Consider the following 229,483-nt stretch of genomic DNA (forward strand, 5'->3'; position numbering starts at 1 on the left):
CCATCAGCATCGACGCCGAAATCTACAAATGGCGCCATCTCATCGAGAACTTCTTCGCGAAGCTCAAAGAATTCAAAGGCATCGCAATGCGCAGCGAGAAAACTGATCGCAACTTCTCCGCGATGATCTACGCATGCGCTGCCGTCATCAACTCTCGATGATTCTCAACAGCCCCTTGTGTGTGCCGGGGAATTCTGCCATAAAAATTTAGGACAGTAGTGCTGTCTTATTTTGTCGCACAAAACAGGCTGGATTGGCGTAACATATAGGCCTCTCCGGCTGTTGCCACGCGCGACGGGTGGACGGCCGGGCTCTGGCCTGTACGATACCAGATGCGAACCAGGCGGAACGCCGCGTGGTTCGACAAGGATTTCGCAAGACGTGCCGCAAGGATCAGGGTGAGCCAAGCGCTTGCCGAGGCAAACCAGCGCCCGAAGGGCTGGGTATGGAGGACAGGACAATGACGGAATTGACGCACGCTGCGACGAACGGCCAGGCCGCGCAGACGAAAGCGGCAACCGTCAAAAACGCGTCCCTGACCACTTTTGGCCGATCCAGCACCGGGCTGGCCGCGCAAGGCCTCTACGATCCGCGCAACGAGCATGATGCCTGCGGCGTCGGCTTCATCGTCAACATGAAGGGCGTGAAGTCGCATCAGATCGTCGAGAACGGGCTTGCCGTGCTCGAAAACCTGACGCATCGCGGCGCCGTCGGCGCCGATCCGCTGGTGGGCGACGGCGCCGGGGTTCTGGTGCAGCTTCCGGACCAGTTCTTCCGCGAGGAGATGGCGGCCCAGGGCATCGAACTGCCGCCGGCGGGCCAGTATGGCGTCGGGCACTGGTTCATGCCGCAGGACCCGGCACTTCGCGCCCATGTCGAAGAGATCATCACCGAATCGGCGCAGTCCGAGGGTCTTCCGCTCATCGGTTTCCGTGACGTGCCCGTCGACAACTCATCGCTGTCGAAGGCACCCGACATCGTCGCGTCCGAGCCGTTCCATCGCCAGGTCTTCATCGGCCGCACGTCAGACATTCCCGACGACGAGGAGTACGAGGCAAGGCTCTATCTGCTGCGCAAGGTCATCTCGGGCCGCATCTACGCCGAGAACGACAACAAGGATATCGGCGCCTATTGCGTGTCGCTGTCGGCGCGGACCATCGTCTACAAGGGCATGTTCCTGGCCTATCAGGTCGGCGCCTACTACACGGACCTCAAGGACCCGCGCTTCGAAACAGCGCTGATCCTCGTCCACCAGCGTTTTTCGACCAACACGTTTCCCTCGTGGAAGCTCGCGCATCCCTACCGCATGGTCGCGCATAATGGCGAGATCAACACGGTGCGCGGCAACAACAACTGGATGGCGGCGCGACAGGCCTCGGTCGATTCCGAACTGTTCGGCAACAACATCTCGAAGCTCTGGCCGATCTCCTACGACGGCCAGTCCGACACCGCCTGTTTCGACAATGCGCTCGAGTTCCTGTTCCAGGGCGGCTATAGCCTCAGTCATGCGATGATGATGCTGATCCCGGAAGCCTGGGCGGGCAACAAGCTGATGGATGCCGATCGCAAGGCTTTCTACGAGTATCATGCCGCGCTGATGGAGCCGTGGGACGGGCCTGCGGCGGTGGTCTTCACCGATGGCCGCCAGATCGGCGCCACCCTCGACCGCAACGGGCTGCGTCCGGCGCGCTACATCGTCACCGACGACGACCGCGTCATCATGGCCTCGGAAGCCGGCGTGCTGCCGGTGCCGGAGGAGAAGATCGTCCAGAAGTGGCGGCTGCAGCCAGGCCGTATGCTTTTGATCGACCTCGCCAAGGGCCGCATCGTCTCCGACGAAGAGATCAAGTCGGAGATCGCGACCAAGCACCCCTACAAGACCTGGCTCGCCAACACGCAGCTCATCCTGGAAGACTTGAAGCCGGTCGAGCCGCGCGCGTTGCGCAAGGATGTCAGCCTGCTCGATCGCCAGCAGGCGTTCGGCTACACCCAGGAAGACACCAAGCTGTTGATGTCGCCGATGGCGACCACCGGCCAGGAAGCCGTGGGCTCGATGGGCACCGATACGCCTATCTCGGCCATGTCGGACAGGTCGAAGCTGCTCTACACCTATTTCAAGCAGAACTTCGCCCAGGTCACCAACCCGCCGATCGACCCGATCCGCGAGGAACTGGTGATGAGCCTGGTGTCCTTCATCGGACCGCGGCCGAACATCTTCGACCTTGTCGGGAATTCACGCCGCAAGCGGCTCGAAGTGCGCCAGCCGATCCTGACCAATGGCGATCTCGAAAAGATCCGCTCGATCGGCCACACCGAGGACCGTTTCGACACCAAGACGATCGACATCACCTACGGCTCCAATGAAGGGGCCGCGGGCATGCAGGGTGCCATCGACCGCCTGTGCGAGCGGGCGGAGGCGGCGGTCGCCGGCGGCTACAACATCATCATCCTGTCCGACCGCCAGGTCGGCCCGGACCGCATCGCCATACCGGCCCTGCTGGCGACGGCCGCGGTGCATCATCACCTCATCCGCAAGGGGCTGCGCACCTCCGTCGGCCTCGTCGTCGAATCCGGCGAGCCGCGTGAAGTGCATCATTTCTGCTGCCTCGCCGGCTATGGCGCGGAGGCGATCAATCCCTATCTCGCCTTCGACACGCTGCTCGACATGCACAAGCGCGGCGAACTGCCGGAAGAGGTCGACGCCTACGAAGTGGTCTCGCGCTACATCAAGTCGATCGGCAAGGGCATCCTCAAGGTGATGTCCAAGATGGGCATCTCGACCTACCAGTCCTATTGCGGCGCGCAGATCTTCGACGCCATCGGGCTGAAGTCGGATTTCGTGCAGCAGTATTTCACCGGCACCGCCACGCTGATCGAAGGCGTCGGGCTGAACGAGATCGCCGAGGAGACTTTCAGCCGCCATACGGATGGTTTCGGCAACGACCCGGTGCTGCGCAACAGCCTGGATGTCGGCGGCGAATATCTCTTCCGCATGCGGGGTGAGGCGCATATCTGGTCGCCCGACGCGGTCGCCACCTTGCAGCACGCGGTGCGCCAGGGATCGTGGGAAACGTTCAAGGACTATTCCGCGCAGATCGACAGCGAGACGGCGCGTGCGCAGACCATCCGTGGCCTGTTCAAGATCAAGCTCGCGGACGAGACCGGCCGCAAGAAGGTCGCGCTCGACGAGGTCATGCCGGCAGCCGATATCGTCAAGCGCTTCTCGACCGGGGCGATGTCGTTCGGCTCGATCTCAAGGGAGGCGCACACCACGCTGGCGCGCGCCATGAACGCCATCGGCGGTAAGTCGAACACCGGCGAGGGCGGCGAAGAGGCCGACCGCTACCTGCCGTTGCCCGGCGGCGGCAAGAACCCCGAACGGTCGGCGATCAAGCAGGTCGCGTCAGGGCGTTTCGGCGTGACGGCGGAGTATCTCGTCAATTCCGACATGATGCAGATCAAGGTGGCGCAAGGTGCCAAGCCCGGCGAGGGCGGCCAGCTGCCAGGCCACAAGGTCGACGCCACCATCGCCAAGGTCCGGCACTCGACGCCTGGCGTCGGCCTGATCTCGCCGCCGCCGCATCACGACATCTATTCGATCGAGGATCTGGCGCAGCTGATCTACGACCTGAAGAACGTCAACCCGGCGGCCGACGTCTCGGTCAAGCTGGTGTCGGAAGTCGGCGTCGGCACGGTCGCGGCGGGCGTCGCCAAGGCGCGCGCCGACCACATCACCATCTCGGGCTATGATGGCGGCACCGGCGCTTCGCCGCTGACCTCGCTCAAGCATGCCGGCTCGCCATGGGAAATGGGGCTCGCCGAGACGCACCAGACGCTGGTGCTGAACGGCCTGCGCTCGCGCGTGGCGCTGCAGGTCGACGGCGGGCTGCGCACCGGGCGCGACGTGATCATCGGCGCGCTGCTCGGTGCCGACGAGTTCGGCTTCTCCACGGCGCCGCTGATCGCGGCCGGCTGCATCATGATGCGCAAGTGCCATCTCAACACTTGTCCGGTCGGCGTCGCGACGCAGGATCCGGTGCTGCGCAAGCGCTTCAAGGGCACTCCCGAGCATGTCATCAACTTCTTCTTCTACGTGGCGGAAGAGGTGAGGGCGCTGCTCGCGGAAATGGGCTTTACGCATCTCGACCAGATCATCGGCGACAGCGACCTCCTGGAGAAGCGCGACGTGATCCAGCACTGGAAGGCGCGCGGCCTCGATTTTTCGAAGATGTTCTTCAAGCCCGACGTGCCGCATGAGGCGGCACACTGGACCGAGCGGCAGAAGCATCCGATCGACGACGTGCTCGACCGCAAGCTGATCGAGCTGGCAAAGCCTGCGCTCGAGAGCCGGCAGCCGGTCAGCATCGAACTGCCGATCCGCAATGTCGATCGCTCAACGGGCGCCATGCTGTCGGGTGAAGTGGCCAAGCGATTCAAGCACAAGGGCCTGCGCGAGGACACGATCTCGGTGAAGCTTACCGGCACCGCCGGCCAGTCCTTCGGCGCCTTCCTGGCGCGCGGCATCTCGTTCGACCTCGTCGGCGCCGGCAACGACTATGTCGGCAAGGGCCTTTCGGGCGGCCGCATCGTCATCCGGCCGCCGGAAGAAGCCAAGATCATCGCGGCGGACTCCATCATCGTGGGCAACACGGTGCTCTATGGCGCGACCGAGGGCGAGGCCTATTTCGCCGGCGTCGCCGGCGAGCGTTTCGCGGTGCGCAATTCAGGCGTGGCGGCCGTCGTCGAGGGCGTCGGCGACCATGGCTGCGAGTACATGACCGGCGGCATCGTCGTCGTCATCGGCAAGACCGGCCGCAACTTCGCCGCCGGCATGTCGGGCGGCGTCGCCTATGTGCTGGACGAGGCCGGCGATTTCGCCGAGCGCTGCAACATGGCGATGGTCGAACTGGAGCCGGTTCCCGAAGAAGACGACCTGATGGAAAAGCTGCTGCACCATGGCGGCGACCTCGACCACAAGGGTCGCGTCGACGTGTCGGGCGACATGACCAGCCATGACGAGGAACGGCTCTACCAGCTGATCTCGAACCACGTCCACTTCACGGGTTCGGTGCGCGGCCGCGAGATCCTCGACGACTGGACTATTTTCCGGCCGAAATTCCGCAAGATCATGCCGGTCGAGTACCGCCGCGCCCTGATCGAGATGGAACGCATGCGCATGGGCGTTGCGGCGGAATAGACTTGTTTGGAATTGCCGGGAAGCCCAGGCTTCCCGGCCCACTTCATCGACAGCTTGACCTCGGGCGCAAGGTTGCCATGGCTGCCTCAAGGGGTTAACGGGTGCGGCTAAAACCGCACCATTTGGACAGCAGGAACTGGACTATGGGCAAGGTAACAGGCTTTCTCGAAATCGACCGGCAGGTGCACAAGTACCAGCCGGCCTCCGACCGCATCCGGCACTTTCGCGAGTTCACGCTGCCGATGTCCGACAAGGAGGTAGAGAAACAGGCCGCGCGCTGCATGGATTGCGGCATTCCGTTCTGCCACGGGCCGACGGGTTGCCCGATCCACAACCAGATCCCCGACTGGAACGACCTCGTCTACAACAGGGACTGGGACAACGCGATCCGCAACCTGCATTCGACCAACAATTTCCCCGAATTCACCGGCCGCATCTGCCCCGCGCCCTGCGAGGAAGCCTGTACGCTGAACCTCGAGGACATTCCGGTCGCCATCAAGACGGTCGAACAGGCGATCGCCGACAAGGCGTACGAGACCGGTCACATCAGGCCCTATCCGCCGGAGAAGAAGACGGGAAAGCGCGTCGCCGTCATCGGCTCGGGGCCCGCCGGCATGGCGGCTGCCCAGCAGCTTGGCCGCGCCGGCCACGACGTTCATGTCTATGAGCGCGAGAGTCGGCCCGGCGGGCTGATGCGCTACGGCATTCCCGACTTCAAGATCGAGAAGCACTATATCGACCGCCGCATCGAGCAGATGCAGGGCGAGGGCGTGACCTTCCATTGCGGCGTCAATGTCGGTGTCGACAAGCCGGTTGCCGAACTGCTGGCCGAGCATGATGCCGTGCTCTATTGCGGCGGCTCGGAAACGCCACGCGCGGCCGGCATCCCCGGCGACGACCTCGGCGGCGTGCATGACGCAATGCCCTATCTGGTGCAGCAGAACAGGCGCGTTGGCGGCGAGCCGATCCAGTCGGTCGCCTGGCCGTCGCATCCGATCATCGCCGGCGGGCAGCATGTCGTCGTGGTGGGCGGCGGCGATACCGCGTCCGACTGCGTCGGCACGGCTTTCCGCCAGGGCGCCGTGCGCGTCACGCAGCTCGACATCCGTCCGCAGCCGCCGGAGAAGGAAGACAAGCTCTCGGTCTGGCCCTATTGGGCGACCAAGATGCGCACCTCGTCCTCGCAAGCCGAGGGCGCCGAGCGCGAATTCCAGGTGGCGACGCTCGAATTCATCGGCGAAGAGGGCCAGCTGACCGGCGTCAAGTGCTGCGAGGTCGACGACAAGCGCAAGCCGATCCCCGGCACCGAATTCGTCATCCGCGCCGACCTCGCCTTCATCGCCATCGGCTTCGCCGGACCGGCTGCCGCCGGGGTGGTGTCGGAACTCGAGGGCGAGATGAAGATCGCTACCGACAGCCGCCGTTCCAGGAATGTCGAAGCCAACGACCGCGACTACAGGACCAGCGTCGACCGGCTCTATGCGGCAGGCGACGTGCGTCGTGGCCAGTCGCTGGTCGTCTGGGCGATCCGCGAAGGCCGCCAGGCAGCGCGATCGATCGACGAGGCGTTGATGGGGTCCAGCGTCCTGCCGCGCTGAGCCCCGTTGGAAACTCTACTCCTGCGGCCATCTGAAGGCGTTTTCTGCGCTTCCGGTGCTCGCGTACCTAAACGTACGCTCTGCTCCGGTTCTCGAAAACACCATCATATGGCTCGCGGGAGCGAGTTTCGAACGGTCTCAGAGAAAGTTACTAAGGGTTGATCGCCGTCGTTGTATCGGCGGCGGCCGTTGCCGGATTTGCCTTCGGCGGCCAAGAGAAATCATCGGCGCGGCCGGGCGAAGCCTTTGAGGCCTTGCCTTGGACGACCAGCTTTTCGCCGGGCAGGTCGGGATTGGCCTTTGCCGCCGGTGCAGCGCCGAGCAATTCGGAGCCGCCGTCGAGCGCCGGATCGCTCAGCAGCATGGGTGCCGTGCGATCGATGACAATGGGTGCGGCGGCCGGTGCCGGCGCTTCCACCGGCGCACCCGCTGGTGCCGTCGCCGGGGCGACGCCTCCGGGCGCGGCAAGACCCAGGATCTTCATCAGCGGCTTCTCGGTATAGAAGGCGAGCTTGCGCTTGCCGGCCTTCGAGACGTTGATGCCGTCATCGGCGCGCAGCCGCACGGGCTGGCCGTTCATATCAGGGCCGCTGGTGACGAAGGCGCCGTTCTCGTCGACGAACCCGTCCCAGACGTCGACGAATTCGCCGCCATTGCTTTCGGCCGCCTGGTGGTAGATGTCGTTGAAGGCCAGCATGTCGGAGGTCATCTTCGACACCCGGAACGCCGGCATGCCGACCCACAGGAAGGGCACCTTGGCGGTTGCTATCGCCTTACCGAGCGCATCGGTGCGGCGCTCATATTCCTTGGTCCAGTTCTCGGATCGGGGCTGTTCGCGCACGTCCCCCACCTTCATCTGCTGGCGGTCGTTGGAACCCAGCATGACGACCACGGCGGCTGGTTTTTCGGTCTCGATCAGCGATTTGATTTGTTCGGGCCAGTTGTAGAAATCATCGCGCACGAAACCGGACGAACCGTTGCTGCGAACGACGATCCTGACGCCGGCATTCTCGGCAAAGGCGGTATCCAGGCCTTCGCCAAGGCCGGCCGCCATGAAGTCGCCGACCACCAGGACGGTGCGGGCGTCCGGCGCCTTCTCGACCACGGGGATTTCCGGTTCCGCGGGCGGGCGGGGGGCACGCGGTTTTTTCGCCTTGAGCCTCGGTTTTGCCTTCGGCAGGTCCAGCGGCGGCTCGAACCGTTCGCCACGGTTCGGAAACAGAAGGTCGCGCAACGACCAGCCGCGGTTCTGCTGCTCCTGCGCCATGGCCGGCGCATGGAAAGCGCCCGCTACGGCAACGGCAAGCACTGCGACGGCCAGGATAAGCGCCGGCATGCGACGAACCAGCGTCCCGATGCGCGCAGCCGAAACCAATCGCTTCCTCCATCCCTGCGCGGTTCAGCGCCGGACAGGTCGCTGAGGCCGCAATAATTCTTGTTTTTCACGCAATTCCGGACGGAAAACCGTTACGCGGTCTTCCCGGAATTGCCCTGGCTCTATTTCTGCCTGAGCCATTTGAGTACTTCCATGCTCGGATACCCGTCCTGGGTCAAGCCGACCTTGGCCTGATACGCCATGATGGCGGTTTTCGAGCCGTCACCGATCTTGCCGTCGAACTTGCCATCGTAAAGCCCGTGCTGCGAAAGCCGCTTCTGCAGTTCCTGCCTTTCCTCGAAGGAGAGCTTGGTGAAAGGCCGCTTCCAATCCTGGACAAGACCGCTCAAGCCGGCGATCTCGTCGGCGAGAAGGCCGACGGCAAGTGCATATTTGTCGGCGTTGTTGTAGGCCTTGATGACGGAGAAATTCCTGATCATCAGGAAGGCCGGCCCACCACGGCCGTCCGGCACCTTCAGTGTCGCCTTGTCGGTGAGATTCCTGAACGGTTTGCTGTTGGCCCTGACGACGCCGAGCGCCTGCCATTGCGCCAGCGTCTTCGATCCGCCCGGCAATTTGCCGGCCGGCAAGGCCACTTCGTAGCCCCAGGTCTTGCTGGCCTGCCAGCCGTTCTTCTTCAACAGGTTGGCGGCCGTCGCCAGCGCATCGGGGATGGAATTCCAGATGTCGCGCTTGCCGTTGCCGTCCATGTCGACGGCATAATGCTGATAGCTGGTGGGGATGAACTGCGTCTGGCCCATGGCGCCGGCCCACGAACCCATGAGATGGCTTTCATCGATATCGCCGGTCTGCAGGATCTTCAGCGCCGCGACCAGCTGGGTGCGTGCAAATTTCGACCGTTGTGGGTCGCCATAGGCGAGCGTCGCCAGCGAACGCACGACATTGCGCATGATGTCGTCGCGCTTGAGGATCTCGCCATAATTCGATTCCATCGACCAGATGGCCAGCAAAATGTAGCGGTCGACGCCGAATCTCGCTTCGATCCTGTCCAGCCACGGCTTCCATTTCCTGGCCATCTGCTGACCGACCTCGACGGACTGGTCATGGACGCGGTTGTCGAAATAGTCCCAGGCGGGCGCGGTGAATTCAGGCTGCGTGCGCGCCTTTTCCAGCACCACCGGATCGGGCTCGCCGATGCCCTTGAAAGCCTTATCGTAGACAGCGCCCGAAACGCCGCCGACGACGGCGGTGGCACGGAAGCTGGCGACCCATTGCCGGAAACCGGCATCGGCGAAAGCCGGGCCGGCGGGCATCAGCAAAGCGAGCGAGAGGCTGGCGGCCGCCATGACGCTGGTAAAACGTTGTGCGGCATTGCGAACGGACATCTCTTGCTCCTTCTCTGTCACGGGAAAGACCATTCTTCGCCGAACCTGGTTAGCAATTAGTTTACCATAGGCGGCGTCCGGAACGAAAAGGCGCCTTGATGCTTAGCGGTGGAAGTTTTCCTCGGTCCGCCAAGTAATCCTCAATTTCGGCGTGAAAATGTCTTCAAACAGGGATTGCCGAGTTGGCCATCAAATGGATAATTGACACATGAAGAGAGTTCGCAAGGCAGTTTTTCCGGTCGCCGGTCTCGGCACGCGGTTTCTCCCGGCTACCAAGGCCATTCCCAAGGAAATGCTGACCGTCGTCGACCGGCCCGTCATCCAGTATGTGGTGGACGAGGCGCGAGAGGCCGGCATCGAGCATTTCATCTTCGTGACCGGCCGCAACAAGGCCGTCATCGAGGACCATTTCGACGTCCAGTTCGAACTCTATGATACGCTGGCGCAACGCGGCAAGGACGACCAGCTTGCCCGGCTGCAGCGGCTGCAGCCGGCGCCGGGTCAGACCAGCTTCACCCGCCAACAGGTGCCGCTCGGCCTTGGCCATGCCGTCTGGTGCGCGCGCGAACTGGTCGGCGACGAGCCCTTCGCTCTGCTTTTGCCGGACATGATCATGCAGTCGGAAAAGAGCTGCATGAAGGATATGGTCGATCTCTATGCCGAGACCGGCAACAACATCATCGCCGTGCAGGAATGCGACCCGGCCGAGGCCCACAAATACGGCATTGTCGGCCGCGGCGAGGCCGCGCATCACGGCTTCCGCATCACCGAGATGGTGGAGAAGCCGAAGGCCGGCACGGCGCCGTCCAATCTCTACATCAACGGCCGCTACATTCTCCAGCCCGAGATCTTCAAGATACTCGAGGGCCAGGAGAAGGGCGCCGGCAATGAAATCCAGCTCACCGACGCGATGCTGAAGCTGGAAAAGCAGCAGCCCTTCTATGGCTACAATTATCAGGGCCGGACCTTCGATTGCGGATCGCCGGAAGGCTTCGTCGAGGCCAATGTCGCTTTCGCCCTGTGGCGCAGCGACATGAACCACAGCATGGCCGGCGTCATCCGGAAGCTTCTCGACGAGATGAAGCCGTCCGAGCGACGCGGTGCCGCGTTTTAGAGCAATTCCAGGAAAAGTGTGAAACGGTTTTCCGTCCGGAATTGCGTAAAAACAAAGAGATAGAGCGGCTCGGCGTTTCCATGAAACGGTGAACCGCTCTAGCTCACAGTTTCGTCCTCAGCGCTGGACCTTCACGCCGACGAAGATGCTGTTGGCGGTGTAGTCGCGGCCCGGCAGGTTGCTGGTCAGCTTCTCGGTCCTGGCGCGGGTGGTGAGGCCGGCGTAGCGGTTCAGCCACCAGGTCAGTCCGGCTTCGGCGCTCAAGATCGTGTCGTGGCCGTCGATGCCGACATAGTCGCGCCAATCCAGGCCCAGAGCCGCGTTTGCGGTGAGATTGGCCCGAATCAGCCGCTCGCCCGTCAGGCGGCCGGAATAGAGGATGTCGCCACTTTCACCGGCTGAGGTGGTGGGCTCGACCGTCGTCCGTCCGGTGAGGCCGATCGTGGTGCCGCGTTCGGGCGACCATTTGAGGTCGGCGTTGACTGTCGCGCCCGAAATCGCGTCGAGACGTTCGTCATCGACCGCTTCCCTGAGCCAGCCGGCCGAGAATTCGCCCGACAGCTTTTCGCCCATGTCGAGCTCAAGGCCGGCGCGAGCGCCGAGCCGCGTCGAGGAGCGTTCGAATCCTTCGTTGTCGATGCGTTGATCATAGGTCCGGCGACCGGCCTCGATTTCGGTGAAGGGGGTGAGGGCTGGAGAAATTTCATAACCGGTGCGCAAGGTCGCCGTGTAGAGCGTGCTGTCGCGATCCTTCTGCGACAAGGAGGTGCCGTCCGAAAGCTTGGCGTCGCCGTAGAAGTCGTGGGCGACCGCGCCGGTCACCGTGTACTGCATTTTGCCGGCTTGCTTTTCGAGGGCAAGGCTGCCGTCCAGGGATTGCCGGAGAGGCTGGGTGCTGACGCCGGCAATGGCGTCAGGCGATGACGCCGATTCCGGCACGGCCTCATAGCCGAGCTTGGCGATGGCGCGCAGTTCATTGTCCAGGTCGACGTTGAGCTGCCCCTCGATGCGGCCCTGCTCGTTGTGAACGGGGTAGCCGGAGACGGTCTCGCGAAAAAGGCCATAGCCGTTGATGAGAGCGGAGTTTTCGCGCCAGTCGGAGGCGGCGGAAAAGCGCAGCGCCGTCTCGGACAAGAGTGCCGATTTGCCGGCACTGCTGGAATCGCCGTTCGAGGTGGCGGTCAGGCCTTGTTCGATGGTCGGCCGGATGACGAAGGAACCCCATTTGACGCCGGTGGCGGCAAACGGATCGTCCTCGGCCTTCTTCTTCTTCTGGCCTTCGATGGAAGCGGTGCGCTCGGCGCCGGGGTCGAGCTTCTGCCGGTCGACGCTGTCGATGGTGACGGCGCGGCGGTTGGCCGTCTCCTCGTCGGTGTCGGGGACATCGGCATTGTCCGCAATGGCCGCGGTGGTCTCCGTGGTCGCGGTCGCCGGCTTTTTCTTCTTCGACTTGCCGGCGGTCTTGTCCTTGTCCCGGTCCGCCGCATCTTGCCTGGCGGCGGCTGGGCGGCGGCGAGGCTTGGGCGGCGTCGGCGTGTCGGCGGAGCTATCGTCGGTGACGGCAGGCGGATCGAAAATGCTGTGTGCCGCGGTTGCGGCGTCGGTGTCATCGGGCAAGGCGCCGGCGCTGGCGGGCAAATAGGTGCGCGCAGGCGTATTGTCCTGCGCGGCGCTGGCCGGTGCCTGCTGGCCCTGGCTGGCCAAAGCGAACTGCCTTGCCTTGCGCTGCTGGTCGGACAGGATCGCCGATTCGGAGACTTCGCCGCGCAGCCCCGTTTCCTGGGCATGAAGCAGCGTCGGGCGCAGCAACGCAAGGATGCTGGTCGCCAGCAGCAAGGCGCAGGCCGCCTTGCCCTTTCGTGCTCTCGATTTTTCTGGCTGGGCCCCGGACATCGCCACCACTGCTCGCGCGGCGCAGGCGCGCCATACTTACCGAACCGTAAATTGGGATGGTTAACGGAGGGTTGAGGCGGCGGCTCGTCGCCAGCCGGGAAGGTCGATTTCCAACCGAATTCGTGCGGCGTGCGCCAAGCTTTATGTTGTGGTGCATGTCGCCACCCAAACCATCGCGCATTCCAGAACGGGCGCCATTTCCGTTGGACAGGGGGGCGGCAAAGCGCTAATCGCATCAACCATGCACGCTATATCCCCCGATAGGACGCCTCTGGACAGGCAAACGTCGATCGCTTCGGCGCTGAGAACGGTGGCAACCGAACAGGCTGGGATCGCGGCCCTTGCCGAGGCGCTCGAGAACGGGCTGGCCGGGCCTTTCGCCCAGGCTGTCGACATGATCTCGAAGATCGAAGGCCGGCTGATCGTCACCGGCGTCGGCAAGAGCGGGCATATCGGCTCGAAGATCGCGGCGACGCTGGCGTCGACGGGCACGCCGGCCTTTTTCGTCCACCCCGTCGAGGCCAATCATGGCGATCTCGGCATGATCGCCAAAGACGACGCCATCATCGCCATCTCATGGTCGGGCGAAAGCAAGGAGATGATGGGGATCGTCGCCTATTCCCGACGCTTCTCCATTCCGCTTATCGCCGTCACCTCCGGCGAGACATCGGCGCTGGCGCGGGCGGCGGACGTCGTGCTTTTGCTGCCGCGCGCAGCGGAGGCCTGCCCGCATGGGCTGGCGCCGACGACTTCGACGGTGCTGCAACTGGTCATCGGCGATGCGCTGGCGATCGCGCTGCTCGAGGCGCGGGGCTTCACGCCCGACCATTTCCGCACCTTCCATCCCGGCGGCCAGCTTGGCGCCAACCTGACGCAGATTCGCGAGATCATGCATGTCGGCGACAGGCTGCCTCTTGCGGTGACGGGCACTAGCATGAACGATGCCATCCAGGAACTCTCGCGCAAGGGGTTCGGCTGCGTGGCGATCACCGAGCCGGACGGCGCGTTGGTCGGCATCATCACCGATGGCGACATCAGGCGTCATATCGGCGGCAACCTGCTGGCGATGACGGTGGATCAGGTGATGACAAGAGGGCCAAAGACAGCGGCTCCGGACACGCTGGTGGCAACCGCGCTGCAGACGATCAACAATTCAGCCATCACCAGCCTGATGGTTGTGGAAGGCAAGAAACCGGTCGGCCTCGTCCACTTGCACGATCTCTTGCGCATCGGCGCGGCCTGAAGTTCAGACAGCCTCCACCGTCAGTTCCAGATCCGTATCCGCCGCGCCGGTGACGCGCACCTGCGTGCCCGCCGGCAGATCCGGGCCGGAGACGCGCCACAGCGTGTCGCCGAGCTTGATGCGGCCGCGGCCGTCGCGGATAGGTTCGGCAAGCGTCGCCATCCTGCCGATCATCTGCGCGCCACGCCGGTTGAGCAGCGGCTGGTCCGTCGGATCATTGCGCCCGCCGACCAGCCTCCTGCCGGCATAGGCCGAGACCAGCGACAGCACCAGGAAGGCGAGGACCTGGACCTGCCAGGTCCAGAAACCGGCATCCCAGATCAGCAGCGACACCGCGCCGATGATCAGGGCGGCAATGCCGATCCACAGCATGAAGATGCCCGGCGCGATGACTTCCATCACCAGCAGGATGAAGCCGAGAACCATCCAACTCCACGGGCCGAGTTCGGAAACGATGCGGTCGATCATGGTCTGCTCCTAGGGCAATTCCAGGAAAAGCGTGACACGATTTCCGTCCGGAATTGCGTCAAAACAAAGGGATAGGGCGGTTCGGCGCTTGTGTGAAACGCTCCCGGGCCGGAAGCATCAATTGTCGCTTTGCTTGACGACCGGCGGGCGCGAAATCTGCCGTTGCGTGCCGGTCGGACCATCGCCCTTGAAGACCTCCCGGGCGATCTCGCCGATGCCGCCGAGCGAGCCGATCAGCGACGACGCCTCGAAAGGCATGAGTACGATCTTGGAATTGCCTGCCGAGCCGATCTTGCCCAGTGCTTCGGTGTATTTCTGGGCGACGAAATAGTTCAGCGCCTGCACGTCGCCCTTGGAGATCGCTTCCGACACCACCTGCGTGGCGCGGGCTTCCGCCTCGGCCGAACGCTCGCGCGCTTCGGCGTCGCGGAACGCGGCTTCCTTGCGGCCCTCGGCCTCGAGGATCTGCGACTGCTTGAGGCCTTCGGCGGCGAGGATCTGCGCGCGCTTGTTGCGCTCGGCGGTCATCTGCCGGCCCATCGATTCGATGAGATTGGCTGGTGGGTTGATGTCCTTGATCTCGACGCGGGTGATCTTGATGCCCCAGGGATGCGCCGCTTCATCGACGACGCGCAGCAGGCGCTCGTTGATGGCGTCGCGGTTCGACAGCAATTCGTCGAGGTCCATCGAGCCCATGACGGTACGGATATTGGTCATCGTCAGGTTCAGGATAGCGTTCTGCAGGCCGGCAACCTGGTAGGCTGCCTGCGCCGCGTTGAGGATCTGGTAGAAGGCGATGCCGTCGACACCGACGATCGCGTTGTCGCGGGTGATGATCTCCTGGCTCGGAACGTCGAGCACCTGCTCCATCATGTTCATCTTGGCGCCGACGCGGTCGACGAACGGCACGATGAGATTGAGGCCGGGGGTCAGTGTCCTGGTGTAACGGCCAAAACGTTCGACGGTATAGTTATAGCCTTGCGGAATTGTTTTGATGCCTTTGAACAGCACCAGAACGACAAGCGCGACCAGAACAATGATCGCAATATCGAAACCACTGAAATCCATTTGGCTCTCCCTCAAAGGCCGGCAGCGAGAGCCATTCTCGCGCAGCCGACTTCACCAAAGACTTAAGTGTATTTCAATAGCGTTACAATCAGGTGATGAGGGATTGTTTCTGAGCATGCAATCGAAGGTTGAGGGTAGGGAACTCTGCATCCTCGCGGCTTCAGATCCAGCCGGACAGTTCGCGCCGTACCATCGCCTCGATTACCGACATGCCCTCGGCGCTGTCGTTGAGGCAAGGGATGTGGGCGAAATTCTTGCCGCCGGCGTGGTGGAAGGTCTCGGCCGCCTCACGGCCGATCTCGTCCAGCGTCTCGATGCAGTCGACGGAAAAACCGGGATTGACGATGGCGATCGACTTCACGCCCTCCTTGCCCAATTTCTCCACGGTCTTGTCGGTGTAGGGCTGCAGCCATTCCTGCGCGCCGAAGCGTGACTGGAAGGTGGTGATCAGTTTGCTCTCGCTCCAGCCAAGTTTTTCGCGCAGCAGCCGCGTCGTCTCAAGGCAATGCGCCTGGTAGGGATCGCCCTTGTCGGAATATGGTTTCGGGATGCCGTGGTAGGAGGTAATGACCACCTCCGGTTCGAAATCCAGCATTGCCAGATGCCGTTTGATCGAAGCGGCAAGCGCCTCGATGTAGACAGGCTCGGCGTAGTAGGGCGGTACGCTGCGGATGGCGGGCGCTGCCCGCATCGCCATCAGCGCGCGAAAGAGCTGGTCGTTGGCGGTGGCGGTGGTGGTCGCCGAGTATTGCGGATAGAGCGGAAACGAAAGAATGCGGTCGCAGCCTTGCGCCACCAGCCTTTCAGCGACGCTCGCGGTCGAAGGGTTGCCGTAACGCATCGCCCAATCGACGACGACCTCAGGCAGGTCGGCGAGTGCCTGCCCGAGCTTTTTGCTCTGGGCCCGGGTGTAGGTGCGCAGCGGCGACTCGTTGTTTTCCCGGTTCCAGATCCTGGCGTAGTTGGCGCCCGATTTTTTCGGCCGCGTGGTGAGCACCAGCCCATAAAGGATCGGATACCAGATCGCCTTGTTGAGTTCGATGACGCGCGGATCGGACAGGAATTCGCGGAGGTAACGCCACATCGGTTTGAAATCGGTACCGTCAGGCGTGCCGAGATTGATCAGCATGACGCCGATTTTGCCAGCCTTGGCCAGCGGATGCCCGGCTGGCTGCGCGCCAACAGCCTTCGCGGCTTTGGGATCGACTGCGGTGGAAAGCGTCATCGAGGTTCTCCAGGAGACGCGAACCTAACCATATCGCGCGGGCTTTCAATGCAGCGTCTGGCCGCACCTTAGCAGGAAATGAAAAGCCCGCCCGGTTTCCCGGGCGGGCTTTCTCGCTGAATAGCGAAGCGGCGTTACTTCGGCGGGATGGTCAGCGTCGCGCCTACCGGCAACCGGCGCGGCTCGTAGCCCTTGTTGGCGTCCGAAATGACCTTCCACCTGGTGCCATCGCCATAGGCTTTCACCGCCAGGTCCCAGTAGGTATCGCCGGCAACGATGACGTGGCTTCCCGTGGCCGGTGCGGCCTCTGCGGGCTTTGCCGGTTCGGCAGGTGCCGGTGCGGGAGCCGGGGCTGTTTCGGCCGGCTTTGCGGGTTCGGCCGGCGCCGGTGCAGCAGGCGCTGCCTCCGTGGACATGGCCGGTGGCGTGTTGGCGATATCGCCCGAGTTGGCCGGCAATTCGGGCATTGCCGCTGCCGCATCAGCGGGCTTTGCCGGTTCAGCCGGTGCGGGGGCCGGAGTTGCCGGTGCAGCTTCGGCGGGCTTGGCTGGCTCGGCCGCCGGCGCAGCGGCGACGGTGGCGGCGACCTCGGTGATGCGGCCGTCGAGCTTGGGCGTATAAGGCCGGTGGGCGCCGAGATAGTCGGCGACGACCTGTTCGAGGCCCGGGCCGTAGTCGTAAGCGTTCTTGGCCTTTTCGGCGAAGATCTTGTAGCCGTCGCCGCCCTGGCGCACGTAATTGTTGGTGGCGACCAGATAGTCCTTGTCCGAATTGATCGGCGTCCAGGCGCCGCCTTCCATCACCTCCACCGACTTGACGCGGCCGGCATTGGGCGCGACCGACTTGTCGAAGGAATATTTCAGGCCGGCGACCTGCGGGAATCGGCCGGCGCCGTCCTCGACCTGGCTAAGGCCGTTCTCAAGGCCGGCGACCAGGTCCTTGCCCGAGATCTGAAAGGTCGCCAGCGTGTTCTGGAACGGCAGCACGGTCAGCACCTCGCCCATGGTGACGGTGCCCTTGTCGATCGAGGCGCGCAGGCCGCCACCGTTCGAGATGACGATCTCGACACCCTGTCCCTTGACGCGGTCGAGGACGGCGTCGGAGACGAGATTGCCCATCGCGCATTCGCGGGTGCGGCAGCTCTCGCGGCTGCCGTCGATCACGTCGGTGGTCTCGGCCACTTCCTTGTTCTTCAGCGCTTCGATCGGTGCGCCGAGCTCCTTGATGCGGGCGAGCACGGCTTGGTCGGGCGTAATCGACTTGTCGAGGAAGATCGGGTCGCCGCTCGCCGATTTGACGACGCCATTGTCGTCGAACACGACCTTGAACTCGCCGAGATATTTCGAATAGGACGCCGCCTGCACGACCGGAACCTTGTAGCCGTCCGGGTTGTCGACCATCGTCGGATAGGGGCCTTCCGCCTTCGGATCGGTGTTCGACAAAAGCGAATGGCTGTGGCCGCCGACGACGACGTCGATGCCCGGGATCTTGGCGATGACGTCCCGCTCGCGCTTGTAGCCGATATGGGTCACGGCGATGATCTTGTTGACGCCTTCTCCCTTCAGCTTCTCGACCGCAGCGGTGATCGACTTGACGTCGTCCTCGATGGCGACGTTGGGGCCGGGGGTGGCGAGTTCCGGCGTGTCGTTGGTGATCGCGCCGATGATGCCGATCTTCTGGCCGCCGACCTCGACGACGATCGATGGCTTGACTCGGTCGCCGAGCTTGGACTGGGTGTTGGCCTTCACATTGGCGCCGAGCACTGGAAACTTGATCATGTCGAGGAACGGCGCGAGTGCCGTCTCGCCGTCGTCGAATTCATGGTTGCCGAGCGCCATTGCGTCGAATTTCATGTCGTTGAGGAATTCGCCTTCGGCCTTGCCCTTGTAGGTCGTGTAGAACAGCGAACCCTGGAAATTGTCGCCGGCGCTGAGCAGCAGCACGTTCTGGCCTTCGAGCTTCTTGCGCTCCTGGGCTATCGCGGTGATCAGCCGGCCCGCGCCGCCGATACACTCGCCCTTGGTCTCCTCTTCGGCCGAGCAAGTCGATTCATATTTGTTGTTGCCTTCGATGCGGCTGTGCCAGTCGTTGATGTGCAGGATGTTCAGCGTGTAGTCGGCAAAGGATACGCCGGCCGACAGGCCGAGCGTCGATGCCGAAAGGGCGGCAATGGCGGCAAGCTTCTTCATCTTGGTCTCCCGGTAGGCTGATCAGAGGCGTTTAACGCCATTGCTTGACTGGAACATAACAGTCGGCGTTTTTTGCCATGTTCCCATCGCGTTCCGGGCGACGCAAGCGGAAATCCGGGCGACCTTTGCCGGCGCAAAAAAGAACGGCGGCCAGTGGCCGCCGTCCGACAGGATTAGACGTCGCGCCGGGTCAGACGCGCCGTGTCAGGACGAAATTCTGGCCGCCGGAACTGGTGCAGTTCAGCTGGCTGGTGGACACAAGCAGGCAGTTGAAGCTGACCGCGGTCTGGCGAATCAGAGACGTGCCGTTGATCTGCACCGACGTGGCGCCGGTCATGGTGTAGCTGCCGTCGGCGAGTTTCTGGCCGGTGTCGGTGGCGACGGTCGTGAAGGTACCGCTGGCGAAGGTCGACAGGCCGGTACCCTTGGCATCGATCCAGGAGCCTTCGACGCCTTTTGGCGCGGCTGCCATCGGCGGCTCGCCGGGGCCGCTGGTCGCACAGGCGGCAAGCGCCGCCAAGCCGACCGCGGCAATGCTCATCGAAACAATCTTGCGCGCAATGCTCATCGTGAAAATCCTCTCCTCTCGCATCGGTCCAAAAATCGGAATCGATTTTGGAAAGCACGACGCGTACATCCAAAGTGCTGGAGCGTAGTTCGTGTGTCCGACGGGACGCGCAAAGCTCCAGGCCGCACTCCTTCAATCGCCCGATTTCCGGGCGATTGCAAGGTAATGAGCCATGTTGCCCGAGATGCTATCGGACGAGGATGTTGCGGAATTGCCACGGATCGCTTCGGTCGAGGTCCTCGGGGAACAGACCCGGGCGTCTGTCGAGCGGCGTCCAGTCGGTATAGTAGCCCTTGACCGGCCCGAGATACCGGGACTGCACGTCCAGGCAGCGCTTGTAGTCCATCTCGTCGGCCTCGACGATGCCGGCCTCGGGATTTTCCAAGGCCCAGACCATGCCGGCGAGAACCGCCGAGGTGACCTGCATGCCGGTGGCGTTCTGATAGGGAGCCAGCTTGCGCGCCTCGGCCAGCGACAGTTGCGAGCCGTACCAGTAGGCATTCTTGTCGTGGCCGTAGAGCAGCACGCCGAGTTCGTCGACGCCGTCGACCAGTTCGTTCTCGTCGAGCACGTGGTGCACCGGTTGAGCCTTGCCGGCCGCACCGAACATCTCGTGCAGCGACAGCACCGCGTCGTTGCAGGGATGGTAGGCGTAATGGCAGGTCGGGCGATACTGGACCTTGCCCTTCTTGGAATGCACGGTGAAGAAATCGGCGATCGAGATCGCCTCGTTGTGCGTCACCAGGAAACCGTATTGGGCGCCCGGCGTTGGGCACCACGAGCGCACGCGCGTGTTGGCGCCGGGCTGCTCCAGATAGATCGCGGCCTTGGAGCCGTGCTTGTGCTTTTTGCCGTTCTTCGGCATCCATTTCTCATGCGTGCCCCAGCCGAGTTCGGCGGGCTGCAGGCCCTCGGAGATGAAGCCCTCGACCGACCAGGTGTTCCAGAATACGTCCATCGGCTTCGGCTTCTTGGTGCGCTGGGTGTCGCGCTCGGCGATGTGGATGCCCTTGACGCCGGCCTTCTTCATCAGTCTGGCCCAGCCCTCGCGGTCTTCCTGCGCGGGTTCCGAAAACTCGAGGCCGAGATCGGTGGCGAGGTTGACCAGCGCCTGCTTGACGAACCACGAGACCATGCCGGGGTTGGCGCCGCAGGTGGAGACCGCCGTCGCGCCGCCGGGCTTGTCGTGCTTTTCCTTGATCATCGCCTCGCGCAGCGCGTAGTTGGTGCGGCTGGCATTGTCGGCCGTGGCGTCGAAATAGAAGCCAAGCCACGGCTCGACGACGGTGTCGATGTAGAGCACGCCGAGCTTCCGGCAGAGCCGCATCAGGTCCACCGAGCCGGTATCGACCGACAGGTTGACGCAGAAGCCCTGGCCGCCGCCATTGGTCAGGAGCGGCGTCAAGAGCTTCTTGTAATTCTTCTCCGTCACCGCATCCTGCATGAAGGTGATGCCACAGTCGTCGAGTAGCTTGCGGTCGGTGTCGCGCGGGTCGATGACCGTCATGCGCGACTTGTCGAACTTGAAATGGCGCTCGATCAGCGGCAGCGTTCCCCGTCCGATCGAGCCGAAGCCGATCATCACCACAGGGCCGGTGATTTCACCGTAAACGGGCCAGTTTTCATTCGCCATTTATCGAGCACTCCTTCGAACACGTGCAAAGCCGAGCGGACAGAGAAAAAGCCGGGCATTTTCGCCCGACGGCCATGCGCTACATCACAGATCATTGTCATAAACCAGCGAAAAGCGCCAACCTGCGCCTAGCCGCCATTGGCCATGTGGTTAAGGACGGCGACCAGCTGGGCGCGGTCCGATGTCAGGCCCTTGTAGTCGAGCTGGGCGAGATCGAGCGCTTCGATCTGGGCGGCGAAAGACACAGCGAGCTTCACGCGGTCGGGGTGCTGCGCCAGCACAGTGAGCGGATCGAGATGGATGCGGATGGTGAACAGGATATCGCGCGAGGCGGGCAGCTTGCGCAGCGTCTGACGCTCGACGCGGATGAAGGCGTGCGCTTTGACGTCACCGTTGGGGAAGTGTGTGGGCCGTTTTGTAGCACGATCGATGCGCTCGACATTGGACAGCGGATGGTAGAGCGCGTCACCCGACTGGATCGACCAGTTATAGCGCTCGACCGCCTGGCCCTGGAGACCGTCGAACACGCGGTTGATCAAGTCGGCCGGCCGCGTGCCCGGACCGAAGCCCGGCACCGGCGCGTGGATCTGCTGCAGCGGCTTGCCGAATTTCTCAAGCAGCGACCAGGACGAGGGAAAGCACAGCGAACCCGCGGCCAGACGCCAGCCGTTGTCGTCGCGGCGCATCAGGATCAGGTCTTCCTGCACCAGCATCGACGCCACGGCCAGCGGAGCGCCGGCGAGACGAGGAGGGAGATCGCTTTCCGCGCCTATGGCCTCGATGCCCGCATTGGTGCGCCGATAAGAGCCGGAGAATTTCTCCAGCAAGTGCGTCCCGAGCAATTCGAGCACTTCCTGCTGGGCATTTCGCGTGCCGTCCTCCTCGACGAAAACCCGTTCGGGAATTTCCCCATAGAGTCGGCGCTTCTCGGCGAGATACGGCAGCAGATAGCTGTCGATCTCGATCCAGTTTGCAGGATCGAGCGGCTTGAGCCCGATGGTGAAGAGTTTTGACGAGCCATCATAGGGCGTGTGGCTGGGGGGCGTGCGGGTAGGCAAAGACGTTCTGCTTCAGATCAGTTTTGCCGGGATCAGTCCGCGCAGCGAATTGCCGACGAACAGCCCCTTGGCGGATTTCAGGTCGTCCAAGCTGTAGATCGCTTCCTCGGCCCGGCCTTCGTCCAGAAGCTCGGCGCGCAATACGCCAGGCAGCAGGCCGCAGTCGAGCCGCGGTGTTGCCAGCGTGACGTCGCCGAAATCGGCGAAAAGATTGGTGATGGTGCCTTCGCAGATTTCGCCGCGTTCATTGGCCAGGATCACCTCGTCGGCCTGGGTGATGAGATATTCGGAGCGGGCATGAGTGTAGAGCTGCCGCCGGCTGGTCTTGTGGCGCAGCAGCATGTCGCTCGAAGCGAGCCTCGTGCGTGCCAACCGCAATCTCCAGACCTTGTCGGCGGCGAGCGGTTCATAGGGTTGCGCCGAGGCGGTCGCGTCGCCATTGCGCGGCAAGACGAGCCGCGTGCGCAAGGCGATGCCGGAGCCGTCGACGGTGTTGGCCAGCACGTCGCCGATCTTTTGCGGATCGCAGTTGAAGCCGAGCTCCGCCGCCGAGCCGTAAAGCCGCGCGAGGTGGCGATCGAAGCGCAGGAAGCCGGTCTCCGGCTCCCAGCGCATGGTCTCGATCAGCTCGAAGTCGGCGGCGTTCCCGTCGCGAAGCGCGCTTTGAGCAGACACTCCTGGTACTCCTCCCCGGCGACCGAATCGAAGACGATGCCGCCGCCCACATTGTAGACGGCTTGGCCACTCGAAAAGAGCGAGATGGTGCGGATCGCCACGGAAAAGCGCATCGTGCCGCCGGGTGCGATCCAGCCGATGGCGCCGCAATAGACGTCGCGGGGCGTGCCCTCAAGCTCGTGCAGGATCTCCATGGCGCGGATTTTCGGCGCGCCGGTAATGGAGCCGCAAGGAAACAACGCCGCGAAAATCTGGCGAATACCGAGACCCGGCAGCAGCTTCGCCCTGACGTCGCTCACCATCTGGTGGACGGTCGGATAGGTCTCGATGCGGAACAGCGCCGGCACGTCCAGCGTGCCGGCTTCGCTGATCAGCGAGATGTCATTGCGCAGGAGGTCGACGATCATCCGGTTCTCGGCCTGATTCTTCTCGTCATTGCGCAGGAAGTTCTTCTGCCGTTCGTCCTCGGCTTTGGTCGCACCACGCGGCGCCGTGCCTTTCATCGGATGCGTCTCGATCATGCCCCCGGCGTCGATCTCGAAGAACAGTTCGGGCGAGCGCGACAGCACGATGGGATCGCCGAGCGCGACCAGCGCGCCATACTTCACCGGTTGGCGTTCGGTCAGCGCATCGAACGCGGCGAGCGGGTCGCCGGACCATTGCGCACGCACCGGAAAGGTCAGATTGCCCTGGTAGCAATCGCCCTGCCTGATGTGCTGGTGCAGTCGTGAAAAGCGTTTCTCGTAATCCTCGAACGACCAGGCCGCCCTTGCATCGAAGATCGGGCCGTTGGTCGCGGCAGCGTTGCGCGGCGGTACCGCTTCTTCGATGGGAGCATCGAAGACCCCGAGGCAGATGAGCGGCACGCGGCGCCTGGCCGGCAGCAAGGGAACGAGTTTCGGTTCGAGCAGATAACCGGCCTCGTAGGAGAAATAGCCGGCCAGCCACTTGCCGGCGTCGTGCGCGGCTTGGGCCGCCTCCAGCGCCGGCAGGAAATCCCGGGCTTCATTCGCCACGATGATGCCGGCCGGCCGGTTGAAAACGAGCTGGCGCGCGCTTTCGTCGTTGCGGAAAATGGCGGCGGGCAGGGACATGGGGACCGGGATCGATGAAGCCGTTGACCGCTCTATATGGGGGGCCGCTCGCGCGCAATCGAGGGAACGGCACCTTGCCACTCAAAGCCGACCTGTGGGCCGACCTGTGGGCCGAGCTTTGGGCCGAGCCGAGAGCCGACCTTCTGGGCTGACCTTTGCGCCAATTCTGGGTCGACGTGCCGCGCCGGCTTTGCGGGCCAAAAACGAACCGGCGGCGCCATGAGCGCCGCCGGCGTGATAATTTCTTCCTCTATCGTTCAGCTGTTGCTGGCCGTTCCCGCCGTTGGAAACTGCCGGGCGAATTCCTGTTCGTTGCCGGCGGCCAGCAGTTTCGCCTGCTCGACCCAGCGTTCGCGCGCAATGCGGCCGTCGAAGTTCATCACGTCCTCGACGCGCTTGATGTCGGCGGCGGTCCAGGCGGCAATCTGGGCGAAGCTGGTGATACCTTGCGCCTTGAGCAGCTTCTCATTGACCGGGCCGATGCCGATCAGCCGGCGCAGATTGTCAGGCTTTCCCGACGCCGGCTTGGCTGTTGCCGGCGCGGCTTTCCTGGCCGGGGCAGCCTTTGGCGCGGCCGAACTCTTGGCTGCCGTGGCCTTGGCTGCGGTGGCCTTGGCCGCAACTGGTTTCGACGCTGCCGTCTTCGGTGCCGCGGATTTGGCGGCGGCCGGCTTTGCAGGGGCGGCCTTCGCGGCGGCCGGTTTGGCCGGCGCCGGCTTTGCGGGGGCGGATTTGGCCGAGGCCGGCGTCGATAGCAGGGCGGCCGGCGCCTGGCTGGCCGCCTTTGCCCCGCCGGTTCCGGTGGAAGCCTGTGCCCCGCGCAGCTGGCGCTCGAGGTCGGCGCGGGTGCGCCCACATGCATCCAGCTCGCCTGTCAGCCGATCACTGTCGGCGCGAAGCCTGTCGCGCTCGCTGCGCGTGCGATCGAGATCGCCACGCAAGCTGTCGAGTTCGCCGCGCAGGCGCCCCCAGAGGAACCAGCCAACCAACACACCCACAAGGAACGCCAGGAGCATGTAGAAAAAAGTGCTCATTGTCTCTCTCCAGTCAGGTCTGTCTGCCGTGGCATGGGCCATGACCTTCGGCAAAGGACTACTCGATGGTGACTCCGCGGTCGCGGAACAGCCGGCTTCGGTCGAGCAGTCGGCGATCGGCTTTGCGTGCCCATGGCCAACGGCCGTTGTCGCGTGCACCAGAGCGCCACGGCAGGCCAAGACTTCCCCACCCGATCCGCATGCGCTCCGGTTGAGCTTGGATCGAAGGCTACCATAGAGCTTACGGAAAGCTATCGGAAAACTTGCGTGGAGAGTTGTTCAAGAACAAATCTTTAGGGCAAGAATAGAGCCATCCGCGATATGCATTCCGGCTAAACTGTTCTGCGTGCGGGCGATGCGTACGGGACGCGTTTCAAGCGTCGAGCGCTTCCAGCTCGTCGATCAGGCCGCTGATCACGCCAAGACCGATCTGCCAGAAGGCGGGGTCGGTGGCGTCGAGGCCGAAGGGCGCCAGAAGCTGTGAATGATGCTTGGTGCCGCCGGCGCGCAGCATCTCGAAATACTTGTCCTGAAAGCCGCGCTCGGCGTTCTGGTAGACCGCGTAGAGCGAGTTCACCAGGCAATCGCCGAACGCATAGGCGTAGACGTAGAAGGGCGAATGGATGAAGTGCGGGATGTAGGTCCAGAACACCTCGTAGCCGTCGCGCAACTTTATCGCCGGTCCCAGACTTTCCGCCTGCACCTCCAGCCAGAATTGGCCGAGCCTGTCGGATGTCAGTTCGCCGTTGCGGCGCTCGGCATGCACCTTGCGCTCGAATTCGTAGAAGGCGATCTGGCGCACCACCGTGTTGATCATGTCCTCGACCTTCTGGGCGAGCATGGCCTTGCGCTCGCGCCTGTCGGTGGTCTGCTCGAGCAGCGAGCGGAAGGTCAGCATCTCGCCGAAGACGGACGCCGTCTCGGCCAGCGTCAGCGGCGTCGAGGCCATCAGCGCACCCTGGCCACCGGCCAGCACCTGGTGCACGCCATGCCCGAGTTCATGCGCCAGGGTCATCACATCACGCGGCTTGCCCATGTAGTTCAGCAACACATAGGGATGGACGGACGGCACCGTTGGATGAGCGAAGGCGCCGGGCGACTTGCCTGGACGCACGGGCGCGTCGATCCAGTTGTGGTCGAAAAAGGTCCGCGCGATCTCGGCCATTTCGGGCGAGAAGCGCTGATAGGCCGACAGCACGGTGTTCCTGGCCTCGTCCCAGCCGATCACCGCCTGCGGCGTCTCCGGCAGCGGCGCGTTGCGGTCCCAATGGTTCATAACCTCCATGCCGAGCCAGCGCGCCTTCATCGCGTAATAGCGGTGCGACAGGCGCGGATAGGCCTCGCGCACCGCCGCGGCAAGCGCATCGACCACGCCGCGCTCGACACGGTTGGCGAGATGGCGTGAATCGGCGATGTCCTCGAAGCCGCGCCAGCGATCGGATATTTCCTTGTCCTTGGCCAGCGTGTTGGTGATCAGCGTGAATGTGCGCAGGTTCCCGCGGAAGGTCGCGGCCAGTGCTTCGGAGGCGCGGCGGCGCACCTCGCCATCGGCGTCCTGCAGACGGTTGAGCGCCGGCTCAAGCGTCAGTTCCTCGCCGTCGACTTCGAAGCGAAGGTCGGTCATCGTCTCGTCGAACAGACGGTTCCAGGCGCCGCGCCCGGTGATCGACTTCTCATGGAAAAGCTGCTCGACGCGGTCCTCGAGCTGGTAGGGCTTGTCCTTGCGCAGGTCGAGCACCCACGGTTGGTAGTGGCCGAAAGCGGGATCGCTGGCCAGCGCGCCTTCGATCGCCGCGTCGTCGATCAGGTTCAGTTCAAGCGCGAAGAACAGGAGGTGGGCGCTGGCGTCGGTCATCTTCTCCTGGATGTCGCCGTAGAGCTTGGCGCGCTGCGGATCGGCGGTGTTGCCGGCATAGATGAGACCGGCATAGGAGACGATGCGGCCGATCAGTTCCTCCAGCGCTTCATAGGCGACCAGCGCCTCGCCCAGCCTGCCTGAGCCGCCGCGCTCGGCCTCGGCGGCGAGCGTCCCTTTCCAGCGGGTCTCGAAGTTGATCGCCTCAGCGGCGGCCCGGGCGATGTCGCGCTTCAGTTCCGGCGCGTCCATGCCGGCATAGAGGTCGGCAAGGTTCCATTCCGGCAGATCGCCAAGCTCGGCCGCGCCTCGACCGGATGCGGGCGCCGCAAGCCGCCGATCAAACATCATGCGCATCGACAACACCTTCTTTGAACCAACGGGCCAGAAAAGAGGCCAGAATCAGGGAGCCAGAATCAGGAGGAACGGACAAGCCGGTCAAATCCTAAGGAATTCGTTCACCGGGTTTTTTGAAACCTTGTTTAGAACCCTGTGCCAAGATGATCCATGGGGATTTCGAGCGCCGGGCAACTCAAGACAGTCATGACAGGTTCCATACTCATAGTCGATGACGATCCCGTGCAGCGCCGGCTGCTCGAGGCGGCGGTGACGCGGTTCGGCTATACGGCAATCGTCGTCGACGGGGGCTCTGCCGGCCTCGACGCCCTCGACGGGCCCGGCGCCCGTGACGTCTCGGTGGTCATCCTCGACCTTGTCATGCCCGGTCTCGACGGCATCGGCGTGCTGAAGGCGATGCGCGAGCGCGACATCACCGTTCCGGTGATCGTGCAGACCGCCCAGGGCGGCATCGAAACCGTCGTTTCGGCGATGCGCCACGGCGCTTTCGATTTCGTCGTCAAGCCGGCGTCGCCCGACAGGCTGCAGGCGTCGATCGCCAATGCCCTCAAGGTCGAGGCGGTCGAGGGCGAGGTCAAGCGTACATCGCGCCGGCGCGGCGGGCTTTTGACCTTCCGGGACATGATCACGCACAGCCCGGCGATGGACCGGGTCATTCGCCTCGGCCAGAAGGCCGCGGCATCCAACATCCCGATCCTGATCGAAGGCGAATCCGGTGTCGGCAAGGAACTGGTGGCGCGTGCCATCCAGGGCAGCGGCGACCGTCGCTCGAAACCTTTCGTCACCGTCAATTGCGGCGCCATCCCAGACAATCTGGTCGAATCGATCTTGTTCGGCCATGAGAAGGGCTCGTTCACGGGCGCCAGCGAAAAGCACACCGGCAAGTTCGTCGAAGCGCATTCGGGCACGCTGTTCCTCGACGAGATCGGAGACCTGCCGCTCGACGTGCAGGTCAAGCTGTTGCGCGCGGTGCAGGACGGCGAGGTGGATCCGGTCGGCGGCCGCGGCACCGTCAGGGTCGACATCAGGCTGATTTCGGCGACGCACCGCAACCTTCTGCAGCAGGTCAAGGACGGCAAGTTCCGCGAGGATCTGTTCTACCGGCTGAACGTCTACCCGATCTTCGTGCCTCCGCTACGCGACCGGCGCGACGACATTCCCCATCTGGTCACGCACTTCATGGCGAAGGTGGCTCCAGCCGCCCCGCGCCATCGCCTGCAAGGTGTTTCGGCGGCGGCGCTGGCCGTGCTGCAGGCCTATGACTGGCCCGGAAACATCAGGCAACTCGAAAACGCCGTCTTCCGCGCCTCGGTGCTGTGCGAAGGCGACGTGCTTGATATCGATGATTTCCCGCAGATCCGGGCGCAGGTCGAAGGCACCATCAATCTCGAAACGGACGACGCGGCACCTGACTTTTCATCGCCTCCGGGGCCACGCGATGAGGAGGTCCCGGCCGGCGACGCCACCCCGACGGCCGATCCGGCTCGGCCGGCCGTGCTTCAGCCCAGATTCGGCACGCTGCGGGCGCTCGACGAACGCGGCAATGTGCGGGCGCTGGCCGACGTCGAACTCGAGATGATCAAGCTCGCCATCGATCACTATAACGGCCAGATGAGCGAAGTCGCCCGCCGTCTCGGCATCGGCCGTTCCACACTTTACCGCAAGCTGAAGGAATACGGCATCGACCCGGAAACCGGCCGCGTCGAACGCCTCGCTTCCTGAGGCGCAAGGCCCGGACCAGTCTGCCCTGTCATGACGTGGCCGTCGCGCCGCCGCCGCTTCATGGCGAGCCGGCGGCGGCGCTCGATGGTGGCGTTCACGTATTAAGGCTAACGGTAACAGATCGTGTTCCTGCCGAAGGCGGAAACATGATCTAAACCAGCGGTTTACCAAGAAAGCTTGTGAACAATTTTTGACGGGATATCGCCACGGTGTTACCGCATTTCGACTTCAATAAGCGATGATTAACCATTAGGATCGATATTCGGATGTGAAAACGACACATCCGTTTGGGCAAATCCGGGGACAAACGGCAGCCTGCAAGGCCTTTTGATTTGAACAGAATCGAACGACTCACAAATGGGCGGCATCATCAGTCGAGCGTCTGGCCGAAATGGCTGGCCGCGGTGATTGTCGCATTTGGTTTTGTTGTCGCGGCTGTAACAGGGGCCAGCGCCGAAACACGTTCTCTGAAGCTTTATCACCTCCACACCCACGAGAAGGCCGAGATCGTCTACAAGCGCAATGGCCGCTACATTCCGGAGGGTCTCAGGAAGATCAACATCATCCTGCGCGACTGGCGTCGCAATGAACCGACCAAGATGGATCCGCGCCTGCTCGACCTGGTCTGGGAAGCCTACCGGGAAAGCGGTGCGACCGACTACATCCAGGTCGTCTGCGGCTACCGGTCGCCGTCGACAAACTCGATGCTGCGCAGCCGCAGCAGGGGCGTCGCGGAGAAGAGCCAGCACATGCTTGGCAAGGCGATGGACTTCTACATTCCCGGCGTGCCGCTGAAGAAGCTGCGCAACATCGGCCTCAGGATGCAGGGCGGCGGCGTCGGCTATTATCCGAGCTCCGGTTCGCCCTTCGTGCACATGGACGTCGGCAATGTTCGCCATTGGCCCGGCATCAGCCGCCAGGAACTGGTCGGGCTGTTCCCCAACGGCAAGACGCTGCATGTGCCGAGCGACGGCAGGCCATTGCCCGGCTACGAGCAGGCGCTGGCTTCCTACAAATCCCGCACGGGTTCCGGCGGCGCCGCCATCGAGCTCGCCAGCGCCGGCGGCAGCGGCAAGAAATCCGGTGGGTTCCTCTCCGCCTTCTTCGGCGGTGGCGAAGATGAGGCCGATGACAGCGCCGATGTCGCATCCGCCGCGCCCGCGCCGAAGCCGAGAACCGCGAAGCCGGTCCTTCAGGCGCCCAAGAACGACAACCTGCCGGGTATCGCCATCGTGGCGCCCGAGAACGCCAAGCGCACCGAGATTCCGCAGGTCGCCGAGGAGCAGGCACCAGAACCAGAGCAGGATACGCCGGAGACGATCATCGCCGCGCTGCCGGCTCGCGAGATTCCGCTGCCGGATTTCGCGCCGCGGCCTAAGGCCGATATCGGCGCGCAGCCGCCTGAGAATGTTCCGTTCGCCATGGCGGATGCGACTGCCACCACCGAGCAGGCCGTGGCGACCGCGCAGGCCCCGGCGAACATGCCTTTCGGCAAGGCCGACCCCGCTACGGCTGCGGCTGCAGCGGCCACCGATCCGGCGCAGGTTGCCGTCAACAACATACCTCTTCCGACATGGCGTCCCGAGCGCTCGCCGCCGGCCGATCTTGCACCGCCGCCCAGCAAGGATGTGCTGATGACGCTGGCGGAAACGGTTGAACACGGCAAGACAGTGACCGATGCGTTCTCGGCGTTGCCGACGGCGCGGCCCGAGCCGGGTAAGCCCGACGCGGTCAAGGCCGTGCTCGACGAAGCCAATGCGCAGGTCGATGCGGCCGATGAATACCAGGTCGCTTCGCTGCCCGAGCCGCGTTCTGCCTTCAACGATCCGTCCGATGTCGATGCCGCGTCGCCGCGCGAGGCCGTGGTTGCCCGTCCGGCCGGTTCCGATCCGGCCGCCGCGATCGGCGCCGGCGTGAAGACGACCCGCAAGGAAGCCAGGGCGACCACGCGCGACCTGAAGCCCGGCCCCAAGGCCATGGTGGTCGCCGCAGCGCCGCAGGCGGCGCGCTGGGCATTGACCAGTGGTGAGAACGTCGCGACCGTTTCGAGCGCGACGACGGCGCCGGGCTATGCCTACAATATCGTGCATACGCCGCCGAGCGAGGTCTACACGGCCGGCTTCCAGCCGGACAACCAGATGGCCGAAGCCAACCGCTTCACCGGCACCGCCGTCAAGTTCATGTCGGTCGCGCGCTTCCAGACCAAGTAGGGCTGGCTACCGCTTTCGGTGCCCCCGTTGCGGCTGGCGCGTGAAATGTTATCGAGGCCGGCGCTGCCCCTCATCCGCCTGCTGGCACCTTCTCCCCGTTTAGGACGGGGAGAAGGGAACTTGCCGCGCTTTAATGGCGAAAACTGGTAATGACGGCGTCCTTCTCCCCGTCACTATACGGGGAGAAGTGCCCGGCAGGGCGATGAGGGGCAGCGGCGACACCGAAGACTTCCCGCGCCGCAACGGGCAGATAGCCCCCAGACGGCGCTATCGGCCGAGCATGCTCGCCGCGCGGGCGAGGACTTCGATCTCGTCCCACTTGCCCGCCTTGACCAGGTCGTCGGGCGCCACCCAGGAGCCGCCGACGCAGATGACATTGGGCAGGCTGAGGTAGTCGGTAGCATTCTTGCCGGTGATGCCGCCGGTCGGGCAGAATTTCACATCGGCGAGCGGCGAGGCGAACGCCTTCAGCGAAGCGATGCCGCCCGACTGCTCGGCGGGAAAGAATTTCAAAAACCGAAGGCCCGCCTCACGCGCGGCCATGATCTCGCCGGGCGTGATGGCGCCGGGCAGCAGCGGCACCTCGCTATCGGCCGCGCCGGCCAGCAGTTCGCGGGTGATGCCGGGGCTGACGATGAATTTCGAACCTGCTGCTGCCGCCTCGTCAAACTGTCTGGTGTCGAGAATGGTGCCCGCACCGACAATGGCTTCCTCAACCTCGGCCGCGACGCGCCGGATCGCTTCCAGCGCGTCGGCGGTTCTCAGCGTGATCTCGATTGCCGGCAGGCCGCCACGCGCCAGAGCGCGGGCCAGCGGCACGGCATCGGCAATATCAGCGATCTTCAGCACCGGGATGACCGGCTGGCCGTTGAGGAGCGACAGGAGTTTTTCGGTCTTGCTGGGCATCTGTCTCTCCGTATGGTGGGGTTTAAACCGATTAGCAGACGGGTGTTTGCCTGTCCACGGGACCGTCCATGCCGCAATGTCGTGCGCTACGGAACAATGGCAAGGGGCGCTTCCCGAGCGGCGGCACGGTATCGCCGAAGCCGTTTCGCCTTGAATCGGCTTTTACGAGCGTCTAGTTGCTCTGGCAATGACACTGTCCACGCCATCCCAACCTGTCCGCGTCGCCGCGCTCTATCGGTTTGCCCGGCTCGACGCCTTCGAGGAACTGCGCACGCCGCTTGCGGCGTTCTGCTGTGGGCGCGGCATCAAGGGCACGCTGCTCTTGGCGCATGAGGGCATCAACGGCACTGTCGCCGGCAGCGAGGCGGACATAGCTGCCCTGATCGAGCACCTTGAAACGATCGAAGGGTTGGCTGGCCTCGAGGTCAAATACAGCGGTGCCGCTGCCATGCCGTTTCACCGCATGAAGGTGCGGCTGAAACGCGAGATCGTCACCATGGGCGTTGGAGATATCGACCCTGCGACAAGTGCTGGCACCTATGTCGCGCCGGCCGATTGGAACGCGCTGATTTCGCAGCCCGAGACGATCGTCATCGACACGCGCAACGCCTACGAAGTGTCGATCGGCACGTTCAAGGGCGCGATCGATCCGGCAACCGCGAGCTTTCGCGAATTCCCGGCCTGGGTTGAAGCGCACCGCGCAGAACTCGAGGGTCGCAAGATCGCGATGTTCTGCACCGGCGGCATCCGTTGCGAAAAGGCGACCGCCTATGTCAAGTCGCTCGGCTTCGAGGACGTGGTTCACCTCAAGGGCGGCATTCTCAGATATCTCGAGGACGTGCCGGCCGAGCAGAGCCTGTGGCAAGGCGAGTGCTTCGTTTTCGACGAGCGGGTTTCGGTGTCGCATGGCCTTGCCGAGGGCGACGCGGAACTATGTCGCGCCTGCCGACATCCGCTCACGCTGGGCGACCTGACGTCGCCGAAATTTGCCGCCGGCGTCTCTTGCCCGCATTGCTTCGATGCCCGCTCCGATGCGGATCGCCAGCGCTACGCCGAGCGCCAGCGGCAGGTCGAACTTGCACAGGCGCGCGGCAACGGCCCGCATATCGGGTCATAAAGCCCGCCTCGGCTGACGACGGCGGCCAAGCGGCGCAGCTTTTGATGATAGGAATTTTTTCTTGACAGGGTGAGTGCAGCTATGGTAGATATCTATCTATGGTGCAGATTTGCGCCAACGACCCGCCGCACCGGCGGGTCTTCTTTTGATGCTTCTCAACCAACATGCCGGCGAACGCTCCCGACCCGGCAACCCGGATTCGTTGCCTTGCCAGGCGGCGGCCTGTCATTGCAATGTCAGGCTTCGGGATCTACGTCTTCGGCGTTCGAAACCTGCCCGTTGCGCCGGGCAAATCCTGGAGGCACTGAATGTTCGATCCCAAGAAGCTTCTCGATGATCTGCTCGGCTCGCAAATTCCCAGCACCAGCGGCACCGTCCGCGACAAGGCCGGGCAAGCGGTGCAGATGGCCAAGGATAATCCGCTGGCCGCCGGCGCACTTGCCGCGGTGCTGCTTGGAACCGGTGCTGGCCGCGAAGTGACGGGTGCCGCCGTGAAGCTTGGCGGCCTCGCGGCGATCGGCGGCCTCGCCTACAAGGCCTATCAGAATTACAAGGCCGGCAAGGCACCGGAACAGGCGCCGGCGGCCGGCGAACCGGAATTGCTGCCGCCGCCCAAGGACACCGCCTTCCACCCATCGCAGGCGCCGCAGGGCGAGGACGAATTCACGCTGACCCTGGTGCGGGCGATGATCTCGGCGGCCAAGGCCGATGGCCATATCGACGACGAGGAACGCCAGAAGATCGCCGGTAAGCTCAGCCTGGCGGGGATTGGCGCCGATGCCGAGAAATTCCTGATGTCGGAACTTGAGGCCCCGCTCGATCTCGACACGCTGGTGGCGGGCGCGAAGACCGATGCGCAGAAACTCGAACTCTATACGGCCTCGCGCCTTACCATCGACCCCGATACACGTGCCGAACGCGGCTATCTCGACCTGCTTGCCGGCCGGCTTGGCTTGCCCGACGCGTTGGTCGACCATGTCGAGGCGACGGTTTCGGCGGCCAAGGTGCTGGCCGCCAAGGCAGGCACGTCGCCCAATCCGCGTTGGTAGCATCAAATCGGGACAGGTCGTGCCATCCGGTGTTAATCCCGCGTTAACTCAGGAAGCGCATGATTCTACACAGTCGGATCGGCTTTTCCTCCTCCCAAGTCCGGTTCGGATCAGGGCGGTCGCCAATGACCGCCCTTTTTGCCGGCCCCCATCAGAGCTTTTTCCGGAGACCGGATGCTGCTTTTCGCGGTCGCGCCCTGGTCGGCCCGCTTGCCATCGCTGTCGTCATTTGCGATGGATTCCGTTCTTGAACCAAACCCTGAAGATCGGGCGGGCACGCGCAGCGCTGCCGGAGGACAACTGCCATGACCGAGCAAAAAACCGCCATCGTCACCGGCGCCGGCACCGGCATCGGCAAGAGCGTCGCCACGGCGCTGCTCAAGGCTGGCTGGAACACGGTGTTCTGCGGACGCCGCAAAGCGGTGCTGGATGCCGCGGTCGCGGAGGCCGGACGGACGACCGAAGCCAAGGCCTTGGCGGTCGCCTGCGACATCAGCAAGGCCGGCGAGGTCGACGACCTGTTCGAGACCGTGGCGGAAGCTTTTGGCCGCGTCGACCTACTCTTCAACAATGCCGGCATGGGCTACAAATCGACACCGATCGACGAGATCCCGGTCGAAGTGTGGAACGATATCGTCGGGGTCAATCTCACCGGTTCGTTCCTGTGCGCCCGTGCCGCCTTCGGCGCCATGCGCAAGCAGCGACCGATGGGGGGCCGCATCATCAACAACGGCTCTGTGTCGGCCTATGCGCCGCGCCCGGGCTCGGTGCCTTACACGGCAACCAAGCACGCAATCACCGGACTGACCAAGACGCTGGCGCTCGACGGCCGGCCCTATGACATCGCCTGCGGCCAGATCGACATCGGCAACGCGCTGACCGACATGGCGCAGCCGATGACCGTGGGGGTGCCCCAGGCCAACGGCTTGATCTCCGCCGAAGCGGTGATGGACGTCCAGCACGTCGCCGACGCCGTCGTCCACATGGCCAGCCTGTCGCTTGACGCCAATGTGCTGTTCATGACCGTGATGGCCACCAAGATGCCGTTCGTGGGACGCGGCTGATCATTTCTCCGCCAGCGGCACGCCGGGGAGATAGAGCGCGATCGGGCGTATCTCATAGACGGCATAGAGGCCGAGCAGTTGCTCCTTGGTCTCGGCGAACGGGCCGTCGATGACCGTTCCCTCACCAGGCCCGCGCAATGTGAAGGCCGATTGTGTCGGGCCAAGCCGTGCCGATGGGCCGAGGCTGCCGTCCGCATAGAGCCCGTCATGGATCTTGAGCAGATCGGTCATGAGCGCCGCATCTTCCTGGGGCGTCAGCGCCTTGATCGCATCTTCCACGTGATAGGCAAGGATTGCATAGAACATCCGAGATCCCTCGTTCCAGTCCTGATCGTGGAAGTCGTAGCCGTTTTCGACATGCTCGCCCAGCCTCGTCCAAACGCATCACGACGGCTCATGACATCGTCGTGCGGCCGGCCTACTTGGCCAGAAACGTTCCGATCCGCTCCAGCGCGCGCAAAATGTTCTCCTCGGAATTGGCGTAGGAGAGCCTGATGTAACCTTCGCCGAGGATGCCGAAGTCGGGGCCACCGATCAGCGCCACGCCGGCATCGTCGAGCAAAGCGGAAGCGAGTTTTTTTGCCTTCCAGCCGGTCTTCGACACATTAGGGAAGGCATAGAATGCGCCCTTTGGCGTGATGCAGGAAATATTGGGCAAGGCGTTCAGCCCCTCGACAACGATCTTCCTGCGGCTGTCGAAGGCGCGCATCATCCTGTGAACGTCGTCCTGCGGGCCGTCTATGGCCGCGATGCCGGCGAACTGGCTCGGCGCGTTGACGCAGGACCAGCAATTGACCGCCAGCTTGCGCACCTTGTCATAGAGATGGGCGCCTTTGTCGCCGTTTGGCCAGATCGACCAACCCATGCGCCAGCCGGTCATCGCCCAGGTCTTGGACCAGCCGTTGAGCACGATCAACCGGTCGCGGATTTCGGGAAAGCCGAGCAGCGAGCAATGCGTCTCGCCGTCGTAGGTCATGACGTCGTAGATCTCGTCGGAGAGGATGGCGATTTGCGGGTGCTTCTCCAGCCCCTTGACCAGCTTCTCGATCTCGGCGCGCGGCGTGACGCCACCAGTCGGGTTGGCCGGTGAATTGAGGATCAGGAGCCTGGTCTTCGATGTGATCAGCGCCAGCGTCTCTTCGGCCGAGAAGGCAAAGCCGTTCTCCTCGCGCATCGGCACGGGGATGGGTGCGGCGCCGGTGAACTCGATCATCGAGCGGTAGATGGGAAAGCCGGGGTCGGGATAGAGGATCTCGGCGCCCGGCTCGCCGAACATCAGGATGGCGGCGAACATGGTCGGCTTGCCGCCGGGCAGGATCATCACCGCTTCGGGCGAGACCTCGACGCCGGTGGTGGTGAGCGTGCGGCGCACCACGGCCTCGCGCGTCGCCAGCAGGCCGTTGGCGGGCGTGTAGCCGTGATGGCCGTCGCGCAGCGCCTGGATCGCCGCCTCGACGATGTGCTGCGGCGTCTTGAAGTCGGGCTGGCCGATGCCGAGATTGACGATGTCGCGGCCTTGCTGGGTGAGCGCCGTGGCCCTCGCGAGCACCGCGAACGCATTTTCCTCGCCGAGACGGTCGAAGGCCGAAATCGTGTGGAGCATTTTTCCCGTCCGTGTGGTTCTTACTGTTGGGTCGCGTTTTTGTGAGCTTCGGCCGGCAAAAGTCAAACGGATTGGAGTTTTCGGTGTCGGAAAATCTCGAAGATTGGCAACCGCGTCCGCGGCCTGAGCGCAAGGTGCTGGAGGGCCGCTATGTCAGGCTTGAGCCGCTGAACGCCGCCAAGCACGGCGATGGCCTCTATGAAGCGTCTTCCGTGGCCGACGTCGATGGCCGCTTCGCCTGGCTGCCCGACTATCCGCCGGAAACCCGCGCCGCCTTCCAGCCATGGCTGGACAAGGTGGAAGCGAGCGAGGATCCGCTGTTCTTTGCCGTCATCGACAAGGCCAGCGGCAAGGTCGCCGGACGCCAGACGCTGATGCGCATCGACGCGGCCCATGGCGTCATCGAGATCGGCAACATCTATTGGGGGCCGCTGATCTCGCGCAAGCCGGGCGCGACGGAAGCGCAGTTCCTGTTCATGAAATACATATTCGACGAACTCGGCTATCGCCGCTACGAATGGAAGTGCAACAACCGCAACGAACCGTCGAAGCGGGCGGCGGAACGGTTCGGCTTCAAGTTCGAGGGCATTTTCCGGCAGCACCTCATCGTCAAGGGTGAAAACCGCGATACCGCGTGGTATTCGATCATCGACAAGGAATGGCCGGCCCTTCGCAAAGCCTACGAAGCGTGGCTCGACCCGGCCAATTTCGACGCCGACGGCCAGCAGAAGCGGCGGCTGGAAGATTTTCGCGCCGAGTTCGGGGCGTGACCTGAATTCGGCGCAACGGGAGTTTGGATGGCGCATACCCATTCCCACGATCACAGCGGGCACGATCACGGCGCCGGCCATGTGCATGGCTCGACCGACAAGAAACGCGTGCTGGTCGCGGCCAGCCTGACGGCTGGTTTCATGGTCGCGGAAGCGCTTGGCGGCATCCTGACAGGGTCGCTGGCGCTGCTGGCCGATGCCGGCCACATGCTCGCCGATGCCATCGCGCTCGGGCTCGCCTGGTATGCCTTCCACCTTGCGGGGCGGCCGGCAACCGTGCGTCTCACCTATGGCTTCGGCCGGGTCAAGACGCTGGTGGCCTATACCAACGGCATCGCCATCTTCGTCATCGCGCTGTGGATCGTCTACGAGGCGTGGGAGCGCCTGCAGACGCCGGCGCCGGTGCTGGGCGGGCCGATGCTGGTGGTGGCGATCCTCGGCCTGCTGGTCAATATCAGCTCCTTTCTGGTGCTGCATGGCGGCGACCGCGAAAACCTGAATATGCGCGGCGCCATCCTGCATGTGCTTGGCGATCTGCTCGGCTCGGCCGCGGCGATCGTTGCGGCGCTGGTCATCCTGATGACCGGCTGGACGCCGATCGACCCGATCCTGTCGGTTCTCGTCTCGCTGCTGATCCTGTCCACGGCATGGTCGCTGATGCGCGCCGCCGCACATGTCCTGCTGGAAGGGGTGCCGCCGAGCCTCGACCGCGACCTCATTGCGCGTGACATCGAGGCCACGGTGAAGGGCGTGCGCGAAGTGCACCACATGCACATCTGGTCGCTCGACGGAACCAGCACCATGGCGACGCTGCATGCCTGCCTCAACGAGGGCGCCGACGCCCATCAGGCAGTCAGCGCCGTCAAGAAGCGGCTTGCGTCCGAGCATGGCATCAGCCATGCCACGGTCGAACCTGAATTCGGCCACTGCGCCGACGATGGCGACGGCCATGATCACCAGCACGATGCGGCCGTGCATCACGGCCATTATCACTAGGTCCGGTCGATTGATGTCGATCGGTCCTGCCTCAGGAGTTCCAAAGCCTTGCAAACCAGCCCGATGAACGCTCGCCGCCAGGATGCGGCATGATGGATCGCGACACGCGCAATGCGGCGATCGCGGCCGTCTGGATCATGCTTCTGTTCGGCATCGCCGCCTTCTACCTGCCGACCATAATGCTGGCACTCGGCAGCCTCTCGACCGTGCTAGCCGGTGCCTTCGGCATCGTCTTCGTGCTGGCGTTTTTCTCGGTGTTCTGGCTGCGGGCCCGCAACCAGCGCAAGAACCAGGACAAATGAAGGAACATCTGACATGCGCATTCTGATCACCGGCGCCGCGGGCATGGTCGGCCGCAAGCTCATCGCCCGGCTGGCCAAAGACGGTATCTTGCGCGGCAAGAAGATCACCGCGCTCGACCTGCACGACATCGTGCCGCCGCAGGCGCCGGCCATGGACGGCGTCAACGTCACGCCGCACACCGGCGACCTCGCCGAGGCGGGTGCCGCCGAACGCCTGGTCGCGTCGCGCCCCGACGTCGTGTTCCATCTCGCGGGCATCGTGTCCGGCGAGGCGGAAGCCAATTTCGATCTCGGTTATCGCGTCAATCTCGACGGCACGCGCGCGCTGTTCGACGCCATCCGCCTGGCGGGCTTTGCGCCGCGCCTGGTCTTCACCTCGTCGATTGCGGTGTTCGGCGCCCCGTTCCCGGATGTCATCCCGGATGAGTTCCATCCGACGCCGCTGACCTCCTACGGGACGCAGAAGCAGATGAGCGAGGCGCTGCTCGCCGACTATTCCAGGCGCGGCTTCTTCGACGGGATCGGCATAAGGCTGCCGACCATTTGTGTCAGACCCGGCAAACCGAACAAGGCGGCGTCCGGCTTCTTCTCCGGCATCATTCGCGAACCGCTGAACGGCCATGAGGCGATCCTGCCGGTGCCGCGCACGGTCGTGCACACGCATGCCAGCCCGCGCTCGGCGGTGAATTTCCTGATCCATGCGGCGGAAATCGACGGCGCCGCGGTCGGGCCGCGCCGCAACCTGACGATGCCCGGCGTCGCCGTCACCGTCGGCGAGCAGATAGAGGCATTGGAACGCATCGCCGGCGCCGAGGCAGTGAAGCTGATCCGCGAGGAGCCGGACGAAACGATCTGGGCGATCGTCAAGGGGTGGCCGACCCGGTTCGAGGCGCGACGGTCAAGGGAACTCGGCTTTGTCGCGGAAAAGAGTTTTGACGAGATCATCCAAGCGCATATCGAGGATGAGCTGGGCGGCAGGCTTGCCGGTTAGGGTTCCCAGGCTTCCAGTTGCAGCATCAATTGCCGACGTCGGCGCTGCCCCTCACCCTTACCCTCTCCCCGTGAAGGACGGGGAGAGGGGGGCGCCAACGTTGCGGCCAGCCCCTTCTCCCCGTCCTTCACGGGGAGAAGATGCCGGCAGGCAGATGAGGGGCGGCGCTGAAATCGGCAATTGGCGATGGCGAAAAAGTCACCCGCCCGTCGCCAGGCTGGCCGACAGCAGCAGCAGTCCGAACAGGAAGACGAAGGCGGCGCCGCCGATCTCGACGATCGAATGGATGCGGTTGCCCATGCGGCCGTCGCCGGCGAAATACACCGCCCAGTTCTTGGCGGTCACCGCTAGTGTGGCCAGTGCCGAAACGGTGATGGCGGTGCCGATCGACATCGCCAGCACGGACAGCAGGCCGCCGAGCCAGAGCCCGTTGAGAAGCGCGAAGCTGAGCACGATCAGCGCGCCGGAGCAGGGGCGGATGCCGACGGCAGCTACCGCCGTCCAGGCGGTGCGCCAGTCGAAACGGTCGCCCGACAACAGCGCCGGATCGGGCGCATGCGAGTGGCCGCAGGTGTCGCAGACCTCGCCCGCCGCGTGATCGTGATGCGCATGATCGTGCGCGCCATGATCGTGATGATCATGCGCGTGGTCGTGATCGTCATGCACGTGCAGCGCGTGCGAATGGGCATGCGCCGATTGGCTGTGAGCAGCGTGCGAATGGCCGGCGTGAGAATGTCCCGCAGGCGAGTGGCCTGCATGGGAATGACCGCCATGGGAATGACCGCCATGAGAATGGCCGGCGTGAGCCGCCGACAGGCTGTAGGCGGGTCCCCTGCCAAACAGGCGCAGGACGGAGGGGCCGAGCTTGCGCCACAGCAGCCAGGCACCGAACAGGGTGACGAAGACGAAGCTCATGATTTCCATGAACCAGGCCGCGTCGGTCATCGAGACGGCGGTGCCGCGCAGGACGAAATAGGCGACGGCCATCACCGCGACCGCGGTCAGGCCCTGCAGCAGGGCCGAGACGAAGGACAAAAGGATGCCGCGCCGCAGCGCCACTTCGTTGGCCACCATGTAGGACGAGATCACCGCCTTGCCGTGGCCGGGACCGGCGGCGTGGAAGATGCCGTAGGCGAAGGACAGGCCGATGAGCATCCAGAGCTTGCTGCCGTCCTGGCGCATCGCCTTCATAGCCGTGGCCAGCGCGCGATAGAATTCCTGCTGCCTGAGATTGATCCACATCAGCATATGGGCGAACGGGCCGGTGGTGGGCGCCATGCCGTCATTGACGCCGATGCCGAGCGAACTCTGGGCATGGGCGGTGTTGGCGAAATGCATCATCACGAAGGTGATGGCCAACAGGCCGAATGCCAAACGCAGGGACGGTTTCGTCACGGCTTCATCCTTCCGGCTGACAGGTCAGTTCAAGCTTGGTGGCGAAGATCTTGCTCATGTCGGTTCCTGTCGGATCGTTGAAGAAGGCCTCCGTCAGGGTCTTCTGGTTTTCTTTGATCGCTTCATCCGGATCCGGACGGACCACCTTGCTGGTGCAGTTCGATGGCAGGTCTTGAACCGTGATGTTGGAATCCTCGGTAAAGTCGATCGCCGTGTAGAAGGTCGGATCGTAGACGCCGATGTCGATCGTGCCGGTCAGCTTGATCGGCACCTTCGGTTCGGATTCGAACAAGATGATCAACTGGTCGTTGTCGAAATTGGCCATAAGATGCGGCGGCGGCGTCATCGCCACGTCCTTGCCGCCCTGCGTGACGAGTTGGAAATAGTTGAACTCGGCCAGCGAGGCGTGCACGGTGTCGGCGACCTCCTTCAGCTCCTTGTCATCGAGTTTCAGGTCGGAGTTCTTGTCGAACTCCATCATCACCGTGCTGGAAAACAGATCGTCGAAGCGCCAGAGATGGCGCAGCGCTTTCACGCTTTGATGATCCGGAGAGAGGATCACGTCGAGGCGAGCCTCGGCGAAGACATGCGGATGCACCTGCGCCGGTACGACGGCGACAAAATTTGCCGTCAGGGCCGAAGCCAGCATGATTGCGTGCCGTTTCAGATGCATTCGCGGTCGCGATTCCCTTGGTTTCGGAGAGGATGTCGAGAGTTACCAGAAAGGGGGCGAAAATGGGACCGCGAGACGGCAGGGAGCCTGTTTCATCCCGATGGAACCCGAATGAGGTTCTGATTCGACGATCGTGCAGGATCTCCAGCGAAAATCGGATACTCCTTTCGGGATCATGCCTGGGCTCACTGGAGCCAGAAGATGACGGTTGCGGCGATGCAGATCGCCGACTTGCATCTGATTTGCAGCCGCTTGGAAATCCCTCCGATTCAAGACAAAGTCCCACTCTAGCTTTATGGGGAAGACTCTGATGGAAAACCACGAGCCGTTTCTACGCGAGGCGATCGCGCTCTCGAAATCCGCGATGCAACGCGGCGACGAACCGTTTGGCTCGGTGCTGGTGAAGGACGGCGAAATAATCCTGAGCGCCGAAAACAGCGTCTTCACCGGCCATGATATGACGAATCACGCCGAGATGAACCTGGTTAAACTGGCGGCGCAGCATTACGACGCTGCTTTTCTCGCCGACTGCACGCTCTACACCAGCACGGAGCCGTGCGCGATGTGCGCCGGGGCGATCTACTGGTCGGGCATCGGGCGCATGGTGTTTGCGTGCTCCGAAGCGCGGCTTGGCGAGATCGCCGGGATCGGGTTGAACGTGCCGAGCCGGGCGGTGTTGCAAACCGGCGCGCGCATCGTCACCGTGGTTGGCCCGAACCTGGAAGACGAAGCCGCCGAAGTCCATCAGGAATTCTGGCCGAAACATCTGGGCAAGGCTTAGAGCTAAGCGCTTTTCCGGGGAAACCGTTTCACATTTTTCCTGGAATTGCCCTGGAGCCTGGCCGATCAGGCAGCGTCGCGCGTCCTGAACCACTGAACCAGGAAGTCGACGAAGACGCGGACTTTGGCCGGCAGATAGCGGCGGTGCGGGTAGACGGCAAAAATGCCGCCGCCGGACAGGATGCGGTCATCCATGACCTTCACCAGCCGCCCGCTCTCGATGTCGGGCGCGGCGATGAAATCCGGCAGGACGCAAAATCCGAGCCCGGCCACCGCGGCGGCTCTCGCTGTCATCGGGCTGTTGACCTCGATCGGACCCGACACCGCGACGCTCACCGGATCGCCATTGTCGCCCTTGAACGGCCAGTTGTTCAGTCCACGGCCATTGGTGTCGACGATGCACGGCATGCGGCCGAGATCCTGCGGCCGTGTCGGCATGCCATGCTTGGCGATCAGTTCGGGAGAAGCGCAGAGATTGGTGGAAAACGGCGCCAGGCGCCTGGCGATCAGCGACGAGTTCTCCAGCCGCGAGATGCGCACCGCGAGGTCGAAACCCTCCTCGACCAGATCGACGAAGCGGTCGTCGAGCTGGATGTCGAGCACGATGTCGGGGTGCTGTTTGGCGAAGTCGATCAGCGACTGTCCGACCGGCGCGTCGGCGAAGGTACGCGGCGCCGACAGCTTGATCCTGCCGCGCACGTCGCCGGACGATTCCCGCACGGCGTCGGCCAGGCTGTCGACCTCGCGCACGATCTCCGAGGCGCGCCGGTAATAGGTGTGGCCGGCCTCGGTCATCGAGAACTGGCGGGTGGTGCGGTTGAGCAGCAGCGCACCGAGCTCGTCCTCGAGCTCGCGCACATATTTGGACAGCAATGCCTTTGAGCGGCCGATCTTGCGCGCCGCCGCCGAAAAGCCCTCGGCCTCGACCACGTCGATGAAGGCACGCATGCGGGTCAGTGTGTCCATTGGTCAGGCCTTTCGTGCCGCATCGAGAAGTTTCCGGCCGAGCCGTATCAGGGCAATGTCGCTGCCGGAAGGGCCAAGCAGCGACAGGCCAAACGGGGCACCGGCGACCGAGCCGATGGGCAAGGTGATTTGCGGAAAACCTGAAAGGCCGGCAAGGCACAAAAGATGCAAGGCCCGCTCGCGATAGGCCTGGAACTGCTCCGGCGTGCTGTCCACATAGGGCGCCGGGCCGGGAACCGTCGGCAGGACGAGGAAACCGTCCTTGCCTAGCAGGGCGCTGAGTTCGGCACGAAAGGCCAGCCGGCGCGACGTGTCGGCCCGCACCGTGGGGGGATCGATGGCACGGCCAAAGGCGAAACGTTCCTCGACGCCGGGGCCGAGGCCGCGCTCGCCGCTGATGATCCATTGGCCATGCATCGCCCAGGCTTCGCTGGCCTGCAACCGGCGAAAGCACCAGTAGAGTTCATCGGGAGACGAGGTGAAGCGCGTCGCCGGCGCCGCCGGCGCGCCGAATACCGCGCCCGCCAGTGCCCTCATCTCGGCATATTCGGCAAGCGCCGGGCGGGCGACCTTCTCGTCCAGCCAGGTCAGCACCAGCGGGCGGTTCAACGGGTGCTGGTGCGGGTCGCGGCCAAGCAGCAGCTTGCCGACGGTCTCATAGGTCTCGATGTCGTCGGCGAACCAGCCGAATGTGTCCAAGCTCGGCGCCAGCGGCATGGTGCCGTCGAGCGGAATGCGGCCATGCGTGGTGCGCAGGCCGATCAATCCGCAAAAACTCGCCGGCGCGCGGATCGAGCCGCCTGTGTCGGAGCCTGTTGCGATGTCGGCCAGCCTGCCCGCCACCGCCGCCGCCGAGCCCGATGACGAGCCGCCGGTGACGCGGTCGGGCGCTGCCGGGTTCACCGGAAACGAAAAATGCGAATTTTGACCGAACAGCGCGAAGGCAAACTCGTCGGTCTGGGTCTTGCCGACGAAGCGTGCCCCTGCATCGAAAATCATCTGTACGGCCGGCGCTGTGCGCGAGGCGGCAGGGCTTTCAGCGAATTTTGTGGGATTGCCGCAGCCGGTGCGGTAACCGGCGACGTCGTAGATGTCCTTGACCGCCAGCCGCAGGCCGGCCAGTGGGCCGAGTTCGGCATGCGCCACTGGCACCTGGGGGAGATCGAGAAAGGCGTTGAGAGGGCCGTGCGTGCCTGTCATCGTTCGATATCCGGATACGATTGCGCCAGCATTGTTCGATGCAGCAAATTTTACAACCTTGGACACGATTTTTATTGATTGTGAAAGCCTTCGCCCTTATATCGCGCTTGCCCAAAGTCGCACGTGCCTGTGGGTGTCCGCCGATCCTCTGAATGGTGAGGGAAATCGGTAAGGTAACTGGAGCCAACCCCTCCAGTCGGTTTAGCGGCCAACCGCCAGACCGAGGACACCTTGAAGCAACGACGGTGCGGGCCTTTCTGGTTCTCTGCCGGTTGTCCAAAGACCGGGGTTACTGAAGAGGCACACCATCATTGCCGGCAGTGCGGAACGGGGTTCTCCCAGTCCAAGCCAAGGCAGACAAAGCGAACCGAAGCCGGGCAAGGCCAAGGTTCATCGCCGCGAGACGGCGTTTCATGGTTCCGGGGTCTCCACCGGCTGGTTCCATGGATTTCCGTCCCGCCTTTGTCCACCGCGTGTTCGCGAGGCCGACAGCCCGCGTTCCGCAGCCTTATTGCACGCCGAAAGGCGTGATGGAGAAACCCGATGGCTACACAGCGCGTCCTTGACTTCCTTGCTACCCGACGTCCGACCGGCCCTTGCCTCGTCGTCGACCTCGATGTCGTGCGCGACAATTTCCGCGCCTTCGAGAAGGCGCTTCCCGATTCCAGGATCTACTATGCGGTGAAGGCAAATCCGGCGCCGGAAATCCTGCGCCTGCTTGCCGCGATGGGCTCGTCCTTCGACACCGCTTCGGTTGCCGAGGTCGAGATGGCGATGGACGCCGGTGCGCCGGCGGACCGCATCTCCTTCGGCAACACCATCAAGAAGGAGCGTGACATCGCACGCGCCTACCAACTCGGCATCCGGCTGTTCGCGGTCGACTGCGTCGAGGAAGTCGAGAAGATCGCCCGCGCCGCTCCCGGCGCGCGCGTGTTCTGCCGCGTGCTGACCGACGGCGAAGGCGCCGAGTGGCCGCTGTCGCGCAAATTCGGCTGCGTACCTGATATGGCCGTGGACGTGCTGCGCCATGCCAAGGGACTTGGCCTCGACGCTTATGGCGTATCGTTCCATGTCGGCTCGCAGCAAACCGACCTGACGGCCTGGGACCGTGCGCTGACCGACGCCAAGACGGTGTTCGCGACGCTCGCCGAGGAAGGCATCGTCCTGAAGATGGTCAACATGGGCGGCGGCTTCCCGACGCGCTATCTGCGCGACGTGCCGGCGGCCCAGGCCTATGGCCAGGCGATCTTCTCGGCGCTGCGCAAGCATTTCGGCAACGCTATCCCGGAAACGATCATCGAGCCGGGCCGCGGCATGGTCGGCAATGCCGGCGTCATCAAGTCGGAAGTCGTGCTGATCTCGAAGAAGGCCGACAATGACAATGTGCGCTGGGTGTTCCTCGACATCGGCAAGTTCGGCGGCCTGGCCGAGACGATGGACGAGGCGATCCGCTATCCGATCGTCACCGCGCATGACGGCACCGAGACCGCGCCTTGCGTGCTCGCCGGCCCGACCTGCGATTCGGCCGACGTGATGTACGAGAAGACGCCCTATCCGCTGCCTCTGTCGCTGACCATCGGCGACGAGGTGCTGATCGAAGGCACCGGCGCCTACACGACCACCTATTCGGCGGTCGCCTTCAACGGCTTCGAGCCTCTCCGATCCTACGTGATCTGAGCAACTCGCAAGAGCTGCTCAGATCATCCCAGGTGGGCGTTTGTCGCCCGCCCGGGCTCGCCTGTGGAACAGATATCCGCTCGCTAGGGATCGCGGAAATGGACATTGCAAATTTCGTTGAAGGCGCTGCGCGCGGAATCTCCCCCCTCGAGGGGGAGATGGCCACGAAGTGGCCAGAGGGGGTCGCCTCACGTAAATCGCCGACGCCGTCTTTCGTCGTTGCCGAAACGCCGGACGACATCGTGGCGCGCGAAGCGCTGCTCGACCATGCCATGGGGCCGAAGCGCAAGACGAAGTCGTCGGAGAAGCTGCGGCGCGGCCGGCGGCCCTCGGAAGGCCTGGCTTTCGTCGCGCGCGACGCCTCGGGTGCAGTCATGGGCACGGTGCGGCTCTGGGACGTCACGCTGGGCGAGGGCGGCCCGGCAGCGCTGCTGCTTGGCCCCCTGGCGGTCGACCCATCGCTCAAGAGTGCGGGCATCGGCTCGGCGCTGATGCGCCATGCGGTCGCCGAAGCGGCGCGTCTCGGCCACGCGGCGATCCTGCTGGTCGGCGACGCGCCTTATTATGGGCGCTTCGGCTTCTCGGCTGCAAAGACCGGTTCGCTCGCCATGCCGGGCCCCTATGAGCGGCACCGCCTGCTGGCGCTGGAACTGGTGGGCGGCGCGCTTGACGGCGCCGAGGGCACGCTGAAGGCAGCGGGGCGCAAGCTGAAGGCACAGGCGCCGACGCTGGCTGCCTGAGGGTTGATGGCCAATGCCGTTCACAAGAAAACGCCGCCCCGGAAGGCGGCGTTTCTTGTGCCTTGGAGGCGCTGTCGTCTGGGCGCTTTGGGCGTGGTCAGCCGATCAACTGGCTTAGCGCCATGGCGACCGACATGTCGCCTTCGACCTTGATCTTGCCGGTCATGAACGCCATGGTCGGGTTCAGGTCGCCAGCGATCAGGGAGTCGAGATCGTCGAGCGAGAGCTTGATGGTGCAGTCGGCGGGCGCGTCGGCGGTCGAGACGTCGGCACCGTCGATGACGATGACGCCGTCGCCGCCGGTGTCGAACTTCACGGAACGATCGAACCCGCTGCTTGCCACGCGCGACCTGATCTTGTCGGCAATCTCCTGAACGCTCACGCTGTTCTCCTTGTCTGGTTGAATCCGTCGCGCTACGGCACGTCAGTCCGGCCGAAGCGTGCTGCCCGCATGGTCCCGCGACCATGATCGCCGTCGCATATAGCTTCGCGTTGACGTTTACGTCAACGGGTTCCGGTCCCCGGGATTGGTTCCTATCGCCGCACCGGACGGTTTGCCGAGACCGCCGATGCCTGCCGCACCGAACCGCTCAATGCGCCTTGACGGCCTTGGTCATTTCCGACGCCGTGTCGCTTTTCCTGCGGCGCAGCCAGTTGTCGCGGATCTCGTCCTTGGACAGGAAATTGACCTGGTCGACCAGAACCTCATGCACCAGCGTCGCGCCGATACGGGTGTTGACGGTGTCGCGGATCGCGGCGCGGAAGGCGTCGAGGTCGATCGTCTCCTTCTTGGTGAAGTCGATCTGGGGATTGGAATAGAGGTAGGAGTAGACCTGGTCGGTGATGAGCGCCTCGGCCGGGATGGACAGCTTCTTTATCTGCTCGGGCTCGACCGTGTAGACCAGCTTGGTCAGGAAATAGCCGTCGATCCTGGCGTCGCGGATTAATGGCACCGAGATGACCTCGGTCTTGACGTAGTCCAGCCCGCCCAGCATCGGCTTCGGGGTCTCGCCGACGCCATTTTTGCCCGCTGCCTGGAACGAATAGAACACCGCGCCGAGCGTGGCGGCGCAGATCCAGACGGCGATGGCGATAACCTTGATCATTCGGACCCCAAGCGTGGCATGACCGCGCTTTACCCTTTCATCCTACCGAACTCGCCGGCGGAGTAGGTGCCGTCGGTTTCGGCGCGCTGGATGGCGCTGCGCAGCAGGCTGGCGACCTCGTTGACGGCGCTCAGATGCGCCAGGATCGCAGCCTCGTTCTTCGCCAGCTTCTGGCGCAGCCGGATCAGGCCCTCGCGGTGCTGTTCGAGGAACTCGGCTTCGCTGCCGCCCTTCATGGCGCGGGTCAGTTCGTAGAGATAGCGGCTCTTGCGGGCGTTCGACGACTTGAGGTCGTAGCCGGTGTCGGTGCGGATGCCGGCGGTCTCCTGCTCGACCACCTCCTCGATGCGGCCGATGATGGCGGCAAGGTTTCCAGGCCGCGCGAAAGGGGTCGGTGCTTCCGGCGCGGTCGTGCGCGCTGGCAGGTTGGCGGTGAATTCCGAAGAGTCAGCCATGGTGTTTCCCAGTCTAGATCTTGATGTCTGTTTTTATGGTTGTCTCGTCGCCGGTCATCGACCTGGCGGCCTTGCGCTGCAATTCCTGGACGAGCGAGGTGGACAAACGGGTTTGCCGGTCGATCTCGGTCTTTTCCGGTCCGCCCGAGACCGGCCCGATCGGCACCTTGCGCTTGCCCTCGAGATAGTGGTCGGCCACCAGCGACTTGGCGATGCCGATGCCGCCGCGCTCGGCCATGACATCGGCGACGTGCTCGGCGAGCTGCGATTTCCACATGTCGCCGGCCAGACCCGTGCCATAGACGCCCTCGGTGTCCTTGGGCAGCATGTTCTGGATGAAGGTCTGCAGGACCATAGCCTCGAACTTCTTGAATTTCCTGGCGGGATCGGCCGTCGCCGCGGCCTTGTCGGCGGTGGCGCGCGACAGGATCGAGCCGGCATCGACGGAAGCCGCGGTATCGACCGAAAACGGAGCGGCAGCACCACCCGCGCGCCTGGCCAGCGCGGCGCGTGCGGCCTCGATATCCGTCGGATCGACTGCTCGGGCGACATCCATCACGATGTCGCTGGGTGGAGAGATCGCCAAGAAAGTCCGCCTTTTGCCGGTTCCCTTGGCCAGACCATGCCGCAACAAGCTTGTGGCAGGCTTGCGGGGGGCAAGGGGGCAACGTCAGACCGGCAGCCCGAGCTGCTTTCGCAGGCTTTTGTCGAAGGCGGACGCGGGCACGAAACGGCGCAGGAAACTGACCTGGCGTGCTATTTTTCCCGCCGCATAACGTTTCTTCGGAGCGGGATCGATCGCGGCGGCCAAAACGGTCTCGGCGACCACTTCGGGCGCATCGCCTTTTTCCATCGATTTCCGCACGGCCATAGTCATGCCGGCGCGCGCGGAGTCATAAACATCAAGCAACTGATCGGGGGCGGCGAGATTGTCCTCGAATGACGTACGGGTGTAGGCGGGCTCCACCAGCGAAACGCGTATGCCGAACGTGCGCAATTCGTGATCGAGCGATTCGGAATAACCCTCGATGGCATGTTTGGTCGACGAGTAGAGCGCGAAATAAGGGGCGGGGATGAACCCCTGCACCGAACTTAGATTAACGATTCTGCCCTTCCCTTGGCGTCGCATTGCCGGCAATACCGCGTTGGTCACGCGGAACACGCCGAAGACGTTCACGTCGAACAGTGCCCGGGCCTGGGCGGTCGAGGACTCCTCCGCGCCGCCAAACAGTCCCATGCCGGCGTTGTTGACAAGCAGGTCGATGCGTCCGGCTTCGGCCAACACATCATCGACCAGCTTTGCAACGGAGGCGTCATCGGTGACGTCGCAGGTCAGCATGGTAACTCCGTCGGACGGCTTGGGGTTCGTGCGGCGGCTGGTTCCGAACACACGAAAGCCCGCGTTCTGCAGGGCCTTGGCCGTTGCATGCCCGATGCCGGTGGATGCCCCCGTCACCAGGGCAACGCCTAGATTGGTCTTGTTCATGGACGTCATCTCTTTCTTTGTGTTGGATCGGAATAGGAGAGGCACGAGAGCTTGGAGCGAAGGATGTCCTGATCAGCACCTCGGGGCGTTCGCGTCGTCCTGCGGAACAGTCCAGCGCCCGAACAAGGCGGCGTGACCGCTCCCGTGCCTGTGACGATTATTCGTCGCATCTATTCTCCTGTCATTTTGGTGCGCCGGCGGCGCTGCCCCGCACCACTCAGGCGGCGACTGCTTCGCGAACCTGATCGGCCGCCGCATGCAGAAATGCCTGCGCGAGCTCGGGGTCGTTGACGACCCTTGAGAGCAGTACCGCGCCGACCATTGTCGAGAGAACGGCCATGGCCTTGTCGCCGGCCTTCTCGCCGTCGGCCTCGCCAACCCAACCACCGAGCATCTCAAGGTACTCCTTGATCCCAGCCTCGAACGACGCCTTTACCTCGGCGCCTTGCCTGGCCGCATCCGAGCCGAGCGCAACGACCGGGCAGCCGTCCATCTTTTCTTCGCGATGGTCCATACTGAGGTAGAATGAGATCACCGCGTCGAGCGGTTTCCCAGGATCCGCCGCAGTCGCGGCCGACCACCTGTGGGTGGCGCTTTCCATCGCGCGCCTGGATGCCTGCGCCGCCAGGTCGTCCTTTGACTCGAACTGCTTGTAAAAAGCACCTTGGGTCAGCCCGGCACCCTTCATCAGATCCTTAAGGCCGATGCCGTCAAAGCCTCGCTCCCGAAAAAGGCGGCTTGCCACATTGATCACGGTTTCACGGTTTTCCGCAGCCTGAGTGCGAGTTACGCGCATCGCCATTTCCCTCTTTTAGATTGCATCCGTAATCTATAAACGATATAGAAGTCGAACGCAATCCAAAAAAAGGGGATATGAGATGATCCGCAAAACCATACCTGCGAGCCGACGCGACCATGCGCTGACCTGACGCGAAGACCCAGCATGGTGCTGGCCGGGAGCTCTCGCGTCCGAACGGCTCGCCACAGGGTGCCTTCGATCACGCTACCGAATGAGTTGGAGGAGAGATGATATGCTATACAGTTATTTTGTCGAGAAATCGATCCGACGGAGCTTCGATGACGTCAACAATCATCGCTGGGATGCGGCGGTGAAAGCGCTCGCGCCGCATGTCCATCACCGGGTTGGCGGCGCCCACGCGCTCGGTGGAGAGCGTCACGACAAGGAAGCCCTGCGCCGCTGGTTTGAGCGCCTCGGCCGTGTTCTGCCCACTCTCCATCTCACGGTCAACCACATCTGGGTGAAGGGCTGGCCGTGGCATACCACTGTGTTTGCCCAGTGGGATGGCACCGCAACCCTGCTCAACGGCGACACCTCGTACGCTAACCGCGGTCTCCATGTGTTCACCCTGCGGTGGGGCAAAGTCCACGCGCTTGAGGAATTTTACGATTCACAGGCAGCGGCTCGCGGTCTTGCTGCCCAGGCGGCAGCTGGTCTCGAAGAAGCTGTCGCCGAACAGATAATAAGCTAGCGTTGCCTGCGAAGGTTCGCTTCGGTCCAATAGCAGACCTCCTCCTCTACTCCTGCCCCCGCTTCTGCGCGATCAGGTCCAGCCGTTCGCGGTCGGTGCGCTCGCGCTCGTCGCGGTTGCGTACGGTCTTGTAGGCGCGCTCGACCATGTTGGTGCGCGCGCTTGCCGCGGCGATCAGGCTGGCCTCCTGCTTGGCGCTTTCGAGGCTCGCCTCCTGGCGGATGACGGCCTGGGCGATGCGGCGGTGGTAGAGGTCGGGGAACAGGCCGGAGAGGGAATTGTCCTGGTCGAAATGCCCGACCAAATCCCTGGCTTCGGCCTCGGCGGCGTTTGCGGCGGCCAGGAAGGTGGCGTGACGGGTTTCGTGCAGCGCCTTCAACTGTTCCTGCACCTTGACCAGCTTCTTCAGGCGGTCCTTGCGCGTGCTCATGTCACCTCGCCAGCGTCAGGTCGACAAAGCCGTCGACGAACAGCGACAGCATGGTGCCGACGGCGAAATAGAAGATGATCATGCCGCCGGCGATGACGAAGGGCTGCGAGATGAAATAGATCGGGATCTGCGGCGTCAGCTTGTTGACGAAGCCGATCGTCAGGTTGACGAGAAGGGCATAGGCGACGAACGGGCTGCCCAAACGGATGACCAGGAAGAAGGAGTCCGACACGGTGTCGGCGACATCGACGAGTGCCGCCTGCGGGTTGAAGAAGACGTTGACCGGCGCGACCGTGTAGGAGGTGACCAGCGCGCGCACGATCTCATGGTCGAAATCGAAGACGAAGAGCATCAGCAGCGCCGAGAACGAGATGATGGCGGCAAGGGCCGCCTGCGGTTCCGGCTCCTCGATCGCCGGCCCGCCCGAGCCGCCATAGCCGATCAGCATGGCGATGGCCGAGCCCATGAAGCGCAAGGCTTCCATGTAGAGCCTGGTCATGGCGCCTATCAGCCCGCCGACCAGAAGCTCCGAGATGATCATAGGCACCAGCACCTGAGGGCGCGGATCGACGAAGGGGAAGATCTTGTCCCACAGGAAGGCGAGCAGGCCGCCGGTGGCGGCAACCGCCACGAACAGCCTGACCTGCACCGGCACGCGGGCGCTGGACAGGCCCGGCATCAGCATGAAGCAGGCACCGATCCGGCAGAAGGCGAGGAACGCCGCGATGACGACGCCTTGCGAGAGAACGCTCACGATATGGTCCCGAGCACCCTGATCTCGACGCCCTTGGCGATTTCGACATGGCTCAGCACCGGCAGCGTGGTGAACAGGCGCTCGATGATCATGCGTACATAGGGGCGGGCGTCGGGCGCGGTGACGAGGACGAAGCGCTCGCCGGCCTCGAGGAATTTCTTGATCGCCTTGGTGGCGTCCTGGCCGAATTCTTCCAGTTGGCGCGGATCGATGTCGAACTCGCGCACCTCGCCCTTGGCGTCGCGCTTGAGGCTCTGATGGAAGGCGAGATCCCAGCGGTTGCCGAGGCGCAGCACCTTGAGCACGCCGCCTTCGGAGAGATCGCCGCAGATCTGCTGGGCCATGCGGATGCGGACATGCTCGACGATCTGCTCGGTGCGGCGCACATGCGGCGCGATCTCGGCGATCGCCTCGATGATCAGATGCAGGTTGCGGATCGAGACGCGCTCGGCCAGCAGGAGCTTCAGCACCGCCTGCAGGCCGGGATAGGAGATGTGCGTGGTGCAGATCTCGTCGGCGAGCTTGCGGTATTCCTGGTCCTGGCGTTCGAGCAGCGCCTTCATGTCCTTGTAGGACAGAAGCTGCGGCAGGTTGTTGCGGATGACCTCGGAGAGATGGGTGAGCAGCACCGACATGTTGTCGGCGAAGGTGTAGTTCTCGCGCTTCAAATCCTCGGCGAAGGTCTCCATCACCGAATAGGCGCGCATGCCGAAGGCCGGCTCGCGGATCTCCTCGCCGGGTATTTCAGGCACATCGCGGTTGCCGAGCAGCACCATGATCTCGCCGACACGCATCTGGTACTCGGCGACCACGGTGCCGTGCACCTTGATCTGGTAGCTCTTCGGCGGGATGGCATAATCGTCGGCGACGCGCACTTCCGGCACGACGAAGCCGTATTGCTGGGCGAATTTCTTGCGCATCTTGCCCATGCGGAAGACCAGTTCCTGATGCGACGTCAGCAGCCGGGTCGAAAGCTGCTTGCCGATCAGGAGCTCGATCTCGGCGGTGGCGAGCGACGCCTTGACCGAGTTCTTCTCTTCCTCGGCCTTGGTCGCCTTCTCCTGGTTCTTCAGCGCCTCGGCTTCGGCGACGGCGCGGTTGTGGCGCATCGGAATGACATAGCCGAGGCCAGCCATGCCGCCGGCGAGCGCGAAGAAGGGGAAGAACGGCAGGCCGGGCATCAGGCCGAGCAGCACCAGCAGTGCTGCCGCCACATAGAGCGCGCGCGGATGGGCACCGAGCTGGCCGAACACGGCCTGGTTGGTCGAGCCGCGGGTGCCGCCCTTGGAAACCAGCAGGCCGGCGGCGAGCGAAACGATGAGCGCCGGGATCTGGGTGACGAGACCATCGCCGACCGACAGCTTGATGAAGACGTCGGCCGCCTCGCCCATGCCCATGCCGTGCCTGATATAGCCGATGGCGATGCCGCCGACGATGTTGATGGCGGTGATGATGAGGCCGGCGATGGCGTCGCCGCGGACGAACTTCGAAGCGCCGTCCATCGAGCCGAAGAAGGAGGATTCTTCCTCCAGTTCGCGGCGGCGCAACTGCGCGGTCTTGTCGTCGATCATGCCGGCGGAGAGGTCGGCGTCGATCGACATCTGCTTGCCGGGGATGGCGTCGAGCGTGAAGCGGGCGCCGACCTCGGCGATACGCGTTGCGCCCTTGGTGATGACGATGAAGTTCACCACGATCAGGATCATGAAGACGATGAGGCCGATGACGAAATCGCTGGCCATGACCAGTTTGGAGAAGCCGGCGATGACATAGCCGGCGGCGTGCGTGCCTTCGTTGCCGTGCGACAGGATCATGCGCGTGGTGGCGATGTTGAGCGACAGCCGCAGCATGGTGGCGATGAGAAGTACCGTCGGGAACGAGGAGAAATCGAGCGGCCGCTGGATCCACAGCGCCACCATCAGGATCAGCACCGACAGCGCGATCGAGAAGGCAAGGCCGATGTCGATGAGAAAGGCCGGGATCGGCAGGAACAGCACGGCCAGGATAATGACGATGCCGAGCGCGAAAAAGATGTCGCGGCCGTTCTTGGCCACCGCGCCGGGCTGGATGCTTTCGCTGATCGCCATTCAAGTCCTCGAACCATAGACTGCCGAGCATGCGACAGCCCGGCGAGGGTAGCTGGCCAAGCTTGCGCGAGGGTGGGAGACTGGCTGGTTCGACCGTCTCAAAAGAAGGAAAGACCATGCTCCTGATCATCGGCACCGTTCGCTTGCCGCCGGAAAAGCTTGAGCAGGCAAAGCCCGCAATGGAACGCATGGTTTCGACCAGCCGCGCCGAGCCCGGCTGCCTCGAATATTCCTATGCTCAGGATGTCCTCGACGCCGGGCTCATCCGTGTCACGGAAGTCTGGAGCGACCGGGCAGCGCTCGACGCGCATTTCCGCACGCCGCACATTGCGGACTGGCGTGCGAGCTGGCCGGCGCTCGGCATCGGCGAGCGCAACCTCGTGCTTTATGAAGCCGGCGATCCCAAGCCGACCTGAGCGACGCGCCGGCCGGATGCCGCTCAGCCGCCGTCGAATACTTCAGGATCCGTGCCGGCTGGTGGCAAGGTATCGCCAATATGGTTGCCATGCCATGCCGCCGGGCGTATCAGGCGAGCCTTCCCTGTCTTTTCCGATATCGGCGAGCCGCCTTGGTGCTTTCCAGAAACCACCCGCAAGTCTATGCCCGCCGGCTGCGCGCGGTGCTGATCAGATCGCTGCCGCTGCTCGAGGCACGCGGCATCGCGGTGGTCATCCTGGCCGGCGTCGTCGGGGGCATGGCGGGCATACTGGTCACCGCGATGAGCCAGATCGTGCAGAACCTGCACTGGCTGCTGTTCGGCGTGCAGCCCGGCGGCAGGCTTTCGGGCATGTTCTCGCTCGCCAGTCCGATGCAGGCGCTGGTCCCGGCGATCGGCGGCATCCTGCTCGGGCTGACGGTGATCTGGCTGAGAATCCGGAAATTCCGCACGCCGGTCGATCCGATCGAGGCCAACGCGCTCTATGGCGGGCGCATGTCGCTGACCGATACCTTCATCATCGCCGGCCAGACGATGATCTCCAGCGGCTTCGGCGCTTCGGTCGGGCTGGAGGCCGGCTATACGCAGGTCGGGTCCGGCCTGGCGTCGAGGCTGGCGCGCATGTTCAGGCTGCGCCGCAACGATGTCCGGGTCCTGGTCGGCTGCGGTGCCGCCGGCGCGATCGCCGCCGCCTTCGACGCGCCGCTGACCGGCGCCTTCTACGGCTTCGAGCTGGTTATCGGCATCTATTCGGTCGCCAATGTGGCGCCGGTGATGGCGGCGGCGGTCTCGGCCTCGCTGACCGCGGAGGTGTTTGGCGGAGTGCCGTTTCCGCTGGAGCTTTCAGGCCTGCCGGCGCTCACCGCCGGCCAATACCTGCCGTTCCTGCTGCTTGGCCTGCTCGGCGGCGCGGCCTCGGTCGCCATCATGCAACTGGTGACGCTGATCGAACGCGGTTTTGCCAGGCTGTCGGTCGATGCCTCGCTGCGTCCCGTCATCGGCGGCATCATCGTCGGTCTGCTGGGATTGATCACGCCGCAGGTCCTGTCCAGCGGCCATGGCGCGCTGCATCGCGAATTCGCCATGAACTATGGGCTGACCGTGGTGGCCAGCGTCTTCGTGCTGAAACTGGCCGCCTCGGCGGTTTCGTTGGGGTCGGGCTTTCGCGGCGGTCTGTTCTTCGCCTCGCTGTTCCTCGGCGCGCTGCTCGGCAAGGCGTTCGCGGGCGTGATGGCCCTCGTCTCGCCGGCGACCGGCATCGACCCCGCCGTCGCCGCCGTCGTCGGCATGACCTCGCTGGCCGTCGGCGTCGTCGGCGGTCCGCTGACGATGACGTTCCTGGCGCTGGAATCGACCGGCGACCTGACGCTTACCGGCGTGGTCCTGGCCGCCTCGATCATGGCGGCGATCCTGGTGCGCGAGACCTTCGGCTATTCGTTCTCGACATGGCGCTTCCATTTGCGCGGTGAAACCATCCGCAGCGCCCACGATGTCGGCTGGATGCGCAGCCTCACCGTCGGCTCGATGATGCGCAAGGACATCAAGACCATCGACGCCTCGACGACGCTTGCCGCCTTCCGCAAGCAGGTGCCGCTGGGATCCGCCCAGCGCGTCATCGCCGTCGAGGCGCAGGATCATTATGTCGGCATGCTGATCGTCGCCGAACTGCACAGCGATCTCTCCGACGGAGAGATCGCTGTGCGCGACCTTGCCAGGTACAAGGATGCCGTCCTGGTGCCCAGCATGAACGTGCAGTCCGCCGCCGAGACGTTCCAGCGCGCCGGCGCCGAGGAACTGGCCGTCGTCGAGGATTTCACCGACCACATCGTGCTCGGACTTCTGACCGAGGGCCATTTGATGCGGCGCTATGCCGAAGAACTCGAAAAGGCACGCCGGGATTTGTCAGGCGAGGGTTAGAAGCGCGGGACGCCGACCTAACTCCTTGTTTCGGTCAGTGCTCGATCGGTCCCTTGATCGGCACGAGGGCCGTGCCGGCGGTCGTCGGGCGCTCGATCATGCGGCGCACGCGCGGCGGCTCGTCGCCGCTGTGCAGGGCGCGCACGCGCTCGCCGATGACGGCGTCGGCATGGGTAGCGCGCCGGTTGTGGCGCACATATTCGAGCCAGGTCGGTGTGTGATAGTGCTCGATCCAGATCGCCGGATTTTCGAGGTCGCGCGCCAGCGTCCAGTTGCGGGCGCCGTCACGGCGGCGGATGCGGCCGCGCTCGGCCATGGTGGCGAGGAATTCCGGCACGTCCTCGTCGCGGACGATGTATTCGATCATGATGGCGATGGGCCCGCTGCGCGGCTTCAGGTCGAGGCCCAGATGCGGTTCCTTGAAGCGATTGAGCGGGTCGAGGTTGAGCACCTGTTGTTGCGGCAGCGGCAGAAGCAGGCCGATGGCGCCGCCGGCCAGCATGGCGATGCCGGCTGCGATCAGCGCGGATTCGGCGCCATGCGCGTCGGCGACGACGCCCCAGATCCAGCTGCCGAGCGCGATGCCGCCGAAGGTGGCGGTCTGATAGACCGACAGCACCCGCCCGACCACCCAGCGCGGCGTCGCCATCTGCACGGTGACGTTGAAATGCGACAGCGCGATCACCCAGCAGGCACCGCCGACCAGCAGGCCGAGCGACGTCTGCCAGGCATGCTGGCTGGCGGCGGCATTGAAGGCGCAAAGCGCGAAGCCGGCGAAGGCACAGCGCACCATCGTCTCGCTGGACAGAAGCTGCCGCAGCCGCACGCTGATCAATGCGCCGCCGACGGCGCCGATGCCGAAGGCGCCAAGCATGATGCCGTAGGTCAAGGCATCGCCCTTGACGACGTCGCGTGCGACCAGGGGCAGCAATGCCAGCACCGCGCCGGCGCTGAAGCCGAAGGCCGAGCCCCTGACCAGCACCTTGCCGATGTTGGGCGACATGGCGACGTAACGCAGGCCGGCGCCCATGGCCGCCCCCAGCGCTTCGCGCGGCAAGGTCGATGCCGGCAGGTCCGGTTTCCAGCGCGCCAGCACGACGATGAGGCCGATATAGCTTACCGCGTTCGCCGCGAAGGCCGCCGCCGCGCCGGCCGCGGCGACGATGATGCCGCCGATCGCCGGGCCGACGCTGCGCGTCAGGTTGAAGCCCATGGAGTTCAGCGCGACGGCGGCGGGCACCTTGTTGCGGGGGACGATGTCGCCGACCGAAGCCTGCCATGAGGGGCTGTTCAGCGCCGTGCCGCTGTCGATCAGGAAGGTAAAGGCGAGCAGCGTCCAGGGCGTGATCAGGCCGAAATAGGTGAACACGGTCAAAAGCACGGAAACAACCAGCATGAAGATCTGGGCGACCAGCATCACCTTGCGCCGGTCGAAGCTGTCGGCGATGGCGCCGGCGACGAGCGCAAACAGCATGATCGGCAAGGTGGTCGAGGCCTGGACCAGCGCGACCTGATAGGAGGAGGTGGCGATCGTGGTCATCATCCAGGCCGCGCCGACGCCCTGGATCAGGCCGCCGAAATTGGAAACGAGACTTGCCGCCCACACCGCGCGGAAAATGCCGTGCCGGAAGGGCGCCAGCGCCGAGACGCCCTCGCTTTCCGGCTTTTCGTCAATCATCGGGTCCCTGCCATGTCGTGCTGATTCGTCGGATGATCGGTTCGCCCAGATCATTGCCGAAACTAGGGCATGGCGTCGCAAAGGGCGAATGTCTTTCGAAAAAGACCATGGTCCAACAATGAGATAGAGGCGGTCCAAGCCCTCCATCCCGCGTCAGACTGGATACGAATGGACCGGTGCGCGTCGCTCACGATGGCCCCGTAGCGCTTCGGCGAGCCGGTTGCTGGTCTGGCCGCCGGCGCGCGGGCGCAACTTTCCCCGGCGGGCTCAGAATCCGTTTTCGATGCGCTCGAAGATGACGTTGGTGAAGGCCGATATCTGGCTGCCGATGAAAGGTCCGGTCAGCGCCACTACCAGCATGATGGCGACGATCTTGGGCACGAAGGTCAGGGTGATCTCCTGGACCTGCGTCAGCGCCTGGATCAGGGCGATGCCGATGCCGACAGCCATGGCGACCAGCACCACGGGGGCGGACGCGGTCAGCACCGTCCACACCGCGTACTGGACGATATCGAGAGCGTCGGCCTCGTTCATCGGATCGGCTCTGCCGGCCTCGTCAGCTCGCCGCCTTGACCGAAACGCCCGGGCCGACCGCGATTTCCGTGCCGTTCTGCAGCACGGCGATGAGGCCGGTGCTGGCAAGGCGCACGGAAGCGACGGTGCCCGTCGTGTTGCCATCGGCCGAGGTGATCGAGCGCCCGATCAGCGCATCGGCCTGCGACAGCGCCGAGGACTGCATGATCTGGCCGAGCTTGGTGTTGGTCTGCACCGATTGCTCGACCTGGGAGAAGGTGGCGAGCTGGGCGACATATTGCGTCGAATCCATCGGCTTGGTCGGATCCTGGTTCTTCATCTCGGCGATCAGAAGCTTCAGGAAAGACTGGTAGTCGACAGCGGTCTTCGAGGTCTGCTGGGTGGCCTGGTTGGCGCCAACCGGCAACGTCGTCGTCATGTCCACGGTCATCGGTAGCGTGCTCCCACTGCCAGCGGACGCGGTGCGCCCACAACATCGTCATTGCCGCCAAGCGCGCGGCGTTCGAGAGGATAAAGCGAACGGATCGCCTTCAATGCCTCATAGATATGGTCCTCGCCGACCATGCGGTCGATCTGCTTCAGCGCGCTGCCGATCTCGGCGTCCTCGAAACTTGCCAGGAGCAGCGGCAGCGAGCGTCGGAACATCTCGCGTGCCTCGCCGGCGCCGGTCGGGTTCACCAGCATGACTTGCAGGATGAAATAGAGCTGCCTGAGCGGCGTCGAGGCGTCGTCGGCCTGGATCACATGGCTTTCGAGCAGGAACTGCACGTCGTTCATCAATTCGACGGTGACCTTGCGGTCGACGCGGATAACGGCGCCGTTGATATAGATCTTTTCGTTGGGCTTCAGCGATATCTTCAGCGTGTTGCTCATTGAATGCCGTCCCGGATAATCTGGGACACTTCGATCAGCCCTTCGAAATTGTTGGTGCGACCCTGGCGGATGTCCTCCGCCTCGCGCAGCAGCCACAGGCCTATGGAGATCAGGTTGGCACGCAGTTCCTTTGGCAACGCGTTGTCGCTCGAGCCGAGATCCTCGACGAAGATGGTCCAGACGCGGTTGGTGAAATGCAGCGCCTCCACCGCCTCCATAGAATCGCGGCCGATCGCGGCCGCCGCCGCCAGCATGTCGATCGAGCGGGTTAGGAGCTGCCGTTCGCGATCCTTCGCATCCGAGACGGACGTGCTCTGGATGTCGGCGTAGGAGAATTGGTACATCGTTGGCTCTACCGTTCCGCTGGAGTTTTCAGGTCAGGTAATTCAGCAGGCTGAGTTGCTGGAGGCGCGCCGTCAGAGCGAAGGACGTTTCGATGTGCTGCGTCAGATTGGCGACGCGGGTCGCGGCCTCGGCCGGATCGACAGCTTCGAGATCGAGAATGTGCCGTTCGAACAGGTCGACCTGCGTCGTCATACGGTCGCTGGCGTCGGATACCCGCTTCTGGACGATGCCGGTCTGCGACTGGACCTGGCCGATGCCGCTCAGCGCCTCGCCGACCAGCAACTCGGAACGGTCGACGATCATGTCCTTGGCCGCCTGGCTGATGTTGGTGGACATCAGGCTGGAGACCATGGCCGCTGCCATGGCCAGCTTCTTGATGCCGTCGCTGTTGGCGCTGGTCGAAGTCGCGGTGGTTTCGTTGAGCGCAATGCGGCTGACGATCTGTTCGTCGGTGGCATTCGACCAGTTGGTCTGCCAGCCCGCGCCGAGGAACTGTGGTTCGACGTCGTTGGTGATGAAATCGTCCATCTGGGCGGCGGTGATGTTGGCCGCGGCCGGATCGATGGGCGTGAAACCGAAATGGGACACGAAGGAAGCGTCGAAGGCGGCCTTGGCGGCGGACCCGGCCGCCGTGAAATCGTTGATCGGCTTGACGTCGGTGTTGGTGCCGGCAAACAGGTATTCGCCGTTGACGCTGGTGTTGAGGATGGAGGCAAGCTGCTGGATCGTCGTTTGGCCCATTGATTGGGTCAGCGTATCGGAGTTGTCGCCCGACGACGCGGTCGTCAGGCTGGACAGGAAGGTCTGCGCCACGGTGGAGAGCTGGCCAAGTGATTTCTGGGTCGACGAGAGCCGGGCCGCGACCAGCCCGTTGGAATCGATAATGACGTTGAGCCGGTCCAGGTCGCGCGAGAAAGTGACGGACTGGGCGGTACGCCCGCCCAGCGCCAGGCCGACGTCGGCGACCTTGCCTGTCGAGGACTCTTTGGTCGCTTTGACGAGTTCGGCCTGCATGCGCATCTGCTGATAGCGTATGGCATTGGAGAGGGCGGCCGAGGATACTGAGGTCATTGGCTTATCCCACCGCGTTCAACAGGGCCGTCATCATGTCGTCGACGGTTTTCATCATCCGGGCCGATGCCTGATAGGTGTGTTCGAGATCGAGCATCAGTGACATTTCCTGATCGACGTTGACGCCGGTCGCGTTGGACAGCGCCTCGGCGCTGCGCGACGCCAGTGCTTCCTTTGCATCGGCGGCGGTCGAGACCTGCTGACGCACGCCCTGAAACCAGCCGATCGAATTGGCGGCATAGTCGGCAATGCTGGACGTTGCCGAAATCCCGGCGGCGGGATCGAACGTCATCGGCTGGTCGAGCCGATCGCCATAGGCGATCAGCAGGCTGGAATAGGATGGGCCGCCGCTGGTGTTGGCGATATAAGCCGCGCCGTTGGCGCCGCCGTCGCGCAGCAGCGCTGCATTGCCGCCGGTGCCCGGATCCATCGCGGCGTTGACACTGATCGTGGCGGCAAGGCCGTCGACCAGCGTGCCCGCGGCCGGCACGGCCGGTGCGCCCGACCAGGTGAACAGACCGGCGGCATCGGGGTTCGAAGGCGCGGTCTCGGCAAAGGCCGTGATCAGCCCACGCGCGGTCTCGTCGAGCTGACTCTGCATGGTAGAGGCGATGTCGTCGCGCAACTGCAGCAAGCCGGCGAGCTTGCCGCTGGCGCTGGTGTTGCCGCCGATTCCCGCCGAGATCGGTACATTGTCGATATAGACGGCATTGCCGCCGACACCGGCGGTATAGCCGGCCGAAGGCGTGAAGCTGACGGCGCGTGGTATGGTTTCGAACAGCGTCGTGCCATCGCCGGTCGTGATGACCATGTCATTGTCGCCGCGCGTGAAGGTCGATATCGGAACGTAGTCCGAGATCTTCTTCAACAGCGCGTCGCGCTGGTCGAGCGCATCGGACACGTCGGTACCGGAACGGGTTCCGGAAATCACCGCCTGGTTGGCATCCTGGAACTGGCTCAGCAGGGAATTGAGATCGCTCACCGCCGTGGCGATCTGGCCGTCGGTCTGAGTGCGGAAATCCTGGATGGCCCTGGAGCCCTCGTTCAGGGAGCGCACCACCTGCTTGGCCGCGTCGATGACGCTTGCGCCGAGATTCTGGTTGGACGGCGAAGTGGCGTAGAGCTGCAGCGCCTGCTGCAGATTGCCGATGGCGGTCGAAGGCGAGGAGGCATTGTCAACGCCGTTCACCGAGACGTCCAGCTGATCCATGCCGCTGTAGAGCGTGCTCTGGCCGCTCCAGGCCGAAAGAGCGCCGAGGTTCTGGCGGAAAAGCAGATCGTTGCTAACGCGCTGGATATCGACCGAACGCGCGCCTGGCGCCATGCTGGTGACGGCAGCGATGCGGCGCGTATAATCCGGGCTCGAAGCGTCGGAGATGTTGCGCGTGACAACGCTGGTCTGCCGCGCGGTATTCATAAGCGCCGACTGGGCGATGCTCAATGCGGTGGATAGCGACATGCTGGTCTTTCACGGGCGGTGCCCGGTTTTATCTCTTCAGGTTGACAAGGACATCCATCAGGTCGGAACCGGTCTGGAAGACTTTCGAATTGGCGGTATAGCTGCGCTGCGCCGCGATCATGTTGGTCAATTCCTCGGCGATATCGACGTTGGAATTTTCGAGCGCGCCTGAGACGATGGAACCGAGCTTGCCTTCATTGGCAAAGCCGACGCGCACGGCGCCGGATTCGGTGCCCTGCGCGTAGACGTTGCCGGGAAGCGCCTTGAGCTGGTCCGGGCTCTGCACTTCGGCCAGCGGGATCTTGTAGAGCGCCTTCGTGGAGCCGTCCTTGTACTGGGCGTAGATGGTGCCATCCTTGCTGATCTGCACCTTGTCGATGGTGCTCGGTGCGTTGCCGTTGACCTCGGCGTCCGAAACCGTGAAGCCGGTGCCGAGTTGCGTCAGCTTCGACAGATCGAGGTTGAGGCTGGCGCCGTTCGGCACGGTGAACGACACGCCGGTAGTGGCGCCGGTCAGCTTACCGGTGGTGTTGTCGAAGGTCAGGTTGGCCGAACCCAGAAAGCCGCCCGCGGTGTAGGGGAACGATGTTCCAGGGGTGGCCTTCGACTGATCGAAGACCGCCACTTGCCAGGTGCCGGCGCCGGTGTTGGTGAAGTAGACGTCGAGCAGCTTCTTGTTGCCGAGATTGTCATAGGCAACCATGGAGGATTTCGACGTGTACTGGGCGCCCGCAGCGTTGGCGGCGGGCAGGTTGGCGGTCGCGACCGGCGTCGCGCCGGCGGGGAGATTGCCGCTGTAGGTGCCCTCGGTGCTTGGCGTCGCCGTCATGCCTTGATCGGAGATCACGACCGGAACCAGCCCTTCGAAGCCGTTCACCGTCGCCGCGGGAACGCCGTTGTCGTAGCTGTAGGCCATCAGCTGGAAGCCGGCCGCGTTGACCAGCCTGCCCTGCGCATCGGGAACGAAGGCGCCGGCCCGTGTCAGCAAAGGTGTTCCGCTCGGATCCTGAACGACAAAGAAACCATCGCCGTTGACGGCGAGGTCGGAGACCGAGGTGGTGTATTGGAGCACGCCCGGATCGCTGACCGCCTGCCTGATCGTCGTGGTGACGCCGCCGGAATTGTAGGCGCCGCCCGTCGATGGCATGACCAGCGTCGAGAATTCGGCGGAGGATCGCTTGTAGCCGGTGGTGTCGGAATTGGCGATGTTGTCGGCGACCGTCGACAGGCGGTTCGCCTGGGCGTTCATGCCGGAAACGCCGGTCCGCATCATTCCGTAGAGGCTCATCGAAATGTCTCCGCAATATCCATGCCACTGGCAGCGAGGCTACGCGTCGTGTCTTGCGCGAGGCTGGCGCGGCACGGCATCAGAACACGAGCCGGTAGCCGAGGAAGCGTTTGGAATCGATCGGGTCGGTGCCCAGCTTCTCGCGCAGTTTCTTGCGCAGCTTGCTGATGTGGCTTTCCACCACGTTCTCCTCGACCTCTTCGTCGAAGATGCCATAGATGGCGTTGAAGACCTGGGTCTTGGTTACGCGCCGGCCGCGATTGCTTGCCAGATATTCGAGGATACGGCGCTCACGGCGCGGCAAGGGAAGCGGCTGGCCGTTGATCTCGGGATCGCGGCCGTCCATGAAGATGCGCATGGCGCCTATCTCGGTGTAGGCGACGTCCTCATGGGCGCGGCGGCGGATGGCGGTGATGCGGGCCAGTATCTCGCGGATATGAACCGGCTTGCGGATGACGTCGTCGACCCCGCTCTCGAACAACCGCAGCGTGTTCTCCAGCGAATGCTGCTCACTGAGAGCAATGACCGGGGCTCCGGTGCGGTCGCGGATCTGGCGCGGAGAGATCGTGCCTTCGCGGCAGTCACCTAATAGGAAGGCCCGGACCGAACGCAGATCGGTGTCGGCGGCCGAGTTCACCCACTCGCCGAATTCACCGGATGCGAAGCCTGCGCAGGCGACGCCCTCACGGTCAAAAAGTGAATTGTATCCCTCTGTTACGAGCTCTCGCTCGTCAACGATAACGATCATCGGCCCGCCTCCGAATCAAATCATTTGCCCCGTGAGGAGAGGGGTATCGGTTGGCGGGAATCCTGAACAACCGTCATTTCTTGTAGCTATTTTCTTGGGAGTCTGGAATCGTGCCGGTTGCATTAGCGTGCAACCGCATATGCTTGGCGGGGCAAGTCTTGACCAAGTCAAACGACAACCGGGGGACCGCGCGATTGGCGGGCCAGAAGTGACAAATACGCTTATGGGTTGCAGAAAGTCCGGGCGTTGGCCGTCCATTTGCCAAAACCGGTGGCAACCATATTGGCGATGACGCGGCAGACATAGACCTTCTGTGCCGGGTCGTTGTCGGGGCCGGCATGATAGCGGGCGACAGCCATCGACCAGGTTTCGTGGCGGGCGTGGAGACTGGCCAGGAAGCGTGCTGCATAGTCGACGTTCTGACGCGGGTCGAGCATGTCCTCGACGCTGCGGAAATGCGAGGCGTGATAATGGTGGTTGATCTGCATGCAGCCGAGATCGATCAGCGTCTTGCCCTCGCGCCGGGCATTGGCGAAGGTGGCAAGTGCTTCCGTCCGGCTTCTCGGGAAGACCGCTTTTCCTTCTATATTCAACGCGTTGGGCTGGAGGCTGCCCTTGTTTCCGGTCTCGGTCAGGCCGACGGCATAGAGAATGCCGGCTGGCACGCCATAGCGATCGGCGGCGCGCAGGATCTCGGGCTCGCAAGGATTGGTGGCGGCGGCAGCGCCGTCCGCGAGGCTAGATAAAGATATCGCCGCCAGCGCGCTCGCGAGAAGGCGAAGCGGCGCGGCCGTAGTCCTGCGCGTCATCATGGCTGCCCCTCGTGGATTGCTGACCCGGTTGCTGGCCGCCGTTGCCGCCGCCTGAGTTGCCGGGCTGAAATGAGGATTGCTCGCGGCCAGGTGCCGCGGCCTGGGAAGCGGTAGCATCCGCCCGAGTCGTAGCCAGGACTGCTATTCCTGGTTGCATTATGGTCACCTTGTCAACCTCGAAACCCAATCCACGCAGCGACTTGACGATGGCCTCGCTGTCGCTTGAAAGCCGGCGGTAGGCATCGTGCGTTTCGGGTTTCAATTCAATCGAGAGTTGTTCCCCGGCCAGGCGCAGATGGGCGGTGACCATGCCCAGCTCGGCCGGGTGGAGTTCTATCTTCAACACATGTGTCGGAACGGCAACAGGGCCGGCCAGCTGGGCGGTCGCGGAGGCTGTCGAAAGCGCCTGGCGCGGGCCGCCATCGGCGGTTATGGCGCCGATCACGCTAAGTGCCGCCTGGCTCATCGGAACTTGCGGCGGAGCCGGGAAGCTGCGCTCGGAGACCACGTCGATGCGTTCTGCCGAGAGCTGTTTTCCGGCTTCGGACCGCAGCGAGGACTGGACGTCGGCGATGGACCTGGGCTGGTGCATCGCCTGCTTCGGCTCCACGCCCGGCACTTCGGCCGTCTTCGTTTCGAGCAGCGCGCTGGTCGCGGCCGCAGGATCGCGCCCTGGCGTACCGGAGGCGGCATCGCGGACGGACTCGAGCTTGGTCAATGCCCCATCGACGATCGCCGCCCGCTCGGATTTCGACACGGGTTCGAGGTCGTCGTACCCTGCGGCGGATTTCATCCGATAGGCCGTCGGCAGGAGTTTTCCGTCGACAGCCGCATCTGGTCCGCCTTCGCTTGCGTTAGCCGACTTCCCCGATGTCGAGAAATGACGCAGGTCATGCAGGGCGATCAGCAGCGGCAGATGATCCTGGAGCGGTGTCGCGCCGGCTTCGGCCGCGGTAACATCGGTATCGGTATCGGCATCCGTGTCCTTGCCCGAAGCAGCGTCCTTGGCGTCCTTCATCGGCCTCGCCGGCGGCGATCCGGCGGGTGCTGCCCTTGGCTTGCCGGCCGGCACCGGCTCGTCCTCGCCCTCACGCGCCGCAAGGCCGGCGGCAAGCTTGCTCAAGCGCTGATCGCGCGCCCCGGTCTCGGTCGCAGGCTGCTTCTCCGGGTGGCTCGCGCTGCCGTGCAGCATCTTGCCAAAACCCGCTTCGTCGTTCTTTCCGGCCGCGCCCGGCTGCTCCGAAGACGAGCGCGCGACGGTAAATCCTGGCAGGGCCTGGCCGAGGCTGGGGGTCATTTCGGGGCGGCTCCAAGCATCTGGTCGATCAGATCGAGTTGTCGACGGGTTTTGGTCATGGCGGCATCGGTCGGGTCGGCCGCGTCCGGGCCGGGCGCCGGCGCCGATGCCGGCACGATCGTCGGCGCATCGGTTGGGGCTGCCGGGACCGGCGCGTCCGGTGCAGCGGCATCGGTGCCGCCGGATGGCGCAGCAGCGGCCTGCTCGGAAACCACGCCTTCGACCGGCGGCAGTTCGGCCTCTTCGTCGGTTTGCGGGGCAGCGACAGGCGTGGGTCCAGGCGGCGGCACAACGGCTGCCGGCGCTGGAGTTGCGGCGGAAACGGAAGCAGGCGGCGCCACCACTTCGCCGGCGATCGCCTGGGCGGCGTCGAGCAAGGCGCGGTCGCCTTCCGACAGCCTGCTGCGGTCGATCTTGCCCAGTTTGACGCGCACGTCTTCGATGGTGCCGGACGTCACTGTCGACAGGCTGGAATAGAGCAGGGCGCGCGGATCGCCCAGATTGGTGTTGCCATCGCGACCTTGCTCGGCGCGCGCCGAGGCGAAGGCCGACAGTTCGCTCAGGCCGTCGATCGCGGCACGGCGGGCGATGCGCAGATAGATCACCTTCTCGCGCTCGGGGTCCATCATGGAGGTGATGTCGGCAAGCTTGTCCTGGCTGATCGACATATGCAGCGCGATGACCCCGGAGACAAAGGAGTCGGCGAACTGGCTGGCATAGGGAGAATAGAGATAGCGCTCGACATACTGGGTGGAGGCAAGCGCGAACCGTGCCGCGTCGCCTTGCGCCACGGCGATGCCGACCGAGCGGCGCAAGGCTGCTTCCTCGACCAGAGTGCCGGGGCCGAGCAGTCTGGCCTCGTCGAGCAGCGTGAGCGCCGCCTTTGGCTCATCGCCGGCGAGCAGCGAACCCTTGACCAGAGCAAGGAACGCGCCGAGATCGCCGGGCACGGCCATCGGATCGATCGGCCTCAGGGCTTCGATCGCTTCGCCGGGCCGTCCGTTCAGATAGTCGATGATGCCCTTGGTGATGGCCAGGTTCCGAGGGTCCGTGATGGAGCGCGAGACCGCCGCCTCGACAGTCATCGGATTGCCGCCGCTCATGCCGTAGACCAGAAGTGCGCGAAAGTTCTTGGGATCCTTGAAATCCTCGACGTCCGCCTCGCGCAGCCGCGCGTCGGTCATCTCGAGCAGCTTGGCCTGCATCGGCAGCGCGGCATGATCGCCGGCGGCGATGCGGTCCTGGATGAGCTGCAGCGAGCGCACCAGCTGATAGGGCTGTAGCGTATCCTGGGCGAAGCCGGCCGACGGATGGCCGGCGGCCAGCAGCAACAGGCCCATCACGCGGCGGGTGAGCGCCAGCCGCATCATCCGCCGGTCGCCATCAGGATTTCGATGCGTCGGTTAACCGCCGACATGGGATCGGCTGCATCCTTCGGCTGGCGGTCGGCGAAACCGGCGACCTCGGTGATACGACGTTCGTCGACGCCGCCGCGCACGAGCATGTAATAGGCGGAATGCGCGCGCGCCGTCGACAGCCGCCAATTGTCGTAGCTGGCGCTGCGGAAGGGCCGCGCGTCGGTGTGGCCGTTGATGCTGACGGTGCCTTTCTGGCTGTTGACGATGCGGCCGATCTTTTCCATCGCCAGCACCAGTTCGCGGCTCGGCACCGCCGACCCGACTTCGAACATGCCGAAATCGAGCTGGTCGGTGATCGAGATGATGACGCCTTTGTCGGTGGCTTCGACCGAGACGCCGTCATGCAGCTTGTCGCCAGGCTTGAAGGCGTCGGCCAGCTGCCGCTTGACGTCGGCGGCTGCCTTTTGCGCGGCAGCGGTCGGCGCCTTTTCGCCCGCATCGGGCTTTGCGGCCTCTTGCGCGTCGGCGGTTTTGTCTATCTTGGCCGCCTCGGCGGGCTTGCTGTCGCCGGCCTTGGCCATCGCCGCGGCTGCCGCCTTGTCATCCTTTGCCAAGGGCTCGAGCGGCGCGTCCTTGACGGGCGGTGCCGGCGGCACGGCCTTGACCCTGGCGACCTGCGTCTCGGCGACCTTGTCGCCCGGCTTCAGCGGGTCGCCCTCGATCCTGGGGCGCTGGGCACTGGCCTCGGCGCCCGGTGCCGCGACCTGCTGCGACCAGAAATCCGGCTCGAAAGGGTCGCGATAGGACGCGCCGCCGGAGGCGCCCGTCGCCGGGCCGGCACTCTGCGCGCCGCCGTCGCCCTTCTGGCTGACGTTCTGCATCACCCCGGTGTCGGTGGCGATTTCCGAAAGCACCGCGTAAGGGTCGGCGAAGAGTTGCTCGTCGGGCTGTTCCGTCCGCTGCGGCTGCTGTTTGTCCTGCTTGTGGTCGGATGAGCCGGCGCCGCCTGTGCCGCCCTGTCCGGACTTGGCCGTCGCCTCCTGCGGGTTGTCGGCCGTCAGCCCTATCGCGCGAGGCCCGTCGCCGAGATCCTCCAGGCCCTTGCGGCTCGACGTGCGGTCGACCAGCTTGACGGGGTTGAAATAGCTGGCGACGGCTGACTTGGTCTGTTCGTTGGCGGCGTTGATCAGCCACATGACCAGAAAGAAGCACATCATGGCCGTCATGAAGTCGGCGAAGGCGATTTTCCAGACGCCGCCATGATGACCCTCGTCGTGGTCGTCGTGACCGCGCCGCACGATGATGATCTCGTGCCTGCCTTGATCGGCGTCGGCGACGCTCATGACAGGACCTCGGAAAGTGTTGCCGACCATTCGGCCATGCGCGTCTCGAATACCGCCTCGTCGATGACGACCGTGAGGTCGAATCCGGGCGCCTCGACGAAGTCGAGATTTGCCGCGCGTGGTCCAAGCGATGTTTTCAGCGTCTCGAACAGCGAGAGCGGCCCGCGAACGGCGATGCGCACCGCTTCGCCGTCGCCGACCGCTTCGCGGATCGCGCTGGCGAGCGCTTCAAGCGAACGCTTCTGCAGGTCGTCGCTGACGACGCCGCCGATTATGCGCGCGACCGTCGCCGCGACGAGGTCCGTCACGCGCGCCTCCATGGCGCCGATGCGCGACGAAACGGCCGTGCCTAGGTCGCCGCCGAAGCTTTCGAGAAAGGCTCTTGCCTCCTCGGCATGGGCCTTGCGTTCCGCTTCCAACGCTGCCTCGTGGGCAACCGAAAGGCGTTCCGCGAGCGTGACCTCCGCCTGGGCGACCGCCTCGGCGATAAGAGTACCGATGTCAGCCTGCGGAGTTGCCTGCTCGGGCCTGGCCGGGGCATCGGTCGCGGCCTGAGGTTGGCTGACGCGTTGCGTGCGCGTGCCAAAATCGGGGAGGAGATCGAAAAGGGCTGCGGAGGGCATGGTTTACGCCGCGATTTCCTGGGCCGCCCATTTGCGCAGGATCTGCGCAGTGCGCTCCTCGTTGATGTCTACCATGCGGGCAAGCCTCTCCTGCGGCGCCGGCCTGATCTTCTGGCGGAGGTCGTCGAGGGCGTTGGAGCCTGGCCGCGCGCCTGGCAAGGCGCCGATGGCGGCACCCGCGTCGGCGGAAGCCGACGCTTCCGGTGTCGGCAGCGAACGCTGGACTTCATCGAAATTGGGGCCCGATATGGCAGGCGTCGCCTTCGCCGTCAGCGCCGCCGCCATCGGCCGCAGGCCGAAGAAGGCGACGAGGAAGACCACGACGATGAAGGCGCCGGCATTGATCATCGTGCCGGCATGCTGGCCGATGGAATCGAGCATTCCCGCCTGCGGGATCGCCTCGCCGTCCAGCCCGTCGATGAACTCGACCGCCGAGACGTCGATGACGTCGCCGCGCTTATCATCGAAGCCGGTGGCCGAGGTCACCATCTTCTGGATGTCGGCGACGCGCTTGGCGATCTGGTCCGGCGTCGCATCCTTGCCAAGGATCGACTTGAGCCGGTCCTGGTTGACGACGACGGCGATCGACATTTTGGTGACGCTGTAGCCGTTGGAGACGGTGGCGATCTTCTTGGAGTTGATCTCGTAGTTGGTGATCTCTTCCTTACGGTCGTTCTGCGAGGACGATTGCGGACCGTCGGTGGCCGTGGTCTGGGTCTCGGGCAGGTTCTGCTCGACGCTGGCCGGGGTCGAGGCCTGCTTCTGGTTGTTGTTCTCGTTGGCGCGCACCGACTGAACCGAACGCTCGACGCGCGACTCGGGGTCGAAGATCGTTTCCTCGGTCTGGCGGGTGTCGGTGTTGACATCGGCCTTGACGCTGGCGCGGAAATTGTCGGGGCCGAGATAGGGGGTCAGCGCGCGGCGGATATTGTCGCCGATCTGCGCCTCCACGGTCTGCTCGACGCCCAGCGTGCGGGCGGCACTGGTGTTGGAGGGATCGTCGCCCGCCGCCAGCAGATTGCCGTTGGAATCAAGCACCGTCACCTTGTCGGCCGACAGGCCGGGGACGGCGGCGGCGACGAGATGGCGGATCGACGTGGCACTTTTCTCGGCGTCGATGCCGGCATAGCGGATGACGACCGACGCGGAGGGCTGTTGCTCGTCGCGGCGGAAATTGGCGCGCTCGGACATGACGATGTGGACGCGCGCCGCCTTGATGCCTGATATCGACTGGATGGTGCGGGCGATCTCGCCTTCCAGCGCACGCACGCGAGTGATCTGCTGCATGAAGGAGGTGAGGCCGAGCGAGCCGACATTGTCGAACAGTTCATAGCCGGCATTGGCGCTGGTCGGCAGGCCCTTTTCGGCCAGCAGCATGCGCGCCTGCGCCGTGGTGCCGGCGGGCACCAGCACGGAGGCTCCGTCGGCGCCGACATCGAAGCCGATACCGGCCTCGCCCAGCACCAGGCCGATCTGATTCACATCGGAGCGGTCGAGCCCAACGTAGAGTGTGTCGTAGGCCGGGCGGTTCAGGTAGACCGAGGCGATGCCGATGACGCCCATCACCAGAATGGCGATGCCCGCCAGCATGGCGAGGCGCTTCACGCCAAAACCGCGGAGATTGGAGATGATGCTCTGGATCTGTTCCGGCACGGTTCGACGACTCCCAGCATGACTGTCCGCCGGAACACTAGTCCCCGAAGCTTGTGCGAAAATGAAATCGGGCCGCGCTTGCGGCGCGGCCCGTCAATCGGATGGAAAAGAGACGCGCAGGCGGCGCGTGCGACTAGCTCTTGAACAGCGACAGGATCGACTGCGAGGAGCTGTTGGCGATCGACAGTGCCTGGATGCCGAGCTGCTGCTGCACCTGCAATGCCTGGAGGCGGGTCGATTCCTTGTTCATATCGGCATCGACGAGCTGGCCGACGCCACGATCGATGGAGTCCATCAGGCTCTGCGTGAAGGTCTTCTGCAGGTCGATGCTGCTCTTGGCCGAACCGAGGATGGTGGCGGAGTCGGTCAGCTGGCTCATGACCTTGTCGATCTTGCCGATCATCTGGATGATGATGTCGTCGGTGACGCCGGCTGCCGTGATGTCGAGATTGTAGGCGGAGACGTTGTCGACCTTGGTGACCGCTCCCGCCGCGGTCTGGCCGGCGCCGTTGGCGGCGATGTCGGTGGCGCCGCCGGCGAGCGCGGTCGCATAGGCGGTGTCGTACAAGGTCTGGGCGGCCGCTGTGGAATAGACCGAGGTCTGGCGGTCGAGGATGCCTTGGTTCTTGACCTCGGTGGAAAGGCCGTAGTCGAAAAGCTTGGTGCTCTCGATGTTGATGTCGATGGTACCGAGCGAGATGGCGCCCGACGAGGAGCGATTGAACGAGGAGACGATCTGCGAGTCGGGCTGGACGCCGTCATTGGCGGCCGCGACCTGCTTGGAGGTCACCGAAAGGAAATTCGAGCCGGAAAAGGTGGCCGCGTCGGCGAAGGATTTCATCTGCGCCTGGAGTGCCGTGATTTCGGTCTGCGTCTTCGCCTTGGCGGCATCGGTCTGGCCGACGGTGGAAAGCAGCTTGGTTTTGATCTTGCCGATCGTATCCAGCACGTTGTTCATGCCGGTATAGGCGGTGTCGACCTTCGAGGCGCCGAGACCGAGCGCGTCCTGCACCGTCGACAGCGCCTGATTGTCCGAGCGCATCGTGGTAGCGATCGACCAGTAGGCGGCGTTGTCGGAGGCCTCGGAGACCCTGTAGCCCGTCGAGATCCGGGACTGCGTCTGTTCGAGCGATTTGTTGGTGGCGTTCAGGCTTTGAAGCGCGGTCAAAGCCGCAGCGTTTGTCATGATGCTCGCCAAGAAACTCGCTCCTTCTCTGTGGCCGGTCTTTTCTAGGACCGGCATTGGCCTCGCAGGCCGCATCGGCCCGCCCGCAGATTGCCGCCGTGCCGATCGGGCCGATTCGCCAACCTGTTGTAAGCTATTGGTTAACCATGACTAGCGCGATATGGTTAACGGCCTGTTAAAGGCCAGCTTTCGAGAGTTAAGGAACGAGGGTTGCGCGAGGCTGGAGCAAACGCAAATCGGGCCGCGCTTTTGGCGCGGCCCGATTGCCTGATGTGGTCGGTTTGAGAGCGATCAGCCGCGGAAGAGCGACAGGATCGACTGCGACGAACCGTTGGCGATCGACAGCGCCTGGATGCCGAGCTGCTGCTGGACCTGCAGGGCCTGGAGGCGGGTCGATTCCTTGTTCATGTCGGCATCGACGAGCTGGCCGACACCGCGGTCGATGGAGTCCATCAGGCTCTGCGTGAAGGTCTTCTGCAGGTCGATCGAGCTCTTGGCCGCACCGAGCTTGGTGGCGGAGGTCGTCATGCCCTTGAGCGCGGCGTCGACGACGTTCATCATCTGCTGGATCTGGCTGTCGCTGGCGGCCGTTGTGCCCGAGAAGATGGTCAGCGAGGAGACCGAATAGGTGTCGGTGGCCGCTGCGGCAGCGCCCAGGGTCGGGTTCGATGCCGTGGTGACCGCGGCGCCGGTGGTGCCGAGGCGGGCCGTGTCGAGGATACCCTTCGCGGTCGGAGCAGCGCCGGAGTCATAGAGCTTGATGCTTTCGACGTTGACGTCGATCGTCGAGATCGAAACCGCGCCGGCGGCACTGCGGTTGAAGGCCGAAACGATCTTGACGTCGGCGGTGGTGCCCGTGGCCGTGGACACCGAGAGCATGTTGGTGCCGGAGAAGGTGGCGCCGTCGGCATAGGCCTTCAACTGGTCCTGAAGAGCCTTGATTTCGGTCTGGGTCTTTTCCTTGGATGCGTCCGTCTGGCCGTAGGACGCGGTCAGCTTCTGCTGGATCTGGTTGATGGTGGTGATCGCGCTGCTGATACCGGTGTAGGCGGTGTCGACCTTCGAGGCGCCGAGGCCGAGCGCGTCCGAAACGGTGGACATAGCCGCGTTGTCGGAACGCATCGTGGTGGCGATCGACCAGTAGGCGGCGTTGTCCGAAGCCTGGGAGACGCGATAGCCCGTCGAGATGCGGGACTGGGTGGCTTCGAGGTTCTTGTTTGTGGCGTTCAAGCTCTGCAGCGCGGTCAGCGCCGAGGCATTGGTCATGATACTGGCCATGGCTACTCGTACCTTGTTTTTACAGGTGTTTTTTTGACATACCGGATTGTCCGGTATGACGGAGCGGCATCATGCCCATGACCGTTGAAATCGATCACCCGCCATCTGCGAGCGACTATGGCGGCAAGTCCCTACCAAAGGGCTAAACCGGACGGTTAATCGAAAATAATCTTCGGGAAATTCGATGGCGCCTCGCGCCGGCCGATCCATCCGGCAGACCGTGCCTTTTTGCCGTGACGGCGAGACGCAGAGACGATTAGTGGAAGGAACGCACTAGGCTGCCGACGAGCAGATTCCAACCATCGATCAGGACGAAGAACAGGATCTTGAACGGCAGCGACACTACGGTCGGCGGCAGCATCATCATGCCCATCGCCATGGTGATGGTGGCGACGATCAGGTCGATGACCAGGAAAGGCAGCACGATCAGGAAGCCGATCTCGAAGCCGCGACGGATCTCCGAGATCATGAAGGCAGGCACCAGGATGCGCAGGTCGATGGTCTCGCGCGAAACGGCTTGGCCGCGCTCGCGGGCAAGGTCGGCGAACAGGTCGAAGTCCTTGTCGCGCACATTGTGCAGCATGAAGGTGCGGAACGGATCCGAGATCTTGTCGAAGGCCTCGGTCTGGCTGATCTGGTTGTCCATCAGCGGCTTGACGCCGGTGTTCCAGGCCTGGTCGAAGGTCGGCGCCATGACATAGAAGGTCATGAACAGCGACAGCGAAATGAGAATGAGGTTTGCCGGCGTCGACTGCAGGCCGATGCCGGCGCGCAGGATCGAGAAGGCGATGACGAAACGGGTGAAGCTCGTCACCATGATCAGCAGCCCCGGCGCCACCGACAGCACGGTCAGCAGGCCGAACATCTGAATGATGTAGCCGACGGTGGCGCCGTCGGCCTTGCCGATGCCGCCGAGATCCAGCTGCTGGGCCGCCGCGACGGAGGTGGCGGCGGCGATCAGAGCGGCGGCGAGAAGGAACTTCCTCATTCGACCAGCAATGTCCCTATGAGTACTTGTTTGGCGTGCCCCTGGCTGCGGATCGAGGCGCGTTCCTCGAGATCCGCCTTCAGGTGCTGGTAGCCGCTGGCGCCTTCGATCTGGTGCATCTTCAAGGTGCGCACGAAGGCCAGCAGGTCCTGATGGATGTCATCGGCCATCGCTGGCGGCTGTGGTGCGTCATAGACCACGGACACCTCCATCCTGATCCAGGTTTCGGCCGGCGAGGCGATGTTGGTGGTGATCGGCGCCAGCGCGACGAGCGTGGGTCCCGCGCTTGGTTCCGATGCGTCGGGCTGGGCGACCTTGCCCTCGTTCTCCGGCGCGGCCGGCACCGGCACCGGTCCGCCGACGCCCTTGAGATAGCCTCCGGACATCCAGCCCATGCCGATGGCGGCCGCCGTCACCACGAGCAGCATGGCGCCCTGGACGGCAAGGGAAGGACCCTTGCGAGACGGAACCTGTTCGACATTGGCCATGGTACTGCGGTCTCCAACGCCTAAAACGGAAGAACCTGGTCGAGGACCTGCTGGCCGTAGGCCGGCTGCTGGACCTCGCTGACGCGGCCGCGGCCGCCATAGGAGATGCGCGCCTCGGCGATGCGTTCATAGGAGATGGTGTTCTCCGCGCCGATATCCGACGGGCGCACCATGCCGGCGATGGTGAGGACCCTGAGCTCATAATTGACGCGCACTTCCTGTGAGCCCCTGATCATCAAATTGCCGTTGGGCAGGACCTCGGTGACGACGGCGGCGACGTTGAGCTCCAGGTTCTCCGAGCGCTTGATCTCGCCGTCCGCGTTGGTTTCGGTGCTGGAGCTCAGGCCGGCGTCGCCCTTGCCGCTCGTGCTGTTGCCCTCCCATCCGAGCGTGACATCGTAACCCAGCTTGCGCGCGGCGGTGCGGCTCCTGTCGTTCTGGTTCTTGAAGTTGGCCTTGTCGTTGAGCTTGATCCTGACGGTGAGAATATCGCCTTCGCGCAACGCCCTGGGGTCGGTGAACAGCCGGCTCTGGCGATCGTCCCACAGCGAGAATTTCTTGACCGGCGCCGCAGGCGGCTCGGGATAGCTATAGGGCGAAGCTCCGTCGTTGCCGATGCCGGAACCGACCGGCGACAACGACGGTTCCCTGCCGATCTCCTTGAGGTTAGTTCCGCAGCCGGACAGTGTCGCCACCGCGCACAGGATGAGCATTCTGCGGATCATGATGGATCTACCCTTCGGGCCGCGCTGGCCATGATGCCGGTGAGCGTCGCCGCCGCCTTCTGGTCCATTTCGTTGAGGATGACGCCGGCCTTTCGTGAATCGAGCTTCATCAGGATGGCGGCGGCCAGATCGGCGTTGACGATCGCCAGTCGCTCCGCGGCCGCATCGGGCTTCATGCCGGCATAGATCTTGACGACGCTGTCCTCGGCCCGGGCCAGGAAGACCTCGCGACGCTTCAGCCAGGTCTCGTATTCAGCTTTTTTTTTGTCCAGCGCCTTCATGCGCTGGTCGATCCCCGCCTGGAGCTGTTTCAGTTCGTCCGCCTGCAAGACATAACGGCGGTCGCGGGCGGCATCGGCGATGTTGGAGCAGAAGCGCTGGATTTCGCTTTCGTCGGGCAGCTTTTGCCTGGCCAACTGCTGTGGCGCCGGTGCGGGCGGCGCCCCGGGCAGAAGCTGGCGAACGGCCTCCTCGCCAGATGCGCCGTTGCCGGAGAAGGACACAGCCGTGAGAGCGGCGGCCACAAGCAGGATAGTCCTGGTGCGGCGTCCGTCATTGGCTGAGAGAAAAGGGATCATCGGCATCGCCTATTGGAGAACCAGATCGGCTTGCAGGGCGCCGGCCGATTTGATGCCTTGCAGGATGGCGATGATGCCGTCCGGCTTGACGCCAAGGCGATTGAGGCCGGAGACGAGGGTTTGCAGATCGGGGCCGTCAAGCACGGCGACGCGGGCGTCGGGCCGGCTGGCGTCGATGGCGGTGAACGGCTCGACGGCGGTTTCGCCCTTGGAGAAGGGCTCGGGTTGCACGATGCGCGGCGCTTCCGTGATGCGCACGGTCAGCGTGCCGTGGCTGATGGCGACGCGCGAGATCTTGACGTCGTTGCCGATGACGATGGTGCCGCTGCGCTCGTCGATGACGACGCGGGCCGGCGTGTCGGACTCGACCACCAGATTCTCGATCTCGGCATAGAAACGCGCCGCCGAGACGCCCTTCGGTCGCCTGATCTGCACGGTGCGGGAATCGCGCTCGGCCGCCACGCGTGCGCCGAAGCGCTGGCTGGTATAGCCGTTGATCGCGTCGGCGATGCGGATGGCGGTCGAGAAATCGGGATTGCGCAGTTGCAGCGTCAGGGTCGCCTGGTCATCGAACTCGGCTTTCACCTGCCGCTCGACGATGGCGCCGTTCGGCACGCGGCCGGCGGTCGGCACGCCTTGCGTCAGCTGCTCGGCCTGCCCTTTGGCGGTGAAGCCGGAAACGATGACCGAGCCTTGGCCGACGGCATAGATCTCGCCATCGGCCGCCTTCAACGGCGTCATGATCAGCGTGCCGCCGGCAAGCGAGGTGGCGTCTCCCATCGACGACACGTCGATGTCGATGCGGGCGCCCGACTGCACATAGGGCGGCATATTGGCGGTGACGATGACGGCGGCGACGTTCTTGGCGCGCGCGCTGCCGCCTTCGGTGGCGATGCCGAGATTTTCGAGCATGGCGCGGATCGACTGCTCGGTGAAGGGGGAATTGCGCAGGCTGTCGCCCGATCCGGCGAGCCCGATGACCAGACCGTAGCCGACAAGCTGGTTGTCGCGCGAGCTTTGCAGTTGGGCGATGTCCTTGATGCGAGAAGCGACCTGGCCCGGCGGCAGCGTGCTTGGACCGGGCGAGACGCGGAACATGCGGGTGGTGGTGGCCGGATCATATTCCGGATCGACGAAGGCGCCACCATTCCTGGCCGCAAGCTCGCGCTTGGCCTTCGGCGTGAGGCCGTCGGCGAGCGCCGGCTGCAGGCCGAGCGCGGCCGCGAGCAAAAGGGCAAGCGCGCGCATCATGAAGTGCCGACCCGGATGGTTCCGTCGGCCATCACCGTGCCGGAGAGAATTTTGCCGCTGTCGACGTTGCGGACCTTGACCAGATCACCGGCCGAACCCGGCTGCAACGTCACGGCGGTGGCTGATATCGTCAGTCCGCCAGCGATGAAGAAGACCTGCACGGCGGCGCCCTGTTCGACCAGCCAAGCCTCGCGGATGGCGGTGGCGGGGATGTAGCGGCCGGGCAGCAGCGTGCGCTTCGCGACCTTGCCCTGCAGCTCCTCGGCGCGGGTCGCGACAGCGTCCGGCTTGTGCTTGCCCGGGACCAGGGTCACCTGTTTCAAGGCGGCGAGCTCGATGGTCTCGCCGGGATAGATGACCCGGTTTGGGATCAGCACGACCTCGCCGGCAGCTTGATTGCTGGCGATCCGGGTGGCCGATTGGTTTGCCGTCTCCTGAGCGAAAGCCGGCATGCCGCCGGCCACCAGCGCCAGAACAAGCGCGGTGCGAAGCAAAGCGGAGCAGGAGACCGGCATTGCCATCATCCGTTACCTGATGTTCTTGGAAACGACCGAGGCCATGTCGTCGGCGGCCTGGATGACCTTGGAATTCATCTCATAGGCGCGCTGCGCCGAGATCAGTTCGGTGATTTCCTTGACAGGATCGACATTGGAAGCCTCGAGATAGCCTTGCTGGATGGTGGCGAAGCCGGGATCTCCGGGCACGCCGGCATTGGCCGGGCCGGACGCCGTCGTTTCCTGGAACAGATTGTCGCCGAGCGGCGCGAGGCCCGCCTCGTTGGCGAAGTTGACGATCTGGAGCTGGCCGAGATTCTGCAAATCGGTCTGGCCGTCGATACGGGCAAACACCTGGCCGGTCTTGTTGACGATGACCTCGACGGCGTCGACAGGCACGCTAATGGCCGGAATGACATTGGCGCCGTCCACGGTCACCAACTGGCCGGTCGCATTGGTGTTGAAGGCACCGGCGCGGGTATAGAGCGTACCGCCGTCCCCGCCCTCGATCTGGAACCAGCCCCTGCCGGTAAGCGCCATGTCGAAACTGTTGCCGGTGCTGGTCAGCTCGCCCTGGGTGTGGACGTTGCGCACGGCGGTCGTCTTGACGCCGAGGCCGATGGAAACGCCTTCCGGCACCAGCGAGGCATTGGAGCGGTTGGGCACGCCTTGCGTGCGGTCGACCTGGTAAAGCAGGTCGGAGAATTCGGCGCGCGCGCGCTTGTAACCGGTGGTGTTGATGTTGGCGATATTGTTGGCGATGACTTCCAGATTGGTCTGCTGGGCATTCATGCCGGTGGCGGCGATGGCGAGTGCTTTCATGACCTGGCTCCTCAGATGCCCATGCGACTGACTTCGAGATAGGCCGAGACGACCTTGTCGCGGATGGCGACGGCGGTCTGAAGCGCCTGCTGCGCGCTCATCACGGCATCGACGACCTGGCGGGTGTCGGCGTCGCCCTTGAGCGCCTGGAGCGACACCTGCTCGGCATTCTGCAAAGTGCTGACCGTCTTGGAGGCCGCCTGGCTCAGCGCTTCGGCAAAGGACGTGCCGAGATTGCCTGATGTCGTGGGTGCAACGCCGCCCTGAAGCAGGTCGGTCGCCGTGTCGCCCAGCCCAGGCTTGAGGTTGAGCGCGCCGATGCCGTTCACGATCATTGGTTCCTCATCAGGTCGATGGTCATTGAAATGAGGTCGCGCGCCTGCTTCACGACTTGCAGGTTGGCCTCGTAGGAGCGGTTGGCCTCGGTCATGTCGGCCATTTCGATCAGCACGTTGACGTTGGGCATCTTGACGTAGCCCTTGTCGTCGGCGGCCTCGTTGCCGGGCTGGAACTCGACGGGGAAGTCACTGGGATCGCGATCGATCGAGTTCACTTCAACCGTCGAGCTGCCGGAGGTCCGGTCGAGCTCGGAAACGAAGCTGATGGTCTTGCGGCGATATGGGTCGGCGCCGGGCGTGGTGCCGGTCGACTGGGCATTGGCGAGGTTTTCCGAAACCACGCGCAGGCGCTCCGATTGAGCGCCGAGGCCGGAAGCTGCGACTTTCAGGGCTGCGGTCAATGCGTCCATGATCAGCTCTTCACCGCCATCATCATCATCGAATGAAACGCTTTGACGATCGCCGTGTTGAGCTCGAAGGAGCGGCGCACCTCACCGGCCTTGAGCAGCTGGTCTTCCAGCACCACCGAATTCTTGGACGGCATGACGCCGCCGTCATCTTCCTGCGGCTTGATCGCGAAGCCGGCATTGGTCGCCGCGTTGCCGAGATGGCCGGCCTGCGTTGTCTGCAGCGACACGGCGGCGCGGTCGAGCACCTTCTCGAACGGCTCGACATCGTTTGCCGTGTAGCCCGGCGTATTGGCGTTGGCGATGTTGCCGGCGACCGCCGACTGGCGAACGGCCAGCCACTGCGCTTGCTTGGCGGCGAGATCGAAAAGGGAAACGGGCTCCATGGGAATCTCCGGGCATGTGCCCAAAGACTAGGCCGCCAGTCTTGCGCGGACCTTGCGGATGGCCGCAAGGCAGAGCCGCGACTGACCTACCTGGAAAGCTCGATCACCTGGTCGGCGCTGGTGAGCATGACCCATTTGCCGTTGCGCTGCTCGATCGACGACACTGTGCTGGAATCCGGCAGCGTGGAGCCGCGCTGGACGATCCACAGGCCGGAATCGTCCTCGATCATGGCGCGGCCGTTGGCGACATGAACCATGCGGAATTTCGCGACATCGGCCGGGAAGGGCTGCTCGCCGGGCGGCATCGGATTGACATCGTCCTGCACCGTTCCGGTGGCAAACAGGTCGACGCTGGCGTTGGGTACGTCCTTCACCGTCAGCGGCGCGCTGCGTTCGGCCATCACGCCGCCGCCCTCGCGTCCCGAATTGCTGCCGGTGCCGCCGAACTTGATCGCCTGAACGCCGAACTGTTCCTGGTTGAAGAAGATGTACCAGGGAAACAAGGCACAGGTCAGGCCCAGCGTAACGCCGAGCGCGGCGATGACGAGGTCGCCGCGCCGGTCCGCCTTCTTGCCCAATTTGGGAAACTGCGGCCTTGGCGGCTGCGGCCATTCGTGTCTGGAAGGCGCCTGCCGTTTTCCTGGCGAAAACAGCCCGTCGATGGCCGAGTTGCGGCTGGCCTCGATCTCTTCTTCGGCCTTTGCCTCGGCGATCATCTCGCGCAGGATGCGCTCGGTCTGCTGGAGTTCAGTCCCCTGGTTCGGCATTTTGCTTTCCCTTGAGATAGCGGGCGAGATCCGAGAACGGATCGGCCGACGGGCGGTCCTTCGGTGATTGCGCCAGCGCCTCGTAGATCAGCGGCACCTGGCGCACGGCAATGTCGAGTTCGGCATCGACACCGCCCTGATAAGCGCCAAGCAGGCGGATGTCGCGGGTATCCTCGAAGCGTGAGATCATCGACTTCAGCCGCGTCACCAGGGTGCGCTGTTCGACGCTCCAGGCCTTGCCGGCCAGGCGCGAGATCGACGACAGCGGATTGACCGGCGGATAGCGGCCCTGTTCGGCGATCATACGGTCGAGCACGACATGGCCGTCGAGGATGCCGCGCACGGAATCGGCGACCGGATCGTTGTGGTCGTCGCCATCGACCAGCACGGAGATGATGGCGGTGATCGATCCCCTGCCTTCAATCCCGGGGCCTTCCGCGCCCGGTCCGGCGCGCTCGAGCAGCTTCGGCAGCTCGGTGAAAACCGAGGCTGGATAACCGCGGGCGACCGGCGGCTCGCCGGTTCCGGTCGCCACTTCGCGCAGCGCGTGAGCGAAGCGGGTGATCGAATCCAGCACCAGGAGCACACGGTGGCCCTGGTCGCGAAAATGCTCGGCGACGCGCATGGCGGTGTCCGGCGCGCGTCGGCGCATCATGGCGCTCTCGTCGCTGGTGGCCACGACGGCGACGGTCTTGGCCATGCTGTCGCCGATGGTGTCCTCGAGGAATTCGCGGACCTCGCGGCCGCGTTCGCCGATCAGCGCCACGACGACGGTGTCGAACGCGTCGGCGCCGGCGAGCATGGCCAGCAGCGTCGACTTGCCGACGCCAGAACCCGCAAAGACGCCGAGGCGCTGGCCCAGGCACAGCGGCGTGAAAATGTCGATGACCTTGACGCCGGTCATGAACGCCGTGCCAACGCGCTGCCGGGCCATGGCGCCGGGCGTCGTGGCACCGCCCGGCATGTCGCCACCCCTGGTCAACGGCGAGCCGCCGTCGATCACGCGGGTGAGCGCGTCGATGGTGCGGCCGCGCCACGAGGCGTGCGGCGCCACCGCGAGCGGACCCCGGCGGAACACGGCGTCGCCTATACCGGCGTCGGCGCTGCGTTCGAACGGCGCCACGACGACCTCGTCGCGGCTGATCTTGACGATCTCGCCGCGGCGCGCGCCGGCCTGGCCGCGCTGCTCGACGATGTCGCCCAATCTGGCGAAGTCGGAAAGGCCGCGCACCTTGTAGTGGGTGGGCGTTACTTCGGAGACGAGGCCGCCGCGCTTGACCAGCGCGTCGGCGTTGCCGAAGCGCCGCAATATCCGTTCAAGCGCGGCAAGCCGGTCCTCCGGCGCGGGCTGGAGCTGTCTTTCGGGTGCGCGTAAGGATGGCTGGAGCGGCATGCTACTTCGAGCCGAGCGTCTTGATCGCCTCGTCGGTGGACGAATCGGTCTGCCGCATCAGGGCGGCGGTGTTCTCGAAGGCGCGCTGAACCATGATCAGCCGCGTCATCTCCAGCACCGGATTGACGTTGGATTCCTCGACGAAACCCTGAGCGACGCCGACGTCGGAGCGGTCGGTGACCGGCTCGGGCGTGCGCGCAGGCACGATGCCGGAATTGCCGTAGCGCACGAAATTCTCGCCCGGGTCGAAATTGTAGATCCCGATCGAACCGACGAGCTGCTCGTTCTGGCGCAGCGATCCGTCGGCCCCGGCCTTGGGTGGACCATTGCGGGGGTCGAGCTGGATCGGCGCGCCCCCGGCGTCGAGCACCGGATGACCCTCGACCGACATCAACTCGCCATTCTCGTTCATCGAAAAGCGGCCGTCGCGGGTCATCACGGTGCCGACCGGCGTATCGATAGCGAACCAGGCATCGCCCTGGATCGCGAAGTCGAACGGATTGCCAGTCTCGGTCAAGGCACCGTGCGCGCCGGAAAGATAGGTCTTGCCCGGCGAGGCGAAGGACACCGATTTCTGGCCGGCACCCGACACAACGTCCTCGAACTTCACGCCGGTGGCGCGAAAGCCGACGGTCGAGGCGTTGGCGACATTGTCGGCGATCGTGTCGAGCCGGCGCTCGAGCGCGATCTGCGCGGAAAGGGCAACGTAGAGACTGTCCCGCATGATCAGAACTTCAATTTCTGCATGGCCATCATAAGGTCGGTGGAGATGCCCGCCGTGACCGGCTTGGCGAAGAGCACGCTGATCGACGTCACGGCCGTCGAGGTCGGGTGATTGATCTCGTACATCGAGGTGAAGCGGGTCAGGAACTTGCCGAGCTTTTCGGGGTCGGAGAAATCCGCGATGTCGAGCTTCTGCTCGAACAGCTGCGCCTGTTTATCGATGTCGGCGGTGGCGAAGGAATCGGGCAGGCCGAGCGCGGTGCGCACCACGCTGGCAAGTGCCGTATCGGCCAGCACATCGTACCAGCTGGTGATATCAGGCGCCTTGCGGTCGAAATAAAGCGCCAGCCGTACGCCCTCGTTGGTTTCGCCGGCATCCTCCTCCAGCGTCTGCCGCAGGTACTTGTCGACTGTCGGCTGCTGTGCGGAATTGATGGTGGTGGCGGTCGCGCCGTAAGCCTCGAAATTGAGGGCCGAGGCAAGACCGGCATAGGCCGGGTTCGTCTGCTTGTTGGCGATGCTGTCGGGGTCGCGCACGCCGCCTTGCAGGACCTGCTTTATGAGATCCTTGTTCTCGGTCGCCGAATCGAGACCGAACGCGGCAAGCGCATAGGTGTAGAGCCGGTTGTTCGACATCAGTTCGTCGACCGACTTAACCTTGGTGATGTTGGCGAGGTAGTAGGTCGTCTCGGACCTGACATAGCTCGAGTTCGGATCAAGTCCGGCGATTTCGGCCTGCGTGGCGTAGTTCTTCGTGACCAGCTGCTGCGCCTTGTTGTAGATGGTCGCGTCGGCGCCGTTGGCTGCGAAGTTGAAGGCGCTGACGAACTCGGCGTAACGCTTGTCGGTCAGCTTGTTGGCGAAGCTGTTGGGATTGGAGACGCCTTCCTTGAGCGCCTTGACCATGAAGGCCTTGGCGTAGTCCATGTTCTCCAGCCCGTAGGCTTTCATGGCATATTTGAACAGCCGGTCATTCTTGACGAAATCGTCGATCGATTTCACCTTGGTGATGTTGGCTAGGTAATATTGGGTATCGCGATCGACCGTCGGCTGCTGCTCGATGCGGTCGATCGACTTGCCGATGTCTTTGGCAATCAGCTGATAGCTGGTATAGGTACTGAGCAAAGGATGTGCCTCCGGCCGAAGCTTTGCCAGTACGATAACCCCACTTCCTTGCGCGAAACTGAATCGTCTACGGCGGCTCCGATTCAAGCCTCACACAAGGCACGGGGACTATCCCTTGCTTCTGATGTGAAATGCGGAAGGACCTGTCGTGGGCATTCTGATTGGACTGGTGGTGACGCTCGGCTGCGTCCTGGGCGGCTTCATGGCCATGGGCGGCCATCTGCATGTGCTGGTGCAGCCCTGGGAAGCCGTGGTCATCTGCGGCGCGGCACTGGGCACCTTCCTGGTCGCCAATCCGATGAAGACGGTCAAGGATACCGGCAAGGGCATTCTGGAAGCCTTCAAGCAGGCGGTGCCGAAGGAACAGGATTATCTGGAAACGCTCGGCGTGCTGCACAGCCTGATGCGCGAGCTACGCTCGAAGTCGCGCAGCGAGGTCGAGGCGCATATCGACAATCCCGAGGAGTCGGCCATCTTCCAGGCTTTTCCGACCGTGCTCAAGAACCACGACCTGACGCATTTCATTTGCGACTACTGCCGCATCATCATCATCGGCAATGCCCGCTCGCATGAGATCGAGGCGCTGATGGACGAGGAAATCCAGACCATCAAATCCGACAAGATGAAGGCCTATCACGCGCTGGTCGCGGTCGGCGACGGCCTGCCGGCGCTCGGCATCGTCGCCGCGGTGCTCGGCGTCGTCAAGGCGATGGGCGCGCTGGACCAGTCGCCGGAAATCCTCGGCGGCCTGATCGGCGCGGCCCTGGTCGGCACCTTCCTCGGCATCTTCCTGTCCTACGCGGTGGTCGGGCCTGTCGCCACCAAGGTCAAGACAGTGCGCGAGAAGAAGAACCGCCTCTACATAATCGTCAAGCAGACGCTGCTCGCCTACATGAACGGTGCGCTGCCGCAGGTGGCGATCGAGTTCGGCCGCAAGACCATCTCGTCCTATGAGCGCCCGACCATCGACGCCGTCGAGCAGAGCACGATGAACACCGGCAGCGCCGAGAAGAAGGCGGCTTGAGCGATGCGCGACAGACCGGTGCCGAAATTGTCATGACCAGTCCGGGCAATCCCGCGCAAGCGCGCTCGCTGATCATCGAGCGCCTGGTCGGCGACAGCGGCGAGGCCGATCAGGTCATCGACGCCGGCCGCGCCATGGCCGAACGCGCCGTGCCAGTGCTGCAGAAAGGTCTGGCGGGCGAGCTTGGCGTTCCGGTGATCGTCGACCTCAGGGCCGTCGAGATCAGCCGCGTCCCCGAGGCGCGTTCGCGCGCCGGCGACAATTTCGCCATGACCGTCGTCGGCTCGCCCGCATCTTCCGACGCGATGACGCTGGTGATCGATGCCCAGGCGATCGCCATCATGGTCTCGACGCTGTTCGGCGGCGACCCGGATGTGCCGGCGTCGCCGATCGAGCGCGACCTGTCGCAGATCGAGGCCGATGTCTCGACCATGGTATTCCAGGAGGTGGCGCAGGCGCTGAACGGATCTGGCCGGCGCTCGCTCGACCTGCGCCTGCCCGCACCGCGGGCCATGTCGGGCACCGAGGCCAGGCGCCACGTGCTGCGCGACGGCGCGGCGGTCCGCATCGTGCTCAGTATCTCGACGCCGGCCGATAGCGGCACCATCACGGTGACGATTCCGCAGCGTGTCGTGCTGGCCAGCCGCGGCGGCACCGCCAGTATCGGCGAGGACGATCACGGGACCAGCTGGCGCGCACGCTTTTCGGAAGAGGTGATGCGCTCGACCGTGGCGCTCGAGGCCACCATGCCGCTGGCGCGGCTGACGCTCGGCGATCTCGCCAATCTGGAAGTGGGCCAGGTCATCGATCTCGACGAGACGGCGCAATCGCGGGTGCGCCTCAGCGCGCGCGGCAAGACGCTGTTCGTATGCGAGTTCGGCAAGCTGGGACAGAATTACACCGTCCGAATCAAGCATCCGTTCGATGCCGGGAAGGACTTTATCGACGGGCTCATGCCGGCTGGTGCCGGACGCGCCTGAGCTTTTGGAGACGACGCATGGGCAAGACCAAGGCAGAACCAGACCTCGACCAGCCGGACGAGCAGCTCGATCGCGCCATCGAGGAATTGCGCGGGGTCCTGCATGAAGAGGAGCAGCGCCCCGACTTGGCGTTCAGGGCCGCTTCAGAGGCCAATTCGAGCGTCATCATGAACATCCCCGTCGATGTCCAGATCATCCTGGGCAGCACCGAAATGCCGGTGTCCGACCTGATGGCGCTGCAGAAGGGGTCGACGGTGGCGCTCAACCGCCGTATCGGCGAGCCGGTCGACGTGGTGGTCAACGGCCGCAAGATCGCGCGCGGCGAGATCACCGTGCTCGAAAGCGACCCCTCTCGCTTCGGCATCAGGCTGACCGAAATCATCGCCGGCACGAAGGGCGCCTAGACATGGGTCGGAGGGCTTGCCGATGGCAGCGGAGGCGAAAGGCATGACGACGCCGGCGACCCTGACGCGCGCGCAGAAGGCGGCCGCCATACTGGTGGCGATGGGCAAGCCGTCGGCCAGCCGCCTGCTCAAATTCTTCAAGCAGGAAGAACTGAAGGCGCTGATCGAAGGCGCCCGCCTGCTCAGGACGATTCCGCAAAGCGATCTCGAACGCATCGTCGCCGAATTCGAGGCCGAATTCACCGAGGGGGCGGGGCTGCTCGATTCCGCCGACAGGATGGACACCATCCTCAACGAATCGCTTTCGCCCGAAGAGATGAGCGCCATCATGGGCAACAAGAAGCCGGAGGCGGCGCCGGAAGGGCCGCCGCCGATCTGGCCCGATCTGGAAAAGCTCGAACCGGCGCGGCTCGGCGCTTTCCTCGCCGGCGAACATCCGCAGACGGCGGCCATGGTCCTGTCGAAACTGGCGCCGCAGGCGGCGGCGGGCGTGCTTTTGACGCTGGCGAAGCCGATGCGCGGTGAAATCATCAAACGCATGGTGACCATGGCCAACGTCCCGGCCGCCGCCACCAGGATCGTCGAGAACCGGTTGCGCATCAGCGTGCTGGCGGAAACCTCGACCAAGGACACCTCTGCCGGACAGGCCCGCGTCGCCAGCGTGCTCAACGAGCTGGACAAGCCGCAGCTCGATGAGGTCATGCAGGATCTGGAAGCTGCCGGCACGCCCGATCTCGAGGGCGTGCGAGCGCGGCTGTTCGCTTTCGACGATCTGCCGCTGCTCGCCCAGAAGGCTCGCGTGCTGCTGTTCGACGGGCTGTCGACCGAACTGGTCACGCTGGCGCTGCGCGGTACCTCGGCCGCACTCGCCGAATCGGTGCTGTCGGCGATCGGCGCGCGCTCCCGGCGCATGATCGAGTCCGAACTCGGACAGGGTTCCGAGGGGATTCCCGCCGCCGACATCGTGGCGGCGCGCAAGACCATCGTGACGACGACGATCCGGCTCTCGCGCGAAGGCGCGTTCGAACTTCCCTCGAGCCAGAACGCCGCCTAGGGCATGGCCGAAGCGGTCGACAAGGACTCGAAAACCGAAGAGGCGACGGAAAAGAAGATCCGCGACACCGTCGAACAGGGCAAGCTGCCCCATTCGAGGGAAACCGCGATCCTGGCATCCTTCGTCGCCATACTGGTGTTCACCGTCTTCTACGCCAAGGATGCCGTCGTCGACCTCGGCATGTTCCTGTCGATGTTCCTGGAGAAGCCGGAAGCCTGGCCGATGGACACCGAGACCGACGTCATCGCCCTCTACAAGATCGTCATTTTGGAAGTGGGCCGCGCCGTCCTAAGCCTGCTGGTGCTGCTGACGGTTGCCGGCATCGGCGCCTCGGTGCTCCAGAACATGCCGCAATTCGTCGGCGAGCGGATCAGGCCGCAGCTTTCGCGCATCTCTATCGTCAAGGGCTGGAACAGGATGTTCGGCGTCCAGGGCTGGGTCGAGTTCCTGAAGTCGCTCGGCAAGGTCGGCTTCGCGACCGCCGTGCTCGTCTTCACGCTGTCGGAGGATCATCGCAAGCTGCTCGCCGGCATGATCACCAATCCCGTCGCCTTCGGCCTCGTCATACGCGGCATCGCCGTCGACATCCTGGTGGCGATCGTCTTCGTCATGGGACTGATCGCGGCGATCGACATCGTCTGGTCGCGCTTCCACTGGAAGCAGGACCTGCGCATGAGCAAGCAGGAGGTCAAGGACGAGTTCAAGCAATCCGAGGGCGACCCGATCGTCAAGTCGCGGCTGCGCTCGCTGGCGCGCGACCGGGCGCGCAAGCGGATGATGACGGCGGTGCCGCGCGCGACGCTGATCATCGCCAACCCGACGCACTTCTCGATCGCGCTGAAATATGTGCGCGACGAGGATTCGGCGCCGCTCGTGCTGGCCAAGGGGCAGGATCTGGTAGCGCTCAAGATTCGCGAGATCGCCAGGGAGCACAACATTCCGGTCTTCGAGGACGTGGCGCTCGCCCGCTCCATGTACAAGCAAGTTTCGGTCGATAATGTGATCCCGTCGCAATTCTACCAGGCCGTCGCCGAACTGGTGCGGATCGTCTACTCGAAAAAGGCTGAGCGCAGACAGATTTCATGAACCGGCAACCGCACGCAAAATCCCGCGAGATCATCGTCGCCAGCGCCATCGAGCAAGTGGTGGGCGAACTGAGGCTGATCGACGTCGCAGACTATATAGCCTTCATCCGGCTGGAGCATTTCGCCTGCCTGTCGGACCTGGTCGATTCCGCGGCGGAGCTGTTCTTCATGCCGGGCACGCTCAGGCTCGGCCATGGCGGCGAGGCTCACGTCGACTGGAGCGGAAGCCCGCGCATCGTGCTCGACCTGGAGCTCAGGCCGCCCGGGGTGACCGTGTATTTCCAGCTGACGCTGAACGAGAACGGCGCTTCGGTCGCGGTCAACTACGTCTCGTTCGAGAAGCCTGGCGAGGACCCCGAGCACAATACGGCCCTGCTCGAGGCGGTGGTCGAACAGGCGCGTATCCGCAAGGTCGAGCCGCTGGCGTTCTGACGCGCCGTTGCGGCGACAAGCATCATTCGATCAATCCAAGCCTTAGCGCCTTGGCAACCGCCTGGTTGCGGTTGACGGCGTTGAGCTTCTGGGTCGACTGGGTGAGGTACTGGTTGGCGGTGTGCACCGACAGCTTCAGCAGCCGCGCGATCTCCTCGCTGGTGTTGCCGTTGGCGGTCAGCTTCAGGCATTCGAGTTCGCGCTTGGAGATCGCGCGCATCTTGCCGGCGTCGCTCTGGCGCATGCGCGCGACGGCGGCGAAGAGCGAAAAGCAGCGCGCGTGGATTTCGTAGAGCGCATCCTGGGGCAACGCGATCTCCGATCCAAGGAATACCACGAGGCCGCACTGGCCTCGGTCGGCATGGACGGGAAAGGCGATGCCGCTGGTGCCGGGCACCAGCGGCGCCATCTCTTCGCTCCAGGCGAGATTGCCGAACATCTGCGCCATGGCGGCGACACCATCATCCGTCCACCAGCGCGGTCCGGTCGAGATGCGTGTATGGCGCACGATCTCTTCACCATTGGCGCCGGCGATGAACTTGGTCGCCACCGCGTTGCTCGGATAGTCGGAATCGAAGCACGGGACCAGCCGCGCCCGCTCCGGCGACGGGCTGACGAAGAACATGCCGAAGGCCGAGGCATTGATGTCGATGGCGATCCAGCGGCAGCGGCGCACGGCATCGGGAATGGTGACGGCGTGATGCGTTTCGGACCCGAGCGAGAAGGCGCCGAACGGGCTGCGCTGGTCGTCGAAAAGGGCCTCGGCGGCGTCCTTGATGTCGGCGTGTCTCAAATGATGCCACTCCTGATCGCCGTGGCGATGGCCATCGCACGGTTGCTGGCCGCGAATTTCTGGATGGCGTGGGTGATGTAGCTGTTGACCGTGTTGGAGGACACGCCAAGGATGACGGCGACCTCGTCGGTGGTCTTGCCTTCGGAAACCCAGAACAGGCATTCGCGCTCGCGATCCGACAGCGGGTCCTGCATGGCGGCGGCGGCGATCAGTTGCGGGATGGGCGACAGCGCATAGCAGCACTTCAACTGCGCCTTCATCAGCGCCGGCTGGTCGATCTGGCCGGCCGTTGCGGCCGAGAACAAGGCGAACAGGCGCTGGCGGCCGACATTCAGCCTCAGCGAATAGATCTCGGCATGGCCGAGCACGTCGAGAAGGCGCGCCTCTTCGCCGGAGACCAGTCCGCCCGCCTCGGGCGCCTGGGATGCCACCAGCGGCCTTGGGCGGATACCGGGCGCGACAGTGAGCGCGCCTTGCGCAAGCCCGGCGATCAGCCGCTTGCCGATCAGCTCGATGGCATCGAAGATCCAGTTCGACGAGACGATGCGCGCATCGTTGCGGTCCTGGTCGTGGACGATGGCGACCAGCATGTAGCTGTCGGCGCCGATCTCGGCCGCCAGCTCCATGAAGAAGCTGGTGAGGTCGCCGCGCGACGTCAGGCGCGAGCTCAAAGTGTCGAATTGAAGAGGCGCGGCGGGACTGCTCATCTGCTGCTTTTGGCCGGAATCGTTTCTGCTGTCCGGATGCTGGAGACGCCAGCCGCCGAACTCGAAAACGCGTTACTTTGACGAAGACACACACGCGGCGCGGGGCCGCGCCCGACCAGACGGAATCCATTCAGGGAACGCGAAGCCGTCCGCGTCTGGCGCCGGAAAATTCCGGAACGTGAGACTTTGGTGGTCGCCGCGCCCCCCGAGGACCGGCTGATTCGGGTCTAATCTAGCCGCAGTTGAATCTGACATCAAACGCGATTTGACAAAATCGAATCCTGTGGACTCCGGCTGCGACTCAGAGGCCGATTTTCCGACCTTCGAGGCATGAAAATGCCGGGATTGCGCAAGCCGGCCATATCGGCGGGCCGGTTGTTGCGATAGATTCGCGAGCGGCTGATGGGGTGGGCACCTCTGGCAATCGAGCGCGTGAGCGGCAGGACCGATCTGGTTGCCCGCAGTTCGTGGGCTCATGGCAAGGTTGGTTTCGGGGGAAACGATGAGCGATTCATTTCGGGAAACTACATCCGTCTCGTGGTTCGGACGGATCAAGCGTGCGGTTGGCGGCGTCATCTTCGGGCTGCTTCTGATCGTGCTGATGGTGATCGGGTTGTTCTGGAACGAGGGCCGCGCGGTGCAGACGGCGCGCTCGCTGGCCGAAGGCGCCGGCGCGGTAGTCTCGGTCGGCGCCGACAGCGTCGATACCGCCAACGACGGCAGGCTGGTGCATGTCAGCGGCCCGGTGACGGCCGACAGCGGCCTGACGGACCCGGATTTCGGCATCGCGGCACAAGGGCTGCGCCTGTCGCGGACGGCGGAAATGTACCAGTGGAAGGAAGAGTCCAAATCCGAAACCACCAAGAAGCTTGGCGGCGGCGAGGAGACGGTGACCACCTACAGCTATTCGAAAGTGTGGGACGACAGCGCGATCGACTCGTCGGAGTTCAAGAAGCCTGACGGTCACCAGAATCCGCCGATGGCGATCCACAGCCGGACCTTCCAGGTCCCCGAGGGCAAACTCGTCGCCTTCGACCTCGACACACCGATGCTCGACCGCATCGAGGGCGACAAGGACTATTCCATTTCGTCCGACAAATCGGCGACGATTAAGGCCGGCTATACCGGGACCAAACCGCTCAGCATCGTCGACGGCAAGATCTATCTGGGCGCCGACACCACGACGCCGGCGCTGGGCGATTACCGCATCGGTTATGAATTGGCGCCGCTTGGCGTGATCAGCATCGTGGCTCGCCAGGCCGGCAGCCGGTTCGAGCCCTACCAGACGGAAGCGGGTGATGCTTTGCTGATGGTCGATACCGGCTCGGTGCCGGCCGACAAGATGTTCGCCGAGGCGGTCAGCGCCAACACGCTCATCACCTGGCTTCTGCGCGCTGCCGGTCTTTTGTTGCTGACGATCGGCTTTGCCCTATTCCTGAGCCCGATCGGCGTGATCCTCGACATCATTCCGTTCCTCGGCAGCATGGCGCGGATGGGCACCGGCATCATCGCCTTCTTCCTGTCGATCCTGGTCGGCACGACGACGATTGCGATCGCCTGGTTCTGGTACCGGCCGGTCCTGGCGATCGCCATCCTGGCAGCCGGCGTGATCGCGGCGGCGGCCGTCTATTACCTCGGCCGTTCACGCAAGGCGGCAGTGCCGATTGCCGCGCCGAGCGCCGGCGCCGCTAGGTAGCTTGAAAAAGGGCGGCCATGTCGCCCTTTCCTTCATGCCCGTTGATGCCCGCCATGTGCGGGGCGAAAGCCTACCGATCCTCGAAGCCAGTCAGCACGCCGACGGCGTTGATGCCGATCTCCTCGACGGCATAGCCGCCTTCCATGACGAACAGCGTCGGCAGGCCGAGCTTGGCGATGCGGCGGCCGATCTTGGGATAGTCGGGGCTGCGGAGCTTGAACTGGCTGATAGGGTCCTTCTCGAAGGTGTCGACGCCGAGCGAGACTATGACGATGTCGGGCGCGTAGGCGGCGAGCGTGGCGCAGGCATCTTCCAGGGACGCGTTCCATGCGTCCCAACCGGTGCCGAACGGCATCGGATAGTTGATGTTGAAACCTTCGCCCGCGCCCGCGCCGCGCTCGTCGGCATGGCCGAGGAAGAACGGATATTCGACCATCGGATCGCCATGCAGGTTGAGGACCTGCACGTCGGCACGGTCGTAGAAGATCTCCTGCGTGCCATTGCCGTGGTGATAGTCGACATCGAGAATGGAAACCCGGCCGGCGCCCTGGTCGCGAAACCATTGCGCCGCGACGGCGGCGTTGTTGATGTAACAATAGCCGCCCATGAAGCCGGCTCCGGCATGGTGGCCGGGTGGGCGGCAGAGCGCGAAGGCCGATGCCTCGCCGTCCTTGACCAGGCCGGCGGCGGTCAGCGCCACGTCATAGGACGATTTGATCGCGGCCCATGTGCCTTCGACGAAGGTGGCGCCGCCATCGAAGGAATAGTAACCGAGCAGCGCATCGATGCGCTTCGGCGGCACGTCGCCGCGCAGGCCGCGCGTCGGCCAGGTGAAGGGCATCGCCGAGCCCTTGAAGCCGGCTTGCGTCCATTGCGGCCAGACGGTCGGCAGGAAGTCGATGTAGTCGGCCTTGTGGACGCGCCTGGCGGCGGCAAGATCGTGCTCGGTCGGCGCGATGATCGGACCGAGCTTCTCGCTTTCGACCCGAGCCTTGATGAACTCGGCTCGCGAGGGCTTCTCGAAACCCGGCACTATCGCCGCGGTGACGAGTTCCATTTGGCCGGCATGGCCGGCGTGGAGAGGTGAAAAAACAGTCTTCATGAAAACCTTCCGTGACGATGGGAGCGACCGTAATCATGTGGCACCATCTTCCACAAGTGCTGGACCAACCAGCCATGGCTTGCTGGCATGGCAACTCCTCGTCTAGCTTGTCCAGATCGCAAAAAACTCGCAGGTAATCATGAGTTCTACAGCCGACCTGATCGTGATCAATGGCCGCGTGCTGACCATGGATAACGGCAATCCGGAGGCTGAAGCGGTGGCGATCGCGGACGGCGCCATTCTGGCGATCGGCGATCGCAAATCTGTCGAAGCTCTGAAGGGGCCTGGTACAAAGGTCGTCGATGCGCATGGCGGCTCGGTCGTGCCGGGTTTCATCGAAGCCCATATGCATCTGTTCTCGGGTGCCGCCGAACTTGCCCATCTTCAGCTAACCGGCATCCACGGGTTCGAGGCGCTGCAAAAGGCGATCCGCGATTATGCGCCGACGCGGCCCGATGCGAAGATGCTGGTCGGGCAAGGCGTCGACTACACCGTGCTCGGCAGCGAGCGGGTGACGCGCCACCATCTCGATGCCATTTTGCCCGATCGCGCGTTCTGCATGGCCGCGCCCGACCACCATACGATGTGGGCCAACACCAGGGCGCTGGAAATGGCCGGCATCCTGCATGGGCGCACGCTTGGTCCGGGCAACGAGATCGTCATGGGCAATGATGGCCTCGCCGCCGGCGAGCTGCGCGAGGGCGAAGCCTTCGGTCCGGTGCTCGATCTTGCCGGCGAAGGCCGGGTGCGGCTGGGGCTGGCGACCGGCGGCGAGCCGGACCCGATGCCGTCCGCCGCCGAGCGGGCCGCCGACCGCGACATCATGAAGCGCGGGCTCGCCTGGTGCGCGCGCCACGGCATCACCTCGATCCAGAACATGGACGGCAATCTCTACCAGCTCGAGCTGCTGGCCGAGATCGAGGCCGAGGAAGGGCTGCCCTGCCGCGTAAAAATTCCCTTCCACTACAAGAATTTCATGACGCTCGACATGCTCGACAAGGCGTCCGTCATGGCCGAGCGCTACAATGGCGACTGGCTGTCATCGGGCATGGTCAAGGTGTTCTACGACGGCGTGCTCGATTCCTGGACGGCGGTCATGGTCGAACCCTATGCCGACCGCCCGGACTGGGTCGGCGAGCCGCTGTTCACGCCGCGACAGTTCATCGATCTGGCCGTCGCCGTCGACAGGCGTGGCCTGCAGATCGCCGTGCATTCGATCGGCGACGGCGCGGTGCGCGCGGTTCTCGACGGCTACGAGGCGGCACGGAAGGCAAACGGCAAGCGCGACAGCCGCCACCGGGTCGAGCATATCGAGGTCATTACCGCCGCCGACGTGCCGCGTTTCGCCGAACTCGGCGCCATCGCTTCAATGCAGCCGCCGCACCCGCCCGGCGCCATGGATTTTCCGCTGGAGCCGACCGTGTCGCGCATCGGGCGGGCCCGTTGGCCGCTGAGCTACGCCTGGCGGACCTTGAAGGATGCCGGCGCGCATGTCGTCTTCGCGTCGGACTGGCCGGTGTCGCCGATCGACCCGATCCTGGGCATTCAGGCGGCAGTGCTGCGCAAACCATGGGCAGAAAGCGACCCGGACCAGAGCTTTTCGCTACGGGAATCGCTCGCCGCATACACGGTCGAGGGCGCCTATGCCGAGTTCGCCGAGCACCGCAAAGGCATGCTGAAACCCGGCTACATGGCCGATCTGGTCGTTCTGTCGGCCGATATCGAGAAAACGGCGCCTGCCGATCTGCACAAGGTGCGGCCGGCGACGACGATCTGCGGCGGCAAGATCACCTATCAGGCCTGACAATGGCATGAGGCTTGCTAGGGCAATTCCAGGAAAGCGTGAAACGGTTTTCCGCCTGGAATTGCGTAAAAACAAAGAGATGAAGCGGTTCGGCGTTTCAGTAAAACGACGGACCGCTCGAGGCGAAATGACTGACTGAACTGTGATTCAATGCCGGGCTTGCCAACCTACCGGCCGTGTGGTCACATCCAACAGGGGAAGAGCTCCGCCAGCAAGAGCGGGGTCAACAATGAGGCGTAATCGTGCCGGACAAACCGGATCGGAATGCGATTGAAGTAGTAAAAGTAAGCAAAATTTTTGGATCAGGTGAGGGGCAGGTCGCCGCCCTCGACACCGTCTCGGTATCCATCCGCGAGAACGAGTTCTTCACGCTGCTGGGACCATCCGGCTGCGGAAAGACGACGTTGTTGCGGCTGATTGCCGGCTTCGACTTTCCAACCGCCGGCGAAATCCTGCTCTACGGCCAGGACATCGCGCCACTGCCGCCGTTCAAGCGGCCGGTCAACACCGTCTTCCAGTCCTACGCATTGTTCCCGCACATGACGGTCGCCGACAATATCGGCTTTGGCCTGGAGATGCTGGGCAAGCCAAAGGCCCAGATCAAGGCGCGCGTCGCCGAGATGCTGAAGCTGGTCAAGATGGAGGCGCTGGCGGGTCGCCGCACCAGCCAGATTTCCGGCGGCCAGCAGCAGCGCGTCGCGCTGGCAAGGGCGCTGGCGCCGCAGCCGAAAGTGCTGTTGCTCGACGAACCGCTCTCCGCGCTGGACTACAAGCTGCGCAAGGAGATGCAGATAGAGCTGAAACGGCTCCAGCATGAGACCGGCATCACCTTCATCTTCGTCACCCACGACCAGGAAGAGGCGCTGACGATGTCGGACCGCATCGCGGTCATGTCGTCGGGCAAGATCCTGCAGGTCGGCTCGCCCTGGGATATCTACGACAAGCCGGCGGAACGTTTCGTCGCCGACTTCATCGGCGAGACCAATTTCCTGACAGCGGCCATTTCCGGCGTCGGCAACGGCAAGGCGCGCGCGACGCTCAAATCCGGGACGACGATCGACGCCACGGTGGCCGAGGGGTTCCAGCCCAAGGACAACGCCACTGTGGTGGTGCGGCCAGAGCACGCCAAGCTGACCAAGGCCAAGGGCGACCTGGCCGGGCTAGTGGAAAACATCGTTTACTTCGGCACCGACACGCACATTCATGTTCGCCTGGACAGCGGCGAGGCCTTCACGGTTCGCCAGCAGAACAGCCGCAGCGCCGGTTGCGGGTTCGAACAGGGCGACAAGGTCGGTATTTCCATCGGCAACGATGCCGCCCAGGTGTTGAAGGACTGATCATGGCGACCGCGGAAGAAGTCGCCAAGGCAGCGGAGCGGCGCGATGTCCGCGACCGCTGGCTTTTGTCAGCGCCGGCGCTGCTGGTCATTTTCCTGGCGGCGACCGGCCCGTTGCTGATCGTGCTCGTCTATTCGTTCCTGACGCCCGGCCCTTATGGGGACGTGAAATGGCAATTCTCGCCGGAAGCCTGGCTGTCGGTGTTCATGGAACGCGACATTTTCGACGATACGCTGTCGGTCGCGGCAGCGCATGTCACGATCTTCCTGCGCTCGATCAAGCTTGCGGTAGTGACGACGCTGGCGACCTTGGCACTCGGATTTCCGACCGCCTATTTCATGGCGACGCGCAGTGAAAAGACGCGCGATCTCTGGCTGTTCCTGATCACCATCCCGTTCTGGACCAACCTCCTGATCCGCACCTTCGCCGTTTTGCAGATCATCCGCAACGAAGGCATCATCAACGCGATCCTCTTGAAGCTCGGCATCGTCTCGGCGCCGGTCCAGATCCTCTACACCGACACGGCCATCCTGATCGGCATGGCCTATGTCTACCTGCCGCTGATGGTGCTGCCGATCTATGCCAGCATGGAGAAGCTCGATTTCCGTCTGGTCGAGGCCGGGTACGATCTCTACGCGACACGCTTCAAGGTGCTGCGGAAGATCATCTTTCCGCTGGTCAAGCCGGGGGTCATCGCCGGCTCGATCCTGGTCTTCATTCCAGCCCTCGGTGCCTATGTGACGCCCAGCGTGCTTGGCGGCGGCAAGAACATGATGCTGTCCAACCTGATCGAATTGCAGTTCGGGCAGGGCCGCAACTGGCCGCTAGGCTCGGCGCTGTCGATCGCGGTGATGATCATCGTCATGGTGGCGCTGCTTGCCTATGTGCGCAATGCCGGAAAATCGGGGGTGCGGCATGGCTGACAATTTCTCCATCAAGCACCAGCCGGGATTCACCGCGATCGCGGCGACCTGCTTCGTCGTGCTCTATCTGCCCATCATCGTGCTGGTCGTCTATGCCTTCAACGCGGCGAGTTCGACATCCGAATGGGGCGGGTTTTCGCTCAAATGGTTCCAGTCGGCATGGCAGAACACGCAAGTTATCGACGCGACGCTGCGCTCGTTCCAGATCGGCTCCATCGCGGCGGTGCTGGCCACCATCTTCGCCACCATGGCCGCGCTCGCCACCACGCGAACGGCGCCCTATCCCGGCCTTACCTTCAAATACGCGGCGATCAACCAGCCGCTGATGGTGCCCGAGATCGTCACCGGCGTCGCGCTGCTGATCTTCTTCTCGCGCATCAAGATATTCACCGGCTACTCCGGCATCGGCTACCTGGTCGCCGCGCACACGGCGTTCTGCATTCCCTTCGCCTACCTGCCGATCCGGGCGCGGCTGGAGAACATGGACCTGACGCTGGAACGCGCCGCCGCCGATCTTTACGCAACGCCGTGGAAGACCTTCCGCCGCATCACGCTGCCGCTTCTGTGGCCCGGCGTCCTGGCCGGACTGATGCTGGCGTTCGTCATCTCGCTCGATGACGTGGTCATCACCGAGTTCGTCAAATCCGGCGGTCAGGATACGCTGCCCACCTACATGCTCGGCCAGATCCGCCGCGGCATCACACCCGAGATCAACGCGATATCGACCGCCTTCCTGCTGCTTTCGGTCGCGATCGTCACGTTGTTTTTCTTCGTCAGCAGGAAACAGGACTGAACCTGAAATGGGAGTTAAGACCATGAACTGGAAGACAACCGCGACCGCCATGGGGTTGGCGCTGCTCGCTTCGACGGGCCTTGCCCGCGCCGACGGCGTGCTGAACATCTACAATTGGGGCAATTACACCAGCCCCGACGTGATCAAGAAGTTCGAAGCCAAGTACAACGTCAAGGTGACCATCACCGACTACGATTCAAACGATACCGCGTTGGCCAAGGTTCGCCAGGGCGGCACTGGTTTCGACATCGCCGTGCCTTCGCAGACCTACGTGCCGATCTGGATCAAGGAAGGCCTGGTGCAGGAGACCGATCCGGGCAAGATGGAAAACTTCAAGAACGTGGCGCCGGAATGGGCCAATCCCGATTTCGACCCGGGCCGCAAATATTCGGTGCCGTGGGCCCTGGGCACTGTCGGCGTGGTCGTCAACACCGACGCCTACAAGGGGCCTGCCGACAGCTGGGGCATCATCTTCAACACGCCCGACGAGCTCAAGGGCAAGGTCAATGTCGTTCCCGAAATGAACGACGTCATCTTCGCCGCGATCAAGTATGTCGGCGGCCAGCAATGCACCACCGACAAAACGGTGCTGAAGAAGGTGCGCGACACGCTCGTCGCCGCCAAGCCGAACTGGATCGCGATGGAATACAACACCATCGAAAAGATGGGCGCCGGCGATTTCAAGGCGACCAGCGACTGGAACGGCTCGGCGCTGCGCCAGCGGCTGGCCAACCCGGCCATCCACTACAACTATCCGAAGGAAGGTTTTGGCCTTTGGAGCGACAATGTGGTCGTTCTCAAGGAAGCCAAGAATGTCGAGAACGCCAAGCTGTTCCAGAACTTCATCATGGATCCGGAAAACGCGGCGGGCCTCTCGGCCTTCCACCGCTACGCCAACGCCATCACCGGCTCGGATAAATATATGCCAGCCGACATGAAGGACGCGCCGGAAGTCGTCATTCCGGCGGCTGACAAGCCGCATGCCGAGTTGCAGCAGATGTGCGCCCCGGAAATCCAGGAAATCTACACCAAGATCTGGACCGAGCTGCAGAAGTAACCGCAGACCGACGGGCCCGGCGGCATGCGCCGCCGGGCCCGTTTTCCTGTTCACAGGGCACGGCTTTCATGGACTCCTACCGCAACTCCGATCCACGGCCGCCGATCATGCAGGGCTCGCCGCCCGCCATGGTGCCGCCGAAGCTCGACTGGGACCGGCCACCCTGGAACCGCTGGGCATTCCAGCACATCCGCGAAATTCTGCCGACCGCCGAGGTCTGGCGCGGCAATGGCCATCGCCACCGTTTCGAGCGCGCCGAGATCGATCTCGACGGGCTGGCGGTCGAGGACAGCACGGGAGCGCCGACGACGCTCGCCGGCCTGCTCGACGAGACCTACACGGACGGCTTCCTGGTGCTCAAGGACGGCAAGGTTGCCTATGAGCGTTATTTCAACGGCATGGGCGAGCGCACGCTGCATCTATCGCAATCGATGGCGAAGTCGGTGACCGGCTCGGTGTTTGGCATACTGGCCGGGCGCGGCGTGATCGATCCGGCTAGGCCGGTGACCGAATACCTGCCGGAGCTGGCCGAGACCGGCTGGGCAGGCGCCAGCGTCCAGCATGTGCTCGACATGACCAGCGGGGTGCGTTTCTCCGAGGAATATACCGATCCCTATTCCGACATCGGCCAGGTCGATGTTGCCACCGGCTGGAAGCCGGTCCCGCCGGGCAGCGATCCGGATTTCCGCTGGCCGTCGCATATGTTCGAGCTGATCCTCGGCTTGAAGGAAATGGTGCGCCCGCATGGCGCAGTGTTCGAATACCGCTCGATCGAGACCGACGTGCTCGCCTTCATCATGGAGCGGGTCACCGGCAAGCGCCTGCCGCAACTGGTTTCGGAAGAACTCTGGCAGAAGCTCGGCGCCGATGAAAGCGCCTGCTTCACCGTCGACAGCGCCGGCTATGCGGTGGCCGATGGCGGCTTCAACGCGACGCTGCGCGATTATGGCCGTTTCGGCCAGCTGATCCTCGACAATGGCGGCGGCATCGTGCCGGCCGACTGGATCGAGGCGACGCGCAACGGCAGGCATGGACCAAGCTTCAGTCCGAGCCTGCCGGAGGGCAGCTACCGCAACCAGTTCTGGATCGAGAATCCGCGTTCGCGGGCGCTGATGTGCCGGGGCGTGTTCGGGCAGATGATCCATATCGACTGGGACACCGGAATGGTCGTGGTGAAGCTTTCGACCTGGCCGGACTTCAGCAACGTTGCCCACTCGGTGGCGACGCTGAAAGCCGTGCACGCCATCGCAGCCGCACTCGCCTGAGGCAGCCTCTAAAACCCAAAGAAGACCTGGAAGGACATGCCATGACCGGCAAGACCGCGTTCGAGGCCCGATACGGTTTCCGCCGCAACCAGGTGCTGCTCGCCAATTGGCGCGAGAACCCGTTCAATCGATGGTCGTTCCAGAATCTCGGCGAACTGGTGCCGAGCGCATGCGTGGCGGCTGGATCGGGCAGCGGCGAACCGGCCGTCCGGGATATCAGCGGCCTGCTCGGCGAAAGGGTCACGGTCGCCGACGCGCCGGAGACGGTGGCGGAATTCCTCGCCCGCTCGAGCACCGACGCGCTGACGGTGATGAAAGGTGGCAAGATCGTCGGCGACTGGTTCGCGCCGCATATGGATCTCGGCGCCCGCCACGTCATCTTTTCGATCAGCAAATCGCTGACAGCCATCATCGCCGGCATACTGGAAGGCGAGGGGGTGTTCGATCCGGAGGCGCCGGTGACGACCTATATCCCTGAAGCCGCCGGCTCGGCCTATGGCGATGCCAGCGCGCGGCATGTGCTCGACATGAGCGTCAGCCTCGATTTCGAGGAGGCCTATCTCGATCCGGAAAGCGCCTTTGCGCGTTACCGCCGCGCCACGCTGTGGAATCCGGGCGGCGGCACGGAAAGCCTGCGCGAATTCATCCTGAGCTTGCAGCGCCTCGCCGAGCCGCACGGCCAGACATTCCGCTACCGCTCGCCCAATTCCGACCTGCTCGGCCTGCTGCTGGAGCGCGCGTCGGGCCATCGCTTCACCGATCTGATGCGCGAGAAACTGTGGCTGCCGCTCGGCGCCGTCAGCGAAGCCTCGGTGTCGGTCGACATGGAAGGCACGGCCCGCACCGCCGGCGGCATTTCGGTGACGCCGCGCGACCTGACGCGCGTCGGCGAGATGATGCGGCAAGGCGGCATAGCCAATGGCCGGCGCATCGTGCCCGAGGCCTGGGTGCGCGACACGACCAGCACGGGCGGCAGTTGGCAAGCCTGGCAGCGCGGCACGATGCTGCCGCTGTTCCCGAACGGCCGCTATCGCAACAAATGGTACCAGACCGGAGCGGCCGGTGGTGCCTATTGCGGCATCGGCATCCACGGCCAGTGGCTCTATGTCGATCCCGGGAGCGAAGTGGTGATCGCCAAGATGTCGTCGCAGCCGGAGCCGGTGGACGATCCGCTCGATATCGAGATCGTCGCGTTTTTCGAAGCGCTGAGCCGGATGGTCTAAGCGGCCGCAACATTGGTGCGCGCTTTCCTGTGGACCTCTGTCGCCGGCGAAAACGTCACGGTTGGCGGACCTGATATCTGCGCCTATGGTCGCCGCTCTTTTCGGGAAGAGCAGGAACGACATGGCATCCGACATCAAGCGCATCGCGGCCATCATCGCGGCGGAGATCACGGCGCGGCCCGAACAGGCGGCCGCGGCGATCGGACTGCTCGACGAGGGCGCTACGGTGCCGTTCGTGGCGCGCTACCGCAAGGAGGTGACCGGCGGGCTCGACGACACGCAGTTGCGGCTGCTTTCGGAGCGGCTGGTCTATCTGCGCGAGCTCGATGCGCGCCGCGACACCATCCTTGGTTCGATCCGCGAGCAGGGCAAGCTGACCGAGGAGCTTGAAGGCAAGATCACCGCCGCCACCACCAAGGCGGAACTGGAAGACATCTACCTGCCCTACAAGCCCAAGCGCCGTACCAAGGCCGAGATCGCCAGGGAGCGCGGGCTGGGACCGCTGGCGGAAGCCATTCTGGCCGACCGTTCGCTGGTGCCGGCCGAGCTGGCCCTGGCCTATGTGACCGAAGAGGTGGCCGACGCCAAGGCGGCGCTGGAAGGCGCGCGCGACATCTTGTCGGAACAGTTCGCCGAGAATGCCGATCTGGTCGGCAAGTTGCGAAGCTACATGAAGGAACGCGCCTTCATGCGCGCCAGGGTGGTCGACGGCAAGCAGGAGGCGGGAGCGAAATTTTCCGATTATTTCGACCATGTCGAGCGCTGGGCAAACGTGCCGAGCCACCGCGCGCTGGCCATGCTTCGCGGCCGCAACGAGGAAGTGCTTTCACTCGATATCGAGGTCGATGCCGACGACACCTCGGCGGTGAAGCCGGTCGAGCGGATGATCGCCAATGCCTATGCGATCGGCGGCAGCCTGCCGGGCGACCGCTGGCTGATGGAGGTGTCGGGCTGGACCTGGCGCATCAAGCTGTCGCTGCACCTGACGCTCGATCTGATGCGCGACTTGCGCGAGCGGGCGGAGGAGGAGGCGATCCATGTCTTCGCCCGCAATTTGAAGGATCTGCTGCTCGCCGCGCCCGCCGGGTCGCGGCCGACGATGGGGCTCGACCCCGGCATCCGCACCGGCGTCAAGGTGGCGGTGGTCGACGGCACCGGCAAGGTGCTGACAACGACGACGGTCTACCCGTTCCCGCCCAGGAACGATGTGCGCGGCACGCAGGCGGAACTCGCCAGGCTCGTTCGCCTGCACAAGGTCGAGCTGATCTCGATCGGCAACGGCACCGGCAGCCGCGAGACGGAAAAGCTGGTGGCGGACATGCTGTCCGACATGCCTGCCGATGGCGGGCCGAAGCCGCTCAAGGTGATCGTCAGCGAGGCCGGGGCCTCGGTCTATTCGGCATCGGCGACGGCCGCGGCGGAATTCCCGGGCCTCGACGTGTCGCTGCGCGGTGCCGTGTCGATCGCGCGACGGCTGCAGGATCCGCTGGCCGAGCTGGTCAAGATCGAACCGAAATCGATCGGCGTCGGCCAGTACCAGCACGATGTCGACCAGTACCGGCTCAGCCGCTCGCTGGAAGCTGTGGTCGAGGATGCGGTGAACGCCGTCGGCGTCGATCTCAACACCGCCTCGGCGCCGCTATTGGCACGTGTCTCGGGCCTCGGCGCGTCGCTGGCCGATGCCATCGTCGCGCATCGCGATGCCACCGGGCCCTTCGCCAGCCGGAAGGACCTGCTCAAGGTGGCGCGGCTTGGACCGCGCGCGTTCGAACAATCCGCCGGCTTCCTGCGCATCGCCAATGGCAGTGAGCCGCTCGACGCCTCGTCGGTGCATCCGGAGGCCTATGGCGTGGCGAAAAAGATCGTTGCCGCCTGCGGACGCGACGTGCGTTCGCTGATGGGCGACAGCGCGGCGCTGAAGGCGCTCGACCCGCGCGTCTTCGTCGACGAGCGTTTCGGCCTGCCGACGGTGCGCGACATCCTGGCCGAGCTGGAAAAGCCCGGCCGCGATCCGCGGCCCGGCTTCAAGACGGCGACCTTCGCCGACGGCATCGACGACATCAAGGATCTGAAACCCGGCATGCTGCTGGAAGGCACGGTGACTAATGTCGCCGCCTTTGGCGCCTTCATCGATATCGGCGTCCATCAGGACGGGCTGGTGCATGTCTCGCAACTGGCTGACCGCTTCATCAAGGACGCGCATGAGGTGGTCAAGGCCGGCGATGTGGTCAAGGTGCGCGTCGTCGACGTCGATATCAAGCGCAAGCGCATCGCGCTGTCCATGCGCAGGGATGGCGGCGAGGGCGCGGCACCACGCAACGGCCCGCGCGACAATGGCGGCGGCAGGCCGGCGCCGCGTTCGCCGGCACCGCAGCGCCAGCCGGAACGGCCGGCGCAGCAAGGGGCGTTCGGCGCGGCGCTGGCGGATGCGTTGAAGCGGAAGTAGCTACCACGCCAGAACAGCCGGGTCCTTTTCAACCTGGCCCATCAGCCAATCTCGAAAACTCGCGACCGGCGGATGACCGCGCTTGTCGTGCGGGACGACGAGATAGTAGGCGCTGCGGCTCTGCATCGGCTGGCCGGGCGCCGGCACCAACTGGCCGCGCTGCAATTCGCCTGATATGAGGATCAGCGGCAACAGCGCCACGCCGAGCCCCGCCATGCAGGCCTGGGCGGCGGTGCCGAACTGCTCGAACTGCATGCCCGGTCCGGTCGGCGCGCTCAAGCCCTGATGCTCGAACCATTCGGTCCAGGCGCCGGGCCGGGTAGCCATGTGCAGCAGCGGCAGCCGGCCGATATCGGCCGGCGCGGCGATGGCGCGGCCGGCGAGGAATTCGGGCGACACCACCGGCGCCACCGTTTCGCGCACCAGCAGGGTGGAATCGGCTTCCGGCCAGTCCGGCAGGCCATAGTGGATGGCGGCATCCAGCCGCTCGCGGGCGAAGTCGAAGCGGCCGATGCGGGTAACGAAGTTGATGGTGATGTCTGGATTGTTTTGGACGAAATCGGGGATCATCGGCATCAGCCAGCGTGTGCCAAAGGTCGGCAGGATGGCGAGGTTCAGGATGCCACTATGCCGATTACTCATCAATCCAAGAGCTGCATCACGCAATTGGCCAAGCGCTGCGCGCACCGCGTCGGCATACATCTCGCCCGCCGCCGACAGCCTGACATTGCGGCTGTCGCGCTCGAAAAGCCTGCGGCCGAACTGGTCTTCGATCAGCCCTATCTGCCTGCTGACGGCGCCCTGGGTCAGGTCGAGCTCCTGGGCGGCGGCGGTGAAACTGCCGAGGCGGGCCACCGCCTCGAACGCGGCAAGGGCGCTGATACTAGGCAAAAGACGGCGTTGGACGTTCATGATCCATTACTAGCGCTCATTGATCGGTGAAGCAATTTCGTTTGATTTTTTCGAGCCGCAGGTCGATAAGCCGGGCTCCCACCCGTTTGAGGATCGAGAACGCCATGGCCGCCGACAAGAATGCATTCGTCTGGGAAGACCCGTTCCTGATCGAGGACCAGCTTTCGGAAGACGAGCGCATGGTGCGGGACGGGGCGGCGGCCTTCGCCGCCGACAAGCTCGCGCCGCGCATCGAGGAGGCCTATCTCAACGAGACCTTCGACACGGCGATTTTTCGCGAGATGGGCGAGGCCGGTCTGCTCGGCATCAACATTCCCGAGGAATTCGGCGGCCTCGGCGCCAATTATGTGACCTACGGGCTGGTGGCGCGCGAAGTGGAACGTGTCGATTCCGGCTACCGCTCGATGATGTCGGTGCAGTCGTCGCTGGTGATGTATCCGATCCATGCCTATGGCTCGGACGAACAGCGCAGGAAATACCTGCCCAAGCTCGCCAGCGGCGAATGGATCGGCTGCTTCGGCCTGACCGAGCCGGATGCCGGCTCCGATCCGGGCGGCATGAAGACGCGCGCCGAGAAGACCGCCAACGGCTACAAGCTTAGCGGCTCGAAGATGTGGATTTCCAACGCGCCGGTCGCCGACGTGTTCGTCGTCTGGGCGAAGCTGAAGGGCGAGAACGGCAAGGACGAGATCCGCGGCTTCGTGCTGGAAAAGGGCATGAAGGGGCTGTCGGCGCCGAAGATCGGCGGCAAGCTGTCGCTGCGGGCCTCGATCACCGGCGAAGTGGTGATGGAAGGCGTCGAAGTGGGCGAGGACGCGCTGCTGCCCAATGTCTCCGGCTTGAAGGGTCCGTTCGGCTGCCTCAACCGGGCTCGCTACGGCATTTCCTGGGGCGCGATGGGGGCGGCCGAGGATTGCTGGCATCGCGCCCGCCAGTACGGCCTCGACCGCAAGCAGTTCGGCAAGCCGCTGGCCGGCACGCAGCTTTACCAGAAGAAGCTCGCCGACATGCAGACCGAGATCGCGCTCGGCCTGCAGGCGTCCTTGCGCGTCGGGCGCCTGCTCGACGAAGGCAAGATGGCGCCGGAAATGATCTCGATCGTCAAGCGCAACAATTGCGGCAAGGCGCTCGATATCGCCCGCCAAGCCCGCGACATGCATGGCGGCAACGGCATCCAGATCGGCTACCACGTCATGCGCCACGCGCAGAACCTGGAAACCGTCAACACCTATGAAGGCACGCATGACGTGCACGCGCTCATCCTGGGACGGGCGCAGACGGGAATACAGGCGTTCTTTTAGATCCTGGGAAAATGCTGCGCTCTACCGCGCGCTGTCCTGCCAACGTTCAGACATGATTGCCTTCCTCCTTGTCAGGGTCGATCAGCCGGAATCGTCGTCGTCCGATGAACCGCCGTCGTCCGGCGTATCGACCTCGCAGCCGATGCCGTGGCAGCCCTGGTAGTTGCCTTGCGTATCGAAGTTCGGATTGCCTTGTTTGTCGTACTGCGGTCTGTCGTCGATGGTTTGATCGCCGTCATCAGGATCGTCGACCTGACATCCAAGCCCATGGCAGCCGATGTAGCGGCCCCGCGTATCGAAGTTGGGATTTCCGTTCCTGTCGAATTGCGGCCGGTCGTCAATCTTTCGATCCATTTCGTCCGTGGTACAACCGGCGATCGCCATCGAGGCGGCGACCAGGGTCGCATAGATTACGAGCTTCATCGTTTATTCCTCCGATTGGCTTACAAGGGGCACCAACTCGATAGCCGATGGCGACCTGAACAGGATGCAGTCAAGAGCCTGGGTGTCTGCCAGAAACTGGTTGCCCCGAGACCGGCCCATGCAGCCGATGACTCGGCTGTCGTAATCTCTTACGTCGAGAGGAATGCTCCCCGCGAGGGCGAATGGCGTATCTCGTTTTCCCTCTCCATGCCTAGCGCCCGTCCGCCCAAGCATGCCAACAAGCCGCTGATGCAGCTGTCGTCAAAAAGTTGCGTCCGAGGCCGACCTATGGCAAGGAAAAATTGTCATATCGCAGGTTGATTTTTGAAAATGCTTAATAATTTGGAACGATCACGGCTACCTTAGCAGTTACTGAAATTCTGTCAACAGAAAGAGCTGGGAATTTGATATCGTCTTTATTCCACTGATCGAATGTTATTACAAGAAATATTCCATATTTTGACGAACTTTGGTGAGGAACGGAAAATAATACGACGAAGTGGCTTCTTATATGATCGTCTATTTCCTGATTTATTGTTCGTATTTTTCTCGAACCGGGCCATCCCGTTGCACAGGTCGAAAGAAAAACTGCTCGCCCATTCGATTTTTTCAACGCTGCCGTGTGCTGCACAGAGGCCGGTCGCATCGTCCTAAGTCCGTCCGTCGACAATCCCGCGAGAGCTGGTCATCGGGTTTTCAATGTTCTCGCGGATGGATCGCCATGCGGATGTGGTCCAGGCGAGAGCGATTCACCGTTTCACGAAAACGCCGAACCGCTCTATCTCTTTGTTTTTACGCAATTCCCAAGAGAAAGCGCTGTGCGCTTTTCCCGGGAAAACCGTTTCACACTCTTCCTGGAATTGCTTTAGCCGGCTCCTTCGTTCTGCTCCTGACCCTGGTGTGGCCACAGGTTGCCGCCCAGGCGCAGCACACTTCCGAGCCACTGAATGTCGGGGTCTTCGTCAATCCTCCCTTCGTCATGAAGGAAAACGGACGGTTCACCGGCATGGCCGTCGATCTCTGGCAGGATATCGCCCCGAAACTGGGCCGCCAGTATCATTACATCGAATTCCAAACGGTGCACGATCTCGTCGAGGCGACTGCTTCCGGCAAAGTCGACGTGGCAATCACCAACCTCACCATAAATCGGCCCCGGGCGGAACGGATCGATTTCACCCAACCCTGGTTCGACGGCGGTATGCGGATCATGACCGGAACGGATCAGGGAAGGGGCTTCAGCAATCTGATTGCGGGTCTCAGCGATGCCGGCTTCCTGGCAGCCTATGGCTGGATCGCCCTGATCATCATGGTTGCCACGGTCCTGCTCACCATCTTCGATCGCCAGTTCGACGAGGCTTTCCCCAAACGGTGGCGCGACGGTATCGCCGAGAGCTTCTACACGGTGATGTCGGTCGCGGCGTCCGGCAAGGCATCGTCGCGAAGGAATCTCTTCGGCTGGATCGGGCGCATTTGGCAGGGTCTATGGCTGATTTGCGGTGTCGCGGTGCTTGCTTATGTCACCTCGTCGGTCACGAGCGTGATGACGACCCTTTCGCTCACCAACCGGATCAACGGCATCGCCGATCTCACCGACAGGACGGTCGGCGTGCTGACGGGAACGGTCGAGGAGAATTTTGCTCGGGAACGGGGACTGCAGACACAGACTTATCCTGGTCTGGATCGCGCCGTCGAAGGCTTGGTGAATGGCGAAGTGACCGCCATCATCGCCGACGCGCCGGTTCTCGAATACTATGCCTATACGCATCGCAATCTGCCGGTGAGAGTGGTCGGGCGCCTGTTCGAACCAGACAAGTATGGTTTCGCGCTTCCGCTCCAGAGCCTCTTGGCCCGCCCACTGACGATAGAGCTGCTCGGCGCCCGTGATGCGGGTGAAATCGAGGCGCTGCGGACCAAGTATTTTGGAGCGCCTCACTGAGCCATCATTCATGGCTGGAACGGCCCAAATGCGGGCGATGCGTGGCGTTTCCGGCCCGCCGGCTCCACAGGTTCAGCCGACTTGCCGCGGTGTGCACCGCAACATCCGCTTGGAGAATGGCGGCCGGATGTGCCAAGGTTCGGTTGATGAAACGCCGATCTCCGGGGCCCCATGGCAATTCTGGCAGCCGTCTACCACCTGACCCACTATAAATACGACCGGCCGGTGGTGCTCGGCCCACAGATCATCAGGCTGCAACCGGCGCCGCATTCCCGCACCAAGGTGCTCAGCCATTCGCTCAAGGTCGAGCCGGCGAACCACTTCGTCAACCTGCAGCAGGACCCGTATGGCAATTTCCTTGCCCGCTTTGTCTTTCCGGAGCCGGTGAGCGAACTCAAGATCGAAGTCGACCTCGTCGCCGACATGACGGTCTACAATCCGTTCGATTTTTTTGTCGAGCCATCGGCCGAGACGTTTCCGTTCGAATACCCGGAAGAGATCCGCGACGATCTCGCCATCTACCGGACACCGGAGCCGGCGGGACCGCTGCTGTTGGCCTTGCTCGCAACCATCGACCGCAGCGCGCCGAATACTGTCAATTTCCTCGTCGATCTCAATGCCAGGCTGCAGCGCGAGATCGCCTATATTGTGCGCATGGAGACCGGCGTGTTCTCGCCGGAGGAAACGCTGGCCGCGAAGAAAGGGTCGTGCCGCGATTCGAGCTGGCTGCTGGTGCAGATCCTGCGCAATCTCGGGATCGCGGCGCGCTTCGTGTCGGGCTATCTGATCCAGCTCAAGCCCGACCTCGTCGCGCTCGACGGGCCGCCCGGCACATCGGTCGATTTTACCGATCTGCATGCATGGTGCGAGGTCTATCTTCCTGGCGCCGGCTGGATCGGCTTCGACCCGACCTCCGGGCTGCTCACCGGGGAAAGCCACGTGCCGCTCGCCGCGACGCCGCATTTCCGCAACGCGGCGCCGATTTCCGGCATGGCGAGCTTTGCCGAAGTCGAGTTCGGCTTCGACATGCGGGTCGACCGCATCGCCGAGCATCCGCGCATCACCAAGCCGTTTTCAGACGAAAGCTGGCAGGCCCTCGATGCGCTCGGCAACAAGGTCGATGCGGCACTTGCTGCGGGCGACGTGCGGCTGACCATGGGCGGCGAGCCGACCTTCGTGTCGATCGACGATTTCGAAGCGGACGAGTGGAACACCGCCGCCGTCGGGCCGACCAAACGCGAGAAGGCCGACGTGCTGATCCGAAAGCTGCGCGAACGCTTCGCGCCGGGCGGCTTTCTGCATTACGGGCAAGGCAAGTGGTATCCGGGCGAAAGCCTGCCGCGCTGGACCTTCTCGCTCTACTGGCGCACCGACGGCGAGCCGGTGTGGAGCGATCCGTCGCTGATCGCGCACGAAAAGAGCGAGGCCGATATCGGGCCGAAACAGGCCGAGAGCCTGCTCACCGCGATCGCCGGCGAACTCGGCATAGACGAGACCATGGTCAGCGAAGCCTATGAGGATCCGGCCGAGTGGCTGCTCAAGGAAGGCAAGCTGCCCGACAATGTCGATCCGTCCAATTCCAAGCTGGAGGATCCGGAAGAACGCAGCCGCATGGCAAAAGTGTTCGAACGCGGGCTGACCAAACCATCGGGCTACGTGCTGCCGGTGCAACGCTGGAACAGCCAGGCTTCGGGCCAGCGCTGGCGGTCGGAAAAATGGACGACGCGGCGCGGCCGGCTATTCCTGGTGCCGGGCGATTCCCCGGTCGGCTATCGCTTGCCGTTGGGAACGCTGCCCTATGTTCCGCCGGAGCAGTTTCCCTACATCGTGCCGGTCGATCCGTCGCTACCGCGCGGGACGCTGCCCGCGCGCGAAGCTATATTACCGGGGCCGGCTCCGGCCGAACGCGAAGGCGCCGATGAAATGGCGCGCCGCCAGCAGGCGGCTTCCTTCACGGCCGCGACCGCCCAGCAGGACCGGGTCGAACAGGAAATCACCGAGATCGGCGGCGCGGTGCGCACGGCACTTTCGGTCGAGCCGCGCGACGGACGGCTCTGCGTGTTCATGCCGCCGGTCGAGGCGCTGGAGGATTATCTCGAACTGATCGCCGCCGCCGAGAACGCGGCAAAGGCGATCGGCCTGCCCGTGCATATCGAGGGCTATGGCCCGCCGCACGATCCGCGCCTCAACGTCATCCGCGTCGCGCCGGACCCCGGCGTCATCGAGGTCAACATCCATCCGGCTTCCAACTGGCAGGATTGCGTGGCGACCACGACGGCGATCTACGAGGAGGCGCGGCAGACGCGGCTTGGCGCCGACAAGTTCATGATCGACGGCCGCCACACCGGTACCGGCGGCGGCAATCACGTCGTCGTCGGCGGCGCCACGCCCAATGACAGCCCGTTCCTGCGCCGGCCCGATTTGCTGAAGAGCCTGGTGCTGCAATGGCAGCGGCATCCCTCGCTGTCCTACCTGTTCTCGGGCCTGTTCATCGGCCCGACCAGCCAGGCGCCGCGTTTCGACGAGGCGCGTCACGATTCGCTCTACGAACTCGAAATCGCGATGGCGCAGGTGCCGCACCCGGATCAAGGCGGAGCACCCCTGCCATGGCTGGTCGACCGCCTGTTCCGCAATCTGTTGACCGACGTCACGGGCAATACGCACCGCTCGGAAATCTGCATCGACAAGCTGTTCTCGCCGGATGGTCCGACCGGGCGGCTCGGCCTGGTCGAATTCCGCGGCTTCGAGATGCCGCCCAACGCGCGCATGTCGCTGGCGCAGCAATTGCTGGTGCGGGCGATCATCGCGCGCGCGTGGAAGAACCCGCTCGACGGACGCTTTGTGCGCTGGGGCACCTCCCTGCACGACCGCTTCATGCTGCCGCATCATGTCTGGGCGGATTTTCTCGACGTGCTCGACGATCTCAAGCTCAACGGCTTCGAGTTCCGTCCCGAATGGTTCGACGCGCAGCTCGAATTCCGCTTTCCGTTCTGCGGCGAAGTCAGCCAGGCCGGCATCAAGCTGGAATTGCGGCAGGCGCTGGAGCCGTGGCATGTCATGGGCGAGCAAGGCGCGATCGGCGGCACCGTGCGCTTCGTCGATTCCTCGGTCGAACGGCTGCAGGTCAAGACCGAAGGGCTCAACCCCGAGCGTCACGCCATCGTCTGCAACGGCCGCATCGTGCCGATGAAGGTGACGGACAACAGGGAAATCGCGGTGGCCGGCGTCCGCTTCAAAGCCTGGCAGCCGGCTTCGGGCCTGCATCCCGCATTGCCGGTCAACACGCCGCTGGTCTTCGACATCTATGACCGCTGGTCGGGGCGGGCAGTCGGCGGCTGCGTCTACCATGTCGCGCATCCCGGCGGGCGCAGCTACGACACGTTCCCGGTCAACGGCAACGAGGCGGAGGCGCGCCGGCTCGCCCGCTTCGAGCCGCGCGGCCACACGCCATCCTTCTATGTGCTGCGCGAGGAACAACCGGCGGAAGATTTTCCGATGACCCTTGACCTCAGGCGGCCGGCAAGACTCTGATCAGCGATGGCAAAGGGGAATCACAAGAGGGTACGCGGCAAGCCGCAGACCCGTAGCCTGCTGGAGCACTACCAGCCGATCGACGGTATCGCCGACGAGATGGTCGATGCGTCGGGCAATCCCCGTCCGGTCTGGAAGCACTTCATCGAGGCGCTCGACGAGCTGGGCGCCGATGAGCTCGGCCAGCGCTTCGCCCGCGCCGACCAGTATCTACGCGACGCCGGCGTCTATTACCGCGTCTACGACAAGTCCGGTGCCAACGAGCGGGAATGGCCGCTGGCGCACATTCCATTGCTCATCGAGGACGGTGAGTGGGCCGCGATCAGCGCCGGGCTGGTGCAGCGCGCCGAGCTGTTCGAGGAAACCATCGCCGACATTTACGGGCCGAACCGGCTGGTCGAGAAAGGCGTACTGCCCGCCGGGCTGATCGCCGCGAGCCCGGAATATTTGCGGCCCGTGGTCGGCACAAGGCCGGCCGACGGTCATTTCCTGCATTTCTGCGCCTTCGAACTCGGCCGTGGTCCGGACGGCCAGTGGTGGGTGCTGGGCGACCGCACCCAGGCGCCGTCCGGCGCCGGCTTTGCGCTGGAAAACCGGGTCGCCACGACGCGCGCGCTGTCCGATATCTATGGCGAGATGCATGTCCACCGCTTAGCCGGCTTCTTTCGCCGCTTCCGCGACGCGTTGATCGGCATGGCGAAGGAAACCGACGGCCGCGTTGCCATCCTGACGCCGGGGCCCCTCAACGAGACCTATTACGAGCACGCCTATATCGCCCGCTATCTCGGCATCATGCTGCTCGAAGGCGAGGACCTCACGGTTTCGGGTGGCAGGCTGATGGTGCGGACGGTTTCGGGCCTGATGCCGCTCGGCGTGCTCTGGCGGCGGCTCGATGCCGCCTTCGCCGATCCGCTCGAACTGCGCTCGGATTCGCAGATCGGCACGCCGGGGCTGGTCGAGGCGGTCCGCCGGGGTGCGGTTGCGACCGTCAATGCGCTGGGCTCCGGACTGATGGAAACGCGCGCGCTGCTCGCCTTCCTGCCCAATATCGCGCGCGAGCTGCGCGGCGAGGAGCTTAAGCTGCCGACGATCGCGACATGGTGGTGCGGGCAAGGACCCGAACGCGCCCATGTGCTTGCCAATATAGACCGCATGGTGATCGGCCCGGCCCTGTCGACCAGGCTTGCCTTCGAGGATGACGGACAGACGCGGCTCGGCTCGGCGCTGTCGGCGGGCGAGCGGGCGGAGCTGGTGGCGCGCATCGAGCGCGACGGCGGCGGCTTCGTCGGCCAGGAAGCCGTGACGCTGTCGACGACACCTGTCTATGTCGGCGGCCGGCTGGAGCCACGGCCGGCGAGCCTGCGCGTCTACCTGGCGCGAACCCCGGAGGGCTGGACCGTGATGCCGGGCGGCTTTGCCCGGGTCGGCCTGCCGCTCGACCCGACGGCGCTCGCCATGCAGCGCGGCGGCCAGGCGGCGGATGTCTGGGTGGTCAGCGACCGTCCGGTGGAGCGCGAGACGCTGCTGCCGCAAGAGGGCGACAGTTTCAACCGCACCAGGCCGGGCAGCCTGCCCAGCCGCGCGGCGGAAAACCTGACCTGGCTCGGCCGCTACATCGAACGCTCGGAAGACACGGTGCGCATCCTGCGCGCCTATCATGTGCGGCTGGCCGAGACCTCCGATCCCGACATGCCGCTGCTGGCCGACATCAGGGATTACCTCGAACCGTTCGGCGTCGATCTCGAAACGGCGATACCGTCCGGACTGATCACCACGCTGGACAGCGCGGTGTACAGCGCCGGGCAGGTTCGCGACCGCTTCTCGCCCGACGGCTGGCTGGCGCTCAAGGACCTGTCGAAGACCATTCATCGGTTCGCGACCACGGTGGCGCCGGGCGACGACGCGACGCGGGCGATGACGGTCATCCTGCGCAAGCTCGCCGGCTTTTCCGGCCTGCTGCACGAGAACATGTACCGCTTCGCCGGCTGGCGCTTCCTCGAGATCGGCCGGCGGCTGGAGCGCGGTATCCAGATCGCCCGCACGCTGTCGCGGCTGACCAGCGACAAGGCGCCGGACGGGGCACTGGACATGATGCTGGAGATCGGCGACAGCGTGATGACCCACCGCCGGCAATATCCGGTGCAGGCCGGCAGGCGCACGGTGATCGATCTCCTGGCGCTCGACCCGCTCAATCCGCGCTCCATCCTGTTCCAGCTCGAAAGGCTGAAAGCCGAGATCGGCCTGTTGCCGCCGGTCGGCGGCGAGGGGCACATGTCGCCGGCGGCAAAGGAGATCCTGCAGCTCAACACGCAGATTGCCATCAAGGAGCCTTCGGACATGACGGCAAAGGCGCTGGACGATCTCGCAAGCGAGATAGGCGGCCTCTACAGCAGCCTCGCCAAAGCTTATTTCGGGTAAGGGAGGTTCCGCAAAAGTGTCGCACGGTTTTGCGACAAGGACCTGCGCCAAGACAAGAAAAGTAAAGCATGCTCTACGATATCAGGCTTCAGCTCCATTACGACTACGCCACGGCGGCCGGCGGCGGCCGGCATCAGATCCGTGTGCTGCCGCCGACGATTTCCGGCGTGCAGCGCGTCATCGCGGCGTCGCTCTCGCTTGCGCCGGCGCCTAACGAGCGATCGGACTTTTCCGACTTTTTCGGCAACAACGTCACTTCGGTCGTCTTTCGCGATGCGCATGAGACGCTCGACATCAGGATGAGCGCACGGGTTTCGGTATCGCGGCCCGAACCCGGGCTCGACGTGTCGCCCGACATCGACCGGCTCAGGCAGGAACTGACGGCGGTGCGGTCGCTGGCACCGGCCGCGCCGCACCATTTCCTGGCCGCCAGCGGCCACGCAGGCATTGATGCGGCGATTACCGCTTACGCACGCGACAGCGCCGGAGGATCGGCCGCCGGCATGGCGATCGACCTGTGCAACCGCATCCATCGCGATTTCACCTATGATGGCGAGGCGACAACGGTGCGAACCCTGGCCAGCGACGCGTTCCGGCTGAAGCGCGGCGTCTGCCAGGACTTTTCGCACATCATGATCGCGGGCCTGCGGGGACTCGGCATTCCGGCCGGCTATGTCAGCGGTTTCCTGCGCACCATCCCGCCGAAGGGAAAGCCCCGCCTGGAAGGCGCCGATGCCATGCATGCCTGGGTCAAGGTCTGGTGCGGGCGCGACGCCGGCTGGCAGGAGTTCGACCCGACCAACGGCATGCGGGCCAGCAACGACCACATCACCGTCGGCCATGGCCGCGACTATTCGGACGTGGCGCCGATCGTCGGCGTGCTGAAGACCACCGGCGGACAGGTCGCCGAGCAGGCTGTCGACGTCATTCCGGTCGTGCTCGAAAAGGCTTAGGAGTGGACCCGCATGCGCGAGGGGGCCTGTCGCTGCAATTCAGGCCTGTCAACTGCAGTTCAGAGTGGACAGGACGACTTCTCAAATGTAGACGCGGCGGCTAATCTCTATTCGTTTTGAAGGCACCAATAGTTGTATTCTTTATGCGCTGGAGCGCGAGGTCTGTAATTGAGAGCGGTCAGCGTCGTCATTCCTGCCCACAATGCGGCGGCAACCATCGCGACGACGCTGGCCTCGCTCGGCAGTGAGGCCGGGGTCATCGGCGAGGTGCTGCTGGTCGATGACGCGTCGACCGACCGTACGGCGGATGCGGCACGGCAGGCCGCGGCGCGGCTGTCGCTGCCGTTGCGTGTCTTGCCCGCCAAGTGCCGCGACGCCGGCGGTGCGCGCAACGTGGCGCTGGCGCAGGCGATCCATCCCTGGGTGTATCTGATCGACGGGGACGACCTGCATCTTCAAGGCGGGCTGCGCGCTTTGCTGCGGCGGGCGGAGAGCCAGCCGGCCGCAGACATGATCGTCGGCGCCTACCGGCGACGGGTGGATGGCCAGGACCGGAAGATCAAAGTGCCGAACGGCTATCAGGCGGGCTGCCTTGCAAACGCCTCGGCCTATGTCACAGGCGATATACGCTCGGTCGCTGTGGGCAGCGTGCTGGCATCGCGGCGGCTGATCGGGCAGACGCGGTTTCCCGTCGGGCTGGCCTATGACGAGGACACGCTGTTCTGGGCTCAGCTGATGAGCAAGGCATCGATGGCCATGATCGAGCAGCCCGTCATGGTTTATGAAGTTTCGCCGGAGCGTTCCGACGACCGTTTTGCCATCAACCCGGTGCGGCGTTTCCTGGAATGGCGCAAGGAACTGCGCACGCTCGCCGCTTGCAATATCCCGATCTCGGCGCTCAAGGCCAGGGAAGGGCTTGTCGCCCTCAAGATCGCCCGCGTCCACTACGCGCGTGGCGATCTGGACACCGCCGCGCGCTTCCTCGCGGTGGCGACGGCGGCGCCGAAACGGCGCTCGGAAGCCTGGCGGTGCCTGCGCTACAGGCTCAAGCTGGCGGTGCGGCGCCGGCTAGCGGCTCCGCCGATAGCGCTGCAAGGCGCCTTGTAGCTCGGCCCTGGCCAGCGGCCGGCGCGACCGGCTTTTCCGACGGCAGGGAACCAGCGGTCGGCCAGCGGCTTATCTACGGGGTATTTTCGTGGAGCCACCATGCTGGAGAGATCCGCATCGTCGCACGGCCGATCGGCTGCCGGCGACGTCGTGCCAAAAAACGGGGCGCAGATCGCGGCCGAAAAGGCATCGCTGACCTATGTCAGCGATGCCGAGCCCGGTATCCGGCGGCTGAAGACAGGCAACGGATTCACCTACAAGGGACCCGATGGGCGGCCTGTCGCTGCCGATACCAGGGCGCGCATCGAGGCGATCGTCATTCCGCCGGCCTGGACGGATGTCTGGATTTCGCCCGACGCCGACGGCCATATCCAGGCGACCGGCCGAGACCAGCGCGGACGCAAACAATATCGCTATCATCCGCAATGGGCCGAAGAGCGCGACGGCAACAAATATTCAAGCCTTGCCGCCTTCGCCGAAAGTCTGCCGGCCCTGCGGCAACGGGTAGACGCGGATCTGCGCCGGCACGGCCTGCCGCTCGAACGTGTCGTAGCGGCGGTCGTCTGGCTGCTCGACAACACGATGATCCGCGTCGGCAATGCCGCCTACGCCCGCGACAACAAAAGCTTCGGCCTGACGACGCTGCGCGACCGCCATGTCGATATCAGGGGATCGAGCCTGCGCTTCGCCTTCAAGGGAAAATCAGGCAAGGAATGGCGGCTGAAACTGGTCGATCGCCGCATCGCCGGGGTCGTACGCGGCGCCCAGGATCTGCCGGGCCAGAAGCTGTTTCAGTATCTCGACGAAGAGGGCAACAGGCGACCGCTGCGCTCCGACGACGTCAACCACTATATCAGGGAGGCAGCCGGCCCCGATTTCAGCTCCAAGCATTTCCGTACCTGGGGCGGGACCATCCATGCCGCGTCGCTGTTCGCGCAGACGGAATTGCCGCAAGGCGAGGCGCAACGGAAGCGGGCCATGAACAGCGTCATCGACAAGGTCGCCGAGCGGCTGGGCAACACGCGTGCCGTCTGCCGCCAATGCTACATCCATCCACGGGTTTTCGAGGCCTGGTCGCGAGGCCGGCTGCTCGATGAAATGGCCGAGGCCAACCAGCGCAAGCGGCCGATAAAGGGTCTCGACGACGAGGAAGCACTGGTGCTGCGATGGCTTAAGGCCCACGAGCACTAGACCCGACGCCGCCGAATGCATGCCATCGATTTTTTTATCGCGCCGTGTCGGGATCGGTCCTAGTGTTTCGTCCTTTGACACAGAAGAGGACAAACCATGCTCTACGCTATCCTGTGCTATGCTTCCGAAGACGTCGTCTGCTCCTGGAGCAAGGAGCAGGACGATCAGGTCATGGCTAACCTCCTCGATGTCCAGCAGAAATACGCAGACGTCGGCCGGCTTGGCCCGGTGGCGCGGCTTTTGCCGACGACGGCGGCGACGACGCTGAGGAAGGTCAAGGGCGAATCGGTCGTCATCGACGGTCCGTTCGCCGAGACCAAGGAACAGTTCCTGGGTTTCTACACGCTCGAATGCGCCGATCTCGACGAGGCGGTCGAATTCGCGCGCGAACTTTCCGAGGTCAATCCGAGCGGCGGGTCCTATGAAATCCGGCCGGTATCCATCTTCAATCCCGCCAAGGTTCCCGCATGACCGAACTCGCCTGGATCAGCTCCGCGATCAGCGCCGCCCGCCCGCAGGCGATGGGCGCGCTGCTGCGCTATTTCCGCGATCTCGACACGGCGGAGGAAGCTTTCCAGGACGCGTGCCTCAGGGCGCTGAAGAACTGGCCGCAGAACGGGCCACCGCGCGACCCGGCGGCCTGGCTGATCTTTGTCGGCCGCAACAGCGGCATCGACGCGGTGCGCAAGCGCGCCAAGCAGGCGCCGATGCCGGAAGAAGACCAGATCTCCGATCTGGAAGACGCCGAGAGCGATATTGCCGAGCGGCTGGACGGCGCGCATTACCGCGACGACATATTGCGGCTGCTGTTCATCTGCTGCCATCCCGACCTGCCGGCGACGCAGCAGATTGCGGTGGCGCTACGCATCGTCTCGGGTCTCTCGGTCAAGCAGATCGCGCGCGCCTTTCTGGTCGGCGAGAGCGCGATGGAACAGCGCATCACCCGCGCCAAGGCGCGCATCGCCGACGCCGGCGTGCCGTTCGAGACGCCGGGCGCGGTCGAACGTTCCGAGCGGCTCGCGGCGGTCGCGGCCATGGTCTACCTGATCTTCAACGAGGGCTATTCGACCAATAGCGGCGAGGCGCCGGCCCGCGCGCCTCTGTGCGAGGAAGCGATCCGGCTCGCCCGGCTGTTGCTGCGGCTGTTCCAGACCGAGCCGGAGATCATGGGGCTGGCGGCGCTGTTGCTTCTCCAGCATGCGCGCGCGCCGGCCCGTTTCGACGAAAATGGCGAGGTCGTGCTGCTCGAGGACCAGGATCGCGGCCTGTGGAGCCGCAAGATGATCGACGAGGGGCTAGCGCTGGTCGACAAGGCGCTGCGCCATCGCAAGCCCGGCCCCTACCAGGTGCAAGCGGCGATCGCCGCGCTGCATGCGCGCGCCGAAAAGGCCGAGGATACGGACTGGGTGGAGATCGACCTGCTCTACGGCCTGCTCGAACAGATGCAGCCGTCGCCGGTGATCACGCTCAACCGCGCGGTCGCGATCTCCAAGGTGCGCGGCCCGCAAGAGGCCCTTGCCATGATCGAGCCGCTCGAACAGCGGCTTTCCGGTTACTTCCACTTCTTCGGTCTCAAGGGCGGGCTCTTGATGCAACTCGACCGGGGCGAGGAGGCACGTGTCGCCTTCGACCGCGCCATTGCGCTCGCCAACACGGCGGCGGAAGCGGCCCATATCCGCATGCATATAGACCGCCTGATGAAAGAGGGCGCCGTGCGCGCGCCGGCGCAGAAAGCAAACTGAGCGCCACTCTGCCTTTTTTGCTCGATCGCGTCGTGGCTCAATCATGCGGCTTGGGCTTGGACCATGCCGGGGTGGCGATTTTCTCCCGAAACGCGTAATGGCACGCCATGACAGCGACCGAAGTGCCGGCAGGCAGGTGAGGGCGCAAGGCTTGGACCATCGCCATTTGATGGCGGGATCTGAAAAGGAACAAAAAATGACGATAGCGAAGGAAACGGCCGAGCTTCTGGCGAAACTGGGCGTGGCTGGGGAGGCACTCGTCGGGGGCGACCTCATCGTGCGCAGCCCGTTGACGGGCGAAGAGATCGCGGCTCTGAAGACGATTTCGCCGGCTGATGCTGCAAGCACCATCGAAGCCGCGCACAAGGCTTTCCAGGCTTGGCGGCTGGTGCCGGGTCCCCGGCGCGGCGAGTTGGTGCGGCTCCTGGGCGAAGAGTTGCGCGCGCACAAGACCGAGCTCGGACGGCTGGTGTCGATCGAGGTCGGCAAGATTCCCTCCGAAGGCCTGGGCGAAGTGCAGGAGATGATCGACATCTGCGATTTCGCCGTCGGCCTGTCCCGTCAATTGTACGGCTTGACCATCGCCACCGAGCGCCCGGGCCATCGCATGATGGAAACCTGGCACCCGCTCGGCGTCGTCGGTGTCATTTCGGCCTTCAACTTCCCGGTCGCGGTGTGGTCGTGGAACGCAGCCCTCGCGCTGGTCTGCGGCGACGCGGTGGTGTGGAAGCCGTCGGAGAAGACGCCGCTGACCGCACTTGCCTGCGAAGCGATTTTTGCGCGCGCGGTGAAGCGCTTCGGTACTGACGCGCCGGCAGGGCTGGCGCCGGTGCTGATCGGCGACCGCGCCGTCGGCGAGATCCTGGTCGACCATCCCAAGGTGCCGCTGGTTTCGGCCACCGGCTCGACGCGCATGGGCCGCGACGTCGGCCCGCGGCTGGCCAAGCGCTTCGCGCGCGCCGTGCTGGAGCTCGGCGGCAACAATGCCGGCATCGTCTGCCCGACCGCCGATCTCGACATGGCGCTGCGCGCGATTGCCTTTGGAGCGATGGGCACGGCCGGGCAGCGCTGCACGACGCTGCGGCGCCTGTTCGTGCATGAAAGCGTCTACGACGCCCTGCTGCCGCGGCTGAAGAAGGCCTATCAGAGCGTCTCGGTCGGCAATCCGCTGGAGACGTCCTCGCTGGTCGGGCCGCTGATCGACAAGGCCGCATACGAGGCCATGCAGAAGGCGCTGAAGGAAGCTGCCGCCCAGGGTGGCAAGGTGACCGGCGGCACGCGTGTCGAGAACGGGCATCCGGACGCCTATTATGTGCATCCCGCGCTGGTCGAGATGCAGAAGCAAGTCTCGCCGGTGACCGAAGAAACCTTCGCGCCGATCCTCTATGTGATGAAATATTCGGATTTCGACGCGGTTCTCGACGAGCACAACGCCGTCGGCGCCGGCCTGTCGTCGTCGATCTTCACCCGCGACCTGCAGGAATCCGAGCGTTTCCTCGGCGTCGACGGTTCGGATTGCGGCATCGCCAATGTCAACATCGGCACCTCCGGAGCCGAGATCGGCGGCGCCTTCGGTGGTGAAAAGGAAACCGGCGGCGGCCGCGAGAGCGGCTCCGATGCGTGGAAAGCCTATATGCGGCGCGCCACCAACACGGTGAACTATTCCAAGGCGCTGCCGCTTGCCCAAGGCGTCTCGTTCGACATCGATTGAGAACGCCGCTTCCGGCCCGGGTGACTTTGCACAGCCGAGCCGTTCGTACCGGGGCAATCGCTTCAGATCGTTTCCAACTTGCCGAACCAACCGGTCGTCCAAGTCAGCGCTGCCCCTCACCTGCCTGCCCGTCCTCCGCAGCAGCTGCGCTGCAGCTGCGGAGGGTGGACCGGCATCCTCTCCCCGTATAGTGACGGGGAGAGGGGAGCTCACGCCGGTTTCGCCAATCCCCAACGTCGCAAGAAAGACCCGCAGGTTGCGGCCAGCCGCAGCGGCAGTCTCAGCGGTCGGTGAAAAAACAGGCGTCGAAGGCACTGTCGACAATAGCCAGCTTGGCCGCCTGGACGGTCATGTATTCCTCGTAGAACCGGTGCGAGACCCACATCACCGAATGGCCGCGCTGGCCGAGCCAGCCGACGCTGCCAAGCTTCTCGGCGTCGCGTAGTTTGCGGCCAAGATGGGTGCGCGAGAGCTTGAGCCACCTAGCGAAGTCGCCGATCGAAACCACGCTGGTCGGTATCTGATCCAGGCCGGCATCGTCGGGATCGATGCCCGACATCAGCCAGTCCATGACGATACCGCCATTGTTGAGCCAGATGAACAGCGAAAAGGTCTGATTGGGCTCGCGCACCGGCTTGGAGGCAAGCAGACCGTCCGCCACCAGTGGCTGGAGTCTGGATACCATGTCGGGCCGTTCCATGAACCTGGCCAGCCGGTCGCCACCGTCGATATGATCCAGCGTCCGCAGATGGGCAAGAACCCAGCCGGTGAATGTCCGCACGGTCGCTTCCGTCGGCTGCAAGGGGTGCGTACGCCCATCGCCACCCGCGACGTACTCGGCAACCTTGTAATGCAGCATCTCCTTGATGAACGCGTCCGCCGTGTTGCGGCTGGCCACCGTGTGCCGGTGCACCACCTCGATGAACCGCGATACCGTCAGATCCTTGCGCCGGTCGAGCGGGTCACGCCTGAAGTGCATGGCGAGGCCGACATGACCCATCAGCCACCGCTGCTGCGTAGCGAAAATTGAAGCCAGCCGCGGGCTGTCCTCATAAATTCGGATCAGTGCCAGCGACTGTTCCTGAACGCAGCGATGCAGAGCCGGATGGCGGGCAATGTTTTCCAAATCCAGCGCCATCCGGCTGATGCTCCAATCCGACTCCACGGCCCGACTCCACGGCGAGTCACGGCCCATTTTTCAGCCGTTCAAGAATCGTGTCCAGAGGTACCAAATGCGGAGGCCAGGCCAGGCCCAATCACGATCGATTATGCCGCAGCTTGCTAACCGGTTTGCCGTGGCTTGGAAACCCTTCCCAGGGCATGGAAGACGTCGCGCCTGTCTCCGCCGCCGCTTCGGCCCAGTGGGAATTCGCGAAGATTTGTCGGAGGTGCCGTGCGAGCATTGCCGGCCCGCCTCAGCCGTTTGGATAATAGCCGCCATCAGCGCCGTCGCCGATGTAGAAGCCGCCGCCCGTGGCGTTTCGCAGCCGCTGATCCAGGTCCCCGACCTGGCCGAGCAGATCCCGATATGCGCCGCCGTGCGCGGCCGCGCGATGGACGGCGTCGGCCCTCGCCATCAGCTCGTGCTCCTGCTCGTCGGTGATCGCCTTGGCGGTCCTGGCGTGGATAATCCCTTGCTTCACGCCCTGGAGCTGGTCCAGGACCACTCTTGCTGCAACGGACATGCCTTGCGGTTCGACCCTGTGGCGTTGGACCGCGTAGGCGCTCGACAACGGGGCTGCCGCCAGGAGCGATGCGATCGCTATGATCCTTGGTCTGAAAATGCGCATGGTCGCGCCTCCCTTTTTACAGGGAAAGCGGTATGGGTATCGCTTTCCGAACACGGGCGCCCGTCGCGTCGCGATGATCGTGTCATCGCCGGCGGTTCGTCGCCCGCAATGCTGATATAGCGATGTTCCAGTTCCTTGGATGGCAGGGAACGCAGAGTTGACATGTTGTGATCGCAGCAGCGCGGTTTCAGTCTGCTGCCGCTGTGTCGTCGAGCAGGCCCCAAGCGCCTCTCACTCGGCCGCTTGAACCCGGTTGGTCTGGATGATCGCGCGGATCTCGGAGCGGCAGGAGCCGCAATTGGTGCCGGCCTTCAGCGCGCCGCCGACGGCCTCGACGGTGGTGCAACCGGCCGCGACCGCCGCCACGATCTGGTTGACCCCGACGCTGAAGCAGGAGCAGACGGTGGCGCCCGCATCGGGCCGGTCGGCGCCGGCGCGACCGGCGACGATCCTGAAGCGTTCGCGCTGGCTGGTGTGGGTGTCCTCGAGCTGTTCAGCCGCCCAGCCCCGCGACACCGCGACCGGGCCGGCGGCGATGAACAGGGCGCCGGCAAGACGGTCGCCATCGAAAGCAGCAATGCGATGCTGTCCGGCATCGCTGTCGTGATAGGCGAGCATCTCGGCTGCGGGTGCGTGGAAGAGCGCGCCGGCGAAGGCCGCCCAGTCGATCGCGTCGTCGTCGAAGGCAAGCTCGACCCGCCAGCCGCCGCGGCATCTGGCAACCGCCCAATAGGCCGCCGTCGCCGGTTCCGGCCGAGTGCGTGTCACGGCGAAGCCGAAGGTCTTGGCGGCGAATTTTTCGATGCGCGCCGCTACATGTTTCAGCGCCGGCTGGCCCGAGACCGGATCGACGAGCGGCGCGGTGAGCGTGTCGAGCCGGCTCCTGCCGGCGAACTGGTCGGTCCAGTGCATCGGCGCGAACACACTGCCGCGGCGCTGGCGAGCCGTAATCAGGGCGCGGACCAGCACTTCGCCGCGCGGACTGGAGACACGCACGATGTCCGCGTCGCCGATGCCGAATTGCTGGGCATCGGCCGGATGGATTTCGACGAAAGGCTCGGCGATGTGCTGGGACAGCCGCGGGCTTTTGCCGGTCCGCGTCATCGTGTGCCAATGGTCGCGAATGCGGCCGGTGTTGAGGATCAGCGGGAATTCGGGGGTGGTGCGAGTGTCGGTTGCCGGGCGGATGGCGATGAATTTGGCTTTGCGGTCGGGTGTGTAGAAATTGCCGTCGGCGAAGAAGCGGGTGCTGGAAAGTCCATGTCGAGTTTGAGCGCCCCCCTCTGTCCTGCCGGACATCTCCCCCGCAAGGGGGGAATTTGGTTGATTCGGCGATGGCGCTCGTTCTGCGACGTTGGCAGTTAGCGAAGGCGGCCCCAACAGCCCATCTCCCCCCTTGAGGGGGAGATGGCCGGCAGGCCAGAGGGGGGCGCCTTGGCTCGGAGCCGGCCATTGGAACGGCGTCAACCTCTCGTAGCTCTCATCATCAATTCCAGCATAAGTCCCAATATCGAAATCCCGCGCGCCGTCATTCTCGAACCTGGACAGCGCGGCATGCTCGCCAAAAATCTCGGCCGGCGCGTCATAGGAAAACGCCTCGCCGAACCCCATCCGCTTGCCCACTTCGGCAATGATCCACCAGTCGGGCCGCGCCTCGCCGGGCACGCCCAAAAAGGCGCGCTGGCGTGAGATGCGGCGCTCGGAATTGGTGACGGTGCCGTCCTTCTCGCCCCAGGCGGCGGCCGGAAGCCGGACATGGGCATGGCGGACGGTATCGGTCCTGGCCAGCACATCGGAAACCACGACGAACGGGCAGGCCTTGATCGCGGCTTCGACAGCATCGGCATCCGGCATCGAGTCGACCGGATTGGTGGCCATGATCCACAGCGCCTTGATGCGCCCGTCGGCCACGCCCTTGAACATCTCGACCGCTTTGAGGCCGGGCTTTTCGGCAATTTCAGGCGCGTTCCAGAAGCGCCGCACGCGGTCGCGATGCTCGGGGTTTTCGATCTCCATATGGGCGGCGAGCATGTTGGCCATGCCGCCGACCTCGCGGCCGCCCATGGCGTTAGGCTGGCCGGTGACCGAAAACGGGCCCGCGCCGGGCTTGCCGATACGCCCGGTGGCGAGATGGCAGTTGATGATGGCGTTGACCTTGTCGGTGCCCGACGACGATTGGTTCACGCCCTGGCTATAGACCGTCACGGTTTGGGGAGTGGCGGCAAACAGGCTGTAGAAACGGACGAGCTCATCCTCGCTCAGGCCGGTGGCGGCGGCGATGCCGGCAAGGTCGAGCGCCGAGGCAGCGAAAAGGGCTTGTCCGAAGCCGGTGGTATGCGCGGTGATGTAGGCGCGGTCCAGAGCGTTGTGCCGGCCGAGATAGGCGAGCAGGCCGGTGAACAGAGCGACGTCGCCATCGGGCGCGATCGCCAGATGCATGTCGGCGATATCGGCGGTCATGGTGCGGCGCGGGTCGACCAGCACGATCTTCATCTCGGGCCGTTTTTCGCGGGCCGCCGCGATGCGCTGGTAGAGCACGGGATGGCACCAAGCGAGATTGGAGCCGACCAGCACGATCAGGTCGGCAAGCTCCAGGTCCTCGTAGGTTCCAGGCACCGTGTCCGAGCCGAAGGCGCGGCGGTGGCCGGCGACCGACGAGGCCATGCAGAGCCGCGAATTGGTGTCGATATTGGCCGAGCCGACAAACCCTTTCATCAGCTTGTTGGCGACGTAATAATCCTCGGTCAGCAGTTGCCCGGAGACGTAGAAAGCGACCGCGTCGGGGCCGTGCTCGGCGATGGTTTGCGAGAAGGTCGAGGCGACGAGGTCGAGCGCCTCGTCCCAGCCGGCGTGGCGGCCATCAATCTCCGGACGAAGCAACCTGCCGTCGAGGTCGATGGTCTCGGCCAATGCCGAGCCCTTGGAGCAGAGCCGGCCGAAATTCGCCGGATGGTCGGGGTCGCCGCGGACGCTGACTTCGCCGTCCGCGGAGACCTTCGCCAGCACGCCGCAGCCTACCCCGCAATAGGGGCAGGTGGTCCTCACCTCGCGCGCTTCCTCAATCTCCATGATTTCAGGCCGCGCGGCTGGCCAGCGCTTCCAGCGCGATGAACAGGCGCTCGCCCTCGACCTTCACGGGAATAGTGCGCACCGCGCCCTCGTCGGCGCCGAGCGCCTTGCCGGTCTCCAGCGAGATCACCCAATTGTGCAAGGGGCACGTCACCGCCGCGCCATGGACGATGCCCTGGCTGAGCGGGCCGCCCTTGTGCGGGCAATGGTCGTCGATGGCATAGACCTGGTCGTCCTGAGTGCGGAAGACGGCGACTTTGCCCTCGGGTGTGGAGACGCAGCGCGCGCCACGGCGGGGGATGTCGGAGAGCGTGCCGATCGATACCCAGTTCATCTTCATCATTCCGCCGCCTCTGCAAAACCTACCGAAGCCATCGGCCGGAATTCGTGCTTGTCCTTGCCGGATACGCGTTCCGACCAAGGGTCGACCTGGGCGAATTTCTGGCTGAAGATGAAGCGTTCGTAATAGGCCTTGCGCTTCTCGCCATCGTCCATGATCTGGCGCTTGATCTCGGCTATCCCCACGCGCTTGGCCCATTTGTAGATGCGCTCGAGATAGCGGGCCTGTTCGCGGTACATCTGCGTCAGTGCCACGATGTGCTCCAGCGCCTCGTCCTCGGTCTTGACCATGCCGAGCACCTCGGTGCCCTTGATGTCGAGGCCGGCGGCGCCGGCGAAATGGATCTCGTAACCACTGTCGACGCAGATGACGCCGACATCCTTGCAGGTCGCCTCGGCGCAGTTCCTCGGGCAGCCGGACACCGCCATCTTGACCTTGGCCGGCGTCCAGGAACCCCACATGAATTTCTCGATGCGGATGCCGAGGCCGGTCGAATCCTGCGTGCCGAAGCGGCACCAGTCGGAGCCGACGCAGGTCTTCACGGTGCGCAGGCCCTTGGCATAGGCATGGCCGGAGACGAAGCCGGCCTGGCCGAGATCGGCCCACACCGCCGGCAGGTCTTCCTTGCGGATGCCGAGCATGTCGATGCGCTGGCCGCCGGTGACCTTGACCATCGGGATTTCGAACTTATCGACGACATCGGCGATGGCGCGCAATTCGGCGGCGTTGGTGACGCCGCCCCACATGCGCGGCACCACCGAATAGGTGCCGTCCTTCTGGATGTTGGCGTGGACGCGCTCGTTGATGAAGCGCGACTGGTAGTCGTCGGCGTACTCATCCGGCCAGTCGCAGACGAGATAGTAGTTCAGCGCCGGCCGGCATTTGGCGCAGCCGCAGGAGGTCGTCCATTCCAGCTCCTGTATGACGGCCGGAATAGTCTTCAAACCCTTGGCCTTGATCAGCCGGCGTACTTCGTCATGGCCGAGCGTGGTGCAGCCGCACATCGGCTGGACGGCCGCCGGGTTGTAGTTGTCGCCGATGGTCAGCACCATCAGCTTCTCGACCAGCCCGGTGCAGGAACCGCAGGAGGCCGACGCCTTGGTGTGGGCGCGCACGTCGTCGAGCGAGTTCAGGCCCTTGGCCGTGATCGCACTGGTGATCTTTCCCTTGCATACGCCGTTGCAGCCGCAGATTTCCGCATCATCCGGCAAGGCTGCAACGGCCGCCATAGGGTCCAGCGGGGCACCCCCCTGGTAGGATTGGCCGAAGATCAACGTGTCGCGCATCTCCGATATGTCGGTCTGCTTCTTCTTGAGGTCGTTGAACCAGGCGCCGTCTGCCGTCTCGCCATAGAGCACGGTGCCGATGATACGGTCATCCTTGAGCACGAGGCGCTTGTAGACGCCGGCGGCGGCGTCGCGCAGCACGATCTCCTGGCGGTCTTCGCCCTCGGCGAAATCGCCGAGCGAGAACAGGTCGATGCCGGTGACCTTGAGCTTGGTCGGCGTGTCCATGTGGACGAAGGCCGCCGCCTCGTCGCCGGCAAGCTGGCTGGCGGCAACGCGGGCCATCTCGTAGAGGGGCGCGACCAGGCCATAGACCTGGCCGTTGACCTCGGCGCACTCGCCGAGCGCGTAGATATCGGGATCGTTGCTGCGCATGCCGGCGTCGACGACGATGCCGCGATTGACGGCGATGCCGGCTTCCTTGGCCAGCGCGGCATTCGGCCGGATGCCGACCGCCATCACCACCAGCGTCGCCGGGATGATGGTGCCGTCGGCGAGTTCCACCTGCTCGACCTTGCCGTTGCCCGTGATGGCCTGGGTGTTGGCCTTGGTGACGACCTTGATGCCGCGCTGCTCGACGGCACGCTGCAGGAGGTAGCCGGCGGCCGGGTCGAGCTGGCGCTCCATCAAGGTCGGCATGACATGCAGCACGGTTACGTCCATGCCTTGCGAATTCAGCCCCGCCGCCGCCTCGAGCCCGAGCAGGCCGCCGCCGATGACGACGGCCTTGGAGCGCGACTGCGCGGCGAGCATCATGGCCTGTACATCGTCGAGGTCGCGGTAGGTCAGCACGCCCGGCAGGTCATGGCCGGGCACCGGAATAATGAACGGCACCGATCCGGTGGCGATGACCAGCTTGTCGTAAGGTTCCGTCACGCCATGATCGGAGGTGACGGTCTTCGCCGTCCGGTCGATGGCGACAATCTTGTGGCCCTTGTAGAGGGTGATGCCGTGCTTGATGTACCAGCCATCGCCATGGATGATGATCTCCTCATAGGCCTTTTCACCGGAGAGAACCGGCGACAGCATGATGCGGTCGTAGTTCACCCTGGGCTCGGCGTTGAAGATGGTGACCTGGTAGCGGTCTGGCGCCTTTTCCAAGAGATGCTCCAGCATGCGCCCGGGGGCCATGCCGTTGCCGATGATGACGAGTTTTTCGGTCATGTTCCTGATCCGCTCCGGTGTCACTCAGCCGCGTATGAAAGGGCTGGAGCTTCGGCAGATGCCGCGCGCTCCATCCGCCGGATGCTGAAATGCATCCAGGCAAAGCAGGCGGCGACGATGACGAAGAGCAGCATGAAGCAGCTCGACCAGACGCCCGTGAGGTCGTTGAGCGCGCCGAAGGCGATCGGCAGTACGAAACCGCCGAGCCCGCCGATCATGCCGACGACTCCGCCGACGGCGCCAACGCTGCCCGGATAATAGGCCGGAATGTGCTTGTAGACGGCAGCCTTGCCAAGGCTCATGAAGAAGCCGAGTGCGCTGGCGACGGCAATGAAGGCAACCGGCCCGATAGCGAAGTGGAAGGCGATCGGCCCGGTGATGCCGTGCACGACGTAATCCGTGGGGGGCAGCGACAGGACCAGCGTGGCGACGATCGACACCGCGAAAGTCCAATAGAGCACGGTGCGAGCGCCGATCCGGTCGGAAAGCACGCCACCATAGGCGCGGAAGACACTTGCCGGGATCGAATAGGCTGCGCCGATCATGCCGGCGGTCGCGATGCCGAACCCATAGACACCGATCAGATAGCGCGGCAACCACAGTGACAAAGCGACGAACGCCCCGAAGGCAAAGAAGTAGTAGAAGGCGAAGCGCCAGACCTGCAGGTTCTTCAGCGGCGCGAATTCCTGCCAGAAGCTTCTCGCGGGTGCTGCCTTGCCGGCGCGGCGCTCACGAATGACTGGATCGTCGCCGGTCGTGAACCAGAAAACGACGGCCATGATGATCAACGCGGCCGCCCAGATCTGCGCGACCGACTGCCAGCCCCAGGAGAGGAGCACGAACGGAGCCAGGAACTTGGTGACCGCGGCTCCGACATTGCCGACACCGAATATGCCGAGAGCCGTTCCTTGCCTGCCGGCGGGGAAGAAGCGCGAAACATAGGCGACGCCGACGGCGAAGGAGCCGCCGGCGAGCCCGACGCCGAGCGCGGCGATCAGCATCTGCCCGTAGGTATGCGCATAAGCGAGCAGGAAGGTAGCGACCGCTGCCGCAAGCATGGTCGCGGTGTAGACCAGCCGTCCGCCAAAGCGGTCCGTCCAGATGCCGAGCAACATGCGTACGAGCGAGCCGGTGAGAATTGGCGTGCCGACGAGCAGGCCGAATTCCGTCTCGTTCAGCCCAAGTTCCTGCTTTATGCGGATGCCGATGATTGAAAAGATCGTCCACACCGAGAAGCAGACGGTGAAGGCGATGGTGGATATTATGAGCGCCTGCTTGGGAGCATTGTCCTGGCTGGGCGCGGCTGGGAGATTTGCAGTCATTCTCAGGCTCCGGTTTGCGGCGTGGGAGGCACTGCGCTTGTCTGTTCGTCCGCGACTGTCAGCGGCGCGGCATCGGCGAAACAGTTGAAACCGACCCTTGCGCGGTCACTTCGAGACCCTTGCCGTCGGTCTTGGCGCCTGCCGGAAAGAGGAGGAGCGTGGCGGCGAACAGCGCCGCCGTCAGCGCGCTGCTGGCCAGAAAATCGCGGCGCGTGAAGTCCGATAGGGACGCACCAGTTCCGATCCGTTTCGTCATCGTCGTCTCCGGTTGGGCGCCGCTTGGGACCAGCGCCCTCGATTGCGTATTCGATCAAAACAAAAAAGCCGCCGGCCAGGCCGCGCGTCCGTCTATCCGGATCGCGCATTGACCTGAGCGGCAGCTTTGCCTGTGGCGCCCGCCATTGGACGCCGTGTCACTTGGCCCTTGCGGGCCTACATTCTGAAAAGCAGGAAGCGTGCCAATTCGACAGCGCTCTGAATTATCGAATGAAATCAATGTGAACCGCGGCCGCGCGACTTTTGGCCCAGCCCGGCAGCGGATCAAAGATTAGTCAGAATGCCTTGCACGGCAGCATAATATTTGTGCAATGCGGTAGATTGCCCGTTGCCGATGCAGATTGCCAATCGCCGATGATGACGGGTTTTTCGCTCATGTCGCTACTCCGCGGCTTCGACGAAGCGGTGGCGTTCGTAGAGGAACTTCAGCACCGCCTCGCGGCAGCGTAGGAAGGTGCGGTCGGAAGAGAGTTCGACGCGCCGGCGCGGCCGGGCCAACGGCACGGGAAGCACCTCGCCGATGGTCGCCGCCGGACCATTGGTCATCATCACGATGCGGTCGGACAGAAGCACCGCCTCGTCGACGTCATGGGTGATCATGACCGTCGTCGAGCCGAGCCTGGAATGGATGTCCATCACCGCGTCCTGCAGATGCGCGCGCGTCAGCGCGTCGAGCGCGCCGAACGGCTCGTCGAGCAGCAGGATCTTCGGTTCCATGGCTAGCGCGCGGGCGATGCCGACGCGCTGCTTCATGCCGCCCGATATCTCGGCCGGCCGCTTGTCCTTGGCATGCGCCATCTGCACGAGGTCGAGGTTGCGCATGATCCAGTCATGCCGCTCGGCCTTGCTTTTGGTGCGGCCGAAGACTTTCGACACCGCCAGGTTGATGTTTTCGTAGACAGTCAGCCAGGGCAGCAGCGAGTGGTTCTGGAAGACCACGGCGCGTTCGGGGCCGGGGCTGTCGACTTCCTTGTCTTCGAGCAGCACGGCGCCGGCGGAGACCCTGGTCAGTCCGGCGATCAGGTTGAGCAAGGTCGACTTGCCGCAACCGGAATGGCCGATGATGGAGACGAACTCGCCCTTGTCGATGGTCAGCCTGATATCTTTCAGCACCTCGCTGACCTGGCCGCCGCGGGCGAAGGATTTGTCGATATGGTCGAGTTTCAGATAGGCCGTCATGGCGCTCTCCTCACTTTGCCGTGGTGCCGCGGGTGACGAAGGCGCCGACGCCCGCGACAAGCCGGTCGAGGCAGAAGCCGGTGATGCCGATATAGGCGAGCGCGACGATGATGTCGGGCAGCCGTGACGAGTTCCACGCGTCCCAGATGAAGAAGCCGATGCCGACGCCGCCGGTCAGCATTTCGGCGGCGACGATGGCGAGCCAGGACAGGCCGATACCGATCCTCAAGCCGGTGAAGATGTAGGGGGCGGCGGCCGGCACCATGATCTTGACGAAGAACTCGAACTGGTTGAGCCGCAGGATGCGCGAAACATTGCGGTAATCCTCGGGGATGTTGCGCACGCCGACGGCGGTGTTGATGATGATCGGCCAGATCGAGGTGATGAAGATCACGAACAGCGCCGACGGGCTGGAATCGCGGAACGCCGCCAGCGACAGCGGCAGCCAGGCCAGCGGCGGCACGGTGCGCAGGATCTGGAACACCGGATCGAGGCCGCGCATGGCCCAGATCGACTGGCCGACCAGCGCGCCGAGCGCGACGCCGACGATTGCCGCCATGCCGAAGCCGATGGCGACGCGCTGCAGCGAGATCAGCACCCGCCAGGCCAGCCCGATATCCTGCGGGCCATTGTCGAAGAAGGGATGCGCGATCAGGTCGTAGGCCTCGTTCCAGACCTGGCTCGGCGGCGGCAGGCTTGATGTGGGCGACGAACAGGCGATCTGCCAGACGATCAGCATCAGCGCGATGACGATGACCGGCGGCACCAGCGCGCCGGCCAGCTTGCCGGCGATCGCGACCGGGTCGAAGCGGCGCCGCGCCTTGGCGGTGAAGGCGATGACCTCCGCTGGTTTGACGGGACGCGCTTTCACCTTTGTGTCCTCGATTGTCTGGATCGACATGTCTGGGAAAACTCCGTGGGGATAGGCCTTTCGCAACGGCGCCCGAGGCGCCGTTGCCGTTTGCGCCGGCTATGCCGAGGCCTTGATCTTCAGGCTGTCGAGATAGGCGGAGGGGTTCTCCGGATCGAAGACCTTGCCGTCGAAGAAGGTCTCGACACCGCGCGACGAGGACGCCGGGATATCGGTCGCCGCAACGCCGAGTTCCTTGGCCGCCTCGCGCCACAGATCCTCGCGGTTGACCTGCCCGACCAGAGCCTTGATGTCGGTGGTCGGCGCGAACTTGCCCCAGCGGACGTTCTCGGCGAGGAACCAGGCGTCATGGCTCTTGAACGGGTAGGAGACGCCGCCCTTCCAGAACTTCATGTAGAGATCGGTGCCGTTGGCGACGCGGCCGTTGCCGTAGTTGATGTCGCCCTTGAGGCGGCCGATGATGTCGGCGACCGGCACGTTCATCCATTGCCGCTTGCCGATGATGGCGGCCATCTCGTCCTTGTTCTCCTTGGCCTCGCACCATTGCTGGGCTTCCATGACGGCCATCAGGATCGCCTTGGTGGCATTCGGGTATTTGTCAATGAACTCGGCGCGCAGGCCGAGCGCCTTTTCCGGATGGCCCTTCCACAGCTCGCCCGTGGTGGCGGCGGTGAAGCCGACGCCTTGGTGGACGAGCTGCTCGTTCCACGGCTCGCCAACACAGAACACGTCCATGTTGCCGACCTTCATGTTGGCCACCATCTGAGGCGGCGGCACGACGATGGTGGAGACGTCCTTATCGGGATCGATGCCGCCGGCGGCGAGCCAGTAGCGAAGCCACAGATCATGCGTGCCGCCGGGGAACGTCATGGCGGCCTTGATTTCCTTGCCGGCCGCCTTCTTGGCGGCGAAGACGTCCTTCAGCTTCGAGGCGTCGAGGCCAACGCCGGTGGCGGCATATTCCTGCGCGACCGAAATGCCCTGGCAGTCGTAGTTGAGCCGCGCCACGATCGCCATCGGCAGCGGCTGGTTGTTCTGCGTCACCTTGCCGGTGTGCATGAGATAAGGCAGCGGCGTCAGGATGTGGGCGCCGTCGATGCCGTTGGCGGCGCCGCCTAGCATCAGATTGTCACGCGTCGCGCCCCAGGACGCTTGCTTGAGCACCTCGACATCGGGCATGCCGAATTTCGCGAACAGCCCTTTCTCCTTGGCGATCATCAGCGGGGCTGCATCGGTCAGCGCGATGAAGCCGAGCTTGGCGCCGGTGACTTCCGGGGCGGTAGTAGCCGCATAGGCGCCAGAGGGCAGCAGCGCACGCGCGGCCGCCAGGGTTGCCGCCGCGGCAGCACTTGCCATCAGAAAATTGCGGCGGGTCATGCCCTCGAGAGGGGCTTCAGTCTTGATGCGTTTCGTCATCGTCGTCTCCCGTTGGGCACTGCTTGGGACAGCGCCGTCGATTGCGTGTTCGATCAAAACAAAAAAGCCGCCGGCCAGGCCGCGCGCGTCCGTCCATCCGGGATCGCGCGTTGACCTGAGCGGCAGCTTTGCCTGTAGCGCCCGCCATTGGACGCCTGTTCCGTGACTCCGAGAAGAGTCTGCCTATTGCAATGCAGGAACCGTGCCAGTTTCGGAATGGATGATAAATCTAAATTAAATCAATGGTTTGATATAATTATCGACTCACGATCCCGCAGCGCGAGCAAGCCAAAGATTGTTCATTAGCGCCAGCGCACGCACAATTATTGTGCAATGCACAAGAATGGCGCGGAAATGATCAGGCCTTGGCGCGGGCCGATTTCTGCCCGGCAATGTAGGCGTCGATCTCGTCGGGATCGAAGGTCTGGCCATCGAAGAAGCCATCGGGGCCGAGCACCAGACTGGCGCCGGCGGAGCCGACAGGTGTGGCAGACGCCAGCGCGCCCTCGACCTTCGAATTGGCACCCGGCAACGCCACGCCGAGCGGCTTCAGCGCCGAGCGGTAGAGGTCGGGCCGGTAGCAGTCGCGCGCGATGGCGAGATTGTCCGGCGTGTGCGCCACGTGCCCCCAGCGCACCATCTGGGTGTAGAACCACAGCGCATGGCTCTTCCAAGGAAAGTTCGCGGCCTTGTCGAAGGGCAGGAAGAAATCGTCGATGGTCCGCTCCGCTCCGCCGCCCAGCCGGAGATGGCCGGTCAGGATCGGCATCTGGACGGCGGGCGGCAGGCCGAGGAAGCCGGGCTGCGCCATCACATCGGCCAGTTCGCCGTGGTTCGCCGGATCCTGGCACCAGCGCGCCGAATGGTGCAGCGCGCGCAAGAGCGCCGCCAGCGCATCGGGGTTCTCATCGGTCCAGGCCTTGCGTACGCCGATCACCTTCTCCGGGCTGTTGCGCCACAGGCGGGCCTTGACGGTGACGATGTGGCCGGTGCCGGCGGCGACGGAGGCGCTGTTCCAGGGCTCGCCGACGCAGTAGCCGTCGATGCGGCCGGCGGCCAGCGCATCGGCCATGAAGGGCGGCGGCACGATGACGATCTCGATCTCGCGCGTCGGATCGATGCCGCAGGCGGCAAGCCAGTAGCGCAGTTCGTAATTGTGCCCGGAATGAGGATGCACGACCGCGAAACGCAGCGGATCGTTGCCGGCGGTGGCCCGCTCGCGAATGAAGGCGCCCAGTGCCGCGCCGGCGCGCGCCGGATCGAGATCGGGTTCGGCGCCATGCGCCGCCATGCCGGCCCAGACGGCGTTGGAGATGGTTACGCAATTGCCGCCGAGCCCCAGCGAGAACGGCACGATGGTTTCGGAAGCCAGCGGCGTCAGCCCGAGATTGCAGGCGAGCGGCATCGGCCCCAGCATGTGCGCCAGATGGAAGTGGCCGATGGCGATGCGGTCGCGGATATTGGCCCAGGACGTCTCGCGGTGCAGCGTGAGATCGACGCCTTCGCGGGCGGCAAAGCCCAGTTCGCCGGCCGCGACCAGCACGGCACTGTCGAAAAGCGGCATGAAGCCGGCGGTGATCTGGTGCCTCATGCTCATTCGTCCTCCGCTGGCCCGAGCAGGCCGGCCGCGGTCACCAGGCTCTGGGCGATGTCGCCGATCTTGCGGTTCTGGTTCATCGCCGTCTTGCGCAGCAAATTGTAGGCGGCCTCTTCCGTCAGGCCGCGCGATTTCATCAGGATGCCCTTGGCGCGGTCGACCACCTTGCGGCTCTCCAGTTCGCTGCGCGCCTCTTCCAGTTCTCGCGCCATGCGCGAGAAGGCGTTGAAGCGGCTGACGGCCATGTCGAGGATCGGCTTCACGCGCTCCTGCCGCAGGCCGTCGACGACATAGGCCGAGACGCCGGCATCGACCGCCGCCTCGATCGAGGCCTGGTCCGAGCGGTCGACGAACATGGCGATCGGCCGCTTCACCGCGCGTGACAGCTGGAACATGTTTTCCAGCATGTCGCGGTTGGGGTTTTCCAGATCGATGACGATGACGTCGGGTTCGATCTCGGCGATGCGCCGCGCGATGCCGGTCACGTCATGGACGACGGTGACCCGCTGATGGCCGGCCTCACGCAAACCGGCCTCGATTATCGAGGCGCGGATGCGATTTTCATCGATCACCAGAACGGCTAGGGAGGATCGGACCATGCCCGCATTGTGGGCAACGCCGCGAAATTGTGCAATGCGGCATAGCCACTTCCATCAAAACGACCGTGGACCCGCATCATTGCCGACACGCCGGAGCGGTTCACCGTCTCGCGGAAACGCCGAACCGCTCCAAAACATTTGCCGCTTTCCTGGAACTGCTCCGGGCTCGGGTCAGGTGCAGACGCGGACCTGTTCGATCACCCTGTGATGGTGGCGCCAGTGCCTGACCAGTTCGACGTGGCAGCGCTGGTAGCGATGGTACCGGTGGTAGCGAGGATGTTCGCCGCCATAGTCATCACCATACTGCACATCGCCATTCTGGTAGTCGCCATACTGGTCGTAATTTTGCCGGTAGTGATGGCGGCGGACGATAATCTCGCCATTGTCGGACTGGTCGTCCGGCAAGTATTGGTCATCGTCGTCGGACTGGATGGTCAGGCTGGCGGCTTGCGTTGGCGCAATGACTGATGCTGTCGCGGCCAAGGCCAATGCACAAGCCAGGATCAATCGCTTCATCTCTCGTCCTCCTACGGTTCAACCGTTATCAACTCGCGGAACGCGCTGGCGTTCCAATACCAATCCGTAAGCTTTGCGCAACCTGGGCGTCAGTACTACTGGCCAAGGCGAACGAAGGCAGTCAGCGGCAGGTGGTCGGAGGCCACGCGCGAAAGCGGGGTGTCATGCGCTTCCACCGCCTCGATCATGCCGTGCCGGTTGGCCATGATGCGGTCGAGCGCCAGCAGCGGCAGGTTCGACGGGAAGGTGGGGACAGCCGGCGGCAGCGGACCAAACGTCAGGTGCAGCGTGTTCAGGGCGGAGCGGTTTCCAAGCCGCCATTCGTTGAGGTCGCCGAGCAGCAGCGTCGGCTTCTCGTCGGGGCTGTTCATGAGGTCCAGCACGACTTGCGCCTGCTGCGACCGCGACCGGCGCAGCAGGCCGAGATGCGCCGCGATGACGCGCAAGGTCTGGTTTCCGTCGAGATCGAGCTCCGCCACCACCGCGCCGCGCGGCTCCAGGCCGGGAAGCCTGATCTGATGCACGTCGCGAACGACGCCTTTCTTGAACAGAAGGACATTGCCGTGCCAGCCGTGGCCCTTGCCGGTGGCTGAAAGCGGCACCGGCACCAGGCCGGTTTCCAGTTCGAGGCGGGACAGATCCAGAAGCCCGGTGCGATCGCCGAAACGGTTGTCGGCCTCCTGCAAGGCGATGACATCCGGGTCGATTTCGCGAATGACGCGGCTGGTGCGGTCGGGATCGAACTTGCGGTCGACGCCGATGCATTTGTGGACGTTGTAGGAAGCGACCAGCGTTCCGGTGGCGCCCGCCTTTGTCGGCGAGGCGGCATTGGCCTTGCGCATGCGCCTGTCGCGGATGGACAGAAGCACGGTCGCCGGCAAGCTGCGTCCGTTCATCCGCATCGTCTGCCCGCCATCCCTGCTACTCTCACCATGCACCTCAAATAGAGTCTTTCGGCGGATATTCCATGACCAGCGGCCGGGCAAACACGTCGTTCTGTCAGAGATAGGGCGAACCCAGCCACAGGATGCGATCGAACAGCCGGATGACGAACGGCCGGGCCCGCAATGTTTCCAGCGTGACTGGTACGGCCGTTCCGATCGCCGACCCGATCCGCGCCTCGATCTCGCCGGCAAAGCCGGCATCGAGGATTTCGAGGTCGATCTCGAAATTCAGCCGCAGCGAGCGGGCGTCGAGATTGGAAGAGCCGACATAGGCCCAGACGCCGTCGATCGACAGTAGCTTCGAATGGTCGAAAGGCCCCTTCGTGCGCCAGACGCGGCAATAATGCTTGAGGACCTGGTCGAACTGCGCGGTCATGGCGCGATCAACGAGGAAGAGATTGTTCACCGCCGGCACTACGATGTCGATCTCGACGCCGCGCCTGGCCGCGGTGACCAGCGCGCTGATCAGTTCGCGGTCCGGCAGGAAATAAGGCGACATCAGGCGGATCGATTTGCGGGCGACCGAGAACGCGCCGATCAGCAGCTTGTGGTTGGTTTCATTGCTGGCGTCGGGGCCGGACGCGACCGCCCGCACAAGCATTTGCTGGCCGGCCGGCGGCGACAGCGGCGTTATGCGCCAGGCTTCGCCCTTCAGCGCTTCGTTGGTGGCGAAGCGCCAGTCCTCGGCGGCGACCGAGAAGAGGTCGGCGACAACCGGGCCGGTGACCTGGAAATGCGTGTCCCTGGCGCTGTTGGAGCCGGCGAACTCGGCCGAAAAACCCTTGCGGATGTTCATGCCGCCGGTAAAGGCGACCGCGCCGTCGACGACCAGGATCTTCCTGTGGGTCCTGAGATTGGCGTAGGGCAGCCGCAGGCCCATGACGATGTTGCCGTTGAAGAGGGCGACGGGGATGTCTGTCTTGCGCAGATGGCCAAGGATGCTGGGCACGGAATAACGGGCGCCCACGGCATCGATCAGCACGCGAACGGTGACGCCGCGCCGGACGGCGCCGGCCAGCGATTCGACGACAAGCAAGCCGACGGCGTCGTTATCGAAAATGTAGGTCTCGAGTAGGACGCTGTGCTCGGCGCCGTCGATCGCCGCGCACATGGCGGCATAGGCCTCGTCGCCCGTCTCCAGCACCTCGATCGCGTTTCCCGGATTGAGCGCGCGCCGCGCCACCCTGTCGCCCAGCGTGCGCAGGCCCGTGAACCGCAGCCCGTAGCGCTCGACGATCAGGGCCTCTTCGGCGGCGATGTCGTGGTCCTGCCTTGCGGATGCCGCGTCGCCGGCAAGCGGGCGCTGCGCGCTGATCGTGGCGCGGCGAATGCGGTTTATGCCGGCGACGGCATAGATCAGCGAACCGAGGATCGGCGACAGCACCATCACGCCGACCCAGCCGGTGGCGGCGCGGACGTCCTCTTTGGTCATGACGGCGTGAGCGATGCCGGCGGTCGCCATCACCACCGAGATGATGGCGAGGATGCGCGGCCAGTGAGTCGCCAGGATCTCCAACATGATAGGAACTATCCAGCGAGCCGATACAGAAGGCAATGCGGCCGATCATGTGCTGGAATTGATCTTGCCAGGCATATTGTGGCGGCAGGCATGTGATCGCGGCATCGCCGCAGCCATCATGGAAGAGAAATTCTACTGGCGGCGGCAACACAGGCGGCCTGGCTCCAAGACCTGTGATCTTGGGCCGGAGCTTGAATCGCTCCAATCACGATAGAATTGGTGTACCTTGACCCGTTTTCGATCCTTGGCGAAGCATGGAGACAGTCTGACGCGACGTCACCTTGCGTTGGCTTCGACCGCTGAAGACTTGCTATGCCCCGAGCCGGACTTATTGTATATCAGCGGGAGCAAAAAAAAGATTACGATGTAACGTTTCGATTGCGGGCGAGGGGGGAGCCTCCAATGGTGAAGTTCGACTTCGACGGGCCTCCCGCGGATGAGGCCGCTGTCGACATGGCGGCGGAATGCCAGCGCCGGCTGCTGCCGCTCGTGCGCGAAATCGTCCAGGCGGCGGTCGCGGCCGGATGGAACGAGGAGGATGTCCTTCTCGGCTTTGTCGAACTTGCCTGGGATCTGTACGAGGCGCGCCGCGAGGATACTTAGCCGGCAACAGCCAGCACCAGATCCCGCCAAGAATGACGAGGCGAATCGAAAGCTGAAGCGATTGCCTTGCACAGGATTCCCGGCCATCGGCGGAAAAAACATGCTGCCGAACGCCACCAAGCGACTGCTTTTTTCTTTTCTATCCCGAATAAAGCTTTTTCTTTCCACATGGAAGTTCTTCCCTAGCCGCGGGCCGTGCGTTAGTTTGATTTTGGGTTGATGGGCTAAGGGGCATTCGAGCGGCGGCAAGGCGGCTGAGGCGAGGCCTATGAAACATGCGGAGGCCTGGGAAGGCGGCGATTCCCGGGGCGTCGATCGGGGACGGGTATCCCGACCTGTGTTCGACATTATTCCGGAAAGTGCAAGCCCAAGAAGAGCAACCCCGCGCGGGAGTGCGACGTATTCTCGCCGCGCTCCTGGATCGCGGAAGCTTCTTGCAAAGGTGCATTCCCCAGGTATTTTGCCGGCGCCAGCGCAACCGCCCGCGTCAGGCACAGCCAGCTCGCGGGCTCTCGATATAATCCAGACGATCGCTGCCGAGCCGACCGGGATCACCGGCGCCGATCGTTCATGCCCGTTTCATGCTTGCGCTGGTCCTCCGGAATGAGAAAGAGCCGGCGTAAATCCAATCCGATCAATCACATATTGTTTTTCGAGGGAACGGCGGGTGCGGCATGAAGTTGGTCTCGATCTGGGAAATGTCAGGAGGCCAGGTAATGCGGCGCGATGAAGGTGCCCGGAATGGGCTGCCGGGGCCAAAGGAGCGCGGCAGCCGGCGCTGAACGTGAAGGGCGGGCTTTCCGTCCGCGGTGCGCGCAAGGTGCAGGCGTTCCTCGACGAGAATTTTTCGCGCAAGCTGACGCTTGCCGAGATGGCCGCGGTTTGCGAGCTTTCGCCCTCCCACTTCGTGCGGGCTTTCTCGAAGACGTTCGGAGCGCCGCCGCATCAGTATGTCCTCGATCTGCGGCTGGACTTCGCCGAAACACTGCTTCTCGACAAGCGCCTGACGATCGCCGATATCGCTCATCTCTGCGGGTTTTCCAGCCAGAGCCATTTTACTACGGTGATGAAGAAATATCGCGGTGCAACGCCATTGCAGGCCCGGTTGAACAAGGTTAGGCGCGAAGCATAAGTGGTGGCTAAATTGCCCAGGCGCCGAATTGTGCGCGGCTGACCTCGCATCGAAGGGGTTGGCGGAAGTAACGACCCGTTAACCTCCACCGGCCTGTACCGCTCTTTTCTCACGACGCAGCAATATCCTGAAATACTGCGATCCAGAATCATGGCTTTCTGACATGGATTTCGAATTGTCAGACATTCGTGCTGGCAGGCGGGGGCAGAGAGGGATCATGACCGACAATCGCATTTCGACTGGCGTTCGTCATCACGCGGTGAATTTCGCCGCACACTGGATCGCGGGTGCCGGCTCGCGTTCGGGGCGCCGCCGCCTGATGGCGGTGCTGCGCATGGCCCACCGCGTGCTCGGCCTTGGTCGCAAGAATATGGGTCTGGGAACATTGGGCGTCGGCGGCAGCGTGCGTTCGGCCCTGGCTTCCTCCGCCAGCCCGGCCAGCATCGTCGGCGGCTTGGCGGCACTCGCCGCGCTCGGTCTCGCCACGCCGGCGCAAGCACAGTATCAGGCTGGTGGCGGTTCGGCGACAGCTCCCGAGACCATAGCGATCGGAAATGGCTCAGCCGCCAGCCTTAACTGGGCCATAGCGCTCGGCTTCCAGTCCAAGTCGTCGGCACAATACAGCGTCGCCATCGGCCTGAATTCGAATGCCTCGGGCGCCGGCGGCGCGGTGGCGATCGGCTCAGGCACGATCTCGAACAACGTCAATACGGTGGCGATCGGCGTCAACGCTCAGGCCATCGCCGCCGGCGCCAGCGCCATGGGCACCTTCGCCGTTGCTTCGGGTGGGAACTCCACCGCCGTCGGCGTCAGCTCCTTGGCCAGCGGCGCCACGTCGTTCGCCGGAGGCTGGGGGTCCCAAGCCACCGGGTCGCGCGCCATCGCGCTCGGGAGTCAAGCAATCTCGTCGGGCCTGGACACCATTGCCCAAGGTACCAACGCCAATGCAAACAGCCAGAATGCCGTCGCTGTCGGTTTCCAGTCGACCGCAACCGCGGTAAACGCCGTCTATCTCGGCTCGCGTACTGGCGTCGGAACCGGAGCGCTGGCCCAGAGCGCCATCGCCATCGGTACGGATGTGACGGCGTCCCAGGTTGACTCCACTGCGATCGGACGCGCAAGCAAGGCAACGGGAACGGCCGCCATAGCGATGGGCGTTACCACGGTTGCGAGTGGCGCCGCCAGCACTGCGGTTGGCAACACGGCCATTGCCAGCGGCACAAATGCTTCCTCATTCGGGTCTGGAACGATCGCGGCAGGAGACAATTCTCTCGCCGCCGGCGTCAGTGCCAGCTCGGCGGGTGCGCAGTCGGTGGCGCTCGGCAATCAGGCCAATGCGCAGACAGGAGCGGCAATCGCGATAGGCGCCCAGGCGACCGCCTCCGGCGGCGTCGCCGGCGCCGGCGCGATCGCCATGGGCATTGGCGCCAAAGCCGTCGCCACCGGCAGCGGTTCACCGACCGCCATCGGCGCTTTCGCCAATGCGAGCGGCGCTTCGGGCACGGCGCTTCCCGGCGGCTTCACATCGTTCGAAGCGACCGCGATCGGCAACAGCGCGGCCGCCACGGGGCAAGGCGGCACGGCTGTCGGCGTCGCGAGCAAGGCAACGGGCACCTGGTCCACTGGCCTTGGCTTGAGCACCACCGCCTCCGGCGTTAACGCGACCGCGGTCGGCGTCCTGGCCAGCGCGACGGCAGACAATACCCTCGCCGCCGGCGTCAACTCCGGTGCCAGCGGAGCCGGCAGTACCGCTCTCGGCAACGGCGCCCGAACCAGCGCCCTGAATGCCGTCGCCGTCGGCGCTGGGACGCGCGCGTCCGGGATAAACTCCGTCTATGTCGGCCAGACCAGTTTTGCGACGAGCGCCAGCGGACAGAGCGCCATCGCCGTCGGCACGGACGTGACGGCATCTGGGGACGACGCCCTTGCAATTGGACGCGAGAGCCAGTCGACTGCAACCAACGCTATCGCGATCGGTCTTCAGTCCACTGCGGACTCCGCCGACTCCGTCGCCATCGGCACTAGGGCGATCGCAACCGGGGGGAAGGCCGTCGCAATCGGCGCCGACAACGTCGCTTATGGCGACGGCGCGGTGTCCATCGGCGATCCCAGCTACGCCAGCGGCACCGGTGCCTTCACCGGCGGCGCCAACAACATTGCCAACAGCGACGGCACGGCAACCGCCACCGGGGCCAATATGGCCAACGGCGCTGTCGCCATCGGCAACAACAACAAGGCGATCGGGCAAGGCTCGGTGGCGCTCGGCAACGGCTCCACCGCGGGTGCGGCCGGCTTCGTCGGCAACGTCGCGCTGGGCAATGGCGCGACGGCGGCGGCAAGCTCCGGCGACGTGGCGCTGGGCTCGGGCTCGGTGACCACGACGGCCGTCGGCACGGCGAGCGGGGTGGTCAACGGCACGACCTACGCCTTCCAGGGCACCAATCCGCTCTCGACCGTCAGCATTGGCGCTCCCGGCGCGGAACGGACGCTGACCAACCTGGCGGCGGGGCGGATCAGCGCGCTGTCGACCGACGCCATCAACGGCTCGCAACTCTTCGCCACCAACCAGGCGGTCGACGCCATCGGCGCGGCCATCAGCAACATCAATGTCGGCGGCGGCATCAAGTATTTCCACGCTAACTCGGTTCTGGCGGATTCGCAGGCGACGGGTACGGACTCTGTCGCGATCGGACCCGTCGCGACCGCGACCGGGACGAACGCCATCGCGGCCGGTGTGAATTCGAGCGCCTCCGACGCCAACGCCTCCGCCATCGGCAGCGGCGCCGTCGCATCGGCCCTCGACGCAACGGCGATGGGCTACATATCCAACGCCTCGGGCCAATACAGCACCGCCATCGGCGCTAATGCCAACGCGACAGGCTTGTCCAGCACCGCGATCGGTCAGAACTCGTTCGCGACCGACGCTCAAGCGACCGCTCTCGGCAAAGAAGCGAATGCCAGCGCCGCGAATGCGCTCGCGCTGGGCGCCAACGCCACCGCTGGCAACGCAGGCGCCGTCGCGCTTGGCTCGGGCAGTGTCACCGACGTCGCCGTCGGCACAGCGAGCACCGTGATCAACGGCACGACATACGCCTTCCAGGGCACCAATCCGCTCTCGACGGTCAGCGTCGGCGCGGTCGGCGCCGAGCGCACCATCACCAACGTCGCCGCTGGGCGGATCAGCGGGTCCTCGACGGATGCAATCAACGGCTCGCAGCTTTTCGCCACCAACCAGGCCGTCGACGCCATCGGCACCACGCTCAGCACGATCGGCGGTTCCCTAACCAATCTCGGCGCCACGATCACCAACCTCGCCGGCGACACCTCGACCGCCTATACCGACGCCAACGGCATCGGCATTCGCTACGCCCGCACCAACGAGGCCGGCCTGGCGCAGACCGATTCCTTCGCGCAGGGCGCAGGCTCCACCGCCGTCGGCTACCAGGCGACCGCCACTGGCGACAGCGCGCTGGCGCTCGGCCGCGCCAGCAATGTCAGCATCGATGGCGGCGTGGCGCTCGGTTCCGGTTCTGTTTCGGATCGTGCGGTAGCGCCCGCATCGGGATCGATCCTCGCCGGCACCGGTCTCGTTCCCTTCAACACCACCGATTTGACCCTGCTCGGCGCCGTCTCGGTGGGAACCTCCACCTCCTATCGCCAGATCACCAATGTGGCCGACGGCACGGAAGACCAGGACGCGGTGACGCTTCGCCAGTTGAAGGGTGCGCTGACCTCCTTCGCGGTGACCGGGACCCAGTACTTCCACGCCAATTCGACCGCCTCCGACTCGCTTGCGGTCGGCACCGATTCGGTTGCGATCGGCCCGCGCACGACCGTCAACGGCGACAATGGCATCGGCATGGGCAACGGCGCCATCGTGCAGCAGACAGCGCCGGGAGGCATCGCGATCGGCCAGAACGCGACGGTCAATCAGGCCGACAGCATTGCTTTCGGCACGGGCTCGACCGCGAACGGCGCCCAGGCGATGGCGCTTGGCGCCGGCGCCACGGCCAACGAGCCGGGCAGCGTCGCGCTTGGCGCGGGTTCGACGACGGCGGCGGCGGTCGCAACCACCGGCACCACGATCAACGGCGTCAGCTATGCGTTCGCCGGAACAAATCCGACGAGCACCGTGAGCGTCGGCACCGTCGGCAATGAGCGCACCATCACCAATGTTGCCGCGGGCCAGATCAATTCCACTTCCACGGACGCCATAAACGGCAGCCAGCTCTACGCGACCAACCAGGCTATCGAAGCGGTGCAGGGGAATATCGGCGATCTGAACGAGTTTGCGGTCCAGTACGACAAGAACGGCGGGACCAAGTCCAACTCGATAACTCTCGCCGGCGGCGACCCGAGCGCGCCGGTGGTCATCCACAATGTCGGGCCGGGCGTTGCGAACAACGATGCGGTCAACGTGAAGCAACTCAATGACGGGCTGTCGCTCACGCTGGCAGATTCGAAGACCTATACCGATCAGGTAGCGGGCACGACGCTCCAGCAAGCCAACGACTACACCGACAAGAAACTCGGCCAGCTCAATTCGGACATCAGCGGCATTCGCGACGAAGCACGGCAAGCGGCGGCCATTGGCCTTGCCGCAGCCTCGCTGCGCTACGACGACCGTCCCGGAAAGTTGAGCGTGGCGGCCGGCGGCGGCTTCTGGCGGGATGCGAGCGCGTTCGCCTTCTGCGCGGGCTACACCAGCGAGGACGGCCGCATCCGCGGCAATGTCTCGGGCACGGCGGCGGGCGGAAATGTCGGCGTCGGCGCCGGCCTGAGCCTTACGTTGAACTGAGGCGGGAATGAACGGGGCAACCAGCCATCATGCCCGGCTTTTCCTTCTGACCTGCCTGGCGCTTGCCGGCGGCCTGTTTTTGGTCGCCGGGCCGGCCGCCGCGCAAATGACCTCTTACAGGATCAAGCCGTCCGACGTGGCGGTGCCGCCGGAGGTGAAGCTGGGCCAGTACCAGCGCACCATCCGGCCCTTCGAGAACTGGACGCTGATCTGCGACGAGAACCTCAAGGCGCGCAAGAAGATCTGCAACGTCACGCAGGTGATCGAGGACGGGGCCGGCAAGATGGCCTTCAGCTGGTCGCTCGCGGCCACGGAGGACGGCAAACCCTACATGATCCTGCGCACCGCGCCGGACGCGAAAAGCGACGGCCTGGTGTCGGTGAAATTCGACGGGCGCGACCCGATCGACGTTCACTTGAATGGCTGCAACGAAATGGTCTGCGTCGGCATGCTGCCGGTGGGGCCCGTCATGCGCCAGCAGATAGCGCAGAATGCAACGCCGGCGATCTCCTACCCGACCGCCGACGGCCAGACCATTACCGTGACCGCAACGCTCAAGGGGCTGTCCGAGGCCCTTTCGCCAATCAAATGACCGGGGAACCATCATGAGCCAGCAAGACCCCTTCATCTCCCCAACGCGTGGTCCGAGCGTCGAACCGGACCGCAAGAGGATCGTCGAGCCCGATCGCAAGAGGACCGCCGAGCCTGCGCGGCGGTGGCCGCGCGTCCTCGGCTTCTCGCTGCTGGGGCTGGTCATGATGAGCATCGGCTTCGCTGCCGCGAACTATGCCGCGATCGCCGGTCTCGTCGGCACCCCGACGGCCGCGCAGGCCGGGACGGCGCCGCCCGCATTGCCGGACTCGCCTTTCCTCGAACACGTAAAGCAGGCCGGCGTGCAGGCCTGCTCGACAATCTTTCCGGTGCTCGGGCAGGTCCTGACGACGGGCTCGAAATACAGCGTCAAGTCCCTGTGGAGCGACCAGGCCGCCGACAAGCACGCGGTACAGGCCCTTGTCGGCATGGACTATGCGACGGAAAAATACAGCGGACCGGCCGCCGGCGTGGTTTTTGCATCGCCCACCGCCTCGGGTTGCGAAGGCGCGATGGTGCGGGTGGCGCCGTTCGCCAGCCCGTGTTCGGAGATCCCGTCCGTTCTTCCGCAAGGCAGCAAGATCACCGACCATCTCGGGCAGGTCGAAGTGTACGAGCTCGGCGGCAATTCGGGTGAAGCGCTTCTCCTGCCGACAGGCAATAGCTGCGTGGTGATCTCGATCGCGTCGGCGGCGAAGTGAGACACGGATAGGCGAATGGGCGAGGACTCCTGGAAAGGATTGCAGACCATGAAATCGCGACGTCTGGCAGTTTTGTGCATGGCCCTGCTGTGGAGCGGGCAGGTTGTCTCGGCCGACCTTGTGGCACCGCCGGAACCGGAGCCGAAGGAGGAAAAGGGCATCTGGGGAGCGATCGCCTATTCCAGCCTCGATACCAAACACGGCTTCTTCTGGGGCGCCGACAAGCGCCAGGAGGCGAAGGACGCCGCGATGAAATATTGCGAGAATGCCGGCGGCAAGGGCTGCACTGTCGTCACCGTGTTCCGCAACCACCGCCATTGGACCGACGACGACGAGACGGGCTTTCCCTACAAGCACTGCGGCGCGCTGGCCGTGGCCGAGAAGAAGCAGACCGACCGGCTAACGCCCTGGGGCGCGAACTCCGCCGAGACCCGCAAGGACGCGGAAGATCTCGCTCTGCATGCCTGCGAGGCGGCGGGGACCGAATGCAAGATCCGCGAGTGGGTCTGTACATAGCCGCCCGCGTGAGGCAGATCACCATGCCCTCCGGCCCCGAAAATCGCATCCGGTTTTCGGGGTCATTCGCGTGAACCCCGAAAGAGAAAGTCGCAATCGTTGTTTGACAGATTTGTTCTTCTGAAGGCGGCCGCAATCTGCGCGGCGGCCTTGTCCGCGTCCGCTGCTTCGGCGCAACAGCAGCTGGCGGCCACGCTTCCAAACGGTGCGTCGTCGCTCCAGGAGACCTATCAGGACTGGAGCCTGGCCTGCACCATCCGCGACAATGCACGGTCCTGCTCGGTTTCGCAGGACCAGACGCAGAAGAACGGCCAGAGGCTGCTGGCGGTGGAGCTGCGCACGGGGCCGAAGGGTGGATTGACCGGAACCCTGCTTCTGCCATTCGGCATCCTGTTCGACCCAGGCGTGACGATCCAGATCGACGACAAGCCGCCGCTGGGCCAGCTGCGGTTCCGCACCTGCCTGCCGAACGGATGCGTGGCGCAGTTTCCGATCGACCGGGCGCTGGCGCAGAAGCTGAAGGCGGGCGGCGTATTGACGCTCAACGTCACCACCGACGCCGAGACCAAGCTCAACTTCCCCGTCTCCCTGAAAGGCCTCGGCGCCGCCCTCGACCGCGTCGCGTCGTTGAGCGCTCAATAAGGCGCGCGCAATAAGGCGAAAGCGGCGGTCCCGATGGCAGGCCGCTGATCCGCTAGTTCGCGCCCGCCGGCGGAGCCGTGGCCTTTGGCGGTCCGGCGAACCGGGTGTGAAAAATCGGGCCGGCCTGTCGGGAGCAAGATGGCTGCGACGTCCTTGGGACATGCGCCTGGTCCCGTGAAGCCGCATGCACATGTCCGGCGCGCCTGATGACACGCGAAAGGAAGGAGCATCGCCATGAAAGTCACGCAGCACCTGTGGTTCGAGAAGGACATGGAGGCCGCTATCGGCCTCTACACGTCCTTGGTCCCCGGCTCGTCGATCGGCTGGATTTCGAGCCTGCCCGCCGACAGCCCCAGCGGACCTGCCGGCAGCGTCAGGATCGCGGGCTTCACGCTCGGCGACCAACGCTACATGGCCATCGAGGCCGGCCCCCTCGACCCGTTCAACCACAGTTTCTCGATCATGATCGAATGCGAAACCCAGGCTGAAATCGATCGCCTGTGGGATGCTCTGAAAGATGGCGGCTCGGTGGAGCAATGCGGCTGGTTGAAGGATCGCTGGGGCTTGTCCTGGCAGATCACGCCGAAGCGGCTCGGCGAACTCATGAACGATCCCGACCGTGACAAGGCCAGGCGCGTGTCCGAAGCGATGCTCAAGATGGTGAAGTTCGACATCGCCGGCCTGGAGGCCGCGGCGAAAGGCTGAGCCCGACCGAGACCGGAGCCGCAACGCGGCGCGATCCCGCGGGGATCACGCCGCATGCAGCCCCCGAAATGCTTTAAAGTCCGAAAGGATAGGTGTCGGGAACGCCGGCTCTCGCGTGTTGCGGCCCGAGAGGCATCACCGCGACGGTTTTGTCGAACCATACGAACGCGTCGAATTGCTGGGGCAGGGACGCGTCGGCATAGTGGCTGCCCAGCTCGGTTTCCGGCCGGTAGATCACGCCGATGAAGCGTTCCAGCCGGCGCTCCAGCAGCCGCTCGCGCAATGCCGCGTCGCGGTCGAGGTCGAGCAGGAAACGCGGAACGCCGCAATCGTGGCAAAGCCGCTCGTAGCTGTCGGCATGAGAGGCGCGCACCTGTTTCACCTCCATGTCCCCGTCCCAGTCGGAGGCGGCGGCCACGGTGCCGGAATGCGTGCCGAGACCGATCAGCGCCGCGCCGTCGCCGAAACGCTCCCGGCAGAGCTGACCGATGTTCAGTTCGTCCCTGACGACGCCCATCTCGGTGAAGCGGGCATCTCCGATATGCGAATTGTGCGCCCACACGACCGCTTTTGAATTGGGTCCGCCGGCATCCAGCAGATGTTCCAGCGTCTCGAACATGTGGGTGTCGCGCAGGTTCCAGGATTCCGCGCCGCCATAGTACATGATCCGGTAATACTGTTCGGCGGAGGTGATCAGGCGGGCGTTCTGGCTGGCGTCGAGAAAGTCGGCACCGTCCTGTCGCGCGTAATCAAGTTGCCTGGCGAGCAGGTCCCGGCACTGCTCGAGCACCGCTTTCTCGCATTTTCTATAGCCGGCGGTGAGCACCGCGCGCCCGTAGGTGGACGGTTCGTGTTGCCACGGAGTCAGGCAGCCATAGCGCTCGCGCGCTATCCTTGCGGCTTGCGGATCGACCCGGTCGAGATAGTCGAGGACCGCGGCTATCGACCCCCTCATATTGTAGATGTCGAGGCCGTAGAATCCGGCCTGGGCCGACGGCTCAAGCTTCCCATTGTGCCGTCGCATCCAGTCGGTGAAGGCCGCGACATCCGTGTTGCGCCACATCCAAGTCGGGAACCGCTGGAAGGGCGCCTCGGCGCCGGCCCTGTGTGCCCGGTGGCGAACGTAGCGGTCGATCGCGGCGGCATCGGGCCAGTCCGCCTCGACCGCAACGATGGTGAAGCCGTGCTTCTCGATGAGGTGACGGGTGATCGCCGCGCGCGCCCTGTAGAACTCCGACGTACCATGGCTCGCCTCGCCGAGCAGGACCACGCGGCGGTCGGCGAACCGATCGAACAACTCGCCGAAGGCCGGGTCGTCGAAATCCGGAAGCCGTTCGGCCGCCGCCGCGATCATGTCGGGCAGGCTGAGCGGATACGGATGCCGCAGCGGACGACTGACGGCGGGTTCGGCGCTTTCGGGCCAACCCTGCTCGCCGATGAGAGGGACGAACCGCACGCCGCCGAAATCCTCCTCGTTGTAGGTCGCCGCACCCGTGCGCGTGACCTTGAGCAGACTTGCGAATCCAGATCCTCGCCGACCGGAACGATGAGCCTGCCGCCGACATCGAGTTGTTCCTGGAGGGCCAGCGGCGCGCCGGGCCCGCTGGCCGTCACCACGATGGCGTCATAGGGCGCTGCCTCCGGCCAGCCCTTGGTGCCGTCGCCCGTCCGGACCTCGATGTTCCTATAGCCAAGTTTTTCAAACCGCCGCTTCGCCGTTTGGGCAAGGCCGGGATGACGCTCGATGGTGTAGACCTGTTCGACGATCCGGCTCATCACCGCGGCCGCGTAGCCGGAGCCGGTGCCGATCTCGAGCACGTGGTCGCCAGGTTTGACATTCGCCATCTCGATCATGAGCGCGACGATGTAGGGCTGGGATATGGTCTGACCGTCGGCGATCGGCAGGGGGCTGTCTTCGTAAGCGAATTCCTCGAAGCCGGGATCCACGAAAGCCTCGCGCGGAACTTCGCGCATGGCCTGCAGGATCTCACGGTTGTGGATGCCGCGTCGGCCGACATGAACGTTGACCATTCGGTCGCGAGCACGAGAGAGATCGAGCATTGTCAGCTCCCTTTGGCGGCTGCTTGTCCGCAATTCCCAGAGGTGTCATGCAATGACATCGGGCCGGCCATATCCGCTCCGAACGGCTCCCCGGCTCAAGTCTCTAACCGCCGGACGATCCCAAGGTTCCCTGTTCGCTCCGCATTGCTCGACTGGCCTGCAATCCGGGTTGGAACAGGTCCGGGATGAAACCAGTTTTCTGAAGCGTTAGTGGAACAGACGAGGCTCGAACCAGGCGTCCAACACTTGGTGTCCATCGAGCAAAGACCCTCCGGCCGGCAGTGTCACGGTGCGCACCGCGCCCAGGGAGAACGGAAATGCCTGCTAACGCCTATATCAACCGGATCGCGACAGCGGTTCCGGACCATGAGGTTCACCAGTTCTATCTGCGGTTCGCGGCTTCCATGCTCGCCGCCGATCGCCGGAGAATCTTCGAACGCATGGCCGGCCTTGGCGGCATCGAGGGCCGCTTTTCCTGTTTTGCGCCTGCGCTCGACCCCGAAGGACCCGCAGCCGACCTTGCTGGAACCTTCATTCGCGGCGCATTTCCTGGAACGGCCGCGAGAATGGCGATGTTTGGCGAAGCCGCACCGGTCCTGGCGCAGAAGGGCGTCGACGGACTGCGCCTCGGCGACGAGGCATCGCGTATCACCCACCTGATTGTAACCACCTGCACCGGCTTTTCCGCCCCCGGCATCGACTTGGACCTGATTCAGCGCTGCGGCCTGCCGGAAGGTGTCGAACGCACGATGATCGGTTTCATGGGCTGCTACGCGGCGATCAACGGCCTCAAGCTTGCCCGCCATATCGTCAGGTCGGATCCGCAGGCCAAGGTCCTGCTGGTCAATATCGAAATCTGCACCTTGCATCTGAAGGAAACCACTGAACTGGAAAAGCTGCTGTCCTTCTGCCTGTGGGGCGATGGCTGCACGGCAGCGCTCGTCACCGCCGAGCCGCCCGGCATTGAACTCGACAGCTTTCATTGCATTGTAGCCAACGAGCGGCGGCAGCTGATGACCTGGGATATTCGCGACAACGGCTTCGACATGGTTCTCTCCGGCCAGGTGCCAGTGGCGATCCAAGACGTGTTGCAGCGCAACCAGGGCGCCATTCTCGGCGGCCGGCCACCCGATGCGATTGACCTCTGGGCCGTCCATCCCGGCGGACGTTCGGTTCTCGATGCCGTCGAGAGGGCGCTGAAACTCGAGCCCGCCGCGCTCATTTCGTCCCGCGAGGTGCTGCGCCGATACGGCAACATGTCGTCGGCGACGGTCATGTTCGTGATGGCAGAGATGCTGAAGGCGCCGTCCGGGCTGCTCGGCTGCGGCATGTCGTTCGGGCCCGGACTGACGGCCGAAACCATGCTTTTCCGGACGGTGTCATGAACGCGCTCGGTCATCGCAGCCTCGTTCCGGAAATCCTTGACGGGCTTGCGGCCGACGATCCGCGCGCGCTCGCCTCGCGCCGCGACCTGCGTCGCATCAATGCGTTGATGTTTCAGGCGCCGGTCATGGTGTCGCTGCTCAGGAAATTCGTGCCAAAGCCGCCGCGCCGCATGTTGGAAATCGGCGCCGGCGACGGCACTTTCATGCTCAAGCTCGCGCGGCGAATGGCAAGGCACTGGCATGGCGTCGAGCTGACGATGCTCGATCGCGTTGGCCTCGCGACCCCCGACCTCCACGCGGATTTCGACAGGCTGGGATGGAAGCTCGAAAGCATCACGGCCGACGTCTTCGACTGGGCGGAAACGGCGGACGGCCGGACCTTCGACGTGATCACCGTCAATCTGTTCCTGCACCATTTCGACGACGCCCAACTCGTGCATCTGTTTTCTCTGCTGGCGCCGAAAGCACCATTGCTCCTGGCGGCCGAACCGTTGAGGGCGATGTCGGCGCTCGCCGCGGCGCGGCTTCTTCCGGCGATCGGCGCCAACGACGTCACGCAGCATGACGCGGCCCAGAGTGTGCGCGCCGGCTTTCGTGGCAGGGAGCTTTCCGACCTCTGGCTTGCGGCCGGCGGCAGGCCGCTCGAAGAGCGGCGTGCCGGTCCCTTTTCGCACGTCTTCGTCGGCGCCGGGCCGGCTCGAGACGACCCATGAGGCGACCGTCCACCCACGACGCGATCGTCATCGGCGCCGGCCCGGCGGGCGCTTCGCTCGCGCTGCTGCTGGCCCGGCGCGGATGGGCCGTGGCGATTGTCGAAAAGAACACGTTTCCACGCCGCAAGGTGTGCGGCGAATTCATCTCGGCGAGCAACCTGGCGCTTCTCGACCGGCTGGAGATCGGCGAGGCCTGGCGCGCTGATGCCGGCCCCGAAATCCGCCGTGTCGGCTTCTTTTCCGGCCAGACCCGCGTCGAAGCGCCGATGCCGGGGGCAAGATATGGGCCCAGAGCAAAAGACGGCTTTGGCCGCGCGCTGGGCCGGGACATGCTGGACTTCCTGTTGCTGCGGGCGGCGCAATCGGCGGGCGCCGAGATCTTCCAGCCTTGCCGCGCTGTCGTCATCGACCATGATGGCGATATGCAAGCGGTGCGAATTCAGGCGAGAGACGAGCATTTCCGGGGCGAGGCGACAAGCTTGCGGGCTCCGGTGATCGTCGCCGCGCATGGTTCCTGGGAACCGGGACCGCTGCCAAGCCAATTCGAAAAGGCCAGCCACCCATCGGACCTGCTCGGCTTCAAGGCGCACTTCACCGGGTCCTCACTCTCGCCTGATCTGATGCCTCTGCTGCTATTTCCCGGCGGTTATGGTGGCATGGTCCTCGCCGATCACGGTCGCATGTCGATCTCGTGCTGCATAAGGCGCGACATGCTCGCGCGGCTGCGCAGTAAGCTTGGCTCCAGGCCTGATGGCCGTCTATCGGCCGCTGACGCGGTCTTTCGCCATATCATGGCTTCCTGCCGAGGCGTGAGCGATGCTCTTGGTGAAGCCCGCCTCGACGGTCCGTGGCTTGCAGCCGGCCCTATCCGGCCCGGCATCCGCACCTGCTACGAAAACGACATCTTCCGCGTCGGCAATGCCGCCGGGGAGTCTCATCCGATCATTGCCGAAGGCATTTCGATGGCGCTTCAGTCCAGCTGGCTGCTGGCCACGGAACTCGCAGGCGCGCCAAGCGGCCGGGCAGGCCGCGAAGCTGCCGGCAGGCGCTACCAAGCGGCGTGGAGAGGATTGTTTCTGACGCGCGTCTACGCAGCCGCGGCCTTAGCCCGAATGGCCCTCGGCCCGGGCGGCGGCGCATTGGTAGGGGCCGCCGTCCGGAATTTCCCGCAAGCGCTGACATTGGGTGCGCACATCAGCGGCAAGACGAGGACGATCCCCGGTCTTGGATGACCGGCGCTTCGGCTCCGTTGCGTCCTTCGTCTGACCAGCTTGTGGAACATTCCACCGAAAGCAACGTTTTGCCCGTGGCAGAGGAGTTTATGCTCCTCGCTGCACGCCGTCTTAGACATGCACCGCGGTCCGACGTGGACGCGACGGCGCCACGTTGGTTGGAGGCATTACGATGACCCACAACCCGCACAGCACTGCAAGCATCGCCGGCCATCCAATTCATCCCATGTTGATTCCGTTCCCGATCGCGTTTTTTGCTGCCACGTTGGTTTGCGACCTGATTTTCTGGCAAACCGCCAATCCGGGATGGGTTACCGGCACACTTTGGCTTCTCGGGGCGGGTTTGATAATGGCGGCACTGGCCGCCCTTGCCGGCCTGACGGATGTCTTGGGCGATGTTCAAATTCGCAATCTCAATACGGCATGGCTTCATGCCGGAGGCAATGTGCTCGTCGTCCTGATCGAACTCTACAACTGGTACTCCCGATACATGCACGGGGAAGCAGCCGTCGTGCCCACCGGCCTGGTCCTGTCATTGATCGTGGTTCTCATCCTGCTGTTTACGGGCTGGAAAGGATGGGAAATGGTCTATCGGCATCGCGTGGGCGTCGCTGACGGTTCGGACGAGCTGCGCTGAACCGCAATGACGCTCGTGTAGACCTGTTCGACGATCCGGCTCATCACCGCGGCCGCATAATCTGAGCCGGTGCCAACCGCGAGCACCGTCCGCCGTATCGATCACGACGTAGCGGTTCAGCCAGGGGTTGCTCGGCCGCTAGGTCGCTCCAGTTATCACCAGCGAACCGATGCTGGAGATTCTCGATGAACGACAAGGCTGCCGCGACGCAGGGGATCGGCCTCGAACGGATCGTCCTCATGGATCGCTACTGGCGGGCCGCGAACTATGTCTCGGTCGGCCAGATCTACCTGCTCGACAATCCGCTGCTGCGTGAACCGCTGAAGCCCGAGCACGTGAAGCCGCGACTGCTCGGCCATTGGGGCACGACGCCGGGCCTCAATTTCCTCTATCTGCATCTGAACCGGATTATTCGCGAGCGCGATCTCGATGTCCTGTTTATCTGCGGCCCCGGCCATGGCGGCCCCGCAATGGTCGCCAATACCTGGCTCGAGGGCACCTACAGCGAAATCTACCCCGATATCGGCCGAGATGAAGACGGCCTGAAAAAACTGTTTCGGCAGTTTTCCTTCCCCGGCGGCGTGCCGAGCCATGCGGCGCCTGAAACGCCCGGCTCCATTCATGAGGGTGGGGAGCTCGGATATGCGCTGGTCCACGCTTTCGGCGCGGCCTTCGACAATCCGGATCTGGTGGTTGCCTGCGTGATCGGCGACGGCGAAGCGGAGACCGGTCCGCTCGCTGCGGCATGGCATTCCAACAAATTCCTGAACCCAGCGACGGACGGTGCCGTCCTGCCGATCCTGCATCTCAACGGTTACAAGATCGCCAACCCGACGATCCTCGGACGCATGGACGACGAGGAATTGCGAAGCCTCTTCGCCGGCTACGGCTATCAGCCGTTCTTCGTCGAAGGTCACGAGCCGGTTGCCATGCACCGGGCGATGGCCGGCACGCTTGATGCGGTGCTGGACCGTATCCGCTCCATCCAGGAGCGGGCCCGGAAGCCGGGATGGCTTGGTGAACGTCCGCTGTGGCCGATGATCATCTTGCGCAGCCCAAAGGGTTGGACTGGGCCGAAGGAGGTCGATGGAAAGAAGGTCGAGGGCTTCTGGCGCGCGCATCAGGTGCCGGTATCGAACGCCCGCGGCAATGACGAGCACCGCACGATCCTCGAGAACTGGATGCGAAGCTACGAGCCGGAAAAACTGTTCGATGAAGACGGACATCTGCTGCCGGAACTCGCAGAACTCGCCCCGACAGGGACGAAGCGGATGGGCGCAACTCCATACGCGAATGGCGGGCTGATGAAGCGCGAGCTGGTGCTGCCGGACTGGAAAAGCCTGGCACTCGAAGTGCCCCGTCCGGGAGGCGTTATTGCTGAAGCGACGCGAATTTGCGGAAGCTATCTTCGCGAGGTGTTTCGCCTCAATGCCGAGGCGCGGAATTTCCGGCTGATGGGACCGGACGAGACATCCTCCAACCGCCTTGACGATGTGTTCAAGGTCACGGATCGGGTCTGGATGGAGCGGCTCGAACCCTACGACGTCCATCTTTCCCGCGACGGCCGCGTCATGGAAGTCTTGAGCGAACATCTCTGCCAGGGCTGGCTGGAAGGCTACCTGCTCACCGGGCGCCACGGGCTGTTCTCATGCTATGAGGCATTCATCCACATCGTCGATTCGATGGTCAACCAGCACGCCAAATGGCTGAAGACTTCCGGTGAGCTCGCTTGGCGCAAACCGATCGCCTCGCTGAACTATCTCCTGACGTCTCATGTCTGGCGGCAGGATCACAATGGCTTCAGTCATCAGGATCCGGGCTTTGCCGACTTGGTCGCCAACAAGAAGGCCGACACGGTCAGGCTCTATTTCCCGCCGGATGCCAACACGCTGCTGTGGATCACAGACCATTGCCTGAGGACCTATAACCGCATCAACGTCATCACCGCCGGCAAGCAGCCGTCACCGCAATGGCTGTCTATCGAAGACGCTGAAGCGCACTGCAAGGCAGGCGCGGGCATCTGGGAATGGGCCGGCACGGTTTCGAAAGGCGAGGAACCGGATGTGGTGTTGGCCTGCGCCGGCGACGTGCCGACGCTGGAGACGCTGGCTGCGGCCGACATTCTGCGCGTGGCTCTTCCGGACCTGAAGCTCCGCGTCGTCAATGTCGTCGACCTGATGACGTTGCAGTCGAACACCGAGCATCCGCACGGCCTCACCGATCCGGCTTTCGACGCGCTGTTCACGGAAACGAGGCCCGTGATCTTCGCCTATCATGGCTATCCCTATCTCATTCACCGCCTGACCTACCGACGCGCCAACCACGGCAACATGCATGTGCATGGATTCCGCGAAGAGGGCACCACCACGACGCCGTTCGACATGGTGGTGCTCAACGAGCTCGATCGCTATCACCTCGCGCTGGCCGCGATCGCGCGTGTGCCGGGGCTGGCGGAAAGGGCCAAAAGCCTCGTAAACGAGCTTCACCGCGGGCTGGCGAAGCACAAGGCTTATGTGCGCGAGCACGGTGAGGACATGCCCGAGATCCAGAAATGGAGCTGGCCGGCCGCGGGCGTCGCGAAGGCCGATCGATGATGCCTCGGTCGGTCCTGGCGCTGAATGCCGGCTCGTCCAGCGTCAAGTTCGCGCTTTACGATCTTGCCCGGTCCAATGGCCTGCGGCTCGTTTCGCGCGGGGTGCTGGATCAGGGCGACGCCCCCAGGCTCACCGCAAAAGCGGCTGACGGAACGGTGCAGTGCGATCGGCAGTTCACTGCGGGTGATGCGCACGATGCTGTCATTGGCGAGCTGCTGAATTGGGTGGACAGCGAAGTTGGCGGCAGAAAACTGGTCTGTGCAGGCCATCGCATCGTGCATGGCGGGAGCGAATTCACCGAGCCTGTGCGTTTGACGCCCGCCGTCACCGACGCCATCGACGGGCTGACGCCGCTCGCGCCGCTGCACCAGCCTCGCAGCCTCGCGCCGGTCCGCGCTATAGCCGCCTTGCGACCTGAGCTGCCACAGGTCGGATGTTTCGACACCGCTTTCCACCAGACGATCGATCCGCTCGTGCGGCGCTTCGCGCTCCCGAGCACATATGAAGCGGAGGGGATACGCCGTTACGGATTTCACGGTCTCTCCTACGAATATATCGCCGGGCGGCTCCGCGAGATCTCGCCAGCCCTCGCGGCGAAACGGACGGTCATCGCCCATCTCGGCAACGGCGCCAGCCTTTGCGCCCTGCGGCAAGGCAGAAGCGTCGATACGACGATGGGCTTCTCCGCGCTGGATGGCCTTGTCATGGGTACGCGCTGCGGCGCGATCGATCCCGGCGTGCTGTTGTACTTCCTGCTCGAAAAGGGCGTTGCAGCCGACGATCTGCAGGCCATGCTCTACGAGAAGTCCGGGCTGCTCGGCGTATCCGGCATTTCGGGTGACATGCGGGCATTGGAAGCGAGCGGCGATCCGCGCGCCCATGAGGCGATCGAGCTTTTCGCCTTCCGCGCCGCCAGGGAAGCCGCCGCGCTAGCCAACACGATGGGCGGTCTCGAATGCCTCCTCTTCACCGCCGGCATCGGCGAGCGGTCATCGTCCATCCGCACGGCGATATCCGGCAAGCTGGCCTGGCTTGGCATCGAGCTCGACGAGGGGGCCAATGTTGCCCATGCCGAAATCATAAGCAGTGCGGAGAGCAAGGTGGACGTGCGGGTGATAGGCACCGACGAGGAGATCGTCGTCGCCCGCCATAGCCTGGCGTTGATCGAAGCTTGAGAGCCAGCAGGCTCGACCAGAAGGCCCGTCAGCCCGGCATGATTATCCTTCGGCCTTGAAGTTCCTGGCTTCCTTGTCGACCTTGGGGCTGTCCTTGCCATGCTTTTGCATGAGATCCTTGGCCTGTTTCGGTGAGACGTCAGTGGTCTCCGCCAGTCGCAACGCCTTCTCGTCCTTGCTTTCGGTTTTCTGGTCCTTCTGATCCTTGGTCGTCATGGCTTTTAAGTTCCTTGCGTCTATTCCAAGGTTTGACGGCCATTGCCGCCTGGACTCCTTGGACGTTGCCGTTGGCCGCGAGTCTCCGCTTCGATCGGACACCAACGGCAAGGTGCATGGCAGGGTTCCGTCCCGGCAGGTGGACAATTCGTCGTCGTGCGCGTTTGCGCCATGCCAAAAACCCGCTGGACAACAATAGCAGGGTTTTTCGTATGGAAGCGTCCGTGCTGCCTGTCGGAACCTCATGCCCGTGCTCGCGTTTCCGACCAGAGGTTTGAAGATGGCCCAGTCCTGGAAATCGACGATCGATCACCATGCGCCGCTTGTGCTGCCTTCGGCGGGAGATGCGCTGTCGGCGCGGCTGATCGAACGCGCTGGCTTCCCGGCCTATCAGATCGGCGGCTTCGCCATGGTTGCCGCCATGCATGCCGTGCCGGATATCGATCTCGAGCAGTACGGCGAAAAGCACACCAGGGCGCGCGAGATCATCGAGGCTTCCGACTTGCCGGTGCTTGTCGATGGCGACGACGGCTATGGCGACGTCAAGAACGTGACGCGCACCGTCAGGGGCTACGAGGCGATCGGCGCCTCGGCCTTGTTCATCGAAGACCAGAAGCCGCCCAAACGCTGCGGTCACATGGCCGGCAAGGAGATCGTTGCGGCTGAAATCATGGAAGAAAAGATCCGCGCCGCAGTCGCTGCTCGCGTCGATCCGGATTTCTTCCTGCTCGCCCGCACGGATGCACGAGAACCGCATGGTCTCGATGACGCGATCGAGCGCGCAAAACGGTACCTCGACGCCGGCGCCGACGGCGTCTACGTCGAGGGGCCGACAAGCGTCGAGGAACTGGCTCAGGTGGGAGAGGCGTTCAAGGACGTTCCGCTGGCGACGAGTATCCTGGAGCGCGGCGGCAAGACGCCATGGCAATCGCCGTCCGACCTGCATGCGATGGGCTACGACATGGTCCTGTATCCGACGACGATTTTGTTTTCCGCCGTCCATGCCATGCAGCAGGCGCTTGACGATTTGCGGGAGGGCAGACCGCTGTCACCGGAAAAGAGCGTCGACCTCAAGGGCTTTGAGGAGATCGTGCGCATGTCGGAATGGGCGGCGATCGAGAACCGTTTCATGAGGCGATCCCAGGACGGCATGATAGCGAAGCTCAAGCAAAAGCTGTCGGGACAATGACCGGCAGGCAAGATCACGTTATCCGCCGGCCTTTTGCTTTTCGTCCAGCCGCCGGTATTTGTGATGGTCGCGAATGAATTCGTTGAAGAAACGGCCTTTTGAGCTGGCCCTTCCGAACGCGGCATAGGTCGCCGGAGCGACATCCTCATAGTCATAGCGAATGCCGCTTGGCACGAACCAGACGGAAAGGATCCTGGTGGTCGGATCGTAGTTGGTTTCGCGGATCACGGTCGACGGCACTTTGGCACCCGATGGTCACGGGGATAATCCCGCTGGGAGGGAATAAACCTCGCTGGTCACGGGGATAAACCCGCTGGAAATGGTCGGGTTCCGCGCCAGGCCACCAGGTTCCGCCGTTACCTGTCGCGTGGATTGCCGAATTGCGCGTCGCGCTCCCTTGAGTACCGATCGATGCGCGGCAGGCCGTCGTCGAAATCCACCCATGGCAGTCTGAGCGCCCAATAGGCATGGGCCTGAGGCGGGAAAGCCTCCGGCCTGTCGAAAAAGCCGATCGTCAGATAGAGCTCGTCCGGCAGGCCTTCGTCGCGGTAGCCTATCGAGCTCCCGCAGTCCGGACAGAACGTCCGGGTGACGCCTTGTGTCCTGGAAAAGGCCTTCGGTGTTCCCCGCAAAAGCCGGAATTGCTCCGGCCGATAACCAACCCAGACGGTGAGCGGGCTTCCAATGGCCCGGCGGCAATCGTCATCGTGGTCGTAGCATATCCAAAAAGGCTCGCCGTCCATTGCGGCGACAATTTTCCCGCAAAAGCAGGCGCCGGTCTCAAGTCGCGGCATCGGGCAACTCCCCCTGGTTGTGCCGGCGGCGGTCGTTCTGCGCAGAGCCCGCCGCTTCCCGGTCTTAACTGTTGTGTCGCCGCTACGTTCCGCCGGCCGGAATCCAGCTGGGATGGACAGAACGGTTCCGCTCTTGTCCCAGGGCCGGACGTTCGCCATCTAGCCATGATGTCCCCGAGCAAAACGAACACGCAGGCCGGCAGCCTCGCGCTCCAGCACGATCTCTTTGGCGTTTCGCACGATCTGCCGGAAGGCTTTTTCTATCGGCCCGAGTTGATCACGCCGCAAGAAGAAGCGGAGCTCGTCCGGCATCTCGAATGCTTGCCTTTTCAGGCGTTCGATTTTCACGGCCATCTGGCGAACCGGCGCGTCGTCGGCTTTGGCCTGCGCTACGATTATGACCGGCGCGAAATCGTGAAAGCGCCTCCGATACCTGACTTTCTGCTGCCTCTGCGCGAGAAAGTCGCGGCCTTCGCGCACCGGTCCGCCGACGCCTTCGCGCAGGTATTGATCAATGAGTACCGACCTGGCGCGGGAATTGGCTGGCACCGCGACAAACCTCATTTCGAAGACGTCGCGGGCGTTTCGCTGCTTGCGTCCTGCAGCTTCCGGCTGAGACGCAAGAATGGCGCCAAATGGGATCGCCAGACCATCACCGTCGCGCCAAGGTCCGTCTATCTCATGACCGGTCCGTCGCGCATGGAATGGGAGCACAGCATCCCGCCGCTTGCCGAGCACCGCTATTCGATCACCTTGCGGACCTTGCGGTCTCAAAGTCGCTGAGCATGGCGCCTCCCGGAATTTTGAAAGCCGCCGGCGATGCTGGCCGACTATCACGAGTCCTTGAACACTAAGCGTTTGCAGGGAACATCTCAAGTTCACGCTGGTTTGAAGCATAAGTCGGCCCTGAACAAGGTGGAGAGTGTTGATGGTCAGTTCGCAGCCAATAGCAGTGGTTACCAGGCGCCCGCTCCGCCAGACACTGATGATTGTCGCCAATGCCTGTTTCATCGGTACCTTGCTGACCGACCTGAACTACTGGCGAACCGCGGAGATGATGTGGACCAATTTTTCCGCCTGGCTTCTGTTCGCCGGCTTGGTGATGGGAGTGCTTGCGGTGATCGCGGCCCTGATCGATTTCTTCTCCGGCCGACTTTCACGTGAGCGCGGACCCGTATGGCCCTATCTCCTCGGCAGCCTGGTCGTGCTCGTCCTGTCATTTTTCAATTCGCTGGTGCACAGCCGCGATGCCTGGACATCGGTCGTGCCGACAGGGCTCACCCTTTCGGCGGTAACCGTGATCGTCCTGCTGATAACGGGGTTGATGAGGTGGGCCGGCCATCGCACCAGAGTGGAGGCGGTCGAATGAAGATGGCACAGTTTTCCGCCAGGCGAATCCGGCGCGCCGCGGGCCTGGGGCTGGTGTGCGGATCGCTGCTGGCGTTGCCGGCGTGCAGTGACAATGATCCGGATCCAAGCGGCCAGATCGGGCCGAACCCGACACTCCCCGAACAGATACAATATTTGATGCCACCCGTGAATATCGCTTCGGTCGTCGGCTGGAAACAGGATGAGAAGCCGACTGTCGCGCAGGGATTGCAGATCCAGGTCTTTGCCAAGGGGCTGAGACATCCACGCTCGCTCTACACTTTGCCGAATGGAGACGTTCTCGTGGTCGAGTCCGTGGCTCCGCCCGGTGCCGCGATCAAGCGTCCGAAAGACCTTGTCATGGGCTGGATCGAGTCCATGGCGACATCAGGCGGCGGGACCGAAGGAAGCAACCGCATCACCTTGCTGCGTGACAGCAACGGCGACGGTGTGCCCGACGTCCAGGATGTTTTCCTCGATCACCTCAATTCGCCCTTCGGCGTGGCTCTTGTCGGCAACGATTTCTATGTCGCCAATACCGATGCCATCGTCCGCTATCCCTACACCCCGGGCGAGACCAAGATCACCGCGCCGGGCACCGTGCTGACGCCGCTGCCCGGTGGCCCCATCGACCACCACTGGACCAAGAGCCTTGTCGCCAGTCCGGATGGATCGCTGCTTTATGTCGGTGTCGGCTCCAACAGCAACATCACCGAAAATGGCATCCAGGCGGAAAAGGACCGGGCTGCCATCTGGGAGGTCGACCGGACAACGGGCCGATCGCGAATTTTCGCAAGCGGGCTGCGCAATCCCAACGGGCTGAGCTGGGAACCGCAAAGCGGAGCGCTTTGGGCTGTCGTCAACGAGCGTGATGAGCTTGGCCCCAATCTGGTCCCAGACTACATGACCTCGGTCAGGGATGGCGGGTTCTATGGCTGGCCGTACAGCTATTATGGCCAGCATGTCGATCCGCGCGTGATGCCGCAGCGGCCCGACCTGGTCGCCAAGGCGATTCCTCCGGACTATGCGTTGGGTTCCCACGTCGCGCCGTTGGGCATGGCGTTCTACACGGCTACCAACCTGCCCGAAGCCTATCGCGGCGGCGCCTTTGTCGGTGAACACGGCAGTTGGAACCGCAAGAGCTTCAACGGCTACAAGGTCGTCTTCGTGCCCTTCAGGGATGGCCGGCCGGACGGCAAGCCGCAGGATGTCGTGACCGGTTTTCTCGACAATGACGGCCAGGCTCGCGGCCGGCCGGTAGGGCTCGCCGTCGACAAATCAGGCGGCCTGCTGATCGCGGATGATGTCGGAAACACGGTCTGGCGTGTAACGTCCGCGAGCCAGTAGGTGCTTTCATTCGAAATCGCATGGGTCGCGGGCGGACCCATCCTGCTCCGCGATCCCAATGATCTTCCCAACCTTGCCCGATCGCCCTAGCTGCTGTCTCGGAGGAGACAAGATATGGCGATCCACGCTCTGAGAGTGATCAGTTTCATTTTCGTTGCACTGGCCTTCATCCCGTCCGGCGCGCACCTCTTCGCCATGTTCAACAAGATGAAACTTGACGGGCCGGGCTATCTGGCCGCGCAACGTGCCTATGACGGCTGGAGCCTGTTCGGCATCGTGGTGCTGGGAGCATTGCTCTCCACTGCGGCCCTGGCAGTCCTGCTTTACCGAACGGGCGGGTCTTTCGGTCTGGTCGTCCTTGCTTTCGCCAGCATTGCTGCCACGCAGCTTGCTTTCTGGACTCTCACCTATCCGGTCAACCAAATGACCCGGAACTGGACCGTCTTGCCCGAAAACTGGGAATTGCTCCGTCGTCAATGGGAGTATTCGCATGCAGTCGCGGCGGGTCTCAATGCGCTGGCGCTGCTGGTGCTCTTCATGTCCGCGCTTCGCGCCTCGGCGCGCTGAGCTGCGAACGAAAGCCCATCAGATTTTAATGACGGACCTCTCCCGGAAAGCGATTGGGCGGGTGTTGAAGTCGGACCTCTGCGACCAATATCTCTATGAGATGGTTGCAGTCCGCGCCATCAGGGCCCAGACGGACGAAAGGCCATGAACGTAGATCCGGAACCGTCAAATGTTGCCGCGTCAGTGGACACCATTCTCGATGAGATTCAGGAAAACCCCTTTCCTTCGATGCGCGCGACCATAGCCACGCTGCGCGAACGCACTGGCACGAAACGATCGGATGCCGACCTTACCGGCTTGATCACCAAGATGGCGACCGTCCGGGGCATCCAATTCTTCGACGATGGGAACGCCGCCGCAACCTGAACTGAGATCGCTCCACGCGTGAAACGGTGAACCGCTCACATCTAGCGGCGCGGGCGGAGCGTCGGGATTTGCACCACATTCTCCGATCCAGGCAGATCAAAGGCCATCGCCAACCGGCGTGCGGAGGCCATTTCCACGATCAGTTCCTCGATAGAGAGATCCGACAAAACGGTCCTCACCTTTTGCCTCACGCTGATTGCAAGCTGATGAACCCGGACCGGAACGAAAAGCGGGCTGTCGTCCAGCAGCCTGCCGATCTCGATCACGACATCGGCATCAACGTCTTTCGGCAATTCCCGCATGGGCGTCACCTTGGTCTCGAAGCAAAGCCCGCGATGCGACGGGCGATCAGGCATTGCGCGCCGGTGACCAAAGAGCCGGTGCCGCGCGCGCAACAGAGATAGCTAATACATAGATCCTGCCGCCTCGACGTGTCACGAAGAAAATGACTACGGCAACGGCCAAGTGGGTTGTTCACGCAATCCACACCCGTCTTGCCCACACCCGGTTTGCCGAGTTCGCGGCGCTCGCAGCTGCCTTTTCGCGACAAAAGAGGAACAAAAAATATCGACCGGAATTGAGACTGACAGATCGGAGGATGGAGTTCATGGAGCCCAGGGAAGAGCGGATCAAGCGGCGAGCCTATGAAATCTGGGAGCGCCAGGGCCGTCCGGCCGGACGCGAGCAGGAAAATTGGGACCAAGCCGTGCAGGAGATCGAGGCAGAAGGGTCGGAGGCCGAACGCGGACCCGTCGTGCCTGACCCGACGGTCAGCTCCGGCTCGACAGGGTCGAAGGATTGAAGCGTGGAGGGTGACGTCGGCACCTGGGCAGCAGCCGGGCAACCAAACTGTCGGAACCTCGTTTGTCGAATATCAGCCAGCGGAGGTTTCGATGAAGGGCGTCTTTTCGCTTTTGCTCGTCGTCGCTGTTTTTGCGCTCAGCGCCTGTGATGGCAGCACGGAGCCGACGAAAGCCAACACCGATACGATCAGCAAGAGCCCGCCGGTCGAGCAGGACGTCAGACCCAACTCGACGACTGGTGGCGATCAGCCTGGAAGCGTTCCGGAGAACAAATGAAACCCGTCTCATATTGCGATACGCCTTTGCTGCGCGTTGCCTATCTCAGCGATGGGCCAGCGGACGGTGCGCCGGTTGTCCTGCTGCATGGCTGGCCCGATGACGCGACCGCTTACGATGGCATCGCGCCCGCACTGCATGAAGCAGGCTTTCGGACGTTTTCCCCTTGGCTGCGAGGCTTTGGGCGGACATCGTTCCTGTCGAAAAAGACTATGCGCTCCGGCGAGATCGCCGCGATGGCGCAAGATGTGCTGGACTTCGCCGACGCGCTTGGGCTGAGCCGCTTTGCAGTCGTCGGGCACGATTGGGGGGCCCGGATCTCCTATCTGCTGGCGTCGGTTTTCCCGGATCGCATCAAATGCTGCGCCGCCTTGTCGCTCGGCTGGCAACCGGGCAAGCCGGCGACGCCAGCCCCTGAGCAGGCGAGGGCGTTTTGGTATCAATGGTTCATGGCGACCGCGCGCGGCGCGGAGTTCGTGCGCGAAAACGGCAAGGAATTCGCCAGATTTCAATGGGACACCTGGAGCCCGCTGGGCTGGTTCAACGATGCCATTTTCGACGAAGTGGCGACGTCGTTCGAAAACCCCGACTGGGCCGATGTGACGCTGCACTCCTATCGCGTTCGTTGGGAAGAAGCCGAGCCCGATCCGCGCTATGCCGAGCTCGCCCGCCGGCAAACGGCGGTCAAGATCATCACGGTGCCGACGTTGACGCTCCACGGCGGCGACGACCGTGTCGTGGCGGTCAAATCGTCGGAAGGATTGGAAGACCACTTCACCGCGCCCTATAGGCGGCTGGTGCTCGATGCTATCGGGCACTTCCCCACGCGTGAAGCTCCAGAAGAGGTTTCGCGAGCGTTGGCAGGCTTTCTCGACAGCTTCGGCAGGCAATAATCCCCGCCTATGGCCGTCACCACGACCTTCGTCGCGGAATGCCGGAACCTCAATCCACCGCCGCGCATTTCGTCTTCACGGGCTGACGGACCGGAACGCCGTCATACCAATGCGGATAGGCAGGGAGAATTCAGATGCAGGCTTCAGTCGCAACTTCAGCAACCCGCCCTGGTCAACTGGTCATCGAGCCCTTTGCGGGCACGGTGACGGTAAGGTTTTCCGACGCCATAGTCGCCGCCACGGACCGGGCGAAAATACTTCGGGAAGAGGGACACGAGCCGGTGTTCTACATCCCCTTCGAAGACATCTATTTCGAGCTTTTCGAAAAGACAAACACTACAAGCACGTCTCCGCTGAAAGGGACGGCAAGCTACTGGCGTGTCCATGCGGTTGGTGGTTCCGCCGACGACTTCATGTGGGCCTACGAGACGCCGGGCACGGCGGCACGGGCCATCGCACGCCATGGCGCTTTCGATCCGCAGAAGGCTCGCATCAATGTCGACCCGGCAGAGGACAAGCGGCATACGCCACATCTGATTGAATGAACTTGTCTGCGCACGATTGGACGTTCTGGCCCCTTGCTTGGCCGCGCCAAACACGCCTACCGGCCGGAGAACTCCTCATCGAGAATGCGCAGGGCCTCCTCGTATCTGGCTGGTGATGCTCCGACCTGCCGCGACTGCCAGATGTTGTCTTCCAGATCCGCGCGCTTTACCGGCAGCGCCAGCGGGTTCGATGCCGCGCGCCGCACGAACGCGAGATAATCCTCGCCATCCCTGCGCGACATGGCGTCGACGGCGGAAGCGATTGCCGGTCCGAAAATGGCCTCGAGCTTGACCCGGCTCCAGCTTTCGCCGTTTTCCAGGACGTCGTGTAAATAGGCAACGACCTTCTGATCCATCGTTTCGACAGCATCGGCGACGCGGCGGCAATGCTCGATGTAGGGCAGCCCGGTTTTGTCGCGCTGCGCCGCGTGAACCTCCTCCGCAATCTTGGCCGCCCGATAGAAAATGCTCATTGCGTCCCCGGTTTCTTTGACGGTCGCATACGAGTGGCTCCCTTCCTCCAGCGAAACGGCCGACCACCTGTACCGGTTCCGGAGCCTTTTTCAGGAACGAGTCCCTGCAGGCGGCGTTCCCCAGTCTTTGATGAACGGAAGAAGCCGTGGAAGAAAACGGCCCGGCAGGGAGGTGCTGATGTCGATGCCTGGCCTGGCATATGGTCCCCTGGGTCATCGATGCATGCACATCTGTGTGGATATGCAGCAATTGTTTGCCGAACCGTCGGAATGGGCGACACCCTGGGTCACCCGCGTCCTTCCCCGGATCGAGAAGCTGGTCGAACGCCGAGCGCCGCAAACCGTATTCACGCGCTTCCTGCCTGCCCGGAAGCCGGGGCAAGGTGTCGGCGCATGGAAGCGCTACTACGAGCGCTGGGCTTCGATGACGATCGAGAACATCGACCCCGCAATGGTCGACCTGTTGCCGGCATTGGCCGGCTACTGTCCCCCAGCGGTGGTCATCGACAAGCATATCTACTCGCCCTGGTTCGAAGGCCGCCTCCAAGCCTTTCTAGCAGAGCGTGACGTCGATACGCTTGTCATCACCGGCGGCGAAACCGATGTCTGCGTTCTGGCCACCGTGCTTGGCGCCATCGATTTCGGCTACCGCGTGGTTCTCGTCACGGACGCGCTGTGCAGCTCTTCCGACGCGACACACGATGCTCTGCTCACCGTCTATCACCAGCGCTTCGCACAGCAGGTCGAGACGGTCGAGATGGAGACCGTTCTCTCGAGCTGGACTTGATGCCGCCGGGCGTGAGCGGCCAAAGCTGCGGAAGCTTCTTCGCGCGGCCTGGGATACCTATATGTCGAACGAACGGCAGTGATGGAACAGGCGAACGTGGCGCAGCGATCGGGAAGTGCTGATCTTCCACTTCATGGGGGACGCGTGCCGAAATGGCTCGGCGATCGCATGACGCGTCTTGGCGCCGTGATGTGCGAGGCGATCATTCATCACTACGGGCGCAACGAGTTGCTGCGGCGGCTGGCGCATCCGTTCTGGTTCCAGTCCTTTGGTGCCGTGATGGGCATGGACTGGCATTCCTCCGGCATCACGACGAGCGTCGTCGGCGCCTTGAAACGAGGTCTCACGCCGCTCTCCGGCGAACTCGGCATTCATGTCTGCGGCGGCCGCGGCGCGCATTCGCGCAAAACCCCGCACGAGCTTGCAGCCATCGGCGAAAGGGTCGGCTTCGACGGAACGAGCCTGGCAACCGCCAGCCGGCTTGTCGCCAAGGTGGACAGCGCCGCCGTTCAGGACGGTTTCGACCTCTATCTGCATGGCTTCATCGTCACCGATGACGGTGACTGGGTCGTGGTGCAGCAAGGCATGAACGGCGACAGCAAGGTGGCGCGCCGCTATCATTGGCTGTCCGAAGGCCTGAAGAGCTTCATCGACCAGCCGCATGCGGCGATCGAGGGCGCCAACCAGGGGAAGATCGTCAACCTGACGGACCGGCGCGCCGAGGCGTCGCGCCAGGGACAGTTGGATCTGCTGCAGGACCTTGGGCCGGATCATATCCTGCGGGAATTCGCTGCGCTGGATCGTGGGATAGTATCGGCTCCCGAGCAGCCGCTGCTGCCGCACCTGGTCATGCCGGCTCACCACGATGTCCGCGAAAGCGATGTCGTCATGCGTCGTCTGCACGGCAATATGGCTGCGGCCGCCGAACGTGGACCCACCGATTTTGCCGAGCTTCTTCTCGTTCCCGGCGTCGGGGCGCGCACAGTGCGTGCGCTGGCCCTGGTGGCGGAAGTGGTGCATGGCGCGCCGTGCCGGTTCTCAGACCCTGGCCGGTTTTCGCTCGCCCATGGCGGCAAGGACAGGCATCCCTTCCCCGTGCCTTTGAAAGTCTACGACGAGACCATCGGGGTGCTGAAGTCGGCGGTGCAAAAGGCCAAGCTCGGCCGCGACGAGGAAATCGGCGCGTTGCGGCGGCTTGACGATCAGTCGCGGCAAGTCGAACGGTACGTCACCGGCCCCAGCCTGAAGGAAATTGTCGCCGGAGAATTCGGCCAGTCGCATCTTCTTGGCGGCCGCAGCGTGTTCGGATGGGAACCAGCGCCAGGCACGGTGTCCACCGATCAGAACAAGAAAGCGTGACAGGATCGGGCTGCAGTGAACTCTGCCGGACGCGCTTCAAGTTCAAGCGTCCAGATCGATCAACGCGATGCCAAGCTCCGGACGTCTGCTGCGGCGCAGACGGCCAGGCGCTTCCACCAGGGTGACCTCGAGCGTCGGCCGGACGATGCCTTCGAGCAGATGGCCACCTCTGGTGGTGCCGTCGCTCAATCCGAACACCGCGTGAATATGAAGACTGGGCTGACCATCGTCGCCCAACGCGATATCGCCGATCGCGCTCAGGACTTCGCATTGTTCGTCGATCGGGATTCTGCGGTAGGTCTTCGCATTCAGATCAAACCAGCCCACGGTCGCTCTTTCGAAGGCCCCGATGGCTGTCAGGGAGGCACCGTCGAGCTTCTGGTCGGCCGCGAAGGCTGTGAGCGCGGTAAATGCTTCTTCGCCGGGATCGAGTACCACGATGAATGTCCTCTGCCCGTCGACCTCATTGACCAGCCGTGATTTCATGGCCCTGCTCCTTTTCTTGTCTGCGTGATTTTGGCGACCGCAGCAGCAGCGCGATCGGCACAAACAGCGCCGTTGCGACGGCGCAATAGCGAAAGACATCGACATAGGCGAGCAGCGACGCCTGTCGCGCTATCAACTGGCCGACCCAGCCGATCGCCTGCTGTTTGGCTTCGACCATGGGCGAGCCTTGAGCGACGAAGTGGTCGGTCACTTCCCGCAGCACCTGCTGGTAGATGGAGGACGATTGCGCGGTGTGGCCGACAAGGTTTGATTGATGGAGTTGCGCATTTTGAGCGATCACGGTGTTGGACAGCGATACGCCAATGCTGCCGCCTATGTTGCGGGCAACGTTGATCAGCGCCGATGCCTGGTTGGTCTGTTGCGGCGCCAGACCGACATAGGCCGCTGTTGAAATCGGGATGAACAGGAACGGCAGGCCGATCATCAGGAAGACGCGCGCAAAGGCAAAGAAGCGGAAGCTGGCGTCCGGGGTCAGCGATGTCATGTGCCAGAGCGCGACAGCGACGACGGACATGCCCGCCATGATCAGATATTTGGGCTGGATGAGACCCGCGGCGAATCCTGAAACCGGCATCAGCACCAGCATGGCGATGCCGCCCGGCATCATGGAGAGGCCTGACAGGGTCGCGGTGTACTCGAAGGCGGTCTGTTGCAGTTGTGGCATCAACTGCGTGGTGCTGAACAGCACGGCGCCGACTGCCATCATTACCAGGAACGAGGTGCCGAACTGGCGGGTGAACAGCAGGCGGACGTCGACGACCGGATCATGGTGGCTGAGTTCCCATGGAACAAGCAGCAGAAACGAGATCGCTGACAATACCGCAAAAGTCGTGATGAAGCTCGACGCGAACCAGTCGTTGCGCTGACCTTGGTCGAGGAAGATTTCCAAGCTGCCGAGCGCAGTCGCGACGAGGATGAACCCGACAAAGTCTATTTTGAGGCCGTCTTTCAGCCGCTCCCGACGTTCGCGTTCGAGCACGTCCGGCTCGACGAGCAGCCACTGCACCAAGGCGATCGACATGATGCCGAACGGTACGTTGATGAAGAAGATCCAATGCCAGGAGAAATGGTCCGTCAACCAGCCGCCGATGGTCGGTCCGACCGTCGGCGCGACAATGACGGCGATGCCGTAGAGCGCAAATGCCTGGGAGCGTTTTTCGGGCGGGAACGTGTCGGCAAGGATCGACTGCTCGCTTGGCGCCATGCCGCCACCGCCGAGGCCCTGCAAGATCCTGAAGACGATGAGCATCTCCAGGTTGGGTGCCAGTCCGCACAGCAGCGATGCGATGGTGAAGGTCGCCACGCAAAGCATGTAGTAGCGCTTGCGGCCGATCACGCTGGCCAGCCAGCCGCTGACCGGAATGATAACGGAATTCGCGACGAGATAGGTGGTGATGACCCAGGTGCTTTCGTCCATTCCGGCGGCCAGGCTGCCAGCGATGTTGCGCAGCGCCACGTTGGCGATCGAGGTGTCCAGCACCAGCATGAAGGTCGCGATCGAGACGACGATCGCGATCAGCCACGGATTGTGCTCGCCGGCAGCGGACCGGCTTTCGCTCTGGTCGCTGGCCATTTCGCCGCTCACCGCACCTTGACCGTCGGCACCACCGACAGGCCCGGGCCCAGCAGCACGCCGGGCGGTTTGTCGAAGACGATCTTCACCGGCACGCGCTGCACCACCTTGACGAAATTGCCGGTGGCATTTTCGGCCGGCAGCAGGCTGAAGGCGGTGCCGCTGCCTGCCTGGATGCTGTCGACCCGGCCATGGAAGGATTTTTCCGGATAGGCGTCGATATCGATGTCGACGGGCTGTCCCGGCCGCATCAGATCAAGCTGCGTTTCCTTGAAATTGGCCTTCACCCAGACTTCGTCCGGAACAAACATCATCAGCACCTGGCCAGGCTGGGCATAGGTGCCATTGGCGATCGAGATGCTGGTTGCCCGTCCGGCAACCGGCGCGGTGATGGTCGTGCGGGCGAGCATCGTGCGTGCCTGCTCCCGGCTCGCCCTGGCCTGATTGAGCTTGGCTTCGGCGCTTTTGCCCTGTGCTTGCAAAACGGCGATCTGGCTTTTTGCGCCAGCCACGCTGGCCTGGGCGTTATCGAGCGCAGCCTGGTCCTGGCGCAGCGTCGAAGCGGCCTGCTGCGCCTGTTGTTGCGTTGCGGTGCCCCTGGCGAGAAGTTCGCGGTTGCGCTGGTCTTCCGCCCTGGCGAAGTCGAGCGCCGCCTGGGCTTGCACCGCCTGTTTCTGCGCCGCGTCGACCTTTGCGTTCTGTGCTTCTATCTGCGCCGCGACGTTGACAATCTCCGCCTGCGCCGCGGCGACGCCCGCATCGGCCTGCTTGAGGCTTGCCTGATAGTCGGTGTCGTCTATGCGCAGGAGAACGCTGCCCGCCTTGACCTGCTGGTTGTCGGTGACCGCGAGGTCGGTGATACGTCCCGATATTTCGGCGCCGATGGTAATCGTGCGCGCATCGATGAAAGCGTCGTCCGTCCATTCATATTGGCGGGCATGCAACCACCAGATCACCACGCCCGCCACGATGAGCAGTAGCACAAGGGCGATTGCAGTCGCCCAGTAGGGATGGCGCCTGGGAAAGCCGAGCAGGTTCGAGTTCTGCGGCTTGGCGTCCGGCGGTCCGCCATTCCTGGATCTGTCGTCGTCCAGCTCCTGTTGTGCGGAATTTGGCTGGCTGCCGCCACGCTGCTCAAGGGTTTGCTGCTCTTGCTGCTCTTGGGTTCGCCCGAAACCATCGTCGGCGGGAATCGTGTCGGGCTCGGTTTTCTGAGGTTTCGTATCCAACGGAATAACTCTCAGCAATATGAGGGGATTGTCCGCGGCGGCGGACGCGGGTCAACGGCAAGGCTTGGCAAAAGTTCCTGATGTGAATTCCGACCACGGGATGAAAGGTAACGTCACTCCGACAGCCTTGTCCGGGTTCATCCGACCACGATGCGCACCAACAGCGCCAGCAACACGATGCCGACCAGGCCGGCTATGAAGATGATCCGGCGCGTACGGGTTCGCAGTATGATCTCACCTTGCCGTGCCTGTTCGGCCGAGAACACCGGCCCATCATCGCTGTCGTCGTGCCGATCATCGCTCATGATCGTCTCCTTGCGTTCTCGGAAGACAACTATTGCGCGAACGGTGAAGTTCCAGCGGCTCCCGGCCGGCCGGTAAAGAAATGATCACAGGCTTGTGAGGGACGGAACTTTGTATCCTGCTAGCGGTTCGGCCCGCTCAGGGACTCCAGCCAGCCGGAAGCCAGCCATGTCCAACTCCACGATCCCCAACAGCTTGAGCAGACGCACCTTCATGACGGGCTCTGTTTCGGCAGCAGCGGCCATGCCGCTCGCGACCACGTCGACGCAAGCCGCCCCCCCGGAACCCGCCAAAGCGGCCGCGCCGCGCGATCTTTCGACGATTTCGATGCGTATCAACAAGCAGGCCTACACGTTTGCGCTCGACAACCGCACGAGCCTGCTGGACGCCTTGCGCGATCATGCCGGCCTGACCGGCACCAAGAAGGGATGCGACCACGGCCAGTGCGGGGCCTGCACCGTGCTCGTCGATGGGAAGCGGGTGCTTTCCTGCCTGAGTTTCGCCGTCATGAACCAGGGCCGTGATATCACGACCGTGGAGGGCCTGGCTCCAGTTGGTGGAGATTTGCATCCGATGCAGCAGGCCTTTGTCGACCATGATGCGTTTCAGTGCGGCTATTGCACGCCGGGCCAGATCATGTCCGCCATCGGTTGCGTCAACGAGGGCCATGCCGGGTCGGACGACGAGATCCGCGAATATATGAGCGGCAATCTATGCCGGTGCGCGGCCTATCCGAACATCGTCGCGGCGATCATCCAGGCGCGCGACGAAATCAGGAGGGCCTAGGATGCATCCCTTCCTCTATGAGCGACCGACGAGCGTTTCCGCGGCGATCGCCACGGCGGCCGAACCCGGCGCGAGACATGTCCAGCCAACACAGGCCAACACCCAATTCATCGCCGGCGGCACCAATCTGGCCGACTATATGAAACTTGGTGTCGCGCAGCCGGAGCGGTTGCTCGACCTGAACAATCTCGCCGAGCCGGCGCTGCGGCAGATCAGAATAAGCGATGATACCATCCGCTTCGGCGCGTTGGTCCGCATGGGCGAAGCAGCCGACAACAAGGAGGTCAGGCGCCGTTGCCCGCTCCTTGCCGAGAGCCTCCAACTCGCCGCCAGCGGCCAGCTTCGCAACATGGCGAGCCTTGCCGGCAATGTGCTGCAGCGAACGCGGTGCGAGTATTTTCGCGAAATATCCTGGCCATGCAACAAGCGCGAGCCCGGTTCCGGCTGCGCCGCGATGGAAGGGGTCAACCGGCAACATGCCGTGCTTGGCACCAGCGACGCCTGCATCGCCACTTACCACGGCGATTTCGCGCAGGCGCTGATCGCGCTCGATGCGGTCGTCGAGGTGGAGGGACGGCGCGGTTCGCGCAGAGTACCGTTCGCCAAACTGCATCGGCTTCCGGGCGACACGCCCGAAATCGAAACGGATCTCGCCGCCGATGAAGTTATCGTGGCAATCGCCGTTCCTTTCGACACATGGAGCCGTCGCTCGCGTTACCTGAAGATACGCGATCGCGAATCATATGCGTTCGCGCTGGCCTCGGCCGCGGTTGCGCTGGACATGGACGGAGAGATGGTCAGGCAAGCGCGCATCGCGCTGGGCGGCGTCGCGACAGTGCCGTGGCGCGCCAGGGCGGCGGAGGCCGCGCTGCGCGATAACGTCCTTGACGACAAGAGCGCGGCGGCCGCGGCCGAAGCCGCTTTTGCCGACGCCAGTCCACGCCAGCACAACGCGTTCAAGGTGCCGCTTGGCAAGCGTACGCTGGTGCGGGCCCTGCTCGAAACACGCGACATGAAGGTCTGACGATGAACCAAGCTGCTCCTGCGCCGAAAGAAAATATGGGAAATCCTGTCCCCCGGATCGACGGGCGCCTGAAGGTCACCGGGCAGGCCGGCTATCCCGCCGACCTTGCCGTGGCCAATGTCGCTTACGGCGCGCTTGCCACCAGCACCGTTGCCAAAGGCAGCATTTCCGCCCTTCACCTCGATAAGGCCCGTGCCGTGCCGGGCGTCATCGACATCGTCAGCGCCGGCGATATGGACCAGATCGACGAGCCCAAATTCGGCAATACCGCGGCGAGTTCGATCGGTCCCCTGCACGACAAAACCATCTTCCATGACGGCCAGATCATTGCGCTGGTGGTGGCCGAAACATTCGAGGCCGCCGAAGAAGCCGCTATGCTGATCCGTGCCGATTATGCGGCCGAAACGCCCAGCGCCGGCTTCGATTCGAAAGGCGTGGAGATGGAGCCGGCGGCCGGCAAGAGCCCGTTGTTCAAGGAGGACGTCAAGGCCGGGGATTTCGACGCCGCCTTTCAATCCGCTGCGGTGAAGATCGACCAGAAATACTCGACGCCGACGCAGCACCACAATCCGATCGAGCTGTTTTCGACCACGGCCATGTGGCAAGGCGATCAACTCACCGTTCATGAGCCGAGCCAGAATGTCACCGGCTGGAAAACCGAACTCGCGCGGCAGTTGAAGATCGATCCGGCCAATGTCCGTATCGTCAGCCCCTATATTGGTGGCGCCTTCGGCTCCAAGGGACCGATGACCGCCCGTACGGCAATTGTCGCGGTTGCTGCCCGCCGCGTCGGCCGGCCGGTCCGTTGCGTCGTCAGCCGCATGCAGGCTTTCAACACGCAGACCTACCGGGCGGAGACGCGCCATCGTATCCGCATCGGCGCGAACAAGGATGGCCACATCACCGCATTCGCGCATGAAGGCTGGGAGGTGACGTCGCGTCCCGACGCCTATGTCGTCGGCGGCACCTCGGCGACCGGCCGCATGTATAATTACGGTTCCGTGCTCACCCATGTTTCGCTGGTGCATGCGGATCGCAACACGCCGGGCTATATGCGCTCCCCGCCCGAAACGCCCTATGTCTACGCGCTTGAAAACGCCATGGACGAAATGGCCGTGGCGCTTGGCATGGATCCGGTCGAATTCCGGCGTATCAACGAGCCTGAAAAGGAGCCGATCGGCGGCAAGCCATTCTCCAGCCGGTCGCTCATCAAATGTTACGACCAGGCCGCCGAGGCCTTTGGCTGGTCGAAGCGGGACGCCGCTGTGGGTTCGATGCGCGATGGCGACTGGCTGGTCGGCATGGGCTGCGCGACCGCCATCTATCCAACTGCCAGCGCGCCATGCGCGGCCCGTGTCCGCCTGACCGACGATGGCCAGGTTCGCGTCCAGTGCGGTTCGCACGAGATTGGCACCGGCGTGCGCACGGTTGCAGGACAGATGGCGGCCGAGAGACTTGGCGTCGACATCGACAAGGTGACCGTGGAGATGGGCGACAGTGCCTTGCCGCCGGCGCCGGTGTCAGGTGGCTCGATCTCGACGGCGAGCGTCTGCTCGGCGGTTATGAAGGCTTGCGACGCCGTGCGCCAGAAGCTCTTCGCCGCGGCAATTGCCGGAGACGGACCATTGGCCGGCTCCGGCAATGCAAGGCTGGAAATGGACCAGAAGACAATCGTTGCAAGCGGCGGCAAATCCGCCAGGCTGTCGGATGTCTTCAAGGCGATGCAGGTCGGCGCGATAGAGGAATACGCCGAATTCGCGCCAAAGGATTCAACGCCGGAAGCCCTGAAGAAACTCTATGCCGGACAGCCTGAATTCCACGGCGGCGATCAGGACAAGGATTCGGTGAAATATGCCTTCGGCGCGGAATTCGTCGAAGTTCGTGTCAACAGCTACACACGCGAAATCCGGGTGCCGCGCGTCGTCGGTGCCTTTGCCGCCGGACGCATTATGAATACGCGCACCGCGCGCAGCCAACTGATGGGCGGCATGATCTGGGGCATTGGCCAGGCTCTTCACGAGGCGACGGAAATCGATCGGCGCGATGCCCGCTATGTCAACCGAGACCTGCAGGACTATCTGGTGCCGGTCAATGCGGACATCAAACAGGTCGACGTCATCCTGGTCCCGGAGGTCGACCCGGACGTCAATCCGGCCGGCGTCAAAGGACTGGGCGAACTTGGCAATGTCGGGACCGCGGCCGCGGTGGCCAGCGCCGTCTATCACGCCACTGGCAAGCGCATTCGCGACCTGCCGATCAGGATTGACGATTTGATAGGCTGACGATCAGGGGTGGCGCAGGACGGGAGCATGGATCTCGTAACCCATAAGAAATTCAAGAACGGCCGGTTGATGCCGTGGGGAAAAGGCACCGTCGTCAGCGGAGCAAAGGGATTTGTCTACCTTTGCGGAAACACCGCGACCGCCGATGACTATGATCCGATGGGCAGAAAGGGAGGTGGCTTCGTCGGGGATGCGGCCGCGCAGTGGCGCGCAATTCTAACGAACATCAAATCCGATCTGGAGGAACTCGGCAGCGCACTCGACTATCTCATTCGGCTGACCTTCTTCATCAAGGGGCCATTTCCCGACGGCGGCGTTCTGAGCTCCCCCAATTTTCGCCTGGACGTGATGGACGCGTTCTTTGCCGAGCATTGCCCGAAGCACTGTAGCTATAACAACCCGCCGCCCTCGGAGGTGATCGGGGTTGCAGCGCTCGCGCAAGCTGACATCGTCGTCGAGATTGTCGCGGTTGCCGCGCTGCCGGACTGAGAGAATTTCCGCGTGGTAGTGACGGCCGAGGGCTCTCGACCTCATTCCGGGGCAGTCGCGGGAGCTGTATAGCGGCGGCGCACAGCGTCGAGCACGCGTTTGCGGCTCTCCTCGGCCGAGAGCGTATCGTCCTTTTCCGCCTCGGCGGTTTCGCTCGCCAGTTCCTTGTCCCTGATCTGCTGGCGGAACCACCTCGAATAATCGCCGGCGCGCAAGTGGAACTCCCAGGTTTTGTCGTCGATACCTTCGGCAATCTGAGCGAATATCGTCAGATTGTGGGCCCTGAGCTTCATCGCGTCGTCGGGACCGCGGAAATAGAAACTGCCGGCTTCGTCGAGTTGCCCCTCGGCATATTTGCGGCTGTGCCGCTTGAGCGATTGCCGCGGCTCGACCACCTTGACCATGGCCGGCTTCTTCCGCTTTTCCGGTCGCCAGAACAACACGCGCTCGCCCTTGGGCGAGGGAATGTCCTTCGGCGGTTCAATCCCTGTCTCGTGGCAGAATACTTTCACGACGTCCTTCGCTTTGGGTCCAAGGGCAATGATGGCTGTTACCAGGCGCAAGGCATCGGTCGAGAGCGCCTCGGGGTGAACGGTGATCAGGATCGTGCCCGGCAATTCCAGCGACAGCACCGCACGCGTATCATCGCGCCGCTTGGGGAGAAGATGATGCGCTTCGTCGATGACCAGCCAATGCGGTCTTGCGGTGCGGCGGCGGAAGCTGCTGAGGCCGGGCAACAGGTCGGCAAAGAAATCGGGCCGTTCATTGACGCGCAGCGCCAACCCATTGATGACGATATTGCTGTCCGGGTTCTCAACCAGGTCCAGCACTTGCGCCTCTGTCGGCACGGTCGCGCCGTCGCCCAGCCGGATGGCGCCTTCGAGCCCGTCATAGTCGCCCTCTGGATCGAAGATGCAGAACTGAAACCGGCTCTCGACGAAGCGCTCCGTCAGTGCTGTGGCCAAGGTGGATTTGCCGATGCCCGAACTGCCGGCGATGAGCACGGTGTCGGTCGGCGACAAATAGATATCATCGCCGTCGGCCGTCCCAAGCACAATGCCACCGCGGCGCCGCGGCACGAGATCATGGTCACGCTTCATGAGTTTGCCGATCAGTTCTTCCACGCCCTTTCCGCGGGCACCATGGGTCACCAGATCCGCAGTGGTCTTGACCGCTGGAAGCGCATTGTCGACAGCCACACTGCAGCCGCAGGCCTGGAGGAAGGCGTGATCGTTCTCGGCGTCGCCGATACCGACCACATTATGGGTCGAAAGCCGAAGATCCTGGAGGGCGGCGGCCAGTCCCGTGGCCTTGTTGGTGCCGCTCGGCAGGATCATCACCGCGCCCTTGTTGAAGATGATTTCCAGCTCAAGCCCCAGTTTCTTGATAATCTCCAGCACCGCTACCTGATGGGGCTCCCAGGTCGCGACGATCGACCGCCCGACCGAAAGCGGCTTGACGCCGTGCTTCTTCAGCCTGGCGACGAACTTAGGCTCGGGTGAGGGGGAAATCACCCGTTCTTCTTCACTTGCCGGCGTGTAGATCAGCGCTCCATTCTCGGCGACGACCTTGTCGAACAGGCTGACTTCGGGAAAGACGCGTTTCAGGTCGGGCAGTTCGCGCCCGGTGACAAGAACCAGCTTGCGGCCACTTTTCTTGAACCGCTCGAGGGCGGTGAGCGTTTTCCTGGCAACGATCCCGTCATGGGCAAGCGTGCCGTCGTAGTCCGTCGCCAACGCAATGAAATACATTCTACCGACCTTCTTCCAGTGCCCGTTCGCCCAGCGTCTGGGGTAGAACGTGTGATCGAGACAAAGGCTCCGATCGGGAGCCGAGCGGCTCGCATCATTCTGAAGGTCCGGTGACGGTTTTGCTCCCCAAATCAGGAACTCCTCCGGTACCGGGAACGTTGAGCAGGTGAGCCGGGATCAGCTACCGGCGCATGCCCGCGGCGGCCAGCCGCCGCCAAAATTCACCATGAGCACAGGAAAGGTAACGCCATGGGCTTCTTTTCGAAGGACATCAAGACACTCGACGATCTCTTCGTGCACACGCTGCGCGACATCTACTACGCCGAAAAGCAGATCGAGAAATCGCTGCCGAAGATGATCGACAAAGCAACCGATCCGCAATTGAAAGCCGGCTTCGAAAAACATCTCGACCAGACCAGGGGCCATGTCGAACGTGTCGAGCAGGTGTTCGAGTTGCACGGCGTCAAGGCCAAGGAGGTCAACTGCCCGGCAATCGACGGCATTCTCGAGGAGGCCGACGAGGTGAGCGGCGACGTCGACGACAAGGAAGTTCTCGATGCGGCGCTGATCGCCTCGGCGCAGGCCGTCGAGCATTACGAGATAACCCGCTACGGCACGCTCATCGCCTGGGCCAAGCAGCTTGGCCGCAGCGACTGCGCCAACGTGCTGGTCAAGAATCTAAAGGAAGAGCAGGCGACCGACCGCAAGCTCACTGAGATCGCGGAAAGCAAGGTCAACCTGCAAGCCGCCGAATAAGGCCGCTCCCTCCAGTCGGCTGGCCAGCGCGGCGGCTGGCCACCGACGCTGCGCCGGCAATTTTTACATCAGTAACCGCCGATCACCGGCAGGATCTCGCCGGTGATATAGCTCGAGCATTGCGGCGAGGCGAGGAACACATAGGCCGGCGCGAGTTCTTCCGGTTGCGCCGGTCGCTTCATCGGCGTGTCCGCGCCGAATTTCGAGACGGCGCCGGCTTCCTTGTCCGACGGGTTGAGCGGTGTCCACACCGGACCGGGCGCAACAGCGTTGACCCGAATGCCCCTGCTGATCAGATTGCCCGAAAGAGCCCGCGTGAACGCATGAATGCCGCCCTTGGTCATCGAATAGTCCACCAACTGCTTTGAGCCGTCTATACCGGTCACGGAACCGGTGTTGATGATTGCCGAGCCCGGCTTCATATGCGGCACGGCTTCCTGCGCCATGTGGAAATAGCCATAGAGGTTGGTCTTCAGCGTCGTGTCGAAATGCTCCTCGGTCAGATCGCTGAAGTCGCTGGAATGGATCTGAAAGGCGGCATTGTTGACCAGCACGTCGATCTGTCCGAACTTGGCCATCGTCTCCGCCACCGCCTTGCGGCAATGGTCGCGTTCACTGACATCGGCTTTTATCAGGATGCAGCGCCGTCCCTCGGCTTCGACCATGGCCTTCGTCTCCTGCGCATCCTTGGTCTCGGCGAGATAAACAATCGCGATATCGGCGCCCTCCCGCGCGAACAGGATAGCCACGGCGCGACCGATACCGGAATCGCCGCCCGTGATTACCGCGACCTTGCCGTCGAGTTTCTTGGAGCCGAGATAGAACGGCGCCTCGTAGAGTGGAGCCGGTTCGAGCGCCCATTCGTGCCCCGGCTTCGGCTGATGCTGTTCCGGGAAAGGCGGCTCGGGATATTGGCGGGCTCCGGCCTGCATGGCGCCGCCGTTTCCGCCATCGGGCTTCGATTTGTCCTTGGCGTCGACCTTGCGCTGGATATGACGTTGCTTCGCGGCCTCGGCGGCTGTTTCCGATTTCATCTGCATGTCTGTCTCCTCGACGTGGAGCACGAACAACGCATATCCGGCCAAAAAGTTTATGGCCGCCAGCGTCATTCCTTCAATCGGGCGACACGCTCGAGAAATGGCCTTGAAGCATTGGCGGATGGCCGATCACCCGAAAGGATGCGGGATGCCACCCGCGCAGTTCAAGCGCCGCCGTTACGCCGATCGGACCGCGCCGAAGATCAGGATGGAGGCCTGGCGCGCCATCGCGACATCAGCTTTTCGGCAGCGCGTAAGCGATGATGTCGTCGCCGATCTTCGTTTCCATGAAATGATGGCCGCCGGGCGCGATCACGACATATTGTCGCCCGCCTGCTTCATAGGTCATGGGGTTGGTCTGGCCGCCGGCCGGCAGGTCCGTTTCCCAAACCACCTTGCCGGTCTTGATGTCGATCGCGCGGAATTTATCGTCCGTGGCGGCCGCGATGAAAATCAGCCCGCCCGCGGTCACCAGCGGCCCGCCATTATTCGGTGTGCCGATGTCGATCGGCAGCAATGACGGGATGCCGAAAGGCCCGTTCTTCACCGCGCTGCCAAGCGGCTTGTCCCACAGCGTCTTGCCGGACTTGAGGTCGATAGCGCGGATGTGGCCGTAGGGTGGCTGCGAACACAGCAGGCCGGTCGACAGCCGCCAGCCGGCATTGACGCCGATCGCATAAGGCGAGCCTTTCTGGGGGTCACCCTTGTCCCTGGCATCCTTGGAACCGCCTCCTTCATCGATCGACCTGAAGCCCATGTGGTCTGCCTCGTCGCGCGGGATGAGCTGGTCGTAGTTGGGCATGTCGTTGTAGTTGGCGACGAGAATGCCGTTCTTTGCGTCGACGGCGATGCTGCCCCAATCCGAGCCGCCATTGTAGCCGGGATATTCGATGAAGGGTTTGTCGACGGTCGGCGGTGTGTATTCACCCTGGTAGGATGCCCGGTGGAACTGGATCCGGCATATCAGCTGGTCGAGCGGGCTCATGCCCCACATGTCCTTCTCGGTCAGAACGGGCTGATTGAGGTGGGCATAGCTGGAATAGGGTTGCGTCTTCGACAATCTGTCGGGTTCCACGCCGCCCGAAGGGACCTGGCGCTCCTCGACCGGGAATAGCGGCTTTCCCGTCTTGCGATCCAATACGTAGATCTGCCCCTGCTTGCTCGGAACGATGATTGCGGGGACGTTTCCGGTCGCTGCCGGGAAATCGACGAGCGTCGGCTGCGAACCAAGGTCGTAATCCCAAAGATCGTGATGAACGGTCTGAAAATGCCAGGCCGGCTTGCCTGTCGTGACGTCAATGGCAACGATCGAGGAGTTGTATTGATCTTCGAAATCCTTGCGATCCACGCCGTAATAGTCGACGGCTGCGTTGCCGAGCGGCAAGTAGACATAGCCGAGTTCGGGGTCGGCGGCGGCGACTGTCCACATGTTTGGTGTGCCGCGTGTGTAGGTTTCGCCAGGGGGTGGCGCGCCGGTGCGGTCGGGATGGCCCATATCCCAGGCCCAGACAAGCTTGCCTGTCGCTGCATCATAACCCCGCACCACGCCCGAGGGGGCATTCTCCGCCTGGCCGTCCTTGACCTGTGCGCCAACCACGGCGATGCCGCGCACGATGACTGGCGGCGCGGTGACCGAATACCAACCGGGCACGGTTTTGCCGATACCCTCGGTCAGATCGATCGCGCCCTGCTGGCCGAAGCCTGGGCAGAGCTTGCCCGTCCTGGCATCGACGGCGATCAGCCTGGCATCGAGCGTGCCTTCCAGGATCCGGGTCGCGCAAGGCTGGTCGGCATTGGCGCCCGGGAGCTGGTAATAGGCGACACCACGGCACGTCGCTCCATACGGAATGGCATTGTCGGCCACCTTCGGATCGTAGCGCCATTCTTCCTTGCCGGTGACAGCGTCGAGCGCGATGACGATGTTCTTGGCCGAGCAGGCGTAGAGGTGGCCGCCAATTTCCAATGGTGTGTTTTCCGGCGAATATTTGTCGGCGGCCGCCTTGTCGGGCATGTCGCCGGTGTGGGCGTGCCAAGCCGGCGTCAGCATCGTCACATTGCCGGCCGTGATCTGGTTGAGCGGTGAATAGCGTGTCGCCAGTTCGGATCCACCATAAAGCGGCCAATCCTCCCCGGCCTTGTGGATCGACGTGTCGGCCGAGGCTGGCGCCGACACGGCGCCGGGCTGGACGGCCGCCGGCGGCGCAGCCCCCTGCGAGCGCGCCCAAGGTGCGATTTGAGGAAGCCCGACCGCACCGGCGACTGCGAACAGGACGATCGAGGCCGCTGCCTGCGCGGCATAGCCGGTGAGCCGGGCGGCGTCGTTGCCGAAGCCGGGCAAGGTCAGCAGGACGAAGATCAGGATGACCGTCGGCGCCAGCACGCGTGGCATCAGAGCCCAACCGTCGGCCCCCACCTCCCACCAGGCCCAGATCAATGTGGCCATCCAGGTCAAGGCGTAAAGCCATACTCCGGCGACATTGCGGGAAAGCAGCAACGCGCCTGCTGCCAGCAAGCCGATGCCAGCTGGCAAATAATACCAGGATCCGCCCAGCGCGATGAGCCACGCGCCGCCGGCGCCGATCAGCAAGCCAAGGACGACCAGCAGCGCGCCGACGAACATTCTCCACCAGAATGTAACACCTGATCGGCGGCGGAAACCCGGTTGTTGCGAATGAAAACCTGCGGCGTGATCGGTCACGATGCACCTCCAGCGGCAATAAAAGCTCTATGTCCCCGAACGCGTGGCCGCATCGATAGTTGCCGCTGGGGCGGATCTGAAGAAACCGGCGCGGCTCACCATTCTGTGATCTATGCCGCTGGGCTCGGAACCTTCCCTGCAAAACCGCCGTTACCTCTCCTCAACGAGGACTTGCTTCAAACGAAAACCCGGCGAGAGATGCCGCAGGTCTTTTCAAAAAGCGCCAACGGCATTTCGCGCCTTGTTCTATGGGGCGCATGTTTCATGGCGATCTTTGCGGCCGTGGCAGGCACTGCGATATTGCGATCGGACTTCGTCACGGGTGCCCGCCATCCAATGGCGCAGCCTGTCCCCTTCAGCCACAAGCACCATGTCGGCGACATCGGCCTCGACTGTCGCTACTGCCACAACGGCGTCGAAACGTCGGCCTCGGCGGGGCTGCCCGCGACCGAGGTCTGCATGACCTGCCATTCGCAGCTCTTCACCAATGCGGAAATGCTGGCACCGGTGCGCGCAAGCCTTGCCTCGGGACGGCCGCTGCAATGGCAGCGGGTGAATTCCGTGCCGGATTTCGTCTATTTCAACCATTCGATTCACATCGCCAAAGGTGTCGCATGCGAGACCTGTCACGGCGATGTCGACGATATGCCGCTGATGCAACGGGCGCATTCGCTGTCGATGGAATGGTGCCTGGGCTGTCATCGCGATCCGGGTCCGAATCTTCGCCCGCCGCAAGATGTTTTCCTGCTGCATTGGAAGCCGCCGCAAGACATCGAACAGATCAGGCGCTCGCTCATCAGCATCCTCGATATCCATCCCAAGACGATGACGGACTGCTATGTCTGCCATCGCTGACAGACAGCCGGATCTTGCGGCGCTGAGGCTCGCCGCGGCGGGCCGTGAGCCATGGCGCGGCCTGGACGAACTGGCCGACACGGCGGAGTTCCGGCGTTTCGTGGAGGCGGAGTTTCCAGCGACCGCCGAACGCCTGCCACTCAGTCTGGACCGGCGCACTTTGTTGAAACTGATGGGCGCGTCGCTGTCGCTGGCTGGTTTGACCGCCTGCAGCGAGGCCGAACGCATCGTGCCTTACGTGCACCAGCCGGAGAACATCATTCCCGGCAAACCACTTTATTACGCAACGGCTCTCGCCAGTGACGGCTACGGCATCGGCGCGGTTGTCGAGAGCCATGAGGGCAGGCCGACCAAGATCGAGGGTAACCCTGATCATCCGGCATCGCGCGGCGCGACCGATGCCGTCATGCAGGCCGCGGTGCTGTCGCTGTTCGATCCCGAACGATCCCGCGCGCCGCTCAAGCAGGGCGAGCCGGCGAGTTATGGCGATTTTCTGAAGGAGATCGCTGGCCTGGCCGGCGGGTCGATCGCGTCTGGCGGGCAAGGCCTGGCGCTGCTGGTCGAGGCGACGACATCACCGACAGCCAAAGCCCAGATCAACGCGCTCAAGGCGCGCTATCCCAGACTTCGCGTCTTTCGGCACGATCCGCTTGCGGCCGGTTCCGGAGAACAGGCGACGGCGAAACTGTTCGGCAGAGCGCTGGCGCCGATCTACCATTTCGACCGCGCCGATGTGATCGTCAGCCTTGACGCCGATTTTCTCGGCGATGGTCCGGGGCGCCTGGCCTATGCTCGACAGTTTGCGGACCGGCGGCGCGTACGCAAGGCGACGGACACGATGAGCCGCCTCTACGTCATCGAATCGACGCCTACGATCACCGGTGCCGCGGCCGATCATCGCCGCGCAGTCAGGCCAAGCGCTGTCGAAAGCATCGCGGCTGCAATCAAAGCGGCTCTCGAGGGCGACAATCACGAGGCCGAGCCGGCATGGGCCAGCGCACTTGTCGAGGATCTGCGCGGGGCCGGCCGCAATGCACTGGTGGTGCCCGGCGCGCACCAGACGGAATTCGTCCATGCCCTGGCCTTTGCTATGAATGCCAGGCTCGATGCCATCGGCAACACGCTGGAATTCATTGAGCCGCCCGACGCCTTGGGGACCGACGGCGACCTTGCCTCGCTCTGCCAGGCGATCGCTGGCCGCTTGGTCGACACGGTCGTGGTGCTCGGTTCCAATCCCTTGCATACGGCTCCGTCGGATATCGACGTGCGCAAGGCCTTTTCGGACCTCAAGCTTCTCGTCCACTGGGGACTCTACCGCGACGAGACGGCATTCCTGGCGCGGTGGCACATTCCCGCCGCGCACGAACTGGAAGGCTGGAGCGATATCCGCGCCTATGACGGCACCGCCTCGATCGTGCAGCCACTTGTGGAGCCGTTGTTCGGCGGCAAGAGCCTGCACCAACTGCTTGCCGCGCTCGGTGGTGAATTCAACGCCGATATGCAGGCACTGGTGCGCCGGACATGGGCGGCCATGGATGAGCCGGCCTGGCGCAAGGCGCTGCGCGACGGTGTCGTGCCGAACAGCACCGCGCGCCCCGTCGCCGTCGGCATGGCGGCGGATATCGGCGCGGGTGCGCGGCGTGTCTCCGCCGACGGCCCGCTGGAGGTTCGCTTCGTCGCCGATCCCTGGCTGCGCGACGGCCGCTACGCCAACTCTTCGTGGCTGCAAGAACTGCCGCGCCCGCTGAGCAAGCTGGTCTGGGGTAATGTGGCGTTGATCTCGCCTGCCACCGCGCAGCGCCTGGGGCTTGGGAACGGGCGCGTGGTCAACCTGGCGCGAAACGGCAGGGATTTGGACGCGCCGGTCTGGATCACGCCTGGCCAGCCGGACAATACCGTGACGCTGTCGCTGGGTTTTGGGCGCAAGATCGGTTCGGTCGCCACCATGGCCGAAGGGTACGACGCCTTTGCCCTGCGGACCGCTGATGCGGCCTGGTTCGCCGATGGTCTGGTGCTGACCGTGCGCGACGGCTCGGCGCGCGTGGCTACCACCCAGCACCACCAGGCGATGGAGGGCAGGGCGATCATCCGCCATGCTACGCTCGATGCCTTCAGGCACGATCCACATTTCGTGCGCGACGGCGCGCCGACCGAGCCGACCGAATCTCTCTATCCGGATTGGAGCTATGACCAGGAAGCCTGGGGCATGGCGATCGATCAGTCGGCCTGTATCGGCTGCATGGCTTGCGTATCGGCTTGCCAGGCCGAAAACAACATCGCGACCGTCGGTCCGGACGAAGCGGCACGCGGCCATGAAATGCACTGGCTGCGCATCGATCGCTACTATGCCGGCGCCATCGACGATCCCGATATCTTCTTCCAACCCGTGCCGTGCATGCATTGCGAGAAGGCGCCATGCGAAGTGGTCTGTCCGGTCAACGCGACCACCCATACGCATGACGGGCTGAACGCGCAGGTCTATAATCGCTGCATCGGCACGCGCTATTGTTCGCAGAACTGCCCCTACAAGGTGCGGCGGTTCAATTTCTTCGGCTATCAGGAGTTCGACAAGCAGAGCGCGGGACCGCAACAGGCGGCGCGTAATCCGGATGTCACCGTGCGGTCGCGCGGCGTCATGGAAAAATGCACCTATTGCGTCCAGCGCATTTCGGAGAAGCGCATCCGAGCGCAGATCGAGAACCGCGAGATCGCCGATGGCGAGGTGGTGACCGCCTGCCAGCAGGCATGCCCGACGCAGGCGATCGTTTTCGGTGATCTCAACAAGAAGGGTTCAGGCGTTGCGCGCGAGAAAGCGGCGCCGCACAATTATGCGCTGCTCGAAGAGCTGAATACGCGGCCGCGCACCACTTATCTCGGCAAGATCACCAACCCGAACGACCGGATTGCCGGGAAATCGAGGGCGGAGGCCGCCAATGGCTGACGCTGCCGGCATCAGGGCCAAAAAGGCCCCACCGCGCCTGCCGGTGCTGCGCGGACGGCACGATTTCCCGGAAATCAGCGGCCGCATCAGCGCGGTCGTGCTGGACGGAAAGTTGCCCCGCCTGTTCTGGGTTGCGTTCTTCGTCTGCTTTGCCTTCGTGCTGTTGTTCCTTTATTCCATCACCTACCTGATTTCGGTCGGTATCGGCGCCATCGGCATCGACATTCCCGTCGTCTGGGGCACGATGATCTCCAACTTCGTGTGGTGGATCGGGATTGGTCATGCCGGCACCTTGATCTCGGCAGTGCTGCTGCTTCTGCGCCAGCCCTGGCGCGCCTCGATCAACCGTTTCGCCGAGGCGATGACGCTGTTTGCCGTGGCGATGGCCGGGCTCTACCCGATCCTGCATCTCGGCCGGCCGTGGTTTTTCTATTGGCTGCTGCCGCTGCCCAACACCCATATGCACTGGCCGCAATGGCGCAGTCCGCTGGTCTGGGATTTCGCCGCAATTTCCACATACGCCACCGTCTCGCTGCTGTTTTGGTACATGGGCCTGCTGCCGGACCTCGGGGTGCTGCGCGACCGTGCCAAGTCACGCTTCGCGCAGCTCTTCTACGGTATCCTGGCGCTTGGCTGGTGCGGCTCGGCCTTCCATTGGGCGCGCTACCAGACCGTCTATTTCCTGATGGCCGCGCTGGCGACGCCGCTCGTCGTCTCGGTGCATTCGATCGTCGCGCTCGACTTCACCTTTGCCATCACTCCGGGCTATCATTCGACGATCTTCCCGCCTTACTTTGTCGCCGGCGCGCTGTTTTCCGGCTTCGCGATGGTGCTGACCATTGCCATTCCCTTGCGCTGGGCCTTCGCGGTCGAAGATCTGATCACGCTGCGCCACATGGACAACGCCGCCAAGCTGATGATCGCGGCCGGCATGATCGTCGCCTACGGCTATACGTCGGAAGCGTTCTTCGCCTGGTATTCGGGGCAGCCCTACGAGCGCGCCATGATGGCCGAGCGCGCCGTCGGGCCCTATGCGCCGCTGTTCTGGACCATGCTCCTGTGCAATTGCGTCGTGCTGCAGCTGCTTTGGCTGCGCCGCGTCCGGCTCAACATGCCGCTGCTGTTCTCGATCGCGCTGGTCATCAACATCGGCATGTGGCTGGAACGCTATGTCATCGTGGTGACGGGGCCGAGCCGCGACTACCTGCCGTCCTCGTGGGGCGAACAATCGCTGACCTGGCTCGATTTCGGGATCCTGTTCGGCTCGATCGGCACCTTCTTCGCGCTCGTCTTCCTGTTCATCCGCATCCTGCCGGCAATCACCATCTTCGAGGTCGAGGAACTGGCCGAGGAGAAGGGCGGCGCGGCATGAGCCTCTACGGCATCATAGCGGCGTTCGCCGATCCGGACGCGCTGACGCAGGCGGTTAGTGCGATGCGCGACAAGGGCTACCGGCGCATGGACGCGTTCTCGCCGTTCGAGGTGCGCGGCCTTGCCGATAGTCTCGGCATGCGAAAGACGCGCCTGCCACGGGCCGTGCTGTCGGGCGGCGCTGCCGGCGCCGTGCTCGTCTACGCGCTGATCCTCTATTCGGTCGAGATCGACTATCCGCTCAATGTCGGCGGCCGGCCGCTGCATTCCTGGACGCCTTTCCTGGTGATCGCCTTCGAGGCGGGCATTCTCGGCGCGGCCCTGGCGGGCTTCTTCGGCATGCTCTGGGCAAACGGTTTGCCGCAATATTACCATCCGGTCTTCAATGCCGCGACCTTCACCTACGCTCGGGGCGGCAAGTTCTATCTGCTCGTCGAAGCGGCCGACCCGAAGTACCGCAAGGGCGTCACCAAGCGCCAATTGACACGACTTGGCGCCGAGACGGTCGAGGAGGTGGAAGCATGACGGCGTGGAAGCTCCTGCTGCTCGTTCTCCCGCTGATCGCGGGCTGCAAGCAGGATATGGCGGACCAGCCGCGCTACGATCCGCTTGAAGGCAGCAAACAGTTCGCCGACGGCATGTCGGCGAGGGCACCGGTCGAAGGCACCGTGACGCACGATGCCGACCTTGCGGCGGTGCCGAACAGATTTCCGTATCCGGTTACAATGACTCTGCTGCGACGCGGACAGCAGCGCTTCGACATCTTCTGCTCGCCTTGCCATGGCCGCACCGGCGACGGCCACGGCATGGTGGTTCAGCGCGGCTTCCCCGCGCCGCCGAGCTACCATCAGGACGCGCTGCGCAATGCGCCGGACCGGCATTTCTACGATGTCATCAGCAATGGCTATGGTGCCATGTATTCCTATGCCGCGCGCGTGCCGTCGGCCGATCGCTGGGCGATCGTCGCCTATATCAGGGCACTGCAATATTCGCGCTACGCACCAGCCGGCGCATTGCCGGAAGATCTGCGCAGCAAGCTCGACGCGGAGCCCGCGCGATGAGGGGTCCAGCATGGCCCGATGGGTATTCCGCCCTTGCGGCTGTCGTGGCCGCCGCAGGGCTTGCGCTGTGCGGCGCCGGCCTGTTCCTCGATCCACGCACCACGCTGGCCGGCTGGCTGACGGCAGCGCTGTTCCTGCTCGGATTGCCGCTTGGGGCGATGACGATCCTGATGGTGCACGGACTGACCGGCGGGCGCTGGGGCGATGCGCTGCGCCCGCCCTTGCGCGCCATCGTGGCGACCTTGCCGCTGGCATTGCTGTTGCTCCTGCCCGTCCTGGCGCGGCCCGATCTGGTGTTCCCGTGGGCGGCAGTGGACCAGGCCACCTTGCCGGAGGCGGTGCGACAAAAACTCGCCTACCTCAACGTGCCGTTCCTTATCGCACGCTTCGTCGCCTGCGCGCTGGTCTGGCTGGTGCTGGGCTGGCTGACGATCACCTGGACCGCGCCCGACCGGCGTGGACCCAGGAGCGGCAGAGGATATGCTATCGGGCTCGTCGCCCACGGCCTTGCGATAACGGCGTTTGCCATCGATTGGATGCTGTCGATCGAGCCGGAGTTCACCTCGACCATCTATGCAATGATCGAAGCCGCGGCAGAGGTCGTCGGTGCGTGCGCACTGTCCTTGACGATGATGGCGGCAAGCCGCGCGATCGAGACAATGCCCGGTGGCGAGGAGGATGTAGCGCTTGGCGAAGACCTCGCCAACATGCTGTTCGGCTTCGTTCTGTTATGGACCTACCTTTCCTTCATGCAGTGGCTGGTCGTCTGGGCTGGTGACCTGCCGGAAGAAATCCACTGGTACATAGTCCGCGGCCAGGATGGCTGGCAGGCTCTGCTTTGGTTTATCATAGCGCTGCAATTCGCAGTGCCTTTTGCCGGCCTCAGCCGTCCGGTTAAGCGTAGCCATCGCGGTTTGCTGGGGCTCGGAGCGATTGTGCTGGCGGGACATTTCGCCGATGTCGTCTGGCGCGTGCGCCCGTCACTATCCTCCGCCGGCGCGCAACTGTCCTGGCCGGATCTGGCAGCGATGGCGGGGGCGGGCGGCGTGTGGTGCGTGGGGTTCTTCCATGCGCTTGCACGGCCGGATCGCATTTGGCTTTGGCATGGGAGGCACGCCTGTGGCTAAGGCCCTGCATCCTGAAACCGGTGATGTCCGGCCACGGGCGATCGTGCTTTTCGGCCTCGGCCTGCTCATCTTTGTGGCGCTGGTAGCGATAGCGCTGAAGCTGCTTTTCAACACGACGCCATACTGGCCGCTGATGGAGGCCCGGACGAAGGGCAGTGAAGCAAATCCCGCATTGCAGCGCTCCCCGGGACCTGACCTCGCGGCATTCCGTACGCTGGAAGACAAGGAACTCGGCAGGCTTGCCTGGGTCGACCGCAGTGCCGGTATTGCACGCATTCCAATCGAAGATGCAATGAAGCTGATCGCTGTTCAGGGACTGCCGGACTGGGGACGGCAAGCTGGTTCGGCCGCTCAGGATTGCGCCTTGCTCGAAGGCCAGGTTCCAAGGGTTTCGCAAGCCCGAAACTGTCCTGCCGCGGTTGGTGGAACATCGCCAGCCGATCCTGCGCGTCACCTGGGCACTGCCTCGCCGATCAATGGAGCGGGGCCATGACACGGTGGTTCGTCGTCATGGCTTTCCTGCTCGCTCCAATCCGCCTCGATGCGACGGAGCGGCCGTCTTTCGACCCGCAGATCGGTGCGCAACTTGGCCTCGATACCGTTCTTCAGGATGTTTCCGGTGGCCAGATGACACTGTCCGGCATTCTCGGCGGGCGCCCGGCGCTGGTGATCTTCGGCTATGACAAATGCCCGAATCTCTGCGGCGTGACGCAGCAGGCGGTGGCATCCGATCTGAATAAAACCGGCCTCGACCCGCAGAGCTACCGAGCGCTTTTCGTCTCGATAGATCCTTCCGAAACGTCACAGGACGCAAGAATAGCCAGAGCCGAAATCGCGCAGTCGGCGGGTCAGGACGGGCTGTCGGCCTGGCGCTTTCTGACCGGTGCCGGCGGGGCGGGGGCCGCTCTCGCAGCAGAGGCTGGCATCACCTTCGACCGGCGCGACCGCATCGCCCAATTCGTCCATCCGATCGCCGTCATCGCGCTGACACCGCAGGGGCGGATCGCACAGGTGCTGCCGGCGCTGACCTTTGAGCCGCGCGATCTCAAGCTTGCGCTGATCGAGGCATCCGCCGGCCGGCTGGGGTCCATCGCCGACCATGTCTTCCTGCTCTGCTCCGGTTTCGACACGTCGAAGGGCCGATACACCTCGGCAATAGAGGCTGTCGTGAAGACGGCGGGCGTAGCGACACTTCTGGCGCTTGGGGCAACCCTGTTCATGTTGACGCGGCGGAGGCGGATTTGAATTTCGGCATTCCCTTCACGCCGCCCGAAGCCTCTTCGATAGCCGGCAGCATCGACACGCTGTTCTACACCTTGCTTGCTTTTGCGATAGCGTTGGGCGCCTTCCTGGCCGGGCTGGTCGTTTTCTATGCGGTCAAATACCGAGCCGGCTCCAAAGCCGACCGCACGGGAGAGCGAGGACGAAGCCTGCCGTTGGAACTGACCTGGACGGTTGCAAGCATACTGATCGCTTTCGTCATTTTCGGATGGGGCGTAGTGCTCTTCCTGCATCGCGAGCATCCGCCGTTGGACGCGCTCGAAATCGCCGGCCTCGGGAAGCAGTGGATGTGGGAATTCCGCCATCCAGGCGGCCAGCGCGAGATCAACGAACTGCATATCCCTGTCGGCAAGGCCGTGATCGTGTCACTGGCATCGCAGGATGTCATCCACTCCTTTTTCGTGCCGGCCTTCCGGGTCAAGCAGGACGTCGTGCCTGGACGCACGACACATGTCTGGTTCATCGCTGAAGAGCCCGGACGTTTCCATCTGTTCTGCACGCAATATTGCGGCACCCAGCATTCGGAGATGGGCGGCTGGGTGACGGCGATGCCGCCCGAAGCCTATGCGGCGTGGCTTGGCAACCAGGATCACGCCGAAACGCTCGCGGCAGACGGGGAGAGGCTGTTTCGCGCCCTTGGCTGCTCCGGCTGCCATGGCAATTCGAGCAAGGTGAGGGCGCCGGATCTTGCCGGGATATTTGGACGGCCGGTGCCGCTGAACAACCGGCAGACGGTCATCGCGGACGAGCGCTATCTGCGCGATTCCATCCTCAATCCGAAAAAGGAAATCGCCGCCGGCTACGAGCCGGTGATGCCGAGCTTCGATGGCCTTGTCGATGAAGGAGAGATGCAGATGCTGCTCGCCTATCTCAAATCGCTTTCGGCACCGGCGACAGGCGAGGCAAACCAATGAGCACCGAGGCGCTGAGTCCTCCGGGTTATCTGAGCGAAGGCGCCGGTCCCGCCGCGTGGCTGCTGACCACCGACCACAAGCGCATCGCATGGCTTTACCTGGCCTCGCTCACCGCCTTCTTCTTTCTTGGCGGCGCGTTTGCCGTGCTGATGCGCGTGGAGCTAGCCACACCTTCCGGCGATCTCGTCTCCGACGACAGCTACAACCGGCTGTTTTCGCTGCACGGCATCATCATGATCTGGTTTTTCCTGGTGCCGTCGATCCCGGCAACGCTCGGCAATTTCCTTTTGCCGCTGATGGTCGGCGCGCGCGATCTCGCCTTTCCGCGCCTCAATCTCGCGAGTTGGTATGTGTTCATGCTGGGCAGCATGTTTGCCTTGTTCTCGGTGCTCGCCGGGGGCGTCGATACAGGCTGGACCTTCTATACGCCGCTCTCCACGCTCTATGCCAACGGCTTCGTCTCGATGGCCGCACTGGGCGTCTTTATCGTCGGCTTTTCGACGATCATGACCGGCATCAATTTCATCGTCACCGTTCACACGCTGCGGGCGCCGGGACTGACATGGTTCCGTCTGCCGATCTTCGTCTGGACGATGTACGCGACCGCCCTGGTGATGGTGCTGGCAACGCCGGTGCTCGCCGCGTCGCTGATCCTGATCGTGCTGGAAAGGGTGTTCGGCATCGGCATCTTCAATCCGGCGCTTGGCGGCGACCCGCTGCTGTTCCAGCATCTGTTCTGGTTCTACTCGCATCCGGCCGTCTACATCATGATCCTGCCGGGCATGGGGGTGGTCTCGGAAGTGCTGCCCTGTTTCAGCCGACGGCCGCTGTTCGGCTACAAGGCCGTCGCGCTGTCCTCGATGGCGATTGCTGTGTTCGGCTTCCTCGTATGGGGCCACCACATGTTCGTGTCGGGCCAGTCGGCCTATGCGGGCGTGCTGTTCTCGTTCCTGTCGTTCTGCGTCGCCATTCCCTCGGCGATCAAGGTGTTCAATTGGAGCCTGACGCTGCGCAAGGGCGAGATCTCTTTCGAGACGCCAATGCTCTACGCGCTGTTTTTTCTGGCGTTGTTCACGTTCGGCGGGCTGGCGGGTCTGTTCCTCGCGGCGCTCGCCATCGACGTTCATGTCCACGACACCTACTTCGTCGTTGCGCATTTCCACTACATAATGGTCGGCGGCATGGTGACGGCTTACATGGCCGGACTGCATTTCTGGTGGCCGAAGCTGACCGGACGGCTCTATTCCGAAACCTGGGGGCGCATTGCCGCGACCGTCACGTTTCTGGGCTTCAACCTGACGTTTTTTCCGCAATTCGTGCTCGGCTACCTCGGCATGCCGCGGCGTTATCATACCTATCCGCCGGAGTTTCAGTTCTGGCATGTCCTGTCGTCTGCCGGCGCCGTTGTGCTGGCGATCGGATACCTGATGCCGCTGCTCTATCTCGGCTGGTCGATGTTTCGTGGCGCACGAGCGCCGGCCAATCCATGGGGCGCCACAGGGCTCGAATGGCAGACGGCCTCACCGCCGCCGCCGCACAATTTCGAAACGACGCCGAAGGTCAGCCGGCCGGCCTATGATTATCCGATGAAGGGGCTGCGGCACGAGAAGTTCAGTCCGCACAAGGAGGAGGCTCGATGAGCGCGTCGAACGAAAGCGTTGCCTTCGATACGCCGGCCCGCGAGCGGCGAGCCGATGCGTTCGCGATGTGGATCTTCGTCGGCTCCGAGGCGATGCTGTTCGGCGCGATCCTGCTGGTGTTTTTCATGGCAAGGATCAGCTATGGCGCTGCCTTTGCCGCCGCATCGCAACGTCTGTCGTTGCCGCTCGGCACGCTCAATACGGTCGTGCTGATCACATCCAGCTTCGCCATGCCGCTCGCGCATCTCTACGCCAGTGCCGGCCGCTGGCGCGCCGCGCTCTGGTCGCTTGCTGCAACGGTGCTGCTTGGCCTTGGTTTCCTCGGCATCAAGACAGCGGAATACACGATGGAGTTCCGCGAAGGCATCGCACCGGTGCTTGGCGCGCCTTTCACCTATGACGGGCCGGATCGGGTGCATGCCGAATTCTTCTTCGGGCTTTATTTCGCGATGACCTCGCTGCATGCACTGCATCTCATTGGTGGCATCGTCGTCATTGCCGGCATGCTGATGTTGTGGACGCGTGCTAACGAAGCCAGCCGCCTTCGTCGCGTGCACGCCATCGGCCTTTACTGGCACTTCGTCGACATCGTCTGGGTCTTCCTGTTTCCCGTTCTCTATCTGATCAACCGATGAGCGAATTTCGCAAACTTACGTTCGCCTATCTCGGGCTCCTGGGTCTGCTGGTGCTGACGGTCGGCTCCAGCTTCTTCCCTCTTGGCGGATTGAATTCGGTGCTCAATCTTGTGATCGCCGGGGGCAAGGCCGGGATCATCGCCCTTCTGTTCATGCAACTGGCCGCGGATGGCGTCCTGCCGCGCCTCGCCGCGGCGACCGCGGCCCTGTGGCTGGCCATTCTGTTTGGATTGACCTTGATCGGACAATGAGCGGATTAGGATCGCGACAGTGGCGCCATCGCGATTTCGCATGTGGTGCGCGGTCGATTGCGGCGAGGCGGTGGTGCCGGATCCCGTCGTCACCAGACCGTGCGGCGCGCCACGCAACAGGCAAGAGCGTGTACGATCTTCCTACACGAAGGAGTGCATGAAAGCGGGACGGGGGCAGGACGGTTCATCGTTGGCAGGACGGTTCATCGTTCCGCGGCAACGCAGAACCCTTCTATCTCTTTGTTCCGGCAGGCGGAACCCGTTTCGCGGCTTTCCTGGAATGGGCTAAGGCGTGTAGCCCATTCCTGCCAACGCCGCCAAACCCGCAAGCAGGCCCAACGCGATGACAAGGTCAAAGTGACGCTCCAGGAATTCGCGCTGTTTCTGCCAGTTGTGTCGCATGTGTCAAACTCCTCGCGTCGACTCAGCGGTCGATCTCGCCAAACACGATGTCGAGTGATCCAATGATCGCGGCAACGTCGGCGATCATGTGCCCTCGGGACAGAAAATCCATCGCCTGCAGATGGGCAAAGGAAGGCGCGCGTATCTTGCACCGATAGGGAGTATTGCTCCCGTTCGAAACCAGATAGACGCCGAATTCGCCCTTCGGCGCTTCGACGGCGGCGTAGACTTCTCCGGCCGGTACACGATGCCCCTCGGTGTAAAGCTTGAAATGCTGGATCGTGGCTTCCATCGACCGCTTCATAGTGGCGCGTGGCGGCGGCGTGATCTTGCGGTTGGGGATCGCCACCGGTCCTTGGCCTTCCGGCGACCGCAGCTTTTCCAGGCACTGCCTCATGATCCGGACAGATTGGCGCATCTCCTCCATACGCACGAGATAACGATCGTAGCAGTCCCCGTTCTTGCCGACGGGAATGTCGAAATCCATCTCCGGATAACATTCATATGGCTGAGCCTTGCGCAGATCCCACGATGCGCCGGACCCGCGCACCATCACGCCGGAAAAGCCCCAGGCCCAGGCGTCGTCGAGCCCGATTGCTCCGACATCGACATTGCGTTGCTTGAAAATCCGATTCTCGGTGAGCAGGCTGTCGAGATTGTCGCAGGCCCGGAGGAAAGGGTCGCAGAAGTCCCAGATGTCGTCGAGAAGCTTGGCAGGGAGGTCCTGGTGCACGCCACCGATCCTGAAGTAGTTCGCATGCATGCGGGCGCCCGAGGCGCGTTCGTAGAAGACCATCAGCTTCTCACGCTCGGCGAAGCCCCAGAGCGGCGGGGTCAGCGCGCCGATGTCCATGGCCTGGGTCGTGACGTTGAGGAGATGCGACAGAAGCCGGCCGATTTCGCAAAACAGGACACGGATAAGTTGCCCACGCCTTGGCACCGATATTTCGAGCAGTTTCTCGGCGGCGAGGCAGAACGCATGCTCCTGATTCATCGGCGCGACATAGTCGAGCCGGTCGAAATAGGGCAGCGCCTGCAGATAATTCTTATATTCTATGAGTTTTTCGGTGCCGCGATGCAGCAAGCCGATATGCGGATCGGCGCGGTCGACGATCTCGCCGTCGAGTTCCAGCACAAGTCTGAGAACCCCGTGGGCCGACGGATGCTGCGGTCCGAAATTAATGGTGAAGTTGCGGACGGCGGCTTCCGTCATGACGGCTCTTCCCGCGGCACCTGCGTTTTGTTGCGTCACGGCGGATCCGGACAGAAGGCTCGCCGCCCGGATTGCCGATCAAGTTGTCGTCTGGATGATCAGCGTCAAGGTTCCATCGCCGTCGATGTTGGCGGCCACGACCTGCGAGGAGTTGAGCCCGTGCGCCGCCAGCGCCAATGTTGCCTCCGGCGAAGCATCGATCGAATGTTGCAGGCGAAGCAAGTCCTCAGCCTTGGTCTCGGTGATCACGGCATCCGCCTGCGCCTTGATCTCGGCAGGCAAATCTTCGACCGCGACGATCGCCACGTTGGTGAAATTCTGGCCGGTCAAACTTTGATCGGGTGCACTTTGGCCGGGCGCGCTTTGGTCGGGCGTGGGCACGGCAGGGGAAACCGTCGATTGCGCGAAAGCCGGCAAGGCCAGCGCCAAACCAGAGCAGACGGCGAATACCATCGACATGCGCATGATCGTTCCTTTCGTTTTGCTTGAGGAGGACCAGCCTGGTGACGATACAACCATCGTCGCTGACTATAGTTCCAGCCACTCCAGCTACGGTCGGCGAACCTGCACCGAATTTCGTCGGGAGCGGCCGCATCCAGATACCATCGATCGGATGTCGGCCGGAACGAAGCTTCCGGGCTGGGGTCTTCTCGCGGTCTCCAGCACTTGTGATGGTTTCCTGTTCCGTCAACGTCGACCGCTTGAAGCAGCAGCCTGCCCTTATTCGCCGGCAATCCAATCGGAGAGGCTGCGGGCGAAGCTTCGCGGCACGACGAGATCGCATGCCGTGTCGCGGGTACGCAGGAAGAGTACCGGCACATGGTGGAGAGATGTCAGCACGGCGCGGCCTGGAGCGGCGGTCGGCGCGTGCCAGTCGACGGCGATACAGGCTGAGAGAATTCCGGCTATGTCGGTCCCGGCCAGGCTGAACCGTACGCGACCTTCGCCGAGCGGAACCGAGCAGCCGAGATCCGGATCGATGGCAAGCGACGGCGCTTGCGTAACGTCGTCGAGTACCAGCCACAGGCGGCGAGGCGCAACGCGGATGACGAGGAGGCCGTTGTGATGAACCGTCTCTCCGACGGAAGCGGGAAGTCTTGTGCCGAGCGACGCCGAGAGGCTCGCTTCGAATTGCCTCAGCGTAACGTCCCAGCCCTCTACCTGGATGAGCGGGCAATCGGCGACGGACAGGCTGAAATCCGAGCTAGCCATGCAGACGCTCTTCTTGCGGATCGAGGAATACCGGCGAGACGATGCGGGCGCGCACCGTTTCACCCTTCATCGGATAGACGGCCACGACCTCGCTTCCTTCCGCCGCGACATCGCCGGCAAGCAGCGCCAGCCCGACATAGTGACCGCGTTCGGGACTGAAGGTGACGGAGGTGATACGCCCGCGGCCGTGGCCGAATGCTTTCTCGCCCGGCAGGAACAGGATGGCGCCGCCGCGCAGGCGCTTTTCGTCCTCGATGCATTCCAGTCCGACCAGGCGCTGCCTGTCAGGTGCCAGAAGGGCAGGGCGGCGGCGCAGCACATCTCCAACGAAGCCGCTGCGCTTGCCGACCATGCGGCCGAGGCCGAGATCGTCGAGCGTGGTGCGCCCATCGATTTCAGGCCCTGCGACATGGCCCTTCTCGACGCGCAGCGCCCCAAGCGCCTCGACGCCGTAGGACTTCAGGCCGAACGGCCCGCCAGCTTCGAGCAAGTGGCTCCAGAGTTGTGCGCCGGCAGTCGCGCCGACATAGATTTCATAGGCGCGTTCACCGGAATAGCTGAGGCGCAGGATGCGTAGCGCGCGGCCTTTCCATTGGCTTTCGAGCAACCCCATATGTGGCAGCGCTTCGTTGGATACGTCGAGCGACGGCAATGCCGCCGCCAGGATGGCGCGGCTGTTCGGCCCGGCGACCGACATCGCCGCCCATTCGTCGCTCACCGAGGTGACGGCCACGCGCAATTCCGGCCAGGCGGTGTCGAGCAGGAATTCCAGCCGCGACAGCATTTCGGCGGCCCTGGCGGTCGAGGTGGTCATGAAGAAGTGCTTTTCCGCCAGCCGCGTCGTGGTGCCGTCGTCGAGGACGATGCCGTCGTCGCGCAGCATGACGCCGTAGCGGGCGCGTCCGATCGGCAATTTGGCAAAGCCGTTGGCATAGACGCGGTCCAGGAAAGTCGCCGCATCGGGGCCCTGGACGTCGATCTTGCCCAGCGTGGAGATGTCCATCAGGCCTGCGGCCTGGCGCACATTGCGCATTTCGGCGACATAGGCTTCGTTCACATCGGCCCCGGACTGCCTGTAGAACCAGGGCCGCATCCAGAGCCCGACCTCCAGCAGGTCGGCGCCGTTCGCCAGGTGCCAATCATGCATCGGCGTGCGACGGAACGGCTTGAAGTGACGGCCGGTTGCGCGTCCGGCAAGCGCACCGATGGCGACCGGCGTGAAGGGCGGGCGAAATGTCGTGGTGCCGGTCTCGGGGACCATTGTAGCGCGCAGCGCGGCCATTGCGGACAGTGCGGGGAAATTGCTGGTCTTGCCCTGGTCCGTGCCCATGCCGAGCGTGGTGTAGCGCTTCAGGTGCTCGACCGATTCATAGCCTTCGCGGTGGGCGAGTTCGATGTCCTTCGCCGTCACGTCCATCTGGAAATCGACGAAGGCCTTTCCATGTTTGACGGGCGGCACTTCGCGCAGCGGAGCCGAGATGGTCTCGCTCAGATCGAGCTTCGATGAAGCCGGCACCGCCACCGACCTGCCGCAGAAGGCCGCCGCTTCGATGCCGGCGCGGTGACCGCTCTCGATGGCATCGGCGGTCGCGTAGATTCCCATCATCGCGCCGGTGCCGAACCGGTCGGCTGGAAACGTGCCCGGCACAAAGCCGTCGATGTCTTGGCGATATCGAGGCTTGACGCCGAGATGCGAGGTGAGGTGCACGGTCGGCGACCAGCCGCCGGATACGCAGACCAGATCGCAGGTGGCCTCGAACTGGCCGTCCGGTCCGCTCAGCGTTGCGCTTTTGACGACATGGCTGCCGTGCAAATCGACAATGCGGGTTCCGGCCCGCACAGCGACTCCGAGGCGTGCGGCTTCGGCGACAAGTGCCGCGGGCGCGGCGGCACGCAGGTCCGCTACGGTCACCTCGGCGCCAGCATCGGCAAGATCGAAGGCGGTGCGCCAGGCACCGTCATTGGTGGCGGCGACGATGGCTCTTTTGCCCGGCAGAACGGCGAAGCGGTTGAGATAGATCCGGGCAGCAGAGGCGAGCATGACGCCGGGCCGATCGTTGTTTCGAAACACGATTGGACGCTCGATGGCGCCGGTTGCGAAAATGATCGAGCGGGCGCGAAGCATGGTGACTGTCTGCCGGGCTTCGCCGGCCGACCGCGGGCTGGCTTGCACGCGTTGTTCGACCAGGCCAATGACATTGCCGTCATAGATGCCGAAGACGCTGGTCCGCTTCATCAGCGCGACGGTTTCGAAGCTCTTCAGCTCGGCTTCTGTCCGGTTCAACCACGCGGCTGCCGTGCTCTCCGATCGCTCCGCCAACAATTGGCCGCCGAAAAGGAAATCCTGCTCGACGAGCGCGATCCGCGCCCCTGCCGCTGCGGCGGCGCGCGCCGCGGATAATCCCGCCGGACCGCCGCCGATGATGGCCACATCGGCGAAGGCGTGCCGAATTTCGTAGCGATCTGGATCCGGCTCGGTTCCAGCTCTGCCCAGGCCGGCCGCTCTGCGGATGAAATGCTCGTAAAACATCCAGGCGCGCCGCGTCGGGCCCATGAAGGTCTTGTAGTAGAAGCCGGCCGAAAGGAACGGTGCAAACAGCCCGTTGATGCTTTGCACATCGAAGGCGAGCGACGGCCAGCGGTTCTGGCTTTCCGCGACCGTGCCGTCACCCAGTTCCAGCGTCGTCGCCGGCAGGTTCGGCTCACGCCTGCCGCCGGCCCCAAGCGTGACCAGCGCGTTCGGCTCCTCCGGCCCGGCGGAAAGAATGCCGCGCGGGCGATGATATTTGAAGCTGCGCCCGACCAGGGTGACGCCGTTGGCGAGCAGCGCGGAGGCAAGCGTATCCCCGCGATATCCGGCGAGCTTGCGGCCGTCGAAGCTGAATTCAATGGGATCAGAGCGGTCGATGCGGCCGCCCTCTGGCAGCCGCTTGTCCTGGACGTTCATGCTCGCGATGTCCTGGCGAATGTGACCGAGGAAATAATGTGGTCGCGCGTGTCGCGCTCGACCACGAGCCACTGGCGGCAGCCGATCACGTGCTGCCAGAGCTCGCGGTGCAGGCCGGCGGGGTTTTTCCGAACATAGACATAGGCATACCAGGTCTCCGGATCGGGATCGTCATGGGCCGGACGCCTGACGGAAGCGTCGCCGCCATAGCGGAACTCGTTGTGGTCGCGCGGACCGCAGCAGGGACATTCGATGCGCAGCATTGCTTCGCGCTCCTATTGCAGCCAGGCCGAGGGGCCGGCGCCGGCCTCGTCCAGCGTGCGGCCGGTGCGGAAACGATCGAGCCCATAGGCCGCGATCAAGGGATGCGGCTTGCCGGTCGCGATCGTGTGGGCAAAGCACCAGCCGGAAGCCGGCGTCGCCTTGAAGCCGCCATAGCACCAGCCTCCGTTGAGGTAGAGGCCGTCGACCGGCGTCGGGCAGATGATCGGGCTGGCATCGGGCGTCATGTCCATGACGCCGCCCCAATGACGCAGCAGGCGAATGCGCGAGATGCACGGCATCAATGCGATCGCCGCCTCGGCCACTTCGCGCACGACGCCGAGGTTGCCGCGCTGGGCGTAGGAATTGTAGCCGTCGAGATTGCCGCCGAACACCAGCCCACCCTTGTCCGACTGGCTGACGTAGAAATGGTCGGCGCCATAGGCGACGACATGGTCGACCAGCGGCTTCAGCGGTTCGGTGACGAAGGCCTGCAGGACGTGGCTTTCGATGGGCAGATCGAGGCCTGCCTTGGCGCCGAGAACGGACGTATGGCCGGCAACCGCAAGGCCGATCTTGCCGGCACCGATCCGGCCTTTCGTCGTTTCGACGCCGACGATCCTGTCGCCGTCGCGCACAAAGCCGGTCACTTCGCAGTTCTGGACGATGTCGACGCCATGGCCGTCGGCAGCGCGCGCATAGCCCCAGGCCACGGCGTCGTGTCGTGCCGTGCCGGCGCGGCCCTGGAAGATGGCGCCATGGATCGGAAAGCGAGCCGTGTCGGAGAAGTCGAGATAGGGCACCAATCGGCGCACCTCGTCGCGGCCGAGGATATCGGCATCGATGCCGTTCAGCCGCATGACGTTGGCGCGGTGACTGAAGCTGTCGAGCTGATCGGCCGAATGCGCCGTGACGAGCTGCCCGCGCTGCGAGAACATGACATTGAAGTTCAGCGCCTTCGACATGCCCTCCCAAAGCTTCATCGAGAATTCGTAAAACTGGGTGTTGCCGTCGAGCAGGTAGTTGGAGCGGATGACAGTGGTGTTGCGGCCCACATTGCCGCCGCCGATATAGCCTTTTTCGAGCACGGCGACATTGCGGATGCCGTGGTTCTCGGCGAGGTAGAAAGCGGTGGCGAGGCCGTGTCCGCCGCCGCCGATGACAATCACGTCATAGGACGGTTTGGGCTCCGCCGCCCGCCAGGCGCGCTGCCAGTTCTTCTGGCCGGACAGCGCATTGCGAAAAATCTGGAATGCCGAGTAGCGCGCCATACGGGCCGGCCTATCGAACGATCGCGCCGGTCGGCGTGCGGGTCAGCACTTCGGCGCCCGCATCGGTCAAGAGCACGGTGTTGGAGACGAAGTCATCGCCGCGACCGGTGCCCATCAGCCACGAGAGGATGTGGAAGCTCATACCAGTCTCGATATCGAGATCGGAATCGTGCCGCAGCCCGGTCACCGAATTGCCGCCGGTCCACGACGGCGGCTGGCCGGCGCCGACCAGATAGCCGCAGTGATGGCGGCGATAGTGGGAAAGGCCGGCCTCGTCGGCGACGGCTTGCCAGGCGGCGTAGACATCGCGCGCTTTGGCCCCGGGCCGCAGCGCCTTGACGACAGCGTCGAACGCCTTGGCGGTCACTTGCGCCATCGCGGCGTCTTCGTCGCTGATGTGGCCGATGCGGACGAGCCGGCCGAGCGGCGCATGATAGCGCGAGATGCAGCCGGACAGCTCGACGAAGACCAGCTCGCCCTTGCGATAGATGCCATCGCCCCAGGTCGTATGCTCCTCGCCAAGCCGTGCGGCCGGGCGGATGAACGGGCCGAAGCCCGGCGCATGGCCGCCGGCGCGGATCATCGCAGAAACACAGTGAGCGGCGACTTCCTGTTCGGCGGCGCCGTCCGAGATCGCCGCGATCGCGGCCCCGGCGGCGGCGTCGGTCACCTTGGCTGCCCGCCGCATCAGGGCTTGTTCCTCGGCGCTCTTCACCCGCCGTATCCTGTCGACCAGACCGGAGACGTCGCTCCATCTGCCATCCGCCTGTGCCTGAAGCGCCACGGCAAGCCCGTGGCTGAGGCCGGCCGTCCAGTATTCGAGGCCGATCCGCTTGCCGGACAGGCCGAGTTCCGCCAGCACCCGTGCGGCAAGATCGGCCGCCGTTTCGCTGTCGGAATGGCCGCGGAAATCCGCTGCCTTCACCTGTTTTTCGATGGTCACCCTTTCCATTGCGCGGGTGACCAAAACGGGCTTGCCTTCGAGCGGGACGATCAGCAGGTGAGGCGCGAAATATCCCCAGTGATCGAGCCCGGTCAGGTAAAAGACGTTCTCCGGCGAAGCGAAGACCGCGGCGTCGAGTTCGCGCTCGGCCAGTGCGGTGCGGATCCTTGCGAGACGACCGGCGATTTCGGGTTCGGAAAAGGGATTGCGGTCCATCAGGCGTCCTCATGCTTGCTGCTGTTGATGCGTGCCTTCGCCGGCAGGCACCGCGCGTATTCCGCTTGCGCGGATGTTTTGAAGCCGCCTGCGCCCGTCACTGGAAACCCTGCTTTCCGGCCATGCAGTTGCCCAACTCGCAATAGGAAAAGTGCCCAAATTGTGCACAACTCGACAGCAGCTTGCCTTAGATTTTCGAATTATCGTCGGATTTTTCAGGTTTCTACATCTCGCCTTGCGTAATGTCTAGGGTAGTTGTATACGTCTTAGCAAGCGGGCGTCGATCTCGAAGAAGGCCGTGCCCCGGGAACCCTTCATCAGTTGTTCAATGGGAGAAAAGCATGCTCAAATCATCGATATCGCGCCGTATGGCCGTTAAGGCGGCCGCATGTCTTGCACTCGCCGCCACGTCGCTCATGTCCGTGGCCGCACACGCGGAAACCACCCTCGAGCGGGCCAAGAAGGATGGATACATCCGTGTCGGCTTCGCCAACGAGGCGCCGTTCGGTTACGCCACGCCTGACGGCAAGCTGACCGGCGAGGCGCCGGAAGTAGCCAAGGCGGTGCTCGCCAAGATGGGCATCCCGCAGGTCGACGGTGTACTGACCGAATTCGGCTCGCTCATCCCGGGTCTCAAGGCCGGCCGCTTCGACATCATCGCCGCAGGCATGTTCATCACTCCCAAGCGCTGCGCCGAGATCAACTACTCCGAGCCTTCTTACGGCATCGGCGAGGCCCTGCTGGTAGCAAAGGGCAATCCGAAGGCGGTGAAGGACTTTTCGAGCTTCAAGGACAATCCCGACCTCAAGCTCGCCGTGATGGCCGGCGCGGTCGAGGGCGGGTTTGCCAAGGATGCTGGTGTCGCGGCAGGGCAGGTCGTCTCGTTGCCCGACCAGTCCAGCCTGGTCGCCGCCGTCCAGTCGGGCCGCGCCGACGCCGCCGCGCTGACCGCCCTGTCTATTGCCGACATGGCCAAGAAGGCTGACGGCGTCGAATCGACGAAACCGTTCGGCGAGGTCGGCGGCAAGTCGGTGAAAGGCCATGGCGGCTTCGGCTTCCGCAAGGAAGACACCGATCTGCAGGAGGCCTTCAACGCCGAGCTGAAGAAATTCCTCGGCTCGCCCGAGCACATCGCCCTGGTCGAGCCGCTCGGCTTCGGCAAGGACTACCTGCCGAACAAGACCACCGCCGAGCTCTGCGCCGGCAAATAGGTCCCAACTGCTGGGCGGCGCGAAGGCGCCGCCCCTTTTTGGAGAAGCAGATGGGTATCGGCACGCTTGTTGCGATGCTAGCGGCTGCGCTCGCCATCATCGGTATTCTGGCGACACAGGCAAGCTACAGCCTGTTTCTGCCAGGCCTGCTGCAAGGCGTGGTGTTGACCGTTCAGATCGCCATCCTTGGCAGCCTGCTCGCGGTCATCATGGGCGTGCTTGCCGCGCTCGCCCGGCTTTATGGTCCGGCGCCGCTCCGATGGCTGGCCACGATCTATGTCGAGATCTTCCGTGGCACCTCGGCGCTGGTGCAACTGTTCTGGCTGTTTTTCGTACTGCCGCAATTCGGCGTCACGTTCGACGCGTTTCTGGTGGCCGTCGTGGCGCTCGGCCTGAACGTCGGCGCCTACGGATCGGAGGTGGTACGCGGCGCAATCCTGTCGGTCGCCCGCGGCCAGTGGGAGGCATGCACGGCATTGAATATGACCCGAGCACAGATGCTGCGCCGGATCATCCTGCCGCAGGCTTTCGTCGCCATGATCCCGCCCTGGGGCAACCTCTTCATCGAACTCCTCAAATCGACCTCGCTGGTCTCGCTGATCACGCTCTCTGACCTCGCCTTCAAGGCGCAGCAGATGAACCAGAATACGTTCAAGACCATTCCGATCTTTACGCTCGTGCTCCTGATGTATCTCGCCATGTCGCTGGTTCTCACCATCGGCATGCGGCTGCTCGAAAGACGCGCGTCGGCCGGCCTGGCGCGGGGGAGGGCGGCATGATCTGGGACTGGAGCTTCACCCTCGAAATCCTGCCGGTGCTGGCGCAGGCGGCAATCGTTTCGGTCGAGGCGACGCTGATCGGCTTCGTGCTCGCCGCGACCCTCGGCCTGGTGCTGGCGGTGGTGCGGATCGCCGTGCCGCGAACCGGCTGGACGATTTCGGTGCTGGTCGAGCTGATCCGTTCGACACCGCTGCTCATCCAGATTTTTTTCATCTACTTCGTCTTTCCGAAATTCGGCGTCGTGCTCGATGCCTTCACCGCAGGCGTGCTTGCCATTGGCATCCACTACGCCGCCTATTGTTCCGAGGTCTATCGCGCCGGTTTCGACAACATCCATCGCGGCCAGTGGGAAGCCGCGATCGCGCTCAATTTGTCGACCTGGACGACGTTTCGCGACATCATCATCCCGCAGGCGATCCCACCGATCGTTCCGGCGCTCGGCAACTATCTCGTCGCCTTGTTCAAGGAGACGCCATTGCTCTCCGCGATCGCCGTGATGGAGCTGATGCAGACGGCCAAGATCATCGGCTCCGAAACCTTCCGATACACCGAGCCGATCACGCTGGTCGGTCTGTTCTTTCTTGCCATGAGCCTGGTTTCGGCCGCGCTCATCCGCGCTCTCGAACGCTTGCTCAACCGGAGGACCACTCGATGACCGAACAGCCGATGGTCCGTTTCGAGAACGTCTCGAAACGCTACGGTGCGCTGACCGTTCTCGACGGGCTCAATCTCGAAATCGCGCGCGGCGAAAAGGTCTCCGTCATCGGCCCATCCGGCTCCGGCAAGACGACGGTGCTGCGCATGCTGATGACGCTGGAGACGATCAACGACGGCGTCATCTGGGTCGAGGGCGAACCGCTGACCCATATGAAGAAGAATGGCACGCTCGTTCCCGCCGACCTCGCGCATATTCGCCGCATCAGGGCGAAGATCGGCATGGTCTTCCAATCCTTCAACCTCTTCCCGCACATGACAGCGATGGCGAATTGCATCGAGGCGCCGATGACGGTGCTTGGCATGAAGCGGGCGGATGCAGAGGCGCGGGCGGCGGAACTCCTGGAACTGGTGGGACTGGCCCAGAAGAAGGATCATTATCCGTCGCAGCTGTCCGGTGGCCAGCAGCAGCGTGTGGCTATCGCCAGGGCGTTGGCCATGCGGCCCAAAATCATGCTGTTCGACGAGGTGACCTCGGCGCTCGACCCCGAGCTTGTCGGCGAAGTGCTGCAGGTGATAAGGCAGATCGGGCGCGAGCACGATCTGACCATGCTGATGGTCACCCATCAGATGGGCTTCGCCAAGGAGTTTTCCGATCGCGTTTGCTTCTTCTACCAAGGCAAGATCTGCGAGCAAGGGCCGCCAAGCGAATTGTTCGGGGCACCCAAGAATGAGCGGACGCGGCAATTCCTGCATGCTGTCCTGGAGGCTGGATGACGCTTGAGACGGATGCCGCGCCGATAGTCGTGACCCCGCGCCCGCTCTCGGCGCGGGAGCGGTTCGAGCGCATATACCGGATCTTGCGCGATCGCATCTGCCTGCTGGACTACGCCCCGGGAAGCCGTCTCTCCGAGGAAGAACTCGCCCAGGAATTCCAGATCAGCCGAACCCCGGTCAGGCGCGTGCTGGCGCGTCTCGAATCAGAAGGGCTTGTCCAATCCGTCCATGGCGTCGGCACGATCGTCACCGACGTCGATATCGAGGAACTGCAACAGGTCTATCACCTCAGGCTGGAATTGGCGCTGCTCGTAGGCAAGCTGTCACCGATCCCGCGCACTGCGGAGGATCTCGATCGGATCAGGGCACTCATCGCGCGCTGTAGTTCCGATATGCTCAATCCCGATCAACGTGCGTTCCTTCGCCTCAACATGGATTTCTTCTACGAACTCACTGCCATGACCGGCAACCAGCCGCTGCGCGAGATCAGCGAGCGTCTCTACTTCCAGGTCGCGCGGGTCGTGCTGAAGATGATGCCGCAGCTCGGCCTTGTCGAAGAATTCACCGCCTTCCGCCGCGAAATGGAGGAAGTCCTTGCCGCTGCGGAGATCGGGGACTGGGAATCGATCGGCCATATAAGGCGCGCCCACATCTCGATGAGCTTTCGCCGCATGATGCGTCACACAGGCGAGGCCGACGGTTTCGACAACGGCACATAATCATATCCGGCCAGGGCGGACGCACATCCACCGAGATTGGCGGCGGTATCGAAACTACTGATGTCCGATCGCGCCCTGCGAGCGGAGCTTGTGCGCAACGTCTGCGGAGTGTCGCGCTTCGGTCCTTTCGATACCGACAGGCCTGGCCGCCGACAGCTGATCGAAACCAGCGTGACCTGCCGCTGATCAATAAATTGATGCGGGCTGAGCCCGCGCATTGATTAAATCAAATATCTCGATATACAAGATAATTTCGGATATAAATTTCGGATAGACCGGCAAATCCATGAGTCGCAATTTTCTGGTGATCGAACCTGAGGAAGGCATTGCCGTCCTCAAGGGACTAGCCTCTTCGGCACGCATTTCCATGCTCAAGCTGCTGCATGAGAAAGGGCCGATGAATGTTAACGACATTGCTGCCGTGCTGTCGCTGCCGCAATCGACGGTGTCGACCAATATCCAGGTGCTGGAGGATGCAGGACTGATCCGCACCGAGAACCAGAAGGCGAAGAAGGGCAGCCAGAAGATCTGTTATCCGACCGCAGAGGAAGTGCTCGTGGTCTTCAAGAGCGAATATCGTGCGCTCAAGAACAATGCCATCGAAGTGTCGATGCCGATCGGGCTTTACACCGGTTTCGAGGTGACGGCGCCCTGCGGTCTCTGTTCGCCGGACGGCATCATTGGTCTGCTCGATGTGCCGAACACTTTCCTCGATCCGGATCGCATGAAAGCTGGGCTGTTGTGGTTCACGCGCGGTTTTGTCGAATACCAATTTCCCAACAATGCCAAGCTAGCCAATGCCGAGATCACCGAACTCGAAGTGGCGGTAGAGTTGTCCTCCGAAGTGCCAGGCACGAGCGCCGACTGGCCCTCCGACATCACGCTGACGATCAATGGCTTCGATGTCGGCACCTGGACGTCACCCGGAGATTTCGGCGACAAGCGCGGCGTCTTCACACCGTCCTGGTGGAAGCTCAAGGGCTCCCAATATGGCAAGCTGAAGAATTGGCGGATTTCTACCGACGGCACCTATGTCGACGGCATCAGGATTTCTGAAACCAGCCTCGCCGCATTGGACCTCAAAAGCCATCATTCAATCCGCGTCCGCATCGGCGTCAAGGATGACGCCAAGCGTCCTGGCGGGATCAATATTTTCGGCAAGGGGTTTGGAAATTATGATCAGGACATACTGCTGAGGATCAAAACAGGATGATATCCTAAATCCGGGTTTAAAAAATAGGGCAGCAATTTCAATGCTCTATTATTCCCGGATATTCAGATCATCGGTCAATTGTCAGACTTTTGGCTATTGCGACTTGACGGACGGCATTCAATTCCGTTTAGTATCGGGCAAGGTGATTTAAATCATCATTTGCGATACGCAGGGAGGAAATGCATGAGGGCGGCCGTTACGGCACATCCACGCTATGTCGTCTCGGAAATCGATCCGAGGCTGTATGGGTCCTTTATAGAGCATCTGGGGCGCGCGGTTTACACCGGCATCTATGAGCCCGGCCATCCGACGTCGGATGCCAATGGCATGCGCCAGGACGTCATCGACCTCGTCAAGGAACTTAACGTTCCGATCGTCCGCTATCCAGGCGGCAATTTCGTGTCCGCTTACAATTGGGAAGACGGCGTCGGGCCCAAGGAAGAGCGCCCGGTGCGCCTCGACCTCGCCTGGCACACGTCGGAAAGCAACGAGGTCGGTCTGCATGAATTCGCCGACTGGTGCGCCGCCGCCAACACCGAAATGATGCTTGCCGTCAATCTCGGCTCGCGTGGCCTCGACGAAGCCCGCAACTTTCTGGAATACACCAATCATTCCGGCGGCAGCGAGTGGAGCGACAAACGTATCGCCAACGGCCGTAAGGAGCCGTTCGATGTCAAGCTCTGGTGCCTCGGCAACGAAATGGACGGCCCCTGGCAGATCGGCCACAAGACCGCCGACGAGTATGGCCGGCTGGCCCACGAGACCGCCAAGGCCATGCGCGCCTTCTCCAAATCGCTGGAACTCGTGGTCTGCGGCTCTTCGAATGCCAAGATGCCGACCTATCCCGAATGGGAAGCGACCGTTCTCGACCACACCTACAATGAGGTCGATTACATCTCGCTGCACATGTATTTCGACAATGAGGCCAATGACGCACCCAATTACCTTGCGATGAGCGAGAAGCTCGACGACTACATCGTCTCGGTCGCCGGCGTCATCGACTATATCAAGGCCAAGAAGCGCTCCAACAAGCAGGTCTACATCTCGTTCGACGAATGGAATGTCTGGTACCATTCCAAGGAGCAGGACAAGAGAATCCTTGGCGGCAATGACGGCTGGCCCTTCGCGCCGCCGCTGCTCGAGGACATCTACAATTTCGAAGACGTGCTACAGGTCGGCCTGATCCTCAACACCTTCATCCGTCGTTCCAACGTGGTCAAGATCGCCTGCCTCGCGCAACTGGTGAACGTCATCGCGCCGATCATGACCGTTCCGAATGGCCCGGCATGGCGTCAGACGATCTTCTATCCCTATCTCTACGCCTCGACCTACGGCCGCGGCAATGCGCTGGATCTCAAGGTGGAAAGCCCGACCTACAAATCCAGCGTTGCGGGCGACGTTTCTTATGTCGACGTCGCCGGTGTGCATGACACGCAAACGGGCCACGTCACCTTCTTCGCCGTCAACCGTCATTCGAGCGCCGCGATCGAAACCGTGATCGACGTCACCGGATTCGGCGCGGCTAAGATCGTTGACCATCAGGTGATGGTGCATGCCGATCTGAAAGCCGTCAATTCGGCCGAGACTCCCGGCAATGTCGGCCCCAGGAAGGGTGAGGGCGCTTCGGTGGCCGGCGGCAATCTGACCCTGTCGTTGCCAGCCTATTCCTACCAGATGATACGCCTGAAGCTCTGACCTCGAGCGTGTCGTCGAAAAGCTGCATGCGCTGAGGAGGAGCGTCGACGTGACGGCTGATATCGAAATCAGGAATGTGAGCAAGCAGTTCGGTGCCATGTCGGTGCTGGACGACCTGTCGCTCTCTATCAAGGCCCGCGAATTCATCGTGTTCCTTGGACCGTCCGGCTGCGGGAAGTCGACGCTTCTGCGAATGATCGCAGGCCTCGAAACTATTGATAGCGGTGAGATCGCAATCAACAACCAGCGCATCGATCATCTGCCGCCCGGCAAGCGTGGCATTGCCATGGTATTCCAGTCCTATGCGCTCTATCCGCATATGACCGTGCGCGACAACATGGCCTTCGGGCTTGAGAATATCGGCATGTCACGCGAGGTTATTGACGGGCGGATCAACGAAGCCGCTCGCATCCTCGAAATGCCGCACTTGCTCGAGCGCAAGCCGGGTCAGCTCTCCGGCGGCCAGCGCCAGCGCGTCGCCATCGGTCGTGCGATCGTCAAGGAGCCGAAGGCCTTCCTGTTCGACGAGCCGCTCTCCAATCTCGACGCGGCTTTGCGCACCCGGACCCGCATCGAGCTTGCCCAACTTCACCAGCGCCTGCAATCGACAATGATTTTCGTCACCCACGACCAGGTGGAGGCGATGACGCTCGCCGACCGCATCGTGGTCATGAACAATCGCAAGATCGAGCAGATCGGCTCTCCCATGGAGATTTACGAACGCCCCGCGACCAAGTTCGTCGCAGGCTTCGTCGGCGCACCGGCGATGAACTTTGTCGATGCGACGCTCGACAGATCGGCCGAGAACGCCACGGCCAAATTAGCGGACGGCATTTTGGTGCGGACCGAGATCGCCTCCAGCCAATTGAGCGACGGCAATTACACCTTGGGCATCCGTTCGGAAGACGTCCGCATCGTTCCCGCCGGACAGGGCAATGCCGACGGCCTCGTCGATGTGCTCGAGCGGCTCGGCGAGCGTACCTTGATCTATGCGCGGCTGGGCAATGGCCAGCAGATCGTCGGCTCCGATGCCGGCAACAGCCGCGTCGCGATCGGCGACAAGGTCGGGCTCACCCTTGACGGCCAAAAATCACATCTGTTCAGCGAGAACGGCCGCGCTTGGCACGCGAGGGAGGCTTGACATGGCTGACCGGCTCGCAATCGAGCAGACCGAGATGTCAGCCGCCGGCGCGAGAGCCCCAAGCGTCGATATCCACGCGCCGCAATGGCGAAACTTCATTTTCGTTGCGCCGTTCTTGTTTTTCTTCACGACGCTGCTGCTCTTCCCGCTGCTGTGGGGGATATGGCTGAGTTTCCACAAGGCCGACACTTTCTCGTCCGGAAACTTTGTCGGCCTCGGTAATTATGTCAGGCTGTTTCACGACAAGGTCTTCCTGCAATCGGTCTGGAACACCTTCTACTTCGTGCTACTGACGGTGCCGACGCTGGCGCTGATCGGTCTCTTTCTCGCGCTTTGCCTCAACCGCCGCACGCGCACTGCCGCGGTGCTGCGCACTCTGTTCTTTTCCTCTTCGGTGCTGTCGGTCACGATCGTCACTTTGATCTGGCGCATCGTGTTCATTCCGAATGTCGGTCTGTTGTCGACAATCTATGGATGGTTCGGCGCCACCGCCCCCGCTTTCATTTCCGATCCCAGCCTTGCCATGATCGGTATCGCCATTGCCACCATCTGGTGGTGCATCGGCCTGCCGATGATGCTCTTTCTCTCGGCACTCCAGCAAATCCCGCAGGATATCTACGAAGCGGCAGCCCTGGACAATGCCAATCGCTGGCAGACGTTGCGCTCGATTACGCTGCCGTCGATCAAACGCACCTTCATCTTGGTAATCATCATCCAGATCGTGCTGCAGTTCCAGCTGTTCGGCCAAGCCTGGCTGATGACTCGCGGCGGTCCGAACAATCTGACCAAGCCGATCGTGCTTTACATCTATGACACCGCATTCCGTCGCTGGGATCTGGGCCTGGGTGCCGCGGCATCGGAAATCCTGTTCATCCTCATCTTGATCGCGGCCATGGCCCAGTACCTCGTCGCACGCAACAGGGCCGACCAAGCATGAGTGCTCCAGCCACTTCCCTCAAGGGACGAGCATTTGGCGACCGGGTGCTGTTGGCCCTCGTCATCCTGCTTTCGATCGTCATGATCGCGCCGGTTCTGTGGGTCATCGGTCTGTCGCTCAAGGAAAATGCCGAGCTGATGGCCGATCCGTATTCAGTGTTTCATGCGCCCTACACGCTGAAGAACTACATCAACACCATCGGCACCTCGAATGTATTCCTCTGGGTGCTCAACAGCATCATCGTCTCGGGCGGGCTGACGCTCGGTACATTGATCCTGTCGTCACTCGCCGGATACGGTTTTGCGCGGCTGAACTTCCCCGGCCGAAACATCCTGTTCGTGATCGTGCTCTTCGGTCTGGCGGTCCCGGAACAAGCCGTGCTTGTCGCCCGCCATCAGATCTTCAGCGTGCTGAAATTCCACAACACCTATCACGGCCTCATTCTCCCCGGCCTGTCGGCTTCGTTTGGCGTCTTCCTGATGACCCAATATTTCAAGGCCATCCCGAAGGAGCTGGACGAAGCCGCCATGCTGGACAATGCCGGCCGGTTCAAGATTTTCTGGAAGGTGCTTCTGCCGCTCACGGTACCGGCACAGGCGACGCTCGGCATCTTCACCTTTCTCGGCGCGTGGAACGATTATCTGTGGCCGCTGATCTCGGCGACCAAGAAGGACATGTACACGCTGACGGTCGGCATGGCCTCGACACAGACCAATTTCGCCCAGTCGGAGGGCATCGGCTTCCTGATGGCGCAGGCGGTGTTCGCCGGCGCGCCGATCCTGATCGTCTACCTCTTTTTCCAGAAATACATCGTCACGGCTGTCTCTGGTGCGGCGGTGAGGTGACGAAACTGACCGGCGGGGAGCGCGCCGCGGCGATTGAAGCATGAAGCCAATCCAGTGTGGAACGGCGCAGACTCAGGAGGAGGAACTGATATGAAAATGAAGCAAATACTGTTTGCCGCAGTCTCGGCGGGCGTGATGATGCTCGCAAGCCCGACCCTTGCGGCGACGGAACTTACCGTGCAGCGCTTTTTCGGTGCCTGCGATGCCGATTTCGGCACCAACACCGATGTCGCCAAGGCCGTAGGCGAATGCGGGATCATCACCTCGCTGATCAACAAGTTCAACGCCGACAATCCCGATGTGCACGTCAGCGTCACCACCGTGGAATGGCCGGGCTACGACCAGCTGACCGCGCAGTTCGCTTCGGGCGATGCTCCGGACATCGTCACGATCCACGAGTCCGTGCTTTCGGACTACCAGTCCAAGGGGCTGTTGATGCCGCTCGACGATCTATTGAAGTCCGTCGGTCTGACGCCCGAGGCCTTCACGGATGCGGCGCGTAACGGCGCCACCAAAGACGGCAAGATCTACGGCCTGCCGATCGACAATTGGACGATGCTTTATCACATCAACATGGATCTCTTCAAACAAGCCGGGCTCGTCAATACCGACGGCACGCCGATCCTTCCGAAGTCGCCCGACGAACTGCTCGCCCAAGCCGAACAGTTCAAACAGAAGACCGGCAAGCCCTATTTCGTTCAGAACCTGGCCAATGAGACTGCACTCTACACGCGCAATCTCTATACCTATCTCTTCCAGCAGGACTCCGACTTCTTTGCCGATCCGAGGCATGTGAAGCTGAATACGCCGGAAGCCAAGAAGGTGGTCGAGATGTACAAGGCCATCTTCGACAAGGGTTACACCACCAAGGACCTCGACTATGGCGGCGCGATCAACGCCTTTCTTGCTGGCGAGGGTGGCGTCCAGCTCAACGGCACCTGGGTTGTCGGTGACAACAACGCCCAGTCCGAAACCAAGGGTACGGCGCTCAACAAGGGCGGCTATGCGGTCTACCCCTATCCGCAGCTGTTTGACGGCACTCATGCGCAATATGCCGACGGCCACACCTGGGCAGTCTCGCAGAAGGACCGTACGCCCGAGCAGACCGCGGCCATCGGCAAGTTCCTGAAGTTCTTCGCGGACAACGACTTCGAATGGTCGCGCACCGGCCATCTGCCGGCATATAAGGCCGTCATCACCTCGGACGCCTTCAAGGCTCTGCCGCATCGCAACACGATTTCCGCCATCGCCGATCTCGGCAAACCGCTGCCATCCACGGTGCAGCGCCAGTTTGCGATCCAGGATATTATCGGCGAAGAGATGAGCGCTGCGATCACTGGCCAGAAGGACGTCGATGCCGCGCTTGCCGACATGGAAAGCCGCGTCAACGAATTGCTTGCCAACATCTGACCGCGGGCACCCAAGAACTCTCCCATACCCCCGCGGCTGGGACAGCCGCGGGTTTTTTTGCCAAATGGAATTCGACAACAATGGTATGGTGGTAACGGTGGTGCGGGGGAGCGTTACCACCTTTCCCCAAGATCATCGATCGACCAGTTCGGAAGGCCCGCCCGAAGCGGAGCCCACGGCTATTTTTCCCGCATCGCCCGGCGGAAGTTCTGCGTGATCGGCTCGGCGAGATAAGCAAGCACGGTGCGCGCACCCGTTCTGATCATCGCCTCGCTCGACATGCCGGGCAGCAGCTTACGGCCCTCCAGCTTGGCAAGTTCGCTCTTGTCGATCAACACGGTCGCGGCGAAATACGGTGCCCCGCTGCGCTCCTCCACCATGCGGTCAGCCGATACGATCTCCACGACGCCGTCGAGTGGCGGCAGGTTGTAGCGGGCGAAGGCCGGAAAGCTGACGCGCGCGGGCTGTCCGGGCGCGATCGTCTCGACATCCTCCGGTTTGACCATAGCCTCGACCACGAGTTGCTGTCCGAGCGGCACGACGGTCATCAATGTCTCACCGGGTTTCACGACACCGCCCGCCGTGTGGACCTTCAGGTCCATGACGATACCGTCAACCGGTGCGACCACATTGGTACGGGTAAGCACGTCCCTGGCGGAGCGCTCCTGCTGCCCGAGGTCAAACAACTCCGACTCGACCTTGCTCAACTCGTCGACGGCCTCGTTCAGCCGCACCGTGTTGAGGTTCAAGATTTGCATGTCAATTTCGGCCATGGCGCTTCTGGCACGAGCGATTGCCGCGACGTTGGTAGCGCGTTCTCCTTCGATTTGCTGCTGCTGCCGTCTGAGCAACAGGTTCCGCTCGCGGGTGGTCAGTCCTTTCTTGAGCAGACTTTCGAGATCTTTGGTCTCACCCTCGATCGCCTCGATCTGCTTGTCCTCGGTGGCGATAAGCGCCTCCAGCCCCTTTGTCTCTTCCTCCGTTTGGTGGCGGCGCTGGCTGAGAATTTCCCGTTCGTCCTTCAAGTTGTGGTGCTTGGCCGCAAACACGTCACGTTGTGCGGCCACCGCGTCCCTTGCGGCGGCGGCGGGATTTGCGAGCAACGACGGATCAAACTCGATCTCGGCCTTGCCATCACGCTCGGCCCTGAGACGCGCGGCCAGCGCGTCACGCGTTGCGATCCGGTTCTGGACCAGGTCAAGCTGCGCCTTTGCCTGTGTGTCGTCGAGCCGGATGAGGATCTTGCCCGCCTTGACGATATCACCGTTGGCAGCATTCAATTCCGCAATGATACCGCCCTCGAGGTGCTGGATGAGCTTGCGGTCGCCGGCGACCTTGATGACGCCCGGTGCCACCGCGGCGCTGTCCAACGGCGCCAGCGCCGCCCAACCTCCGGCCACGCCGAAGAACAGGAACATGATCGCGAACCCGGTGCAGGTCACGCCCGTGAGACGCAGGGGCATCGGTTCCAAGAGAGAGGGCGGCGCGACGGGTAGTGGCACCACGTTCAATTCTGGGGAACGGCTCATGCTTCCTTGACCTCTTTGATTTCTTTGGCTTCCGTGACCACTTCAAGGGTTGGCGGTTGGACTGCCTTTGGCATATGAGCCACCTTGCGGACGCGGTTGGCGAGTTCGTTGAAGACATAGTCGCGCGAGCCGTAGAGGTCTTGCTGGCCCCGGATGAGGACCAATATCTTGTCGACCTTCTCCACGATATTCGGGCGGTGCGCGATCAGGATAACGGTTGTTTTCGTTGCCTTGACCACGCCCAGGGCGGCGATCAATGCCTCTTCGCCTTCGCGGTCGAGGTTGGAATTGGGCTCGTCCAGGATAAGGAGTGCCGGGTCGCCGTAGAGCGCCCGCGCCAACCCGATACGCTGGCGTTGTCCGCCTGACAGTATTGCGCCCGCTTCGCCGATCTCGGTGGCGTAGCCCTTCGGCAGCCTTTTGATCAGTTCGTGAACGCCCGCCAACTGCGCGGCCCTGACCACGTTGTTGAAAACCGCGGGGTTGAGATTCGCGAAGCGGCAGATGTTTTCGGAGACGGTCCCGGCGAAGAGCTCGATGTCCTGCGGCAAGTAACCGACGTGACGGCCCCGGTCCTCCGCCGCCCATTGGGCGACGTCCATGCCGTCCAGTAGAGCACGCCCCCCGGATGGGCGCCAAGCCCCGGCCAGTATTCGCGCCAGACTTGTCTTGCCGGCGCCGCTCGGGCCGATCAACGCCATTGCTTCGCCCGGCTTGAGCTGGAAACTGATGCCTTTCAGGATGTGCTCGCCACCCTGACGGGCAAGCACAAGGTTGTCGGCCTCAAACCTGCCTTTGGGTCGTGGTAGCGGCAGAACCGGCGTGGCCTCCGGGCGCTGTCCGGCAACTGCGGTCAGTCGCCGGTAAGCGGCGCGCGCTCCGACCGTCGCTTTCCATGTGCCGATTGCTTGCTCGACAGGGGACAACGCCCGGCCCATCAGGATCGAGGCGGAGATCATGATACCAGGGGAGGCCTCGTTGCGAAGTACCAGATAGGCACCAAGGCCCAGTATGGCCATTTGCAGGGCCAGCCGGTGAAAACGCGCGATGGCAGCGATGACGCCGCCACGGTTGGCGGCAAGAACCTGTGCATTGTTTGCCTCGTCCTGCTGCGCCTTCCAGCCCTGCAGCAGTGGCTTCAACATGCCCATCGCCTGGACGACCTCGGCGTTGCGGATCGCCGCCTCAGCTTGCACATACGCCCGCGACTGTGCGCTTGCGGCATCCATCAACGGCTTGCGTGTGAGGTATTCGTTGAGCAACGCCAACGCAAACAGTACGATGCCGCCGCACAGCGCCAACCAACCCAGCCAAGGGTGCATGACGAATATGGCTGCGAAAAACAGCGGTGCCCAAGGCGCGTCAAGGATCGGGAAGATGCTCGGGCTGGTGAAGAAATTTCGTACCTGGTCCAGGTCGCGCAGAGGTCGCGCGTTAACCTGACCGGGGGCCGAAGCAGCGTATTCCACCGATGCGGTCAGGAGGACCGGGGCCAACCGCGCGTTCATCCATGACCCGACCTTGGCCAACAGACGCCCGCGTACCACTTCCAACCCCGCGAGCGTCCCGAGCGCGGCCAGTGCCATCAGCGACAGCATCACCAACGTCTCCAGACTATGGCTGCCGAGTACGCGGTGATAGACCTGGAGCATATAAAGCGCTCCGGTCAGCATCAGCACGTTGATGCCGCCGCTGAACCAGATAAGCGGCTGGACGGCCCGCCTGGCCTCTTTCATCACCATCTGAAGGGCAGAGGGCTGTTGGTTGGTTTTCATGATTTAGATGACGTCTCCGTATAACAGATCGCGGGCACGGGGGCAGCATTGGCTGCCCCCGTTGGTCAGGTATCAGGCGACGTCAAGGACTGTGGTCTGCCTCGGTGTCATATCCCCATCCAGGATGAAGATGATGCCGAGCGCGCCGTGGCTGGCTTTCAGCCGTATGGAGAGACTGGTCGCTTGCGGATCCGCTGCTTCCACTCCGACGATGGCAATGTAAGGCCGATGGCGCTCCACGTGTGTGAGAACGTCAACCGCGCGGTGGCACTCGGCGACAACATCGTGTCCGGCCTTGCGCAACACCCACTCCGGACCGGCGAGATATACCCCCCGTCGGTCCGCGACAACCAAAGTTGACATGCGAACACGTCCGTAAAAACGCAACGAATTTATTTTAATTTGCCGTAATGACGAAACCAGAGCTTGGGCATTTTGTCAACAACGGCTAATATACCTCTTGCTATATTGACAAGCCTAGGCTGTCAGATCCAGCCGCGCGGATACCTCATACGGCAGCAGGTTCGGCTGACGCCGGCTAGCTGAAACAACGCGGATGGTTTTTCGTCGTTACCGAAGTCAATTGAAAATCCGACCTTTAGGACGCGGGTGAAGTGCAGCAAATCTCGGTTTCAACAACGAGATTTGACCAGGCATGCAGATCTCGGTTTCGGGAATTGCGGCTTTCGCGCTGACGCTGACCACGGCGGCTTCGGCGGCCCGGGCCGGAGAGAGGCTCGATCGGGTTCACAAGACTGGTGTCGTCGTCGAGCTGAAGCTGGAAACACCGGGTTGGGAGACCATTGTCGGCGGCAAGTGGGCCGGATTAAGACCTGGAATCAAACATCCAGGGGCTGCGGCAGTGGCTATGCAAAGCAACTTCAATTCTCGCGAAGGCTCCGCCGCGCGCTATCAATGATGGGGCCAAGCAGGTAAGCGAATACGCTTTGTTCGCCATCCATGAGCATTATCTCGGCAGGCATGCCGGGGACCAGCGTCACCTCATGCAACGCTGCCAAGTCTTCAGGAAAGACTTCTACTTTCGCGAGAAAGTATGGCAGTCCCGTTCTGTCATCGGCCATCGCGTCAGCGGAAATCGAGCGCAGCCTGCCATGAATGAGCGGCAGGTTCCGCTGCCTGTAGGCGGTCAGAACTACCCGGGCCGACATTCCGGGTCTAATGCGCTCGATATCCGTCGGACGCACCCGGGCGTCGATCACCAAATGGTTGCCGTCGGGAACGATATCGAGAAGCGGCTGCCCGGGTGCCACGACGCCCGTTTCGGTATTGACCCGCAGGTTCATCACCGTGCCGTCGATCGGGGCACGAATAACAGTGCGAATGAGCATGTCCTCGCGCGATGGCAACTGGCCATTGATTTCCGCCGTCATCCGGCGAGCTTCGGCGAGCTCCGAACCGATCTTCTCCTGGCGTTCCTCGCCCAGCGTGACCAGTTGCAGCCGCGTTTCTCCGATCTCTTGCTCGTTCTCGGCGATCTTCGCATGATTTGCCGCCTTGGTGGCAGCAACGTCGGCGCGTCCGCGGCGCAGCGCCAGCACCCGTGGCTTGCGTTCGAGCCCCTTGTCGACAAGGGTCTGGACACCCAATATTTCTTCATCGATTAGGGCGAGTTGCTCGTCTTCCGCAGCAATCATCTCTCGAAGTCCGACGTTCTGCTCCTGGGACTGACGAATTCGGGCGTCGAGTATCTGCAACCGCCCCTGATGCGCGGCGCGTCGGCTGAAAAACAATTGCCGTTGCCCATCGACGACCTTTCGCATTTCGTTCGAGTCCTTAAGAAGAAGTTGCTCCGGGAAGCTTATTTCAACGGCACCGGTTTGCTCCGCTTCAAGTCGGGCTTGGCTTGCCAGCAGATACAAGAACCGCTCGCGAAGCTCCGCATTGAGCGCTTTAGCCCTCGTATCGTCGAGTGTGACAAGCGGCATTCCGGCCTTGACCAGGTCACCCTCTCGAACGTGGATGGTTTTTATGATCCCGCCCTCGAGATGCTGGACGGTTTTTCGATGCCCGTCGGGGCTGATGATGCCGGGAGCCAGAGCCGCGCTGGCCAAAGGGGCGAAGACAGTCCAGCCGCCCAGCACCAGCACAAAAAGGGCAGTCGCCACGACCCCAAGCCGGCGTGGAAAGCGCGTGATGTCCGCGAGAGATCTGGCATGACCTGTTCTAGCGGATGCTGCTCTCGAACCAAACAACCTCATGAGCATCGCGATCACCAGAAGCACAGCGCCGCCAATTGCTAGCGTGATGGCAGTGTCACTGGTTTCGATGCCATAGACAGCCAACTGGCGATGCACGGCAGCGATGAGGGCGGTGAAAGCCGAGTGCAGAACTTTGCTTATGTCGGAAAGCAGGGTTTCCAACCAGGTGATCATCACACGCACGGCATCAGGGTGGTCCTGCATGGTTCACTCCGCTGCAGCTGATATTGGATGTTCCGACACGGGGGGCGAAGCCGGCCGTTCAGACGGAACCGCCTGCAAAGGTGACTTCGCGGGCACCAAAGTCGGCACTGGCCTGATCACTTGATCGCGCGGACCGAACGCCGCCAGCGTACCGTGATCCAATGCCGCTGCTTTGTCGGCCGATTTCAACACGGAAACGCGATGCGTCACGATCAGAACCGTGGCCTGCATCTGCTTGAGGGTAGCCAACGTCTCGATAAGCGCTCTATCGCCGGCCTCGTCCATGTTCGCGTTCGGTTCGTCCAACACCACAAGCGTCGGATCGCCATATAAAGCCCGCGCAAGGCCTAGCCGCTGCCGATGACCTTGCGAGATGCGCCGCGAGTGCAGCGCTATGTCGGTTTCGTAGCCAGCGGGCAAAGCGAGGATCAACTCATGCACGCCAGCCATCTTGGCTGCTCGGACCAGCGCTCCGCTGTCGATTTCCCTGAAACGGGCAATGTTTTGCGCAACAGTACCCGGTAGGAACTCGACCTGCTGCGGCAGATAGCCGATATAGGCACCCAGATCCTCGGGGTGCCAGTCGAATACGTCCGCTCCATCGAGCCGGACATGACCTTTCGCCGCCCTCCAGGCGCCGACGGCTAGGCGGCATAGTGTCGATTTGCCGGAACCGGACGGCCCCACCACCACACAATTCTCGCCGGGTTCCAGGGCGAAGCGGATGCCGTGAAGCAACGGCTCCGTGCTACCCGGAGGCACATAGAAGATGTCCTCGAACGATAGTCTGCCTTTCGGCCGGGGAAGCGCAACGCGCTCGCTGCCATCACGATCGACGCGCTCGAATAGCTGCCGCAGGTTGCCATGCGCTCCTCTCGCGGCCACAAAGGCCCGCCAGGCAGCGGTGGCGCGTTCGATCGGCGCGAGCGCACGCCCCATGGTGATCGAACCCGCGATCATCGCGCCGGCGGTGATCTCGCCGGCAAGAACATAGTAGGCGCCGACGCCAAGGATCGCCACCTGAAGCGCGATGCGGACGCTGCGGGAAAGGGAAAGAATCACGGTTGTCTTGTCTTGCAGCGACTGCTGCTCCGTAGCGATCTCGGCATGGCGCACACGCCAGCGTTCGAACACCTGGCGCGCCATGCCGAGTGGGCCGATCGTCTCGCCCGCATCGACGAACCGGATAGCGTTGTCCTGGCTGGCGCGAGCGTCGACCGAGGCCTTCTTCTGGCGCTCCCGGGTCAACAGATCGTTGGTGACGGCCAGCCCGAAGAGTAGAGCCGCGCCAAGCGTGCCGACAATGCCGATCGCCGGGTGCAGTGCCCACATGAAAACCAGGAAAATGATGCTCCAGGGCATATCGAGAAAAGCTTGGGCGGCGTCGCTTCCATAAAAATTTTTAAGATTGCCGACGTCCCGAATGCCGCCCTGCAGGTTTTCCCCTTCCAGGCGGGCTTCCATCGCGCGCTTGAGTACGGGAGCGTTCAACTCGCATTCCACCCAGGCTGCGACGCGACCCAGAACCATGCGTCGCGACTGTTCGAGCACGCCGTAGACGGCGATGGCAAACAGGGCGATCACGGTCAGCCACAACAGCGTGTCCAGCGATCCCGTCGAAAGCACACGGTCATAGACCTGGAGCATGTAGATCGTCGAAACGAGAAGCAGCAGGTTGAGCAGGCAACTCAGGATTATCAGGAGCGGGAACTCCCTGCGGACAGCCTTCATTACCTGCGAAAGGCGGGAGTTGCTGGTTTGCTTAAGCATCGGCTTTGTGCCCCGGTCCAGACGCTAGATCCTGAAGGGTGAGAGCCCGCCCCTCGTCGAGGGGCGGGCTCGTTAGGTGCTCAAACGGTGGCGGCATCCAGATGGATCGTGAATGGATCCGTGCTGCTGTCATGGTCGCCATCGAAGAGATCGGCCGTGAAGTTCAGGTCGAGCGGTTGCGGCGAGAACTCGGTCGACACCGAGAACGTGACGGTGGGAACCTTTATGGTGCCTCTGCCCATGATGAGCTGGACCGCATCGATGTCGTTCGACCCAAGAGGATCGCCAACCGTGAAGCTGGCTGTTGTGCTCGTGCGGGTGAGATCGCTCTCTTGTACCTCCACCGGCGCGCTCACCGTGCCGTCACTGTAGTAGATGCGATAGAAGAGATCCTCAGTGGTCGGTGTGTAGCCGCCGTTCGTCTTGCCATTGATGATCACGGTCATGCTGCTCACATCACCGTTCGGGTCGATCACGAAGCTCTCGTCGAACTTGCCCCCAGAGGTCGTGGCACCGTCGATCCCGGCGACCGAGTTGCCCTCGAACAGGTTGTCACCAAGTCCGATGCCCGCGGTGCTGACATTCATCTGGGCTGGGCTGAGGTAGGTTGCGCCCCCGGGGCCCTCGATCGTAGCCTCGCTTGCATCAAGGAACAGCTTGATGTCATTCGGGTTGGTCAAAGCATTGACCGCCGAGAACACGACGTTCTCGGTGCCAATCGTCAACGTCCGCACCGGATCCGGGCCGCCCGCATCGAGACTACCCTGGTCCGTCGAGAAGGTGGTCGTAGTCGTGGGCGGCGTCGTCACCTGAAGGTCGTAGGTGTCATCGTCAGGATTCAGTGTCAGCGTAAATTCGACGGTGTCGTTGCTGCCGTCGCCGTTGAAGTCGGCCGTGATCGAGCCGTCGAAGGTAAAGTCACCCGTTTGCTCGAAGGTGCTGTTGGTGCCCGTTGTACCGACGGTGCCATGGCTATCGATCTGGAAGCTGTCGAAGCTGGCGCTGAACGAGCCGAGCCCGTCAGCGCCTGGATCGTGAGTCCAGGTGCCCTGGGCACCGTTCACGTAGTCGCCATCCGTGACGTCCGCGACCGCGACCACCGGCCCGTCGTCGTAGAACTCGAGGTGATCACCGACCGGCACGGCCGCCGTTACTGCATTTTCGATCGCGAACCCGCCGATGCTGAAGTGGATGTTCGATCCGAGAGCCTCACCATTCTCGACCAGGACGCGGTTGTGATCGCCGTCGGTCTCGAACTTGATCACGTCGCCGTCATGTACACCCGCCACGATCACGCCGGTGCCATCGCCGTCGAGCGTGAATGAGACCTCGCTGCCGTTGATGTAGACATGGGTGATCGTGACGTTAACATCATCGGAGTCGCCGAGCCCCGGGAAGTAATTGGCTCCAGTTTCGACATCCGTCGTAAACGCCGTCAGCTTCACCGAGACGCTGGCGCCGCCGGTCAGTTTGACGATGGTGAGCGACGCCGCGTCCGAATCCAGCACGCCCGTAAAGGAGATGTCATTGATGGTGGTCGCCTCTTTGTGCGTCAGGTCCGGAGCGAGGAAATTCGCGTCCATGCCGGTGACGTAGGTGAAGTACAAGCCTTTGCCGGCACGCACGTCCTGCGAGTCGGTGCCGAGCGTCGTGGCGCCGCCGCCCTTGCTGCTGTTGACGGTGTGGCTGATTGAGGTGCCGCTCACCAGCAATGCGTCGGCGGAGCTCCCGAACGCCATGAAAAGATTGTTGCCGGCCGGTGCACCCGCAAAGCTGAAGTTCTGTTCGCCTGTGGCGGCAACACCCAGAGTATTAGGCAGTGTCACAACATCATCGGAATTGGTGTCGTCCGGATGCGCCAGCGGCTCGAACAGAACGGTCCAGAGCTGGCCCCCGGTGATCACGTTGTTCTGGTCGGTAACTTCCTCCAGATAGACCGCGAAAACGATCTGCCCGCTGGAATCTGCCGTCGTTCCCGAGCCCTCGCGGCCGAGGATGATATTGTCGTTGTCAGGGTCGGCGTAGAGAAAAATCTCGTTGCCGTCGAGCGTTTGCTGGCCGCTGTCCAGGCCGTCGACCGGGGCCGGATTCTGGCCGTTCGAATCGAGCGTCACGAAGCCGAGACCCTGGACCGGACTCGTCGCATTGGTCAGCGTGATATCGACATCCTCGTCACCGGCGATTTGGATCGCGTCGGCTACCGTTAATGTGTCGGCAGCCAGAGCCGCGTTGATCGCGGCAAGAGCACTCGCATGGTTTGTCTGGAAACTGCTGAGGTCGATGTCGTCCTGTTGCAAACCAGGCGTTTCGTCGATCGAGGTCGTGCCAAGCACGTTGATGGTAACAGCCATGATCAATCTCCCTTGCAGCGCGGCGAAAGGTCGCCCCCGCATCTGTGGAACTCAATAGTTGGTTTTGTAGGTGTAGTGAGGATCGGGGGTAGACGAAGTTGGAGCGTGTCGCATTCACTCTATTCCGTTACCCCAAAAGACATTTCTATTGCAGAAATTCCAGACGGTCTTAGCGTTGCTAATAGAGAAGTTTTCGGACATGATACAACCCCAGACGACTATACGGCGTTATTATATTACAGACGCCTTAAGCACGGCCATCCGATGGATCTATTTATAAAGGCGAGATGCGACTGATGCGGCGTTTTGATCTTGCCCCGATCAATCAGTCACGTGTGTCACCGCTCGATCCCTCGATCTGATGACGCCGGAATGCACCTGCCCGACCGCATCCGGTATTCGGTCGCTTACTGAATGCGTCCCTCCAACCTCATTGTGCCGCTGTCGCAGAGGGCGCGTCCATTCCCGCTTCGATAGTATTGGGATCAATGGCCGTAGCTGATCGAACGATATATATCCTTCGATAGTTCCGGCGCCGGCGCCGGCGAGTGCCGTCAGGCGGCCTTCCGGCCCGTCCCGGCACCATCTCCATGCCGGCTGAAGGCGATGGTTAGATCAGCTCGGTGGGGCGGGTTCCCGGGTGGTCGGAGCCCTTGCCATGCGCCGCCCAGGCCAGTTCCGCCCGGCTGCCGAGATTAAGCTTCGCGTAGACGTGGTGAAGGTGCATTTTCACCGTGCCTTCGGACACGTGCAGCCTTTGCGCGATGGTCTTGTTACGCATTCCGCGCGAGACGAGATCAGCGATTTCGCTCTCTCGCCCCGTCAGCTTCGACGACGACAGCTGCTGTTGCGGGCTCCGCATCAGCAGATGCTGGACGATCTTGTTGTCGATCCATTTCTTGCCGTTTGCCACCGCATTCACGCACTCGACGAGACTGCGGTGGCTAACGCCGTCCAGCAGCAGCCCGTCGATGTCGAGCGCCTGTATTTCCTTGACATCGAGACCGCCGTTTGGCTGCACGATGAAGATGATGCCGAGTGCGCTGTGGCTGGCTTTCAGCCGTACGGAGAGACTGGTCGCTTGCGGACCTGCTGCCTCCACGCCGACGATGGCAATATCAGGCCGATGGCGCTCCACATGCGTGAGAACGTCAACCGCGCGGTGGCACTCGGCGACAACATCGTGTCCGGCCTTGCGCAACACCCACTCCAGACCGGCGAGATACACCCCCCGCGGGTCCGCGACAACCAAAGTTGACATGCGAACACCGTCCGTAAAAAACGCAACGAACTTATTTTAATTACCCTCAAATGACGAAACCAGAGCTTAGGCAGTTTGTCAACAATAGCTAATATATCTTTTGCTATATTGACAAGCCGAGGCTGCCAGATCGGCCGCGCGGACGCCTCGTACGGCAGCAGGTTCGGCTGACAGGAATGGTCGCGGCAGCGGCCATCCGCCGAACTCCGGCTTTGACCATAAGCCCGAACCTCAAATCGTCAGGCTCGCCTGCTCAATAGCCGACGTGAGGTGCTGCCGGATCCGACATGTTGAGTTTTGGTAGCGGGAGAGGGACTTGAACCCCCGACCCCAGGATTATGATTCCCGTGCTCTAACCAACTGAGCTACCCCGCCAGGGCGGCGAAAGGTCCGAAATCTGCCTTAAAATCGAAAGGCATTCCGGAGGCGTTCGCCAAGGTCGCGCGGATATAAGGTTGGGAGGGCGAGCCTGTCAAGCTTCGAAACATTCGATGTGGGCGCATATTCTCATTGCCGAAAAGCTTTGCGGCGTGGACATTTGGTTGCGGTCACCGGGGTTGAGTTCGAAGGGGCACGTCGCTATGTCTCGGCCACGAGTTTTAGAGTTTGAAAACAGATGAAGCCGCGCATTGCAGTCCTTGGTTGCGGATACTGGGGCAGCAACCATATCCGCACCCTCAAGGGGCTCGGCGCGTTGCACGCGGTCTCCGACGCCAACCGTGCACGCGCCGAAGGCTTCGCCAGCGAGCAGGACTGCCTCGCGATAGAACCGGACCAGCTGTTCGTCCGTGATGATATCGACGCGATCGTCATGGCGTTGCCGCCGCAATACCATGCCGACGTTGCCGTGCGCGCCGTCGAGAGCGGCAAGGACGTGCTGGTAGAAAAGCCGATCGCCCTGACAGTGGCGGACGCCGAGCGCGCGGTGCAAGCGGCCAAGGACAATGGCCGCGTCTTCATGGTGGGCCAC

Annotated in this window: 209 protein-coding genes, 1 tRNA gene and 1 pseudogene (1 of these 211 cut by a window edge); 101 read left to right on the forward strand and 110 right to left on the reverse strand. The window is 63.5% G+C overall.

The genetic code is table 11. The annotated features are described in order from the left end of the window. Positions 1-20 precede the first annotated feature (20 nt). From NKI49_RS04685 to NKI49_RS04695, 3 genes are all read left to right on the forward strand, one after another. Positions 21-161, forward strand: coding sequence for a hypothetical protein (locus NKI49_RS04685; RefSeq protein ID WP_352695560.1), 141 nt, complete (start codon positions 21-23; stop codon positions 159-161). Positions 162-460: 299 nt separating this feature from the next. Continuing rightward, positions 461-5,197: a glutamate synthase large subunit gene (gene gltB, locus NKI49_RS04690; RefSeq protein ID WP_352603073.1), complete on the forward strand. Its 4,737-nt coding sequence runs from the start codon at positions 461-463 to the stop codon at positions 5,195-5,197. Between the two features lie 143 nt (positions 5,198-5,340). After that, positions 5,341-6,795 (forward strand): glutamate synthase subunit beta, encoded by a 1,455-nt coding sequence (locus NKI49_RS04695; RefSeq protein ID WP_352603075.1) that lies wholly within the window; start codon positions 5,341-5,343, stop codon positions 6,793-6,795. 151 nt (positions 6,796-6,946) lie between these two features. Here the strand turns inward: NKI49_RS04695 and NKI49_RS04700 are convergent, their stop codons facing one another. Then, positions 6,947-8,170, reverse strand: coding sequence for an SGNH/GDSL hydrolase family protein (locus NKI49_RS04700; RefSeq protein WP_352603077.1), 1,224 nt, complete (start codon positions 8,168-8,170; stop codon positions 6,947-6,949). 122 nt (positions 8,171-8,292) lie between these two features. Beyond that, positions 8,293-9,516 carry a lytic murein transglycosylase gene (locus NKI49_RS04705; RefSeq protein ID WP_352603079.1) on the reverse strand — a complete coding sequence of 408 codons (1,224 nt, stop codon included), beginning with the start codon at positions 9,514-9,516 and terminating at the stop codon, positions 8,293-8,295. 208 nt (positions 9,517-9,724) lie between these two features. Between NKI49_RS04705 and galU the strand changes: the two genes are divergently transcribed. Continuing rightward, complete coding sequence (gene galU / locus NKI49_RS04710; RefSeq protein ID WP_352603081.1) at positions 9,725-10,630, forward strand: UTP--glucose-1-phosphate uridylyltransferase GalU; 906 nt, start codon at positions 9,725-9,727, stop codon at positions 10,628-10,630. A gap of 117 nt (positions 10,631-10,747) precedes the next feature. Here galU and NKI49_RS04715 read toward each other — a convergent pair whose 3' ends face one another. After that, positions 10,748-12,523 (reverse strand): outer membrane beta-barrel protein, encoded by a 1,776-nt coding sequence (locus NKI49_RS04715; protein WP_352603083.1) that lies wholly within the window; start codon positions 12,521-12,523, stop codon positions 10,748-10,750. A gap of 241 nt (positions 12,524-12,764) precedes the next feature. Here NKI49_RS04715 and NKI49_RS04720 point away from each other — a divergent pair, with 241 nt between their 5' ends. After that, positions 12,765-13,766: a KpsF/GutQ family sugar-phosphate isomerase gene (locus NKI49_RS04720; protein ID WP_352603084.1), complete on the forward strand. Its 1,002-nt coding sequence runs from the start codon at positions 12,765-12,767 to the stop codon at positions 13,764-13,766. A gap of 3 nt (positions 13,767-13,769) precedes the next feature. On the opposite strand, the gene NKI49_RS04725 is transcribed toward NKI49_RS04720, so the two are convergent. The 11 genes from NKI49_RS04725 to NKI49_RS04775 form a co-directional block, all read right to left on the reverse strand. Then, on the reverse strand, positions 13,770-14,234 hold the full coding sequence (locus tag NKI49_RS04725; RefSeq protein ID WP_352603086.1) for an NfeD family protein: 465 nt from the start codon (positions 14,232-14,234) through the stop codon (positions 13,770-13,772). Between the two features lie 117 nt (positions 14,235-14,351). Next, the gene (locus NKI49_RS04730) at positions 14,352-15,302 is read right to left on the reverse strand and encodes an SPFH domain-containing protein (protein WP_352603088.1); all 951 of its coding nucleotides are present in this window, start codon (positions 15,300-15,302) and stop codon (positions 14,352-14,354) included. A 160-nt stretch (positions 15,303-15,462) separates the two neighbouring features. After that, a complete protein-coding gene (gene hemH, locus NKI49_RS04735) occupies positions 15,463-16,527 on the reverse strand; it encodes a ferrochelatase (RefSeq protein WP_352603090.1) in 1,065 nt (354 codons plus the stop codon). Positions 16,528-16,661: 134 nt separating this feature from the next. Continuing rightward, a complete protein-coding gene (locus NKI49_RS04740) occupies positions 16,662-18,716 on the reverse strand; it encodes a 5'-nucleotidase C-terminal domain-containing protein (protein WP_352603092.1) in 2,055 nt (684 codons plus the stop codon). A gap of 190 nt (positions 18,717-18,906) precedes the next feature. Further along, on the reverse strand, positions 18,907-19,284 hold the full coding sequence (gene omp10 / locus NKI49_RS04745) for an outer membrane lipoprotein Omp10 (RefSeq protein WP_352603094.1): 378 nt from the start codon (positions 19,282-19,284) through the stop codon (positions 18,907-18,909). 187 nt (positions 19,285-19,471) lie between these two features. Then, positions 19,472-20,917 (reverse strand): homospermidine synthase, encoded by a 1,446-nt coding sequence (locus NKI49_RS04750; protein WP_352603096.1) that lies wholly within the window; start codon positions 20,915-20,917, stop codon positions 19,472-19,474. A 128-nt stretch (positions 20,918-21,045) separates the two neighbouring features. Beyond that, positions 21,046-21,975: a heme-dependent oxidative N-demethylase family protein gene (locus NKI49_RS04755; RefSeq protein ID WP_352603098.1), complete on the reverse strand. Its 930-nt coding sequence runs from the start codon at positions 21,973-21,975 to the stop codon at positions 21,046-21,048. A gap of 12 nt (positions 21,976-21,987) precedes the next feature. Continuing rightward, on the reverse strand, positions 21,988-22,650 hold the full coding sequence (locus NKI49_RS04760) for an aminotransferase class IV family protein (protein WP_352603100.1): 663 nt from the start codon (positions 22,648-22,650) through the stop codon (positions 21,988-21,990). Further along, the gene (locus NKI49_RS04765) at positions 22,599-23,756 is read right to left on the reverse strand and encodes an aminodeoxychorismate synthase component I (protein ID WP_502899532.1); all 1,158 of its coding nucleotides are present in this window, start codon (positions 23,754-23,756) and stop codon (positions 22,599-22,601) included. Before NKI49_RS04765 ends, NKI49_RS04760 begins: the two co-directional genes overlap by 52 nt. A gap of 245 nt (positions 23,757-24,001) precedes the next feature. Then, complete coding sequence (locus NKI49_RS04770) at positions 24,002-24,778, reverse strand: helix-hairpin-helix domain-containing protein (RefSeq protein ID WP_352603104.1); 777 nt, start codon at positions 24,776-24,778, stop codon at positions 24,002-24,004. Positions 24,779-25,151: 373 nt separating this feature from the next. Beyond that, entirely contained in the window at positions 25,152-26,990 is a 1,839-nt protein-coding gene (locus NKI49_RS04775; protein WP_027024172.1) for a M3 family oligoendopeptidase, read from the reverse strand. Between the two features lie 186 nt (positions 26,991-27,176). Between NKI49_RS04775 and NKI49_RS04780 the strand changes: the two genes are divergently transcribed. Next, a complete protein-coding gene (locus tag NKI49_RS04780; protein ID WP_352603106.1) occupies positions 27,177-28,712 on the forward strand; it encodes a sigma-54-dependent transcriptional regulator in 1,536 nt (511 codons plus the stop codon). Between the two features lie 404 nt (positions 28,713-29,116). Next, complete coding sequence (locus NKI49_RS04785; RefSeq protein WP_352603108.1) at positions 29,117-30,922, forward strand: peptidoglycan L,D-endopeptidase MepK; 1,806 nt, start codon at positions 29,117-29,119, stop codon at positions 30,920-30,922. A 267-nt stretch (positions 30,923-31,189) separates the two neighbouring features. On the opposite strand, the gene NKI49_RS04790 is transcribed toward NKI49_RS04785, so the two are convergent. After that, positions 31,190-31,828 carry a 2-dehydro-3-deoxy-phosphogluconate aldolase gene (locus tag NKI49_RS04790; protein ID WP_352603110.1) on the reverse strand — a complete coding sequence of 213 codons (639 nt, stop codon included), beginning with the start codon at positions 31,826-31,828 and terminating at the stop codon, positions 31,190-31,192. A 187-nt stretch (positions 31,829-32,015) separates the two neighbouring features. Between NKI49_RS04790 and trhO the strand changes: the two genes are divergently transcribed. From trhO to NKI49_RS04805, 3 genes are all read left to right on the forward strand, one after another. After that, positions 32,016-32,945, forward strand: coding sequence for an oxygen-dependent tRNA uridine(34) hydroxylase TrhO (gene trhO, locus NKI49_RS04795; protein ID WP_352603112.1), 930 nt, complete (start codon positions 32,016-32,018; stop codon positions 32,943-32,945). A gap of 308 nt (positions 32,946-33,253) precedes the next feature. Next, positions 33,254-33,994 (forward strand): tellurite resistance TerB family protein, encoded by a 741-nt coding sequence (locus NKI49_RS04800; protein WP_352603114.1) that lies wholly within the window; start codon positions 33,254-33,256, stop codon positions 33,992-33,994. Between the two features lie 305 nt (positions 33,995-34,299). Then, positions 34,300-35,058, forward strand: a complete 759-nt coding sequence (locus tag NKI49_RS04805; protein WP_352603116.1) for an SDR family oxidoreductase — start codon at positions 34,300-34,302, stop codon at positions 35,056-35,058. Here NKI49_RS04805 and NKI49_RS04810 read toward each other — a convergent pair whose 3' ends face one another. Both NKI49_RS04810 and NKI49_RS04815 read right to left on the reverse strand, forming a co-directional pair. After that, positions 35,059-35,364 (reverse strand): YciI family protein, encoded by a 306-nt coding sequence (locus tag NKI49_RS04810; protein ID WP_352603118.1) that lies wholly within the window; start codon positions 35,362-35,364, stop codon positions 35,059-35,061. It abuts the gene before it with no gap. A gap of 112 nt (positions 35,365-35,476) precedes the next feature. Continuing rightward, positions 35,477-36,661, reverse strand: a complete 1,185-nt coding sequence (locus NKI49_RS04815) for a pyridoxal phosphate-dependent aminotransferase (protein WP_352603120.1) — start codon at positions 36,659-36,661, stop codon at positions 35,477-35,479. A gap of 83 nt (positions 36,662-36,744) precedes the next feature. Between NKI49_RS04815 and NKI49_RS04820 the strand changes: the two genes are divergently transcribed. The 4 genes from NKI49_RS04820 to denD all read left to right on the forward strand — a co-directional run bounded on the left by NKI49_RS04820 (position 36,745) and on the right by denD (position 39,720). After that, complete coding sequence (locus NKI49_RS04820; protein WP_352603122.1) at positions 36,745-37,431, forward strand: GNAT family N-acetyltransferase; 687 nt, start codon at positions 36,745-36,747, stop codon at positions 37,429-37,431. 27 nt (positions 37,432-37,458) lie between these two features. Then, positions 37,459-38,427, forward strand: a complete 969-nt coding sequence (locus NKI49_RS04825; protein ID WP_352603124.1) for a cation diffusion facilitator family transporter — start codon at positions 37,459-37,461, stop codon at positions 38,425-38,427. Between the two features lie 89 nt (positions 38,428-38,516). Continuing rightward, complete coding sequence (locus NKI49_RS04830; RefSeq protein ID WP_352603126.1) at positions 38,517-38,729, forward strand: hypothetical protein; 213 nt, start codon at positions 38,517-38,519, stop codon at positions 38,727-38,729. A gap of 13 nt (positions 38,730-38,742) precedes the next feature. After that, positions 38,743-39,720, forward strand: a complete 978-nt coding sequence (gene denD / locus NKI49_RS04835; RefSeq protein WP_352603128.1) for a D-erythronate dehydrogenase — start codon at positions 38,743-38,745, stop codon at positions 39,718-39,720. Between the two features lie 198 nt (positions 39,721-39,918). Here denD and NKI49_RS04840 read toward each other — a convergent pair whose 3' ends face one another. Then, positions 39,919-41,115 carry a nickel/cobalt transporter gene (locus NKI49_RS04840; RefSeq protein WP_502899528.1) on the reverse strand — a complete coding sequence of 399 codons (1,197 nt, stop codon included), beginning with the start codon at positions 41,113-41,115 and terminating at the stop codon, positions 39,919-39,921. 4 nt (positions 41,116-41,119) lie between these two features. Beyond that, on the reverse strand, positions 41,120-41,788 hold the full coding sequence (locus NKI49_RS04845) for a DUF1007 family protein (protein WP_352603130.1): 669 nt from the start codon (positions 41,786-41,788) through the stop codon (positions 41,120-41,122). Between the two features lie 310 nt (positions 41,789-42,098). On the opposite strand from NKI49_RS04845, the gene NKI49_RS04850 reads away from it, so the two are divergent. Beyond that, positions 42,099-42,569, forward strand: coding sequence for a nucleoside deaminase (locus NKI49_RS04850; RefSeq protein ID WP_352603132.1), 471 nt, complete (start codon positions 42,099-42,101; stop codon positions 42,567-42,569). Between the two features lie 65 nt (positions 42,570-42,634). Here the strand turns inward: NKI49_RS04850 and NKI49_RS04855 are convergent, their stop codons facing one another. Both NKI49_RS04855 and NKI49_RS04860 read right to left on the reverse strand, forming a co-directional pair. Then, complete coding sequence (locus tag NKI49_RS04855; RefSeq protein ID WP_352603134.1) at positions 42,635-43,534, reverse strand: LysR family transcriptional regulator; 900 nt, start codon at positions 43,532-43,534, stop codon at positions 42,635-42,637. Between the two features lie 3 nt (positions 43,535-43,537). Continuing rightward, on the reverse strand, positions 43,538-44,734 hold the full coding sequence (locus tag NKI49_RS04860) for an amidase (protein WP_352603136.1): 1,197 nt from the start codon (positions 44,732-44,734) through the stop codon (positions 43,538-43,540). A gap of 543 nt (positions 44,735-45,277) precedes the next feature. Between NKI49_RS04860 and odc2 the strand changes: the two genes are divergently transcribed. Both odc2 and NKI49_RS04870 read left to right on the forward strand, forming a co-directional pair. After that, complete coding sequence (gene odc2, locus NKI49_RS04865; RefSeq protein ID WP_352603138.1) at positions 45,278-46,411, forward strand: ornithine/lysine decarboxylase; 1,134 nt, start codon at positions 45,278-45,280, stop codon at positions 46,409-46,411. A 158-nt stretch (positions 46,412-46,569) separates the two neighbouring features. Further along, positions 46,570-47,151, forward strand: a complete 582-nt coding sequence (locus NKI49_RS04870; protein ID WP_352603140.1) for a GNAT family N-acetyltransferase — start codon at positions 46,570-46,572, stop codon at positions 47,149-47,151. A 97-nt stretch (positions 47,152-47,248) separates the two neighbouring features. Here NKI49_RS04870 and NKI49_RS04875 read toward each other — a convergent pair whose 3' ends face one another. The 6 genes from NKI49_RS04875 to NKI49_RS04900 all read right to left on the reverse strand — a co-directional run bounded on the left by NKI49_RS04875 (position 47,249) and on the right by NKI49_RS04900 (position 50,994). Further along, a complete protein-coding gene (locus NKI49_RS04875; protein WP_352603142.1) occupies positions 47,249-47,533 on the reverse strand; it encodes an SCP2 sterol-binding domain-containing protein in 285 nt (94 codons plus the stop codon). Positions 47,534-47,741: 208 nt separating this feature from the next. Further along, positions 47,742-48,257 carry a hypothetical protein gene (locus tag NKI49_RS04880; protein WP_352603144.1) on the reverse strand — a complete coding sequence of 172 codons (516 nt, stop codon included), beginning with the start codon at positions 48,255-48,257 and terminating at the stop codon, positions 47,742-47,744. Positions 48,258-48,286: 29 nt separating this feature from the next. After that, positions 48,287-48,712, reverse strand: a complete 426-nt coding sequence (locus tag NKI49_RS04885) for a hypothetical protein (protein WP_352603146.1) — start codon at positions 48,710-48,712, stop codon at positions 48,287-48,289. A gap of 13 nt (positions 48,713-48,725) precedes the next feature. Continuing rightward, a complete protein-coding gene (locus tag NKI49_RS04890; protein WP_502899529.1) occupies positions 48,726-49,298 on the reverse strand; it encodes a rod-binding protein in 573 nt (190 codons plus the stop codon). A gap of 84 nt (positions 49,299-49,382) precedes the next feature. Then, entirely contained in the window at positions 49,383-50,198 is an 816-nt protein-coding gene (locus NKI49_RS04895) for an oxidoreductase (protein WP_352603148.1), read from the reverse strand. A 217-nt stretch (positions 50,199-50,415) separates the two neighbouring features. Continuing rightward, positions 50,416-50,994: a TetR/AcrR family transcriptional regulator gene (locus NKI49_RS04900; RefSeq protein WP_352603275.1), complete on the reverse strand. Its 579-nt coding sequence runs from the start codon at positions 50,992-50,994 to the stop codon at positions 50,416-50,418. Positions 50,995-51,229: 235 nt separating this feature from the next. Here NKI49_RS04900 and NKI49_RS04905 point away from each other — a divergent pair, with 235 nt between their 5' ends. Continuing rightward, positions 51,230-51,688 carry a nuclear transport factor 2 family protein gene (locus NKI49_RS04905; RefSeq protein WP_352603150.1) on the forward strand — a complete coding sequence of 153 codons (459 nt, stop codon included), beginning with the start codon at positions 51,230-51,232 and terminating at the stop codon, positions 51,686-51,688. Between the two features lie 46 nt (positions 51,689-51,734). Here NKI49_RS04905 and NKI49_RS04910 read toward each other — a convergent pair whose 3' ends face one another. From NKI49_RS04910 to flhA, 3 genes are read right to left on the reverse strand one after another with little or no spacing between them, the layout of a single operon-like run. After that, positions 51,735-52,118: a hypothetical protein gene (locus tag NKI49_RS04910; protein ID WP_352603152.1), complete on the reverse strand. Its 384-nt coding sequence runs from the start codon at positions 52,116-52,118 to the stop codon at positions 51,735-51,737. A gap of 1 nt (position 52,119) precedes the next feature. Beyond that, positions 52,120-52,872 (reverse strand): flagellar biosynthetic protein FliR, encoded by a 753-nt coding sequence (gene fliR, locus NKI49_RS04915; RefSeq protein WP_352603154.1) that lies wholly within the window; start codon positions 52,870-52,872, stop codon positions 52,120-52,122. Then, positions 52,869-54,956 carry a flagellar biosynthesis protein FlhA gene (flhA, locus tag NKI49_RS04920; protein WP_352603156.1) on the reverse strand — a complete coding sequence of 696 codons (2,088 nt, stop codon included), beginning with the start codon at positions 54,954-54,956 and terminating at the stop codon, positions 52,869-52,871. The genes fliR and flhA overlap by 4 nt, the downstream gene beginning before the upstream one ends. A gap of 116 nt (positions 54,957-55,072) precedes the next feature. Here flhA and NKI49_RS04925 point away from each other — a divergent pair, with 116 nt between their 5' ends. Further along, positions 55,073-55,372 (forward strand): putative quinol monooxygenase, encoded by a 300-nt coding sequence (locus NKI49_RS04925; protein WP_027024208.1) that lies wholly within the window; start codon positions 55,073-55,075, stop codon positions 55,370-55,372. Between the two features lie 155 nt (positions 55,373-55,527). Beyond that, positions 55,528-57,309 (forward strand): chloride channel protein, encoded by a 1,782-nt coding sequence (locus tag NKI49_RS04930; RefSeq protein ID WP_352603158.1) that lies wholly within the window; start codon positions 55,528-55,530, stop codon positions 57,307-57,309. Between the two features lie 34 nt (positions 57,310-57,343). Here the strand turns inward: NKI49_RS04930 and NKI49_RS04935 are convergent, their stop codons facing one another. The 31 genes from NKI49_RS04935 to NKI49_RS05085 form a co-directional block, all read right to left on the reverse strand. Then, positions 57,344-58,987, reverse strand: coding sequence for an MFS transporter (locus NKI49_RS04935; protein WP_352603160.1), 1,644 nt, complete (start codon positions 58,985-58,987; stop codon positions 57,344-57,346). Between the two features lie 267 nt (positions 58,988-59,254). Then, positions 59,255-59,521, reverse strand: coding sequence for a flagellar biosynthesis protein FliQ (gene fliQ, locus NKI49_RS04940; protein WP_027024211.1), 267 nt, complete (start codon positions 59,519-59,521; stop codon positions 59,255-59,257). A 22-nt stretch (positions 59,522-59,543) separates the two neighbouring features. Then, positions 59,544-59,951, reverse strand: coding sequence for a flagellar hook assembly protein FlgD (gene flgD / locus NKI49_RS04945; protein ID WP_352603162.1), 408 nt, complete (start codon positions 59,949-59,951; stop codon positions 59,544-59,546). Continuing rightward, complete coding sequence (gene flbT, locus NKI49_RS04950) at positions 59,948-60,394, reverse strand: flagellar biosynthesis repressor FlbT (protein WP_352603164.1); 447 nt, start codon at positions 60,392-60,394, stop codon at positions 59,948-59,950. The genes flgD and flbT overlap by 4 nt, the downstream gene beginning before the upstream one ends. Continuing rightward, the gene (gene flaF, locus NKI49_RS04955) at positions 60,391-60,738 is read right to left on the reverse strand and encodes a flagellar biosynthesis regulator FlaF (RefSeq protein ID WP_352603166.1); all 348 of its coding nucleotides are present in this window, start codon (positions 60,736-60,738) and stop codon (positions 60,391-60,393) included. The genes flbT and flaF overlap by 4 nt, the downstream gene beginning before the upstream one ends. Before the next feature lie 28 nt (positions 60,739-60,766). Beyond that, positions 60,767-61,810 carry a flagellar hook-associated family protein gene (locus NKI49_RS04960; RefSeq protein ID WP_352603168.1) on the reverse strand — a complete coding sequence of 348 codons (1,044 nt, stop codon included), beginning with the start codon at positions 61,808-61,810 and terminating at the stop codon, positions 60,767-60,769. Between the two features lie 4 nt (positions 61,811-61,814). Continuing rightward, positions 61,815-63,269: a flagellar hook-associated protein FlgK gene (flgK, locus tag NKI49_RS04965; RefSeq protein WP_352603170.1), complete on the reverse strand. Its 1,455-nt coding sequence runs from the start codon at positions 63,267-63,269 to the stop codon at positions 61,815-61,817. Between the two features lie 28 nt (positions 63,270-63,297). Continuing rightward, entirely contained in the window at positions 63,298-64,557 is a 1,260-nt protein-coding gene (locus tag NKI49_RS04970; protein ID WP_352603172.1) for a flagellar hook protein FlgE, read from the reverse strand. 79 nt (positions 64,558-64,636) lie between these two features. Beyond that, positions 64,637-65,305, reverse strand: coding sequence for a response regulator transcription factor (locus NKI49_RS04975; RefSeq protein WP_027024218.1), 669 nt, complete (start codon positions 65,303-65,305; stop codon positions 64,637-64,639). 221 nt (positions 65,306-65,526) lie between these two features. Further along, positions 65,527-66,114, reverse strand: a complete 588-nt coding sequence (locus NKI49_RS04980) for a transglycosylase SLT domain-containing protein (protein WP_352603277.1) — start codon at positions 66,112-66,114, stop codon at positions 65,527-65,529. Further along, on the reverse strand, positions 66,044-67,414 hold the full coding sequence (fliK, locus tag NKI49_RS04985; RefSeq protein ID WP_352603174.1) for a flagellar hook-length control protein FliK: 1,371 nt from the start codon (positions 67,412-67,414) through the stop codon (positions 66,044-66,046). Before fliK ends, NKI49_RS04980 begins: the two co-directional genes overlap by 71 nt. Beyond that, on the reverse strand, positions 67,411-68,784 hold the full coding sequence (locus NKI49_RS04990; RefSeq protein WP_352603176.1) for a MotC family chemotaxis protein: 1,374 nt from the start codon (positions 68,782-68,784) through the stop codon (positions 67,411-67,413). The genes fliK and NKI49_RS04990 overlap by 4 nt, the downstream gene beginning before the upstream one ends. Next, positions 68,781-70,115 carry a MotB family protein gene (locus NKI49_RS04995; RefSeq protein WP_352603178.1) on the reverse strand — a complete coding sequence of 445 codons (1,335 nt, stop codon included), beginning with the start codon at positions 70,113-70,115 and terminating at the stop codon, positions 68,781-68,783. Before NKI49_RS04995 ends, NKI49_RS04990 begins: the two co-directional genes overlap by 4 nt. Continuing rightward, positions 70,112-70,738, reverse strand: coding sequence for a hypothetical protein (locus NKI49_RS05000; protein WP_352603180.1), 627 nt, complete (start codon positions 70,736-70,738; stop codon positions 70,112-70,114). Before NKI49_RS05000 ends, NKI49_RS04995 begins: the two co-directional genes overlap by 4 nt. A gap of 3 nt (positions 70,739-70,741) precedes the next feature. Then, positions 70,742-72,391, reverse strand: a complete 1,650-nt coding sequence (fliF, locus tag NKI49_RS05005; RefSeq protein WP_352603182.1) for a flagellar basal-body MS-ring/collar protein FliF — start codon at positions 72,389-72,391, stop codon at positions 70,742-70,744. A gap of 133 nt (positions 72,392-72,524) precedes the next feature. Beyond that, positions 72,525-73,589 carry a flagellin N-terminal helical domain-containing protein gene (locus tag NKI49_RS05010; protein ID WP_352603184.1) on the reverse strand — a complete coding sequence of 355 codons (1,065 nt, stop codon included), beginning with the start codon at positions 73,587-73,589 and terminating at the stop codon, positions 72,525-72,527. Positions 73,590-73,868: 279 nt separating this feature from the next. After that, positions 73,869-74,855, reverse strand: coding sequence for a flagellin N-terminal helical domain-containing protein (locus NKI49_RS05015; protein ID WP_352603186.1), 987 nt, complete (start codon positions 74,853-74,855; stop codon positions 73,869-73,871). 256 nt (positions 74,856-75,111) lie between these two features. Next, positions 75,112-75,843 carry a flagellar type III secretion system pore protein FliP gene (gene fliP, locus NKI49_RS05020; RefSeq protein WP_352603188.1) on the reverse strand — a complete coding sequence of 244 codons (732 nt, stop codon included), beginning with the start codon at positions 75,841-75,843 and terminating at the stop codon, positions 75,112-75,114. After that, positions 75,840-76,331 (reverse strand): flagellar basal body-associated FliL family protein, encoded by a 492-nt coding sequence (locus NKI49_RS05025; RefSeq protein WP_352603190.1) that lies wholly within the window; start codon positions 76,329-76,331, stop codon positions 75,840-75,842. The genes fliP and NKI49_RS05025 overlap by 4 nt, the downstream gene beginning before the upstream one ends. 20 nt (positions 76,332-76,351) lie before the next feature. Further along, positions 76,352-77,056, reverse strand: coding sequence for a flagellar basal body L-ring protein FlgH (gene flgH / locus NKI49_RS05030; protein ID WP_352603192.1), 705 nt, complete (start codon positions 77,054-77,056; stop codon positions 76,352-76,354). Continuing rightward, positions 77,053-77,640, reverse strand: a complete 588-nt coding sequence (locus NKI49_RS05035; protein ID WP_352603194.1) for a MotE family protein — start codon at positions 77,638-77,640, stop codon at positions 77,053-77,055. The genes flgH and NKI49_RS05035 overlap by 4 nt, the downstream gene beginning before the upstream one ends. 3 nt (positions 77,641-77,643) lie before the next feature. Beyond that, entirely contained in the window at positions 77,644-78,885 is a 1,242-nt protein-coding gene (locus NKI49_RS05040) for a flagellar basal body P-ring protein FlgI (protein WP_502899530.1), read from the reverse strand. Then, the gene (gene flgA / locus NKI49_RS05045; RefSeq protein ID WP_502899531.1) at positions 78,882-79,406 is read right to left on the reverse strand and encodes a flagellar basal body P-ring formation chaperone FlgA; all 525 of its coding nucleotides are present in this window, start codon (positions 79,404-79,406) and stop codon (positions 78,882-78,884) included. Before flgA ends, NKI49_RS05040 begins: the two co-directional genes overlap by 4 nt. Before the next feature lie 6 nt (positions 79,407-79,412). After that, positions 79,413-80,201: a flagellar basal-body rod protein FlgG gene (gene flgG / locus NKI49_RS05050; protein ID WP_352603198.1), complete on the reverse strand. Its 789-nt coding sequence runs from the start codon at positions 80,199-80,201 to the stop codon at positions 79,413-79,415. A gap of 11 nt (positions 80,202-80,212) precedes the next feature. Continuing rightward, entirely contained in the window at positions 80,213-80,536 is a 324-nt protein-coding gene (fliE, locus tag NKI49_RS05055) for a flagellar hook-basal body complex protein FliE (RefSeq protein WP_027024234.1), read from the reverse strand. Continuing rightward, a complete protein-coding gene (gene flgC / locus NKI49_RS05060) occupies positions 80,533-80,949 on the reverse strand; it encodes a flagellar basal body rod protein FlgC (RefSeq protein WP_027024235.1) in 417 nt (138 codons plus the stop codon). Before flgC ends, fliE begins: the two co-directional genes overlap by 4 nt. 2 nt (positions 80,950-80,951) lie before the next feature. After that, positions 80,952-81,332 carry a flagellar basal body rod protein FlgB gene (gene flgB, locus NKI49_RS05065; protein WP_352603201.1) on the reverse strand — a complete coding sequence of 127 codons (381 nt, stop codon included), beginning with the start codon at positions 81,330-81,332 and terminating at the stop codon, positions 80,952-80,954. 86 nt (positions 81,333-81,418) lie between these two features. Next, a complete protein-coding gene (locus tag NKI49_RS05070; RefSeq protein WP_352603203.1) occupies positions 81,419-82,099 on the reverse strand; it encodes a hypothetical protein in 681 nt (226 codons plus the stop codon). Beyond that, on the reverse strand, positions 82,080-83,492 hold the full coding sequence (gene fliI / locus NKI49_RS05075; RefSeq protein ID WP_352603205.1) for a flagellar protein export ATPase FliI: 1,413 nt from the start codon (positions 83,490-83,492) through the stop codon (positions 82,080-82,082). The genes NKI49_RS05070 and fliI overlap by 20 nt, the downstream gene beginning before the upstream one ends. 1 nt (position 83,493) lies before the next feature. Next, positions 83,494-84,216 carry a flagellar basal-body rod protein FlgF gene (gene flgF, locus NKI49_RS05080; RefSeq protein WP_352603207.1) on the reverse strand — a complete coding sequence of 241 codons (723 nt, stop codon included), beginning with the start codon at positions 84,214-84,216 and terminating at the stop codon, positions 83,494-83,496. A gap of 2 nt (positions 84,217-84,218) precedes the next feature. Further along, positions 84,219-85,340: a DUF1217 domain-containing protein gene (locus NKI49_RS05085; RefSeq protein WP_352603209.1), complete on the reverse strand. Its 1,122-nt coding sequence runs from the start codon at positions 85,338-85,340 to the stop codon at positions 84,219-84,221. 148 nt (positions 85,341-85,488) lie between these two features. On the opposite strand from NKI49_RS05085, the gene motA reads away from it, so the two are divergent. The 6 genes from motA to NKI49_RS05115 are packed head-to-tail and all read left to right on the forward strand — an operon-like array spanning position 85,489 to position 90,319. Beyond that, on the forward strand, positions 85,489-86,364 hold the full coding sequence (gene motA / locus NKI49_RS05090; protein ID WP_352603211.1) for a flagellar motor stator protein MotA: 876 nt from the start codon (positions 85,489-85,491) through the stop codon (positions 86,362-86,364). 32 nt (positions 86,365-86,396) lie between these two features. Then, positions 86,397-87,344, forward strand: a complete 948-nt coding sequence (locus tag NKI49_RS05095; RefSeq protein WP_352603281.1) for a FliM/FliN family flagellar motor switch protein — start codon at positions 86,397-86,399, stop codon at positions 87,342-87,344. A gap of 17 nt (positions 87,345-87,361) precedes the next feature. Next, positions 87,362-87,748: a flagellar motor switch protein FliN gene (gene fliN, locus NKI49_RS05100; protein WP_352603213.1), complete on the forward strand. Its 387-nt coding sequence runs from the start codon at positions 87,362-87,364 to the stop codon at positions 87,746-87,748. Positions 87,749-87,791: 43 nt separating this feature from the next. Then, complete coding sequence (locus tag NKI49_RS05105) at positions 87,792-88,802, forward strand: flagellar motor switch protein FliG (protein WP_352603283.1); 1,011 nt, start codon at positions 87,792-87,794, stop codon at positions 88,800-88,802. A gap of 3 nt (positions 88,803-88,805) precedes the next feature. Next, positions 88,806-89,888 carry a flagellar biosynthesis protein FlhB gene (gene flhB / locus NKI49_RS05110; protein ID WP_352603215.1) on the forward strand — a complete coding sequence of 361 codons (1,083 nt, stop codon included), beginning with the start codon at positions 88,806-88,808 and terminating at the stop codon, positions 89,886-89,888. Then, the gene (locus NKI49_RS05115) at positions 89,885-90,319 is read left to right on the forward strand and encodes a BspJ family T4SS effector nucleomodulin (protein WP_352603217.1); all 435 of its coding nucleotides are present in this window, start codon (positions 89,885-89,887) and stop codon (positions 90,317-90,319) included. The genes flhB and NKI49_RS05115 overlap by 4 nt, the downstream gene beginning before the upstream one ends. A 22-nt stretch (positions 90,320-90,341) precedes the next feature. On the opposite strand, the gene NKI49_RS05120 is transcribed toward NKI49_RS05115, so the two are convergent. Together NKI49_RS05120 and NKI49_RS05125 are read right to left on the reverse strand one after the other, a co-directional pair. Then, positions 90,342-91,112, reverse strand: a complete 771-nt coding sequence (locus tag NKI49_RS05120; RefSeq protein ID WP_352603219.1) for a helix-turn-helix transcriptional regulator — start codon at positions 91,110-91,112, stop codon at positions 90,342-90,344. After that, positions 91,109-91,819 carry a helix-turn-helix transcriptional regulator gene (locus NKI49_RS05125; RefSeq protein ID WP_352603221.1) on the reverse strand — a complete coding sequence of 237 codons (711 nt, stop codon included), beginning with the start codon at positions 91,817-91,819 and terminating at the stop codon, positions 91,109-91,111. Before NKI49_RS05125 ends, NKI49_RS05120 begins: the two co-directional genes overlap by 4 nt. Before the next feature lie 502 nt (positions 91,820-92,321). Here NKI49_RS05125 and NKI49_RS05130 point away from each other — a divergent pair. Beyond that, entirely contained in the window at positions 92,322-93,515 is a 1,194-nt protein-coding gene (locus NKI49_RS05130; RefSeq protein ID WP_352603223.1) for a TMEM43 family protein, read from the forward strand. Positions 93,516-93,585: 70 nt separating this feature from the next. On the opposite strand, the gene NKI49_RS05135 is transcribed toward NKI49_RS05130, so the two are convergent. After that, positions 93,586-94,617: a histone deacetylase family protein gene (locus tag NKI49_RS05135; protein ID WP_352603225.1), complete on the reverse strand. Its 1,032-nt coding sequence runs from the start codon at positions 94,615-94,617 to the stop codon at positions 93,586-93,588. 139 nt (positions 94,618-94,756) lie between these two features. On the opposite strand from NKI49_RS05135, the gene NKI49_RS05140 reads away from it, so the two are divergent. The 8 genes from NKI49_RS05140 (at position 94,757) to NKI49_RS05175 (ending at position 105,465) form a co-directional block, all read left to right on the forward strand. Next, the gene (locus NKI49_RS05140; RefSeq protein ID WP_352603227.1) at positions 94,757-96,421 is read left to right on the forward strand and encodes an amidohydrolase; all 1,665 of its coding nucleotides are present in this window, start codon (positions 94,757-94,759) and stop codon (positions 96,419-96,421) included. Positions 96,422-96,663: 242 nt separating this feature from the next. Then, positions 96,664-97,758: an ABC transporter ATP-binding protein gene (locus NKI49_RS05145; RefSeq protein WP_352603229.1), complete on the forward strand. Its 1,095-nt coding sequence runs from the start codon at positions 96,664-96,666 to the stop codon at positions 97,756-97,758. Positions 97,759-97,760: 2 nt separating this feature from the next. Continuing rightward, a complete protein-coding gene (locus NKI49_RS05150; RefSeq protein WP_027024253.1) occupies positions 97,761-98,681 on the forward strand; it encodes an ABC transporter permease in 921 nt (306 codons plus the stop codon). After that, positions 98,674-99,474, forward strand: coding sequence for an ABC transporter permease (locus NKI49_RS05155; RefSeq protein ID WP_352603231.1), 801 nt, complete (start codon positions 98,674-98,676; stop codon positions 99,472-99,474). The genes NKI49_RS05150 and NKI49_RS05155 overlap by 8 nt, the downstream gene beginning before the upstream one ends. A gap of 22 nt (positions 99,475-99,496) precedes the next feature. Beyond that, a complete protein-coding gene (locus NKI49_RS05160; RefSeq protein WP_352603233.1) occupies positions 99,497-100,531 on the forward strand; it encodes an extracellular solute-binding protein in 1,035 nt (344 codons plus the stop codon). 68 nt (positions 100,532-100,599) lie between these two features. After that, positions 100,600-101,796 (forward strand): serine hydrolase domain-containing protein, encoded by a 1,197-nt coding sequence (locus NKI49_RS05165; RefSeq protein ID WP_352603235.1) that lies wholly within the window; start codon positions 100,600-100,602, stop codon positions 101,794-101,796. Between the two features lie 41 nt (positions 101,797-101,837). After that, on the forward strand, positions 101,838-103,019 hold the full coding sequence (locus NKI49_RS05170; protein WP_352603237.1) for a serine hydrolase domain-containing protein: 1,182 nt from the start codon (positions 101,838-101,840) through the stop codon (positions 103,017-103,019). Between the two features lie 121 nt (positions 103,020-103,140). Beyond that, positions 103,141-105,465, forward strand: coding sequence for a Tex family protein (locus tag NKI49_RS05175; RefSeq protein WP_352603239.1), 2,325 nt, complete (start codon positions 103,141-103,143; stop codon positions 105,463-105,465). On the opposite strand, the gene NKI49_RS05180 is transcribed toward NKI49_RS05175, so the two are convergent. After that, positions 105,466-106,377, reverse strand: coding sequence for a LysR family transcriptional regulator (locus NKI49_RS05180; protein WP_352603241.1), 912 nt, complete (start codon positions 106,375-106,377; stop codon positions 105,466-105,468). Between the two features lie 104 nt (positions 106,378-106,481). On the opposite strand from NKI49_RS05180, the gene NKI49_RS05185 reads away from it, so the two are divergent. Next, positions 106,482-107,678 carry an acyl-CoA dehydrogenase gene (locus NKI49_RS05185; RefSeq protein ID WP_352603243.1) on the forward strand — a complete coding sequence of 399 codons (1,197 nt, stop codon included), beginning with the start codon at positions 106,482-106,484 and terminating at the stop codon, positions 107,676-107,678. Positions 107,679-107,759: 81 nt separating this feature from the next. Here the strand turns inward: NKI49_RS05185 and NKI49_RS05190 are convergent, their stop codons facing one another. Next, positions 107,760-108,101: a hypothetical protein gene (locus tag NKI49_RS05190; RefSeq protein WP_352603245.1), complete on the reverse strand. Its 342-nt coding sequence runs from the start codon at positions 108,099-108,101 to the stop codon at positions 107,760-107,762. A gap of 511 nt (positions 108,102-108,612) precedes the next feature. On the opposite strand from NKI49_RS05190, the gene NKI49_RS05195 reads away from it, so the two are divergent. From NKI49_RS05195 to amaB, 9 genes are all read left to right on the forward strand, one after another. After that, positions 108,613-110,037, forward strand: a complete 1,425-nt coding sequence (locus NKI49_RS05195; protein ID WP_352603247.1) for a transporter substrate-binding domain-containing protein — start codon at positions 108,613-108,615, stop codon at positions 110,035-110,037. A gap of 171 nt (positions 110,038-110,208) precedes the next feature. Beyond that, positions 110,209-113,568 (forward strand): transglutaminase family protein, encoded by a 3,360-nt coding sequence (locus NKI49_RS05200; protein WP_352603249.1) that lies wholly within the window; start codon positions 110,209-110,211, stop codon positions 113,566-113,568. 6 nt (positions 113,569-113,574) lie between these two features. Next, entirely contained in the window at positions 113,575-115,986 is a 2,412-nt protein-coding gene (locus NKI49_RS05205) for a circularly permuted type 2 ATP-grasp protein (RefSeq protein WP_352603251.1), read from the forward strand. Between the two features lie 68 nt (positions 115,987-116,054). Then, positions 116,055-116,939: a transglutaminase family protein gene (locus tag NKI49_RS05210; RefSeq protein WP_352603253.1), complete on the forward strand. Its 885-nt coding sequence runs from the start codon at positions 116,055-116,057 to the stop codon at positions 116,937-116,939. 168 nt (positions 116,940-117,107) lie between these two features. Continuing rightward, positions 117,108-118,046 (forward strand): glycosyltransferase family A protein, encoded by a 939-nt coding sequence (locus tag NKI49_RS05215; RefSeq protein ID WP_352603255.1) that lies wholly within the window; start codon positions 117,108-117,110, stop codon positions 118,044-118,046. A 99-nt stretch (positions 118,047-118,145) separates the two neighbouring features. Continuing rightward, complete coding sequence (locus NKI49_RS05220) at positions 118,146-119,237, forward strand: DNA topoisomerase IB (RefSeq protein ID WP_352603257.1); 1,092 nt, start codon at positions 118,146-118,148, stop codon at positions 119,235-119,237. 96 nt (positions 119,238-119,333) lie between these two features. After that, positions 119,334-119,708, forward strand: coding sequence for a YciI family protein (locus NKI49_RS05225; RefSeq protein WP_352603259.1), 375 nt, complete (start codon positions 119,334-119,336; stop codon positions 119,706-119,708). Then, positions 119,705-120,979, forward strand: a complete 1,275-nt coding sequence (locus NKI49_RS05230) for an RNA polymerase sigma factor (RefSeq protein WP_352603261.1) — start codon at positions 119,705-119,707, stop codon at positions 120,977-120,979. The genes NKI49_RS05225 and NKI49_RS05230 overlap by 4 nt, the downstream gene beginning before the upstream one ends. A gap of 196 nt (positions 120,980-121,175) precedes the next feature. Beyond that, the gene (amaB, locus tag NKI49_RS05235; protein ID WP_352603263.1) at positions 121,176-122,690 is read left to right on the forward strand and encodes an L-piperidine-6-carboxylate dehydrogenase; all 1,515 of its coding nucleotides are present in this window, start codon (positions 121,176-121,178) and stop codon (positions 122,688-122,690) included. Positions 122,691-122,970: 280 nt separating this feature from the next. Here the strand turns inward: amaB and NKI49_RS05240 are convergent, their stop codons facing one another. The 15 genes from NKI49_RS05240 to NKI49_RS05310 all read right to left on the reverse strand — a co-directional run bounded on the left by NKI49_RS05240 (position 122,971) and on the right by NKI49_RS05310 (position 140,578). Then, positions 122,971-123,828, reverse strand: coding sequence for a hypothetical protein (locus NKI49_RS05240; RefSeq protein WP_352603265.1), 858 nt, complete (start codon positions 123,826-123,828; stop codon positions 122,971-122,973). A gap of 277 nt (positions 123,829-124,105) precedes the next feature. Further along, positions 124,106-124,480 carry a hypothetical protein gene (locus tag NKI49_RS05245; protein WP_352603267.1) on the reverse strand — a complete coding sequence of 125 codons (375 nt, stop codon included), beginning with the start codon at positions 124,478-124,480 and terminating at the stop codon, positions 124,106-124,108. Positions 124,481-124,711: 231 nt separating this feature from the next. Continuing rightward, a complete protein-coding gene (locus NKI49_RS05250) occupies positions 124,712-127,549 on the reverse strand; it encodes a nitrate reductase (RefSeq protein ID WP_352695549.1) in 2,838 nt (945 codons plus the stop codon). A gap of 4 nt (positions 127,550-127,553) precedes the next feature. Continuing rightward, positions 127,554-127,883 (reverse strand): nitrite reductase small subunit NirD, encoded by a 330-nt coding sequence (nirD, locus tag NKI49_RS05255; protein ID WP_352601189.1) that lies wholly within the window; start codon positions 127,881-127,883, stop codon positions 127,554-127,556. A 5-nt stretch (positions 127,884-127,888) separates the two neighbouring features. Further along, positions 127,889-130,339, reverse strand: coding sequence for a nitrite reductase large subunit NirB (nirB, locus tag NKI49_RS05260; RefSeq protein ID WP_352601174.1), 2,451 nt, complete (start codon positions 130,337-130,339; stop codon positions 127,889-127,891). A 20-nt stretch (positions 130,340-130,359) separates the two neighbouring features. Beyond that, on the reverse strand, positions 130,360-131,661 hold the full coding sequence (locus NKI49_RS05265) for an MFS transporter (RefSeq protein ID WP_352601172.1): 1,302 nt from the start codon (positions 131,659-131,661) through the stop codon (positions 130,360-130,362). A gap of 58 nt (positions 131,662-131,719) precedes the next feature. Continuing rightward, positions 131,720-131,917, reverse strand: coding sequence for a twin-arginine translocation signal domain-containing protein (locus NKI49_RS05270; RefSeq protein ID WP_352601171.1), 198 nt, complete (start codon positions 131,915-131,917; stop codon positions 131,720-131,722). A 401-nt stretch (positions 131,918-132,318) separates the two neighbouring features. After that, on the reverse strand, positions 132,319-133,116 hold the full coding sequence (locus tag NKI49_RS05275; protein ID WP_352601170.1) for an ABC transporter ATP-binding protein: 798 nt from the start codon (positions 133,114-133,116) through the stop codon (positions 132,319-132,321). 10 nt (positions 133,117-133,126) lie between these two features. Then, positions 133,127-134,017 (reverse strand): nitrate ABC transporter permease, encoded by an 891-nt coding sequence (ntrB, locus tag NKI49_RS05280; RefSeq protein WP_352601168.1) that lies wholly within the window; start codon positions 134,015-134,017, stop codon positions 133,127-133,129. A 69-nt stretch (positions 134,018-134,086) separates the two neighbouring features. Then, positions 134,087-135,403, reverse strand: coding sequence for a CmpA/NrtA family ABC transporter substrate-binding protein (locus NKI49_RS05285; protein ID WP_352601166.1), 1,317 nt, complete (start codon positions 135,401-135,403; stop codon positions 134,087-134,089). Positions 135,404-135,761: 358 nt separating this feature from the next. Beyond that, positions 135,762-137,000 (reverse strand): CmpA/NrtA family ABC transporter substrate-binding protein, encoded by a 1,239-nt coding sequence (locus tag NKI49_RS05290; RefSeq protein WP_352601164.1) that lies wholly within the window; start codon positions 136,998-137,000, stop codon positions 135,762-135,764. Continuing rightward, positions 136,997-137,599, reverse strand: coding sequence for an ANTAR domain-containing response regulator (locus NKI49_RS05295; RefSeq protein WP_027024280.1), 603 nt, complete (start codon positions 137,597-137,599; stop codon positions 136,997-136,999). The genes NKI49_RS05290 and NKI49_RS05295 overlap by 4 nt, the downstream gene beginning before the upstream one ends. 171 nt (positions 137,600-137,770) lie before the next feature. Further along, positions 137,771-138,115, reverse strand: a complete 345-nt coding sequence (locus tag NKI49_RS05300) for a hypothetical protein (protein ID WP_352601162.1) — start codon at positions 138,113-138,115, stop codon at positions 137,771-137,773. A gap of 95 nt (positions 138,116-138,210) precedes the next feature. Continuing rightward, positions 138,211-139,017 carry an endonuclease/exonuclease/phosphatase family protein gene (locus NKI49_RS05305; protein WP_352601160.1) on the reverse strand — a complete coding sequence of 269 codons (807 nt, stop codon included), beginning with the start codon at positions 139,015-139,017 and terminating at the stop codon, positions 138,211-138,213. A gap of 97 nt (positions 139,018-139,114) precedes the next feature. Then, entirely contained in the window at positions 139,115-140,578 is a 1,464-nt protein-coding gene (locus tag NKI49_RS05310; protein ID WP_352601158.1) for a phospholipase D-like domain-containing protein, read from the reverse strand. Positions 140,579-140,980: 402 nt separating this feature from the next. On the opposite strand from NKI49_RS05310, the gene NKI49_RS05315 reads away from it, so the two are divergent. Beyond that, positions 140,981-141,181, forward strand: a complete 201-nt coding sequence (locus NKI49_RS05315; RefSeq protein WP_352601156.1) for a hypothetical protein — start codon at positions 140,981-140,983, stop codon at positions 141,179-141,181. Here NKI49_RS05315 and NKI49_RS05320 read toward each other — a convergent pair. Continuing rightward, positions 141,178-141,351: a hypothetical protein gene (locus tag NKI49_RS05320; RefSeq protein ID WP_352601154.1), complete on the reverse strand. Its 174-nt coding sequence runs from the start codon at positions 141,349-141,351 to the stop codon at positions 141,178-141,180. The genes NKI49_RS05315 and NKI49_RS05320 overlap by 4 nt on opposite strands. Before the next feature lie 614 nt (positions 141,352-141,965). On the opposite strand from NKI49_RS05320, the gene NKI49_RS05325 reads away from it, so the two are divergent. The 7 genes from NKI49_RS05325 (at position 141,966) to NKI49_RS05355 (ending at position 150,266) form a co-directional block, all read left to right on the forward strand. Beyond that, positions 141,966-142,313, forward strand: coding sequence for an AraC family transcriptional regulator (locus NKI49_RS05325; protein WP_352695552.1), 348 nt, complete (start codon positions 141,966-141,968; stop codon positions 142,311-142,313). Positions 142,314-142,530: 217 nt separating this feature from the next. Beyond that, complete coding sequence (locus NKI49_RS05330; protein WP_352601152.1) at positions 142,531-147,111, forward strand: YadA-like family protein; 4,581 nt, start codon at positions 142,531-142,533, stop codon at positions 147,109-147,111. A gap of 7 nt (positions 147,112-147,118) precedes the next feature. After that, positions 147,119-147,703, forward strand: a complete 585-nt coding sequence (locus NKI49_RS05335; protein ID WP_352601150.1) for an invasion associated locus B family protein — start codon at positions 147,119-147,121, stop codon at positions 147,701-147,703. A gap of 13 nt (positions 147,704-147,716) precedes the next feature. After that, entirely contained in the window at positions 147,717-148,403 is a 687-nt protein-coding gene (locus NKI49_RS05340; protein ID WP_352601148.1) for a hypothetical protein, read from the forward strand. Positions 148,404-148,451: 48 nt separating this feature from the next. Beyond that, the gene (locus NKI49_RS05345; protein ID WP_352601146.1) at positions 148,452-148,919 is read left to right on the forward strand and encodes a DUF4189 domain-containing protein; all 468 of its coding nucleotides are present in this window, start codon (positions 148,452-148,454) and stop codon (positions 148,917-148,919) included. 99 nt (positions 148,920-149,018) lie between these two features. Continuing rightward, positions 149,019-149,561 carry an invasion associated locus B family protein gene (locus tag NKI49_RS05350; RefSeq protein ID WP_352601144.1) on the forward strand — a complete coding sequence of 181 codons (543 nt, stop codon included), beginning with the start codon at positions 149,019-149,021 and terminating at the stop codon, positions 149,559-149,561. A 234-nt stretch (positions 149,562-149,795) separates the two neighbouring features. Next, a complete protein-coding gene (locus tag NKI49_RS05355) occupies positions 149,796-150,266 on the forward strand; it encodes a VOC family protein (protein WP_352601142.1) in 471 nt (156 codons plus the stop codon). A gap of 73 nt (positions 150,267-150,339) precedes the next feature. Here the strand turns inward: NKI49_RS05355 and NKI49_RS05360 are convergent. Then, positions 150,340-152,327: pseudogene (locus tag NKI49_RS05360) on the reverse strand (protein-L-isoaspartate(D-aspartate) O-methyltransferase). Between the two features lie 317 nt (positions 152,328-152,644). Here NKI49_RS05360 and NKI49_RS05365 point away from each other — a divergent pair. The 6 genes from NKI49_RS05365 (at position 152,645) to NKI49_RS05390 (ending at position 160,063) form a co-directional block, all read left to right on the forward strand. Next, a complete protein-coding gene (locus NKI49_RS05365; RefSeq protein ID WP_352601140.1) occupies positions 152,645-153,712 on the forward strand; it encodes a type III polyketide synthase in 1,068 nt (355 codons plus the stop codon). Next, positions 153,709-154,425, forward strand: coding sequence for a class I SAM-dependent methyltransferase (locus tag NKI49_RS05370; RefSeq protein ID WP_352601138.1), 717 nt, complete (start codon positions 153,709-153,711; stop codon positions 154,423-154,425). The genes NKI49_RS05365 and NKI49_RS05370 overlap by 4 nt, the downstream gene beginning before the upstream one ends. After that, positions 154,422-155,657 carry an NAD(P)/FAD-dependent oxidoreductase gene (locus NKI49_RS05375; RefSeq protein WP_352601136.1) on the forward strand — a complete coding sequence of 412 codons (1,236 nt, stop codon included), beginning with the start codon at positions 154,422-154,424 and terminating at the stop codon, positions 155,655-155,657. Before NKI49_RS05370 ends, NKI49_RS05375 begins: the two co-directional genes overlap by 4 nt. Positions 155,658-155,829: 172 nt before the next feature. Next, positions 155,830-156,294: a DUF2231 domain-containing protein gene (locus tag NKI49_RS05380; protein WP_352601134.1), complete on the forward strand. Its 465-nt coding sequence runs from the start codon at positions 155,830-155,832 to the stop codon at positions 156,292-156,294. Positions 156,295-156,479: 185 nt separating this feature from the next. Continuing rightward, positions 156,480-158,888, forward strand: coding sequence for a phosphoketolase family protein (locus tag NKI49_RS05385; RefSeq protein ID WP_352601132.1), 2,409 nt, complete (start codon positions 156,480-156,482; stop codon positions 158,886-158,888). Then, positions 158,888-160,063 (forward strand): acetate/propionate family kinase, encoded by a 1,176-nt coding sequence (locus NKI49_RS05390; protein WP_352601185.1) that lies wholly within the window; start codon positions 158,888-158,890, stop codon positions 160,061-160,063. The genes NKI49_RS05385 and NKI49_RS05390 overlap by 1 nt, the downstream gene beginning before the upstream one ends. Positions 160,064-160,105: 42 nt before the next feature. Here the strand turns inward: NKI49_RS05390 and NKI49_RS05395 are convergent, their stop codons facing one another. Next, entirely contained in the window at positions 160,106-160,279 is a 174-nt protein-coding gene (locus NKI49_RS05395; RefSeq protein WP_352601130.1) for a hypothetical protein, read from the reverse strand. Between the two features lie 280 nt (positions 160,280-160,559). Here NKI49_RS05395 and NKI49_RS05400 point away from each other — a divergent pair, with 280 nt between their 5' ends. Then, positions 160,560-161,468, forward strand: a complete 909-nt coding sequence (locus NKI49_RS05400; RefSeq protein ID WP_352601128.1) for an isocitrate lyase/PEP mutase family protein — start codon at positions 160,560-160,562, stop codon at positions 161,466-161,468. Positions 161,469-161,486: 18 nt separating this feature from the next. On the opposite strand, the gene NKI49_RS05405 is transcribed toward NKI49_RS05400, so the two are convergent. Together NKI49_RS05405 and NKI49_RS05410 are read right to left on the reverse strand one after the other, a co-directional pair. Next, on the reverse strand, positions 161,487-161,708 hold the full coding sequence (locus NKI49_RS05405; RefSeq protein WP_352601126.1) for a KTSC domain-containing protein: 222 nt from the start codon (positions 161,706-161,708) through the stop codon (positions 161,487-161,489). A gap of 116 nt (positions 161,709-161,824) precedes the next feature. Next, complete coding sequence (locus NKI49_RS05410; RefSeq protein ID WP_352601124.1) at positions 161,825-162,262, reverse strand: GFA family protein; 438 nt, start codon at positions 162,260-162,262, stop codon at positions 161,825-161,827. A 168-nt stretch (positions 162,263-162,430) separates the two neighbouring features. Here NKI49_RS05410 and NKI49_RS05415 point away from each other — a divergent pair, with 168 nt between their 5' ends. The 5 genes from NKI49_RS05415 to NKI49_RS05435 all read left to right on the forward strand — a co-directional run bounded on the left by NKI49_RS05415 (position 162,431) and on the right by NKI49_RS05435 (position 165,910). Then, positions 162,431-163,045 (forward strand): alpha-ketoglutarate-dependent dioxygenase AlkB, encoded by a 615-nt coding sequence (locus NKI49_RS05415; protein WP_352601122.1) that lies wholly within the window; start codon positions 162,431-162,433, stop codon positions 163,043-163,045. Positions 163,046-163,190: 145 nt separating this feature from the next. Next, positions 163,191-163,631, forward strand: coding sequence for a DUF2231 domain-containing protein (locus tag NKI49_RS05420; RefSeq protein ID WP_352601120.1), 441 nt, complete (start codon positions 163,191-163,193; stop codon positions 163,629-163,631). Between the two features lie 2 nt (positions 163,632-163,633). Then, positions 163,634-164,977: a PQQ-dependent sugar dehydrogenase gene (locus NKI49_RS05425; protein WP_502899505.1), complete on the forward strand. Its 1,344-nt coding sequence runs from the start codon at positions 163,634-163,636 to the stop codon at positions 164,975-164,977. Positions 164,978-165,091: 114 nt separating this feature from the next. Next, the gene (locus NKI49_RS05430) at positions 165,092-165,544 is read left to right on the forward strand and encodes a hypothetical protein (RefSeq protein WP_352601116.1); all 453 of its coding nucleotides are present in this window, start codon (positions 165,092-165,094) and stop codon (positions 165,542-165,544) included. 183 nt (positions 165,545-165,727) lie between these two features. After that, positions 165,728-165,910: a hypothetical protein gene (locus NKI49_RS05435; RefSeq protein WP_352601114.1), complete on the forward strand. Its 183-nt coding sequence runs from the start codon at positions 165,728-165,730 to the stop codon at positions 165,908-165,910. 41 nt (positions 165,911-165,951) lie between these two features. On the opposite strand, the gene NKI49_RS05440 is transcribed toward NKI49_RS05435, so the two are convergent. Further along, on the reverse strand, positions 165,952-166,212 hold the full coding sequence (locus tag NKI49_RS05440) for a hypothetical protein (protein WP_352601112.1): 261 nt from the start codon (positions 166,210-166,212) through the stop codon (positions 165,952-165,954). A 305-nt stretch (positions 166,213-166,517) separates the two neighbouring features. On the opposite strand from NKI49_RS05440, the gene NKI49_RS05445 reads away from it, so the two are divergent. The 4 genes from NKI49_RS05445 (at position 166,518) to NKI49_RS05460 (ending at position 168,427) form a co-directional block, all read left to right on the forward strand. Continuing rightward, on the forward strand, positions 166,518-166,712 hold the full coding sequence (locus NKI49_RS05445) for a DUF2934 domain-containing protein (protein WP_027024310.1): 195 nt from the start codon (positions 166,518-166,520) through the stop codon (positions 166,710-166,712). 91 nt (positions 166,713-166,803) lie between these two features. Continuing rightward, entirely contained in the window at positions 166,804-166,989 is a 186-nt protein-coding gene (locus NKI49_RS05450; protein WP_352601110.1) for a hypothetical protein, read from the forward strand. Continuing rightward, positions 166,986-167,882, forward strand: a complete 897-nt coding sequence (locus NKI49_RS05455) for an alpha/beta fold hydrolase (RefSeq protein ID WP_352601108.1) — start codon at positions 166,986-166,988, stop codon at positions 167,880-167,882. Before NKI49_RS05450 ends, NKI49_RS05455 begins: the two co-directional genes overlap by 4 nt. Positions 167,883-168,016: 134 nt before the next feature. Beyond that, positions 168,017-168,427: a DUF427 domain-containing protein gene (locus NKI49_RS05460; protein WP_352601107.1), complete on the forward strand. Its 411-nt coding sequence runs from the start codon at positions 168,017-168,019 to the stop codon at positions 168,425-168,427. A 56-nt stretch (positions 168,428-168,483) separates the two neighbouring features. Here NKI49_RS05460 and NKI49_RS05465 read toward each other — a convergent pair whose 3' ends face one another. Next, entirely contained in the window at positions 168,484-168,900 is a 417-nt protein-coding gene (locus NKI49_RS05465; protein ID WP_352601105.1) for an HD domain-containing protein, read from the reverse strand. A 178-nt stretch (positions 168,901-169,078) separates the two neighbouring features. Here NKI49_RS05465 and NKI49_RS05470 point away from each other — a divergent pair, with 178 nt between their 5' ends. Together NKI49_RS05470 and NKI49_RS05475 are read left to right on the forward strand one after the other, a co-directional pair. Beyond that, the gene (locus NKI49_RS05470; RefSeq protein WP_352601103.1) at positions 169,079-169,687 is read left to right on the forward strand and encodes a cysteine hydrolase family protein; all 609 of its coding nucleotides are present in this window, start codon (positions 169,079-169,081) and stop codon (positions 169,685-169,687) included. 96 nt (positions 169,688-169,783) lie between these two features. Further along, positions 169,784-171,046 (forward strand): DUF763 domain-containing protein, encoded by a 1,263-nt coding sequence (locus NKI49_RS05475; RefSeq protein ID WP_352601183.1) that lies wholly within the window; start codon positions 169,784-169,786, stop codon positions 171,044-171,046. Between the two features lie 42 nt (positions 171,047-171,088). On the opposite strand, the gene NKI49_RS05480 is transcribed toward NKI49_RS05475, so the two are convergent. From NKI49_RS05480 to NKI49_RS05495, 4 genes are all read right to left on the reverse strand, one after another. Beyond that, positions 171,089-171,532: a PPC domain-containing DNA-binding protein gene (locus NKI49_RS05480; RefSeq protein ID WP_352601101.1), complete on the reverse strand. Its 444-nt coding sequence runs from the start codon at positions 171,530-171,532 to the stop codon at positions 171,089-171,091. Beyond that, positions 171,510-173,126 (reverse strand): DHA2 family efflux MFS transporter permease subunit, encoded by a 1,617-nt coding sequence (locus NKI49_RS05485; RefSeq protein WP_352601099.1) that lies wholly within the window; start codon positions 173,124-173,126, stop codon positions 171,510-171,512. The genes NKI49_RS05480 and NKI49_RS05485 overlap by 23 nt, the downstream gene beginning before the upstream one ends. 8 nt (positions 173,127-173,134) lie before the next feature. Then, positions 173,135-174,355: an HlyD family secretion protein gene (locus NKI49_RS05490; protein WP_352601097.1), complete on the reverse strand. Its 1,221-nt coding sequence runs from the start codon at positions 174,353-174,355 to the stop codon at positions 173,135-173,137. Between the two features lie 137 nt (positions 174,356-174,492). Beyond that, a complete protein-coding gene (locus tag NKI49_RS05495) occupies positions 174,493-174,660 on the reverse strand; it encodes a hypothetical protein (protein ID WP_352601095.1) in 168 nt (55 codons plus the stop codon). A 166-nt stretch (positions 174,661-174,826) separates the two neighbouring features. Between NKI49_RS05495 and NKI49_RS05500 the strand changes: the two genes are divergently transcribed. Genes NKI49_RS05500 through NKI49_RS05515 form a run of 4 tightly spaced genes read left to right on the forward strand, consistent with a single transcriptional unit; the run spans position 174,827 to position 179,239 of the window. Continuing rightward, the gene (locus tag NKI49_RS05500; protein ID WP_352601093.1) at positions 174,827-175,444 is read left to right on the forward strand and encodes a (2Fe-2S)-binding protein; all 618 of its coding nucleotides are present in this window, start codon (positions 174,827-174,829) and stop codon (positions 175,442-175,444) included. A gap of 1 nt (position 175,445) precedes the next feature. Further along, positions 175,446-176,468 carry an FAD binding domain-containing protein gene (locus NKI49_RS05505; protein WP_352601091.1) on the forward strand — a complete coding sequence of 341 codons (1,023 nt, stop codon included), beginning with the start codon at positions 175,446-175,448 and terminating at the stop codon, positions 176,466-176,468. Between the two features lie 2 nt (positions 176,469-176,470). After that, positions 176,471-178,750 carry a xanthine dehydrogenase family protein molybdopterin-binding subunit gene (locus tag NKI49_RS05510; RefSeq protein ID WP_352601090.1) on the forward strand — a complete coding sequence of 760 codons (2,280 nt, stop codon included), beginning with the start codon at positions 176,471-176,473 and terminating at the stop codon, positions 178,748-178,750. Between the two features lie 27 nt (positions 178,751-178,777). Then, positions 178,778-179,239: a RidA family protein gene (locus tag NKI49_RS05515; protein ID WP_352601088.1), complete on the forward strand. Its 462-nt coding sequence runs from the start codon at positions 178,778-178,780 to the stop codon at positions 179,237-179,239. 41 nt (positions 179,240-179,280) lie between these two features. On the opposite strand, the gene NKI49_RS05520 is transcribed toward NKI49_RS05515, so the two are convergent. Then, positions 179,281-180,990 carry an HAD family hydrolase gene (locus tag NKI49_RS05520; protein WP_352601086.1) on the reverse strand — a complete coding sequence of 570 codons (1,710 nt, stop codon included), beginning with the start codon at positions 180,988-180,990 and terminating at the stop codon, positions 179,281-179,283. A gap of 249 nt (positions 180,991-181,239) precedes the next feature. On the opposite strand from NKI49_RS05520, the gene NKI49_RS05525 reads away from it, so the two are divergent. Then, positions 181,240-181,746, forward strand: coding sequence for a YciE/YciF ferroxidase family protein (locus tag NKI49_RS05525; RefSeq protein WP_352601084.1), 507 nt, complete (start codon positions 181,240-181,242; stop codon positions 181,744-181,746). A 68-nt stretch (positions 181,747-181,814) separates the two neighbouring features. On the opposite strand, the gene NKI49_RS05530 is transcribed toward NKI49_RS05525, so the two are convergent. Next, complete coding sequence (locus tag NKI49_RS05530) at positions 181,815-182,786, reverse strand: SDR family oxidoreductase (protein ID WP_352601082.1); 972 nt, start codon at positions 182,784-182,786, stop codon at positions 181,815-181,817. Positions 182,787-183,018: 232 nt separating this feature from the next. Then, positions 183,019-185,481 carry a membrane-bound PQQ-dependent dehydrogenase, glucose/quinate/shikimate family gene (locus NKI49_RS05535; RefSeq protein ID WP_352601080.1) on the reverse strand — a complete coding sequence of 821 codons (2,463 nt, stop codon included), beginning with the start codon at positions 185,479-185,481 and terminating at the stop codon, positions 183,019-183,021. A gap of 198 nt (positions 185,482-185,679) precedes the next feature. On the opposite strand from NKI49_RS05535, the gene NKI49_RS05540 reads away from it, so the two are divergent. Genes NKI49_RS05540 through NKI49_RS05595 form a run of 12 tightly spaced genes read left to right on the forward strand, consistent with a single transcriptional unit; the run spans position 185,680 to position 197,557 of the window. Beyond that, positions 185,680-186,336, forward strand: coding sequence for a cytochrome c3 family protein (locus NKI49_RS05540; protein WP_502899503.1), 657 nt, complete (start codon positions 185,680-185,682; stop codon positions 186,334-186,336). After that, positions 186,320-189,277, forward strand: a complete 2,958-nt coding sequence (locus NKI49_RS05545; protein ID WP_352601076.1) for a TAT-variant-translocated molybdopterin oxidoreductase — start codon at positions 186,320-186,322, stop codon at positions 189,275-189,277. Before NKI49_RS05540 ends, NKI49_RS05545 begins: the two co-directional genes overlap by 17 nt. Beyond that, a complete protein-coding gene (gene nrfD, locus NKI49_RS05550) occupies positions 189,270-190,649 on the forward strand; it encodes an NrfD/PsrC family molybdoenzyme membrane anchor subunit (protein ID WP_352601074.1) in 1,380 nt (459 codons plus the stop codon). Before NKI49_RS05545 ends, nrfD begins: the two co-directional genes overlap by 8 nt. Continuing rightward, complete coding sequence (locus tag NKI49_RS05555; protein WP_352601073.1) at positions 190,646-191,173, forward strand: DUF3341 domain-containing protein; 528 nt, start codon at positions 190,646-190,648, stop codon at positions 191,171-191,173. Before nrfD ends, NKI49_RS05555 begins: the two co-directional genes overlap by 4 nt. Then, complete coding sequence (locus NKI49_RS05560) at positions 191,170-191,709, forward strand: c-type cytochrome (RefSeq protein WP_352601071.1); 540 nt, start codon at positions 191,170-191,172, stop codon at positions 191,707-191,709. The genes NKI49_RS05555 and NKI49_RS05560 overlap by 4 nt, the downstream gene beginning before the upstream one ends. After that, positions 191,706-192,836 (forward strand): hypothetical protein, encoded by a 1,131-nt coding sequence (locus tag NKI49_RS05565; protein ID WP_352601069.1) that lies wholly within the window; start codon positions 191,706-191,708, stop codon positions 192,834-192,836. Before NKI49_RS05560 ends, NKI49_RS05565 begins: the two co-directional genes overlap by 4 nt. After that, complete coding sequence (locus NKI49_RS05570) at positions 192,829-193,329, forward strand: hypothetical protein (RefSeq protein WP_352601067.1); 501 nt, start codon at positions 192,829-192,831, stop codon at positions 193,327-193,329. The genes NKI49_RS05565 and NKI49_RS05570 overlap by 8 nt, the downstream gene beginning before the upstream one ends. Beyond that, positions 193,326-194,081 (forward strand): SCO family protein, encoded by a 756-nt coding sequence (locus NKI49_RS05575; protein ID WP_352601065.1) that lies wholly within the window; start codon positions 193,326-193,328, stop codon positions 194,079-194,081. Before NKI49_RS05570 ends, NKI49_RS05575 begins: the two co-directional genes overlap by 4 nt. Further along, positions 194,078-195,031: a cytochrome c oxidase subunit II gene (coxB, locus tag NKI49_RS05580; RefSeq protein WP_352601063.1), complete on the forward strand. Its 954-nt coding sequence runs from the start codon at positions 194,078-194,080 to the stop codon at positions 195,029-195,031. Before NKI49_RS05575 ends, coxB begins: the two co-directional genes overlap by 4 nt. Then, positions 195,028-196,671: a cytochrome c oxidase subunit I gene (ctaD, locus tag NKI49_RS05585; protein WP_352601061.1), complete on the forward strand. Its 1,644-nt coding sequence runs from the start codon at positions 195,028-195,030 to the stop codon at positions 196,669-196,671. The genes coxB and ctaD overlap by 4 nt, the downstream gene beginning before the upstream one ends. Further along, complete coding sequence (locus tag NKI49_RS05590; protein WP_352601059.1) at positions 196,668-197,306, forward strand: cytochrome c oxidase subunit 3; 639 nt, start codon at positions 196,668-196,670, stop codon at positions 197,304-197,306. The genes ctaD and NKI49_RS05590 overlap by 4 nt, the downstream gene beginning before the upstream one ends. Further along, positions 197,303-197,557, forward strand: a complete 255-nt coding sequence (locus NKI49_RS05595) for an oxidase (protein ID WP_352601057.1) — start codon at positions 197,303-197,305, stop codon at positions 197,555-197,557. Before NKI49_RS05590 ends, NKI49_RS05595 begins: the two co-directional genes overlap by 4 nt. Positions 197,558-197,981: 424 nt before the next feature. Here NKI49_RS05595 and NKI49_RS05600 read toward each other — a convergent pair whose 3' ends face one another. From NKI49_RS05600 to NKI49_RS05630, 7 genes are all read right to left on the reverse strand, one after another. Further along, the gene (locus NKI49_RS05600) at positions 197,982-199,172 is read right to left on the reverse strand and encodes an NADH-quinone oxidoreductase subunit D (RefSeq protein ID WP_352601055.1); all 1,191 of its coding nucleotides are present in this window, start codon (positions 199,170-199,172) and stop codon (positions 197,982-197,984) included. A gap of 78 nt (positions 199,173-199,250) precedes the next feature. Continuing rightward, complete coding sequence (locus NKI49_RS05605) at positions 199,251-199,601, reverse strand: hypothetical protein (protein ID WP_352601053.1); 351 nt, start codon at positions 199,599-199,601, stop codon at positions 199,251-199,253. A 291-nt stretch (positions 199,602-199,892) separates the two neighbouring features. Beyond that, a complete protein-coding gene (locus tag NKI49_RS05610) occupies positions 199,893-200,384 on the reverse strand; it encodes a sarcosine oxidase subunit gamma (RefSeq protein WP_352601051.1) in 492 nt (163 codons plus the stop codon). Next, positions 200,377-203,331, reverse strand: a complete 2,955-nt coding sequence (locus tag NKI49_RS05615) for a sarcosine oxidase subunit alpha family protein (RefSeq protein WP_352601049.1) — start codon at positions 203,329-203,331, stop codon at positions 200,377-200,379. The genes NKI49_RS05610 and NKI49_RS05615 overlap by 8 nt, the downstream gene beginning before the upstream one ends. Beyond that, the gene (locus NKI49_RS05620; RefSeq protein ID WP_502899502.1) at positions 203,328-203,594 is read right to left on the reverse strand and encodes a sarcosine oxidase subunit delta; all 267 of its coding nucleotides are present in this window, start codon (positions 203,592-203,594) and stop codon (positions 203,328-203,330) included. Before NKI49_RS05620 ends, NKI49_RS05615 begins: the two co-directional genes overlap by 4 nt. A 12-nt stretch (positions 203,595-203,606) precedes the next feature. Next, the gene (locus tag NKI49_RS05625) at positions 203,607-204,863 is read right to left on the reverse strand and encodes a sarcosine oxidase subunit beta family protein (RefSeq protein WP_352601047.1); all 1,257 of its coding nucleotides are present in this window, start codon (positions 204,861-204,863) and stop codon (positions 203,607-203,609) included. 10 nt (positions 204,864-204,873) lie between these two features. Beyond that, positions 204,874-206,022, reverse strand: a complete 1,149-nt coding sequence (locus NKI49_RS05630) for a M24 family metallopeptidase (protein ID WP_352601045.1) — start codon at positions 206,020-206,022, stop codon at positions 204,874-204,876. Positions 206,023-206,363: 341 nt separating this feature from the next. Here NKI49_RS05630 and ehuB point away from each other — a divergent pair, with 341 nt between their 5' ends. From ehuB to NKI49_RS05685, 11 genes are all read left to right on the forward strand, one after another. Continuing rightward, positions 206,364-207,233 (forward strand): ectoine/hydroxyectoine ABC transporter substrate-binding protein EhuB, encoded by an 870-nt coding sequence (gene ehuB, locus NKI49_RS05635; RefSeq protein ID WP_352601043.1) that lies wholly within the window; start codon positions 206,364-206,366, stop codon positions 207,231-207,233. Positions 207,234-207,283: 50 nt separating this feature from the next. Then, entirely contained in the window at positions 207,284-208,012 is a 729-nt protein-coding gene (ehuC, locus tag NKI49_RS05640) for an ectoine/hydroxyectoine ABC transporter permease subunit EhuC (RefSeq protein ID WP_352601041.1), read from the forward strand. Further along, positions 208,009-208,668, forward strand: a complete 660-nt coding sequence (ehuD, locus tag NKI49_RS05645; RefSeq protein ID WP_352601039.1) for an ectoine/hydroxyectoine ABC transporter permease subunit EhuD — start codon at positions 208,009-208,011, stop codon at positions 208,666-208,668. Before ehuC ends, ehuD begins: the two co-directional genes overlap by 4 nt. After that, on the forward strand, positions 208,665-209,444 hold the full coding sequence (ehuA, locus tag NKI49_RS05650) for an ectoine/hydroxyectoine ABC transporter ATP-binding protein EhuA (protein WP_352601037.1): 780 nt from the start codon (positions 208,665-208,667) through the stop codon (positions 209,442-209,444). Before ehuD ends, ehuA begins: the two co-directional genes overlap by 4 nt. Then, positions 209,441-210,163: a GntR family transcriptional regulator gene (locus NKI49_RS05655; RefSeq protein WP_352601035.1), complete on the forward strand. Its 723-nt coding sequence runs from the start codon at positions 209,441-209,443 to the stop codon at positions 210,161-210,163. The genes ehuA and NKI49_RS05655 overlap by 4 nt, the downstream gene beginning before the upstream one ends. A 286-nt stretch (positions 210,164-210,449) precedes the next feature. Then, positions 210,450-211,376: an ArsR/SmtB family transcription factor gene (locus NKI49_RS05660; protein WP_352601033.1), complete on the forward strand. Its 927-nt coding sequence runs from the start codon at positions 210,450-210,452 to the stop codon at positions 211,374-211,376. 183 nt (positions 211,377-211,559) lie between these two features. Continuing rightward, complete coding sequence (gene arfA, locus NKI49_RS05665) at positions 211,560-213,071, forward strand: arabinosylfuranosidase ArfA (RefSeq protein WP_352601031.1); 1,512 nt, start codon at positions 211,560-211,562, stop codon at positions 213,069-213,071. 49 nt (positions 213,072-213,120) lie between these two features. Next, positions 213,121-214,212 (forward strand): ABC transporter ATP-binding protein, encoded by a 1,092-nt coding sequence (locus NKI49_RS05670; protein ID WP_352601029.1) that lies wholly within the window; start codon positions 213,121-213,123, stop codon positions 214,210-214,212. Position 214,213: 1 nt separating this feature from the next. Then, positions 214,214-215,149 (forward strand): carbohydrate ABC transporter permease, encoded by a 936-nt coding sequence (locus NKI49_RS05675; protein WP_352601027.1) that lies wholly within the window; start codon positions 214,214-214,216, stop codon positions 215,147-215,149. Then, positions 215,146-215,994 carry a carbohydrate ABC transporter permease gene (locus NKI49_RS05680; protein WP_352695555.1) on the forward strand — a complete coding sequence of 283 codons (849 nt, stop codon included), beginning with the start codon at positions 215,146-215,148 and terminating at the stop codon, positions 215,992-215,994. The genes NKI49_RS05675 and NKI49_RS05680 overlap by 4 nt, the downstream gene beginning before the upstream one ends. 96 nt (positions 215,995-216,090) lie before the next feature. Beyond that, positions 216,091-217,404 (forward strand): ABC transporter substrate-binding protein, encoded by a 1,314-nt coding sequence (locus tag NKI49_RS05685; RefSeq protein WP_502899504.1) that lies wholly within the window; start codon positions 216,091-216,093, stop codon positions 217,402-217,404. Positions 217,405-217,583: 179 nt separating this feature from the next. On the opposite strand, the gene NKI49_RS05690 is transcribed toward NKI49_RS05685, so the two are convergent. The 3 genes from NKI49_RS05690 to NKI49_RS05700 form a co-directional block, all read right to left on the reverse strand. Beyond that, positions 217,584-218,933, reverse strand: coding sequence for an HlyD family type I secretion periplasmic adaptor subunit (locus NKI49_RS05690; protein ID WP_352601023.1), 1,350 nt, complete (start codon positions 218,931-218,933; stop codon positions 217,584-217,586). Next, positions 218,930-220,708 carry a type I secretion system permease/ATPase gene (locus NKI49_RS05695; RefSeq protein ID WP_352601021.1) on the reverse strand — a complete coding sequence of 593 codons (1,779 nt, stop codon included), beginning with the start codon at positions 220,706-220,708 and terminating at the stop codon, positions 218,930-218,932. The genes NKI49_RS05690 and NKI49_RS05695 overlap by 4 nt, the downstream gene beginning before the upstream one ends. A gap of 72 nt (positions 220,709-220,780) precedes the next feature. Then, positions 220,781-221,011, reverse strand: a complete 231-nt coding sequence (locus NKI49_RS05700; protein ID WP_352601019.1) for a hypothetical protein — start codon at positions 221,009-221,011, stop codon at positions 220,781-220,783. Between the two features lie 352 nt (positions 221,012-221,363). Between NKI49_RS05700 and NKI49_RS05705 the strand changes: the two genes are divergently transcribed. Beyond that, on the forward strand, positions 221,364-221,627 hold the full coding sequence (locus NKI49_RS05705) for a hypothetical protein (RefSeq protein ID WP_352601017.1): 264 nt from the start codon (positions 221,364-221,366) through the stop codon (positions 221,625-221,627). Here NKI49_RS05705 and NKI49_RS05710 read toward each other — a convergent pair. From NKI49_RS05710 to NKI49_RS05730, 5 genes are all read right to left on the reverse strand, one after another. After that, on the reverse strand, positions 221,590-223,131 hold the full coding sequence (locus NKI49_RS05710; protein WP_352601015.1) for an HlyD family type I secretion periplasmic adaptor subunit: 1,542 nt from the start codon (positions 223,129-223,131) through the stop codon (positions 221,590-221,592). The genes NKI49_RS05705 and NKI49_RS05710 overlap by 38 nt on opposite strands. Positions 223,132-223,134: 3 nt before the next feature. Then, on the reverse strand, positions 223,135-224,901 hold the full coding sequence (locus NKI49_RS05715; protein WP_352601013.1) for a type I secretion system permease/ATPase: 1,767 nt from the start codon (positions 224,899-224,901) through the stop codon (positions 223,135-223,137). Positions 224,902-224,981: 80 nt separating this feature from the next. Next, positions 224,982-227,252 (reverse strand): hypothetical protein, encoded by a 2,271-nt coding sequence (locus NKI49_RS05720; protein ID WP_352601011.1) that lies wholly within the window; start codon positions 227,250-227,252, stop codon positions 224,982-224,984. Positions 227,253-227,862: 610 nt separating this feature from the next. After that, entirely contained in the window at positions 227,863-228,513 is a 651-nt protein-coding gene (locus NKI49_RS05725) for a response regulator transcription factor (protein WP_352601009.1), read from the reverse strand. 298 nt (positions 228,514-228,811) lie between these two features. Continuing rightward, positions 228,812-228,888, reverse strand: a tRNA-Met gene (locus NKI49_RS05730). A gap of 241 nt (positions 228,889-229,129) precedes the next feature. On the opposite strand from NKI49_RS05730, the gene NKI49_RS05735 reads away from it, so the two are divergent. Then, positions 229,130-229,483 carry the 5' end (the start) of a Gfo/Idh/MocA family protein gene (locus NKI49_RS05735; RefSeq protein ID WP_352601007.1) on the forward strand. The gene runs 606 nt beyond the window's last position, so 354 of the gene's 960 nt are visible here — the first part of the coding sequence; it begins with the start codon at positions 229,130-229,132; its stop codon lies off the right edge, out of view.

Source organism: Mesorhizobium sp. M0587 (assembly GCF_040320945.1).
Classification (GTDB): domain Bacteria; phylum Pseudomonadota; class Alphaproteobacteria; order Rhizobiales; family Rhizobiaceae; genus Mesorhizobium.

Coding starts and splice junctions, on each gene's coding strand:
- NKI49_RS05515 (WP_352601088.1), top strand. CDS start 178,778: ATGGATCTCGTAACCCATAAGAAATTCAAGAACGGCCGGTTGATGCCG.
- NKI49_RS05680 (WP_352695555.1), top strand. CDS start 215,146: ATGAGTGCTCCAGCCACTTCCCTCAAGGGACGAGCATTTGGCGACCGG.
- NKI49_RS05530 (WP_352601082.1), bottom strand. CDS start 182,786: ATGCAGATGAAATCGGAAACAGCCGCCGAGGCCGCGAAGCAACGTCAT.
- NKI49_RS05590 (WP_352601059.1), top strand. CDS start 196,668: ATGAGCGCGTCGAACGAAAGCGTTGCCTTCGATACGCCGGCCCGCGAG.
- fliP (WP_352603188.1), bottom strand. CDS start 75,843: ATGAGGAAGTTCCTTCTCGCCGCCGCTCTGATCGCCGCCGCCACCTCC.
- NKI49_RS05305 (WP_352601160.1), bottom strand. CDS start 139,017: ATGCGGATGAACGGACGCAGCTTGCCGGCGACCGTGCTTCTGTCCATC.
- ehuB (WP_352601043.1), top strand. CDS start 206,364: ATGCTCAAATCATCGATATCGCGCCGTATGGCCGTTAAGGCGGCCGCA.
- NKI49_RS05155 (WP_352603231.1), top strand. CDS start 98,674: ATGGCTGACAATTTCTCCATCAAGCACCAGCCGGGATTCACCGCGATC.
- NKI49_RS04815 (WP_352603120.1), bottom strand. CDS start 36,661: ATGCTCCACACGATTTCGGCCTTCGACCGTCTCGGCGAGGAAAATGCG.
- NKI49_RS05385 (WP_352601132.1), top strand. CDS start 156,480: ATGAACGACAAGGCTGCCGCGACGCAGGGGATCGGCCTCGAACGGATC.
- NKI49_RS04800 (WP_352603114.1), top strand. CDS start 33,254: ATGTTCGATCCCAAGAAGCTTCTCGATGATCTGCTCGGCTCGCAAATT.
- NKI49_RS05395 (WP_352601130.1), bottom strand. CDS start 160,279: ATGACGACCAAGGATCAGAAGGACCAGAAAACCGAAAGCAAGGACGAG.
- NKI49_RS04730 (WP_352603088.1), bottom strand. CDS start 15,302: ATGGATTTCAGTGGTTTCGATATTGCGATCATTGTTCTGGTCGCGCTT.
- NKI49_RS04770 (WP_352603104.1), bottom strand. CDS start 24,778: ATGAGCACTTTTTTCTACATGCTCCTGGCGTTCCTTGTGGGTGTGTTG.
- NKI49_RS05170 (WP_352603237.1), top strand. CDS start 101,838: ATGACCGGCAAGACCGCGTTCGAGGCCCGATACGGTTTCCGCCGCAAC.
- NKI49_RS04850 (WP_352603132.1), top strand. CDS start 42,099: ATGGAAAACCACGAGCCGTTTCTACGCGAGGCGATCGCGCTCTCGAAA.
- galU (WP_352603081.1), top strand. CDS start 9,725: ATGAAGAGAGTTCGCAAGGCAGTTTTTCCGGTCGCCGGTCTCGGCACG.
- NKI49_RS05295 (WP_027024280.1), bottom strand. CDS start 137,599: ATGGTCCGATCCTCCCTAGCCGTTCTGGTGATCGATGAAAATCGCATC.
- NKI49_RS05140 (WP_352603227.1), top strand. CDS start 94,757: ATGAGTTCTACAGCCGACCTGATCGTGATCAATGGCCGCGTGCTGACC.
- NKI49_RS05695 (WP_352601021.1), bottom strand. CDS start 220,708: ATGAAAACCAACCAACAGCCCTCTGCCCTTCAGATGGTGATGAAAGAG.
- flgA (WP_502899531.1), bottom strand. CDS start 79,406: ATGGCAATGCCGGTCTCCTGCTCCGCTTTGCTTCGCACCGCGCTTGTT.
- NKI49_RS04970 (WP_352603172.1), bottom strand. CDS start 64,557: ATGAGCCTCTACGGAATGATGCGGACCGGCGTTTCCGGCATGAACGCC.
- fliE (WP_027024234.1), bottom strand. CDS start 80,536: ATGATCGTGAACGGCATCGGCGCGCTCAACCTCAAGCCTGGGCTGGGC.
- NKI49_RS05180 (WP_352603241.1), bottom strand. CDS start 106,377: ATGAACGTCCAACGCCGTCTTTTGCCTAGTATCAGCGCCCTTGCCGCG.
- NKI49_RS04980 (WP_352603277.1), bottom strand. CDS start 66,114: ATGACGCGCAGGACTACGGCCGCGCCGCTTCGCCTTCTCGCGAGCGCG.
- NKI49_RS04880 (WP_352603144.1), bottom strand. CDS start 48,257: ATGATCAAGGTTATCGCCATCGCCGTCTGGATCTGCGCCGCCACGCTC.
- NKI49_RS05545 (WP_352601076.1), top strand. CDS start 186,320: ATGTCTGCCATCGCTGACAGACAGCCGGATCTTGCGGCGCTGAGGCTC.
- NKI49_RS05375 (WP_352601136.1), top strand. CDS start 154,422: ATGAGGCGACCGTCCACCCACGACGCGATCGTCATCGGCGCCGGCCCG.
- NKI49_RS04910 (WP_352603152.1), bottom strand. CDS start 52,118: ATGAGCACGCGCAAGGACCGCCTGAAGAAGCTGGTCAAGGTGCAGGAA.
- NKI49_RS05420 (WP_352601120.1), top strand. CDS start 163,191: ATGGTCAGTTCGCAGCCAATAGCAGTGGTTACCAGGCGCCCGCTCCGC.
- NKI49_RS05195 (WP_352603247.1), top strand. CDS start 108,613: ATGATCGTCTATTTCCTGATTTATTGTTCGTATTTTTCTCGAACCGGG.
- NKI49_RS05455 (WP_352601108.1), top strand. CDS start 166,986: ATGAAACCCGTCTCATATTGCGATACGCCTTTGCTGCGCGTTGCCTAT.
- NKI49_RS05415 (WP_352601122.1), top strand. CDS start 162,431: ATGTCCCCGAGCAAAACGAACACGCAGGCCGGCAGCCTCGCGCTCCAG.
- NKI49_RS05285 (WP_352601166.1), bottom strand. CDS start 135,403: ATGACGAAACGCATCAAGACTGAAGCCCCTCTCGAGGGCATGACCCGC.
- NKI49_RS05015 (WP_352603186.1), bottom strand. CDS start 74,855: ATGGCCAGTATCATGACCAATGCCTCGGCGCTGACCGCGCTGCAGAGC.
- NKI49_RS05370 (WP_352601138.1), top strand. CDS start 153,709: ATGAACGCGCTCGGTCATCGCAGCCTCGTTCCGGAAATCCTTGACGGG.
- NKI49_RS05575 (WP_352601065.1), top strand. CDS start 193,326: ATGACACGGTGGTTCGTCGTCATGGCTTTCCTGCTCGCTCCAATCCGC.
- fliI (WP_352603205.1), bottom strand. CDS start 83,492: ATGCCGCTCCAGCCATCCTTACGCGCACCCGAAAGACAGCTCCAGCCC.
- NKI49_RS04860 (WP_352603136.1), bottom strand. CDS start 44,734: ATGACAGGCACGCACGGCCCTCTCAACGCCTTTCTCGATCTCCCCCAG.
- NKI49_RS05025 (WP_352603190.1), bottom strand. CDS start 76,331: ATGGCCAATGTCGAACAGGTTCCGTCTCGCAAGGGTCCTTCCCTTGCC.
- NKI49_RS05330 (WP_352601152.1), top strand. CDS start 142,531: ATGACCGACAATCGCATTTCGACTGGCGTTCGTCATCACGCGGTGAAT.
- NKI49_RS04720 (WP_352603084.1), top strand. CDS start 12,765: ATGCACGCTATATCCCCCGATAGGACGCCTCTGGACAGGCAAACGTCG.
- NKI49_RS05320 (WP_352601154.1), bottom strand. CDS start 141,351: ATGTGGAAAGAAAAAGCTTTATTCGGGATAGAAAAGAAAAAAGCAGTC.
- NKI49_RS05655 (WP_352601035.1), top strand. CDS start 209,441: ATGACGCTTGAGACGGATGCCGCGCCGATAGTCGTGACCCCGCGCCCG.
- nrfD (WP_352601074.1), top strand. CDS start 189,270: ATGGCTGACGCTGCCGGCATCAGGGCCAAAAAGGCCCCACCGCGCCTG.
- NKI49_RS05270 (WP_352601171.1), bottom strand. CDS start 131,917: ATGACGAAACGGATCGGAACTGGTGCGTCCCTATCGGACTTCACGCGC.
- odc2 (WP_352603138.1), top strand. CDS start 45,278: ATGGCTACACAGCGCGTCCTTGACTTCCTTGCTACCCGACGTCCGACC.
- NKI49_RS04905 (WP_352603150.1), top strand. CDS start 51,230: ATGCTATACAGTTATTTTGTCGAGAAATCGATCCGACGGAGCTTCGAT.
- NKI49_RS05445 (WP_027024310.1), top strand. CDS start 166,518: ATGGAGCCCAGGGAAGAGCGGATCAAGCGGCGAGCCTATGAAATCTGG.
- NKI49_RS05430 (WP_352601116.1), top strand. CDS start 165,092: ATGGCGATCCACGCTCTGAGAGTGATCAGTTTCATTTTCGTTGCACTG.
- NKI49_RS04725 (WP_352603086.1), bottom strand. CDS start 14,234: ATGATCGACCGCATCGTTTCCGAACTCGGCCCGTGGAGTTGGATGGTT.
- NKI49_RS04845 (WP_352603130.1), bottom strand. CDS start 41,788: ATGCATCTGAAACGGCACGCAATCATGCTGGCTTCGGCCCTGACGGCA.
- flgB (WP_352603201.1), bottom strand. CDS start 81,332: ATGGAGCCCGTTTCCCTTTTCGATCTCGCCGCCAAGCAAGCGCAGTGG.
- fliK (WP_352603174.1), bottom strand. CDS start 67,414: ATGACCCCCAGCCTCGGCCAGGCCCTGCCAGGATTTACCGTCGCGCGC.
- NKI49_RS05715 (WP_352601013.1), bottom strand. CDS start 224,901: ATGCTTAAGCAAACCAGCAACTCCCGCCTTTCGCAGGTAATGAAGGCT.
- NKI49_RS05725 (WP_352601009.1), bottom strand. CDS start 228,513: ATGTCAACTTTGGTTGTCGCGGACCCGCGGGGGGTGTATCTCGCCGGT.
- NKI49_RS05200 (WP_352603249.1), top strand. CDS start 110,209: ATGGCAATTCTGGCAGCCGTCTACCACCTGACCCACTATAAATACGAC.
- NKI49_RS05000 (WP_352603180.1), bottom strand. CDS start 70,738: ATGCCCTCCGCAGCCCTTTTCGATCTCCTCCCCGATTTTGGCACGCGC.
- NKI49_RS04995 (WP_352603178.1), bottom strand. CDS start 70,115: ATGAGCGTCGCCGACGCCGATCAAGGCAGGCACGAGATCATCATCGTG.
- NKI49_RS05265 (WP_352601172.1), bottom strand. CDS start 131,661: ATGACTGCAAATCTCCCAGCCGCGCCCAGCCAGGACAATGCTCCCAAG.
- NKI49_RS04750 (WP_352603096.1), bottom strand. CDS start 20,917: ATGGCGAATGAAAACTGGCCCGTTTACGGTGAAATCACCGGCCCTGTG.
- flgG (WP_352603198.1), bottom strand. CDS start 80,201: ATGAAAGCACTCGCCATCGCCGCCACCGGCATGAATGCCCAGCAGACC.
- hemH (WP_352603090.1), bottom strand. CDS start 16,527: ATGACGCTTTCCACCGCAGTCGATCCCAAAGCCGCGAAGGCTGTTGGC.
- NKI49_RS05230 (WP_352603261.1), top strand. CDS start 119,705: ATGACCGAACTCGCCTGGATCAGCTCCGCGATCAGCGCCGCCCGCCCG.
- NKI49_RS05660 (WP_352601033.1), top strand. CDS start 210,450: ATGAGTCGCAATTTTCTGGTGATCGAACCTGAGGAAGGCATTGCCGTC.
- NKI49_RS05600 (WP_352601055.1), bottom strand. CDS start 199,172: ATGACGGAAGCCGCCGTCCGCAACTTCACCATTAATTTCGGACCGCAG.
- amaB (WP_352603263.1), top strand. CDS start 121,176: ATGACGATAGCGAAGGAAACGGCCGAGCTTCTGGCGAAACTGGGCGTG.
- NKI49_RS05135 (WP_352603225.1), bottom strand. CDS start 94,617: ATGAAGACTGTTTTTTCACCTCTCCACGCCGGCCATGCCGGCCAAATG.
- NKI49_RS05595 (WP_352601057.1), top strand. CDS start 197,303: ATGAGCGAATTTCGCAAACTTACGTTCGCCTATCTCGGGCTCCTGGGT.
- NKI49_RS04895 (WP_352603148.1), bottom strand. CDS start 50,198: ATGAACAAGACCAATCTAGGCGTTGCCCTGGTGACGGGGGCATCCACC.
- NKI49_RS05315 (WP_352601156.1), top strand. CDS start 140,981: ATGGTGAAGTTCGACTTCGACGGGCCTCCCGCGGATGAGGCCGCTGTC.
- NKI49_RS04885 (WP_352603146.1), bottom strand. CDS start 48,712: ATGGCTGACTCTTCGGAATTCACCGCCAACCTGCCAGCGCGCACGACC.
- NKI49_RS05610 (WP_352601051.1), bottom strand. CDS start 200,384: ATGGCTAGCTCGGATTTCAGCCTGTCCGTCGCCGATTGCCCGCTCATC.
- NKI49_RS05495 (WP_352601095.1), bottom strand. CDS start 174,660: ATGAGCGATGATCGGCACGACGACAGCGATGATGGGCCGGTGTTCTCG.
- NKI49_RS05125 (WP_352603221.1), bottom strand. CDS start 91,819: ATGAGCAGTCCCGCCGCGCCTCTTCAATTCGACACTTTGAGCTCGCGC.
- NKI49_RS05345 (WP_352601146.1), top strand. CDS start 148,452: ATGAAATCGCGACGTCTGGCAGTTTTGTGCATGGCCCTGCTGTGGAGC.
- NKI49_RS05095 (WP_352603281.1), top strand. CDS start 86,397: ATGACCAGTCCGGGCAATCCCGCGCAAGCGCGCTCGCTGATCATCGAG.
- NKI49_RS04780 (WP_352603106.1), top strand. CDS start 27,177: ATGACAGGTTCCATACTCATAGTCGATGACGATCCCGTGCAGCGCCGG.
- NKI49_RS05245 (WP_352603267.1), bottom strand. CDS start 124,480: ATGCGCATTTTCAGACCAAGGATCATAGCGATCGCATCGCTCCTGGCG.
- NKI49_RS05190 (WP_352603245.1), bottom strand. CDS start 108,101: ATGAAGCTCGTAATCTATGCGACCCTGGTCGCCGCCTCGATGGCGATC.
- NKI49_RS05250 (WP_352695549.1), bottom strand. CDS start 127,549: ATGGAGATTGAGGAAGCGCGCGAGGTGAGGACCACCTGCCCCTATTGC.
- NKI49_RS05275 (WP_352601170.1), bottom strand. CDS start 133,116: ATGACGGCCTATCTGAAACTCGACCATATCGACAAATCCTTCGCCCGC.
- NKI49_RS05205 (WP_352603251.1), top strand. CDS start 113,575: ATGGCAAAGGGGAATCACAAGAGGGTACGCGGCAAGCCGCAGACCCGT.
- NKI49_RS05130 (WP_352603223.1), top strand. CDS start 92,322: ATGAGCGATTCATTTCGGGAAACTACATCCGTCTCGTGGTTCGGACGG.
- NKI49_RS04830 (WP_352603126.1), top strand. CDS start 38,517: ATGATGGATCGCGACACGCGCAATGCGGCGATCGCGGCCGTCTGGATC.
- ehuC (WP_352601041.1), top strand. CDS start 207,284: ATGGGTATCGGCACGCTTGTTGCGATGCTAGCGGCTGCGCTCGCCATC.
- NKI49_RS05365 (WP_352601140.1), top strand. CDS start 152,645: ATGCCTGCTAACGCCTATATCAACCGGATCGCGACAGCGGTTCCGGAC.
- NKI49_RS04975 (WP_027024218.1), bottom strand. CDS start 65,305: ATGATCGTTATCGTTGACGAGCGAGAGCTCGTAACAGAGGGATACAAT.
- NKI49_RS04705 (WP_352603079.1), bottom strand. CDS start 9,516: ATGTCCGTTCGCAATGCCGCACAACGTTTTACCAGCGTCATGGCGGCC.
- flhB (WP_352603215.1), top strand. CDS start 88,806: ATGGCCGAAGCGGTCGACAAGGACTCGAAAACCGAAGAGGCGACGGAA.
- NKI49_RS05400 (WP_352601128.1), top strand. CDS start 160,560: ATGGCCCAGTCCTGGAAATCGACGATCGATCACCATGCGCCGCTTGTG.
- NKI49_RS04870 (WP_352603140.1), top strand. CDS start 46,570: ATGGCCACGAAGTGGCCAGAGGGGGTCGCCTCACGTAAATCGCCGACG.
- NKI49_RS05210 (WP_352603253.1), top strand. CDS start 116,055: ATGCTCTACGATATCAGGCTTCAGCTCCATTACGACTACGCCACGGCG.
- NKI49_RS04935 (WP_352603160.1), bottom strand. CDS start 58,987: ATGATTGACGAAAAGCCGGAAAGCGAGGGCGTCTCGGCGCTGGCGCCC.
- fliQ (WP_027024211.1), bottom strand. CDS start 59,521: ATGAACGAGGCCGACGCTCTCGATATCGTCCAGTACGCGGTGTGGACG.
- NKI49_RS05710 (WP_352601015.1), bottom strand. CDS start 223,131: ATGCAGGACCACCCTGATGCCGTGCGTGTGATGATCACCTGGTTGGAA.
- ehuD (WP_352601039.1), top strand. CDS start 208,009: ATGATCTGGGACTGGAGCTTCACCCTCGAAATCCTGCCGGTGCTGGCG.
- NKI49_RS05390 (WP_352601185.1), top strand. CDS start 158,888: ATGCCTCGGTCGGTCCTGGCGCTGAATGCCGGCTCGTCCAGCGTCAAG.
- NKI49_RS05310 (WP_352601158.1), bottom strand. CDS start 140,578: ATGTTGGAGATCCTGGCGACTCACTGGCCGCGCATCCTCGCCATCATC.
- NKI49_RS04810 (WP_352603118.1), bottom strand. CDS start 35,364: ATGTTCTATGCAATCCTTGCCTATCACGTGGAAGATGCGATCAAGGCG.
- flgK (WP_352603170.1), bottom strand. CDS start 63,269: ATGTCGCTATCCACCGCATTGAGCATCGCCCAGTCGGCGCTTATGAAT.
- flgF (WP_352603207.1), bottom strand. CDS start 84,216: ATGCGGGACAGTCTCTACGTTGCCCTTTCCGCGCAGATCGCGCTCGAG.
- NKI49_RS05685 (WP_502899504.1), top strand. CDS start 216,091: ATGAAGCAAATACTGTTTGCCGCAGTCTCGGCGGGCGTGATGATGCTC.
- NKI49_RS05520 (WP_352601086.1), bottom strand. CDS start 180,990: ATGTATTTCATTGCGTTGGCGACGGACTACGACGGCACGCTTGCCCAT.
- NKI49_RS05505 (WP_352601091.1), top strand. CDS start 175,446: ATGCATCCCTTCCTCTATGAGCGACCGACGAGCGTTTCCGCGGCGATC.
- ehuA (WP_352601037.1), top strand. CDS start 208,665: ATGACCGAACAGCCGATGGTCCGTTTCGAGAACGTCTCGAAACGCTAC.
- NKI49_RS05300 (WP_352601162.1), bottom strand. CDS start 138,115: ATGAAGCGATTGATCCTGGCTTGTGCATTGGCCTTGGCCGCGACAGCA.
- nirD (WP_352601189.1), bottom strand. CDS start 127,883: ATGAACTGGGTATCGATCGGCACGCTCTCCGACATCCCCCGCCGTGGC.
- NKI49_RS05355 (WP_352601142.1), top strand. CDS start 149,796: ATGAAAGTCACGCAGCACCTGTGGTTCGAGAAGGACATGGAGGCCGCT.
- NKI49_RS05220 (WP_352603257.1), top strand. CDS start 118,146: ATGCTGGAGAGATCCGCATCGTCGCACGGCCGATCGGCTGCCGGCGAC.
- NKI49_RS05540 (WP_502899503.1), top strand. CDS start 185,680: ATGCCGCAGGTCTTTTCAAAAAGCGCCAACGGCATTTCGCGCCTTGTT.
- NKI49_RS04695 (WP_352603075.1), top strand. CDS start 5,341: ATGGGCAAGGTAACAGGCTTTCTCGAAATCGACCGGCAGGTGCACAAG.
- NKI49_RS04900 (WP_352603275.1), bottom strand. CDS start 50,994: ATGCGCGTAACTCGCACTCAGGCTGCGGAAAACCGTGAAACCGTGATC.
- flbT (WP_352603164.1), bottom strand. CDS start 60,394: ATGAGCAACACGCTGAAGATATCGCTGAAGCCCAACGAAAAGATCTAT.
- NKI49_RS05485 (WP_352601099.1), bottom strand. CDS start 173,126: ATGGCCAGCGACCAGAGCGAAAGCCGGTCCGCTGCCGGCGAGCACAAT.
- NKI49_RS05625 (WP_352601047.1), bottom strand. CDS start 204,863: ATGGCGCGCTACTCGGCATTCCAGATTTTTCGCAATGCGCTGTCCGGC.
- arfA (WP_352601031.1), top strand. CDS start 211,560: ATGAGGGCGGCCGTTACGGCACATCCACGCTATGTCGTCTCGGAAATC.
- gltB (WP_352603073.1), top strand. CDS start 461: ATGACGGAATTGACGCACGCTGCGACGAACGGCCAGGCCGCGCAGACG.
- NKI49_RS05470 (WP_352601103.1), top strand. CDS start 169,079: ATGTCGATGCCTGGCCTGGCATATGGTCCCCTGGGTCATCGATGCATG.
- NKI49_RS05035 (WP_352603194.1), bottom strand. CDS start 77,640: ATGCCGATGATCCCTTTTCTCTCAGCCAATGACGGACGCCGCACCAGG.
- NKI49_RS05560 (WP_352601071.1), top strand. CDS start 191,170: ATGACGGCGTGGAAGCTCCTGCTGCTCGTTCTCCCGCTGATCGCGGGC.
- NKI49_RS04740 (WP_352603092.1), bottom strand. CDS start 18,716: ATGAAGAAGCTTGCCGCCATTGCCGCCCTTTCGGCATCGACGCTCGGC.
- ctaD (WP_352601061.1), top strand. CDS start 195,028: ATGAGCACCGAGGCGCTGAGTCCTCCGGGTTATCTGAGCGAAGGCGCC.
- NKI49_RS05185 (WP_352603243.1), top strand. CDS start 106,482: ATGGCCGCCGACAAGAATGCATTCGTCTGGGAAGACCCGTTCCTGATC.
- NKI49_RS05525 (WP_352601084.1), top strand. CDS start 181,240: ATGGGCTTCTTTTCGAAGGACATCAAGACACTCGACGATCTCTTCGTG.
- ntrB (WP_352601168.1), bottom strand. CDS start 134,017: ATGTCGATCCAGACAATCGAGGACACAAAGGTGAAAGCGCGTCCCGTC.
- NKI49_RS05555 (WP_352601073.1), top strand. CDS start 190,646: ATGAGCCTCTACGGCATCATAGCGGCGTTCGCCGATCCGGACGCGCTG.
- NKI49_RS04790 (WP_352603110.1), bottom strand. CDS start 31,828: ATGCCCAGCAAGACCGAAAAACTCCTGTCGCTCCTCAACGGCCAGCCG.
- NKI49_RS05510 (WP_352601090.1), top strand. CDS start 176,471: ATGAACCAAGCTGCTCCTGCGCCGAAAGAAAATATGGGAAATCCTGTC.
- NKI49_RS04855 (WP_352603134.1), bottom strand. CDS start 43,534: ATGGACACACTGACCCGCATGCGTGCCTTCATCGACGTGGTCGAGGCC.
- NKI49_RS05115 (WP_352603217.1), top strand. CDS start 89,885: ATGAACCGGCAACCGCACGCAAAATCCCGCGAGATCATCGTCGCCAGC.
- NKI49_RS04805 (WP_352603116.1), top strand. CDS start 34,300: ATGACCGAGCAAAAAACCGCCATCGTCACCGGCGCCGGCACCGGCATC.
- NKI49_RS05465 (WP_352601105.1), bottom strand. CDS start 168,900: ATGAGCATTTTCTATCGGGCGGCCAAGATTGCGGAGGAGGTTCACGCG.
- NKI49_RS04990 (WP_352603176.1), bottom strand. CDS start 68,784: ATGATGCGGCTGGCGCTCACCCGCCGCGTGATGGGCCTGTTGCTGCTG.
- NKI49_RS05425 (WP_502899505.1), top strand. CDS start 163,634: ATGGCACAGTTTTCCGCCAGGCGAATCCGGCGCGCCGCGGGCCTGGGG.
- NKI49_RS04960 (WP_352603168.1), bottom strand. CDS start 61,810: ATGACCTCAGTATCCTCGGCCGCCCTCTCCAATGCCATACGCTATCAG.
- NKI49_RS05070 (WP_352603203.1), bottom strand. CDS start 82,099: ATGCCGAACCAGGGGACTGAACTCCAGCAGACCGAGCGCATCCTGCGC.
- NKI49_RS05380 (WP_352601134.1), top strand. CDS start 155,830: ATGACCCACAACCCGCACAGCACTGCAAGCATCGCCGGCCATCCAATT.
- NKI49_RS05290 (WP_352601164.1), bottom strand. CDS start 137,000: ATGAGCATGAGGCACCAGATCACCGCCGGCTTCATGCCGCTTTTCGAC.
- NKI49_RS05720 (WP_352601011.1), bottom strand. CDS start 227,252: ATGGCTGTTACCATCAACGTGCTTGGCACGACCTCGATCGACGAAACG.
- NKI49_RS05615 (WP_352601049.1), bottom strand. CDS start 203,331: ATGAACGTCCAGGACAAGCGGCTGCCAGAGGGCGGCCGCATCGACCGC.
- NKI49_RS05175 (WP_352603239.1), top strand. CDS start 103,141: ATGGCATCCGACATCAAGCGCATCGCGGCCATCATCGCGGCGGAGATC.
- NKI49_RS05150 (WP_027024253.1), top strand. CDS start 97,761: ATGGCGACCGCGGAAGAAGTCGCCAAGGCAGCGGAGCGGCGCGATGTC.
- NKI49_RS05705 (WP_352601017.1), top strand. CDS start 221,364: ATGCAGATCTCGGTTTCGGGAATTGCGGCTTTCGCGCTGACGCTGACC.
- flaF (WP_352603166.1), bottom strand. CDS start 60,738: ATGTACCAATTCTCCTACGCCGACATCCAGAGCACGTCCGTCTCGGAT.
- NKI49_RS05165 (WP_352603235.1), top strand. CDS start 100,600: ATGGACTCCTACCGCAACTCCGATCCACGGCCGCCGATCATGCAGGGC.
- NKI49_RS05335 (WP_352601150.1), top strand. CDS start 147,119: ATGAACGGGGCAACCAGCCATCATGCCCGGCTTTTCCTTCTGACCTGC.
- nirB (WP_352601174.1), bottom strand. CDS start 130,339: ATGACCGAAAAACTCGTCATCATCGGCAACGGCATGGCCCCCGGGCGC.
- NKI49_RS04825 (WP_352603124.1), top strand. CDS start 37,459: ATGGCGCATACCCATTCCCACGATCACAGCGGGCACGATCACGGCGCC.
- NKI49_RS05450 (WP_352601110.1), top strand. CDS start 166,804: ATGAAGGGCGTCTTTTCGCTTTTGCTCGTCGTCGCTGTTTTTGCGCTC.
- denD (WP_352603128.1), top strand. CDS start 38,743: ATGCGCATTCTGATCACCGGCGCCGCGGGCATGGTCGGCCGCAAGCTC.
- NKI49_RS04925 (WP_027024208.1), top strand. CDS start 55,073: ATGCTCCTGATCATCGGCACCGTTCGCTTGCCGCCGGAAAAGCTTGAG.
- NKI49_RS05240 (WP_352603265.1), bottom strand. CDS start 123,828: ATGGCGCTGGATTTGGAAAACATTGCCCGCCATCCGGCTCTGCATCGC.
- NKI49_RS05630 (WP_352601045.1), bottom strand. CDS start 206,022: ATGGACCGCAATCCCTTTTCCGAACCCGAAATCGCCGGTCGTCTCGCA.
- NKI49_RS05440 (WP_352601112.1), bottom strand. CDS start 166,212: ATGCGGGAATTGCCGAAAGACGTTGATGCCGATGTCGTGATCGAGATC.
- NKI49_RS05565 (WP_352601069.1), top strand. CDS start 191,706: ATGAGGGGTCCAGCATGGCCCGATGGGTATTCCGCCCTTGCGGCTGTC.
- omp10 (WP_352603094.1), bottom strand. CDS start 19,284: ATGAGCATTGCGCGCAAGATTGTTTCGATGAGCATTGCCGCGGTCGGC.
- flgD (WP_352603162.1), bottom strand. CDS start 59,951: ATGACCGTGGACATGACGACGACGTTGCCGGTTGGCGCCAACCAGGCC.
- NKI49_RS05480 (WP_352601101.1), bottom strand. CDS start 171,532: ATGAAATCACGGCTGGTCAATGAGGTCGACGGGCAGAGGACATTCATC.
- NKI49_RS05675 (WP_352601027.1), top strand. CDS start 214,214: ATGGCTGACCGGCTCGCAATCGAGCAGACCGAGATGTCAGCCGCCGGC.
- NKI49_RS04715 (WP_352603083.1), bottom strand. CDS start 12,523: ATGTCCGGGGCCCAGCCAGAAAAATCGAGAGCACGAAAGGGCAAGGCG.
- flgH (WP_352603192.1), bottom strand. CDS start 77,056: ATGATCCGCAGAATGCTCATCCTGTGCGCGGTGGCGACACTGTCCGGC.
- NKI49_RS05340 (WP_352601148.1), top strand. CDS start 147,717: ATGAGCCAGCAAGACCCCTTCATCTCCCCAACGCGTGGTCCGAGCGTC.
- NKI49_RS05160 (WP_352603233.1), top strand. CDS start 99,497: ATGAACTGGAAGACAACCGCGACCGCCATGGGGTTGGCGCTGCTCGCT.
- NKI49_RS05105 (WP_352603283.1), top strand. CDS start 87,792: ATGACGACGCCGGCGACCCTGACGCGCGCGCAGAAGGCGGCCGCCATA.
- NKI49_RS05225 (WP_352603259.1), top strand. CDS start 119,334: ATGCTCTACGCTATCCTGTGCTATGCTTCCGAAGACGTCGTCTGCTCC.
- NKI49_RS05620 (WP_502899502.1), bottom strand. CDS start 203,594: ATGCTGCGCATCGAATGTCCCTGCTGCGGTCCGCGCGACCACAACGAG.
- NKI49_RS05690 (WP_352601023.1), bottom strand. CDS start 218,933: ATGAGCCGTTCCCCAGAATTGAACGTGGTGCCACTACCCGTCGCGCCG.
- trhO (WP_352603112.1), top strand. CDS start 32,016: ATGACACTGTCCACGCCATCCCAACCTGTCCGCGTCGCCGCGCTCTAT.
- NKI49_RS05410 (WP_352601124.1), bottom strand. CDS start 162,262: ATGCCGCGACTTGAGACCGGCGCCTGCTTTTGCGGGAAAATTGTCGCC.
- NKI49_RS05500 (WP_352601093.1), top strand. CDS start 174,827: ATGTCCAACTCCACGATCCCCAACAGCTTGAGCAGACGCACCTTCATG.
- NKI49_RS05040 (WP_502899530.1), bottom strand. CDS start 78,885: ATGATGCGCGCGCTTGCCCTTTTGCTCGCGGCCGCGCTCGGCCTGCAG.
- flhA (WP_352603156.1), bottom strand. CDS start 54,956: ATGGCGATCAGCGAAAGCATCCAGCCCGGCGCGGTGGCCAAGAACGGC.
- NKI49_RS04775 (WP_027024172.1), bottom strand. CDS start 26,990: ATGCGCATGATGTTTGATCGGCGGCTTGCGGCGCCCGCATCCGGTCGA.
- fliN (WP_352603213.1), top strand. CDS start 87,362: ATGGGCAAGACCAAGGCAGAACCAGACCTCGACCAGCCGGACGAGCAG.
- flgC (WP_027024235.1), bottom strand. CDS start 80,949: ATGGACGCATTGACCGCAGCCCTGAAAGTCGCAGCTTCCGGCCTCGGC.
- NKI49_RS05460 (WP_352601107.1), top strand. CDS start 168,017: ATGCAGGCTTCAGTCGCAACTTCAGCAACCCGCCCTGGTCAACTGGTC.